Origin of the sequence: Nocardioides houyundeii, assembly GCF_002865585.1 — a bacterium.
Taxonomy (GTDB): Bacteria; Actinomycetota; Actinomycetes; order Propionibacteriales; family Nocardioidaceae; genus Nocardioides; species Nocardioides houyundeii.
In genome coordinates, this window is sequence record NZ_CP025581.1 from 1,749,184 (window position 1) to 1,979,869 (window position 230,686).

General features: G+C 70.2%; 195 protein-coding genes, 2 tRNA genes, 3 rRNA genes, 11 pseudogenes and 1 riboswitch (2 of these 212 running past the window's edge). Of the genes and pseudogenes, 121 read left to right on the forward strand and 90 right to left on the reverse strand.

What is annotated here, in order from left to right:
• From argJ to rrf, 11 genes are all read left to right on the forward strand, one after another.
• On the forward strand, positions 1–309 hold the 3' end of the coding sequence (argJ, locus tag C0R66_RS08475) for a bifunctional glutamate N-acetyltransferase/amino-acid acetyltransferase ArgJ (protein WP_101524335.1). 843 nt of this gene lie to the left of the window's left edge; the window shows 309 of its 1,152 coding nt (coding positions 844–1,152); the start codon falls outside the window, past its left edge; its stop codon occupies positions 307–309.
• Between the two features lie 8 nt (positions 310–317).
• Positions 318–1,238: an acetylglutamate kinase gene (gene argB / locus C0R66_RS08480; protein ID WP_101524336.1), complete on the forward strand. Its 921-nt coding sequence runs from the start codon at positions 318–320 to the stop codon at positions 1,236–1,238.
• Positions 1,235–2,410, forward strand: a complete 1,176-nt coding sequence (locus C0R66_RS08485; RefSeq protein ID WP_101524337.1) for an acetylornithine transaminase — start codon at positions 1,235–1,237, stop codon at positions 2,408–2,410. Before argB ends, C0R66_RS08485 begins: the two co-directional genes overlap by 4 nt.
• Complete coding sequence (gene argF, locus C0R66_RS08490; protein ID WP_101524338.1) at positions 2,410–3,333, forward strand: ornithine carbamoyltransferase; 924 nt, start codon at positions 2,410–2,412, stop codon at positions 3,331–3,333. Before C0R66_RS08485 ends, argF (C0R66_RS08490) begins: the two co-directional genes overlap by 1 nt.
• A 5-nt stretch (positions 3,334–3,338) precedes the next feature.
• Entirely contained in the window at positions 3,339–3,851 is a 513-nt protein-coding gene (locus tag C0R66_RS08495; RefSeq protein ID WP_101524339.1) for an arginine repressor, read from the forward strand.
• 60 nt (positions 3,852–3,911) lie between these two features.
• A complete protein-coding gene (gene argG / locus C0R66_RS08500; protein ID WP_101524340.1) occupies positions 3,912–5,345 on the forward strand; it encodes an argininosuccinate synthase in 1,434 nt (477 codons plus the stop codon).
• Positions 5,346–5,386: 41 nt separating this feature from the next.
• Entirely contained in the window at positions 5,387–6,811 is a 1,425-nt protein-coding gene (gene argH / locus C0R66_RS08505; RefSeq protein WP_101524341.1) for an argininosuccinate lyase, read from the forward strand.
• Positions 6,795–7,415 carry a DNA-3-methyladenine glycosylase gene (locus C0R66_RS08510; protein ID WP_101524342.1) on the forward strand — a complete coding sequence of 207 codons (621 nt, stop codon included), beginning with the start codon at positions 6,795–6,797 and terminating at the stop codon, positions 7,413–7,415. Before argH ends, C0R66_RS08510 begins: the two co-directional genes overlap by 17 nt.
• 412 nt (positions 7,416–7,827) lie before the next feature.
• Positions 7,828–9,344 (forward strand): 16S ribosomal RNA (locus tag C0R66_RS08515).
• A 460-nt stretch (positions 9,345–9,804) separates the two neighbouring features.
• Positions 9,805–12,918: ribosomal RNA gene (locus C0R66_RS08520) — 23S ribosomal RNA — on the forward strand.
• A gap of 197 nt (positions 12,919–13,115) precedes the next feature.
• Positions 13,116–13,232, forward strand: a 5S ribosomal RNA gene (gene rrf, locus C0R66_RS08525).
• Together the 16S, 23S and 5S rRNA genes form the textbook arrangement of a ribosomal RNA operon.
• A gap of 95 nt (positions 13,233–13,327) precedes the next feature.
• Here the strand turns inward: rrf and C0R66_RS08530 are convergent.
• A complete protein-coding gene (locus tag C0R66_RS08530) occupies positions 13,328–14,512 on the reverse strand; it encodes a DUF1015 family protein (RefSeq protein WP_101524343.1) in 1,185 nt (394 codons plus the stop codon).
• A gap of 50 nt (positions 14,513–14,562) precedes the next feature.
• Between C0R66_RS08530 and C0R66_RS08535 the strand changes: the two genes are divergently transcribed.
• The 22 genes from C0R66_RS08535 (at position 14,563) to der (ending at position 36,897) form a co-directional block, all read left to right on the forward strand.
• Positions 14,563–15,588 (forward strand): HAD-IIA family hydrolase, encoded by a 1,026-nt coding sequence (locus C0R66_RS08535; RefSeq protein WP_241901641.1) that lies wholly within the window; start codon positions 14,563–14,565, stop codon positions 15,586–15,588.
• An 11-nt stretch (positions 15,589–15,599) separates the two neighbouring features.
• Positions 15,600–15,821, forward strand: a complete 222-nt coding sequence (locus C0R66_RS08540) for a hypothetical protein (RefSeq protein ID WP_101524344.1) — start codon at positions 15,600–15,602, stop codon at positions 15,819–15,821.
• A 4-nt stretch (positions 15,822–15,825) separates the two neighbouring features.
• Positions 15,826–16,587 (forward strand): TlyA family RNA methyltransferase, encoded by a 762-nt coding sequence (locus C0R66_RS08545; protein WP_101524345.1) that lies wholly within the window; start codon positions 15,826–15,828, stop codon positions 16,585–16,587.
• Between the two features lie 73 nt (positions 16,588–16,660).
• A complete protein-coding gene (locus C0R66_RS08550; protein WP_101524346.1) occupies positions 16,661–17,662 on the forward strand; it encodes an NAD kinase in 1,002 nt (333 codons plus the stop codon).
• A complete protein-coding gene (gene recN / locus C0R66_RS08555; protein ID WP_101524347.1) occupies positions 17,655–19,397 on the forward strand; it encodes a DNA repair protein RecN in 1,743 nt (580 codons plus the stop codon). The genes C0R66_RS08550 and recN overlap by 8 nt, the downstream gene beginning before the upstream one ends.
• A 52-nt stretch (positions 19,398–19,449) precedes the next feature.
• Complete coding sequence (gene steA / locus C0R66_RS08560; protein WP_101524348.1) at positions 19,450–20,643, forward strand: putative cytokinetic ring protein SteA; 1,194 nt, start codon at positions 19,450–19,452, stop codon at positions 20,641–20,643.
• A 20-nt stretch (positions 20,644–20,663) separates the two neighbouring features.
• Positions 20,664–21,536 carry a copper transporter gene (locus tag C0R66_RS08565; protein ID WP_158647966.1) on the forward strand — a complete coding sequence of 291 codons (873 nt, stop codon included), beginning with the start codon at positions 20,664–20,666 and terminating at the stop codon, positions 21,534–21,536.
• A gap of 11 nt (positions 21,537–21,547) precedes the next feature.
• On the forward strand, positions 21,548–23,224 hold the full coding sequence (locus C0R66_RS08570) for a CTP synthase (RefSeq protein ID WP_101524350.1): 1,677 nt from the start codon (positions 21,548–21,550) through the stop codon (positions 23,222–23,224).
• Positions 23,221–23,820 (forward strand): NUDIX domain-containing protein, encoded by a 600-nt coding sequence (locus C0R66_RS08575; protein ID WP_101524351.1) that lies wholly within the window; start codon positions 23,221–23,223, stop codon positions 23,818–23,820. Before C0R66_RS08570 ends, C0R66_RS08575 begins: the two co-directional genes overlap by 4 nt.
• Positions 23,821–23,863: 43 nt before the next feature.
• On the forward strand, positions 23,864–24,979 hold the full coding sequence (ald, locus tag C0R66_RS08580; protein ID WP_101524352.1) for an alanine dehydrogenase: 1,116 nt from the start codon (positions 23,864–23,866) through the stop codon (positions 24,977–24,979).
• 10 nt (positions 24,980–24,989) lie between these two features.
• Entirely contained in the window at positions 24,990–25,919 is a 930-nt protein-coding gene (xerD, locus tag C0R66_RS08585) for a site-specific tyrosine recombinase XerD (RefSeq protein ID WP_241901642.1), read from the forward strand.
• Positions 25,919–28,537, forward strand: a complete 2,619-nt coding sequence (locus tag C0R66_RS08590; RefSeq protein ID WP_101524354.1) for a DEAD/DEAH box helicase — start codon at positions 25,919–25,921, stop codon at positions 28,535–28,537. The genes xerD and C0R66_RS08590 overlap by 1 nt, the downstream gene beginning before the upstream one ends.
• A gap of 274 nt (positions 28,538–28,811) precedes the next feature.
• Positions 28,812–29,684 carry a ParA family protein gene (locus tag C0R66_RS08595; RefSeq protein ID WP_101526133.1) on the forward strand — a complete coding sequence of 291 codons (873 nt, stop codon included), beginning with the start codon at positions 28,812–28,814 and terminating at the stop codon, positions 29,682–29,684.
• Positions 29,681–30,004 carry a hypothetical protein gene (locus C0R66_RS08600; protein ID WP_420818797.1) on the forward strand — a complete coding sequence of 108 codons (324 nt, stop codon included), beginning with the start codon at positions 29,681–29,683 and terminating at the stop codon, positions 30,002–30,004. The genes C0R66_RS08595 and C0R66_RS08600 overlap by 4 nt, the downstream gene beginning before the upstream one ends.
• The gene (locus tag C0R66_RS08605; protein WP_101524356.1) at positions 30,001–30,912 is read left to right on the forward strand and encodes a segregation and condensation protein A; all 912 of its coding nucleotides are present in this window, start codon (positions 30,001–30,003) and stop codon (positions 30,910–30,912) included. Before C0R66_RS08600 ends, C0R66_RS08605 begins: the two co-directional genes overlap by 4 nt.
• Positions 30,909–31,724 (forward strand): SMC-Scp complex subunit ScpB, encoded by an 816-nt coding sequence (gene scpB, locus C0R66_RS19945; protein ID WP_101524357.1) that lies wholly within the window; start codon positions 30,909–30,911, stop codon positions 31,722–31,724. The genes C0R66_RS08605 and scpB overlap by 4 nt, the downstream gene beginning before the upstream one ends.
• Positions 31,725–31,735: 11 nt before the next feature.
• Complete coding sequence (locus tag C0R66_RS08615; protein WP_101526134.1) at positions 31,736–32,509, forward strand: pseudouridine synthase; 774 nt, start codon at positions 31,736–31,738, stop codon at positions 32,507–32,509.
• 91 nt (positions 32,510–32,600) lie between these two features.
• Positions 32,601–32,978, forward strand: a complete 378-nt coding sequence (gene aroH / locus C0R66_RS08620; protein ID WP_240181748.1) for a chorismate mutase — start codon at positions 32,601–32,603, stop codon at positions 32,976–32,978.
• On the forward strand, positions 32,975–34,057 hold the full coding sequence (locus C0R66_RS08625) for a prephenate dehydrogenase (RefSeq protein WP_101524359.1): 1,083 nt from the start codon (positions 32,975–32,977) through the stop codon (positions 34,055–34,057). Before aroH ends, C0R66_RS08625 begins: the two co-directional genes overlap by 4 nt.
• A gap of 40 nt (positions 34,058–34,097) precedes the next feature.
• A complete protein-coding gene (gene cmk / locus C0R66_RS08630; protein ID WP_199286860.1) occupies positions 34,098–34,784 on the forward strand; it encodes a (d)CMP kinase in 687 nt (228 codons plus the stop codon).
• Positions 34,781–35,551: a lysophospholipid acyltransferase family protein gene (locus C0R66_RS08635; RefSeq protein ID WP_101524361.1), complete on the forward strand. Its 771-nt coding sequence runs from the start codon at positions 34,781–34,783 to the stop codon at positions 35,549–35,551. Before cmk ends, C0R66_RS08635 begins: the two co-directional genes overlap by 4 nt.
• Entirely contained in the window at positions 35,548–36,897 is a 1,350-nt protein-coding gene (der, locus tag C0R66_RS08640; protein WP_101524362.1) for a ribosome biogenesis GTPase Der, read from the forward strand. The genes C0R66_RS08635 and der overlap by 4 nt, the downstream gene beginning before the upstream one ends.
• Positions 36,898–36,906: 9 nt before the next feature.
• Here der and C0R66_RS08645 read toward each other — a convergent pair whose 3' ends face one another.
• Positions 36,907–37,608 (reverse strand): M23 family metallopeptidase, encoded by a 702-nt coding sequence (locus tag C0R66_RS08645; protein ID WP_101524363.1) that lies wholly within the window; start codon positions 37,606–37,608, stop codon positions 36,907–36,909.
• Between the two features lie 250 nt (positions 37,609–37,858).
• Between C0R66_RS08645 and C0R66_RS08650 the strand changes: the two genes are divergently transcribed.
• Both C0R66_RS08650 and C0R66_RS18660 read left to right on the forward strand, forming a co-directional pair.
• Positions 37,859–37,932, forward strand: a tRNA-Pro gene (locus tag C0R66_RS08650).
• A 56-nt stretch (positions 37,933–37,988) separates the two neighbouring features.
• Positions 37,989–38,213 carry a hypothetical protein gene (locus C0R66_RS18660; RefSeq protein WP_158647967.1) on the forward strand — a complete coding sequence of 75 codons (225 nt, stop codon included), beginning with the start codon at positions 37,989–37,991 and terminating at the stop codon, positions 38,211–38,213.
• Here C0R66_RS18660 and C0R66_RS08655 read toward each other — a convergent pair.
• The 3 genes from C0R66_RS08655 to C0R66_RS08665 form a co-directional block, all read right to left on the reverse strand.
• On the reverse strand, positions 38,173–39,507 hold the full coding sequence (locus C0R66_RS08655; RefSeq protein ID WP_101524364.1) for an alpha/beta fold hydrolase: 1,335 nt from the start codon (positions 39,505–39,507) through the stop codon (positions 38,173–38,175). The genes C0R66_RS18660 and C0R66_RS08655 overlap by 41 nt on opposite strands.
• Positions 39,508–39,769: 262 nt before the next feature.
• Positions 39,770–40,000: a (4Fe-4S)-binding protein gene (locus C0R66_RS08660; protein WP_101524365.1), complete on the reverse strand. Its 231-nt coding sequence runs from the start codon at positions 39,998–40,000 to the stop codon at positions 39,770–39,772.
• A gap of 2 nt (positions 40,001–40,002) precedes the next feature.
• Positions 40,003–40,227: a GNAT family N-acetyltransferase gene (locus C0R66_RS08665; protein ID WP_158647968.1), complete on the reverse strand. Its 225-nt coding sequence runs from the start codon at positions 40,225–40,227 to the stop codon at positions 40,003–40,005.
• 437 nt (positions 40,228–40,664) lie between these two features.
• Between C0R66_RS08665 and C0R66_RS08670 the strand changes: the two genes are divergently transcribed.
• On the forward strand, positions 40,665–48,680 hold the full coding sequence (locus C0R66_RS08670; RefSeq protein ID WP_158647969.1) for an Ig-like domain repeat protein: 8,016 nt from the start codon (positions 40,665–40,667) through the stop codon (positions 48,678–48,680).
• Positions 48,681–48,897: 217 nt separating this feature from the next.
• Here the strand turns inward: C0R66_RS08670 and C0R66_RS20400 are convergent, their stop codons facing one another.
• From C0R66_RS20400 to arsM, 9 genes and pseudogenes are all read right to left on the reverse strand, one after another.
• Positions 48,898–49,461, reverse strand: a complete 564-nt coding sequence (locus tag C0R66_RS20400) for an ATP-dependent Clp protease proteolytic subunit (RefSeq protein ID WP_338418228.1) — start codon at positions 49,459–49,461, stop codon at positions 48,898–48,900.
• Positions 49,451–49,831, reverse strand: a pseudogene (locus C0R66_RS20255) (ClpP family protease). The gene C0R66_RS20400 and the pseudogene C0R66_RS20255 overlap by 11 nt, the downstream one beginning before the upstream one ends.
• Before the next feature lie 193 nt (positions 49,832–50,024).
• Complete coding sequence (locus tag C0R66_RS08685; RefSeq protein WP_101524368.1) at positions 50,025–52,046, reverse strand: sensor histidine kinase; 2,022 nt, start codon at positions 52,044–52,046, stop codon at positions 50,025–50,027.
• 75 nt (positions 52,047–52,121) lie between these two features.
• A complete protein-coding gene (locus C0R66_RS08690) occupies positions 52,122–53,828 on the reverse strand; it encodes a S8 family serine peptidase (protein ID WP_199286861.1) in 1,707 nt (568 codons plus the stop codon).
• A 146-nt stretch (positions 53,829–53,974) separates the two neighbouring features.
• The gene (locus tag C0R66_RS08695) at positions 53,975–57,187 is read right to left on the reverse strand and encodes a M1 family aminopeptidase (protein WP_101524369.1); all 3,213 of its coding nucleotides are present in this window, start codon (positions 57,185–57,187) and stop codon (positions 53,975–53,977) included.
• Positions 57,188–57,374: 187 nt separating this feature from the next.
• Positions 57,375–57,593 carry a low molecular weight phosphatase family protein gene (locus C0R66_RS19430; RefSeq protein WP_241901706.1) on the reverse strand — a complete coding sequence of 73 codons (219 nt, stop codon included), beginning with the start codon at positions 57,591–57,593 and terminating at the stop codon, positions 57,375–57,377.
• 59 nt (positions 57,594–57,652) lie between these two features.
• Positions 57,653–57,862 (reverse strand): annotated as a pseudogene (locus C0R66_RS19435) (hypothetical protein); the annotation flags it as partial.
• Positions 57,859–58,941: an ACR3 family arsenite efflux transporter gene (arsB, locus tag C0R66_RS08705; protein WP_101524370.1), complete on the reverse strand. Its 1,083-nt coding sequence runs from the start codon at positions 58,939–58,941 to the stop codon at positions 57,859–57,861. The pseudogene C0R66_RS19435 and the gene arsB, both read right to left, overlap by 4 nt.
• Entirely contained in the window at positions 58,938–59,753 is an 816-nt protein-coding gene (arsM, locus tag C0R66_RS08710; protein WP_101524371.1) for an arsenite methyltransferase, read from the reverse strand. The genes arsB and arsM overlap by 4 nt, the downstream gene beginning before the upstream one ends.
• Positions 59,754–59,846: 93 nt before the next feature.
• Between arsM and C0R66_RS08715 the strand changes: the two genes are divergently transcribed.
• The 9 genes and pseudogenes from C0R66_RS08715 (at position 59,847) to C0R66_RS08750 (ending at position 70,581) form a co-directional block, all read left to right on the forward strand.
• Positions 59,847–60,200, forward strand: coding sequence for an ArsR/SmtB family transcription factor (locus C0R66_RS08715; RefSeq protein ID WP_199286862.1), 354 nt, complete (start codon positions 59,847–59,849; stop codon positions 60,198–60,200).
• Between the two features lie 157 nt (positions 60,201–60,357).
• Positions 60,358–60,450 carry a potassium-transporting ATPase subunit F gene (locus C0R66_RS18665; protein WP_114149414.1) on the forward strand — a complete coding sequence of 31 codons (93 nt, stop codon included), beginning with the start codon at positions 60,358–60,360 and terminating at the stop codon, positions 60,448–60,450.
• A complete protein-coding gene (kdpA, locus tag C0R66_RS08720; RefSeq protein WP_101524373.1) occupies positions 60,447–62,105 on the forward strand; it encodes a potassium-transporting ATPase subunit KdpA in 1,659 nt (552 codons plus the stop codon). The genes C0R66_RS18665 and kdpA overlap by 4 nt, the downstream gene beginning before the upstream one ends.
• The gene (kdpB, locus tag C0R66_RS08725) at positions 62,102–64,234 is read left to right on the forward strand and encodes a potassium-transporting ATPase subunit KdpB (protein WP_101524374.1); all 2,133 of its coding nucleotides are present in this window, start codon (positions 62,102–62,104) and stop codon (positions 64,232–64,234) included. The genes kdpA and kdpB overlap by 4 nt, the downstream gene beginning before the upstream one ends.
• Before the next feature lie 5 nt (positions 64,235–64,239).
• A pseudogene (kdpC, locus tag C0R66_RS08730) lies at positions 64,240–64,814 on the forward strand (potassium-transporting ATPase subunit KdpC).
• A 63-nt stretch (positions 64,815–64,877) separates the two neighbouring features.
• Positions 64,878–67,373 carry a DUF4118 domain-containing protein gene (locus tag C0R66_RS08735; RefSeq protein WP_101524375.1) on the forward strand — a complete coding sequence of 832 codons (2,496 nt, stop codon included), beginning with the start codon at positions 64,878–64,880 and terminating at the stop codon, positions 67,371–67,373.
• Entirely contained in the window at positions 67,370–68,077 is a 708-nt protein-coding gene (locus C0R66_RS08740; RefSeq protein WP_101524376.1) for a response regulator, read from the forward strand. Before C0R66_RS08735 ends, C0R66_RS08740 begins: the two co-directional genes overlap by 4 nt.
• Positions 68,078–68,182: 105 nt before the next feature.
• Positions 68,183–69,544 (forward strand): hemolysin family protein, encoded by a 1,362-nt coding sequence (locus C0R66_RS08745; protein WP_241901643.1) that lies wholly within the window; start codon positions 68,183–68,185, stop codon positions 69,542–69,544.
• Positions 69,541–70,581, forward strand: a complete 1,041-nt coding sequence (locus tag C0R66_RS08750; protein ID WP_199286863.1) for a hemolysin family protein — start codon at positions 69,541–69,543, stop codon at positions 70,579–70,581. The genes C0R66_RS08745 and C0R66_RS08750 overlap by 4 nt, the downstream gene beginning before the upstream one ends.
• Before the next feature lie 11 nt (positions 70,582–70,592).
• Here the strand turns inward: C0R66_RS08750 and C0R66_RS18975 are convergent, their stop codons facing one another.
• On the reverse strand, positions 70,593–70,760 hold the full coding sequence (locus tag C0R66_RS18975) for a hypothetical protein (RefSeq protein WP_199286864.1): 168 nt from the start codon (positions 70,758–70,760) through the stop codon (positions 70,593–70,595).
• A 169-nt stretch (positions 70,761–70,929) separates the two neighbouring features.
• Here C0R66_RS18975 and C0R66_RS08755 point away from each other — a divergent pair, with 169 nt between their 5' ends.
• The 3 genes from C0R66_RS08755 to C0R66_RS08765 all read left to right on the forward strand — a co-directional run bounded on the left by C0R66_RS08755 (position 70,930) and on the right by C0R66_RS08765 (position 76,664).
• On the forward strand, positions 70,930–71,193 hold the full coding sequence (locus tag C0R66_RS08755; protein WP_101524377.1) for a metal-sensitive transcriptional regulator: 264 nt from the start codon (positions 70,930–70,932) through the stop codon (positions 71,191–71,193).
• Between the two features lie 134 nt (positions 71,194–71,327).
• A complete protein-coding gene (locus tag C0R66_RS08760) occupies positions 71,328–73,787 on the forward strand; it encodes a phosphoketolase family protein (protein WP_240311721.1) in 2,460 nt (819 codons plus the stop codon).
• Between the two features lie 69 nt (positions 73,788–73,856).
• Positions 73,857–76,664, forward strand: a complete 2,808-nt coding sequence (locus tag C0R66_RS08765) for a cation-translocating P-type ATPase (protein WP_199286865.1) — start codon at positions 73,857–73,859, stop codon at positions 76,662–76,664.
• On the opposite strand, the gene C0R66_RS08770 is transcribed toward C0R66_RS08765, so the two are convergent.
• Entirely contained in the window at positions 76,661–77,680 is a 1,020-nt protein-coding gene (locus tag C0R66_RS08770) for an alcohol dehydrogenase catalytic domain-containing protein (protein ID WP_101524378.1), read from the reverse strand. The two genes, C0R66_RS08765 and C0R66_RS08770, sit on opposite strands and share 4 nt — an antisense overlap.
• 274 nt (positions 77,681–77,954) lie before the next feature.
• Here C0R66_RS08770 and C0R66_RS08775 point away from each other — a divergent pair, with 274 nt between their 5' ends.
• Positions 77,955–78,455 (forward strand): DUF1269 domain-containing protein, encoded by a 501-nt coding sequence (locus C0R66_RS08775; protein WP_101524379.1) that lies wholly within the window; start codon positions 77,955–77,957, stop codon positions 78,453–78,455.
• A gap of 66 nt (positions 78,456–78,521) precedes the next feature.
• Here C0R66_RS08775 and C0R66_RS08780 read toward each other — a convergent pair whose 3' ends face one another.
• From C0R66_RS08780 to C0R66_RS08790, 3 genes are all read right to left on the reverse strand, one after another.
• Positions 78,522–81,968 carry an FUSC family protein gene (locus C0R66_RS08780; RefSeq protein WP_241901655.1) on the reverse strand — a complete coding sequence of 1,149 codons (3,447 nt, stop codon included), beginning with the start codon at positions 81,966–81,968 and terminating at the stop codon, positions 78,522–78,524.
• A 95-nt stretch (positions 81,969–82,063) separates the two neighbouring features.
• On the reverse strand, positions 82,064–82,441 hold the full coding sequence (locus C0R66_RS08785) for a fluoride efflux transporter FluC (protein WP_101524381.1): 378 nt from the start codon (positions 82,439–82,441) through the stop codon (positions 82,064–82,066).
• Positions 82,438–82,893, reverse strand: a complete 456-nt coding sequence (locus tag C0R66_RS08790; protein WP_199286866.1) for a fluoride efflux transporter FluC — start codon at positions 82,891–82,893, stop codon at positions 82,438–82,440. Before C0R66_RS08790 ends, C0R66_RS08785 begins: the two co-directional genes overlap by 4 nt.
• 301 nt (positions 82,894–83,194) lie before the next feature.
• Between C0R66_RS08790 and C0R66_RS08795 the strand changes: the two genes are divergently transcribed.
• The 12 genes and pseudogenes from C0R66_RS08795 to C0R66_RS08850 all read left to right on the forward strand — a co-directional run bounded on the left by C0R66_RS08795 (position 83,195) and on the right by C0R66_RS08850 (position 93,225).
• Positions 83,195–83,500 carry an urease subunit gamma gene (locus C0R66_RS08795; RefSeq protein WP_101526141.1) on the forward strand — a complete coding sequence of 102 codons (306 nt, stop codon included), beginning with the start codon at positions 83,195–83,197 and terminating at the stop codon, positions 83,498–83,500.
• Positions 83,497–84,351 carry a sirohydrochlorin chelatase gene (locus C0R66_RS08800; protein WP_158647970.1) on the forward strand — a complete coding sequence of 285 codons (855 nt, stop codon included), beginning with the start codon at positions 83,497–83,499 and terminating at the stop codon, positions 84,349–84,351. The genes C0R66_RS08795 and C0R66_RS08800 overlap by 4 nt, the downstream gene beginning before the upstream one ends.
• Before the next feature lie 36 nt (positions 84,352–84,387).
• On the forward strand, positions 84,388–84,828 hold the full coding sequence (locus C0R66_RS08805) for an urease subunit beta (protein WP_101524383.1): 441 nt from the start codon (positions 84,388–84,390) through the stop codon (positions 84,826–84,828).
• On the forward strand, positions 84,828–86,552 hold the full coding sequence (gene ureC / locus C0R66_RS08810; protein WP_101524384.1) for an urease subunit alpha: 1,725 nt from the start codon (positions 84,828–84,830) through the stop codon (positions 86,550–86,552). Before C0R66_RS08805 ends, ureC begins: the two co-directional genes overlap by 1 nt.
• Complete coding sequence (locus tag C0R66_RS08815) at positions 86,549–87,244, forward strand: urease accessory protein UreF (RefSeq protein WP_199286867.1); 696 nt, start codon at positions 86,549–86,551, stop codon at positions 87,242–87,244. The genes ureC and C0R66_RS08815 overlap by 4 nt, the downstream gene beginning before the upstream one ends.
• A gap of 78 nt (positions 87,245–87,322) precedes the next feature.
• Positions 87,323–87,958 carry an urease accessory protein UreG gene (ureG, locus tag C0R66_RS08820; protein WP_101524385.1) on the forward strand — a complete coding sequence of 212 codons (636 nt, stop codon included), beginning with the start codon at positions 87,323–87,325 and terminating at the stop codon, positions 87,956–87,958.
• On the forward strand, positions 87,955–88,938 hold the full coding sequence (locus C0R66_RS08825) for an urease accessory protein UreD (protein WP_101524386.1): 984 nt from the start codon (positions 87,955–87,957) through the stop codon (positions 88,936–88,938). Before ureG (C0R66_RS08820) ends, C0R66_RS08825 begins: the two co-directional genes overlap by 4 nt.
• 37 nt (positions 88,939–88,975) lie before the next feature.
• Positions 88,976–89,134, forward strand: a pseudogene (locus C0R66_RS20260) (urea transporter); the annotation flags it as partial.
• Positions 89,135–89,213: 79 nt separating this feature from the next.
• Complete coding sequence (locus C0R66_RS08835) at positions 89,214–89,906, forward strand: urea transporter (protein ID WP_158647971.1); 693 nt, start codon at positions 89,214–89,216, stop codon at positions 89,904–89,906.
• A complete protein-coding gene (locus tag C0R66_RS08840; RefSeq protein ID WP_101526143.1) occupies positions 89,903–90,808 on the forward strand; it encodes an ATP-grasp domain-containing protein in 906 nt (301 codons plus the stop codon). Before C0R66_RS08835 ends, C0R66_RS08840 begins: the two co-directional genes overlap by 4 nt.
• 3 nt (positions 90,809–90,811) lie before the next feature.
• On the forward strand, positions 90,812–92,095 hold the full coding sequence (locus C0R66_RS08845) for a glycosyltransferase family 2 protein (RefSeq protein WP_101524388.1): 1,284 nt from the start codon (positions 90,812–90,814) through the stop codon (positions 92,093–92,095).
• A complete protein-coding gene (locus C0R66_RS08850; RefSeq protein WP_199286868.1) occupies positions 92,092–93,225 on the forward strand; it encodes a hypothetical protein in 1,134 nt (377 codons plus the stop codon). The genes C0R66_RS08845 and C0R66_RS08850 overlap by 4 nt, the downstream gene beginning before the upstream one ends.
• On the opposite strand, the gene C0R66_RS08855 is transcribed toward C0R66_RS08850, so the two are convergent.
• Positions 93,220–94,962 carry a sensor histidine kinase gene (locus C0R66_RS08855; protein ID WP_101524389.1) on the reverse strand — a complete coding sequence of 581 codons (1,743 nt, stop codon included), beginning with the start codon at positions 94,960–94,962 and terminating at the stop codon, positions 93,220–93,222. The genes C0R66_RS08850 and C0R66_RS08855 overlap by 6 nt on opposite strands.
• Entirely contained in the window at positions 94,959–96,044 is a 1,086-nt protein-coding gene (locus C0R66_RS08860) for a PIG-L family deacetylase (RefSeq protein ID WP_101526145.1), read from the reverse strand. Before C0R66_RS08860 ends, C0R66_RS08855 begins: the two co-directional genes overlap by 4 nt.
• Before the next feature lie 155 nt (positions 96,045–96,199).
• Here C0R66_RS08860 and C0R66_RS08865 point away from each other — a divergent pair, with 155 nt between their 5' ends.
• Positions 96,200–96,631 carry an Hsp20/alpha crystallin family protein gene (locus tag C0R66_RS08865; protein ID WP_199286869.1) on the forward strand — a complete coding sequence of 144 codons (432 nt, stop codon included), beginning with the start codon at positions 96,200–96,202 and terminating at the stop codon, positions 96,629–96,631.
• 80 nt (positions 96,632–96,711) lie between these two features.
• Here the strand turns inward: C0R66_RS08865 and arcC are convergent, their stop codons facing one another.
• From arcC to C0R66_RS08880, 3 genes are read right to left on the reverse strand one after another with little or no spacing between them, the layout of a single operon-like run.
• Positions 96,712–97,638, reverse strand: a complete 927-nt coding sequence (gene arcC, locus C0R66_RS08870; protein WP_101524390.1) for a carbamate kinase — start codon at positions 97,636–97,638, stop codon at positions 96,712–96,714.
• A 1-nt stretch (position 97,639) separates the two neighbouring features.
• Positions 97,640–98,641 (reverse strand): ornithine carbamoyltransferase, encoded by a 1,002-nt coding sequence (gene argF, locus C0R66_RS08875; RefSeq protein ID WP_101524391.1) that lies wholly within the window; start codon positions 98,639–98,641, stop codon positions 97,640–97,642.
• Between the two features lie 5 nt (positions 98,642–98,646).
• Positions 98,647–99,828: an arginine deiminase gene (locus tag C0R66_RS08880; protein ID WP_422385608.1), complete on the reverse strand. Its 1,182-nt coding sequence runs from the start codon at positions 99,826–99,828 to the stop codon at positions 98,647–98,649.
• Positions 99,829–100,026: 198 nt separating this feature from the next.
• Here C0R66_RS08880 and C0R66_RS08885 point away from each other — a divergent pair, with 198 nt between their 5' ends.
• Together C0R66_RS08885 and C0R66_RS08890 are read left to right on the forward strand one after the other, a co-directional pair.
• Positions 100,027–101,613, forward strand: a complete 1,587-nt coding sequence (locus C0R66_RS08885; RefSeq protein WP_101524393.1) for a YfcC family protein — start codon at positions 100,027–100,029, stop codon at positions 101,611–101,613.
• Positions 101,614–101,704: 91 nt separating this feature from the next.
• Entirely contained in the window at positions 101,705–101,893 is a 189-nt protein-coding gene (locus tag C0R66_RS08890; protein WP_101524394.1) for a hypothetical protein, read from the forward strand.
• Here the strand turns inward: C0R66_RS08890 and C0R66_RS08895 are convergent.
• Together C0R66_RS08895 and C0R66_RS08900 are read right to left on the reverse strand one after the other, a co-directional pair.
• Complete coding sequence (locus tag C0R66_RS08895) at positions 101,879–103,645, reverse strand: sensor histidine kinase (RefSeq protein ID WP_101524395.1); 1,767 nt, start codon at positions 103,643–103,645, stop codon at positions 101,879–101,881. The two genes, C0R66_RS08890 and C0R66_RS08895, sit on opposite strands and share 15 nt — an antisense overlap.
• Before the next feature lie 127 nt (positions 103,646–103,772).
• A complete protein-coding gene (locus C0R66_RS08900) occupies positions 103,773–104,453 on the reverse strand; it encodes a response regulator transcription factor (protein ID WP_101524396.1) in 681 nt (226 codons plus the stop codon).
• 213 nt (positions 104,454–104,666) lie between these two features.
• Between C0R66_RS08900 and C0R66_RS08905 the strand changes: the two genes are divergently transcribed.
• The gene (locus C0R66_RS08905) at positions 104,667–104,945 is read left to right on the forward strand and encodes a hypothetical protein (RefSeq protein ID WP_101524397.1); all 279 of its coding nucleotides are present in this window, start codon (positions 104,667–104,669) and stop codon (positions 104,943–104,945) included.
• 219 nt (positions 104,946–105,164) lie between these two features.
• Here C0R66_RS08905 and C0R66_RS08910 read toward each other — a convergent pair whose 3' ends face one another.
• Positions 105,165–106,214, reverse strand: a complete 1,050-nt coding sequence (locus C0R66_RS08910; RefSeq protein WP_101524398.1) for a CDP-glycerol glycerophosphotransferase family protein — start codon at positions 106,212–106,214, stop codon at positions 105,165–105,167.
• 157 nt (positions 106,215–106,371) lie between these two features.
• Between C0R66_RS08910 and C0R66_RS08915 the strand changes: the two genes are divergently transcribed.
• The 4 genes from C0R66_RS08915 (at position 106,372) to C0R66_RS08930 (ending at position 110,367) form a co-directional block, all read left to right on the forward strand.
• The gene (locus C0R66_RS08915; protein ID WP_101524399.1) at positions 106,372–107,889 is read left to right on the forward strand and encodes a mannitol dehydrogenase family protein; all 1,518 of its coding nucleotides are present in this window, start codon (positions 106,372–106,374) and stop codon (positions 107,887–107,889) included.
• Entirely contained in the window at positions 107,886–108,665 is a 780-nt protein-coding gene (locus C0R66_RS08920; RefSeq protein ID WP_199286870.1) for an HAD family hydrolase, read from the forward strand. Before C0R66_RS08915 ends, C0R66_RS08920 begins: the two co-directional genes overlap by 4 nt.
• A complete protein-coding gene (locus C0R66_RS08925; protein ID WP_158647972.1) occupies positions 108,653–109,393 on the forward strand; it encodes a hypothetical protein in 741 nt (246 codons plus the stop codon). Before C0R66_RS08920 ends, C0R66_RS08925 begins: the two co-directional genes overlap by 13 nt.
• Before the next feature lie 77 nt (positions 109,394–109,470).
• On the forward strand, positions 109,471–110,367 hold the full coding sequence (locus C0R66_RS08930) for a glycoside hydrolase family protein (protein WP_101524401.1): 897 nt from the start codon (positions 109,471–109,473) through the stop codon (positions 110,365–110,367).
• Positions 110,368–110,395: 28 nt separating this feature from the next.
• Here the strand turns inward: C0R66_RS08930 and C0R66_RS08935 are convergent, their stop codons facing one another.
• Positions 110,396–111,370, reverse strand: a complete 975-nt coding sequence (locus C0R66_RS08935) for a sulfotransferase family protein (protein ID WP_101524402.1) — start codon at positions 111,368–111,370, stop codon at positions 110,396–110,398.
• Between the two features lie 189 nt (positions 111,371–111,559).
• On the opposite strand from C0R66_RS08935, the gene C0R66_RS08940 reads away from it, so the two are divergent.
• Positions 111,560–111,946, forward strand: a complete 387-nt coding sequence (locus C0R66_RS08940) for an MmcQ/YjbR family DNA-binding protein (protein ID WP_199286871.1) — start codon at positions 111,560–111,562, stop codon at positions 111,944–111,946.
• Between the two features lie 9 nt (positions 111,947–111,955).
• Here C0R66_RS08940 and C0R66_RS19440 read toward each other — a convergent pair whose 3' ends face one another.
• The 3 genes and pseudogenes from C0R66_RS19440 to C0R66_RS08950 all read right to left on the reverse strand — a co-directional run bounded on the left by C0R66_RS19440 (position 111,956) and on the right by C0R66_RS08950 (position 113,218).
• The gene (locus C0R66_RS19440) at positions 111,956–112,384 is read right to left on the reverse strand and encodes a sigma-70 family RNA polymerase sigma factor (protein WP_241901644.1); all 429 of its coding nucleotides are present in this window, start codon (positions 112,382–112,384) and stop codon (positions 111,956–111,958) included.
• An 80-nt stretch (positions 112,385–112,464) separates the two neighbouring features.
• Positions 112,465–112,761 (reverse strand): annotated as a pseudogene (locus C0R66_RS19445) (sigma-70 family RNA polymerase sigma factor); the annotation flags it as partial.
• 160 nt (positions 112,762–112,921) lie between these two features.
• Positions 112,922–113,218 carry a DUF4193 family protein gene (locus C0R66_RS08950; protein ID WP_101524403.1) on the reverse strand — a complete coding sequence of 99 codons (297 nt, stop codon included), beginning with the start codon at positions 113,216–113,218 and terminating at the stop codon, positions 112,922–112,924.
• A 184-nt stretch (positions 113,219–113,402) separates the two neighbouring features.
• On the opposite strand from C0R66_RS08950, the gene C0R66_RS08955 reads away from it, so the two are divergent.
• On the forward strand, positions 113,403–114,032 hold the full coding sequence (locus C0R66_RS08955; RefSeq protein ID WP_101524404.1) for a DUF2238 domain-containing protein: 630 nt from the start codon (positions 113,403–113,405) through the stop codon (positions 114,030–114,032).
• On the opposite strand, the gene C0R66_RS08960 is transcribed toward C0R66_RS08955, so the two are convergent.
• Positions 114,021–114,737, reverse strand: a complete 717-nt coding sequence (locus tag C0R66_RS08960) for a winged helix-turn-helix transcriptional regulator (RefSeq protein WP_101524405.1) — start codon at positions 114,735–114,737, stop codon at positions 114,021–114,023. The genes C0R66_RS08955 and C0R66_RS08960 overlap by 12 nt on opposite strands.
• 109 nt (positions 114,738–114,846) lie before the next feature.
• Here C0R66_RS08960 and C0R66_RS08965 point away from each other — a divergent pair, with 109 nt between their 5' ends.
• Complete coding sequence (locus tag C0R66_RS08965) at positions 114,847–116,031, forward strand: acyl-CoA dehydrogenase family protein (RefSeq protein ID WP_101524406.1); 1,185 nt, start codon at positions 114,847–114,849, stop codon at positions 116,029–116,031.
• Between the two features lie 17 nt (positions 116,032–116,048).
• On the opposite strand, the gene C0R66_RS08970 is transcribed toward C0R66_RS08965, so the two are convergent.
• Positions 116,049–116,939 carry a Gfo/Idh/MocA family protein gene (locus C0R66_RS08970; RefSeq protein ID WP_101524407.1) on the reverse strand — a complete coding sequence of 297 codons (891 nt, stop codon included), beginning with the start codon at positions 116,937–116,939 and terminating at the stop codon, positions 116,049–116,051.
• A 33-nt stretch (positions 116,940–116,972) separates the two neighbouring features.
• Between C0R66_RS08970 and C0R66_RS19950 the strand changes: the two genes are divergently transcribed.
• Entirely contained in the window at positions 116,973–117,665 is a 693-nt protein-coding gene (locus C0R66_RS19950; RefSeq protein WP_277869178.1) for an acyltransferase, read from the forward strand.
• Between the two features lie 48 nt (positions 117,666–117,713).
• Here C0R66_RS19950 and C0R66_RS08980 read toward each other — a convergent pair whose 3' ends face one another.
• Complete coding sequence (locus tag C0R66_RS08980) at positions 117,714–119,192, reverse strand: gamma-glutamyltransferase (protein ID WP_101524408.1); 1,479 nt, start codon at positions 119,190–119,192, stop codon at positions 117,714–117,716.
• 10 nt (positions 119,193–119,202) lie between these two features.
• Positions 119,203–120,675, reverse strand: a complete 1,473-nt coding sequence (locus C0R66_RS08985) for a sulfatase family protein (RefSeq protein ID WP_101524409.1) — start codon at positions 120,673–120,675, stop codon at positions 119,203–119,205.
• Between the two features lie 187 nt (positions 120,676–120,862).
• Between C0R66_RS08985 and C0R66_RS08990 the strand changes: the two genes are divergently transcribed.
• The 14 genes and pseudogenes from C0R66_RS08990 (at position 120,863) to C0R66_RS20265 (ending at position 133,527) form a co-directional block, all read left to right on the forward strand.
• Entirely contained in the window at positions 120,863–122,224 is a 1,362-nt protein-coding gene (locus C0R66_RS08990; RefSeq protein ID WP_101524410.1) for a hemolysin family protein, read from the forward strand.
• A complete protein-coding gene (locus tag C0R66_RS08995; RefSeq protein ID WP_101524411.1) occupies positions 122,221–123,270 on the forward strand; it encodes a hemolysin family protein in 1,050 nt (349 codons plus the stop codon). Before C0R66_RS08990 ends, C0R66_RS08995 begins: the two co-directional genes overlap by 4 nt.
• 115 nt (positions 123,271–123,385) lie before the next feature.
• On the forward strand, positions 123,386–123,961 hold the full coding sequence (gene clsA, locus C0R66_RS09000) for a cardiolipin synthase ClsA (RefSeq protein ID WP_101526150.1): 576 nt from the start codon (positions 123,386–123,388) through the stop codon (positions 123,959–123,961).
• A complete protein-coding gene (locus C0R66_RS09005) occupies positions 123,958–124,833 on the forward strand; it encodes a DUF881 domain-containing protein (protein WP_101524412.1) in 876 nt (291 codons plus the stop codon). The genes clsA and C0R66_RS09005 overlap by 4 nt, the downstream gene beginning before the upstream one ends.
• The gene (locus C0R66_RS09010; RefSeq protein ID WP_101524413.1) at positions 124,830–125,162 is read left to right on the forward strand and encodes a small basic family protein; all 333 of its coding nucleotides are present in this window, start codon (positions 124,830–124,832) and stop codon (positions 125,160–125,162) included. The genes C0R66_RS09005 and C0R66_RS09010 overlap by 4 nt, the downstream gene beginning before the upstream one ends.
• Entirely contained in the window at positions 125,155–125,946 is a 792-nt protein-coding gene (locus C0R66_RS09015) for a DUF881 domain-containing protein (protein ID WP_101524414.1), read from the forward strand. The genes C0R66_RS09010 and C0R66_RS09015 overlap by 8 nt, the downstream gene beginning before the upstream one ends.
• Before the next feature lie 42 nt (positions 125,947–125,988).
• On the forward strand, positions 125,989–126,375 hold the full coding sequence (gene gcvH / locus C0R66_RS09020; protein ID WP_101524415.1) for a glycine cleavage system protein GcvH: 387 nt from the start codon (positions 125,989–125,991) through the stop codon (positions 126,373–126,375).
• Positions 126,376–126,490: 115 nt separating this feature from the next.
• Complete coding sequence (locus C0R66_RS09025) at positions 126,491–127,009, forward strand: FHA domain-containing protein (RefSeq protein ID WP_101524416.1); 519 nt, start codon at positions 126,491–126,493, stop codon at positions 127,007–127,009.
• Positions 127,002–127,766, forward strand: coding sequence for a transcriptional regulator FtsR (gene ftsR, locus C0R66_RS09030; RefSeq protein ID WP_338039601.1), 765 nt, complete (start codon positions 127,002–127,004; stop codon positions 127,764–127,766). Before C0R66_RS09025 ends, ftsR begins: the two co-directional genes overlap by 8 nt.
• 69 nt (positions 127,767–127,835) lie before the next feature.
• A complete protein-coding gene (locus C0R66_RS09035) occupies positions 127,836–128,276 on the forward strand; it encodes a bifunctional nuclease family protein (RefSeq protein ID WP_479684922.1) in 441 nt (146 codons plus the stop codon).
• A gap of 158 nt (positions 128,277–128,434) precedes the next feature.
• On the forward strand, positions 128,435–129,073 hold the full coding sequence (locus C0R66_RS09040; RefSeq protein WP_101524418.1) for a MerR family transcriptional regulator: 639 nt from the start codon (positions 128,435–128,437) through the stop codon (positions 129,071–129,073).
• Between the two features lie 100 nt (positions 129,074–129,173).
• A riboswitch (glycine riboswitch) is annotated at positions 129,174–129,270 on the forward strand.
• Positions 129,271–129,368: 98 nt separating this feature from the next.
• Positions 129,369–132,245, forward strand: a complete 2,877-nt coding sequence (gene gcvP, locus C0R66_RS09045) for an aminomethyl-transferring glycine dehydrogenase (RefSeq protein WP_101524419.1) — start codon at positions 129,369–129,371, stop codon at positions 132,243–132,245.
• Positions 132,242–133,132: pseudogene (locus C0R66_RS09050) on the forward strand (serine hydrolase domain-containing protein); the annotation flags it as partial. The gene gcvP and the pseudogene C0R66_RS09050, both read left to right, overlap by 4 nt.
• Before the next feature lie 191 nt (positions 133,133–133,323).
• Complete coding sequence (locus C0R66_RS20265) at positions 133,324–133,527, forward strand: DUF7586 domain-containing protein (RefSeq protein ID WP_422385610.1); 204 nt, start codon at positions 133,324–133,326, stop codon at positions 133,525–133,527.
• Here C0R66_RS20265 and C0R66_RS09055 read toward each other — a convergent pair.
• Together C0R66_RS09055 and C0R66_RS09060 are read right to left on the reverse strand one after the other, a co-directional pair.
• Complete coding sequence (locus C0R66_RS09055; protein ID WP_101524421.1) at positions 133,515–134,903, reverse strand: metallopeptidase TldD-related protein; 1,389 nt, start codon at positions 134,901–134,903, stop codon at positions 133,515–133,517. The two genes, C0R66_RS20265 and C0R66_RS09055, sit on opposite strands and share 13 nt — an antisense overlap.
• Positions 134,900–136,444: a TldD/PmbA family protein gene (locus C0R66_RS09060; RefSeq protein WP_101524422.1), complete on the reverse strand. Its 1,545-nt coding sequence runs from the start codon at positions 136,442–136,444 to the stop codon at positions 134,900–134,902. The genes C0R66_RS09055 and C0R66_RS09060 overlap by 4 nt, the downstream gene beginning before the upstream one ends.
• Positions 136,445–136,481: 37 nt before the next feature.
• Between C0R66_RS09060 and C0R66_RS09065 the strand changes: the two genes are divergently transcribed.
• Positions 136,482–137,180, forward strand: coding sequence for a sulfotransferase family protein (locus C0R66_RS09065; RefSeq protein WP_101524423.1), 699 nt, complete (start codon positions 136,482–136,484; stop codon positions 137,178–137,180).
• Here the strand turns inward: C0R66_RS09065 and C0R66_RS09070 are convergent.
• The 3 genes from C0R66_RS09070 to pepN form a co-directional block, all read right to left on the reverse strand.
• Positions 137,170–140,193, reverse strand: coding sequence for an AAA family ATPase (locus tag C0R66_RS09070; RefSeq protein ID WP_101524424.1), 3,024 nt, complete (start codon positions 140,191–140,193; stop codon positions 137,170–137,172). The genes C0R66_RS09065 and C0R66_RS09070 overlap by 11 nt on opposite strands.
• Positions 140,193–141,371, reverse strand: a complete 1,179-nt coding sequence (locus C0R66_RS09075) for an exonuclease SbcCD subunit D (protein WP_101524425.1) — start codon at positions 141,369–141,371, stop codon at positions 140,193–140,195. The genes C0R66_RS09070 and C0R66_RS09075 overlap by 1 nt, the downstream gene beginning before the upstream one ends.
• 103 nt (positions 141,372–141,474) lie before the next feature.
• Positions 141,475–143,928 carry an aminopeptidase N gene (pepN, locus tag C0R66_RS09080; protein WP_101524426.1) on the reverse strand — a complete coding sequence of 818 codons (2,454 nt, stop codon included), beginning with the start codon at positions 143,926–143,928 and terminating at the stop codon, positions 141,475–141,477.
• 55 nt (positions 143,929–143,983) lie between these two features.
• Here pepN and C0R66_RS09085 point away from each other — a divergent pair, with 55 nt between their 5' ends.
• Positions 143,984–144,445 carry an OsmC family protein gene (locus C0R66_RS09085; protein WP_101524427.1) on the forward strand — a complete coding sequence of 154 codons (462 nt, stop codon included), beginning with the start codon at positions 143,984–143,986 and terminating at the stop codon, positions 144,443–144,445.
• Between the two features lie 18 nt (positions 144,446–144,463).
• On the opposite strand, the gene C0R66_RS09090 is transcribed toward C0R66_RS09085, so the two are convergent.
• From C0R66_RS09090 to C0R66_RS18670, 3 genes are all read right to left on the reverse strand, one after another.
• Positions 144,464–145,120: a peptidylprolyl isomerase gene (locus C0R66_RS09090; protein WP_101524428.1), complete on the reverse strand. Its 657-nt coding sequence runs from the start codon at positions 145,118–145,120 to the stop codon at positions 144,464–144,466.
• Between the two features lie 64 nt (positions 145,121–145,184).
• A complete protein-coding gene (locus tag C0R66_RS09095) occupies positions 145,185–146,159 on the reverse strand; it encodes a matrixin family metalloprotease (RefSeq protein WP_101524429.1) in 975 nt (324 codons plus the stop codon).
• Positions 146,160–146,222: 63 nt separating this feature from the next.
• On the reverse strand, positions 146,223–146,609 hold the full coding sequence (locus C0R66_RS18670; RefSeq protein WP_158647973.1) for a hypothetical protein: 387 nt from the start codon (positions 146,607–146,609) through the stop codon (positions 146,223–146,225).
• An 84-nt stretch (positions 146,610–146,693) separates the two neighbouring features.
• Here C0R66_RS18670 and C0R66_RS09105 point away from each other — a divergent pair, with 84 nt between their 5' ends.
• The 4 genes from C0R66_RS09105 (at position 146,694) to bsh (ending at position 149,463) form a co-directional block, all read left to right on the forward strand.
• Positions 146,694–147,137, forward strand: a complete 444-nt coding sequence (locus C0R66_RS09105) for a GNAT family N-acetyltransferase (protein ID WP_101524430.1) — start codon at positions 146,694–146,696, stop codon at positions 147,135–147,137.
• 216 nt (positions 147,138–147,353) lie between these two features.
• A complete protein-coding gene (locus tag C0R66_RS09110; RefSeq protein WP_101526152.1) occupies positions 147,354–147,728 on the forward strand; it encodes a YciI family protein in 375 nt (124 codons plus the stop codon).
• Positions 147,729–147,964: 236 nt separating this feature from the next.
• The gene (locus C0R66_RS09115; RefSeq protein WP_101524431.1) at positions 147,965–148,426 is read left to right on the forward strand and encodes a VanZ family protein; all 462 of its coding nucleotides are present in this window, start codon (positions 147,965–147,967) and stop codon (positions 148,424–148,426) included.
• A gap of 89 nt (positions 148,427–148,515) precedes the next feature.
• Complete coding sequence (gene bsh, locus C0R66_RS09120) at positions 148,516–149,463, forward strand: choloylglycine hydrolase (protein ID WP_101524432.1); 948 nt, start codon at positions 148,516–148,518, stop codon at positions 149,461–149,463.
• Between the two features lie 17 nt (positions 149,464–149,480).
• Here the strand turns inward: bsh and C0R66_RS09125 are convergent, their stop codons facing one another.
• From C0R66_RS09125 to C0R66_RS09140, 4 genes are all read right to left on the reverse strand, one after another.
• The gene (locus C0R66_RS09125) at positions 149,481–150,161 is read right to left on the reverse strand and encodes a GAF and ANTAR domain-containing protein (protein ID WP_158647974.1); all 681 of its coding nucleotides are present in this window, start codon (positions 150,159–150,161) and stop codon (positions 149,481–149,483) included.
• A 143-nt stretch (positions 150,162–150,304) separates the two neighbouring features.
• Positions 150,305–151,315 (reverse strand): cytochrome d ubiquinol oxidase subunit II, encoded by a 1,011-nt coding sequence (locus C0R66_RS09130; protein WP_101524434.1) that lies wholly within the window; start codon positions 151,313–151,315, stop codon positions 150,305–150,307.
• Entirely contained in the window at positions 151,312–152,733 is a 1,422-nt protein-coding gene (locus C0R66_RS09135; RefSeq protein ID WP_241901646.1) for a cytochrome ubiquinol oxidase subunit I, read from the reverse strand. Before C0R66_RS09135 ends, C0R66_RS09130 begins: the two co-directional genes overlap by 4 nt.
• A gap of 57 nt (positions 152,734–152,790) precedes the next feature.
• A complete protein-coding gene (locus C0R66_RS09140) occupies positions 152,791–155,148 on the reverse strand; it encodes an ATP-binding cassette domain-containing protein (protein WP_241901647.1) in 2,358 nt (785 codons plus the stop codon).
• Positions 155,149–155,251: 103 nt separating this feature from the next.
• Between C0R66_RS09140 and C0R66_RS09145 the strand changes: the two genes are divergently transcribed.
• Positions 155,252–156,247, forward strand: a complete 996-nt coding sequence (locus tag C0R66_RS09145) for an SMP-30/gluconolactonase/LRE family protein (RefSeq protein ID WP_199286872.1) — start codon at positions 155,252–155,254, stop codon at positions 156,245–156,247.
• Here C0R66_RS09145 and C0R66_RS09150 read toward each other — a convergent pair.
• On the reverse strand, positions 156,228–157,985 hold the full coding sequence (locus C0R66_RS09150; protein ID WP_241901648.1) for a DUF7800 domain-containing protein: 1,758 nt from the start codon (positions 157,983–157,985) through the stop codon (positions 156,228–156,230). The two genes, C0R66_RS09145 and C0R66_RS09150, sit on opposite strands and share 20 nt — an antisense overlap.
• Positions 157,986–158,250: 265 nt before the next feature.
• Here C0R66_RS09150 and C0R66_RS09155 point away from each other — a divergent pair.
• A pseudogene (locus C0R66_RS09155) lies at positions 158,251–159,776 on the forward strand (helix-turn-helix domain-containing protein).
• A gap of 74 nt (positions 159,777–159,850) precedes the next feature.
• Here the strand turns inward: C0R66_RS09155 and C0R66_RS09160 are convergent.
• Complete coding sequence (locus C0R66_RS09160; RefSeq protein ID WP_101524438.1) at positions 159,851–160,690, reverse strand: mycofactocin-coupled SDR family oxidoreductase; 840 nt, start codon at positions 160,688–160,690, stop codon at positions 159,851–159,853.
• A 177-nt stretch (positions 160,691–160,867) separates the two neighbouring features.
• Between C0R66_RS09160 and C0R66_RS09165 the strand changes: the two genes are divergently transcribed.
• The 4 genes from C0R66_RS09165 to C0R66_RS09180 all read left to right on the forward strand — a co-directional run bounded on the left by C0R66_RS09165 (position 160,868) and on the right by C0R66_RS09180 (position 164,946).
• A complete protein-coding gene (locus C0R66_RS09165; RefSeq protein WP_101524439.1) occupies positions 160,868–162,130 on the forward strand; it encodes a cytochrome P450 in 1,263 nt (420 codons plus the stop codon).
• 69 nt (positions 162,131–162,199) lie between these two features.
• On the forward strand, positions 162,200–163,000 hold the full coding sequence (locus C0R66_RS09170; protein WP_241901649.1) for a glycerophosphodiester phosphodiesterase family protein: 801 nt from the start codon (positions 162,200–162,202) through the stop codon (positions 162,998–163,000).
• A 70-nt stretch (positions 163,001–163,070) separates the two neighbouring features.
• Positions 163,071–164,363, forward strand: coding sequence for an MFS transporter (locus C0R66_RS09175; RefSeq protein ID WP_338418229.1), 1,293 nt, complete (start codon positions 163,071–163,073; stop codon positions 164,361–164,363).
• Positions 164,364–164,556: 193 nt separating this feature from the next.
• Positions 164,557–164,946 carry an RNA polymerase-binding protein RbpA gene (locus tag C0R66_RS09180; protein WP_101524441.1) on the forward strand — a complete coding sequence of 130 codons (390 nt, stop codon included), beginning with the start codon at positions 164,557–164,559 and terminating at the stop codon, positions 164,944–164,946.
• Positions 164,947–164,952: 6 nt separating this feature from the next.
• Here the strand turns inward: C0R66_RS09180 and C0R66_RS09185 are convergent, their stop codons facing one another.
• The 7 genes from C0R66_RS09185 to kdd form a co-directional block, all read right to left on the reverse strand.
• Positions 164,953–165,453: an FxsA family protein gene (locus C0R66_RS09185; RefSeq protein ID WP_101524442.1), complete on the reverse strand. Its 501-nt coding sequence runs from the start codon at positions 165,451–165,453 to the stop codon at positions 164,953–164,955.
• 7 nt (positions 165,454–165,460) lie between these two features.
• Complete coding sequence (locus C0R66_RS09190; RefSeq protein WP_240311713.1) at positions 165,461–166,225, reverse strand: polyprenol monophosphomannose synthase; 765 nt, start codon at positions 166,223–166,225, stop codon at positions 165,461–165,463.
• Positions 166,222–167,748, reverse strand: coding sequence for an apolipoprotein N-acyltransferase (lnt, locus tag C0R66_RS09195; RefSeq protein ID WP_101524443.1), 1,527 nt, complete (start codon positions 167,746–167,748; stop codon positions 166,222–166,224). Before lnt ends, C0R66_RS09190 begins: the two co-directional genes overlap by 4 nt.
• A 414-nt stretch (positions 167,749–168,162) precedes the next feature.
• A complete protein-coding gene (kal, locus tag C0R66_RS09200) occupies positions 168,163–168,570 on the reverse strand; it encodes a 3-aminobutyryl-CoA ammonia lyase (protein ID WP_101524444.1) in 408 nt (135 codons plus the stop codon).
• Entirely contained in the window at positions 168,570–169,325 is a 756-nt protein-coding gene (gene kamE / locus C0R66_RS09205; RefSeq protein WP_101524445.1) for a lysine 5,6-aminomutase subunit beta, read from the reverse strand. The genes kal and kamE overlap by 1 nt, the downstream gene beginning before the upstream one ends.
• Entirely contained in the window at positions 169,322–170,899 is a 1,578-nt protein-coding gene (gene kamD, locus C0R66_RS09210; RefSeq protein WP_101524446.1) for a lysine 5,6-aminomutase subunit alpha, read from the reverse strand. The genes kamE and kamD overlap by 4 nt, the downstream gene beginning before the upstream one ends.
• A complete protein-coding gene (gene kdd / locus C0R66_RS09215; RefSeq protein ID WP_101524447.1) occupies positions 170,896–171,942 on the reverse strand; it encodes an L-erythro-3,5-diaminohexanoate dehydrogenase in 1,047 nt (348 codons plus the stop codon). The genes kamD and kdd overlap by 4 nt, the downstream gene beginning before the upstream one ends.
• Before the next feature lie 148 nt (positions 171,943–172,090).
• Between kdd and C0R66_RS09220 the strand changes: the two genes are divergently transcribed.
• Together C0R66_RS09220 and C0R66_RS09225 are read left to right on the forward strand one after the other, a co-directional pair.
• Positions 172,091–173,545, forward strand: coding sequence for a KamA family radical SAM protein (locus C0R66_RS09220; RefSeq protein WP_101524448.1), 1,455 nt, complete (start codon positions 172,091–172,093; stop codon positions 173,543–173,545).
• A gap of 176 nt (positions 173,546–173,721) precedes the next feature.
• Positions 173,722–174,675 carry a type IV toxin-antitoxin system AbiEi family antitoxin domain-containing protein gene (locus C0R66_RS09225; protein WP_101524449.1) on the forward strand — a complete coding sequence of 318 codons (954 nt, stop codon included), beginning with the start codon at positions 173,722–173,724 and terminating at the stop codon, positions 174,673–174,675.
• 438 nt (positions 174,676–175,113) lie between these two features.
• On the opposite strand, the pseudogene C0R66_RS20405 reads toward C0R66_RS09225, so the two are convergent.
• A pseudogene (locus tag C0R66_RS20405) lies at positions 175,114–175,374 on the reverse strand (AsnC family protein); the annotation flags it as partial.
• 122 nt (positions 175,375–175,496) lie between these two features.
• Here C0R66_RS20405 and urtA point away from each other — a divergent pair.
• The 13 genes and pseudogenes from urtA (at position 175,497) to C0R66_RS09295 (ending at position 186,462) form a co-directional block, all read left to right on the forward strand.
• Positions 175,497–176,741, forward strand: a complete 1,245-nt coding sequence (gene urtA, locus C0R66_RS09235; RefSeq protein WP_240311711.1) for an urea ABC transporter substrate-binding protein — start codon at positions 175,497–175,499, stop codon at positions 176,739–176,741.
• Between the two features lie 55 nt (positions 176,742–176,796).
• Complete coding sequence (gene urtB, locus C0R66_RS09240) at positions 176,797–177,762, forward strand: urea ABC transporter permease subunit UrtB (RefSeq protein ID WP_241901400.1); 966 nt, start codon at positions 176,797–176,799, stop codon at positions 177,760–177,762.
• 89 nt (positions 177,763–177,851) lie between these two features.
• A pseudogene (gene urtC, locus C0R66_RS20270) lies at positions 177,852–178,700 on the forward strand (urea ABC transporter permease subunit UrtC); the annotation flags it as partial.
• A 175-nt stretch (positions 178,701–178,875) separates the two neighbouring features.
• Complete coding sequence (gene urtD, locus C0R66_RS09250; RefSeq protein WP_101524451.1) at positions 178,876–179,631, forward strand: urea ABC transporter ATP-binding protein UrtD; 756 nt, start codon at positions 178,876–178,878, stop codon at positions 179,629–179,631.
• On the forward strand, positions 179,631–180,314 hold the full coding sequence (locus C0R66_RS09255; protein ID WP_101526156.1) for an ATP-binding cassette domain-containing protein: 684 nt from the start codon (positions 179,631–179,633) through the stop codon (positions 180,312–180,314). The genes urtD and C0R66_RS09255 overlap by 1 nt, the downstream gene beginning before the upstream one ends.
• Before the next feature lie 16 nt (positions 180,315–180,330).
• Complete coding sequence (locus C0R66_RS09260) at positions 180,331–180,633, forward strand: urease subunit gamma (RefSeq protein ID WP_101524452.1); 303 nt, start codon at positions 180,331–180,333, stop codon at positions 180,631–180,633.
• Between the two features lie 8 nt (positions 180,634–180,641).
• On the forward strand, positions 180,642–180,980 hold the full coding sequence (gene ureB / locus C0R66_RS09265) for an urease subunit beta (RefSeq protein WP_240181760.1): 339 nt from the start codon (positions 180,642–180,644) through the stop codon (positions 180,978–180,980).
• On the forward strand, positions 180,973–182,676 hold the full coding sequence (locus C0R66_RS09270) for an urease subunit alpha (protein WP_101526157.1): 1,704 nt from the start codon (positions 180,973–180,975) through the stop codon (positions 182,674–182,676). Before ureB ends, C0R66_RS09270 begins: the two co-directional genes overlap by 8 nt.
• Entirely contained in the window at positions 182,676–183,356 is a 681-nt protein-coding gene (locus tag C0R66_RS09275) for an urease accessory protein UreF (RefSeq protein WP_101524453.1), read from the forward strand. The genes C0R66_RS09270 and C0R66_RS09275 overlap by 1 nt, the downstream gene beginning before the upstream one ends.
• Entirely contained in the window at positions 183,349–184,068 is a 720-nt protein-coding gene (gene ureG, locus C0R66_RS09280; RefSeq protein ID WP_101524454.1) for an urease accessory protein UreG, read from the forward strand. Before C0R66_RS09275 ends, ureG (C0R66_RS09280) begins: the two co-directional genes overlap by 8 nt.
• On the forward strand, positions 184,049–184,789 hold the full coding sequence (locus C0R66_RS09285) for an urease accessory protein UreD (protein WP_101524455.1): 741 nt from the start codon (positions 184,049–184,051) through the stop codon (positions 184,787–184,789). The genes ureG (C0R66_RS09280) and C0R66_RS09285 overlap by 20 nt, the downstream gene beginning before the upstream one ends.
• A 19-nt stretch (positions 184,790–184,808) precedes the next feature.
• Complete coding sequence (locus C0R66_RS09290) at positions 184,809–185,750, forward strand: 5'-3' exonuclease (RefSeq protein WP_420818784.1); 942 nt, start codon at positions 184,809–184,811, stop codon at positions 185,748–185,750.
• A gap of 49 nt (positions 185,751–185,799) precedes the next feature.
• Positions 185,800–186,462 carry an SDR family oxidoreductase gene (locus tag C0R66_RS09295; protein WP_101524456.1) on the forward strand — a complete coding sequence of 221 codons (663 nt, stop codon included), beginning with the start codon at positions 185,800–185,802 and terminating at the stop codon, positions 186,460–186,462.
• An 89-nt stretch (positions 186,463–186,551) separates the two neighbouring features.
• On the opposite strand, the gene C0R66_RS09300 is transcribed toward C0R66_RS09295, so the two are convergent.
• The 17 genes from C0R66_RS09300 to C0R66_RS09380 form a co-directional block, all read right to left on the reverse strand.
• On the reverse strand, positions 186,552–189,341 hold the full coding sequence (locus C0R66_RS09300; RefSeq protein ID WP_101524457.1) for a DEAD/DEAH box helicase: 2,790 nt from the start codon (positions 189,339–189,341) through the stop codon (positions 186,552–186,554).
• Positions 189,338–190,219, reverse strand: a complete 882-nt coding sequence (locus tag C0R66_RS09305) for a diacylglycerol/lipid kinase family protein (protein WP_101524458.1) — start codon at positions 190,217–190,219, stop codon at positions 189,338–189,340. The genes C0R66_RS09300 and C0R66_RS09305 overlap by 4 nt, the downstream gene beginning before the upstream one ends.
• A 10-nt stretch (positions 190,220–190,229) precedes the next feature.
• Positions 190,230–190,655, reverse strand: a complete 426-nt coding sequence (locus C0R66_RS09310) for a hypothetical protein (RefSeq protein ID WP_101524459.1) — start codon at positions 190,653–190,655, stop codon at positions 190,230–190,232.
• A 12-nt stretch (positions 190,656–190,667) separates the two neighbouring features.
• Entirely contained in the window at positions 190,668–191,507 is an 840-nt protein-coding gene (tatC, locus tag C0R66_RS09315; protein WP_241901402.1) for a twin-arginine translocase subunit TatC, read from the reverse strand.
• A 7-nt stretch (positions 191,508–191,514) separates the two neighbouring features.
• Positions 191,515–191,775, reverse strand: a complete 261-nt coding sequence (gene tatA / locus C0R66_RS19960) for a twin-arginine translocase TatA/TatE family subunit (protein ID WP_101524460.1) — start codon at positions 191,773–191,775, stop codon at positions 191,515–191,517.
• A gap of 33 nt (positions 191,776–191,808) precedes the next feature.
• Positions 191,809–192,801 (reverse strand): helix-turn-helix transcriptional regulator, encoded by a 993-nt coding sequence (locus C0R66_RS09325; protein WP_241901403.1) that lies wholly within the window; start codon positions 192,799–192,801, stop codon positions 191,809–191,811.
• On the reverse strand, positions 192,798–193,772 hold the full coding sequence (locus C0R66_RS09330; RefSeq protein WP_101524461.1) for a helix-turn-helix transcriptional regulator: 975 nt from the start codon (positions 193,770–193,772) through the stop codon (positions 192,798–192,800). Before C0R66_RS09330 ends, C0R66_RS09325 begins: the two co-directional genes overlap by 4 nt.
• 37 nt (positions 193,773–193,809) lie before the next feature.
• Positions 193,810–194,703 (reverse strand): FKBP-type peptidyl-prolyl cis-trans isomerase, encoded by an 894-nt coding sequence (locus tag C0R66_RS09335; RefSeq protein WP_101524462.1) that lies wholly within the window; start codon positions 194,701–194,703, stop codon positions 193,810–193,812.
• A 124-nt stretch (positions 194,704–194,827) separates the two neighbouring features.
• Positions 194,828–196,189 (reverse strand): Pup--protein ligase, encoded by a 1,362-nt coding sequence (pafA, locus tag C0R66_RS09340; RefSeq protein WP_101524463.1) that lies wholly within the window; start codon positions 196,187–196,189, stop codon positions 194,828–194,830.
• A gap of 65 nt (positions 196,190–196,254) precedes the next feature.
• Positions 196,255–197,172 carry a proteasome subunit alpha gene (prcA, locus tag C0R66_RS09345; protein WP_101524464.1) on the reverse strand — a complete coding sequence of 306 codons (918 nt, stop codon included), beginning with the start codon at positions 197,170–197,172 and terminating at the stop codon, positions 196,255–196,257.
• 37 nt (positions 197,173–197,209) lie between these two features.
• Positions 197,210–198,052 (reverse strand): proteasome subunit beta, encoded by an 843-nt coding sequence (gene prcB, locus C0R66_RS09350; protein WP_101524465.1) that lies wholly within the window; start codon positions 198,050–198,052, stop codon positions 197,210–197,212.
• Positions 198,052–198,249: a ubiquitin-like protein Pup gene (locus C0R66_RS09355; RefSeq protein WP_101524466.1), complete on the reverse strand. Its 198-nt coding sequence runs from the start codon at positions 198,247–198,249 to the stop codon at positions 198,052–198,054. Before C0R66_RS09355 ends, prcB begins: the two co-directional genes overlap by 1 nt.
• A gap of 19 nt (positions 198,250–198,268) precedes the next feature.
• A complete protein-coding gene (gene dop / locus C0R66_RS09360; protein WP_101524467.1) occupies positions 198,269–199,777 on the reverse strand; it encodes a depupylase/deamidase Dop in 1,509 nt (502 codons plus the stop codon).
• Between the two features lie 31 nt (positions 199,778–199,808).
• Positions 199,809–200,156, reverse strand: a complete 348-nt coding sequence (locus C0R66_RS09365) for a hypothetical protein (protein ID WP_101524468.1) — start codon at positions 200,154–200,156, stop codon at positions 199,809–199,811.
• A gap of 3 nt (positions 200,157–200,159) precedes the next feature.
• A complete protein-coding gene (gene arc, locus C0R66_RS09370) occupies positions 200,160–201,908 on the reverse strand; it encodes a proteasome ATPase (RefSeq protein ID WP_101524469.1) in 1,749 nt (582 codons plus the stop codon).
• Between the two features lie 113 nt (positions 201,909–202,021).
• Positions 202,022–202,951, reverse strand: coding sequence for a tRNA (adenine-N1)-methyltransferase (locus C0R66_RS09375; RefSeq protein ID WP_101526161.1), 930 nt, complete (start codon positions 202,949–202,951; stop codon positions 202,022–202,024).
• Between the two features lie 127 nt (positions 202,952–203,078).
• On the reverse strand, positions 203,079–204,146 hold the full coding sequence (locus C0R66_RS09380; RefSeq protein WP_241901404.1) for a site-2 protease family protein: 1,068 nt from the start codon (positions 204,144–204,146) through the stop codon (positions 203,079–203,081).
• 194 nt (positions 204,147–204,340) lie between these two features.
• Between C0R66_RS09380 and C0R66_RS09385 the strand changes: the two genes are divergently transcribed.
• The gene (locus C0R66_RS09385; RefSeq protein WP_101524471.1) at positions 204,341–205,219 is read left to right on the forward strand and encodes a RecB family exonuclease; all 879 of its coding nucleotides are present in this window, start codon (positions 204,341–204,343) and stop codon (positions 205,217–205,219) included.
• Between the two features lie 4 nt (positions 205,220–205,223).
• Here C0R66_RS09385 and C0R66_RS20410 read toward each other — a convergent pair whose 3' ends face one another.
• The 8 genes from C0R66_RS20410 to metH form a co-directional block, all read right to left on the reverse strand.
• Positions 205,224–205,520: an oligopeptide/dipeptide ABC transporter ATP-binding protein gene (locus C0R66_RS20410; protein ID WP_338418182.1), complete on the reverse strand. Its 297-nt coding sequence runs from the start codon at positions 205,518–205,520 to the stop codon at positions 205,224–205,226.
• Positions 205,496–206,257: an ATP-binding cassette domain-containing protein gene (locus tag C0R66_RS09390; protein ID WP_338418183.1), complete on the reverse strand. Its 762-nt coding sequence runs from the start codon at positions 206,255–206,257 to the stop codon at positions 205,496–205,498. The genes C0R66_RS20410 and C0R66_RS09390 overlap by 25 nt, the downstream gene beginning before the upstream one ends.
• Complete coding sequence (locus C0R66_RS09395) at positions 206,254–207,270, reverse strand: ABC transporter ATP-binding protein (protein ID WP_101524472.1); 1,017 nt, start codon at positions 207,268–207,270, stop codon at positions 206,254–206,256. The genes C0R66_RS09390 and C0R66_RS09395 overlap by 4 nt, the downstream gene beginning before the upstream one ends.
• Positions 207,267–208,214: an ABC transporter permease gene (locus C0R66_RS09400; protein WP_101524473.1), complete on the reverse strand. Its 948-nt coding sequence runs from the start codon at positions 208,212–208,214 to the stop codon at positions 207,267–207,269. Before C0R66_RS09400 ends, C0R66_RS09395 begins: the two co-directional genes overlap by 4 nt.
• The gene (locus C0R66_RS09405) at positions 208,211–209,215 is read right to left on the reverse strand and encodes an ABC transporter permease (protein ID WP_101524474.1); all 1,005 of its coding nucleotides are present in this window, start codon (positions 209,213–209,215) and stop codon (positions 208,211–208,213) included. Before C0R66_RS09405 ends, C0R66_RS09400 begins: the two co-directional genes overlap by 4 nt.
• Before the next feature lie 52 nt (positions 209,216–209,267).
• A complete protein-coding gene (locus C0R66_RS09410) occupies positions 209,268–210,911 on the reverse strand; it encodes an ABC transporter substrate-binding protein (protein ID WP_101524475.1) in 1,644 nt (547 codons plus the stop codon).
• Between the two features lie 132 nt (positions 210,912–211,043).
• Positions 211,044–211,763 (reverse strand): HAD family hydrolase, encoded by a 720-nt coding sequence (locus tag C0R66_RS09415; protein ID WP_241901405.1) that lies wholly within the window; start codon positions 211,761–211,763, stop codon positions 211,044–211,046.
• A 50-nt stretch (positions 211,764–211,813) separates the two neighbouring features.
• Positions 211,814–215,497 carry a methionine synthase gene (gene metH / locus C0R66_RS09420; RefSeq protein ID WP_101526163.1) on the reverse strand — a complete coding sequence of 1,228 codons (3,684 nt, stop codon included), beginning with the start codon at positions 215,495–215,497 and terminating at the stop codon, positions 211,814–211,816.
• Positions 215,498–215,705: 208 nt separating this feature from the next.
• Between metH and C0R66_RS09425 the strand changes: the two genes are divergently transcribed.
• Positions 215,706–216,551 carry a PAC2 family protein gene (locus tag C0R66_RS09425; protein ID WP_101524476.1) on the forward strand — a complete coding sequence of 282 codons (846 nt, stop codon included), beginning with the start codon at positions 215,706–215,708 and terminating at the stop codon, positions 216,549–216,551.
• Between the two features lie 33 nt (positions 216,552–216,584).
• Here C0R66_RS09425 and mshC read toward each other — a convergent pair whose 3' ends face one another.
• The 4 genes and pseudogenes from mshC to C0R66_RS09445 form a co-directional block, all read right to left on the reverse strand.
• Positions 216,585–217,820 (reverse strand): cysteine--1-D-myo-inosityl 2-amino-2-deoxy-alpha-D-glucopyranoside ligase, encoded by a 1,236-nt coding sequence (gene mshC, locus C0R66_RS09430; RefSeq protein WP_101524477.1) that lies wholly within the window; start codon positions 217,818–217,820, stop codon positions 216,585–216,587.
• 14 nt (positions 217,821–217,834) lie between these two features.
• Positions 217,835–218,635 carry an SCO1664 family protein gene (locus tag C0R66_RS09435; RefSeq protein WP_240311705.1) on the reverse strand — a complete coding sequence of 267 codons (801 nt, stop codon included), beginning with the start codon at positions 218,633–218,635 and terminating at the stop codon, positions 217,835–217,837.
• Positions 218,632–219,141, reverse strand: a complete 510-nt coding sequence (locus C0R66_RS09440; RefSeq protein ID WP_241901406.1) for a DUF3090 family protein — start codon at positions 219,139–219,141, stop codon at positions 218,632–218,634. Before C0R66_RS09440 ends, C0R66_RS09435 begins: the two co-directional genes overlap by 4 nt.
• A gap of 238 nt (positions 219,142–219,379) precedes the next feature.
• Positions 219,380–219,943 (reverse strand): annotated as a pseudogene (locus C0R66_RS09445) (MSMEG_4193 family putative phosphomutase); the annotation flags it as partial.
• A gap of 32 nt (positions 219,944–219,975) precedes the next feature.
• Here C0R66_RS09445 and corA point away from each other — a divergent pair.
• Positions 219,976–220,953, forward strand: coding sequence for a magnesium/cobalt transporter CorA (gene corA / locus C0R66_RS09450; protein ID WP_101524478.1), 978 nt, complete (start codon positions 219,976–219,978; stop codon positions 220,951–220,953).
• Positions 220,954–220,965: 12 nt separating this feature from the next.
• Here the strand turns inward: corA and C0R66_RS09455 are convergent, their stop codons facing one another.
• Positions 220,966–221,790 (reverse strand): undecaprenyl-diphosphate phosphatase, encoded by an 825-nt coding sequence (locus tag C0R66_RS09455; protein WP_101524479.1) that lies wholly within the window; start codon positions 221,788–221,790, stop codon positions 220,966–220,968.
• Positions 221,791–221,889: 99 nt separating this feature from the next.
• Between C0R66_RS09455 and C0R66_RS09460 the strand changes: the two are divergent.
• Positions 221,890–222,836: pseudogene (locus C0R66_RS09460) on the forward strand (aldo/keto reductase).
• A 6-nt stretch (positions 222,837–222,842) separates the two neighbouring features.
• On the forward strand, positions 222,843–223,070 hold the full coding sequence (locus C0R66_RS09465) for a DUF5703 family protein (RefSeq protein WP_240181764.1): 228 nt from the start codon (positions 222,843–222,845) through the stop codon (positions 223,068–223,070).
• A 6-nt stretch (positions 223,071–223,076) separates the two neighbouring features.
• On the opposite strand, the gene C0R66_RS09470 is transcribed toward C0R66_RS09465, so the two are convergent.
• The 3 genes from C0R66_RS09470 to C0R66_RS09480 all read right to left on the reverse strand — a co-directional run bounded on the left by C0R66_RS09470 (position 223,077) and on the right by C0R66_RS09480 (position 229,731).
• Positions 223,077–225,995, reverse strand: a complete 2,919-nt coding sequence (locus C0R66_RS09470; protein ID WP_338418230.1) for a DUF7507 domain-containing protein — start codon at positions 225,993–225,995, stop codon at positions 223,077–223,079.
• Entirely contained in the window at positions 225,968–228,292 is a 2,325-nt protein-coding gene (locus tag C0R66_RS09475) for a DUF7507 domain-containing protein (RefSeq protein WP_158647976.1), read from the reverse strand. The genes C0R66_RS09470 and C0R66_RS09475 overlap by 28 nt, the downstream gene beginning before the upstream one ends.
• Positions 228,293–228,426: 134 nt before the next feature.
• The gene (locus C0R66_RS09480) at positions 228,427–229,731 is read right to left on the reverse strand and encodes a M20/M25/M40 family metallo-hydrolase (protein WP_101524483.1); all 1,305 of its coding nucleotides are present in this window, start codon (positions 229,729–229,731) and stop codon (positions 228,427–228,429) included.
• 92 nt (positions 229,732–229,823) lie between these two features.
• Between C0R66_RS09480 and C0R66_RS09485 the strand changes: the two genes are divergently transcribed.
• Positions 229,824–229,909, forward strand: a tRNA-Leu gene (locus tag C0R66_RS09485).
• A gap of 191 nt (positions 229,910–230,100) precedes the next feature.
• On the forward strand, positions 230,101–230,686 hold the 5' portion of the coding sequence (locus C0R66_RS09490) for a glycosyltransferase family 61 protein (RefSeq protein WP_158647977.1). Its footprint extends 455 nt past the window's final position; only the first 586 of its 1,041 coding nucleotides appear in the window; it begins with the start codon at positions 230,101–230,103; its stop codon lies off the right edge, out of view.

The following is a 230,686-nucleotide window of genomic DNA, read 5'->3' on the forward strand; positions in this document are numbered from 1 at the left end:
GCGCGCAGCGTCGCCCGGAGCAACCTCTTCAAGGCCGCCATCTTCGGCAACGACCCCAACTGGGGCCGGGTGCTGGCCAGCATCGGCACCACCGAGGCCGAGTTCGACCCCGCTGACCTCGACGTCGCGATGAACGGTGTGTGGGTCTGCCGCAACTCCACTCCCGCGGAGGACCCCGCCGGGGTCGACCTGAAGCCGCGTGAGGTGTCGGTGACCATCGACCTCAAGGCAGGCACGGAGCGGGCGACGGTGTGGACCAACGACCTGACCCATGCCTACGTGCACGAGAACAGCGCGTACAGCTCGTGAGGCGCCCGATGAACGCTCCGGACCCGGCCAAGGCCGCCACGCTCGCCGCGGCACTGCCGTGGCTCAAGCGCTACCACGGCAAGACCATCGTGGTGAAGTACGGCGGCAACGCGATGACCGACGACTCCCTCAAGAGGGCCTTCGCCGAGGACATCGCCTTCCTGCGGTTCGCCGGGTTCAAGCCCGTGGTCGTGCACGGCGGCGGGCCCCAGATCTCCGCCATGCTGGACCGCCTCGGCATCGTCTCGGAGTTCCGCGGGGGACTGCGGGTGACGACCCCCGAGGCGATGGACGTGGTCCGGATGGTGCTGGTGGGCCAGGTGCAGCGCGAGCTGGTCGGACTCATCAACTCCCACGGCCCCCTGGCCGTCGGCCTCTCCGGGGAGGACGCCGGGCTGTTCACCGCCGAGCCGGCCAGCACGATCGTGGACGGCGAGTCGGTAGACCTCGGTCTGGTGGGCGAGGTCGCGTCCGTGCGCCCCGAGGCGGTGCAGGACCTGGTCGAGGCCGGGCGGATCCCGGTGATCTCCAGCGTCGCGCCCGACGCCGACGGACTGGTGCACAACGTCAACGCCGACACCGCCGCCGCGGCCCTGGCCGTGGCGCTGGGCGCCGAGAAGCTGCTGGTGCTCACCGACGTCGAGGGCTTGTACCGCGACTGGCCGGGCAGCGACGACGTGATCCAGGAGATCAGCCCCGAGGCCCTGGCCGAGCTGATGCCGTCGCTGGCCAGTGGCATGGTGCCCAAGATGGCGGCGTGCCTGGCCGCCGTGGAGGGCGGGGTGCAGCGGGCCACGGTGGTCGACGGCCGCCAGGCCCACGCGGTGCTGCTGGAGATCTTCACCGACGAGGGCGTCGGCACGCAGGTGCTGCCAGGCGTCCCGACCCTGATCCGCAAGGCCTACTCGAGCACGGGGGATGCGTCATGACCTGGCAGCAGCGCTACGAGTCGTCGGTGATGAACACCTTCGGCACCCCCGCCCTGGCCCTGGCCCGAGGCGAGGGCGCCCGGGTCTGGGACACCGACGGCAAGGCCTACCTCGACCTCTTCGGCGGGATCGCCGTCAACGCTCTGGGACACGCACACCCGGCGCTGGTGCAGGCGGTGACGAGCCAGCTGCAGACCCTGGGGCACGTCTCCAACCTGTTCACCAGCGAGCCGCAGGTGGCCTTGGCGGAGCGGCTGGTGGGCCTGTTCGGCCACGACGCCCGGGTCTTCTTCTCCAACTCGGGCTCGGAGGCCAACGAGGCCGCCCTCAAGCTGACCCGCCTGACCGGGCGCAGCCACGTGGTGGCGGCGCACGGCGCGTTCCACGGCCGCACCATGGGCTCGTTGTCGCTGACCGCCAAGGAGGCCTACCGCGCGCCGTTCGAGCCGTTGCCCGGCGACGTCACCTGGGTCCCGTACGGCGACTCCGAGGCGCTGACCGCAGCCGTCACCGACGCCACCGCGGCTGTGGTGCTGGAGCCGATCCAGGGGGAGGCCGGCGTGCTGTTCCCCTCGGACGGATATCTGGCCGAGGCCCGGCGGATCACCCGGGAGCACGGGGCTCTGCTCTGGCTGGACGAGGTGCAGACCGGCATCGGCCGGACCGGGCGCTGGTTCGCCCACCAGGCGGTCGCTGACCTGGAGCCTGACATCGTGACCCTGGCCAAGGGCCTGGGCGGCGGGGTGCCGATCGGTGCCACGATCGCGGGTCGCGCGACCGCCGAGCTCTTCTCGCCGGGCAACCACGGCACCACCTTCGGCGGTAACCCGGTGGCCTGCGCCGCTGCGCTCGCGGTGCTGGACACCATCGAGTCCGACGGGCTGCTGGAGCACGTGGTGTCGCTCGGCAAGAGGCTGAGCGACGTCATCGCCTCGGACCCCGCGGTCGTCGCGGTGCGGGGGAGCGGGCTGATGATCGGCGCCGACCTGGCGCACGAGGTCGCACCCCAGGTGGTCCAGGCCGGGCGGGACGCGGGATTCCTGCTGAACGCCACCGGACCCTCCACGCTGCGGTTCGTGCCGCCGCTGGTGCTCACCGACGGCGACGTGGACCAGTTCGCCGCGGCCTGGCCCGGGATCCTGGCCGCCGCCGACTCCGCGGGGACTCCCTGATGCGGCACCTGCTGGCCGACGACGACCTGAGCCCTGCGGAGCAGGCCGAGCTCCTCGCCCTGGCCGCGGCGCTGAAGGCGGCGCCGTTCTCGCAGCGGCCGCTGGCCGGACCCCGCAGCGTGGCGATGATCTTCGACAAGCAGACCCTGCGCACCCAGACGTCCTTCTCCGCCGGCATCGCCGAGCTGGGCGGCCACCCGATGGTCATCGAGGGGTCGCTGGCCGGCATCGGCACCCGGGAGTCGGTCCCCGACGTGGCACGGGTGGTCGGACGCCAGGCCGCGGCCATCGTCTGGCGCACCGACGCCCAGCAGCGTCTCGAGGAGATGGCGCAGCACGCCGGGGTGCCGGTGGTGAACGCGCTCAGCGACGACTACCACCCCTGTCAGCTGCTCGCCGACCTGCTCACCGTCAGCGAGCACAAGGGCGAGCTCGCCGGGCTGACCGTCGCCTTCCTCGGCGACGGCGCGTGCAACATGGGCAGCTCCTGGCTGCTGGCCGGCGCCACCGCGGGCATGCACGTCCGGATCGCCGCGCCGCAGGACTTCCAGCCGGACCGGGGCGTGACCGACCGGGCCCGGAAGATCGCCACCACCACCGGCGGCTCCGTCGCCGTGGACGACGACCCGGTGACCGCTGTGCGGGACGCCGACGTCGTGGTGACCGACACCTGGGTCTCCATGGGCAAGGAGGCCGAGGTCGAGCAGCGCCTCGAGACCCTGGCGCCGTACCGCCTGGGCGCCGAGCTCTTCGCCCACGCCAAGGACGACGCCATCGCCATGCACTGCCTGCCCGCGTACCGGGGCACGGAGATCGACGCCGAGGTCCTCGACGGGCCCCGCAGCGTCGTGTGGGACGAGGCGGAGAACCGCCGCCACGTCCAGAAGGCGGTGCTCGTGTGGTTGCTGGGTGCGGCGGGGTGACGGCCATGGCTCACACCCCGGCGACCAAGAGCGCCCGCCACTCCCGCATCATCGACCTCGTGACCCACCACCACGTGCGCTCCCAGGGCGAGCTGGCGGACCTGCTCTCCAAGAGTGGTCTGCACGTCACCCAGGCGACCCTGTCCCGGGACCTGGTGGAGCTGGACGCGGTGAAGGTCCGCACCAGCGACGGGACCCTGGTCTACGCCGTTCCGTCGGAGGGGGGAGACCGTGCGCCCGCGTCCGTGGAGAGCACCGCGGCCTCCCAGCACCGACTGGCCAGGCTCTGCGCCGAGCTGCTGGTCAGCGCCGAGGCCAGCGCCAACCTCGTGGTCCTGCGCACCCCGCCGGGGGCCGCCCAGTTCCTCGCCTCCGCCTTCGACAAGGCCGACATCGCGGACGTCCTGGGCACCATCGCCGGGGACGACACGCTCCTGGTCATCAGTCGCGAGCCCTCGGGCGGCGAAGAGCTGGCCCGACGATTCTTGGCGCTGGCGAACAGCTCGTCCGCGCCCTGACCCGCAGTCACCTCCCCTTCTCGAGCACGTCAACACAGTCTTCAAGACAAGGAACCCCCTGTGAGCAAGGTCCTCACCTCCCTGCCCGTCGGCGAACGTGTCGGCATCGCCTTCTCCGGCGGCCTGGACACCTCGGTCGCCGTCGCCTGGATGCGCGCCAAGGGCGCCGTCCCCTGCACCTACACCGCCGACATCGGCCAGTACGACGAGCCGGACATCTCCGGGGTCCCGGACCGGGCGCGTGAGTACGGCGCCGAGATCGCCCGCGCCGTGGACTGCAAGCTGCCCCTGGTCCAGGAGGGCCTCGCGGCTCTGGCCTGCGGGGCCTTCCACATCCGCTCCGGCGGCCGGGCCTACTTCAACACCACCCCGCTGGGCCGGGCGGTGACCGGCACCATGCTGGTCCGGGCCATGCACGAGGACGGCGTGGACATCTGGGGCGACGGGTCGACGTTCAAGGGCAACGACATCGAGCGCTTCTACCGCTACGGCCTGCTGGCCAACCCCGAGCTGCGGATCTACAAGCCCTGGCTGGACGCCGCGTTCGTCTCCGAGCTGGGGGGACGCACGGAGATGAGCCAGTGGCTGACCGAGCGCGGCCTGCCCTACCGCGACTCCCAGGAGAAGGCGTACTCCACCGACGCCAACATCTGGGGGGCCACGCACGAGGCCAAGACCCTGGAGCACCTCGACGTCTCGCTCGAGACGGTCGAGCCCATCATGGGCGTGAAGTTCTGGGACCCCTCGGTGGCCATCGAGACCGAGGACATCACCGTCCGCTTCCAGGGCGGCCGCCCGGTGGCGATCAACGGCACCACCTACGACGACCCGGTGGCGCTGGTACACGAGGCCAACATCATCGGTGGCCGGCACGGCCTGGGCATGAGCGACCAGATCGAGAACCGGATCATCGAGGCCAAGTCGCGGGGCATCTACGAGGCGCCCGCGATGGCGTTGCTGTGGATCGCCTACGAGCGGCTCCTCAACGCCATCCACAACGAGGACACCATCGCCAACTACCACGCCGAGGGGCGTCGCCTGGGCCGCCTCCTCTACGAGGGCCGGTGGCTGGACCCGCAGGCGCTGATGCTGCGGGAGTCCATCCAGCGTTGGGTGGCCTCGCTGGTGACCGGCGAGGTCACCATCCGGCTGCGTCGTGGGGAGGACTACACGGTGCTCCGCACCAGCGGCCCCGACTTCTCCTACCACCCCGACAAGCTCTCCATGGAGCGGACCGAGAACGCCGCCTTCGGGCCCACTGACCGGATCGGGCAGCTGACGATGCGCAACCTCGACATCGCCGACTCCCGCGCCAAGCTCGAGCTCTACGCCCAGCAGCCTCTCGACGAGGGCCAGGTCCTGGTCGAGAACGGGCACCTGCTGGGGCGCCTGGAGGCCGGCGGCGCCGAGCGCATCGCGGAGAACCCCCAGGCCGAGGGCATCGACTGGGACCTGGCGCTGGACAACGCAGCGATGGAGTCCGGCACCGACTGAGCAGCTCCACCCTCCTCCACCTGATCCGAAGGACGAACACCGTGACCGACGCAAGCAGCACCAACACCGGCAAGCTCTGGGGCGGCCGGTTCGCCGGCGGCCCCTCGCCGGAGCTCGACGCTCTGTCCCGATCCACGCACTTCGACTGGCGACTGACGCCGTACGACCTCGCGGGGTCCCGGGCGCACGCGAACGCCCTGCACGTCGCGGGGCTGCTCAGCGGCGCTGACCACCAGACGCTGCTGGACGGTCTGCACCGCCTGGGGGAGAGGTACGACGCCGGCGAGCTGGCGCCGGACGAGAGCGACGAGGACGTGCACGGCGCCCTGGAGCGACTGCTGCTGGACGAGGTGGGCGCCGACGTGGGCGGCCGGCTGCGCGCGGGCCGGAGCCGCAACGACCAGATCGCGACGCTGTTCAAGATGTTCCTCCGGGACCATGCCCGGGTGCTGACCACTCAGGTGCTGGAGCTGGTGGACGTCCTCGCCGGACAGGCCCGCGACCACCTCGACGTCATCATGCCGGGACGCACCCACCTCCAGCACGCCCAGCCGGTGCTGCTGGCCCACCACCTGCTGGCGCACGCCTGGCCGCTGATCCGCGACGTGGACCGGCTCGCCGACTGGGACGCCCGGGTGGCCGCCGACTCGCCCTACGGCTCGGGTGCGCTCGCGGGGAGCACGCTGGGGCTGGACCCAGAGGCCGTGGCGGCCGAGCTCGGGTTCTCCGGTTCCTCGCCGAACTCCCTCGACGGGACCGCCGCCCGTGACTGGGTGGCCGAGTTCGCGTTCGTCACCGCGATGATCGGCGTGGACGTGAGCCGGCTCGCGGAGGACGTCATCTTGTGGTCGACCCGCGAGTTCGACTTCGTGCGGCTGCACGACTCGTGGTCGACGGGCTCCAGCATCATGCCGCAGAAGAAGAACCCCGACATCGCCGAGCTGGCACGGGCCAAGGCGGGTCGGGTGATCGGGAACCTGGCCGGACTGATGGCCACCCTCAAGGCGCTGCCCCTGGCCTACAACCGCGACCTCCAGGAGGACAAGGAGCCGGTCTTCGACTCCGTCGACACCCTCGAGGTGCTGCTGCCAGCGTTCACCGGCATGGTGGCGACCTTGAAGTTCAACACGGAGCGGATGACACGGCTGGCACCCGACGGCTTCTCGCTGGCCACCGACATCGCCGAGTGGCTGGTCAGGGAGGGCACTCCGTTCCGGGTGGCGCACGAGGTCGCCGGGGCCTGCGTGCAGCTCTGCGAGCAGCAGGGGATCGAGCTGCACGAGCTCACCGACGAGCAGTTCGCCTCGATCTCCCCGGCCCTGCGGCCCGAGGTGCGCCACGTGCTCACCGCCGAAGGGTCGGTGGCGGCCCGCAACGGACGCGGCGGCACCGCACCGGTGCGGGTGCGCGAGCAGCTGAGCGAGCTCGTCGAGTCCGCCGCCCGCCACCGTGACCGACTGGCCTGAGGTCCGCCGGCTGCTGGCCGGCGAAGGGATCGACGTCGCACCGTTGCTGCTGGGCTCGGTGCTGACGGTGCGCGGGGTGAGCGTGCGGATCACCGAGGTGGAGGCGTACGCCGGTGCGCAGGACCCCGGCTCCCACGCCTTCCGAGGCCGCACTCCGCGCAATGCCACGATGTTCGGGCCTCCCGGGCGCTTGTACTGCTACCGGATCTACGGCTTGCACACCTGCGCCAACGTGGTGTGTGGCCCCGAAGGTTCGGCCTCCGCGGTGCTGCTCCGTGCGGGCGAGGTCATCGCCGGCCAGGACCAGGCCCGCGCTCGGCGCGGGGAGGTGCCCGCGCGCCAGCTGGCACGAGGACCCGCCAACCTCGCCCAGGCGCTGGGCCTGACCCATGCTGACGACGGGCTGGACCTGGCGGGACACCTGACCGGGTTCCCCGGGTCCCAGGGGGAGGGAGAGGTGGCGACCGGGCCGCGGGTCGGTCTTCGACAGGCCGCGGATCGCCCCTGGCGGTTCTGGCTGGCGGGGGAGCCAAGCGTCTCCGCCTACCGCCCAGCAGCGGCTCTACGCAACAAGCCCCCCTCTGACCTGGGCAAACGTGGTTAGGTACCCCCGATTTGGGGGGCTGCGGTGATGTGGTGCTAGTGTTCCTCTTGTCGCCGCGAGCGGCTCCCGCCAATGGCCAGAAGGCCGAAGCCAGGAGCGCCGCGGATGGCCGCAGCTTGATCCGGATCAACTTGACGGTGGAACGCTCACCGCGTAAGTTTGGTCGGGTTGCCCCGCAGCTTTCATCCTTCTGGGTGGGCCCGGGACGCGTTTGATCCTTGAGAACTCAACAGTGTGTCATAGTCGACGAATTAGTTTGTTATGCCCCGTCAACATTGATCTTTCGGGATGTTTTGTTGGTGGTTTCTTTGTATGACGATAATTTCTGACATTTTTGTCAGGGTTTGTTGTTGTCAGAGATTTGGCTCTTCTTTTCCCGTGGCTGCACTTGTGTGGTTGTGGGGTTTGTTTTTCAATGGAGAGTTTGATCCTGGCTCAGGACGAACGCTGGCGGCGTGCTTAACACATGCAAGTCGAGCGGTAAGGCCCTTTCGGGGGTACACGAGCGGCGAACGGGTGAGTAACACGTGAGTAATCTGCCCTTCACTTTGGGATAACTACCGGAAACGGTGGCTAATACCGGATATGACCGGATCATGCATGTGGTTCGGTGGAAAGTTCTGGCGGTGAAGGATGTGCTCGCGGCCTATCAGCTTGTTGGTGAGGTAATGGCTCACCAAGGCTTCGACGGGTAGCCGGCCTGAGAGGGTGACCGGCCACACTGGGACTGAGACACGGCCCAGACTCCTACGGGAGGCAGCAGTGGGGAATATTGGACAATGGGCGAAAGCCTGATCCAGCAACGCCGCGTGAGGGATGACTGCCTTCGGGTTGTAAACCTCTTTCAGTACCGACGAAGCGAGAGTGACGGTAGGTACAGAAGAAGCACCGGCCAACTACGTGCCAGCAGCCGCGGTAATACGTAGGGTGCGAGCGTTGTCCGGAATTATTGGGCGTAAAGGGCTCGTAGGCGGTTTGTCGCGTCGGGAGTGAAAACTCAGGGCTTAACTCTGAGCTGGCTTCCGATACGGGCAGACTAGAGGTATGCAGGGGAGAACGGAATTCCTGGTGTAGCGGTGAAATGCGCAGATATCAGGAGGAACACCGGTGGCGAAGGCGGTTCTCTGGGCATTACCTGACGCTGAGGAGCGAAAGTGTGGGGAGCGAACAGGATTAGATACCCTGGTAGTCCACACCGTAAACGTTGGGCGCTAGGTGTGGGGCCTATTCCATGGGTTCCGTGCCGCAGCTAACGCATTAAGCGCCCCGCCTGGGGAGTACGGCCGCAAGGCTAAAACTCAAAGGAATTGACGGGGGCCCGCACAAGCGGCGGAGCATGCGGATTAATTCGATGCAACGCGAAGAACCTTACCTGGGTTTGACATATGCCGGAAAGCTCTAGAGATAGAGCCCCTTTTAGTCGGTATACAGGTGGTGCATGGCTGTCGTCAGCTCGTGTCGTGAGATGTTGGGTTAAGTCCCGCAACGAGCGCAACCCTCGTTCTATGTTGCCAGCACGTAATGGTGGGGACTCATAGGAGACTGCCGGGGTCAACTCGGAGGAAGGTGGGGATGACGTCAAGTCATCATGCCCCTTATGTCCAGGGCTTCACGCATGCTACAATGGCCGGTACAAAGGGCTGCGATGCTGTAAGGCGGAGCGAATCCCAAAAAGCCGGTCTCAGTTCGGATTGGGGTCTGCAACTCGACCCCATGAAGTCGGAGTCGCTAGTAATCGCAGATCAGCAACGCTGCGGTGAATACGTTCCCGGGCCTTGTACACACCGCCCGTCACGTCACGAAAGTCGGCAACACCCGAAGCCGGTGGCCCAACCCTTGTGGAGGGAGCCGTCGAAGGTGGGGCTGGCGATTGGGACGAAGTCGTAACAAGGTAGCCGTACCGGAAGGTGCGGCTGGATCACCTCCTTTCTAAGGAGCACACGCCCCGACCCTCACCGTTCGTGTGGGGGCGCATGGTGGTGTTCACTAGTGGAATCGTCGATGAAGGTCTGCCCGTTGGGGCTGGTCGTCCTCAGTACTGTTCCTGCTGGGTGCCTTTCGGGGTGCTTGGTGGGGGCGTGGAACGTGGGTGGCTGGTGTTGGTGGGTGGGTTTGACACACTGTTGGGTCCTGAGGGATCAGATGAGAGTCTGGTTTCCTTGGTGTTCCTCCCTTTGCCTGTGCCCGGACGTGAGTCGGGGTGTGGGGGTTGGTGGGGTTGTTGTTTGAGATCTGGATAGTGGACGCGAGCATCTGATGCCCGCCTGGTTCTTTTGAGAACTTATTGGTGGGTGTCTTGTGTGATTTTTATGAGAATGACTGCTCGTGCGCTTTGATTGGGTGCGCGGGTGGTTGTGGTCTTTGTAGTTGAGTTGTTTTGACGTTGTTGAGACAAGCTATGAAGGGCACACGGTGGATGCCTTGGCACCAAGAGCCGATGAAGGACGTAGGAGCCTGCGATAAGCCCCGGGGAGTTGGCAACCGAGCTGTGATCCGGGGGTGTCCGAATGGGGAAACCCAGCTGGAGTCATGTCCAGTTACCCTCACCTGAACACATAGGGTGAGTGGAGGGAACGTGGGGAAGTGAAACATCTCAGTACCCACAGGAAGAGAAAACAACAGTGATTCCGAGAGTAGTGGCGAGCGAAATCGGATGAGGCCAAACCATGGCTGTGTGATACCCGGCAGGGGTTGCAGTCATGGGGTTGTGGGGCCGTTCAACCTTATCTGCCGGTGAGGTACAGAGTAAGAAACTCATGGTGAAGTCGAAGCCCATTGGAAAGTGGGGCCGTAGAGGGTGATAGCCCCGTAGACGTAAGCGATGAGCTCTGGAGCGTGACCCCAAGTAACACGGAACCCCTGAAATTCCGTGTGAATCTGGCGGGACCACCCGTTAAGCCTAAATACTCCTTGGTGACCGATAGCGGACAAGTACCGTGAGGGAAAGGTGAAAAGTACCCCTGGCGGGGAGTGAAATAGTACCTGAAACCGTGTGCCTACAATCCGTCGGAGCGATCCCTTGTGGGTTGTGACGGCGTGCCTTTTGAAGAATGAGCCTGCGAGTTTGCGTTGTGTTGCGAGGTTAACCCGTGTGGGGTAGCCGTAGCGAAAGCGAGTCCGAATAGGGCTACTTAGTAGCACGATCAAGACCCGAAGCGGAGTGATCTATCCATGGGCAGGTTGAAGCGCGGGTAAGACCGCGTGGAGGACCGAACCCACTTAGGTTGAAAACTGAGGGGATGACCTGTGGATAGGGGTGAAAGGCCAATCAAACTCCGTGATAGCTGGTTCTCCCCGAAATGCATTTAGGTGCAGCGTCGCGTGTTTCTTGCCGGAGGTAGAGCACTGGATAGCTAATGGGCCCTACAAGGTTACTGACGTTAGCCAAACTCCGAATGCCGGTAAGTGAGAGCGCGGCAGTGAGACTGCGGGGGATAAGCTCCGTAGTCGAGAGGGAAACAGCCCAGACCATCAGCTAAGGCCCCTAAGCGGTGACTAAGTGGAAAAGGATGTGGAGTCGCATTGACAACCAGGAGGTTGGCTTGGAAGCAGCCACCCTTGAAAGAGTGCGTAATAGCTCACTGGTCAAGTGATTCCGCGCCGACAATGTAGCGGGGCTCAAGTCATCCGCCGAAGCTATGGCATTCACATATATAACTCAGCCTTCGTGGTTCAGGTGTGTGGATGGGTAGGGGAGCGTCGTGTCGCGAGTGAAGCAGCGGAGTGATCCAGTTGTGGACGCGACACGAGTGAGAATGCAGGCATGAGTAGCGAATGAAGAGCGAGAAACTCTTCCGCCGAATGATCAAGGGTTCCAGGGTCAAGCTAATCTGCCCTGGGTAAGTCGGGACCTAAGGCGAGGCCGACAGGCGTAGTCGATGGACAACGGGTTGATATTCCCGTACCGGCAAAATAGCGCCCATGACGAACCCGGTGATGCTAACCATCCGAAACCATGTTGACCGGACCCTTCGGGGCGAGGCGATGTGGCAGAGCGTGGGACCCGAACTGGTAGTAGTCAAGCGATGGGGTGACGCAGGAAGGCAGTCCAACCGTGGCGATGGTAGTCCACGGCTAAGGGTGTAGGACTGGTGGTAGGCAAATCCGCCACCTGTATGTCTGAGACCTGATGGGGACCCCGTATGGGGGAAGTGGATGATCCTATGCTGTCGAGAAAAACCTCTAGCGAGCTATGCGCCGCCCGTACCCCAAACCGACTCAGGTGATCAGGTAGAGAATACTAAGGCGATCGAGATAACCATGGTTAAGGAACTCGGCAAAATGCCCCCGTAACTTCGGGAGAAGGGGGGCCGGATCCGTGATTCACCTTGCGTGATGAAGCGGTGATGGCCGCAGAGACCAGGCCCAAGCGACTGTTTACTAAAAACACAGGTCCGTGCGAAGTTGTAAGACGATGTATACGGACTGACTCCTGCCCGGTGCTGGAAGGTTAAGGGGACCGGTTAGAGGAACTTGTTCCTCGAAGCTGAGAACTTAAGCCCCAGTAAACGGCGGTGGTAACTATAACCATCCTAAGGTAGCGAAATTCCTTGTCGGGTAAGTTCCGACCTGCACGAATGGAGTAACGACTTGGGCGCTGTCTCAACCGTGGACTCGGCGAAATTGCACTACGAGTAAAGATGCTCGTTACGCGCGGCAGGACGGAAAGACCCCGGGACCTTTACTATAGTTTGGTATTGGTGTTTGGTTCGGCTTGTGTAGGATAGGTGGGAGACTGTGAACCGATCACGCCAGTGGTTGGGGAGTCATCGTTGAAATACCACTCTGGTCGTACTAGATGTCTAACCTAGGTCCGTAATCCGGATCAGGGACAGTGCCTGATGGGTAGTTTAACTGGGGCGGTTGCCTCCTAAAGAGTAACGGAGGCGCTCAAAGGTTCCCTCAGCCTGGTTGGCAATCAGGTGGCGAGTGTAAGTGCACAAGGGAGCTTGACTGTGAGACAGACATGTCGAGCAGGGACGAAAGTCGGAACTAGTGATCCGGCGCCAGCATGTGGAAGCGGCGTCGCTCAACGGATAAAAGGTACCCCGGGGATAACAGGCTGATCTTCCCCAAGAGTCCATATCGACGGGATGGTTTGGCACCTCGATGTCGGCTCGTCGCATCCTGGGGCTGGAGTAGGTCCCAAGGGTTGGGCTGTTCGCCCATTAAAGCGGCACGCGAGCTGGGTTTAGAACGTCGTGAGACAGTTCGGTCCCTATCCGCCGCGCGCGCAGGAAACTTGAGAAAGGCTGTCCCTAGTACGAGAGGACCGGGATGGACGAACCTCTGGTGTGCCAGTTGTCCCGCCAGGGGCACGGCTGGTTAGCTACGTTCGGAAGTGATAACCGCTGAATGCATCTAAGCGGGAAGCACGTTTCAAGATGAGGTTTCCCACCACGTAAGTGGGTAAGGCCCCCAGCAGAACACTGGGTTGATAGGCCGGAGGTGTACAGCAGTAATGCCTAGCCGACCGGTACTAATAGGCCGAGGGCTTGTCCCAACATCGTACATAACCACTCACACTACGAGTTGAACAAGACCATTCATGCGCACACGTAATGCCCGCGTCCACTAACCAGTTCCCAACCAACAAACCCATTCAAGGGGTTTGAACAGGTTGTGACAACTGAACAACGAACACCAACCAAGACTTGGTCCACACCCCTGCAACAACTCGGGTGTGTCGACCACAAGAGTTACGGCGGCCATAGCGAAAGGGAAACACCCGGTCCCATCCCGAACCCGGAAGTTAAGCCTTTCAGCGCCGATGGTACTGCAACCGAGAGGCTGTGGGAGAGTAGGACGCCGCCGGACAATAATTTGGAAGAGGGGTCGCCTGAGGGCGGCCCCTCTTTCGCATTTCACCACCGAAGTGTCGCTCGCAATCGCGGTCAGGCTCGCAATGGCGGTCAGGCTCCGGTGTGAGGGACCGGGCGCATGATGACCCCGAGGCTGGGCTTGGGCTGGAAGGACGTCGCCTTCTCCGGCAGCAGCCGTCCTCGCTGCACTGTGCGGTTCACCAGCTCGAAGTCGGGGGCCGGCAGCAGGACGGCCACGTGCTTGCCGTGGAGCCCCTCGAGGGCGCTGTCCACCGAGTGGTGGTAGCTCAAGCGGGGGGACGACGCGTCGCCCGATGCGCTGTGACCGGCCCGGGACCGAAGCCTCGGCAGCACGTCCCCGTGCAGGTGCTCCAGCGGGGAGAGCTGCTCGGAGTCAACGCTCCACTCGATGCTCAACCACGACTCGCCGTCCGTGGCGACCACCGAGCGGGGCCCCAGCTTGGCCAAGGCCGACATCCGGTCCCCGTTCCGGGTGACGCGTCCCGTGGCAGCGGCGGCCTGAGCCACGGCGTCCAGTCGGACCTGATGCAGGACCCGGTGGATCGCTCCCAGGAACAGGGGGGTGTCCTCCTGGTCCACGACCATCGCCAGGCCGCGGTCCCACCCTGGGTATCGGGCCTCCTGCAGCTCCAGGTATGCGGCGTAGCGATGATGGCCGTCGGCGATGAGCAGGGTGCTGTCCGCGAGTCCGTGAGCGATGGTCTCGAGCTGGCGGGCGTCTCGGAGCCGCCACACCCGGTGCTCCTGTCCGGCACCGTCACGGAACTCGTGGTCCGGCAGGGTGGCAGCAGTGTCCCGGATCAGGGTCCTGATCTGGGTGGGTCCTCGATGGACCAGCAGGATCGGGGCCGGATCGAGCCCCATCTCATACATCCGGGAGGCCAGGTCACCGGCCTGGGCGGAGTGGATGTCCTCGTGGGGCAGGACGGCGCTGTCCTCCAGCGTCGTCGCCCTGGTGCTGAGGTCGAGAGCCCCCACGAGCCCGCGAATGGTGATGCCGTGCACGGTGTACTCGTGCAGGTACAGGGCAGGGACGTCGTCGAGCTCCATGAGGCCCTCGGACTGCCAGCTCGCCAGTCGCCGGGCCACCTCGCGATAGGGTCGCGCCAGGGCACGTGCCGCGGACGGGTCGGCCACCTTCGCCGGGGCGAGACGCAGTCCCCGGAAAGGGTGCAGCCGCGCCGGCCGGGCGGGCGAGGGCGGGACGCTCTCCAGTTCCTGGGAAAGCTCCGTGTCCCCGTCGCGGGTGTGCATCGGAGCATCGTAGGCGGGCCTTCCCCGCTGGGACCAAAGGACGTGGACACATGCTGCAGGAGTCGACCGGCCCACTGGCCGCACAGCACGACCTGTTCATGCTGGACCTCGACGGCGTGGTCTACATCGAGGGAGCCGCGGTGCCCGGCGTACCGGAGGAGATCCTCCGGCTGCGCGAGGCCGGGTGCCACGTCGCCTTCGTCACCAACAACGCTGCCAGGCCTGCTGCCCAGGTGGCCGAACGTCTCACCGGGCTGGGAGTGGCCGCGACCGCGGAGGACGTGGTCACCTCGGCGCAGGCCGCCGCCTCGCTCCTGCGCACGCGCTTCGGTCCCCGGGCCCGGGTGCTGATGCTGGGTGGACCAGGCCTGGAGGTGGCCCTGCGGGCTGCGGACCTCGAGCCGGTCCAGGACGTCGAGGACGACGAGGTGGTGGCGCTGGTGACCGGCTACGGGCCGGACGTCCTGTGGCGACACATCATGCGTTCGGCAGTCCGCATCCGGGACGGACTTCCGTGGGTCGCCAGCAACACCGATGCCACCATCCCTACGTCGTACGGTCTGGCGCCGGGGCACGGCACTCTGGTGCGGACCCTGGCGGAGTTCGCCGGGGTGCAGCCGGTGGTCGCTGGCAAGCCGTCCCGTCCGTTGCTGGACGAGACCGTGGCGAGGGTCGGCGGCGACCGGCCGATCATGGTCGGTGACCGGTTGGACACCGACATCGAGGGTGCGCGGGTCGCGGGATATCCCTCCCTCCTCGTGCTGACCGGTGTCACCGGGCTCAGCGAGCTCGTCTCGGCGCCCGAGTCGTCCAGGCCGACGTACATCTTCCCGACTCTGCAGGGAGTCTTCGCGCCCCACCCGGTCCCGCAGCACGTCTCGGACGGCGTGGAGCTCGGAGGCTGGCACGGGCACGTCGACGAAGCCGGGGCGCTGGTCCTGGCGGGCGCCGGCAGCGAGGCGGACTGGTGGCGGGTGGTGGCGGTAGCGGCCTGGGAACACCTCGACGCGACAGGTGCGCCGGCCGGGATCGAGCAGCTCGCTCCACAGGCCCGCGACGGCTGGACCGACAGGTAGCCTTGTCTGCCATGAGCGAGTACGCCGGAGAGCCCTTGTCGGACCGGGACGGTGAGCAGCAGCACCGGGCCGCCTCCGAGCGGACCGGCGTACCCGAGGTGGACGCCGTGCTCGACCAGGTGGAGTCGGTGGGTTCCCTGCCCGTCGCCGAGCAGGTGGCGGTGTTCGAGCGGGCGCACGAGGCGCTGCGGCGCGCCCTCGACTCCGAGGCCAGCACTCCCCGGGGACTCTGAGTCCGTGCCTCCGCGACGACTCAGGCTCGACCAGGAGCTGGTGCGCCGGGGGCTGGCACGCTCCCGCGAGCACGCGAGCACGCTCATCGCCCAGGGACGCGTCAAGGTCTCCGGCGCTGTGGCGGCCAAGGCCGCCACCGGAGTCACCACCGATGTCGCCCTGGTGGTCACCGAGGACCCCGACCAGCCGGAGTTCGCCTCCCGCGGCGGGCACAAGCTGGCCGGAGCGCTGGAGGCCTTCGCCCCGCACGGCGTCGACGTCGCGGGCAAGCGCTGCCTGGACGCCGGCGCGTCCACTGGCGGCTTCACCGACGTCCTGCTCCAGGCCGGTGCGCGCGAGGTGGTCGCGGTCGACGTCGGCTACGGACAGCTCGTCTGGCGCCTGCGCCAGGACCCACGGGTGATCGTGCACGACCGCACCAACGTGCGAGAGCTCAGTCTGGACGTCGTGGGCGACCCGGTCGACCTCGTGGTGGGAGACCTGTCCTTCATCTCGTTGCGACTGGTGCTCGACGCGCTGATCTCCGTCACGGCTCCCGACGGCGAGCTGGTCCTGATGGTCAAGCCCCAGTTCGAGGTGGGCAAGGACCGCGTGGGCAAGGGCGGCGTGGTCCGGGACCTCGCGCTGCGGACCGAGGCGGTCTCAGCCGTCGCGGCCGCAGCCCACGCCCGCGGCTGGGGCGCCGTCGCCGTCGTCACCAGCCCGCTGCCCGGCCCCTCGGGGAACGTGGAGTTCTTCCTCCTGCTCCGAGCGGGGAGCCGGTGATCGGCGAGGACAGCATCCGCGCCGAAGTCGAACGCAGCGCAGGACTGGGGGTGGCGGGTGAGAGGCTTGCGCCGTGACTGAAGCCCCCGCCGCCGTGCGTCGCGTGCTCCTGCTGGCCCACACCGGGCGGCAGGAGGCGCGAGACGTCGCCCTGTCGTTCGTCAAGGCGCTCACCGAGCACGGTCTGGTCGTCCGCCTGCTGGCGGACGAGGCGGCCGACCTCGGCCTGGAGCCCCACCTCTTCGAGCCCGCCATCGAGGTCCTCGCCGACGCCCGCGGCGCGGGCGAGGGCTGTGAGGTCGCGGTGGTCCTCGGTGGGGACGGCACCATCCTGCGGGCCGCCGAGATCACCCACGGCAGCGGCACCCCGCTCCTCGGGGTCAACCTGGGGCATGTCGGCTTCCTCGCCGAGGCCGAGGTGGACGACGTCGACTCGACCATCGACGCGGTGGTGCAGCGGCGCTACACCCTGGAGGACCGGCTCACCATCGACGTACGGGTCTACCAGGACAAGGAGCTGGTGGCCAGCACCTTCGCCCTCAACGAGGCGAGCGTGGAGAAGGCCGCCCGCAAGCGCATGCTCGAGGTGGTGATCGAGGTCGACGGGCGTCCGCTGTCCCGCTGGGGCTGCGACGGCGTGGTCTGCTCCACCCCCACCGGATCGACCGCCTACAACTTCAGCGCCGGAGGCCCCGTCGTGTGGCCGGGCGTCGAGGCGTTGCTGATGGTCCCGATCAGCGCCCACGCGCTCTTCGCGCGGCCCATGGTGGTGGCGCCCACCTCGGTGCTGGCGGTCGAGGTGCTGGCCGGGACCGAGGGAGCCGGGGTGCTCTGGTGCGACGGGCGCAGGACCGTCGACCTCGCACCGGGAGCCCGCATCGAGGTGCGTCGTGGCGCCCACCCGGTCCGCCTCGTGCGACTCCACCAGGCCCCCTTCACCGACCGACTCGTGGCCAAGTTCGACCTGCCCGTCGAAGGCTGGCGCGGGGCGGCGGAGCGGCGGCGCCGGGAGAACGGCGACGCCTCGATCGAGAACGGGTCGAGCTCCGCGGCGCAGGGCCAGGCCGATGTTTGAGGAGATCAGGATCAGCTCGCTGGGGGTCATCGAGGACTCCACCCTGGAGCTCGGGCCCGGCTTCACCGTGATCACCGGCGAGACCGGCGCCGGCAAGACCATGGTCGTGACCGCACTGGGGCTGCTGCTGGGCGGGCGATCCGACAGCGGGGCCGTGCGGCGGGGCGCCAACGCGGCACGCGTCGAGGGGGTGGTGGCGACCTCGGACCTGCCCGACTTCGCCGACCTGGTGATCGAGGCCGGTGGCGAGGTCGAGGACGGGCGGGTGGTGCTGGCCCGCAACATCTCCGCGGAGGGGCGCTCTCGCGCCTGGGTGGGCGGTGCCGGCGTGCCGGCGGCCCGGCTGGCGTCCCTGACCGAGCCGCTGGTCGCGGTGCACGGACAGTCGGACCAGCATCGGCTGCTTCGGCCCTCGGCGCAGAGGGAGGCCCTGGACCGTTTCGGCGGTCCCGTCCTCGCCGAGCTGCTGGAGGCCTACACGGCGCGGTACGCCGCCCTGACCGCGGTGGAGCGCGAGCTCGACGAGGTGGTCAACTCCGCTCGTGAGCGGGCACGAGAGGCCGACCAGCTGCGCTTCGCCCTGGCGGAGATCGAGGCGGCCGACCCCTACCCCGGCGAGGACGTCGAGCTGGCCGCCGAGGAGTCTCGGCTCGGGTACGCCGACACCCTGCGGACCGCCGCCGAACGGGCCCGTGAGGCGCTGTCGAGTGACCAGGACGCTCCCGACGCCCTGGGCGCGGCATCACTGGCACGTGCCTCCCTGGACGCCGTGCGCGAGCACGACCCGGAGGCGGGCGGGCTCGCCGACAGGCTGGGTGAGCTCAGCTACCTGCTCTCCGACCTTGCTGCGGACGTGGCGTCGTACGCCTCGAAGCTGGACATCGACCCCCTGAGGCTGGCCGCGGTCAGCGAGCGGAGGGCAGCCCTGACGGGGCTGACCCGCAAGTACGGCGAGACCATCGAGCAGGTGCTGGCCTGGTCGGGGGAGTCGGCCCGGCGGCTGCTGGAGCTGGAGGACACCGACGATCGCGTGGTGGAGCTGCGCGAGCAGCGGGCGACGCTGCGGGCCGAGCTCGCCAGCACCGGCTCGGCGCTCTCCGCGGCTCGAGCCGAAGCCGCGGACCGCCTGGCGGAGGAGGTGACCGCAGAGCTCACCCTGCTGGCGATGCCGCACGCGACGCTGGACGTCGTGGTGACCCAGCACGAGGCCGCCCCGACGGGGGAGGACAGCGGCCCCTTGCCGGTCGACGGACGCTGGCTGCGCTACTCCGCCACCGGACTGGACGAGGTGGAGCTGCTGCTGGCGGCCAACGCGGGGATGAGCCCCCGCCCGCTCGACAAGGGCGCCTCTGGAGGTGAGCTCTCCCGTGTGATGCTGGCCGTGGAGGTCGCCCTGGCGGGCACCAACTCGGTGCCGACGTTCGTCTTCGACGAGGTCGACTCCGGGGTGGGCGGCAAGGCGGCCATCGAGATCGGTCGGCGGCTGGCCGAGCTGGCGCGCTCGGCCCAGGTGCTGGTGGTCACCCACCTGCCACAGGTGGCGGCCTTCGCGGACCGACACATCGTCGTGGCCAAGGCCAGCGACGGGTCGGTCACCACCTCCGGTCTCACCACGCTGAGCGAGGACGAGCGGGAGCGCGAGCTGTCCCGGATGCTCGCCGGTCTCGACGACTCCGACACGGCGCTCGCGCACGCCCGTGAGCTCATGGAGAACGCCCGCCAGGCGACTCGCTGAAGGCGGGCATGTCCCGAAATTGGCCGGTCCCGGCTGACACCATGGACGAGCCATGAAGTTCGCCACGAAGTCACGTCCAGCCCCCGTTCTGCCCGGCGTCATCGGGACCGTCAGGGTGGATCGCCGTACCCGGGCGCTGCTGTCCCGGCTCCGCGAAGGCGACCTGGCGCTCATCGACCACGTCGACCTCGACCGGGGGACCGCCCAGACCCTGGTGGACTCCGGGGTGACAGCGGTGCTCAACGCCACCGCGATGATCTCCGGGCGCTATCCGAACCTCGGCCCGCAGGTGCTGGCCGACGCCGGAGTGCAGATGATCGACCAGCTCGGGTCCGAGGCGTTCTCGCTGATCCGGGACGGAGCCGCGGTCCGGGTCCTCGACGGACAGGTCCACCTGGCCGACGACGTCGTGGTCAGCGGCCGAGAGCTCGGCGCGGAGCAGATCGCGGAGCAGCTCGAGGACGCCCGCGCCGGGCTGGGACACCAGCTGGCCAGCTTCACGCACAACAGCAGCGAGTTCCTCCGGCGCGAGCAGGACCTGCTGCTGCACGGTGAGGGGGTGCCTCGGCCCGCCACGGTGCTGGCGGACCGGCCCGTCGTCGTGGTGGTGCCCGGGCACGAGCACGCCGCGGAGCTCAAGAGCGTCCGCGCCTTCATCGCCGAGCAGCGTCCCGTGCTGATCGGTGTCGACCGCGGCGCCGACGCGCTCGCGGAAGCCGGGTTCACCGCCGACGTCGTGGTGCTCTCCGCCTCCTCCAGCGAGGACGAGATCCCCTCCCCGGCGGTCCTGCGGGCGGCCAAGGACGTGATCGTGCGGGTAGACCGCGGCGCCCCGCGCGTGGTCACCGAGCGGTTCGAGCGGCTCGGCATCCAGCCGCTGCGCCTGGAGACGTCCGCGACCACGGAGGACGCGGCCCTCATCGTGGCCGACGCCGGCCATGCGTCGGTGATCATCGGGGTGGGGATGCACGCCACCCTCGCCGAGTTCCTGGACCGTCAGCGCGCCGGCCTGGCCAGCACCTACCTGACCAGGCTCAAGGTGGGACCTCGGCTGGTGGACGCCACCGCGGTGCCCACGCTCTACTCGGGCCGGGTGCGACCGCGCCACCTGGCCGTCGTGCTCGTGGCAGGGCTGCTGGCCCTGGTCGCGGCGATCGGCACCACACCGGTGGGCCAGGAGTGGAGCGACAGCCTCCTCCACGGCTCCGGTGACCTCATCGACTACCTGCAGGGGAAGCTCTCGTGATCTCGTTCCGGACCCATGTCGTGACCCTCGTGTCGGTCTTCCTCGCCCTCGCCGTCGGCGTGGTGCTCGGTGGGGGACCGCTCGGCGAGGTGGGCCGCGACGGTGACACCGACGCGGAGGTGACGCAGCTGCGAGCCGCCGCCCAGCGCAGCGAGCAGCAGTCCGACTTCGGCGACCGGTTCGCCGAGACCGCCGCCACCAGCCTGTACGCCGGTCGGCTCGCGGAGCGAGAGGTGGCGGTCGTCACCCTGCCCGGGGCCGACGAGCAGGTCGTCTCCGCACTCGTCGAGCAGGTGGCGGCCGCCGGCGGCTCGGTCGTGACCACCCAGGCCCTGGGGGACCCGATGGTCAGCTCGCAGCAGAAGTCGCTGGTCGACACCCTGGGCAGCCAGCTCGCCGCGCAGCTGCCGAAGGAGACCGTCGCCGCCGAGGCCACGACGTACGAGCGGATGGGACAGCTCCTGGGCTTCTCGCTGTCCACCAAGGCGCCCGAGGGCGCCGGCACGACCTCCCAGACCCTCGCGGTGCTCGAGGGCATGCGCGGTGCCGATCTGCTCCCGGAGGTGCCCGCCACGGAGCGCCGGGCCCCCCTCGTCCTGGTCGTGCTGGGCGAGGAGGTCGACGGCGACGGGGGCGACGACATCCTCGCCGGCCTGGTCCGCGGCCTCGGTCAGGCGGCGCTCGGCGTCGTGGTCGCCGGGGAGAGCTCCGACGGCAAGGACCAGCTCGCCGGGCTCCGCGCCGACGGGGCGCTGGGCACCGCGGCCTCCGTGGACGGCGTCGAGACGCCCGCCGGCCAGGTGGCGACGGTGGTCGGTCTGGCCCGGTCCCTGACCACCCAGGGTGGAGCCTTCGGAGCGTCGGGTGCGGACGGAGCGCTTCCCCTCGGGTAGCATGGAACCCCGTGAGGAACCCGACGCCGACCAAGCATGTATTCGTGACCGGAGGCGTAGTCTCCTCCCTCGGCAAGGGGCTCACCGCCTCCAGCCTGGGCAGCCTGTTGAAGGCCCGCGGACTCCGCGTGACCATGCAGAAGCTCGACCCCTACCTGAACGTGGACCCTGGGACGATGAACCCGTTCCAGCACGGTGAGGTCTTCGTCACCAACGACGGGGCGGAGACCGACCTCGACATCGGTCACTACGAGCGCTTCCTGGACACCGACCTCTCCGCGATCGCCAACGTGACGACGGGTCAGGTCTACTCCAGCGTGATCGCCAAGGAGCGCCGCGGCGACTACCTGGGCGACACCGTGCAGGTCATCCCGCACATCACCAACGAGATCAAGGACCGGATCCTCGCCATGGGCGGGCCGGACATCGACCTGGTCATCACCGAGGTGGGCGGCACCGTCGGCGACATCGAGTCGCTGCCGTTCCTGGAGGCCGCACGTCAGGTGCGGCACGAGATCGGTCGGGAGAACGTCTTCTTCATCCACGTCTCGCTGGTGCCCTACATCGGACCCTCCGGGGAGCTGAAGACGAAGCCGACCCAGCACTCGGTCGCCGCGCTGCGCTCCATCGGCATCCAGCCGGACGCCATCGTGTGCCGGGCCGACCGCGACCTCCCCGGCGGCATCAAGCGCAAGATCGCGCTGATGTGCGACGTGGAGGACGAGGCGGTCATCACCTGCGCCGACGCGGCCTCGATCTACGACATCCCCAAGGTGCTGCACCGCGAGGGCCTCGACGCCTACGTGGTGCGTCGCCTCGACCTGCCGTTCCGGGACGTGGACTGGAGCCGCTGGGACGACCTGCTGCGCCGCGTGCACCACCCCAAGGAGGAGGTCACGGTCGCCCTGGTCGGCAAGTACATCGACCTGCCGGACGCCTACCTCTCCGTCGCCGAGGCGCTGCGCGCCGGCGGCTTCGCCCACGAGGCCAAGGTGCGGCTGCGCTGGATCGCCAGCGACGAGTGCGCCACCCCGGCGGGCGCCGCCAAGAACCTGCACGACGTCGACGCCATCTGCGTCCCGGGCGGCTTCGGCATCCGCGGTCTCGAGGGCAAGCTGGGCGCCCTCACCTACGCCCGTACCCAGGGCATCCCCACCCTGGGACTGTGCCTGGGCCTGCAGTGCATGGTGATCGAGTACGCGCGCAACGTCGCGGGGCTGGAGAAGGCGGGCTCCACCGAGTTCGACCCCCAGGTCCCCGAGCCCGTGATCGCCACCATGGAGGAGCAGAAGTCGTTCGTCGAGGGCGCCGGTGACCTGGGCGGCACCATGCGCCTGGGTTCCTACCCCGCCGTGCTGGCTCCCGGCTCGGTGGTGCGTGAGGTCTACGGCAGCGAACGCGTGGAGGAGCGGCACCGCCACCGCTACGAGGTGAACAACGCCTACGTCGAGCAGCTCACCGCCGCCGGTCTGGTCTTCTCCGGCACCAACCCCGACCTCGGCCTCGTCGAGTTCGTGGAGCTGCCCCGGGAGGTCCACCCCTACTACGTGGCCACCCAGGCCCACCCGGAGCTGAAGTCCCGGCCCACCCGGCCGCACCCGCTCTTCGCCGGACTGGTCAAGGCGGCCATCGCGCGTCAGAAGGAGCTCGAGATCCCGATCGACGACGACGCAGCCGAGGACCGATGACCGATCAGCGTGAGGAGGTCAGGGACCTCCCCATGCGCTGGCCGGTCGTGGAGTCCCGTGAGGTGCACCGCGACGCCTGGGTGGTGGTGGTCCGCGAGGACGTCATCACCCGGCCGGACCACCCCGACGAGCGGTTCGCCCGGCTCTCGGTGGAGCACCCGGGTGCGGTGATCGTGATGGCGCTCGACGACGACGAGCGCGTCTTCTGCCTGCGCCAGTACCGACACACCTCCGGCTTCGAGTTCGTCGAGCTCCCGGCCGGCCTGCGTGACGCCGGTGACGAGCCGCCGCTGGAGACCGCCAAGCGCGAGCTGCGCGAGGAGGCGGAGCTCGCCGCGCACTCCTGGGTGCAGCTGCTCAGCACCTTCCCGTCCGCCGGGATCACCGACGAGGTGCACGAGATCTTCCTGGCCCGTGGCCTGAGCCCCTCGCCCCGTGGTGACTTCGAGCTGAAGCACGAGGAGGCGGAGATGCACCCGTTCTGGGTGCCCTTCGAGGATCTGCTGGACGCCGTGCTCGCCGGACGCGTGCGGCAGGGCCCCCTGGTCCAGGCTGTCCTGGCCTATGACGCGCTCAAGCGCCGGGATAGGTTGTGAGCGGCGACGCAACCAGCTCGGCTGCTCGCGAAGGGTGGGTCAGATGAGGATCGGCGTTCCCAAGGAAGTCAAGGACCACGAGTACCGGGTGGCACTCACTCCCCTCGGCACGCACGAGCTCGTCAGGCACGGGCACGAGGTCTTCGTCGAGTCCGGGGCAGGTCTGGGGTCCCTGGTCCGCGACGAGGACTACCTCGGGGCCGGGGCGCACATCCTGGACACCGCCGAGGACGTCTGGGGCACCGCCGACCTGGCGCTGAAGGTCAAGGAGCCCGTGCCCAGCGAGTACCCGCTGCTGCGCGAGGGACAGGTGCTCTTCACCTACCTCCACCTGGCGGCCGATCCCGCGCTCACCCGCGAGCTGATCGAGCGGCGCGTCACCGCCCTCGCCTACGAGACCGTGCAGCTGGCCTCCGGCGCGCTCCCGCTGCTCTACCCGATGTCGGAGGTCGCGGGCTGTCTCGCGCCCCAGGTCGGTGCCCACGCCCTGATGCGTGGCGAGGGGGGACGCGGCGTGCTGATGGGCGGAGTGGGTGGCGTGGCGAACGCCAAGGTGGTCGTCCTGGGCGCCGGGGTGGCGGGACAGAACGCCGCCAACATCGCGCTGGGCATGGGCGCGGACGTGACCCTGCTCGACACCGACCTGGACAAGCTGCGCCTCTCGTTCTGGCGCTACGACAACCGGGTGCACGGACTCGCCTCGTCTGAGCTGTCGATCCAGCAGCAGGTGCTGGCGGCGGACCTGGTGATCGGCGCCGTGCTGGTCGCCGGAGCCGCAGCCCCCAAGCTGGTGAGCAACGAGCTGGTCGCCGCGATGAAGCCGGGGTCCGTGCTCGTGGACATCGCGGTGGACCAGGGCGGGTGCTTCGCCGACACCCACCCGACCACGCACAGCGACCCGACGTACCAGGTGCACGCCTCGACGTTCTACTGCGTGGCGAACATGCCCGGCGCGGTGCCGAACACCTCGACGTACGCGCTGACCAACGCGACCCTGCCCTACGCGGTGCGGCTGGCCGACCAGGGGTGGCAGCAGGCGTCCCGGGAGGACCCAGCCCTCGCTCTCGGCCTGAACACCCATGCCGGGCTCCTCACCAATGCCGCGGTCGGCCGGGCCCTGGGCCTGGAAGCCGTGGCCCCCGACTCCGTGCTGGACTGAGCGAGCACAGGTGAGCACCTCCGAGCTGACGCGCGCCATCCGTACCTATCTCGACCACCTCTCGGTGGAGCGCGGACTGGCCGCCAACACGCTGTCGTCGTACCGCCGCGACCTGCGCCGGTACGCCGGACACCTCGACCAGGAGGGCATCGACCGGCTGGACGGCGTCTCGGAGTCGACGGTCTCGGACTTCCTGGTCAGGCTGCGCGAGGGGGACGCCGAGCACCCCCCGCTGGGTGCTGCCTCCGCCGCGAGGACCGTGGTGGCCGTGAGGGGCTTCCACAAGTTCGCGGTGCGCGACGGGCTGACCACCAACGACCCCGCCGCCTCGGTGCGGCCCCCGACCCCGGCCAAGCGCCTGCCCAAGGCCCTGCCCCTCTCCGACGTGGAGGCGATCCTGGAGGCCGCCGGCGCCGCGGGCACGCCGCTGGCCGCCCGGGACCGGGCCCTGCTGGAGGTCCTCTACGGCACCGGGGCCCGCATCTCCGAGGCCGTCGGGTTGGACGTGGACGACCTCGACCTCGAGGAGGGGACCGTGCTGTTGCGCGGCAAGGGGTCCAAGGAGCGGCTGGTGCCGGTGGGCTCCTACGCCGTCGAGGCGGTCCAGACCTACCTCACCCGCGCGCGCCCGGGGCTGGTCGCCCAGGGCCGCGGCACCCCCGCGGTCTTCCTCAACTCCCGGGGCGGGCGACTGTCGCGGCAGAGCGCCTGGGCGGTGCTCGCCAAGGCCGCCGACCGGGCCGGGGTGACTCGCGACGTCTCCCCGCACACGCTGCGTCACTCGTTCGCCACCCACCTGATCGACGGAGGCGCCGACGTGCGCGTGGTCCAGGAGCTGCTCGGTCACGCCTCGGTGACCACCACCCAGGTCTACACCCTGGTCACGGTGGACAACCTGCGCGAGGTCTTCGCCACCGCACACCCCAGGGCGCGCGCCTGATGGCCGGCGCATGGTGGGACGGCGTCACCGGTCCCGACGCCCTGTACGACGCCTTCACCGACTGGGCGACCGACAACGGCCTGGAGCTCTACCCGCACCAGGACGAGGCGGTGATGGAGCTGCTGGCGGGCAACAACGTGGTGCTGGCGACCCCGACGGGCTCGGGCAAGTCGCTGGTCGCCTTCGCCGCCCACGTGGCAGCGCTGGCGAGCGACCAGGTGTCGTTCTACACCGCCCCGATCAAGGCCCTGGTGAGCGAGAAGTTCTTCGCCCTGTGCGAGACCCTCGGCGCTGACAACGTGGGCATGCTGACCGGTGACGCCAGCGTCAACCCGGACGCGCCGGTGATCTGCTGCACCGCGGAGGTGCTGGCCAACATCGCGCTGCGCGAGGGTCGGCAGGCCGACGTGGGCCTGGTGGTGATGGACGAGTTCCACTACTACGGCGATCCCGAGCGGGGCTGGGCCTGGCAGGTGCCGCTGCTGGAGCTTCCTCAGGCGCAGTTCCTGCTGATGTCGGCGACGCTGGGCGACGTCACGCCGATCGCGAAGGACCTCACCGTCCGCAACGGCCGGGACACCGTGGTCATCGACGACGCCGAGCGTCCGGTGCCGCTGGACTTCAGCTGGGCGCTGACGCCGCTGGACGAGACGCTGGAGGAGCTGGTGAGCACCCACCAGTCCCCGGTCTACGTCGTGCACTTCACCCAGGCAGCGGCCGTCGAGCACGCCACGTCGCTGCTCAAGGGAGGCCTGGCCAAGCTGACCGTCCCGGACCAGGTCGACGCGCTGCGCGAGCGGCTGGCGAACTTCCGCTTCTCCGCGGGCTTCGGCAAGACCCTGGCCCAGCTGCTGCGTCAGGGCATCGGGGTGCACCACGCCGGGATGCTCCCGAAGTACCGCCGCCTGGTCGAGCAGCTGGCCCAGGCCGGTCTGCTCCGGGTGATCTGCGGGACCGACACCCTGGGCGTGGGGATCAACGTGCCGATCCGCACGGTGCTCTTCACCGGGCTGGCCAAGTTCGACGGCCAGCGGCAGCGGATCCTGCGTAGCCGGGAGTTCCTGCAGATCGCCGGGCGCGCGGGCCGGGCCGGCTACGACACCGCAGGGTTCGTCGTGGTGCAGGCTCCTGAGCACGTCATCGAGAACGAGCGCGCGAAGGCCAAGTCGGAGGCGAAGAACGCCGCGATGAGCGCCGAGAAGCAGGCGAAGCGCAAGAGCAAGCCGCAGCTGAAGAAGCCGCCCGAGGGCACCGTGGTCTGGACCGAGCAGACTTTTGACAAGCTCGTCGAGTCCCGGCCCGAGCCGCTGGTCTCGCGGATGAAGGTCGACAACGCGATGCTGCTCAACGTCGTGGCTCGCGAGGAGGACGCGTTCCCGGTGCTGCGGCGCCTGCTCACCGACAACCACGAGGACCGCCGGGCCCAGCTGCGCCTCTCGCGTCGCGCGCTCCGGCTGGCCCGCAGCCTGGTCAGGACCGGGGTGCTCACCCGGCTGGACGAGCCGGACGAGTTCGGCCGCCGCTACGTGATCACCGTCGACCTGCCGCTGGACTTCGCACTGAACCAGCCGCTGTCGCACTTCGCGCTGGCCGCACTCGACGTGCTGGACCCCGAGTCGCCGACGTACACCCTGGACATCGTCTCGGTGATCGAGGCCGTGCTGGAGGCGCCTCGCCAGGTGCTGTTCGCCCAGCAGCACGCCGCGCGGGGAGTGGCGATCAACGAGATGAAGGCCGACGGCATCGAGTACGACGAACGGATGCAGCTGCTGGAGCAGGTCACCTGGCCCCAGCCGCTCGCCGAGCTGCTCGAGGTGACCTTCGAGATGTACCGCCAGACCCACCCCTGGTTGCCCGAGGAGGCACTCTCGCCCAAGTCGGTGGTGCGGGAGATGTACGAGCAGGGGATGGGCTTCACCGACTTCGTGGGCCGCTACCAGCTCGCGCGGTCCGAGGGGCTGGTGCTGCGCTACCTCACCGACGCCTACCGGACCTTGCGCCAGACCGTGCCCGAGGCGCACCGCACCCCCGAGCTGGAGGACCTGCTGGAGTGGCTGGGGGAGACGGTGCGCCAGACAGACTCCTCCCTGCTCGACGAGTGGGAGGCCCTGGGCCATCCCGACCACGTGCCCGCCGAGGTCTCGCACCACGAGCCGCCGCACCACCCGCGCCCGCTGTCCAAGCAGGAGCGCGCGCTGACGGTGATGGTGCGCAACGCGATGTTCGCCCGGGTGGTCGCGGTGGCCCGGGACGACCTGGACGCCCTGATGCGGCTGGAGCGGGACGCCGCGGACCGGGTGGACCCACCACGACAGGTCGTGATGACCCGCTCGCGGTGGGACGAGGCGCTCGAGGAGTACTACGCCGAGCACGACACGGTGGGCATCGACGCCGACGCCCGCGGCCCGTCGTACCTGCAGGTGGGGCCGGAGCAGCAGGGCGAGCCGGTGGGCGCGGGGGAGGACGAGCGCGCCCGGGTACGCCGGGTGGTCCAGGTGCTGGCCGACCCCGAGGGACACCGGGACTGGGTCATCGAGGGCGTGGTGGACTGTGACGCCACCGATGAGGCGGGCGAGCTGGTCCTGGCGGTCGCGTCGATGCGCCGCTTCGACGGATGACCCCGGTTGGGGGTTTCGCCGAGTCGCCTTGTGGCTGGGGAAGAGCGGGGCCTAGAGTCGCGCGGAGAAGGCGAGAAGTCGTCGAGTCGACAAACAGTGGGAGCTGCGCATGATTGGTGACGGATCCGTCGCTGGAACCTCCGGCAGCACCGCAGGACAGGTGCCACCCTTGGTCCACCGCCCGGCCCCCTCCCACAGCTCCGCCAGCCAGAAGACCCTCCCGCACACGTCCCCCGGAGACGAGACCCGAGTGAGCGACCCCATCCCGTTCCCCATGCCGACCAGCGCCGCGCTGGTCCCCGAGGTGGCCAACGGTCCCACCGGCCGTCCGATGCCGACGTTCCCCGAGCCCGACCCGGTCACCGGGCCGCGGCGGGCACGCGTGGTCTCGATGTGCAACCAGAAGGGCGGCGTCGGCAAGACCACCACCACGATCAACCTGGGAGCCTCCCTCGCCGAGTACGGCCGCAAGGTGCTGCTGGTGGACTTCGACCCCCAGGGCTCGCTCTCGGTCGGCCTGGGGCTGAACCCGCACGAGATGGAGTTCACCGTCTACAACCTGCTCATGGAGCGGGACGTCGAGCTGGACGACGTGGTGGTGCCCTCCGGAGTGCCGGGCATGGACCTGCTGCCCTCCAACATCGACCTTTCGGCCGCCGAGGTGCAGCTGGTGCACGAGGTCGCCCGCGAGCAGACCCTGCAGCGGGTGCTGGCGCCGGCGCTGGACCAGTACGACGTGATCCTCATCGACTGCCAGCCTTCGCTCGGCCTGCTCACCGTGAACGCCCTGACCGCCTCCGACGGCGTCATCGTGCCGCTGGAGTGCGAGTACTTCGCGCTGCGCGGCGTGGCGCTGCTCAAGACGACCATCGACAAGGTCCGTGAGCGGCTCAACCCCAAGCTGCAGATCGACGGGGTGCTGGGCACCATGTTCGACGGTCGCACCCTGCACAGCCGCGAGGTGATGGACCGGCTGGTCTCGGCCTGGGGGGACACCGTCTTCCACACCGTGATCCGCCGCACGGTGAAGTTCTCCGACTCCACCGTGGCCGGTGAGCCGATCACCACCTACGCCTCGAGCTCCACCGGAGCCGACCACTACCGATCGCTCGCCCGGGAGGTGCTCGCCCGGTGGCGCGACGGGTGAGCCTGCCCGCTGCAGACGACCTCTTCCGTCCCACGGGCGAGGGCGACGAGGAGTCGACCGTCCGGGCCGTTGCGCCGCCCGAGGACAAGGGCGGCAAACGTCGTACCAGCGGCCGGGTCCGGCACGACGAGAAGATGACGGTCTACGTCACCTCGGACGAGCTGATCGAGCTCGAGCACGCTCGCCTGTCGCTGCGCAGCAAGCACGGCCTGGCGGTGGACCGGGGTCGCATCGTGCGTGAGGCGGTCGCGCTGATCCTGGCCGACCTCGAGGCGCACGGCGAGGACAGCGCGTTGGTACGACGGCTGAGCGAGGAATGACCCAGAGCGCCGCGGTCGACCCCGGAGCCGCTGCGGCTGCGGGGTTCGCGGTCAGGCTCGACAACTTTGAGGGACCCTTCGACCTCCTGCTGTCGCTGATCGCCAAGCACAAGCTGGACATCACCGAGGTCTCCCTGTCCACGGTCACTGACGAGTTCATCGCCTTCGTCAAGGCCGGCGGGCCGGTCTGGGACCTGGAGCAGACCACCTCGTTCCTGCTCGTCGCCTCCACCCTGCTGGACCTCAAGGCCGCGCGGCTGCTGCCCTCGGGCGACGTGGAGGACGAGGAGGACCTGGCACTCCTGGAGGCCCGCGACCTGCTGTTCGCGCGGCTGCTCCAGTACCGCGCGTTCAAGCTGGTCGCCGGGGTGTTCGAGCGGCGACTGGCCGACGAGTCCCGGCGCCACCCTCGGGCGGTGGGGTTGGAGGAGCGCTTCGCCACCCTGCTGCCGGAGGTGCTGATCGGCATCGGGCTGGACCAGTTCGCCCGCCTCGCCGCCAAGGCGATGGAGCCCCGGCCGGTGCTCGAGGTCTCCCTCGACCACATCCACACCACCACCGTCAGCGTGCGGGAGCAGGGCAACCTGGTCGTCGAGCGGCTGCGGCGCTCGGGCACGATGACCTTCCGGGCACTCTGCGGCGACTCCCCGGACACCCTGACCACCGTTGCCCGGTTCCTGTCGCTGCTCGAGCTGTTCCGCGAGGGGGCGGTCTCCTTCGACCAGGTCACACCGCTGGGCGAGCTGACCGTGCGCTGGACCGGCGCCGAGGACGGCACCGTGGAGATCCACGACGAGTTCGACGGGGCTCCACCTGAGGCCCCACCTGAGGCCTCGACCGAGGCTTCGACCACCGAGATGCCGCCGGAGGCAGATCCCTCCGCCGGAGAGCAGGAAGAGGACCGATGAGCCAGGAGCAGGTCACCGCGGGGCAGGAACCCCCGGACCAGGCTGCCCAGGACCCCACTCCCCAGGACTCCACTCCCGGGGACCAGGTGGAGACGCTCGACGTCGCCGTGGCCGAGCTGCGGCCCGCGCTGGAGGCCATCCTGATGGTCTCCGACCAGCCCCTGGACCGCGTCTCGCTGGCCTCGGCCGTCGGGCACCCCGTCGATGCCGTCTCCCAGGCTCTGGAGTCACTGGCGCAGGAGTACACCGACCAGAGGCGCGGCTTCGAGCTGCGCAACGTCGCCGGCGGCTGGCGGTTCTACACCCGGGAGGAGTACGCCGGAGTGGTCGAGGCGTTCGTGCTCGAGGGGCAGCAGGCGCGCCTGACCCAGGCGGCGCTGGAGACCCTCGCGGTGGTGGCCTACAAGCAGCCCGTCTCCCGGGCTCGGGTCTCGGCCATCCGGGGCGTCAGCGTGGACGGTGTCATGCGCACCCTGCTCGCGCGCGGCCTCGTGGAGGAGGCCGGCTCGGACGAGACCTCCGGGGCCCACCTGTACCGCACGACCAGCTACTTCCTGGAGCGCATCGGCATCACCAGCCTCCACGACCTCCCCGAGCTCGCGCCGTACCTGCCGGACATGGACGACATGGAGGAAGAGCTGGCGGCGGCCTCGGCGGGATCGCCCGGGTCCCCCAGCGGACCTGGGGCCACCAACCCGGCCCCGGAGCACCAGGCACCGGAGCACCAGGCACCGGAGCACCAGGCACCGGAGCACCACGCGCCGCACAGCGGTGACGGCACCGAGCCCGACGGGGGGACTGAGGTCTCGTGAGCGACCAGGAGATGGGCGACGCCGGCCGCGAGGTCGAGACGGACGCGGACGGCCTGGTGCGGCTGCAGAAGCTGCTGGCACAGTCCGGAGTGGCGTCCCGCCGCAAGTGCGAGGAGCTGATGCTCGACGGCCAGGTCGAGGTCGACGGCGAGGTCGTCACCCGGCTCGGCACCAAGGTGGACCCGCGGACCGCGGTCATCCGCGTCGAGGGTCGGCGGCTGCCGCCGGTCTCGGCACACGTCTACCTGGTGCTCAACAAGCCGCGCGGGGTGGTGTCCACCATGTCGGACCCGGAAGGGCGCCGCAGCCTCGGCGACGTGGTCGCGCACCGCTCCGAGCGGCTCTTCCACGTCGGCCGGCTCGACACCGACACCTCCGGCCTGCTGCTGCTCACCAACGACGGCGACTTCGCCCACCGGATGGCCCACCCGTCGTACGAGGTGGACAAGACCTACGTCGCGGAGGTCCAGGGCGACGTCTCCCGTGCCACCCTCCAGCGCCTGCGCGACGGGGTGACGCTGGAGGACGGCCCGGTGACGGTCTCCCAGGTGAAGGTCGTGGAGGCCGGCCGCGGCGGGGCCAAGGGCCGCACCATCGTCGAGCTGGTGATCCACGAGGGTCGCAACCGGATCGTGCGACGGCTGCTCGACGAGGTCGGTCACCCGGTGCTGCGGCTGACCAGGACCAAGTTCGGCCCCGTGGAGCTCGGCCGGCTGCCGATGGGGCAGCTGCGGCCGCTCAGTCGCGAGGAGCTGGGTGCTTTGCTGGACAGCGTGCAGCTGTGACCGGAGCGCGCCAACTATGGTTGCCCGGACCGTTCGGCGACCCCACGCCGGACGACAGGTGAGCGAGGAGAGTGCTGTGAGGGTGCGGGCGGTGCGCGGAGCCACCCAGTTGGACCAGGACACCAAGGAGCACATGCATGAGCGTGTCTCCGAGATGGTGCGCGAGGTGATGGGGGCCAACGGGCTCACCGTCGACGACTTCATCTCCATCCTGTTCACCTCCACCAGCGACCTCGTGGCGGAGTTCCCGGCGTACGCGGCGCGCCAGCTGGGCTTCGACGACGTCCCCCTGATGTGCGCCCGCGAGCTCGAGATCGCCGGCTCCATGCCTCGGGTGGTCCGGATGATGGCGCACGTCGAGACCGACCTGCCGCGCGCCGACGTCACCCACATCTACCTGCACGGCGCGGCTGGCCTGCGACGGGACCTGGCGCGGGTGCGCGAGGTCGCGGGCGGCGAGCCTTCGTGACCGTGCCTTCGGCGGCCCCCACCGGGCCCGTGGAGATCGTCGGCACCGGGCTGGTCGGCACCTCGATCGCGCTGGCCTGTCGCCGGGCCGGTGTCGAGGTGCTCCTGACCGACGTCTCCTCCGAGCACGTGCGCACCGCGTCGGGACTCGGCGCCGGACGCCCCCGGGTCGCTGCCGATCGCCCCCAGCTCGTAGTCGTGGCGGTCCCGCCGGACCGGTTGGGGGAGGAGATCGTGTCCGCCCTGACCGCGGGCGACGCGGTGGTCACCGACGTCGGCAGCATCAAGTCGCAGCCCCTGGCCCACGTGCTCACCGCCGTGGACGAGCACGAGGCCGCCCGCTACGTCGGCAGCCACCCGATGGCCGGGAGCGAGCGCTCCGGCCCGCTGGCCGCCTCGGCGTCGCTGTTCGACGGCCGTCCTTGGGCCGTGGTCCCGCACGCCGCTGCCGCGCCCTCGGCCACGGCGCTGGTGCGAGGCCTCGCCGAGCTCTGCGGGGCCGTGCCGCTGGAGCTGGAGGCGGCCGAGCACGACCGCGCGGTGGCCCGGACCTCACACCTGCCGCACCTCGCCGCAGTGCTGGTCGCCGGACGGCTCGCCGGCGTTCCCCCACGGGACCTGGCGCTGTCCGGCCAGGGAGTGCGGGACGTGACGCGGATCGCGGGCAGCGACCCGTCCCTGTGGGAGCAGATCGTGACCGCCAACGCGCCTGCCGTGCTCGAGGTGCTGGGCGAGGTCCGGGAGCAGCTGGACGTGCTGATCGCCGCCGTCGACGCGGGGGAGCGCACCGCGCTGCACGACGTCCTGGCGCGCGGGGTGCGGGGCACCCAGGCCATCCCCGGCAAGCACGGGGCGCCCACCCGCCCGATGGTCTCCGTCTTCGTCGCGGTCCCCGACCATCCCGGCGAGCTGGCGCGTCTGTTCGCCGACGCCGGGGCCAGCGAGGTCAACATCGAGGACGTCCGTATCGACCACGATCCCGGGCGTGAGGTGGGGCAGGTGGAGCTGCTGGTCGACGAGGGGCGTTCCCAGCACCTGCTGGACACTCTGGAATCCCGTGGCTGGCTGACCCACAGGTAGGCTGCGGGCGCCGAGCAACGTTCAGCAAGGAGCCCTTCCGGTGAGCACCACCCCCGCAGTTCCCCCCGGCCTCGTGGTCGCGATCGACGGACCCTCGGGGTCAGGCAAGTCGAGCACCTCCCGAGGTGTCGCGGCGCGCCTGGGCCTGCGCTACCTCGACACCGGTGCCATGTTCCGGGGGATCGCCTGGTGGATGCTCCGCGAAGGCGTAAGGATCGACGACCCCGCTGCCGTCGCCGCTCGCGCCCAGGAGCCCGTCATCGTCTCCGGCACCGACCCGGCCGCCCCCGGGATCACCGTGGACGGCGTCGACGTGGCGCAGGCGATCCGCGGGGCGGACGTCACCGGCGCGGTGAGCCCGGTCAGCGCGGTCCCGCAGGTGCGTGCCCGGCTGCTCGAGCTGCAGCGCGAGATCATCGGCGCCGGTGGGATCGTGGTGGAGGGCCGCGACATCGGCTCCGTCGTCGCCCCGGACGCTCAGGTCAAGGTCTACCTCACCGCCGACGCCGCCGCGCGCGCCTCCCGGCGGGTGCTCGAGGAGGGTGGCTCCGACGTGGGTGCGACCCAGGCCTCGCTGCTGGCACGTGATGCCATCGACTCCACCCGGTCCACGGCGCCGCTGGTGATGCCGGACGGCGCCGTCCACATCGACACCACCTCGTACACCCTGGACGAGGTCATCGACCAGGTCGTCGCCCTGGTCCAGGTGGTGGAGGACCCGGCATGATCCATGCCGAGCTGCCCCGGAGCAGCGACCGGCACCCGCCCCGGCAGATGCTCCACCGGCTGCGCCCGCTGGCGCGTGCGGTGGTCCGCCAGCGGTACGACGTACGGGTGGCGGGGGAGTCGCACGTGCCGACGCACGGCCCGGCGCTGCTGGCGGCCAACCACATCGGGGCGTTGGACGGGCCACTGCTCGCGGCGTTCTCGCCGCGTCCCGTGCACGCCCTGACCAAGCACGAGATGTTCACCGGGCGTGCCGGGCGGCTGCTGCTCCGCTCGGGCCAGATCCCGCTCAACCGCTTCGACCCCGATCCTCGCGCCATCCGCACCTGTCTGCGGGTGCTGCGCGAGGACGGCGTGGTCGGCATCTTCCCCGAGGGCAAGCGTGGCGCGGGCGACCTGAGTCGGTTCCATCACGGCGCCGCCTACCTGGCGCTGGTGACGGGAGCACCCGTGGTGCCGGTGACGTTCCTCGGCACCCGCCCGGCCGGCGCCGCCAGCAGCGCCCTGCCCCGGCGGGGCGACCGCATCGACATCGTCTTCGGCTCCAGCTGGCAGGTCCAGAAGCAGCCCTGGCCCCGGAGACGGGAACAAGTCCTGCACGCCTCGGCGTTGCTCCTTGAGCACATGCGCGGCGAGCTGGACCGTGCCTGCGCCCTCACCGGGCGCGACCTGCCGGGACCGCTCCCGGCCGGCGGGACAAACAGCGAATCAGACAGAGCCACAGATAATGACCCCGATACCGGGTTCGTGAAGCGAGGAACACCATGAGCGAGCCTCAGGACGTCGACACGACGTCCGGTCCCGTGCCCATCCTGGCCGTCGTCGGCCGCCCCAACGTGGGCAAGTCCACGCTGGTCAACCGGATCATCGGCCGCCGTGAGGCAGTCGTCGAGGACCGGCCCGGCGTGACCCGCGACCGCGTCTCCTACGACGCGAACTGGAACGGCCGCGCTTTCACCGTGGTCGACACCGGTGGCTGGGACCCCGACGCTCGCGGGCTCGCGGAGCGGATTGCCGGACAGGCCGAGGTGGCGGTGAGCCTGGCCGACGCCGTGCTCTTCGTCGTCGACGCCACGGTCGGCATCACCGATGCCGACGAGGGCGTGGTGAAGGTGCTGCGCAAGTCGGGCAAGCCCGTCGTGCTCGCCGCCAACAAGGTGGACGACCAGCGCACCGAGGCCGAGGCCTACGGTCTGTGGAACCTGGGCCTGGGCGAGCCGGTGCCGGTCTCGGCTCTGCACGGACGTGGCAGCGGCGACATGCTCGACGCCATCCTGGAGGCGCTGCCCGAGGCGCCGCCGGAGCGGCTCAACGAGGTCGGCGGACCGCGCCGCATCGCCATCGTCGGCAAGCCGAACGTCGGCAAGTCCTCGCTGCTCAACAAGCTTGCGGGGGAGGAGCGCGTGGTCGTCGACAACGTCGCCGGCACCACCGTCGACCCCGTCGACGAGCTGATCGAGCTCGGTGGCAAGCAGTGGCGCTTCATCGACACCGCCGGCATCCGCAAGCGGGTCAAGGAAGCCTCGGGGCACGAGTACTACGCCTCGTTGCGCACCACGACCGCCATCGACCGGGCCGAGGTGGCCGTGCTGGTCCTCGACGGCAGCCAGAGCGTGTCCGAGCAGGACATGCGGATCATCCAGACGGTCCGCGACGCCGGCCGGGCCATGGTCATCGCGTTCAACAAGTGGGACCTGGTCGACGCCGAGCGCCGTTACTACCTCGAGCGCGAGATCGAGCGTGACCTCGTGCAGGTGCAGTGGGCTCCGCGGATCAACGTCACCGCGCGGACCGGTTGGCACATCGACCGCCTGGTGCCGGCGCTGGAGAAGGCTCTCGCCGGCTGGGAGACCCGCATCGGCACCGGGGCCCTCAACAACTTCCTGGGTCGCCTGGTCGCAGAGCACCCGCACCCGGTGCGCAGCGGCAAGCAGGCCAAGATCCTCTTCGGCACCCAGGCGGGCACTGCTCCGCCGGTCTTCGTCCTGTTCACCAGCGGCAAGCTGGACGCCTCGTACGAGCGGTTCATCGAGCGCCGGCTGCGCGAGGAGTTCGGCTTCGTGGGCACACCCATCGTGATCCAGCAGCGGGTCCGGGAGAAGCGCAAGCGCTGACCGGAGGGCTCAGGGCTCGATGTCGTAGGCGCGGAGCCACTCCATCGGGTCGACCGGGCCCTCACCTGCGGGCCGGATCTCCAGGTGCAGGTGGGGTCCGGTGGAGTTGCCGGTGGTGCCGACCTGGCCCAGCGGTTCGGCCATGTCGATCGTCTCTCCTGCGGTGACCAGGGAGGCCTCCTGGTGGCAGTACCAGACCTCGGTGCCGTCAGCCAGCGTCAGCACGGTGCGCAGCCCGTAGGGCCCGGCGTCGCCCACCTCAGTCACCACGGCGTCAGCCAGGGCGACCAGTGGTGTGCCGCTCGCTGCCCCGAAGTCCTGGCCGGTGTGGTCCTTCTCCCACAGGGGCCCGGCTTTCCCGAACCCTGCCGAGAGGTGGTAGCCCGCCAGCGGCAGCACGTGGGTGGCCTCCTCGGGATCCCCGGTGTAGCCGTAGTCGGAGAGGTGCGCGGCACGTGACTCCAGGACCCGCGACCACGAGGCCGCCTTGCGATCCAGCGCCGCCAGGGCACGTTCTCGCGCTTGCACGGTCTTGGCCAGGAGGATCTGTTCCTCGGTCTCGGGCGTGGGGGGCAGCTCGTTCGCCAGAGGTGCTGCGTGCGCGTGGCCCGAGCCGCTGAGCAGGACAGTGACCATGGCGGTCAGCGACCAGGCTGCGAAGGCGCCGTACGGCGCCCAGGAGCGGGTCCTGCGGTGGGTGGCGTGTCGCATGGGTGGAGTCCTTCGTCGGTGACTCCGCCCATGGTTCGGCTCCCCGAGCACGCGTGCAGGTGAAAGGCGCCAAGATGGTCACAGTGGGTCATGGACGCCTGACCCGGGCGGCGGTACACGGGGACCATGGGGACCATCGCTGTGCCTGGGCCAGTCCGCGCGAGGGGCCGGAGCAGCGGAAGACGACCCGATGCGCGCGAGCAGGCGAGGCTGCGGTAATGTTCGGCTCGTTCTTCCTCGGAAGACGATTCGGGCTGTAGCGCAGCTTGGTAGCGCACTTGACTGGGGGTCAAGGGGTCGCAGGTTCAAATCCTGTCAGCCCGACAAAAAATCGCCCCTGACCTGCGGAAACGCTGGGTCAGGGGCGGTTCGCATTTGACGTGGAACGGTACGAGAGCGCGGCGTCGCTCCTTTGCCGCGCGGTGCAGCTCGAGGGCACGCGCCCGCGGGTCTGGCACCACGACATCTTCTACGCCGAGTTCGTCGCCTGCCCGGACGCCTCGGTGGTGATGGTCGGGACCGACCGGCTCGTTCCTCAGGCGGGTGAGCCGGTCGCCGTCCCGGTCAGCGAAGACGCGGCACGAAGTCGTCGAACTGCACGCTGATGCGGTGCCCGCTCGACGGGAGCGCCGGGACGTTGATCACCTGGGGGCGGCGCTCCCCGCGGGCCTTTGCCACCAGCCGCACGGTCCCGCGCTCGGACACTGGGAGGTAGACGTCCGTGCCCGTGATGAACGGGAGCGACGCGAAGGCGGGCAGCACCGCGTCGGTGGCGCTCACCTTGTCGCTGCCGGCGTCGAAGGCGAACATCCCGATGATCCGGCGCTTTCGGGGCGCGACCGCGGGGGTCAGCACGTTCTGCCCGCCGATGCTCAGGGTGTCACCGGCCTCACCCTGGTCGCCCCACCACTCCTTGTTGCGGTTCACGGTGAGGTTCACGTGGGCGTCGCTCTTCTCGGTGGCGGCGTCCAGTCCGGTGCCGGGGACGCTGGCGAGCAGCCGGACGAGCGAGTTGGAGCGCCGGAACGGCTGGCGGTAGAAGTGGTGGGTCGGCCCGCCCGGCCAGATGAGCGCGAACTCGTAGGACGCCGTCGGGGAGGCCTTGAACGGACCGAACGACCCGTTGCCGGAGAGCTGGTAGGTGGCGACCGGACGGCGACCGATCCGCCGGCCGGTGTGCGCGTTGACCCGGTGCACCTCGAGGGTCGCGCCGTCGACGCCGACGTTGCTGGGGAACAGCACGGCGCGGCCGGAGACGTCGATGCGCCCGTGGGCTCGGACCACCTCGGTCGTCCTCGGCGCCTTGTCGGTGAAGAACGTGTACGCCTCGGTGAACGACTCGGGCGAGGTGACCGTCTCGGTGTGGCCCTGGTCGTCGAGGTGCACGTTGCGGGCGCCGGTGATCTCCCCCGCGGCGTTGTTCTCCCCCCAGATGGCGAGGGTGTCGACGCCGCCGGGAGGCTCGTCCGCCGGGGCTCCGTCGAGGTTCACGTAGTGCGCGACCTCGGCCGCCCGCTCGGGCGAGCTGGTCAGGTACCGCTGCAGCACGTAGGTGCCCAACGAGTGGGCCAGGACGTCGACCTGCTCGGCGCCGGTGCGCTCGCGCAGGGCGTCGATCCGGGCGTCGAGTGCGGCGTGGACGTCGGCCAGCGAGTTGGTCGCGAACGTCGAGTCGTACTCGTGCGCCTCGATCCACGACACCGGGTAGCCGTTCGACGCGTACCGCTGGGCCTGGCTCTCGAACTGCGACCCGGAGCCCGACGACCCGTGCACGAACACGATGGGTCTGCGCTCCTCCTTGGGCGCCGGGCCGGGGTGGGGGGAGGCCGAGGTGGGTGCCGTCAGGCCGGCGAACATCAGCGCGGCGGTGGCAAGGGCGGTGGCGAGCGGTCGCAGCATGGGGGCTCCGTGGTCCTGGCGTGGGGTACTGGACGCTATCCGTGGTCGCGGAGCGGGGTCAACGGACGTTCTCGGGCGTCGGATCCGAGGGTGCTGATCGCCCTGCTGGGCATGTGCGGACGACACAGCCGCCCGCCGCGCCCGGTCGTCCTGGGCTGGCCTGCGTGAGCACCCACGACGACGGACCCACGCATGAGGACGACCATCCGCGTTGCTACTCCGGTGGGAGCAGCCGGCGTCCCCAGGTGCGTGCGATCCCTCTTCACCGACGCTCGTGCTCGACCACGCGCAGTGCGCCGCTGGGGCAACGCGCGATCACGTCCCGCAAGGTCTGGGCGGCGACATCGGTGTCGGCGTGGGTGGGGTCGATCCACGGTCGCCTGCTGGGCATGAACACCGCGGGCATGCCCCGCACGCACTCCGCCGCGTGCCGGCACACCTCTGCGTCGGAGGAGACGTCCACCAGGGGCCCGGTGTAGGTCTTGCGCGCCACGGTCAGTCCCTGACCTTGGACGGTGGCGCGTTGAAGAGCAGCTCCCGGTACTCGGGGTGCTTGCGCATCCAACCGAGGATGTAGGGGCAGCTCACCAGTGCCTTCAGGTGTCGTTCGCGGATGTCGTCGAGCGCAGCGCGGACCAGGGCGCTGCCGACCACCCCACAGCACCCATTGATCCGGCTGGCGCTGCTGTCGTTCATCTGGCCCCACGGAATGGGCCGCACGTGTGTCTCGTCACGCCGGGGCGCGCTCTAGACCACCACCACGCGCTGCCCACCGACGGCCCCCATAAACCATCGTGCTCGACCTGCGTCGCGACCCCCTTGCGACCAGAAGTTCCGTTCCGCGCACGCGTGAGGGTTCCCTGTGATGGGGTCAGCTGAGCGTTCGCTGAACGCCCGCACGCGAGAGCCGGACCCGGACTGTCAACACAGATGGTCGCACCTGTCCTCCGAGCACCCACCTGGCAGCGACCCTTCGGGGAGCGCGCGCCTGACACCACACCGCTGAAGGACGCCGCATGTCCAGGGTCCACCGCCCCCTTCCACGCCTCAATCGTGCCCGCCGAGCTCTCGGGACCTCATGGCGAGTCCCGCTAGGTGCCTGCGGCGGTCTGTCGTTGGCGGTCCTGCTCGCCTTGTTCGTCTTGCCGGTGACCGGCATGGCCGTCCTCGACACGGACAACGACCAGTCCACCGCGGTTGCTCTAGGCCCGTGGCTGGGCCTGGGCCTGACCACGATGGTTGGTCTTGTTGCAGGAGTCAGCGTCATCGCCGTCCTCATAAGCCAGCTGCTGGCCGGTGCGCCGACAACGCTGAGCCACGCATGGGGTCGCACGTGGACGGCGCTGACGAAGGTACTTGCGACCATCGCCGGGATCGTGGCCGTCGCATCGCTTGCCGTTCTGGCGAGCCTGCCGCTGGCTCTCGTCTTCTTCGTGCGCAGCACCTGGCTCATGCGCTCGCGCGACACCCGGGCCAAGGGACTTCGCGGCTTGTGGCTCGTGGTCCCCGGCGCAGCGGCCGTTGCGATCTACCTCGTGCTGCCAGTTACCTGGGCGGCACTGCTGGCCGGCCAGTCGTGGCGTGAAGCCGTCGCCGCTGCCCTGCGACAACGGTTCATCGGCCGTCTCGCCGTACTCGGCGGCCTGAGTGTTGTCGTGGCTGCAGTCGTGGGGTTGTCGTGGTGGGGCGCCAGCTCCGTAGACCAGCCGAGCTCCTGGTCCGGCGTTCGTCCTCTCCTGGCCCTCGCAGTCTGCGAGCTGATGATCGTTGGTGCCGCGCTCGGGTTGCTTGGCCACCGCCGGGGCGAGTCCACGACGCAGCCCGAGGCTGCGGAGGTCAGCCGCACGGGGCGCCGCAACGGCTGGTGGCGGAACCGTCTCCTCGCATCAACGTCGGTCGTCGCCATCGCCTCGCTCCTGATTCCCCTCGCCCCGGGACTCATCCTCGCCGGAGCGCAGGCTGCCGAGACCACACTCGCCGCGTTCGAACCTGACCCGAACGCCACCCTCGTCGTCAACACGCTCACCGACACCACCACGCCGGGACCCGACGACTGCGTCGACGACGACGCCCCCTGCGGCATCCGCGCAGCTCTGGAGCGGGCGACCCGGGCCGCTGCTGAGGGCGGCTCTCCGCGCGTCGAGTTCGCGGTCAACGGCACCATCACGCTGGCTGACACCCTGAGCGTGCCGTCCGGCATCACCGTGGACGCCACCGGTCAGCAGGTCACTCTCGACGCGCACCAAGACTTCCGTGCCCTGGTCGTGTCCATGGCACAGGAGAGCGAAGGCGCATCGGTGACCTTGCGCGGGTTCACCGTCACCGGCGGCCGTTCCGAGGAAGGCGGAGCCGGGCTGTTCAGCGACGCCAACCGCGTTCGTCTCGAGCAGATGACGTTCACCGACAACAAGTCCGGCATCGGCTCCCCGAACCAGCCCAACGGCGGCGCGGTCGCTGTCCCCTACACCACCGTGTACGTCGTGGAGTCGACGTTCGTCGACAACACCGCGCAGGCCGGAGTCGGCGGCGCCGTGGCCGGCTCCACCGTCCGGTGGGAGAACTCCACCTCGGTACGCAACGACGGCTTGCTAGGCCGACCCGAAGGTGGCGCAATCTTCTCCCGCTACGGGGGAACCGTCGCCCACGCCACCGTCATCGACGGCGGAGGCGTCGCCGGTAGCGAGGACGGCGGCAACCTCACGGTCGTCAACTCCGCCATCCGCGCGGCCATGGCCAACTTCCCGTGCGCCCGGATCAACAGCGCCACCGACCTGGGCACCGAGACCGGCAACGTCGACAACGAGGGCACCTGCCTGGGTGCCAGGGCACCCGTGGGACCCATCGGAGAACTCGCCGACAACGGCGGTCCGACGCAGACCGTCGCGCTGTTCCCCGGCTCCGCAGCCATCGGGGCAGGCGAGCAGACCCAGTGCCTCGACGCTGACCAGCGCGGCCAGTCGCGCAACCCGAGCTCGTGCGACGCCGGCGCCTTCCAGACCACGTCGAGCGACATCCCCGACGTCACGGTCACCTTGGAACGCCTCAACGAGCTGCGCGTGGGCCAGTCGGTCGAGCTCGCCGCCCGGATGACGTCCGAGGCCGCGCTCCCGGACGGCACCGTGCGGTTCCTCGACGGCACCGACGTGCTGGTCGCCGACCGTCCCGTCGTCGACGGAGTGGCGCGCGCCCAGCTGGACCGACTGCCGCAGGGCAAGCGGATCCTGAGCGCTGAGTTCGTCCCGGCCAACGGCACCGACGCCTTCGCCTCCGATCCCGTCGACCTCCTGGTGCGCGCACCCGTCCGCACCACCCTCACCTCGTCCACACCTGCCCGCCTGCACGACCCGGTGACCGTCACGGTCACCGTCGAGGGCAACGAGGACGAGGCGGGCGTTCCGCACCCGACCGGGCAGGTGCACTTCACCTCCGGCACCCGCACCCACGACGCTGACCTGGTCGACGGTACCGCCGAGTGGACCATCACCGAGCTGGACTACGCCTCCGTCGAGGTGCTCTACGACGGCGACGACGCCCACCAAGCCGACGCCGGCAACAAGTCCGTCACCACCGAGGACGTCGCAACCACGACGACCGCAACCATCGAGCAGGGCACCGTCCCCTTCGGCGACGAGGTCATCGTCGGTGCTGAGGTCGTCGACGCCGAAGGTCCCACCCGGGGTCGGGTGCGGATGTTCGTCGACGGCAGCGACAAGAACTACTCCGGCACCCTCAACAACGGGCGCACTCGACTCACGGCAGAACTCTCCCCGGGCACGCACACCGCACGCCTCGTCTACCAGCCCGAGACCGGGTGGGGTGCGTCCCAGTCGGCTGACTTCGAGCTCACTGTCACCCCGGCCGCCGGAACCATCGCCTTGGCGCCGATTGCTGACCGGACCTACCACCACTACGACCCGATGACCGTCGAAGCGCAGCTCACCGGTCCCGGCCGTTCGGGCGCGTCGGTTCGCCTTCTTGACGGCGACCGGGTCGTAGCGACCACCGACACCAACCCCGATGGGGTGGCGGTGTTCCGGTTCCTGACGTCCGACCTGGGCGCCGGCACGTACGCGCTGGTCGCTGAGGTGGTCGCCTCCGACGCCGTGCAGACCGCACGGTCGGCACCGGTGAGGTTCACGATCCGCAAGGCCGACGTGGTCTTCAACGTCCCGCGCAGCGCGCCCTCCCAGATCGGTGGAGCTACCACCATCGAGGTCAGGTCCGGTATGGGTGACATCGTTGGCACCGTCGAGCTGCGCAACAGCGACGACGGCACGGTGCTCGGCACCAACACGATGGACGGCGACGCGACGTGGGTGTCCTTCACCCCCGACACGTCCGGCTGGTACGACATCGACGTCGTGTTCATCCCCGACGCGCAGCACCCGGTGATGCGCAACTACAAGACCACCACCCAGAAGACCAACGTCGACGTCCAGCAAGGTCACCTGCAGCGCCCCTCCGTCTCCTGGTCCGACCCAGTCACTCCGCAGGCCACACTGACCGTCGACTTCGGCACGATGACTCCGCCGGTCACCGGGAGCGTCACCCTCATCGACCCGAACCGCGGAGAGATCGCCACGGCGACTGTCTCGGACGGGCGGGCGGAACTCACTCCCGGCGGCGCTCTTGCCGGGCACTGCCTGTGCGGTGGGCTCACGGTCCGCTACCACGGCAGCGGTGCGTGGCTCCCCATGACGACGTTCGCTCCCGACGTGCAGCTGCCGTCCTGGTCGAGCACCACCACCCTCGGCGACCTGCCGGAGAGCGTCGGTCGGGGCGAGAATGTGCGCTTGTCTGCCACGGTCGCCAGCCCGTACGCCGTCCCCGGCGGTGAGGTCGTGTTCATCATCGACGGCGAGGAGATGCCCGTTACGGCCCTCGAGAACGGAGTCGCCCGCCTCTCCTGGGTGGCGACGTACGCCGGAGACCACAAGTTCAGTGCCCGCTTCGTTCCCGCGACCGGCATGTACGAGAAGAGCGTGTCGCAGACCCGGACGGTCAGGGTGTCCCTCACCGCTGAGCCGACGATGACCCTCACCGGACCCGACGACGGGCGACCGCTGAGGGTCGGCTCTCCGGCCACGTTCACTGCCCGGGTCGCGACAGGTGCCTGGCTCATCCCGGCGGGCGCGACCATCACGGTCGTCGACAGCCGCGGCCTCGTCGTCGGTACCGGCGAATGGCTGGGCCCGATCCTGCCCAGTGCGACGATCTCGGTGACCCCCAAGCGTGGCGGCCCGCAGCAGCTGCGTGCCGTCTTCGACTTCGACGGCGACCGCACGGGCACGTCCGCACCCCTTGACATCGTCGTGTCGGTGAGCACCCCGCTGCTCGTCGAGCCGATCGACTCAACCGGCCACATCGGTTCCCCGCTGCGGGTGGCCGTCTCACTGGACCGGCGCGCGCTCGCGGACCTCGACGTCGACGCGGCGCACGTACTGGTGACGTTGCGCAACTACCAGGACACGCTCGGCGCCCCGGTTGCGCTCAGCGAAGCCAACAACTACCGCGCCGTCATCACCTACACCCCGCGTACCCGCCAGACGCTGCTCCTCAACGCGATCACGTTCGGGAACGCTGACGTCGGCTTCGTCTACGGCCAGTCAGAGAACGTGGAGGTCAAGGTTCGCGGCCTGACGACGGTGGCGACCGTCCACGGTGTCGACGACGTCGTCCAGGGCGACTACTGGGATGCGGAGGTGGCGGTCCCGAACGTGTACGCGGGCGTCGCGGACCCGACCGGCCGCGCGTTCGTGGAACTGCGAGACGACGCCGGGAACGTCGCCTCGTCGTGCTCGGTGCTCCTGCCCGCCACGTCGTGTCGTGTCGGCACGTGGGGCATCTCCCCGGGCCGGTACTCCGTGAGCGTGAAGTACGAGGGCGACGACATCTACGATCCGATCACGAACTTCACCGACCAGGTGTTCGTCATCACCGGCACCTCCCGCGTCGAGCTGTCCACCGACACCGACCCGTCGACATGGCTGGTCGGGCAGCAGGTCAGTGTCACCTGGCGCACCCACGACCCCCGCGCCGCAGAGCCCGGTGACACCTACGCAAACGACCCGACCGACCCGGGCCGCGTCTACGTGGTGTTCCGTGAGTTCTCCCAGATCCTGTGCAGCAACGTGCCGGCCGCAGACGGCGGTTGCACGTTCACGGTCCCCGACTACCAGTCGACCTTGCGCGAGAAGGGCCTGTACAGCACCCTGGAAGCCAGCTACACCCCGGCCACGGACACCCCGGCGTCGCAGACGCGGATCCACGTGCGGACTCCGGCGCACTGCCGGATCGTGAACGCCTCCAACGCCATCACCTGGCGCAGCACCCCCGGTGAGCTCCCGGCGCCCGTGGTGTCCGGCACGACGTGCTCGGTCGGCGGCGTCAACGGATACGTCGAAGGCACGCAGGTCACCGTCACCCAGCAGGCGCCGGCTCCGGAGAACTACACGTTCACCGGCCTCGACACCGGCGGCGCAAAGCGCGACCTCACCCGCCCGGAACCCGGTGTCGTGGTCTTCGAGCTCGAGCACAACACCTCCGTGAAGGCGGGGTTCGACTGGACGCCGGCGTGCGCCACCGTCCGGGTCACCGACGAGGCCGGGCACCGGGTGTTCTACTCCGGCTGGCGCGACCCGGGCTGGATCGACCTGGAGACCCCGTCGAACTGTGCCGGCGGCACCTTGGGTGAGACGGTCGGTGAGCGCGCGGAGCGCGTAGCCGGCGTAGGCCACTACCTCCTCGGAACGATCGTCGAGGTGACTGCCATCGAACGGTCGACCGCGGGCACGGTCAAGGACCCGTCCTACGACTTGATCGGCCTGCACGGCACGACCCCGGCCGATGAGACGCACCCGTCGCCGTACCTGACGGCGACCAGCGACGTCAGCATCTACCCCCAGTGGCGCATCTCCGCGTCGATGTGCACCCGCTTGCGGCTCTATGCCGGCCCCGGAGGAGACCTCGCCGTCTCGAAGGCGACCGTGCCGACCACGTACCTGAACCCGCCCGCCGATGGTCGCTGCGAGACGCCCACCGGTGAGGCGGGCCTGCTGGCCGGCACCGCGGTGAACCTGACCGCAACCCCGAACGCGACCCCGAACGCGACGGGTCCCGAGACGGCGTTCGTGGACCGGTGGTGGGGAGCGAACGAGTTCCGCATCGCCGACGAACAAGGCGACCGCCCGTCGGCGTCCGGTGACCCGGCGCCGACGCTGGCCAAGCGGTTGGTCGGTGCAACCAAGCCGTCGGTGCCGGTAACGCGCACCGAGGAGATCCCGCTGCTGGGCAGCGTGGGTCCCGGCGCGCGGTTCGGTGTCGGGTTCGCTCAGGTCGACTGCGTGCCTGTCACCGTCGAGGTCGACTTCCCCGTCGGGAACGGCAACGAACCCGCGCCGGCGACGACGACGCCGAGCAACTGTGCGGCACGAACCAGCACGACGGTCCCGGTCTCGCGGTGGGTGCCGCGGGTGGGTCGCGCGGCTGCGATCCCCGGCTCGCGTACCCACACCACCACCGTGTGGTACGTGCGTGGGACGAAGGTCGACGTGGCGACCAGCGCCGGTATGCGCCCGTGGTCGTGGTCGTACACACCGGCCAAGGACTTCACCCTCGCACCGCGGTGGAAGGCCTCGTTCGATGCGTCGTTCACCCCCGCCCTCACGCCGGCGTCGACGACTTCTGGCAACGACTCCCGGGTCCCGTTGACCGCGACCCGAGCAACATGGCTGCGCGCGGCGTACATGCCGGCCGGGTGCGGCATCCCGAACGTCGCCACCCGGATCGCGTGGGACTGGGATGTGTTCAAGAGCTCCGGGTTGTGTCCGGACACCGAGGTCGACCCGGACGAGGTGATCGAGCTGAACGCGAAGGCCGGCACCGGCGGACAGTTGCCCGTGTGGACCGTCTCGTGGGACAGCGCGGCCTCGCGTGGTGGCGTCGGGACCCAGCCGCGCCACGGTGGGAAGGGCACGACGTACGTGGGACGTGAGTTCAGCTACTGGGAGCGGGAGCCGGCGCACCGTGCCCGCATCGGGTTGACGTACTGCACGCCGCTCGACGTCACCGTGGCGCCGGTCAACGCGGACGGCAAGCCGCTCACGGATGCCGACTTGGCGACGTTGAACGCCGCGGGGGTCGGGTGGAGCGGGAACTCGTTGGACTACCTCGACGACGAGGGCGGTTGCCCGGCGTCGCTGATGGGTTTGGCGAACACCTCGCGGCGCGTCGGACTCACCGACGCAGCGAACCAGCGGTGGGTGCGAGTCTCGGCAACGCTGAACGGTCGGGCCGTCGCTGAGGGCACGAACCCGGCGATGCGCGTGGACGGCGCCGGCGCCGGGCTCGACCGGGTGGAGTTCAAGCTGACCCCACGCTGCTACTACCTGGAATGGTCGGACTGGGTGGACGTGGACACCGCAGCGAACTGTGGTGGTCGCGGCGACCGGTGGTACGTGGCCGGCACGGCCGTGGCGGTGCACTACGACGGCGACACCGACCGGGAGTTCGAGCACTGGGAGGGCGTGGACGCCGCGGAGGAGGGGAACGCGGTCGTGGTCATGAACCGCACCCGCAAGCCCATCGCGCACTGGGACAACCTCAGCATCTGGGAGCAGGCCGGGAACTTCTTCTCGTCGTTGGCTCAGCGTGCCCTGGCCGCGTTGACGACCGCTGCGTTGGCGTTCGCCGGGAAGGTGCTGCTGGTGGGGAACGTCGCGTCGTTGCTGATGGGCGGGATCGCGTCGGGGTTGGAGGCGATCGGTGCCGGTGGCGCGGTCGCGGACCGGTTCCGGCAAGGGTCGGAGGCTGTTGACGCTGCCGTTGACCTGGCGACCGCGACGACTACGTGCGTCAGCTCGTGGGCCAACGGTGGCGCGTCTCCGGTCGTTCCGCGCGAGGTCAACACCGTGAACACCTATGTCGGTGGCGCAGCCGCGGCCACCGGTGTCATCGCCGGCGCGCTCGGTGGTCCACTGAACCCGGTCTACGCGGGCGCTCAGGTAGTGAAGGGCGCGACGGAGACGATTGCCGCGACGATCAACGTCACGAACGCGTTCGGCGCGGGGTGGGATGCGTACTTCGGGAACGCACGTGATGCATGGTCGAGCATCGGTGACATCGGGACGTGCCTGGACCCGGCGGTCGACCGGGTGGCGCGCGCGGGCGGCTAGCCCTTCGAGCGTCTCACCGCGCGCCGGCGTCACGCCTCGCTTGGCCGCACACTATGACGCCCGACCAGAACGCTGGTCGGGCGTCGGGCGTGTGCCCTGCTGGTGCCGTGAGGGTCGCTCGGGACAGACCTCGCCATCGTGGACCTAGGAGCACGTCTGAGCCTGGCACTCGGCACGGCGTCCTCGGACACGAGCCCATACGCGGCCACCAGACGATTCAGGTAGGACCGGTGTCCGCCCGTCTCTGCTGTGAGCAGAATCCCTGGGACTCGACGCCCCTCGCTCGCTGGCGTCGCTCCATGGGCGACATCCTGCGGTTCCCCGACCGAGACCATCCGCGTGCGCCCGTGGCCCCGGAGCCTCTGTGGCGCGAGCTGGTCGGCCAGGAGCTGCACCGCGGGCGCACCCGGCGCTCTGAACGCCTCGTCGACGTGGCCGAGCGTGCAGGCGTGTCGATGCAGTACCTCTCCGCGGTCCACGCCGCCTGACCCACGCACACCGTCTCGACCCGGGGCTTGACGAACTGCATCGCGTCGTAGACCGCCAGCATCGAGGTGATGGATCCGCCCGGAGAGTTGATGTAGAGGCCGATCGGGAGGTCGGAGTTCTCCGAGGCGAGGTGCAGCAACTGGGCGATCACGGCGTTGGCGACGCGGTCGTCGATCTCGGTGCCCAGGTAGATGATGCGCTCGGAGAGCAGCCGGGAGTAGAGGTCGAGCGTGCGCTCGTCCGCGGGGTCTGCTGGATGACGTAGGGGATCGGGTAGGAGCTCATCGCACACCCGCCAGGCCGACACTGTGCTGCCGTCCGGGGGTGACGTGGTCGATGCTGCTGATCAGCTGGTCCACGAGGCCGTAGCCCAGCGCCTGCTCAGCGCTGAACCATCGGTCGCGGAGGGAATCGCGCTCGATCGTGTCCCGTGCCTGGCCCTGTGCTCGGAGATCAGGCCGAGCACGGTGTCACGCGTCCTGCGCAGGTCCTCGGCCTGAATGTCGATGTCCACCGCCGTGCCCCCGATGCCGGCCCGAGAGCAGGAACGGGCCGGCGCTCGCGGCCATCCCCATGGCGACGGTGCTGACGTCGTTCGGGAGGAGCCGCATGAAGTCGTGGATGGCGAGCATGGCCGAGACCGAGCCGCCCGGGGAGTTGATCTACAGGCTGATCTCGGAGCGGGGGTCCTCGGCGGAGAGCAGCAGCAGCTGGTGCATCAGTCGCCTGACGAGCTCGTCCTCGATGCGCTCGGACGTTGGGGTGATGGATTGCCAGCAGCAGAGTCGGTGATGACGCGGCGCCGGAGTCGGTCCTCGGGAGAGCGCGAACTACGGGATGGGCCAGTGCCGGCTCTCACGCCTCCATGCTCGCGCGGCCAACGGAGGGCGGTGTCGTCGCGACGACAGCCGAGGGCTTTGCAGGCACTGCCAGCGGGAGCTGGAAGGTGAAGGTGCTCCCCACGCCGAGCTGCCCAGCGACGGTCATGTTCCCGCCCATCAGGTCGGTCAGCTGTTTGCAGATAGCCAGTCCCAAGCCGGTTCCTGCGTAGTGTCGGGTGGCGGAGCCGTCCACTTGGCGGAAGGCCTCGAAGATGGACGCCTGGTCCTTCTCGTCGATACCGATGCCGGTGTCGGAGACTTCGAACTGGACGGCGCGGCTGCCGGCAACGACGGCGGCACCGACCTCCACGTGCACCCGTCCGTTCGCGGTGAACTTGAGCGCGTTGTCCACGAGGTTGCTGAGCACCTGGACGACCCTGGTCCGGTCACCGATAACGGTCCGAGGCACCAGAGGATCGATCACCCAGTCGAGGGTGTTGCCCCGCTGCCGCGCGCGCGGCAGGCCGGCGTCGACGATGTCCTTCACCATGGCGTGCAGGTCGAACTCCACCTGCTGCAGCTGCGCGTGCCCGGCCTCGATCCGGGAGAAGTCGAGGAGGTTCTCGACCAGGGACAGCAACAACCCGCCAGACCGACGCATCCGGTCGAGGAGCTTGGCTTGCATCTCGTCCAGCGGGGTCTCCTCCAGCAGCTCACCGGCGGCGAGCACCGTGGTGAGCGGCGTGCGGATCTCGTGACTCATGTTGGCCAGGAACATCGACTTGGCCTCCGACGCCGCCAAGGCCGTGTCGCGGGCGCCCTTCAGCTCCTCCGCCAGCTCCTCGAGGTCGTTGACGCTGCGCGCTCGCTCCACAGCCACACCCGCGTGCGCAGCGAGCGCCTCGAAGACCTGGACGTCCTCGGTCCCGAAGGTCTCCTTCTCGAAGGACCGGTCGCACACCACCAGCACGTACCTGGTCGGTTCCGCCGTACGCAAGGGGGCAGCGAGCCCGTCACGGGGCGCGGACAGCACCGCCGGCTCGACGGCCGGCGCCGGGTCCTCACGCTGTCCGTGGCCGCGGGGCGCCTCGTAGCGCACGACGCCCTTCTCGAATGCGCTCCACCACCACGTCCGGGATTCTGGGAGCTCGAGGGACTCGGTCCGCAGCGAGCCGTCGGCGTAGGCGGTGCACCGCACCTGCTGATCGCCGACGAGCTCCACGAGGTAGGCGCGCTCGGCGTGCATCAGGTCGGCTGCCTCCCTGACGACGATGCCGATGATCTCCTCCGGTGTCCCCGCCGAGGCAGTGCGGTCGACGAACCGGTACAGCAGGTGCGTGCGCGCGTGCCCGCGGGCGAGCGAGATGTAGACGCGGTAACCCATGACGAGCAGAACGATCACGACGCCCAGGAGGGGCAGGGCCGAAGGCTGGACCAGCACGAGGGTGGCGAAGAGAAGGGCGACGCAGGTGTTGATGAACGCGGCGACGGATCCTGACCGGAGCGCCTCGTGCAAGACCTCTCCGTCGAAGACCCCCTCGGTCAGGCTGATGGCCGCGGTGACGGCGCCGGCAGACATGAGGTCGGTGACCAGCACCGCCAGGAGGACCGCGAGCCACCCGGTCATCGACAGGGGGTCGCCTCCTTGCAGGATCGCGTGGTACACCAGCCCACCGAGCGCCGCCTCGAGAGCGAACATGGCCGCGTTGAACGCCAGCTTCACGCCCCGCATGCGCGCTGCGAGCACGAGCGCCAGAACCGCGCCCACGACGTAGGCCGTGACGTACTGCTGCGGCGCCAAGAAAGTCAGGCCGAGCACTGCCGGGATCTCACGCATGGTGTGGCCGTGGGCGTTGCGCTGGGTAGGCAGGTGGATGACCACCACCTCGGCGAGCGCGAACAGGGGCACCAGGACTAGCCACTCCAGACCCGGCACCGATGCCTCGGGTTCCGCCAGGACCGCCGGTGCGGCGATCAGCAGGGCCAATCCGGCCATCACCGCCGCAAGCAGCGAGATGAGCAGCGCGGCGGTACGCGCAGGACTACCGGTGTTCACGGGTTCCTATCCCTTCAAGACGCCGCGCCGCAGAATCTGTTGTGCGAAGAGGCGATGACCGTGGTCGACCCGTGGTTACCAGGCCGGTCCGGAGCTCGACGCGACGCCGCGCCACGACCGGGCCCCCCAGGTGTCCTGGGACCAGCTGCGGGACGGCACGCTCATGGTTGACCAGCCGTCGGAGGTCCACACGTCCCCGCGCCAGCTCCGTGCCAGCCAGTCTCCGCCGGCCCAGGAGTTGCCGGACCAGGTGGCGGCGCGCCAGGACCGTGCGGTCCAGGAGCTGCCGGACCAGTCCGAGCCCGTCCAGGTCCTGCCGTTCCAGGTGCCTGCGGACCACGCCGTGCCAGCAGCCGTGGCCTCGCGCCAGGAGCGGGCGTCCCAGGGGTTGCCCATGGCGTCGACCTCACCACTGAGGACGGTCCCGTTGGTCGGGTCCACGACGTGGCTGCCGCCGCGGGCAGCCTCGAGCGTGCCGGTCCCGGTGGCGGCGGGCCAGTGCTGGGCTGCCAGCGTGGTGGACGGCGTCGCCGCCCGAAGCGCTGCATGGACGTCGAGGACGCCGGCCCCCTGGGCAGGGTCGTCGCTGGCGAGAGGGTCCGCGGTCGAGCGCAGCAGATACTTGACCTGGTCGGGGGTCAGCTGCGGCCTCGCCTGGAGCAGGAGCGCCGCGGCACCGCTGACCATCGCGGTGGCTTGCGAGGTGCCGCTGCCTCGGAAGAACCGATGTGCCGCGTCGCCGGTGACCAGGCCCTCGGGGTGGGTCAGGTCGGAGTACGAGCCGGGGGTGCGCAGGGAGACCACCGACTTGCCCGGCGCGATGAGGTCGGGCCGCCGGTCAGCGGTGCCCGAGTTGGTGAAGCTCTCGGTCACGTCGTCGTTGGGCGACTGCGTACCGAGGTGGTCCACCGCCCCGACCGCGAGCACGTGCGGGTTGGCCGCGGGCATGTTGAGCCGGTTGTCGGCACCGTCGTTGCCCGCCGCCACGACCACGACGATGCCCTTGCGCCAGGCGTTCTCCACGGCGTAGGCGAGCGGGTCCACGGTGTACGGCTGGGTCGAGTGCGTGCCGTAGGAGAGGTTGATGACCCGGATGTTCAGGCCTGCGTCGTTGCGGTGCTGCACGACCCAGTCGATGGCAGCGATGATCTGGCTGACGTCGGCACCGCCGTCAGCGCTGGCCACCTTGACGTTGACGATCCGGGCATCGGGCGCCATGCCAACGAAGTGGTCCGCGTCGTCCTCCTTGCCGGCGACGACCTCGGCGTCCCGCCCAGCGATGATGCCGGCCATGTGGGTCCCGTGCCCGTAGCCGTCGAGGTACCTGGTGTTGGCGTGCTGGCTCTCGAAGGACAGGTCGGGACCGTTGACCACCTTCGTGGGGTTGTTCAGTCCGGCGACCGGGGACACACCGGTGTCGATCAGGGCGACGTCGACGCCGCGACCGGTCACGCGGGCCTTCGAGGCGTCCTTCGACTTCCACACCTTCTGGGCGCCGGACCGCTTCGTTGAGGAGTACATCGAGCCCAGGTCGTGCTTGGCCTGCCAGAGCCCGGTGGCTCGCGAGGCTTGCTCGTCCTCACGGGTGGCGTCGTCGCCCCATGCCCTGTCCAGGAACGAGTTCTGACCGGTGGCAGCAACGACGGGTCGGGAGTCCTCATGCGAGGAGAGAGCCGCACCGTGCCACGACCCTGAGGTGGCGACCACGATGGCCAACGGCCCCAGCAGCAGCCCCGCTGCCCGTTGCCAGCCGCGACTCTTCGAGCAGAAGTTGATTCCCATGTGGTCCCCCCGTGCGTTCCGCACGTAGCTGAAGCTCCGAGTTGCTTACCCAAAATTGGGGAGCAGTCAGCATGCTATTGCTTTGACCTGGCAGCCGCAGCAGTGTGACCGACTTGCCTGCAGCAGTGTGACCGAGGCGACAGGCGTCAGCGCCTGATGCGCTTGGCTCGACTGACCGTCTTGACGCTCACGTAGCCGGCGCGCGTCACGGTGACGGCCACCTTGATGGGCTTGCCGCGGAAGGCCTTGCGCACCTTGAGCTTCGCCTTGGAGCCCACCGTCTTGCCCGCCACGGTCCAGCGGTACCTGAACTTCGCGTCCGGAGCCCGTAGACCCGGGAGCGCCTTGAGCGTCTTCCCGACCTTGAGGGTGCCCTTCATCCTCGGCTTCTTGGAGGCGAGCGTCGCGGGGACCGCAGCCGCGGTGGCCGAGCTGATCTGGGCGACCGCCGCGTAGCCGGGCTTGGTGCCGGTGACCCGGATCGACAGTGCGGCACCGAGGTCGGCCAGGCCGACGACGTACGTCGCCCGGTCGGCGCCGGCGATCAGGGCGCCGCCCCGCAGCCACTGGTAGGAGATCGTCACCCCCTCGTCCCAGGTTCCGGCCCCCACGGACAGCGTGGACCCGAAGACGGGAGAACCGTCGATGGTGGGCTGCGGAGTGCGGCCGAGCGCCCCCTGGTCGACGGTGACGACCGCGCTGGAGCGGGCGGCGACGTCGTAGCCGGGCTTGGTGCCGGTGACGGTCACGCTCAGGTTCTTGCCGGCGTCCGCGGCGGTGGGCGTGTAGGACCTGCTGGTCGCCACCTCGACGCCGGCGACCTGCCACGCGAACGTCAGGTCGACGCCCTCGTCCCACGTCCCGGTGAGGGGCCCGACTGGTAGGCCGACCTGCGCGGCCCCGTCCAGGGCCGGGACCGGGGTATCGGTGAGTGTGCCGGGCACGACGAGGGCGGGTGCGCTGCTGTGAACGACGCTCTCGTAGCCGGGCTTGGTGCCCGTCACCGTGACGGTGAGCGTCTTGCCGGCGTCGGCAGCGACCGGGGTGTAGCTCGGGCCGGTGTGGACGTTGGCGCTCGCCACCTGCCACTGGTAGGCGAGCGCGACGCCCTCGTCCCAGGCTCCGGCAACGGCGGAGACCGGCACGCCGACCTGTGCGGGCCCACCCAGGGTCGGGGAGGGGGTGCTGTCCAGGGTGCCTGCCGCGACTACAGCGGTAGCGGCACTGACTCGGGTGAAGGGGTCATGGCCCGGCTTAGTGCCGGTGACGGCGACCGTCACGGTCCTGCCGACGTCCACCGGACGCGGGGTGAATGTGGCCTCGGTGGCGTCCGCGACCGGGACTGCGTCGACCGACCACTGCCGCGTCAGCGTGGTGCCAGCGGGCCAGGTGGCGGGGGTCACCGTGAGGGGCCGGCCCACCACGGGGTCGCCCACGATGACCGAGTCCGGCACCGGAGCCAGCGGGCTGCAGGATGCGCAGCCCCCTCCGAGGGAGGCCGGGGACGCCGTGGCCCCCATCGACGGGGAGCCGTCTGCGGCGCTGGCCGTGAACGTGATCGTCGCTGCTTGCCCGGCCGGCGTCTGCGGGACGGTCCAGGTCAGCGTGTCCGCGTCCCGGGTGAGGCCGCCCGGCAGCGGGTCGAGGGCGGCGTCGTCGGTGATGTCGTGCACGTCGACCTCGACGACGCCGTCGCCGAGCGCCACCTTCCCGACATTGGCGGCGCGCAGCGTGTAGGTGACGGTCGTGGACCTCCCTAGGTACGTCGGGTCGCTCGCGGTGAGGCTCACGTCGTACTTGGCCGGCCAAGCGGGCTTGTCCGCCTCCAGGATCCAGTCCTGCCAGAACGCGTCGAGGTCGTGACCGGAGATCTCCTCGGCCAGCTCTTTGAGCCGTTCACCCTGGGGGCTGCCGCCGTTGTTTCGGGAGATCCACGCTTGGAGGATTTCCTGGAACGCCTCGTCGCGGACGACGGTGCGGAGCGCCTCCCAGAACTGCGCGCCGCGGGTGTAGGTCTGGAAGCCGTACAGGTTGCCGGGGTTGGTCTGGTTCCCGGGTGGTGTCCGCCAGTTCGCGCTGCTGGGCGCCGTGTTGTTCCAGCTGTTGAAGTAGGTGGTCTCGACCGCAGCCGGGTTCGGGGTGGCCGCCGCGAGGACACTGTTGTGCCAGCTCGGTCCCCAGGTGCCCATGCCCTCGTTGATCCAGATGTCGGTCCAGGTGTGGGGCGACACAGCGTCGCCGTACCACTGGTGGACGAGCTCGTGGAGAAGCGTGTTGCTGGCGACCGAGCCCGCGCTGGGGAAGAAGGGCCGGTCCTGGGTCTCGAGTGCGTAGTTGACGCCGGTGGGGACGGTGTCGACGACAATGCCGACGCTGTTGCCGGGGTAGGGGCCATAGAGCCGCTCGAACCGGTCGATGGTGGCCGCCAGCACGGCGCGACGCTCATTGATGGTGGTCTTGTTCGCGGCGCTGAGGGAGGAGTCGACGAAGGACCATTCCGGCAGCACCCGGCCACTGGCCAGCGTCACCTGGCTCTCGAGGACGTCGTACTTGCCGATCGAGATGAGCGCCAGCGAGCTGGCCATCTGCTCCTGCTGCACCCACCTCCAGGTGGTGCGCGTGCCGTCGGAGCTCGGCGTCCGCGAGTGCAGCTCGCCGTTGCTGGCCACTCCGGCGGGACCGGTGCCGGTCGCGCTCGTGATCTGGGTGGGGGCGTCCACGGTGAAGGTGTAGGTGGCCTTGTCGCCCGGCGTGTTGTTGTGCGGGAACGCCGTCATCGCGCCGATCGGCTGCCCCAGGAAGATGGCCCCGTCCGTGGTGGCGCTCCAGCCCTCCCAGGAGTTGTCGGCGTCGACGTGGGTCTGCGGCACTCCTGAGTAGGCCACGATCGTGGTGAACTCGCCGTCGACGGGCGTGGCTGGTGTGATGATCAGCTTGAACCTGATGGCCCCCGGGTCCTGGACTCGCTCGTACGTCGCGGCGACGCCGTCGACGGTGACGGACTCGACCTGGAGGCCCTCGAAGTCGAGGGAGAACGAGCGCAGCGGCGCCCCCGTGGTGCGGGCGCGCATCGTGGTCGTCGCGCTGCTGAACGCCCCCGTCATCCTGCTGCCGACCACGCCGGTGGACTCCCACGCAAGGTCCACGTCGTAGTGGAGCGCGTCGTAGCCGCCGTTGCCCACGTGGGGGAACATCGAGTCACCCGCGGTCTGCGCGCCGTCGACCGCTTCGGGTGCGGCGTGCGCCGGCGCCGTGGCCGCCAGCCCGGTCGTGCCGCCCGCTGCCAAGGCCAGGGCGACCGCCAGGGTCCGCGCCGCGGCTCGGTAGCGCCAGTTCGCCGGTCGTGCCGCGTTCTTCACGTGGTGCCTCTCGTCCCTGCGCCCGGTCGGTCATGGAGCACAGGAGGATTCGCCGCCGGGCGACTCCCTGAGGCTAATCACGTCGTCGCCGGGCCGCGGCCGAAACGCCGGATTTGATGATCAAGAATTGTGGCTCGGGGCCCCGAGGTCTGGTCCCTCGTGCTCGATCCGCCGCTAGGCGATGGTGTCAGGGGATGAGGACGCTGGGTGCGAGGGGGAAGTCGGGTGCAAGCTCGTGGAGCAGGTCGCGGACGCGGATGTCCAGGTCGGCGACGATGCGCCGCACGGTGGCGTCGTCCTGACCGCCGGGGTCGTCCACGGGCCAGTCGCGATAGGTGACGCCGGGGACATAGGGACATGCCTCGCCGCAGCCGAGGGTGATGGCGAGGTCACTGGCAGCGACCATCTCGGGGTGAGCTGCTGGGGCCGCTCGCGGGAGGTGTCGAGCCCGAGCTGCGCGAGCGCGTGGGCGACCTCGGGGTGGATGCGCTCCCCAGGCTGGGTGCCGGCCGACAGTGCGACGACCTGGCCACGGGCGTAGTGCTCGGTCAGCACGCGCGCAATCACGGAGCGACCGCCGTTGCGGACACACGCGAAGACCACCCGCGGTGTCCGGTCCCCGCTCGGCTGACCTGTGGCCTGGTCGGTCGTCTGGTCGGTCGTCTGGGCGTTCATGGTGCTGCTCCCTGCGGGACGTCGGGGAAGTAGCGGCGGGCCCAGAGGCTGACGTACACCAGAGCGACGAGCACGGGGACCTCGATGAGCGGGCCGACGACGCCCGCCAGGGCCTGGCCGCTGGTGACGCCGAACACGGCGATGGTGACGGCGATGGCGAGCTCGAAGTTGTTGCCGGCAGCGGTGAAGGCGACGGTGGTGGCGCGGGCGTAGCCCAGTCCCGCGCGGCGGGCCAGCAGCAGGGAGCCGCACCACATGAGCGCGAAGTAGATGACCAGCGGTACGGCGATGCGCGCCACGTCGAGCGGCTGGCGGGTGATCGTCTCGCCCTGGAGGGCGAAGAGGACGACGATGGTGAACAGCAGCCCGTACAGGGCCCAGGGGCCCAGGCGCGGCAGCAGGCGCTGCTCGTACCACTCGCGGCCGCGCCGTGCCTCCCCGATGCGTCGGGTGAGGTACCCGGCGGCCAGGGGAATCCCGAGGAAGACCAGGACGCTCCAGGCGATCTGCCACGCAGAGACGTCGAGGCCGGCGGTGGACAGGCCGAGCCAGCCGGGCAGCAGGTCGAGGTAGAACCAGCCGAGCACGGCGAAGGCGAGGACCTGGAAGACCGAGTTGACGGCGACCAGCACGGCGGCGGCCTCCCGGTCGCCGCAGGCCAGGTCGTTCCAGATGATGACCATCGCGATGCAGCGGGCCAGGCCGACGATGATGAGACCGGTGCGGTACTCGGGCAGGTCGGGCAGGAGCAGCCAGGCCAGGGCGAACATCAGCGCCGGCCCGACCAGCCAGTTCAGGACCAGCGAGAGGGCCATCATCCGCCGGTCGCGAGCGACGTGGCCGACCTCGTCGTAGCGGACCTTGGCCAGCACCGGGTACATCATCACGAGCAGGCCGAGCGCGATCGGGAGCGAGATGGACCCGACGGTGACGGAGTCCAGGGCCTCGGAGATCCCGGGGACCCACCGGCCCGCCAGCAGACCGGCGACCATCGCGGCCCCGATCCAGACCGGGAGGTACCGGTCGAGGGTGGAGAGCCGCTGGCCCACGGGGGCGTCGGTGAGGGCGGGGTTGCTCATGCGGTCGGCTTGGTGGCGCGGATGATCGCGCCGTGCATCCCGGGGACGGCCTCGTGGGTGAACTCGATGGCCGCGTCGGCGAACCCGGCGGCGGCGAGGCCATCGAGGTACTCGGCGCGGGAGAGGGCGCCGGCGATGCAGCCGACGTAGGAGCCGCGCTCTGCGCGGTCCTGGACGGTGAGGTGGTCCTCGGCGACGACGTCGGAGATGCCGATCCGACCGCCCGGGGTCAGGACGCGGAACATCTCCGCGATGACCCTGGACTTGTCGGTGGAGAGGTTGATGACGCAGTTGGAGATGACCACGTCCACCGCGGCGTCAGGCAGGGGGAGGTCCTCGATGGTGCCCTTGAGGAACTCGACGTTGGTCGCGCCGGCCTTGGTGGCGTTGGCGCGCGCGAGGTCGAGCATCTCCTCGGTCATGTCGACGCCATAGGCGAACCCGGTCTCACCCACCCGCCGCGCGGAGAGCAGCACGTCGATGCCGCCACCCGAGCCCAGGTCCAGGACCCGCTCTCCGGCGCGCAGGTCCGCGACGGCGGTGGGGTTGCCGCAGCCCAGGCTGGCCGCCACCGCCTCGGCGGGCAGGGCCTGCTGGTCGTCGCCGCTGTACAGCGCAGCCCCGAACGCCTCGACCACCGCCACGTCGTCGCCGCAGCACGACGCGGGGCCGCAGCAGTCGTCGAGCTGCAGCGCACTGTTGATCTCGGCGTTGCCGGTGCCGCGGGCCGCGGACGTCGCGGCTTCGGCGTAGCGGCTACGGACCTCCTCGCGCACCTGGTCCGGGGTCTGGGTGCTGCTCTCGGTGGTCATGATTGGCCGTCCTTCTCGTCGATCGGAGACTGTCGATGCATCGAGGTTGGTCTATATATCGACGTTTGTCAATGTGTCTGGCACACTGAGGTGATGGCCACTCGCACCCCCCTTCCTGTCATCGACGCGCCGACGACGCCCTGTTGCTCGACCGTCACCGGCGGCGTGCTGGAGGCCGGGGAGGCACTACGCCTGGCGCGGATGTTCAAGGCGCTCGGCGACCCCACGCGGGTCCGCCTGCTGTCACTGATCGCCGCGCAGCCCGACCGCGAGGCCTGCATCTGCGACCTCACCGAGCCAGTCGGTCTGGCGCAACCAACCGTCTCCCACCACATGAAGCAGCTGGTGGACGCCGGACTGGTGATCCGTGAGCAGCGCGGACGCTGGGCGTTTTACCGCCTCGTCGAGGACACGCTCACCGCCCTCAGCGACGCCCTGAAGCCCTAGGCGTCGCGCTCCCAGTCCTCACCTGGTGGCTGGTACGGCGCCGCGACGTGCTCTGAGGCCGGTCACACGATCTTGAGGCGGCAAGACTGCGTCAAGGCCCGTCAAGACGGCGACAAGATCAGGGATCTCGTGCCGCGCGGGGTCTTGGGTTGGCGGCATGAGTGTTGAAAGTGGTCTTCTCGTCCTGGCGGTCATCGCCGTTGCCGTCTACCTGCTCGCCGCGCTGATCTGCCCGGAGCGCTTCTCATGAGCGACACCGTGGCCGGGCTGCTGCAGATCGCCGCCCTGGTCGTGCTGCTGGCCAGCGTGTACGTGCCTCTGGGCGACTACATGGCGCGGGTCTACACCGGTGCCTCGCACCTGCGGGTGGAGCGGGTGGTCTACCGGCTCTCCGGCGTGAACCCCGAGTCCAGCCAGAGCCCCAAGGCGTACGCGCTGAGTGTCGTGGGCTTCTCGCTGGTGAGCATCGTCGTCCTCATGGGGATCCTGCTGGGTCAGGCCCACCTGCCGATGAGCCGGGACCTCGGTGGCATGGACCTGTGGATGTCGCTGAACACCGCGGTCTCGTTCGTGGCCAACACCAACTGGCAGTCCTACGGCGGAGAGTCGACGCTGGGCTTCACGGCCCAGATGGCGGGGCTCGCGGTGCAGAACTTCCTGTCCGCCGCGGTGGGCATGGCCGTGGCGGTGGCGTTGATCCGGGGGTTCGTCCGGACGCGCAGCTCCGAGCTTGGCAACTTCTGGGTGGACCTGGTCCGCGGCACCCTCCGGATCCTGCTGCCGATGGCACTGCTGGGTGCGGTGCTGCTGATGGCCGGTGGGGTGGTGCAGACCTTCACCGACACCACGATGAGCACGCTCGCGGGCCACGACCAGGTCCTCACCGGCGGCCCCGTCGCCAGCCAGGAGGCCATCAAGGTCCTGGGCACCAACGGCGGCGGCTTCTTCAACGCCAACTCCGCTCACCCGTTTGAGAACCCCAACGCGTTCACGAACCTGCTGCAGATCTTCCTGATGCTGGTGATCCCGATCAGCCTGACCCGGACCCTCGGCACGATGCTGGGCAACCGACGCCAGGGCCTGGCCGTCCTGGGCGCCATGGGTGCCTTGATGGCGGTCTCCCTGGCCGTCATCACGGCCGCCGAGGCAGGGGCGCGCTCCCAGGCCGCCCGGGCCGCGGGCGCCGCCATGGAGGGCAAGGAGACCAGGTTCGGCGAATGGTCCTCGGCCCTGTTCGGCATGGTCTCCACCGGTACCTCGACAGGTGCGGTCAACTCCGCCCACGACTCCTTCACCCCGGTCGGGGGAGGCGGGGTGCTGGTCAACATGATGCTCGGGGAGATCACTCCCGGCGGCGTCGGCTCCGGGATCTACGGCATCCTGATCATGGCCATCGTGGCCGTCTTCATCGCCGGCCTCATGGTCGGTCGCACTCCGGAGCTGCTGGGGAAGAAGATCGGTGCCCGGCAGATGACCTACGTCGCCCTGTACACGCTGACGACGCCCACTCTGGTGCTGGTCGGCACCGGGGCCGCGATAGCGCTCGGCTCCACCCCCGAGGCCATGGGCAATGCCGGGGGACACGGCTTCAGCGAGGTGCTCTACGCCTACACCTCCGGCGCCAACAACAACGGCAGTGCCTTCGGCGGTATCACCGTGACCTCGGCGTTCTTCCAGATCACGCTGGCCCTGGCCATGCTCCTGGGCCGTCTGGTGCCCATCGTGCTGGTCCTGCTGCTCGCCGGATCCCTCGCCGAGCAGGCGAAGGTCCCCACGAGCGCCGGGACCCTGCCCACCCACAAGCCGCTGTTCGTGGCGCTCCTGGTGGCCGTGATCTTGATCTTCGGCGGCCTCACCTACTTCCCCGCTCTCTCCCTCGGACCCATCGCGGAGGCACTCGCATGACCACCACGTCCACCCCGTCGTCCACCCAGCCGAGGCCGCCCGACCGGTCCACGCCTCCAGCGGTCCCCGAGCAGACGCCCACGCGTCGCCACGCGCCGGGCCTGAGCCTGCGGACCCTGGCCGCACAAGGGGTCGAGCAGTTCCCCGAGGCGCTGCGCAAGCTCGACCCCCGTCACCTGTGGCGCTCACCGGTGATGTTCCTGGTCTGGCTGGGCTCGGTCGTCACCACCCTCGCCGCCATCGCCGATCCCAGCGTGTTCGCGATCCTGCTCGCGCTCTGGCTATGGCTCACGGTCATCTTCGGCAACCTGGCCGAAGCCGTCGCCGAAGGACGGGGGAAGGCCCAGGCGGCCTCCCTGCGGGCAGCCCGCAGCGACACCGTGGCCAGGCGGCTGGACCAGGCGGGCGTCGAGGCACGCGTGCCGGGCACCCAGCTCGAGGTCGGGGACCGGGTCGTGGTCGAGGCGGGAGAGGTCATTCCAGGTGACGGGGACATCGTGGAGGGCATCGCCTCGGTGGACGAGTCCGCCATCACCGGCGAGTCCGCCCCGGTGATCCGAGAGGCCGGTGGGGACCGCAGCGCGGTCACCGGTGGCACCAAGGTGCTCTCGGACCGGATCGTGGTCCGGATCACCGCCGCCGCCGGCGAGACGTTCCTGGACAAGATGATCGCGCTGGTCGAGGGGACCTCGCGTCGCAAGACCCCCAACGAGATCGCGTTGTCGATCCTGCTGACCAGCCTGACGCTGGTGTTCCTGGCCGCCGTGGCCACGCTCGCCCCGATGGCCGAGTACGCCGGCGCGCCGCAGGACGTCGTGGTGCTCGTGGCGCTGCTGGTCTGCCTGATCCCGACGACGATCGGAGCCTTGCTCTCCGCCATCGGCATCGCCGGCATGGACCGTCTGGTGCGGGTCAACGTGCTGGCCATGTCGGGCCGTGCGGTGGAGGCCGCCGGCGACGTGAGCACCCTGCTGCTGGACAAGACCGGCACCATCACCTACGGGAACCGGCGTGCCACCAGGTTCGTCGCCGCCCCCGGGGTGAGCGAGACCGAGCTGCGGGACACCGCCCGGCTCTCCAGCCTGGCCGACCAGACGCCGGAGGGACGCTCCATCGTCGAGCTGGCGCTGGCCCAGGGCGCCGACGACCGGGCACTGCCAGGTGGCGCGAGCTTCGTGGAGTTCACCGCGCAGACCCGGATGTCGGGTGTCGACCTGGCTGACGGCACCGAGATCCGCAAGGGGGCCGCCTCCGCGCTGGCGGCCTGGGGTGAGGCCACGCCCGCGCCCGAGGTCCTCGACGCCATCGACGAGATCGCGCGTCAGGGCGGAACCCCGCTGGTCATCGCGGTGAAGGACCGAGCCTCGAAGCCCGGGTCCGAGCAGCACCGGGTGCTGGGTGTCGTGCATCTCAAGGACGTGGTCAAGGAGGGCATGACCGAGCGGTTCGCCGAGCTCCGGTCGATGGGCATCCGCACGGTGATGATCACCGGGGACAACGCCCTCACCGCCAGGGCCATCGCGGAGGAGGCCGGGGTGGACGACTTCCTGGCCGAGGCCACCCCCGAGGACAAGATGGACTACATCCGCAAGGAGCAGGCCGGGGGTCGGCTGGTCGCCATGACCGGTGACGGCACCAACGATGCTCCGGCCCTGGCTGCCGCCGACGTGGGAGTCGCGATGAACAGCGGCACCGCGGCTGCCAAGGAGGCCGGCAACATGGTCGACCTCGACTCCGACCCCACCAAGCTGATCGACATCGTCGAGATCGGCAAGCAGCTGCTCATCACGCGCGGCGCGCTGACCACCTTCTCGATCGCCAACGACGTCGCCAAGTACTTCGCGATCATCCCGGCCATGTTCGTGGTGGCCTACCCGTCGCTGGACCTGCTCAACGTAATGGCGCTGGCCACGCCCGAGTCCGCGATCCTCTCCGCGGTGATCTTCAACGCCCTGGTCATCGTCGCCCTGATCCCGCTCGCCCTGCGTGGCGTGAGGTTCCGGGCGACCTCGGCCACCAGCGTCCTGCGCCGCAACATGGTCGTCTTCGGCCTCGGCGGTGTCCTCGTGCCCTTCCTCGGCATCAAGCTCCTTGACCTGCTCGTCTCCACCATCCCCGGAATCGGTTGATCATCATGCTCACAGACCTTGCCCGCCAGTCCTGGGCCGGACTTCGCGCCCTGCTCGTCCTCACCGTCGTCCTCGGCGTCGGCTACCCCCTGGTCGTGTGGGGGGCCGGACAGCTCCTCGGCGACCGAGCCGCGGGCCAGCCCGTGCACCGGGACGGGGAGGTCGTCGGGTCCCGGCTCCTGGGCCAGGCGTTCCAGGGGGAGGAGTGGTTCCACTCCCGCCCCTCGGCCAACGACTACGACAGCCTCGCCTCGGCGCCCAGCAACCTCGGTCCCTCCAATCCCGACCTGTTGGCGCTGATCGAGGAACGACGTGCCGAGGTCGCCGACACCGAGTCGGTGGCTGGAGCCGACGTACCTCCGGACGCGCTGACGACGTCGGGCTCGGGGCTCGATCCTCACATCTCCCCGAGTACGCCGCGCTGCAGACACCCCGGGTGGCCAGGGCGACCGGCCTGAGCCGGGAGGAGATCACGGCTCTCGTCCGGGAGCACACCGCCGGCCGAGCCCTGGGGTTCTTGGGCGAGCCCGGGGTCAACGTGCTCGAGCTCAACCTGGCCGTGCTGGCGCAGCGATCGTGACCATGCCGCGACCTGACTGCGCGGCGGCGCGGGAGTGAGGTGGTGAACAGCGAGACTGGGCCCATGGAACGTGGCAACCTCCGGGTCTACCTCGGCGCGGCACCCGGGGTCGGGAAGACCTTCGCCATGCTCGACGAGGCGCAGCGGCGCGTCTCCCGCGGCACCGACGTCGTCGTGGCCTACGTCGAGACGCATGGCCGCAGCGGCACCGAGCGAGAGCTCGAGGGTCTCGAGGTGGTGCCGCGGCGCCGGGTCTGCTACCGGGGAACGCAGCAGGAGGAGATGGACCTGGCCGCCGTGCTGGCCCGGAACCCCGCTGTGGCGCTCGTCGACGAGCTGGCGCACACCAACGTGCCCGGAAGCGGGTTCGCGAAGCGATGGCAGGACGTCGAGGCGCTGCGCGACGCGGGGATCGAGGTGATCACCACGGTCAACATCCAGCATCTCGCCTCGCTCAACGACGTCACCGAGGCCATCACGGGGGTGCGTCAGCGCGAGACCGTCCCCGATGCGGTGGTGCGCTCCGCCGACCAGATCGAGCTGGTCGACATGAGTCCCCAGGCGCTCCGCCGCCGGATGGCGCACGGCAACATCTATGCCCCCGACAAGGTCGACGCCGCCCAGTCCCAGTTCTTCCGTGAAGGCAACCTGACGGCGCTGCGCGAGCTCGCTCTGCTGTGGCTGGCCGACCGCGTCGACGAGGGTCTGGAGCGTTATCGCGACCAGCACCGCATCGCCTCCAGCTGGCCGACCCGGGAGCGGATCGTGGTGCCCGTCGCGGGTGGACCGGAGTCGGTGACCCTGATGCGTCGCGCGGCCCGGATCGCCTCACGTGGCTCGGGCACCCAGTGGCTGGCGCTCTACGTGTCACGACACGACGGGCTGACCGCGCTGGCGCCGGACCAGCTGGCCCAGCTCCGGGACCAGACCGAGGAGCTCGGAGGCACCCTGCACACCGTCGTGGGCGACGACCCCGCGGAGGCCATCCTCGCCTTCGCCCGCGGCGAGAACGCCACCCAGCTCATCGTGGGCGCCAGCAGGCGGGGCCGCGGCTCCACCCTGCTGCGCCCGGGTGTGGGGGAGCGGGTCATCGCCGGTGCCGGGGACATCGACATCCACATCGTCACCCACGACTATGCACGCGCCGGCACGCGCTGGCGCGCGGCGGAGAGCCTCAGCAGCCATCGGCGGCGCCTGGGGTTCGTCTTCGCCGTCGTGGCCCCGGCGATCCTCAGCGCCTTGCTGATCTGGACCGCCGACGTGCACGGGCTGCCCACCGAGTCGATGGCCCTGATGGTGGTGGTGGTCGTCACCGCCCTGATCGGGGGACTGGTCCCCGCGGTGGTCGCGGCGCTGACCAGCGGAGTGCTCCTCAACCTGCTGTTCACCCCGCCGCTGCACACCCTGACCATCAGGGAGCCGGAGAACGCGTTCGCCATCCTGCTCTTCGTGGTGGTCGGCATCGCGGTCTCCACCGTCGTGGACACCGCTGCCCGGCGTACCACTCAGGCGGCCCAGGCACGCGCGGAGGCTGACGCGCTGACCGTGCTGTCGCACAGCGTGCTCAACGCCGACGACGACCTGGACGGACTGCTCGCCTCAGCCTGCGAGCTGCTGAACGCCCGCGGCGCCTCCCTGCTCCGCGCAGGATCGGGCGGGGTCCAGGAGGTCCTCGCCAGCCACGGCGCCGGCCCGGAGAGCCCCGAGCAGGCGGACCTGGTGGCGACGGTCGACTCGAGGACCACACTGGCCCTCAGTGGAACCAACCTGCCCGCCTCCGACCGGGGACTGCTCAATGCGTACGCCGCCTACGCCAGGGTGATGGACGAACGGCGGGCGGCCCGCGCCGCCGAGGCCGAGCGGCGACAGCTCGCCGAGACCGATCGGACGCGCACCGCCCTGCTGGCGGCGGTCTCGCACGACCTGCGATCCCCGTTGGCCGCGGTCAAGGTCGCGGTCTCCAGCCTGCGCAGCCCCGACATCGTGTGGTCCCAGCAGGACGAGGCCGACTTGCTCGAGACGATCGAGGAGTCCACGGACAAGCTGACCGCCCTGGTGGCCAACCTGCTGGACATGAGCCGCATCAGCACCGGGACCCTGCGTGTGTCGTTGCTGAGGGTTTCGTTGGCGTCGGTGGTGCGCAACGCCGTGCGGTCGCTGGAGGGTGGGGACCGGATCGAGGTGGACCTCGACGACGAGACCGACGTCATGGCTGACCCGGGGCTGCTGGACAGAGTGGTGGCCAACGTGTGTGAGAACGCCCTGAAGTACACCCCGCGCGGGGCATCCATCATGCTCGACTGCGCGGTGACGCCCCATCGCACCCTCCTGCGCATCGCGGACGGCGGGCCCGGCGTCCAGGACCGCGACCGGCACCTGCTGTTCGCGCCGTTCCAGCGGCTCGGCGACGTCCCCGGTCCGGACGGCGTGGGGCTCGGGCTCGCCGTGGCGCGCGGGTTCACCGAGGCGATGGGTGGCACCATCACCACCGAGGAGACCCCCGGTGGGGGACTCACCTTCGTCCTCGAGCTGCAGTCACCCGTCCAGGAAGCCCCATGACCTTCGTCCTCGTCGTCGACGACGACCCCGCCATCCGTCGCACCCTGTCGATCAACCTCAGGGCCCGCGACTACGACGTGGAGACGGCAGGCGATGGACGCTCCGCGCTGCAGATCGTCGAGGAACGGACGCCGGACGTGATCCTGCTCGATCTCGGACTGCCCGACCTCGACGGCGTCATGCTGCTCCAGCGGCTCAGGGTGATCACGCGCGCGCCCGTGATCGTGGTGTCCGCACGCACCAGCTCCGACGACAAGGTGGAGGCGCTGGACCTGGGGGCCGTCGACTTCATCACCAAGCCCTTCTCGATCGAGGAGCTGCTCGCCCGGATCCGCGCCGCGGCCCGGCGTACCGCAGGCGAGCGGACGTCGGCCTGCGTCCAGGTGGCGGGGCTGGTGCTGGACGTCGGTGACTCGCGGGCCTCCCGGGCGGGGACGGAGATCCACCTGACCCCGATCGAGTGGAAGATCGTCGACCATCTCGTGCGCCGCCGGGGACGGCTCGTCCGGCAGGCCGAGCTCCTGCAGTCGGTGTGGGGTCCCAGCTACGAGCGGCAGACCAACTACCTGCGGGTCCACATGTCCAGCATCCGGCGCAAGCTGGAGAGCGACCCCACCAGGCCCGTCCTGTTCGTGACCGAACCGGGCATGGGCTACCGGTTCGCTCCCGACGACGGGAACCAAAGCAGGGCCGGGGACGTTTGAGGTCCTTGACACCCCCTGCAGCGAAAGAGTCATGGAGCCTCAAAGTACGCCGTCGTCCTGTCCGTATCTGATGTCCGGCACCGTCCTGAGCTCTGCGGACCGACCATGGTGAGCGCCTCGCTGACCCTGGGCCTCGGGCTGCTGGTGGTGGTGCTGATCACCGTGGTCACGGGCTACTTCGTGGCCCAGGAGTTCGCCTACATGTCGGTGGACAGGTCCCGGCTGGGCGCGCGTGCCGCAGCCGGCGACGGCGCCGCCGCCCGGGCGCTGCGCGTGACCGGGCGTACCTCGTTCATGCTCTCGGGAGCCCAGCTCGGCATCACGGTCACCGGGCTGCTCGTCGGCTATGTCGCCGAGCCGCTGATCGGGGAGTCCCTGGGCACGCTGCTGGGCGGGGTGGGCGTCCCCACCGCGGTGGGCCTGGCCGTCGGCACCATCCTGGCGCTGCTCGTCTCGACCGTCGTCCAGATGGTGTTCGGCGAGCTGTTCCCCAAGAACCTCGCGATCGCCAGACCAGAGCCGTTGGCCCGGTGGCTGGCGACCTCCACCCTGGTCTACCTCAAGCTGGCCGGGTGGCTGATCGCGGTCTTCGACCAGTCCTCCAACCTGCTCCTGCGCGCGCTGCGGATCGAGCCGGTGCACGACGTGGAGCACTCCGCGACCGCGCGGGACCTGGAGCACATCGTGGCGTCCTCCCGCGAGACCGGCGACCTGCCCGTCGAGCTGTCGATGCTGCTGGACAGGGTGCTGGACTTCCCCGGCGAGACGGTGGAGCACGCCATGATCCCCCGGGTGCGCGTCGACTCCGTGCTGGACAGCGTCGGCGTCCCCGAGCTGCGCCGGGTCATGGCCGGAGGACACTCCCGGTACCCCGTGCTTGACGGGGACGGCCGGGTGGTGGGCGTGGTCCACCTCGTCGACCTCCTGCACGTGGCCGAGGACAGCGCAGGGGTGACGGCGCGGGACCTGGCGCGCCCGGCCCTGATGCTGCCGACGCTGATGCGGTTGCCCGATGCCGTCGGGGAGCTCGCGCGGACTCGCAACCAGCTCGCCTGCGTCCTGGACGAGCACGGTGGCTTCGCCGGTGTGCTGACGGTCGAGGACCTGGCCGAGGAGCTCGTCGGCGAGATCACCGACGAGCACGACCGGCAGCCCGCCCCGGAGGTCGCCCCCGTGCCCGGTCAGCGCGTCTGGACGGTCTCCGGGGACTCGCACGTCGACGAGGTCGAGCGGTCCCTGGGTCGCGACCTGCCCGACGGGGACTACGAGACGCTCGGTGGGCTGGTCATCGCCCACCACGGCCGCTTCCCCGAGGTCGGCGAGATCGTCCGGGTCCCGCTGCCCATCGATCCTGGCAGCTGGGCCCAGGCCGTGGACCCGGTGCCGGAGCACGCCCTGCTCGAAGTGCTGGAGGTCGTCGACCACATCCCCGCACGGGTCCGCATCACGTGGGAGGAGCCCCGATGACCGACAACCCCCTGATCGTGGCGTGCGCGACCGCGGCCATCATCGCGCTGAGCGCCTTCTTCGTGGCAGTCGAGTTCGCTCTGATCGCGGCTCGCACCAACCGCCTCGAGGACGCCGCGGCCACCAGCCGGTCCGCGCGGGCGGCACTGCGCAGCTCCTCCGAGCTCACCCTGCTGCTGGCCGGGTCCCAGCTGGGCATCACCGTCTGCACGCTGGCCCTCGGAGCACTGACGAAACCGGCCGTGCACCACTGGCTCACCCCGGTCTTCGAGACCTGGGGCCTGCCGGCCTGGGGTGCTGACGCCGCAGGCTTCGTGCTGGCGTTGGCGATCGTCACCTTCTTGCACCTGGTGGTGGGGGAGATGGCACCCAAGTCGTGGGCCATCGCCCATCCCGAGCGGTCGGCCATCATGTTGGCCCTCCCGATGAGGGCTTTCATGTGGGCGACCAGACCGGTCCTGCGGGCACTCAACGAGTCGGCCAACTGGTGCCTGCGCAGGGTCGGGGTCGACCCGGACGAGGATGCCTCGCCGGGACAGGACCCCGCGGCACTGCGTCATCTGGTCGAGCACTCGGTCAACGTGGGCGCCCTGGACGCCAGCTACTCCGGCCAGTTCTCCAGCGCCCTCGACCTCCAGACCATGACCTTGGACGAGCTCGTGCCGCGGGTGCCGCTCAGCTTCGTGAGCCGGGGCGCCACGGTCGCCGAGGTCCAGGCCGTGTCACGTGAATCGGGCCATCTGCGGATCCTGGTCCGGGACGCGGGACCCGGGCAGGTGCACTACGGCGCGGTGATCCACGTGCGCGACACCCTGGTCCGTCCCGCGGGCGAGCGCATCGACCACCTGGTACGCCCGGTGCGCACCCTGCCGCACAGCACCTCGATCTATGAGGCACTGGCGCACATGCGGCGCACCGGCAGCCAGCTGGTGCTCGTGACCCAGGACGGGTCCACGGTGGGTGTGATCACGATGGCGGACCTGCTGGCCCGCCTCTTCCCGCACGCCCAGGGCGTGTCGGTGGCGCCGGGAGCCTGAGGGAGGGCGGGTCAGCCGCGCCACAGCCTCGAGAGGAGGCTCCCGGCCGGGCGGGGGTCCACCGGGTTGCCGGGGCAGCGATCCTGGCGCGGCACGCGGGCCAGCACCTGGTCGACGTGCTGGCCGCAACCGGCCCAGGTGATCTTGCCGCAGGTCTTGCATCCGACTGCTCGGCACATGTGGAGCTCCGTTCGTGTTGGTGGTGCGGTTGTGGGAGGGGCTGGAGGCCGGCGGCCAGCGCGCCGGGGAGTCAGATCAGGGCGGGGAGGGCCTGGGCGGCGATCCGGGCACCGACGACGGCTCCGGCCACGGCGGTCGCGGTGAGTGCCGCGACGGCCAGGAGGACCGATGGAGCTCGACCCCACTCAGATGACGCCGGTGATCAACCGGATCAAGCGCGCCCAGGGCCAGCTGGCCGGCGTGCTGCGCCTGCTCGAGGAGGGCCGCGACTGCGAGGACGTCGTCACCCAGCTGGCCGCGGTCTCCAAGGCGCTGGACCGCGCCGGGTTCGCGATCGTCGCCTCCGGCCTGCAGCAGTGCCTGGCCGCCGGCGACGGCACCGACAGCGTCGACGTCAAGAAGATGGAGAAGCTCTTCCTCTCGCTGGCCTGAGCCGTCGCTCGGACCCCGGCGCTGCAGAGCGCCGACCGGAACGGCAGGGAGAACTCGTCACCGCCAGCGGTCGACCTGAGGCGCTCCATGGGTGATGCTGGAGGAGCCCCTACCCCAACTCTCTGGGGGAACCCGTGAGCGATGCCCAGCAGCTCGAGACCGCCACGACCATGGAGGACGCCCAGCTCCACCTCGTCGACGCGTGGTGGCGCGCTGCCAACTACATCTCGGTGGGGCAGATCTACCTCCTCGACAACCCCAGGCTGCGCAGACCGCTGGAACCGGGCGACATCAAGCCCCGCCTGCTCGGCCACTGGGGGACCACCCCGGGCCTCAACCTGGTGTGGGCCCACCTCAACCGGCTGATCCGCGAGCGGGACGTCGACGCGATCTTCCTCGCCGGACCCGGTCACGGTGGGCCGGCCGTGCTGGCGAACGCGTGGCTGGAGGGCACCTACTCCGAGGTCTACCCCCACGTCGGGCAGGACGAGGCAGGTCTGAGGGCGTTGTTCCGGCAGTTCTCCTTCCCCGGCGGCGTCCCCAGCCACGCCGCCCCGGAGACCCCGGGGTCGATGCACGAGGGCGGGGAGCTCGGCTACGTGCTCTCCCACGCCTACGGCGCCGCGATGGACAACCCCGATCTGCTGGTCACCGCCGTGGTCGGCGACGGGGAGTTCGAGACCGGGCCGCTCGCGACCTCGTGGCACGCGAACAAGTTCGTCGACCCGGTCCACGACGGCGCGGTGCTGCCGGTGCTGCACCTCAACGGCTGGAAGATCGCGAACCCGACGATCCCGGCGCGCATCTCGCGTCCCGAGCTGCTGAGCCTGCTGAGCGGCTACGGCCACGAGGTGCTCACCGTCGAGGGCGACGAGCCCGAGGACGTGCACCGCCAGCTCGGGCGCGCGATGGACGTCGCTCACGACCGCATCGTGGCCATCCAGCGGGCGGCGCGCGAGGACGGCGATCTGGAGCGTCGTCCGTGGCCGATGATCCTGCTCGTCACCCCCAAGGGGTGGACCGGACCGCACGAGGTCGACGGGGTGCCGGTGGAGGGCACCTGGCGTTCCCACCAGGTGCCCCTGGCCGAGACGCGGAACAACGACGCGCACCGCGCCCAGCTGGAGGAGTGGCTGAGCTCCTACCGCCCCGGCGAGCTGTTCGACGACGTCGGTCGCCCGGTGCCCGTGCTGCGGGAGATCGCGCCCCGAGGGCACCGGCGGATGAGCGACAACCCGCACGCCAACGGGGGGCTCCTGCGACGGCCGCTGGACTTGGCCGACATCCGGACGCACACCGTGGAGGTCTCCTCGCCGGGTGCCTCGATCCACGAGGCCACCCGCGTTTTCGGGAAGTACCTGGTCGAGGTGGTGGGCGAGAACCCCGACAACTTCCGCATCTTCGGCCCCGACGAGACGGCGTCCAACCGGCTGGACGCGGTCTACGCGGTGACCGACAAGGTCTTCGCCGGCGAGCTGCGGCCCGGAGACCCACAGCTCGGGCGCTCCGGCAGGGTGGTGGAGATGCTCTCCGAGCACACGTGCCAGGGGTGGCTGGAGGGCTACCTGCTGACCGGACGGCACGGCGTGTTCAACTGCTACGAGGCGTTCATCCACATCGTCGACTCGATGCTCAACCAGCACGCCAAGTGGCTGAAGACGACTCGGGACATCGAGTGGCGCCCGCCCGTGGCCTCCCTCAACTACCTGCTCACCTCGCACGTGTGGCGCCAGGACCACAACGGGTTCTCCCACCAGGATCCCGGGTTCATCGACCACGTCGTCAACAAGAAGGCGGAGGTGGTCCGGGTCTACCTGCCGCCGGACACCAACACCCTGCTCTCGACGATGCGCCACTGCCTGGCCAGCACCCACTACGTCAACGTCGTCGTGTCGGGGAAGCAGCCCTCCTTCGACTGGCTCACGGCCGACGAGGCGGACCTGCACTGCGCCCGCGGTGTCGGGATCTGGGAGTGGGCCTCCAACGACGACGGCGATCCCGACGTGGTGCTCGCCAGCGCCGGTGACGTGCCGACCGTCGAGGCGCTGGCTGCCGTCAGCATCCTGCGCGAGCACCTGCCCGCGCTGCGGATCCGCTTCGTCAACGTGGTGGACCTGATGAGGCTCCAGGACTCCGGCGAGCACCCGCACGGGTTGTCCGACCGCTCCTTCGACAGCATCTTCACCACCGACCGCCCGGTGATCTTCGCCTACCACGGGTATCCGTGGCTCATCCACCGCCTCACCTATCGCCGTGCCAACCACCGCAACATCCACGTACGCGGCTACAAGGAGGAGGGCACGACCACCACGCCCTTCGACATGGTGATGATGAACGACCTGGACCGCTTCCACCTGGTCCTCGACGTCATCGACCGGGTCCCCTCGCTGGCGTCGCGGGCGGCGGCGCTGCGTCAGCAGATGATCGACACCCGGCGTCGCGCCCACCTCTGGACCAGGGAGCACGGGGAGGACCTGCCGCTGGTGCGGGACTGGTCCTGGCAGTCCCAGCCCTCGCCGGCCGCGTCCCGCTCGCCCAGCACCACCGCTGACCCCGGCACGACCGGCCCCGACGCCACGGCGGGCCGGGCCTGACCGAACCGGGCAGAGTGGACGGGGCAGAGTGGACGGGGCAGGGCGATCGGTGCGGGGACTGGAGGCTCGATGACCGACGAGGCGCTGGTCCCGGCGAGACCCGGGGACCGGCCGTGGCACGCCATGACGCCCGACGAGGTGCTGGCAGAGCTGGGCGTCCGCCCCGCCGACGGCCTCGGCCTCGACGAGAGCCGACGTCGCCTGGGGGAGTGTGGTCCCAACGTGCTCGCCGACCCCGCGACCCCACCGATGTGGCGCCGGGTCCTGTCGCTGGCGACGGAGCCGATGACGGTGGTGCTGATCGCCGCCGCCCTGGTCAGCGCGCTGGTCTCCCGCGAGGTGGGCACCTCCGCGGTGATCCTGGTGGTCGTGGTGCTCAACTCCGTCCTCAACCTGGTGCAGGAGGGGCGTGCGCGGACCAGCCTGCAGGCGCTGCACGAGCTCACCGTGGTCCAGGCGCGAGTACGGCGGGCAGGGCGGGTGCGGCTCGTCGATGCTGCGGAGCTCGTGCCGGGTGACGTGGTGCTGCTCGAGGCCGGCGACGTCGTGCCGGCAGACGGCCGCCTGATCGAGACCGCGGGCCTGGAGGTGCAGGAGGCTGCACTCACGGGCGAGTCGATCCCGGTGCTCAAGGAGGCCGCAGCTGTCGCGGACACCGCTGCCGGCCTCGCCGACCGGTCCGGGATGGTCTTCACGACCACGGCCGTCACCCGAGGACGTGGCGTGCTCGTGGTCACCGCCACCGGCATGGGGACCCAGATCGGCAGCGTCGCCCGGCTGCTGCACGAGGCAGGTGAGCAGAGCACCCCGCTGCAACGCCAGATCGCGGGGCTGGCCAGGGCGCTGGGGGCCATCGCGGCCGTCGTGGTCACAGTCGTGTTCGTGGCAGGTCTGCTGCGCGGCGTACCGCTGGGGGAGGTCGCGCTGAGCGCCGTCGCTCTGGCTGTCGCCACCATCCCGGAGGGCCTCACCGCCGTGGTCGCCTTCACCCTGGCGATGGGGGCGAGCCGGCTGGCGCGCCGCGGCGCGATCGTCAAGGACCTGTCGTCCGTGGAGACGCTCGGGGCCACCCGGCACGTCGCGACCGACAAGACGGGCACCCTGACGCTCAACGAGATGACGGCGCGTGAGCTCTGCGCCCAGCAGCGCGTCTTCCAGGTGTCAGGGCACGGGTACCAGGCGGACGGCCAGATCACGGTCGTCGGTGACGAGCCGGCTCCGGACATCAGCAGCGTCCTGCTGGCCATGGCGCTGGCAGGGGACGCGGTCCTGGACGGGACGGACCTGATCGGCGACCCGACCGAGGGGGCGCTGGTGGTGCTGGCCGGCAAGGGTGGGCTGGATGTCATGTCCGCACGCCACGACCTGCCCCGAGCCGGCGAGGTGCCCTTCGACTCCGACCGCAAGTACATGGCGACCGTGCACGCGATGGATGAGTGGGACCCCGACTCCGTCACCGACCGGTGGGCCCGAGGAGGGCGCGCGGAGCGGAGAGGGGAGGCCGGCCGGATGTACGTCAAGGGGGCGCCCGACGTGCTGCTCTCCCGGTCGACCCGGATGGAGGTCCCCCAGGGGGTCCGCAGCCTGGACCAGGAGCAGCGCGCTGCCCTCGACGCGCTCAACTCGCACCTGGGATCCCGCGGGCTGCGGGTGCTGGGTCTGGCACAGCGCGAGCTGGACGAGGCGGAGCTGCGGGCTGCCCGCGGCGCGGCGCCGGACGAGCTGGACGCCATGGTGGCGGGACTGACGCTGCTGGGGCTGGTGGGGATCGTGGACCCGCCGCGACCGGAGGTCCGCGGCGCCATCGCCGAGGCCCACGAGGCGGGCATCGTCGTCCACATGATCACCGGCGACCACGTCGGCACCGCGGCGGCCGTCGCACGAGGCCTCGGCATCGAGGGGGAGGCGCTGTCAGGTCCGGAGCTGGACGGGTTGAGTGACGAGGAGCTCTCGGTCCGTGCCTCCACCGTGGGGGTGCTGGCCCGGGTGAGCCCCGAGCACAAGATCCGGATGGTGCGTGCACTCCAGGCCGACGGGTCCGTGGTGGCCATGACCGGCGACGGGGTCAACGACGCGCCGGCCCTGAAGGAGGCGGACATCGGCATCGCCATGGGCGTCACCGGGACGGAGGTCTCCAAGGGTGCGGCGCGGATGGTCCTGACCGACGACAACTTCGCGACCATCATCGCGGCGGTGCGCGAGGGCCGCGGCATCTACGACAACGTGGTCAAGTTCGTCCGGTTCCAGATCGCCACAGCCTGGGGCTTCGTGCTCATCTTCCTCGCCTCTGCGGCGGTGGGCGTGGCATCCGGGACACCCTTCACCCCGCTGCAGGTGCTGTGGGTGAACGTCATCATGGACGGCCCGCCGGCGATGACCCTGGGCTTCGACCGGCCCGACGACGACGTGATGAGCAGGCCGCCGCGCCGCGTGGGCGAACCGATCCTCACCCGCGCCCGGCTCGGTCAGATCGCACTCTCGGCACTGGTCATGGCGGCAGGCACGCTGGGCGTGCTGCTGCTGGGACCGGACGAGGCGCGAGCGGGGGAGCCGACCCGGACGGGGACGCTGGCGTTCACCACGTTCGTGCTGTTCCAGGTCTTCAACCTGCTCAACGTGCGTGAGGGTGTCACCTCGGTGTTCAACCGGCACACCTTCACCAACGCCAGGCTCTGGTGCGCACTCGGCGCCATCGTGGTCCTGCAGGTCACCACGGTGCATCTGCAGGCCCTCGGTGACGTCTTCGACACCACCGACCTCTCCGCGGCCCAGTGGGCGGTCGCGGTGGCCGTGGCCTCCTCGGTCCTCTGGGTCGAGGAGCTGCGCAAGGTCTGGGTCCGCCGCCGCGCCCCGATGAGCGAGGGCGGCGGGTTCTAGAACTCGAACACCAGCCGAGCGGGCACCTTGCCGGCGAGCACCTCGTCGAAGCACTCGTTGACGTCCTCGATCCGCCTGCTCTCGGTGATGACCTTGGTCAGCCCCCGGGCGTGGAACTCGAAGCAGTCCGCCACGTCGTTGCGCGTGCCCACCAGCGAGCCGATCACGGACTTGCCCGAGAGCACGGTCTCGAAGATCGGCAGGTCCAGGTGGTTGTCGGAGGGCAGCCCGACGATGACGAGGCGTCCGTTGGGATTGAGGGCCGCATGGGCCGCACGCATCGCCTGTGGTGAGGGGACCGTCACCAGCGCGACGTCGATGCCCCCGAGCGCGGCGAGCTCTGCCTGCTGGTCACCGCGGGCGTTGACCACGTGGTCAGCCCCCAGCTCCGCGGCCAGCTCGAGCTTCTCGTCGTACATGTCCACGGCCACGGTCCGGGCTCCGAAGAGGCGGGCGTACTGGAGGCCGAGGTGTCCCAGGCCGCCTATCCCGACCACCATCGCGGTCTCGCCCGGCCGCGGGTTGGCCACCTTGAGGCCCTTGTACGCCGTGACTCCGGCACAGGTCAGGGGCGAGGCATCCATCGAGGTGATCGCATCGGGCACCGGCACCACGTGGCTTGCCCACGCCACCGCGTGCTCGGCGTAGCTCCCGTCCATGGTGTAGCCCATGTAGGCGGGCGTGGTGCAGTAGGTCTCCCAGCCGGCCACGCAGTAGCGGCAGTGCCCGCAGGCGTAGCCGAGCCAGGGCAGCGCGACCCGTTGACCGATGGCGACCAGGGGCCTGCCGGCGGTGAGCGACGGGCCCAGGGCCTCGATCACTCCGACGCCCTCGTGGCCGGGGATGAGCGGGATCTTGGGCTTGACCGGCCAGTCGCCCCGGGCGGCATGGATGTCGGTGTGGCACAAGCCGCACGTCTCGATCCGCACCAGGACCTGACCCGGCCCGGGCTCGGGGATGGGCACGTCCCGGATGACCAGAGGCGCCCCCAACGCTGGTACCACTGCTGCCTTCATGGGTCCTCCAGAAGAACGGACGGATGCTCGCGGGGGTTCCTGGCGCGGGGGCGCACCAGCAGCATCTCGCCGGGGACGGGGCGAGCGCAGGGCCATGGGTCCCCGGCCGGTAGACCATTGGTCACCGGCAAGTCGGCAATTCCCGGGAGTCCTGCCCCGCCCGGGTCCAACGACTCTGCCCACCCTGGTTCCCGCCGCCCTAGCGTCGAGCGCGCCGGGCACGCCCACCGTGCCGGGCTTGGCCTGCGACCCGACGACGATGTAGGAGCACGACGTGGCAACTCTGACAGTGTGGAAGTTCGACAATCCCGAAGGCGCGAAGCGAGCCGAGGATGCCCTCATCAGCCTGCAACGCCAGGAGCTGGTGCAGGTGCTCGACGCAGCGACCGTGTCGTGGCCGGAGGGGAAGAAGAAGCCCAGGACGCGTCAGGCCAACGACCTGCTCGCTCCCGGGATCCTCGGTGGCATGTTCTGGGGTCTGCTCTTCGGGATCATCTTCTTCATCCCCCTGATCGGCCTGGTGGTCGGCGCCGCCTCGGGTGCGCTGATCGGGGGGCTGACCGACATCGGGATCAGTGACGACTTCATCAAGGACGTGCGCGCCAAGGTGACGCCCGGGACTTCCGCGTTGTTCGTGCTCACCTCTGACGTGGTCATCGACCGGGTGCACGAGGCGCTGCGCGAGGAGGGCATCCACGGGGAGCTCATCGAGACCAACCTGTCGGCCAAGGACGAGGAGAACCTGCGCAAGATGCTCCAGGAGGAGGACGCCTGAGGGTCCTTCGTCCAGCACGCGACGGTCTCGGGACCCGGCCAGATGGCCGGGTCCCGAACCATTTCCTCAGCTCCGTCTCGACGATCCTCGATCGTCGTCGCTGGGGTCTGGCGAGACGTAGCTCAGCAGCGCCAGCACGGTGCGATCGATGTGGTCCACCCGCTCCAGGATGTCGAGGACGCCGGGGGCGGTGTCCTCGTCGCCGGGCTCCAGGTCGTCGTCAACGACCTCGCCCGGCACCCGGCCGGAGACGGCCGTGAACAGCGCCGCCAGGTGCTGGTCCAGCCGGCGGCGCAGTCCCTCCCAGTCAGGGCCGGTGGTGTCCAGCCCGTCCTCGACGGCCCGTTGCACGGCGCCGGCCAGCTGTCGAGCCGAGTAGGTCAGAGACCACACAGCCGTCAGCTGCGACTCGATGCCACCGTCCTCCAGGGTCCCCGTGGTGCGCCTGAGCGGGGCCGAGGCCGCGGTGATCGCCCGGACCTTGCCGTCCAGGGCCAGCAGGCCCTGCTGCAGGGCTCCGGGCGAGATCTCCTCACGCCCTGAGGCTCGCTCCAGGCTGCCGGCCACGACGACTTGGACGTCCTTGACCAGGGTCCCCATCTCCTGGTTGAGCTTGCTGCGGGTGCGGGTGGGAAGGAGCTTCCACGCGACCAGCAGCGCGATCAACGCACCGAGCAGGGTCTCCAGGATGCGGATCTCCAGGGCCAGGGTGGTCAGGCGTCCAAGGAACTCGTAGATGCCGGCGAAGATCAACGTCGTCCAGAACGTGGAGATGCCGTTGGCCACCGGACGGTAGTAGACCGAGCCGAAGACCGCGACGGCCAGGACCGGGATCATCACTTCGGACGGGGCGTCCGTGGCGATGGCGATCCCGAACCCGACGGCGGCTCCCGCGACCGTGCCGAGGATGCGCTTGACCCCGTTGACGAAGGTCTCACCGTCGGTGGTGCCGAGGACCTGGAAGGCCGCCAGTGAGGCCCAGTACTGGTGGGTGCCGGAGATGGCTGAGCCCACGGCGAGCGCCAGCGCGGTCGAGACGGCGGCCTGCACGGCGCGGCGTTCGGCTGGCTGCACCCGTCCGGTCTCCGGCGTGGCATCGGAGCCATCCCCGGTGGCGCCCGCTGCGGAAGCGGCCGATGGAACAGGCATGGACAGGCCGCGCAGTGCCGCCTCGTCCTCCGGGTCATAGGGGTCCAGGGGCTGAAGTGCGCCGTGCTCGGCATCCCAGTCCAGCAGCACGGTCGCGTTCTGGTGGACGTCGTCGATGGCGCGGACCAGCCGCCGGGCGGTGCGCGGCCAGTGCTCCGGGGCGGGCGCGGCGTCCCAGTGCGGGATCGGCGTCGGTGGGCTGGCGTTCCGCTGGTCTGCTGGGGACTTTTGGGGGGTCTGGTTGGCGAGCGCGAGCTGGAGGTGCGAGCGAAGGAGCTCCAGACGCCCTGCGAGTCGACCACGCAGCTCCAGCGGCAGTGCCGTGCCAGTGACGTCGCGGACCGCGTCCTTGAGAGTGACCGTGGCCAGCTCTGCGTCGAAGACTCGCAACCTCAGGCCGCCGCCGTGCGCCGGGTCCAGGCCTGTGGCCTCCACCTCGCCGGCCAGCTGGCCAGCCACGAAGGCCGCTGCTCGGTGCACCCGACGGGTGTCGAGCGAGACTCTCCGTCGCGTCTCGGGGTCCCAGCGAGCCCAGGAGACCGCGTCCACGAGGGTGTCCACGGTGGCGACCATCTCCTCCGTCAGGGAGTGGATGCCGATGCGCAGCTGGTGGTCGTGGCGGTCCGGGAGCAGCACGTAGCTGCACACGAACGCCCAGGCCATGCCGACCAGGGCCGCGGCCGCGAACCAGGGGACGTCGTTCAGGTCCAGCCGCATGAGCAGTGCGAAGTAGTAGGCCATGAACGTGACCCGCCCCAGGGCCCCCCACCGCGCGCCGAACCGACTGGCCCCGACGCCGACGCACGCCACCAGCACCAGCAGGACATCACCGGCCAGGGCGGAGCCGGACACCAGAGCGCCCAGGAGCACCACCGCACCGACGGGGAGGACCATCAGGACGCTGGTGAGCTTGCGGTCATGGAGTGTCCGGTCGACGGCGATCCCGGCTGCGAGCATGGCCACGAAGCCGCCGAAGATCGCGGGTGGGACTGCTTGTTCCCCCAGCGCGTCGAAGACCAGGTGGAGCGACACGAAGGCCGCAGACGCGGCCAGCACCGCCCTGCCCGCGGTGCGAGCGCGCGCGTGCCCCGGATCGACTGCGCCCGATCGTCCTACCACCAGACGCGTCCAGTCGCGCGGACCCGCGGCGGAGGGGTGAGTGGATCGCCCCGTCCAGCGGGCCGCCTCGGGGACCTCCTCCACGCTCTCCAGGACCACGGGATCCCGTTCCCCCAGCATCGAGACGGGACCGGCGGCGACGATCACCGGCTGGTAGTCGAGGTCGGCGCTGACCGCGAGAGTGACCTGCTGGGCGCGATACGTGAAGGGCAGCCAGGCGGTGTAGCGCTGGTAGGCGTCCTCGACGTCGGCCAGCGGGTCGGCCCCGGCGAGTCCCTGGAGCGCGTGCTCGAGCTCGATGAAGGCACGGACCCAGCCATCGGGCCGGTCCACGCGGCTGCCGCTCAGGTGTGCCGTGAAGGAGTCGCGCGAGACGACCTCCGGAACATCGACGTCGGACCAGCGCACCCGGCTCTGCAGGTAGTCGGCGAACTCCAGGAACTGGAAGGTCAAGGGACCAAGTGTCGGCTGGGTGGCGCCCGGATGGCCCGAGGGCAGCCCCCACCGGAGGGTGCTCAGAGTTCCACCCATCATCCGCAGGGCGTAGGGGAGGGCGAACTGGTCCTGGCCGCTCTGGAAGTAGTAGGCCGAGTGGTGCAGGCGCAGGCCGTCCGTGTAGGCGGCGAACGCGTCGGCGATGCCGTCGAGGTGCCCGTCGAGCCCGTTCACCTGCCCGTCCCTGAACCACGGGGTCAGGCTCGCCAGCGCCGTCCCGGCCCCGCGCTCGGCTGCGGAGAACTGACGACAGAGTGCGTTGAGGTTCCCCACGACGTCGTAGACGCCGAGCAGGAAGGTCAGGATCAGGGAGAGGAGGAGAACACCGGTCAGGGACTCCACGATGCTCAGGAACCGCAGCGCGTCGGTCTCAGCGGTGAGGGCCGAGCCGCCCACGGTCGCCAGCTGTGCGGCACTGAAGTACGTGGCGTCGAAGAAGTCCAGGCCTGCGCCTCGGCCCGAGACCGAGAACGAGGACCGGGACATCTGGGCGAAGTAGAGGAGGGCGTATCCGAGGATGGTGCCCAGAAGCCAGACCAGCACCACGACCACGATCTGGAGACCCGTGACCTGGCGAAGCCCCACTGGACGCCATCTCCGAGGCAGGCGCCTCGTCACGTTGCGCAGCAGGCGCCACTGCACCGTGGACACCCGGCTGGCCAGGAACCCCGCCTCGTCATAGTTCAGGGCGGTCAGGAAGACATCGAGCAGAGTTGCGCCGAGAACAAGCACGCCTAATGCCAGCCACACGGTCTCCAAAGCCCGTCTCCCTCAGTTAGCAGCTGCAATGCGGCTCGCATTCGACAAAAGCGCAGGAATAGGCGCCCGAGACTCACGCCATGGGCCTAAGCATCAACTCCCCAGGAATAACCCAGGTATGCCAGTGCCACAGAGGCGGCCAGCACGCCGAATCCGTAGAGGGCTGCAACCGCGTAGTGCCTCGCGCGGACGAGGTCCACGGTCTCGTAGCTCGCGGTGCTGAAGGTGGTGTACCCACCGAGGAAGCCGGTGCCGAGCACGGCGCTGACCGCGGTCGAGGCTAGGTCCCCGGCCACCAGGCCGGTGATGCCTCCCAGGACCAGGGACCCTGACATGTTGATCAGGGCTGTCGGCCAGGGGAACTGGGTCTTGATCCTGGAGCGGATGGCCCCGTCCACGACGAACCGCACTCCCGCGCCGACGCCGCCGGCCAGGACCAGGAGGATGAACAGGCCGGGGCTCACGACGTCGCTCCGTCTCGGTGTGCCCGAGAGCGAGTCGCGGCGCTGGCCACCACGATGCCGAGGAAGGTGGCTCCCGCGCCCAGCAGCACGGTGCCCAGGCAGTACAAGGCTCCGACCCCGATCCTGGAGTCGTCCAGGAGCACGGCTGTGTCGGTGGCGAGCGAGCTGTAGGTGGTCAACCCCCCGCAGAAGCCCGTGCCGAGGACCAGCTTCAGGTGACCCGTGGTGCCCGGATCCGGCTTGGTGCGGGAGAGGGCCTCGTAGAGCAGGCCGAGCACGAAAGCGCCGATCAGGTTGACCAGGGGGATCACCACGGGCACGTCGTCGAGGTCGGGCACGGCCAAGGAGAGTCCTTCGCGGGCTGCGACGCCGACGAGCCCTCCTGCCACGACCAGAGCGATCGAGGCGAGGTGCAGGTAGCTGGGCCCGTGGTGGTCCTCGGCTGCACTCATGACTGTGACCGTATGGCGGCCGGCGAGCCGCCCACCAGAGCCCCTCGGCTCCCGCGGGGGGCCGAAAGGTCCCGGTCCAAGAGGGTCACTAGACCCTGGTCAATTCACGGCTAATCGATTATCAAGGGAAATTGGCGACGTTGCCACGAATTGTCTCAACGTACCCTGCTGCGGATTCAGCAACGTCGCGTTCTGTGAATATCTTCGGGGTTGCGCCAATCGATGTCATGCGTATGGTGGGGAGACGACCCGGCTTTGTCGCCGGGGGTTCATGCTGCGAGTTCGGGAAAGGCCCCAAATCATGGATCTCACTCCTCGAGAGATAGAGAAGCTCTACATCTACCAAGTTGCCGAAATTGCCAGAAGGCGTCGAGATCGAGGCACCAAGCTGAACGTCTCGGAGGCTCAGGCGCTGATCAGCGAGGCCATTCTCGAGGCCGCGCGCGACGGCAAGTCGGTCGCGGAGTGCATGGAGCTGGGCAAGCACGTCGTGGCGGTGGGGGACTGCATGGACGGCGTGCGGCAGCGCCTGGCGCTCCTGCAGGTGGAGGCGACCTTCCCGGACGGGAGCAAGCTGGTGTCGTGTCATGACCCAGTGGCGGCATGACACGTTCATCTGCGTCGTCCGGCCCGCCCTCCCTGGTGTTGGTCACCGGCCACGAGGGCGGTGAGTCTCGGGACCTCCTGGGCCTCGCCGTGGTCGTGCCGGCCCACGTCGTCGTCTCGACCCGTCGGTCCCTGCACCACCAGGTCACCAGCCTGCTCGACGCCACCGACGCGATGGTGGCGGTGCTCCCGATGACCTGGGGCCGCGACCCGGTGCTGGTCGCGGAGAGCGCCAAGTCGCTGCACTGGCTTGCCACCACGGTCCAACCAGGACGGCTGCTGCTGTGTGATGCCTTCGGCACCCCCGACCACCTGGTCGCACACCTTCGCCGCGCGGTCCGCGAGACCTCGATGAGCCGTCCCGAGGCGGGCGTGGTGGTGGCCGCCCCTGCGGGCAACCCGTTCGACGACGCCGAGCTGCACCGCCTGGCCCACCTGGTCCGGGCCCATGGCGCCGGCACGCAGGTCGAGGTGGCCTGCACGGGCGAGGGGGGCGACGCGGAGGAGACCTTGCGCCGATGTCGCCTGCTCGGCCTGCAGGAGGTCGTGGTGGTCCCTGCGGGATTCGACCGCTGGCCCGAGTCCGACGCGCCCGGAGTGACCTCCTACGGACCGCTCCTTTCTGCACAGGCAGCCGGCCGCGTCTTCGCGCAGCGGTTGTCGCAGGCCCGGCACCGGGCCGAGCACGGAGACGACGGCATCGCCCAAGGCCTGTCGGCCGACCACGGCCACGGCTACGCGCACTCGCACGACGTGGGAGGCGCGCCGGCGCACGCCCAGCACCACCCACACGCTCACGCACCCGGGCATCCGCACCCGCACCCGTCCGCGCCTGTGCCTGCCCCCCGATGACCCGCCCAGCGCCCAAGCCCCTCTGGAGGTAGCACGATGCTAGGAAGCCCGAAGTACGACCACCACGATGCCGACATCGAGATCAACGCCGGACGAGCCACCGTCACGCTGAGCGTGACCAACACCGGCGACCGGGGCATCCAGATCGGCTCCCACTTCCACTTCTTCGAGGTGAACCGAGCACTCCTCTTCGAGCGCGAGCTTGCCTACGGGATGCATCTGGACATCCCCGCCGGCACCGGCGTGCGGATCGAGCCGGGGGACACCCGGGAGGTGACCCTCACCGCGTACGCCGGTACCCGCCGGGTGATCGGCTTCAACAACCTCGTGGACGGCGGGCTGGACGCGCCGCACACCCGGAGCCGTGCCATGACCCGGATGGTCGAGCGCGGCTTCCAGAACGGCAAGCCCACCCAGGGCGGCGGCAAGGCCTCGCGAAGCGGCAGCGCCAGCAAGACACAGAAGGGGAACAGCTGATGGCCATCATCTCCCGCAGGCAGTACACCGACCTGTTCGGCCCGACCGTCGGGGACAAGGTGCAGCTGGCCGACTCCAACCTGGTCATCGAGATCGAGAAGGACTTCAACGAAGGCAACTACGGCGACGAGGTCGTCTACGGCGGCGGCAAGACCGCCCGTGACGGAATGGCTGCGGACCCGGAGTCCTCAGGGGCCCGGGGAGGCCTGGACCTGGTGATCACCAACGCCATCGTCCTGGATCCGGTCCTGGGGGTGCTCAAGGGCGACATCGGGGTCAAGGACGGAAAGATCGTCGGGATCGGGAAGTCGGGGAACCCGCACCTGCAGCGGAACGTCGACCCGCGGCTCGTGGTCGGGCCGGGCACCGAGCTGCTCGCAGGCGAGCACCTCATCGCCACCGCCGGAGGCTTCGACAGCCACGTCCACTACATCTCTCCCCAGCAGGCCTACGCCGCGCTCTCCAACGGCATCACCACGCTCTTCGGGGGCGGGACCGGTCCCACCGACGGCACCAACGGCGTCACCACGACGCCGGGTGCCTGGTACATCCAGCGTCTGCTCGAGGCGGCCGAGGACGTCCCGGTCAACATGGGCTTCCACGGCAAGGGCAACGGCTCGCTTCCCGGGCCTCTCATCGAGCAGATCGAGGCCGGGGCCTCCTCTCTCAAGGTCCACGAGGACTACGGCACCACCCCGGCTGCCCTGAGCTGCGCCCTGACGGTCGCGGACGACTACGACATCCAGATCTCGGTGCACACCGACAGCCTCAACGAGGCCGGCTACGTGGAGGACACGATGTCGGCCATCGACGGCCGGACGATCCACACCTACCACACCGAGGGTGCCGGAGGCGGTCACGCACCGGACATCATGAAGGCCGCCGGCTACCCGAACGTCCTGCCGTCCTCGACCAACCCGACGTTGCCCTACACCGTCAACTCGGTGGACGAGCTCCTCGACATGGTCATGGTCTGCCACCACCTCTCCCACGACGTGCCCGAGGACGTCTCGTTCGCGGACTCCCGGGTGCGCGCCGAGACGATCTCGGCGGAGACGGTCCTGCACGACGAGGGCGTGCTGTCCATGGTCTCCTCAGACTCCCAGGCGATGGGCCGGATCGGCGAGAGCTTCATGCGGGCGTTCCAGATCGCCCACCACTGCAAGGACAAGCGGGGAAAGCTGCCCGAGGATGCGGAGGGCAATGACAACTTCCGAGTCCTCCGCTACCTCGCGAAGGTCACCATCAACCCGGCCATCACCCAGGGGGTCTCGGACTACGTCGGGTCCCTGGAGGACGGGAAGATCGCCGACATCGTGCTCTGGCCGGTGGGGTCGTTCGGAGCCAAGCCCAAGATGGTCATCAAGGGTGGCGTCATCAACTGGGCGTTGATGGGGGACCCGAACGCCTCGCTGCCCACGCCGCAGCCGGTCTTCTACCGGCCGATGTTCGGGATGTTCGGCCGAGCCCTGCAGAGCACCCGGGTGACCTTCATGTCGCAGGCGGCCATCGACGCCGGAGTCCCGGAGAAGCTCGGTCTGGAGAGCCAGGTGCTGCCCGTCAAGCGGTGTCGCAGCATCGGCAAGGAGCACATGGTGCTGAACGACCGTACGCCCGAGATCGACGTCGACCCGGAGACCTACAAGGTCACCTTCGACGGGCAGCCGGCGCACATCGAGCCGGCGGAGAGCCTGCCCATGACCCAGCTGTTCTTCCTCACGTGAGCGCGTCCACCAGCACCAGCCTGCTGGCGAGCCTGCAGCTCTCCGACTCGGCGTTCCCCAGCGGCTTCTACACGATGTCGCACAGTCTCGAGGGCTTCGCCCAGCTGGGCCGGGTCGACCGCGAAGGTCTCGGCGACCTGCTGCACGGTCTGCTGCTGCACTCGGTGGGACCCGGGGATGCGACGGCGCTGGCCCGGGCGCACGAGGCGGTCCGGGCCGGAGACTGGTCGCAGGTCACGCTGGTGGACCAGATGCTGTTCGCCGCCAAGCTGAACAGCGAGATGCGCAAGGCCTCGGTCCGCAGCGGTCACCAGCTCACGGACGTCACCCGGGAGGCGTTCGGCGGCGAACAGCTCCAGGAATGGGCTCGGCGGGTGGCAGCCAAGGAGACGCCGGGCTGCCAGCCGGTGGCGGCAGCAGTGGCCTACGCGACAGCCGGGGTGGACGCGGAGCAGGCGGTCGTCTCGGACATGTCGGCCTTCGCCGTCAGCTTCCTGGGCGCTGCCCTCCGGCTGCGCCTCACCGACCACAGGCACCTGCAGGTGCTCCTCCACGCAGCGGCGCCGGTCATCGAGGACGCGGCACGTGCGGCGATCGAGCGACCCTTGAGCGACCTCGGCGGCTTCGTGCCCATGGCGGACGTGATGTCGGCGCAGCACGAGCGGGCGCCCGCCCGGCTGTTCGCCAGCTGAGGTCCGCGGCCCCAGCACCGGGCCACCGGCCCGGTGACCTGAAGAGAACGTCCAGACACGAGCACACGAGGGGTTGGCATGACGGAGAACGTCCTGAGGATCGGCATCGGCGGCCCGGTGGGGTCCGGCAAGACCGCGCTCACGGAGGCGCTGGTGCCCAGGCTCATCGCGGCAGGCCGTGAGCCGGCTGTGATCACCAACGACATCTACACCCAGGAGGACGCCCAGCACGTACGTCGGGAGCTGGCCGGAGTGCTCGACCCGGAGCGGGTGGTGGGGGTGGAGACGGGAGCCTGTCCGCACACCGCAGTGCGGGACGACCCGACCATGAACCTCGCGGCGGGAGCCGAGATGCTGGAGAGGTTCCCCGAGGTCGACACGCTGCTCTACGAGTCGGGAGGCGACAACCTCACCCTGACCTTCTCGCCCATCCTGGCCGACGTCTTCGTCTTCGTGCTGGACACCGCCGAGGGGGAGAAGATGCCCCGTAAGCGGGGCCCGGGGATCACCGAGTCCGACATCCTGGTGATCAACAAGGTCGACATCGCCCAGTACGTGCGCACCGATCTCGGCGTCATGGAGTCCGACGCCCACCGGGTCCGCGACGGGAAGCCGGTCATCCTGACGAACTCCCTGACCGGATTGGGCATCGACCAGCTCCAAGCACAGATCCTGTCGATCTGGAACGAGCGCATGGGTGCGCTGCTGACATGAGCGCGGTCGCGACGTCCCTTCAGGCTGTCGAGCACCAGTACGGCGGTCCCCGGCTGTCGCCCGAGCACTACGAACCCGGTTGGGTGCCGCTCGACGTGGCGCGTCACAACGGGGTCCCCGACACGCTGCCGACCGGCAGCCCCGGGAAGATCGGACTGCTGGAGCTGGAGTTCGGCCGTCGCGGGGACGGCACGGAGCTGGTGGGGCACTACCAGAAGTCGCCGTTGCAGATCATGCGTCCGCTCTACTACGACCCGCTGCGGCCCGACATGCCCTACACCTACTTGATGTCGACCGGCGCGGGGATCATGCAGGGCGACCGTCTGCGCAGCGACCTCACGTTCGGCGAGGGGACCTCGTCCTACGTCACGACCTCGGCCTACACCAAGGTGCTCAAGATGGAGCACGACTACGCGGTGGCCCAGATGAGTCTCGACCTGCGGGCCGGGGCCTACGTGGAGTACCTGCCCGATCCGCTGATCGCCTTTGGCCAGTCCCGGTTGTACCAGCGCACCCGGGTGGAGCTGGCCGAGTCCGCGACGCTGATCGCGGGGGAGACGGTGGTGGCTGGCAGGCTCGGTCGGGGCGAGCGGCACCAGTACACCGTCCTGGCGAGCGACTTCGAGGTCCGCCGTCCATCCGGCCAGATCCTCGCCCTGGACCGGGTGCGGATCTCTCCCAGCGCCGGCGACACGGGGGGACTGGCGGTCATGGGTGACCGGGACGTGCTGTCGATGCTCTACGTCCTGACGCCCGACGCGCCCGCCCAGGAGCTCAACGACCTCCTGCACTCGGTCCTGCTGCCGGACTTCGGCGACTCGGTGGACATCGGGGTCAGCGCCCTCCCCGCTGACGCCGGGGTCTGGGTGCGCATGGTGGGTGACGACGTCATGGGTGTCGGCCGGGCCAACACCGCCGCGTGGCGAGCTCTCCGGCGGCGGCTGACAGGGACCGAGGCTCCGCTCATCCGGAAGTCCTGACCGACCGGGGCTCGAGGCCCCCGACCTAGGAGACGAGATGCACGCGTCGAAGACGTCACCCGACCTTTCCGCCGACCTCCGCGCGGTGACCTGGCGTTCGCTGTGTCACGGCGTCTCCCAGATCTTCTTCCAGGCGAACCCGTGGACGGGCCTGCTCATCCTCGCGGCCTTCGCGGTGGGGGACCCGAGGATGGCGATCCTGGCGGCCGTGGGGACCATCCTCTCGACCCTCGCCGGGTGCCTGATGCGGGTCCCCCCGAGGGGTGGCGCTGGGCATGCAGGGGTTCAACGGGTGCCTGGTCGGCGCTGCGGTCTACGCAGCGCTGGGTGGGCAGGCCTGGTCGTACGTGCTCACGGTGGTCGGGGCGCTGCTGTGCGCGCCCGTGACGGCGTTCTTCGGTTGGCTGCTGGCCCTGCCGGCGCTGAGGGGGTTCAACCTCCCGTCCACCACGGCGCCCTTCTGCACCGTCGCCTCCATCCTGTATGCCGTGTCCTGGAACCTGCACGTCGAGGGCTCCACCAAGCACGTCACCGACGGGGCGGGCGACGCCTTGGCGCGCTCGGTCCTGGCCAACGTCTCCGAGGTGGTGCTGGTCAACAGCGCCCTGAGCGGGCTGCTGATTCTGATCGGCCTGTTCATCGCCTCCTGGCGCGTCGGCCTGGCGGCCGTGATGGGCAGTGTCATCGGCAGCGCGAGCGCCCTGGCCCTGGGCGAGTCAACGAACACGATCGAGGAGGGGCTGGCCGGCTACGCCGGGGTGCTCACGGCCATCGCACTCGCAGTGGTCTTCCACCACAGCAGCGTCGCCTCCTGGTGCTATGCGGCCGTCGGGACGGTGATCACCGCGGTCGTCACCCTGCTGATGAACGACGCCACCTCGTTCCCGCACTACACCTGGCCCTACATCCTCACCACCTGGGTGCTGCTGGTCGTCGGTTCGCGCATCCCGGCTCTGAGCCGGACGTGACCCGGGACCGCGGGACCCGCACCCTGCTGGTCACCGGCGCCGCGGGGCCCGCGGGCCGCGCGCTGGGCGTTCAGCTCGCCGCCCACTCGGAGCGCTCACAGCTCAGGGTCCTCGGCGTCGACCTGGCGCCGAAAGAGGTGCTGGGCATCGACTCCATGGAAGTCGTGCCGGCGGCCCGCGACGCGGCGTACGAGCGGACGCTGCTGGAGCTGGTGGCCCGTCACGAGCCGGACCTGATCATCCCGACCGTCTCCGAGGAGCTTCCGGGGCTGGCCGTGCTGGGAGGTGCTGTGGGTCTGGGACGCCGCCTGGTGCTCTCGGACGCGGCCCCGACGGCCGTTGCCGCAGACAAGCTGCTGACCATGTGGGCGCTGGACCACCGCGGAGTGCCAGTACCGCGGTACGCCGGGGCCGACGAGTTCGCCAGCTCGGCCGAGGCGCTCTCCTGGGCAGGAGGCCCGGTGGTCGTCAAGCCGCGACAGGGGCGCGGCGGGCGCGGCGTGCACGTCGTGGAGCGTGCGGGCGACCCGGTCTGGGCAGAGCTGGACGCCTCGTGGGTGGTCCAGCTCTTCGCGCCCGGAGCCGAGTACAGCCCCCAGGTCTACCGCTCGCCCGTCACCGGTCGCTGCGTCGTGGTGGTGCTGGAGAAGAGCGGGCGCAAGCAGGGACGGGTGGGCAACGCCACGGCGGTGACCCGTCTGCCCCAGGATGCGGCGAAGGACGTGGCTGAGCTGTCCGCGCGCGTGGTGCAGGCGCTCGACCTCGTGGGTCCGGTCGACATGGACGTGCGCCGGCTCGGCGACGGCACGCCGGTGGTCCTCGAGGTCAACAGCAGGTTCGGCGCCGTCTCCGCCGACGCCCCCGAGCTGCTGGACGCCGTCCTCCACGAGTGGCCCGGGTGACCCGTGACCTCGATCGCGGGGGCGCTGCTGTTCCTCCTGACCCTGCCCCTGCTGCTCATGGGTGCGACCCGCCTCGCCTTCGTCCCATTCGTGCTGACGTTCGAGCTGCGTGACCGTCGCCATCAGCGCGACCAGGCGGGGGCCGGGCCGGTCTTCGCGGAGGCGCCCTTCGTGAGCGTCGTGGTCCCGGCGTTCCAGGAGGCGAAGGTGATCGACAACTGCGTGCGCTCGGTGCTGCGCAGCGAGTATCCCCGGCTGGAGGTGGTCTGCGTGGACGACGGCTCGGCGGACGACACCTACCAGCGGATGCGGGACCTGGCCGCTGCCCATCCGCAGGTGCGGGCCGTGCGCCAGGACAACGCGGGCAAGGGGGCTGCCCTCAACACCGGGATCGCCCAGGCCCGCGGTGACGTCCTGGTCCTGGTCGATGCCGACGGCGTCTTTCGGTCCGACACCGTCACCCGGCTGCTGGCCGGCTTCCGCACCCCGCGGGTAGGTGCGGTGTGCGGCAACGATCGTCCGGTCAACCTCGATCACGTGCAGACGCGACTGCTCGCCCTGATCAGTCACCTCGGCACGGGTCTCATGCGCCGGGCGCTCGACGTGCTGGGCTGCCTGCCCGTGGTCTCGGGCAACATCGGGGCGTTCCGCCGCGAGGTCCTGGACCGCACCGGTCCGCTGCGCACCGACACCCTGGGCGAGGACTTGGAGCTGACCTGGCGGGTGCACCTGGCGGGCTACCAGGTCGCGTTCGCTCCCGACGCGCTCGTCTACGCCGAGTCGCCGTCGACCCTGTCGGGCCTGTGGCGGCAGCGGGTGCGCTGGGCCCGGGGCCTGTTGCAGGCGACCGCTCTGCACTGGGGGGCGGTCGGCAGGCCCCGCTACGGGACTTTCGGGTTGTACCTGCTGTTCAACACCGCCTCGCAGGTGGTGGCACCCTTCATCCAGCTCGCGGCGATCCTCAGCCTGGCGGGACTGGTGGTGACCCAGGGTTCGACCGCCCTCCCCGGGACCCTGATGGGCTGGATCCTGCTGCTGGGGCTGCCACTGTCGCTGGGCCTGCTCCTGTTCGCCAACTGGCTGGACGGCTCGCTGCGCGACCTGCGCTACCTGTGGACCGTCGTACTGTGGCCCTTCTACTCCACGTTGATGACCCTGGTCATGCTGGAGGCGGTCCGACTGGAGCTCGCGAATGCGGAGAACCGATGGAACAAGCTGGAGCGAACTGGGACGGTGTCCGTCCGCGGCCTCCTGGACGAAGACGACCGTGGCTCCTCGTCATCGTGATCCCGCTCGTGGCAGCGGTCATCGGCGCTGCCCTCATCGTCCGTCCCTGGGAGGATGAGGTGCTGCCCACGATGCGTCCGAGCCAGAGGCCTGAGCTGGTGCGCTCGCTCAGCGTCGACTTCGGCACCATCACCGATCCGGACACCGACTGGGGTGAGGTCGACGACCGGTTCGACTCCGTGGGTGCCACGGCCGCCGAGCTCAGTGCCGGGCGGGTCGAGTTCACCGCCTTCGACTGGACCGAGCACCCCGAGGAGGCAGCGGAACCAGGGACCGATCACCTGGCCAAGGCCGCCAGAGCCCTGGTGCAGACCGCCGAGGGGGAGCCGAGGCAGCTGGGGCTCATCGTGGACGCCTACGTGCCGGAGTGGATCAAGAAGGACCCGTCCATCGCGGGTGTCTCGGCTGACGGACGCAGGTCGGCGTACCAGGCTTCCGCCACCCAGCTGACCACGGGAGCAGTGGGACGGCGCCTGGTCGACTACGTGGCGGCGCTGGGGGAGCGGTACGACCCGGCCTCGATCGCGATCACCGAGCTCTTCCTGTCGAGCTCCTTCGGGGATGACGACCTCGAGCTCTTCGAGGAGATGACCGGGCAGACCGGTTGGCCCCGCACCGCCACCGGAGAGCTGGACCCGGAAGCGCCCACTGTCACCGCCTGGCGCTCGGCGGTGGTCTCCGGGGTGCTCCAGCGGATGCGGGCTGCCCTGGACAGGGTGCGCGACGGCGACGGTGCGGCGATCGAGCTCGCCATGGACGTCCGGGTGAACTGGGAGGACCCGGCCGCGGGCGTCCCGGCCAGCGGACACGGCTACCGCTCGCTGCTGCGGGCCGCCGACCTGCTCGTGGTCTGGGCCTATCTCTACGACGACAGGCCCCCCGGCGCCGTACGGCGCCTGACCTCCGGGCTCATCGCCGGCGGCCTCGACATCTCGCGGTTCGCCGTCTCGGTGGGACTGTGGGCCGACGGACCGAACGACGACCCCCGCGAGGCCATCACCCCGGCCCGGATGGCCGCCGCCGTCCGGGCGGCCGGCGCGAACGGGGTCACCAACGTCAACGTGACCCCGTACTCGTTGATGACTGCGGAGCACTGGAAGGCCCTGGCCCGGGTGTGGCAGGGGTCATGAGGGCGCGCCCGACTGCACCCCGGCGGGCTGCAGATCGGGGATGACCGCCTCGACCACGGTGCCGCGGCCCGGCGCGGAGTCGATGGTCAGGACCCCTCCGTGCTCCTCGATGATCGCGTGCACCAGGGAGAGACCGAGACCGATGCCCTGGACCCGACGGCGGCGGGTGTCCCGGGTGCGGTAGAACCGCTCGGTGATCCGACCGAGCTCGTCCCGCTCGATGCCTGTTCCCTGGTCCGCCACCCGGATCCGGGCCTGCCGCACTCCGTTCGCGGCCTCCTCCTGCACCGTGGTGATCTCGACCCGGCCGCCGTTGTGGCTGTACTTGACGGCGTTGCTAAGCAGGTTGTCCACCACCTGCCCGAGTCGCTGTGGGTCGGAGATCAGCCTCACGACAGGGTCTCCGGCGACCTCGACACGCACGCCCAGGTCCCGGGCCGTCGGCTGCTGGGTCTCGACCGCGGCGCGCACCACGTCGGTCACCTCCACCTCGGTGGCCGTCATCGGTGCGCCGAAGACGAGCTGTGCGCTGGTCAGCAGGTCGTCGACCAGCGAGCGCAGCCGCTCGGTGTTGCGCACGAGGACGTCGAGATAGCCCAGCTGCTCCTCGTCCAGGCCGCCGGACTCCAGGCGCAGCAGGTCCAGGTATCCCAGGATCGAGGCCAGGGGGGTGCGGAACTCGTGACTCACCAGGCTGATGAACTCGTCCTGGCGGCGCTCGTGCTCCCGGATCTCGGTCACGTCACTGACCACGAAGAGGTATCCCGCCGAGAGCTCGGGAGCGGCACCCTCGAGCGCGGGGCGCGGCGTCACGACGTACGCCAGGTGCTGGACGGAGCCGTCGGCCCGGGTACGGCGAAGCTCACCGGAATGCGAGCCTCCGGTTGCCGCCTCGCCCACCTCCGCTGCCAGCAGCGGTTGGGCGGTCCCGGCGGGCTCCTCCGCGTCGGCGCCCTCGACGGGCAGGAGCGCGGTGATCGCACTGCCCACCAGCTCGTCCTCGGCGCGCGCGAACATGCGCTCGGCCCCGGCGCTCACCATCCGCACCACGCCGTCCAGGTCGGTGCCGATGATCGCCTGCTCGGTGGCTGCCCGCATGACGCTGCGCAGCGCGTCCCGCGAGGCACGGAGCTGACCTACCCGGGCGGCCACCTCGTCCCGCGCCTGCCGGAGCTCCTCTGCCTGCTGGCGGGTGATCCCGAGGATGCCGTGGGCACGCACTGCCACCGCGGCGATGATCGGGAGCGTCACGACGACGTGCAGCAGCGGGTGGACGCGCCCGATGTCGAACACTACGGGCGCCAGCAGCACCATCGCGGAGCCGAAGAGGGCGATGCCGAGCCCCCACGGGCCAGGCTCCAGGGCGAGCGTGACCACCGGCATGAAGAGCAGCACGTCCAGGCTCACCAGGTCGAGGCCCGCCCCGAGGTCCATCAGCGCGACAGCAAGCATCTGCACCACGGGCACGGCATAGCGCCACGCCGGTGCCAGGACCGTCCAGTCGGCACGGCTGGCCACGGCCTGGACTCCGAGCACCAGGGCTGCCGCGGTGGCGAGCACGGTGCGACTGACGGGCTCGATGGTGACCCAGAGGATCAGGGCCGAGACCAGGACCGACACGGTGACCGGCACCTGGCGAAGACCCACCGCCTCCGGGGCGAACCAGCGTGCGGCGAGGTCGCGCCCCAGGCGCTGGGCCCAAGCGCGCGCCTGCTCGAGCGGCTCGGCGTCAGTCACCGCGGATCGACCAGGTCTCCGTGCCCGGCTCCTGCCTCGGTCCGAGCCGCCTGAGGAGTGACTCCCCTCACTGAGGCTTCCGTCAGGTTCTCGGTGGCGCGGACGGTCTCCAGGGGCTCCACCTCATGAGCCGGGCTGAACCTCGCCCAGTACCTCGCGGTCGCCCGGACCACGTCCGGCTGCATGTACTCCCGGTGCGACTGGGAGGCGAAGGCGGCCAGCATCCGCAGCTTGATGTCGACGAAGCCGTCCACCGCCACGAACCGGTTCGGGGCGAAGTCCACCGTCGAGGACGGGCTCTGGAAGCACCACAGGCTGGGGACCTGCCGGGCGGCGATCTGCACCGCCTGGTGAACAGCCCGGTGGTCCTGGTGACGGTCGTGCACGCCGTGGGTGTAGATGCGGTCGGGGTGAGTCTCGGCGATCGTCTCCTCGATCGCGGTGATCACCCCCGATGCGGGGTCGAGCATGGTGTCGGGGAAGTTGAGGTGCACCAGCCGAGCGCCCACCACCGCCGCGGCCTGCGCGGCCTCGCTGCGCCTGCTGTCGGTGTTCCCACCGACCGCACCGCCGGAGAGGGTGAGGATGACGAGCTCGTCCCCGGCGGCGGCGTGCACGGCCAGCGTGGCCCCGATGCCGATCTCCACGTCGTCCGGGTGCGCGCCGACGGCCAGCACCCGCTGACGCGAGGCCCGCCGCCCGTCCCTGGTCCGCTGGGCCAGCTCGGTGGCCCGCTCCACGACCTGCGAGGCGGTGACCGGCTTCACCAGGAACTCGTCCGCGGACTCGCGCAGCGCCTCCACGGCGTGGCTGAAGGTGGGGTAGGCGGTGATGATCATGACGCTGAGCGCGGGATCGATGGCGCGTACCTCCGGCAGGATCTGCAGTCCGGAGCGGCCCGGGAGCGCGATGTCGCTGACCAGCAGGTCGTAGCTGCGACTCCTCAGTGCGGCCAACGCCTCGTCTGCGGTCCCCGCCACGTCGACCACCATGCCGCCGTACCGCTCGAGGGCGATGCGGTTGAACTCGGCCGCGTCTCGGTCGTCCTCCAGCACCAGGGCGCGGAACGGCTCCTCGCTCATCGTCCGGCCTTCCCGTGCCACGGTCCGGAGCCGCCGGAATCGCCAGTCCGGTGCCATCTGACCGGACCGGCTAGGGACCTTGTCCTCTGGGACCTGCGCCGGAGCGCGGGCTTGGCTGGGCAGCGACCAAGGAAACCCACGAAGGGACGCCCACGATGACCAAGCAGATCCAGCCCGACACCCAGTCCGTGTTCACGGAGCTGATGAACTGGGTGGGCTCGCCGCACCTCGAGCCGCAGGTCAAGGTCGAGGAGTGGGTGGAGGGCGATCGCCGAGTGATCCGGGCCGACCTGCCCGGGATCGACCCCGAGCGGGACGTCGAGCTGTCCCTGGACGGCAGCACGCTGCACCTTCGTGGCCAGCGGCGCTCCGAGCAGCACCACCACCACCGCACCGAGATCCGGTACGGCAGCTTCGCCCGCGCGTTGACGTTGCCCCCCGGCACCCGGGTGGAGGACATCAAGGCCGAGTACGACAACGGTGTCCTCACCGTCTCCGTGCCGGTGGGCAGCGGCTCGGGCACGACGACCATCCCGATCACCCGAGGCGGAAGTGAGCAGGCCGGAAGCGACCAGGCCGGAAGCTGAGCACGTCGCCGGCGCGCGGCTCGCTGTACGCGCGGAGGTCACGTCCCCGCGGCGTGACCTCCCGGGTCTCGCGAGTCGCGTCACTGTCCGTTGTACAGACCGGTGGTGGTGACGATCGTCCCGGCCGTGCCGGCCAGGATCGCCACCGCCTCGTCCAGGCTCCCGATCGCGGCGACTCCGCCGGTGACCTCCACGAACCGGCTGACCGCCTCCACCTTGGGACCCATGGACCCGGCAGCGAACCCGAGCGCACGCAGTGCAGGCGGCGTGGTGCGACGCAACGGTGTCTGGTCGGGCGTCCCCCAGTGCTGCATGACGGCGGGGACGTCGGTCAGGACCATCAGCGCGTCGGCGTCCAGGGCCTCTGCCAGCACCGCGCTCGCGAGGTCCTTGTCGACCACAGCCTCCACGCCGCGCAGCTCGCCCTGCTCGTCGCGCACCACCGGGACCCCGCCGCCCCCAGCGCAGATCACCACCGCACCGCTCTCCAGGAGCAGCCGGATCAGCCGGGTCTCGACGATGCGCTGGGGCCGGGGCGAGCCGACGACGCGCCGCCACGCGTCGCCGTCCCGAGCCATGTCCCAGCCCCGGGACTGGCTGAGCTTGTGGGCGGTCTCCTCGTCGTAGGTCTCGCCCACGAACTTCGTAGGGTTCTCGAACGCGGGGTCCCCTGCCTCCACCAGCGTCTGGTTGATGATCGCGGCCACCGGCTTCAGGGTCAGCTCGTTCTGCAGCGCCTGCAGCAGCCAGTATCCGATCATCCCCTGGGTCTGTGCTCCCAGGACGTCGAACGGGTACGGCGTGCTCAGGCGCGGGTCGGAGGCGCTCTGCAGCGCCAGCACGCCGACCTGCGGACCGTTGCCGTGGGTGATCACCAGCTCGTGCTCCTCGGTCAGCGGAGCCAGGGAGGCGACGGCGCGGCGCACGTTGGCCTCCTGGACATCTGCGTCAGGTCGCTGCCCGCGCTGGAGCAGGGCGTTGCCACCGAGGGCCACCACGATCCGCATCTCAACCGCCCAGCGTGGCCACGAGGACCGCCTTGATGGTGTGCATCCGGTTCTCCGCCTGGTCGAAGACGATGGAGTTGCGCGACTCGAACACCTCGTCGGTGACCTCGAGGGCGTCCATCCCGGTGCGTTGGAACAGCTCCTCGCCGACCTTGGTGTGACGGTCGTGGAAGCCGGGCAGGCAGTGCATGAACTTGACCTGCGGGTTCCCGGTGGCCTCCAGGACGCCCATGGTGACCTGGTAGTCCCGCAGCAGGGCGATGCGCTCGTCCCAGGCCTCCGGTGGCTCCCCCATCGAGACCCAGACGTCGGTGTAGATGAAGTCGGCACCTGCGACTCCCTCGGTGACGTCCTCGGTCTGGGTGATACGGGCGCCGGTCTGCTCGGCGATGGTGGCCGCCTCCGCGACGATGTCCTCGGCGTTCCACAGTGCTGAGGGGGCGACCATCCGCACGTCCATCCCCATCATCGCGCCCGTGACCAGCAGGGAGTTGCCCATGTTGTTGCGGGCATCGCCGAGGTAGGCGAACGTGATGTCGCGGTCCTGCTTGGCGCAGTGCTCACGCATGGTCAGCATGTCGCAGAGCATCTGGGTCGGGTGCCAGTCGTCGGTCAGCCCGTTCCACACCGGCACCCCGGCGTACTTGGCCAGGGTCTCGACGTTGTCCTGGCTGGCGCCGCGGTACTCGATGCCGTCGTACATCCGGCCCAGCACCCGCGCGGTGTCCTCCATCGACTCCTTGTGGCCGATCTGCGACCCGGAGGGATCCAGGTAGGTGACCTGGGCGCCCTGGTCGTGGGCGGCCACCTCGAAGGCGCACCGGGTACGGGTCGAGGTCTTCTCGAAGATCAGGGCGATGTTCTTGCGGATCAGCCGGGGCTGCTCGGAGCCGGCGTACTTCGCCTGCTTGAGCTCGGCGGCTAGGTCCAGGAGGAACGACCACTCCTTGGGGGTGAAGTCGAGCTCCTTGACGAAGTTGCGGTGTCTCAGGTTGAAGGCCATGGTGATCAGATCCCTTCCCGCTCGATGGGGCACGACATGCAACGCGGTCCGCCGCGTCCCCGGCCGAGCTCGGCACCGGCGATGGTGATGACCTCGATGCCCTTCTTGCGCAGGAAGGTGTTGGTGGTGACGTTGCGCTCGTAGGCCACGACGACGCCGGGGCGCAGCGCCAGCACGTTGCACCCGTCGTCCCACTGCTCGCGCTCGGCTGCGCGCACGTCCTGGCTAGGGGTGAGGACCCGCATGTCGTCCAGGCCCAGCGCGTCGGCGATCGCACGGTGCATGTCCTCGGGCTCGTGGGCGGTCACGGTCAGCTCACCGTCCTGCTCGCCGGACTGGATCGTGAACGAGGGCAGCATGCCGAGACCGGCGTACTTGGTGAAGGTGTGGTCGTCGACCATCGTCATCACCGTGTCCAGGTGCATGAAGGCCCGGGCCTGGGGCAGGGAGAGGGCCACGACCGTGCTGGCACTGCCGGCGTCGAAGAGCCGTCGGGCGAGCCGCTCCACGCCCTGCGGGGTGGTTCGTTCGCTCATCCCGACCAGGACGACACCGCGGCCCAGCACCAGCAGGTCTCCACCCTCCGTGGTCGCCGTGCCGTTGGCCGTGGCGTCGCCCCACATGCGGAAGTCCTGGCCGGCGAAGAGCGGGTGCCACTGGTAGATGGCCTCGTAGTGGACGGTCTCGCGCATCCGGGCTCGCTTGCGCATGGCGTTGATGGAGACGCCGTCGTATATCCACGCTGAGGTGTCACGGGTGAAGAGATGATTGGGCAGGGGCGGCAGCACGAAGTCCTCGGCGCCCATGGCCTGGATCACCACGGAGACCGGTACGTCCGTGCGTTCCAGCAGCTCTGACTTCGTCATGCCCCCGATCAGGATCTCGGTGAGCTCGCTCTCGGGCATCAGGGAGAACAGGTCCTGGATGAGGTCGGCCGCCAGGGGTCCGTAGGTTCGCTCGTCCACCGTGCTGTTGACCACGTGCGCCCGCGCCTCGGGGATGGCCAGGGTCTCCCGGAGGAGGTCACCCAGCAGGTGCACCTCGACACCGGTGTCGCGCAGGGTGCTCGAGAACGCGTCGTGCTCCTGCTGTGCCCGCTTGACCCACAGCACGTCGTCGAACAGGAAGTCGTCCTTGTTCGTGGGAGTCAGCCGTTTGAGCTCGAGTCCCGGCCTGTGCAGGATCACCCTCTTAAGAGCGCCCACCTCGGATTCCACCTGGAGCGCCATGGCCCCTCCTTCTGGTTGTGTGGTCCCAGGCAACCGTGCCGCGGTGACGTTGCAAGAGGGCACATGGTCCCGGCACCGGAATGACTATCGGCAGGTCTCACGGCCATGGGCGAGTGTTTCGTTGAGTGGGTTGCCACCGCGCAGAAAGGCTTGGTCATGCCTCCTACCCATCGGGCTGATCCGCCGGCCGAAGAGCCGTCCCGCGAATCGCCGTCCACCGAATCGCCGTCCGCCGCCCTCGACGAGACCGGTGGGGAGCAGGAGCAGAAGACGTTCCGCTTTCCCAGTGCCCTGACGGTGCTGGCCGCGGTCACCCTCCTGGTGTGGCTGCTGGCTTTCGTGGTGCCCACCGGCACGTACCAGACCGACGCCGACACGGGCCGCCCGATTCCGGGGACCTACGAGCGCATCGACTCCACGCTCTCCTTCGGGGATCGCCTGATGCAGTTGTTCCTGGCCCCGGTCAACGGGCTCTACGGGATCCTGAACGGGGACGGCTTCGTCGGGCCCAACGAGAGCGGCGAGCTCTACGGTGCGGCCGGGGTGTTCCTGTTCGTGCTCGGCATCGGCGTGTTCATCACCATGGCGATGCAGACCGGGGCGATCGAGCGCGGCATCGGCAGGGTCGCGGTCGGGATGCGAAGCCGCAGCGCGGTGCTCATCGCGGTGCTGATGGTGCTGTTCTCGATCGGGGGCACGACCGAGGGGATGGCCGAGGAGACTCTCGGTTTCTACACCCTGGTGGTGCCGCTGATGCTCGCGCTGGGATATGACCGGATGGTCGCGGTGGGCACGATCATGGTCGGTGCCGGCATAGGCGTGCTCGCCTCGACGGTCAACCCGTTCGCGACCGGGGTGGCCTCGGGTGCCGCAGACATCTCCATCGGCGACGGCATCGGGTTCCGCCTGCTGATGTACGTGCTGCTGGTCCCGGTGGGTATCTGGTGGGTGCTGCGCTACGCCCGCCGGGTGCGGTCCGACCCGTCGACCTCGATGGTGAGCCCGGTGCCGGGGGACGATGAGCTCAAGGCACAGGGCGTGGGTGACGTGGCCGAGCTGACGGTCCGGGACCGGGTCGTGCTCACCATCGTGGGCCTGACCTTCGTGTTCATGATCTTCGCCATCGTCCCCTGGGCCCAGATCATCGACGGACCCGAGGCCGACAGCTACCGCTGGCAGTTGGACTGGTACTTCCCGGAGCTGGCCGCCCTGTTCATCGTGATGGCACTGGTGGTGGGAGCGATCGGCGGACTGGGGGAGAAGGGTGTGACCGACGCGGTCGTGCGGGGGGCCGGAGACTTCATCGGAGTCGGCCTCGTCATCGTCCTGGCCCGAGGGGTGACAGTGATCATGAACAACGCCCAGATCACCGACACGGTGCTGCAGTCGATGGAGCGTGCAGTCTCCGACACCTCGTCCTGGGTCTTTGGTGGACTGATGTTCCTGGTCAACGTGCCCTTGGCGTTCCTGGTGCCCTCCTCGTCCGGTCACGCCGCCCTGGCGATGCCGATCCTGGCGCCCCTGGCGGACTTCGCGGGCGTCTCACGCGCCATGGTGGTGACCGCGTACCAGTCCGCCTCGGGAGTGGTGAACCTCATCACCCCGACCTCGGCGGTGGTGATGGGCGGCCTGGCGTTGGCGAAGGTGCGCTACGACCAGTACCTGCGGTTCGTGCTGCCCCTGGTCGGCATCCTCTTCGTCGCTGCCCTGGCCCTGAGCGCACTGGGCGCGGCGCTCTCCTGACACCAGGCCTCGCGGCGACTGGGCCCTAGGTCCTCGCCCGGACGGGCGCAGTGCCCTGCACCGGGTGCGCGGTGCCGAGCACGCTGGAAGCATGACCAGCCCACACCCCGTCGCGCGGCGCACCGTCGAACCCAGCTTCCTCGAGCGCCGACGGCGAACCGGGATCGTGCTGAGCCTGCTGGTCCTGGTGGCCTGCGGGGCACTGGTCGGAGCCGCCACCGGGGTGGTCATGGCGGAGGTGTGCCGGATTGTCCTGTCCCACGTGCTATCGGAGCTGTGAGGCACCAGGCGTGGCCGGGGCGCGTTTCGGGCCCTGCACGGGCACCCGCCAGACCACGCTCGTGCCCTGTCCCAGCGCCGAGACGACCTTGAGCTGACCCCCACGGAGCTCGGCGCGCCTGCGTAGGTTCGCCAGGCCGCTCTCGTGGCCGACGGCTTCCATGCCCTTGCCGTCGTCCGTCACCCGGACCGCGATCCCGTCGACGACACTGACCTCGACGGCGCACAGACCAGCCTGGGCATGCCGGGTGGTGTTGGCCAGGGTCTCGGTCACCACTGCCACGAGGTCCTCGAGGAGGTCTCCGTCGATGAGCGCGCGCACCGGGCCGCGGAAGCGCAGCGTGGGGCGCAGCTTCATGGTGCGTGCCGCACGCTCCACGACGGCCCCGAGAGCGCGGCGGGGATCCGCGTCGTCGTGGCCCGAACCCAGCTCGAAGATGCTCCGCCGGATGTCACGGATGGTCACGTCGATGTCGTCGACCGTGTGGTCCAACCGCTGCCGCATCTCCTGGGGATCGTGGCCGGCCGCGATCGACTGCAGCTCCAGGCCCACGGCATACAGGTGCTGAATGACCAGGTCGTGCAGGTCTCGGGCGATCCGGTCCCGGTCCTCCACGACGGCCAGGCGCTCCCGGTCGCGGCGGGCCTCGGCCACCTGCAGGGCGGAGGAGGCCTGGTCGATCAGCAGGGAGGGGAGCGAGGCGTCCTGCAGGACGGCGGCAGGGTCGACGTCGCGACGCCAGGCGAGACAGACCACGCCGGACTGGCCGTCCGGCAGGTGCAACGGCACCACGACGCCCCGCTCGGCCGGCTCGGTGCCCAGGGTCCGTGCCACGTCGGCGCTGCGGGGGTGCCGGCCCAGGTCCTTGACCGTGAGGGGTCGACCGGTCGCCGCGACGCACCGCTCCAGGGAGGAGCTGAGGTCCACGCACGCCATGGTGGCGGGGGACACCGTGGTGCCGGCGACCGCCTGGAGGCGGAGCTTCGTGGGATCTGCCCCCGTCGCGACCCAGACGAGATCGGCCCGGGAGATCTCCTGCGCCCGGTCGGCCAGGATCTGGGGCGCTGCCGCGTCCGCGTCGGGGCGCAGGATGGCGGTGGTGAGGTCTACCGCTGCGGCCAGCCAGCGTTCCCGCCTCGAAGCCTCCTGGTGGAGCAGAGCGTTCTCGATCGCGACCCCGGCCGCGGCGGCGAGGGCGGTCGCCACCTGCTCGTCGACCTGGGTGAAACCCGCGCCGGCCAGGTTGTCCTTCAGGTAGAGCGCGCCGAAGGCGTGCTCCCGCACACGCACCGGCACGGCGAGGACCGGACGGGGACCAGACTGGTGTGCGCCGGTCCGCATGGCAGGGACGGCCCCACCGGGCAATCCGTCGGCCCGGCCCTTCCGGTCCAGCAGGATGCCCAGGACGCCACGTCCCTGCGGGAACTCGGTGCCCACGCCGGGCAGGCCCCTGGCACTGTGGGTCACCAGCGTTTGCAGACTCCGACCGCCCGGGGGATCGGGAACGCCGAAAGCGGCGTGGCGCGCGCCGGCCAGGTTGGCCGCTGCCTCCACGATCCTGGCCAGCAGGTCATCCAGCGACAGGTCCGCGGCCAACGTCGCGAGAGTGGCGAGCAGTAGGCGCCAGCGTCGCTCGTCATGACCGTGGTGGTCCTGATGAGTGGCGATCAGCATCAGATCGTCGAACGACGGGTCCTTCGCACCTAACGAAGGCCTGCTCTCCCCGTCGAGCTCTCCCGAGAACTCGCGCATGCGCACTCCTTGGCAACGAAATGTGATTCAGGTTACCAACAGAACTCTTTATTTCACCAGCGTCATCCTGCCCTGGCAGAACTCCGCTTAATCGCCTCATGACCGGGCCGCGTCGGTGGACGGCCGGTCATCTGGGTGGGCTGGACTGGCGGGCCGCGATGATGGCCGCCTGGGTCCTGGTGGCGACCCCGAGCTTGCCGAGCATGATGGAGACGTAGTTCTTCGTCGTCTTCTCGGCCAGGCCCAGGTGCTCGGCGATCTGGCGGTTGGTGAGCCCCCGCCCGACGAGCTCGAGCACCTGCTGCTCCTTGGGTGTCAGGTGCTTGGTCAGTGGGTCTTTGGGGGGTCCGTTCCGCAGCCGCTCCAGCACGTGGGAGGTGGCCACCGGGTCCAGCATTGAGTGCCCGGCTGCGACTCGGCGAACCGACTCCACGAAGTCAGCGGCCTTGACCTCCTTGAGGACGTAGCCCGCGGCCCCTGCCATGATCGCGGCGAAGAGGGCCTCGTCCTCGTCGTACGAGGTGAGCATCAGGACCGCTATCCCCGGGTCGATCGACCGTACCTGGCGACAGACCTCCACCCCCGTCCCGTCGGGGAGGCGGACGTCGAGGATCGCGACGTCCGGTCTCAGGGCGGGGATTCGGCGGGCCGCCTCGACGGCGGAGCCGGACTCCCCGACCACCAGGATGTCGCCCTGGCGCTCCAGCAGACTGCGGATGCCGTGGCGCAGCAGCTCATGGTCGTCGAGCAGGAACACCTCAACGGGCGGCCGCGCCCCCGGCTCGGTCTCGCTCGATGCTTCCCACATGCTGTGAGCGTAGGCCCGGCGCCGCGCTCTGTCGTGGTCCTAAGTCCCATCCCGCCCCGGGTCTTTGTGCCCTGCCATGGCCGTCCGCGGGTGTGTCCAGCATCACAGGGTTGTCCTGACGTCCCGGGGTACGGAGGCCTCGCGCTATTCGGCGTGACCGAGCACCTGGGACTACCGGTGCCACCAAACAGAGGTCAAGGGGATTCACCAAACATGTCCACCAACGTTCACACAGACAACGCAGGACAGTCCAAGGCCCGGCCCGAGCGCCGCGTGAGCACCGAGACCAAGGCCTCCTTCAAGTCCAGCGAGCTGATCGCCTACGTGCTCGCCGTGCTGGGGGTGTTGATCGCGTCGGCCGTCGTGGATGCCAGCGACTTCGGCCCTCAGGAAGCGTGGTTCTACGTCACCCTGCTCACGATCGGCTACATGGTCAGCCGGGGGCTGGCCAAGTCCGGCAGCCGGGAGTTCTTCGACGACGACAACCGGTAAGGCACCGCACCGCCCTGCCGGGCCCGAACGCCGTTCCCGCTCCCGGGGTCGGCGTTCGGGGCCCAGCCCTCGAGCATCCCCAAGGTGGACCCATGTTCTTGCTCTTCAGCAACCGGCTCGGCTGCGGCGGCTCACTCCTGCTCTCGCTCGCCGTCACAGCAGTGCTCCTGTTTGCCCTGTTCCGGTGAGGCCCCTGCGCCGGGCGCGGCCCAACCTGCCTCAGAGGCCCAGGCGCTCCAGCAGCCGGTCGGTCGCCCGACCGTCCTCGAGTGAGCAGTACGTCTGCTGGAACTCGGTGTAGCGCCAGGACCTGGCGGGCAGGTCCCTCAGCGTCGCCACAAGCTCCTCGCCGCTGGTCACCACCGGCCCCGGCGCTTCGGCCACCAGGTCGAAGTAGAAGCCTCGTACCGAGTCCCGGAAGCGGTCCAGGTCGTAGGTGAAGAACACCATCGGGCGCCCCGTGATGGCGAAGTCGAACATCGTGGACGAATAGTCGGTGACCAGCACGTCCGCCACCAGGTAGAGGTCCCGCACGTCCGGGTGCAGGGACACGTCCCGCAACCCGGGCCGCGACGGGATCGGGCTGCGACCGGTCATCAGCGGGTGCAGGCGGGCCAGCACCACGTGGTCGGGACCCAGGCGCCGGCTGAGCTCGGCGAGGTCGAGCGCCAGCGGAATCTCCGGGGCGCCCTTCTGGAACACCTCGTCGTCGCGCCAGGTCGGGGCGTACAGGACGACCGTGGCGTCCTCGTCGATGTCGAGCTCCTTGCGGACCCGGGCTGCGAGCAGGTGGGCGTCCGGAGCCTGCAGCACGTCGTTGCGGGGATAGCCGATCTCCAGCACCTCCCCGTCGTAGCGGAACCCGTGGCGCAGCCTGGGTGTGCTCGCGGGGTTCGGGGAGACCAGGAGGTCCCACTTGGCCACGTCGAGGTCCAGTCGGTCCAGGCGCCCTTCGGGTGCCCACAGCACGTCACGGTGGATCCGCTTCAGCGGAGTCCCGTGCCACGTCTGGACGTACGTCGTGGACTCCGGCTTGGTCCACTCCACCTCGGTGTGGGTGTTGGCGATCACCACGTCGGCGGACTCCAGGGCCGCCGCGGCCTCGCCGCTGTCGATCGGCACCGTCCGCGTGCCCGCGGGGAACGAAGCCAGGTGCTCGGGGTCGGCGAGCCACAGCTGGTCCAGGGACGGGCGCCCAGCGAGTCGCTCGTACACCGCGCGCGGGTTGTCGGAGTAGCGCCCGTGGAAGCTGTTGTAGACGATCTGCACCGGGGCAGTGTGGCAGAGCCACCTGGCCGGAGGTTTCGGCCGGGCGTCGTCTGGGTATCTGTGCAGCACCTCAGCCCGTGGTTGACCCGCAGCGGGCGAAGCAGTTCGACGGCACGTCGATCCGGGACCGTCCACCCCTGCTCGGAGATTGGCATTCATGGACCTGTGTGACAAGACCCTTCCGGCCCTGCATCCACTGCTGGCGACCCCCAGTTACGACCGGGCGGCCCTGCGTCGCTCCATCGTGCACATCGGCGTGGGCGCGTTCCACCGTGCGCACCAGCTGGTCTACCTCGATGCCTTGGCGCGTGGCGGGAACAGCGAGTGGGGCGAGACCGGTGTCGGTCTCGTGTCGGACAGCATGAAGGGCGCGCTCCTGCCCCAGGACCGGCTCTACACCGTGGTGGAGCGTGCGTCCGGGCACGAGGCGGCGACCGTCGTAGGCGCCATGAGCGACTACCTCTTCGCACCGGACGACCCGCGGGCAGTGCTGGGCCGGCTCGCCCACGCGGAGACCCGGATCGTGACGCTCACGATCACCGGGGACGGCTACAACCTCGACGCCAACGGCGACTTCGACGACAGCGGGGCCACGGTCCGGGCCGAGGCGCTCCGGTTGGAGCGCCCCACGACGTGGTTCGGGTTCCTGGTCGCGGCACTCGCTCGCCGGCGTACCGCGGGGCTGGGTGGCTTCACCGTGCTGTCGTGCGACAACCTCGCGAACAGCGGCGCGGCCGCCGAGTCCGCCGTCGTCGGCTTCGCGCAGATGGTCGACCACACCCTCGCCCGCTGGATCAGGCGTCACGTGAGCTTCCCCAACGGCATGGTCGACCGGATCACCCCGGTCCCGGGCACAGCCGCCCCCCAGCTGGTGAGCCAGCGCTTCGGCCTGGTCGACCGGGCACCCGTGCTGACCGAGCCGTTCCGCCAGTGGGTGATCGAGGACAGCTTCGCCGCTGGCCGTCCGCCACTGGAGGACGTGGGAGTCGAGCTGGTCGCCGACGTGGCGCCCCACAAGCTGATGAAGTCCAGGCTGCTGAACGGGACGCACAGCGCCATGGCCTACCTCGGCCACCTCGCCGGACACCGCACGACCGCGCAGATGGCGGCAGATCCGATCATGCGGGACTACCTGGCCCGGCTGATGCGCGACGAGATCGCCCCACTGCTTCCGCCGATCCCGGGAGTGGATCTGGGCACCTACCGCTCGACGGTCCTGGACCGTCTGGGCAACGAGAACATCAGCGACGACTTGTCCAGGCTCGCTGCCCGGGGGTCCACGAAGGTGCCGGCCTACCTCCTGCCCTCCCTCGTCGAGTCCAGGCGAGCGGGAGTACCGAACCCGCTCCTGATCCTCGCGGTGGCGGCGTGGTTCCGCTATCTGCGGGGCCACGACCTCGCCGGCGAGCCGATCGACGTTGCCGACGTGCGCCGCGACGAGCTGGTACCGCTGGCGCTCGCCGGGGGTACGGATCCGGGACCGCTGCTGGGTCTGCGCTCCGTGATGGGGAGTCTCGGCGATGACCTGTGGGTGCGCAGCGAGATCAGCCGCGCACTGCGTGACCTGGAGCGCCTCGGCGTGCACGGTGCCGTGCGCATGCGGCTCTCCGCGAGCCGCGATGCTGTGCTGCGCCCGCGGCTCAGCGACGAGAAGGAAGGAAGCCGTATCTCGTGAGCACCCACCTGACCCCGGAGTGGGACCCGGTCGACCTGAGCGAGGTCACCACCCTGCTCTGTGACGCCGACGGCACCCTCTTCGGTTCCGAGGAGCCCGCGTACGCCGCCTCGGCGGACGTCACGAACCGGTTCCTGGCTGCACTGGGGGCCGGGCGCTCCTTCTCGGCGCAGGAGCTGCAGGAGGCGACGAACGGCAAGAACTTCCGTGCCACGGCGAGTGACTTCGCCCGGCACTACTCGGTCGAGCTGCGGGACTCCGAGCTGGACGCCTGGGTGGCGCAGGAGCGTGCCGTGGTCACCGCGCACCTGCGTTCCGTGCTGGCGCCGGGGGACGGCGTCAGGGAGGCGATCCAGGTGCTGGACTCGCGCTACCGGCTCGCGTTGGTCAGCTCGAGCGCCCTGTCGCGCCTCGACGCGTGTCTTGAGGTGACGGGACTGAGTCGCCACTTTCCCAGCGACCGCAGGTTCAGCGCCGAGGACTCGCTGCCCCAGCCCGCCAGCAAGCCCGACCCAGCGGTCTACGAGCTGGCGGGGCGTTGTCTCGGCGTCTCCGGACGCCAGGGCCTGGCCATCGAGGACTCGGTGAACGGCACCCTCTCAGCCGTGGCTGCCGGGTTCCCCACCATCGGGACCGTGCAGTTCGTGCCTGCTGGCACCAGGGCACGGCGGGCGCGGGAGCTGATGGAGGCCGGCGCCTTCGCGGTGGTCTCGGACCTGTCCGAGCTGGCGGCCAGGTTGTCCAGCCGTGACGAGGGAGCGCGGTGCCCGGGTTGAGGACCCGGCGGTTCCTTGCTGCGCTGACCGGCTGCGTGCTCCTCGCGGTCGCCGCACCGGCCGCGGCCGCCCCGCAGGACCGGGACAGCGTGTCCTACCCGTGGCACACCTCGATCGTGGCCACCACGTTCTGGGTCGGGGAGATCTTCGATCCCCAGGCGCCCGACGGCAGCCAGATGATCTCCACCTACGACGACCACTGGTACGGCAGCTACGGCGGGTGCGACGGACGCGTCCGGGGTGGCGTCTGCACCACGGAACGACGCCTACGACGCGATGGCTGGTTCCCCCGCCACATGGACCCGCTGCAGAACCCGTTCTACCTCGATCTTCCCTACGACGACCTCAACGACCCGATCGGTCACCAGCGGCGCGGCGAGCTCGTGCCCTGGGCCACCCGCCCCCGGTACGCCGCGGTGGTCGCCGATCCCCAGGTCAGCATCATGAAGAACCGCTGGGTGCAGATCACGTCACGGGGCCGCACCTGCTACGGCCAGATCCAGGACGCCGGCCCGGGCAAGTACCACGACGCTCGGTACGTCTTCGGATCGGATGACGCTCGGCCGGCGTCCAAGCGCTACAACAACGCCGGGATGGACGTGTCGCCGGCGCTGAACGGCTGCTTGGGGTTCCGCTCGCTCAACGGGAACCGGGACCGCGTGGACTGGCGCTTCGTGGACCGCAAGGACGTCCCCGCTGGCCCGTGGCTCAGGATCGTGACCCGGTGACGGCAACCGGCAACCGGCATCTGGACACCCCGGCCCATCGCCAGCGCTAAACTGGACCAATCCACTAGGATTTAGTCATGGCTCTGGACACTCTTCCGCTCCCCGACCTCACCGACGCCGACGTCGTGGTGCCAGCTCCTGGAGCGGGCGCCGGGAACTGGGCCGGTGCTGCCAGCGTGACACTGGTGGACGGCACGTTCTGGCTCGCCTACCGCTTGCGGCGCCCCCTGCACGCTGGACGGGGGGTGGCGACCGTCGTGGCGCGGTCCGAGGACGGTCTCGACTTCACCCGCGTGACCGAGGTCTTTCGCGACGACTTCGGGGCCGAGTCCTTCGAGCGGCCCTCGGTGCATCGCCGTCCGGACGGCGGCTGGCGGCTCTATCTCTCCTGCGCCACGCCGGGCTCCAAGCACTGGTGGATCGAGGCGCTGGACGCGGATCGACCCGAGGACCTTGCGGGGGGCCGCCGCACCGTCGTGCTCGCTGGTGACGACTCCGTCGCGGTCAAGGACCCGGTGATCACCGAACGCGACGGGCGTTGGGAGATGTGGGCTTGCGAGCATCCCCTGACCGAGGCGGGGGAGGAGGACCGGATGACCACGTCCTACCTCACCAGCGACGACGGGTTGCGCTGGGTGCGGCAGGGCACGGTCCTGCTCCCCACCCCCGGGTCCTGGGACGAGCGGGGGGCCCGCGTCACCGCGGTGCTCTCGCACGATCCCCTCGTCGTGCTGTACGACGGCCGCCCGACGGCACAGGACAACTGGCACGAGACCACGGGGCTCGCTCGAGCGGGGACGGACGGGGTGCTGGTGGCGGACGCGGCCTTCGCGCCGTTGCGCTCGCCGCACTCCGACGGCGCTCTGCGGTACGCGTCCGCCGTGCCGCTGCCCGACGGGTCGACACGGTTCTACTTCGAGGTTGCTCGCCCGGACGGGGCGCACGACCTGGTCACCTCGCTCAGTCGGCCCTGACTCGGTCGGCCCTGACTCGGGCCCCGGCTCAGGCCGAGGACATCGCCGAGTGTCTGCTGGAGAAGGTGCCGCCCTCGCGATAGGTCTTCCAGTCCGCGAAGGACTCACCGGTGAGGCGCTCCAGGAGCTCGATGTCGCCCAGGTGCGGTTCGAGCAGCGCCTGGCGCTGCCGGGGGGTCAGGGTGGGGCGTGACTCGTCCCCGCCGCGATGGAGCTGGGCGATCAGGGGACGACTCACCCGGCGCCAGACCTCGGGCGGCAGGAACTGCGCCACCGTCGCCCCGGCCCGGATCACGGGAGCGATCGCTCGCACCCGGGGGCTGTCCCGGACGAAGGGCCGAGAGTTGTCGCGCGGAATCCGGTCGACCTCGGCGGAGTCGACCCCGAGGAAACCGAAGACCCGGTGCAGCGTGGCACCGGGGGACTCCACCAGCTCGCGGTAGCGCAGCAGCAGCACCTGCTCACGCGGGAAGTGGTCGAAGAGGTCCTGCACCTGGCGGCCGTACATCCCCAGACCCCGGTAGTGCCAGAACGGCGCCCAGCCGGCGTCGATGCGCCGTTGCTCCCGGTTCACGGCCTCCAGGATGTCGGAGCGGGGCTCCAGGCCGTCCATCCAGAGGTGCATCCAGTTGGAGTAGGCGCGGTCCACCGGATCGCGCAGGACCGCGACCAGTCTGGCGTCCGGGCGGTCCGCCGCGATCCGCCGTCGTGCGTCGCGGTTGTAGAGGTAGAAGGGCGTGCTCTCCCCGACGAGCGCGCCCGGTGGGGCGTCGGCGAACAGGCGGAGGTACCGCTGACGCTGCCAGATCCACTCCTGGTTGCTGTGGGCGTCTCCGGGGCCCTTGTACGCCGGCGGCGGGGAGTCGCCGCACATGTAGTACTTGGGCTCCTTGACCCCGGACAGGTAGAGCTGCGGATGCTGGGCGAGTGCGGCATGCAACGCGCTGGTGCCCGCCTTGGGTGCGCCGATCAGGAAGAAGTCCGGCAGCCGGTCCACGGTCATGGTGAAACACTATTGACCTGGGGGTCTTTGACAAGGGCCACTTGGTCGATGAGCTGGCGAGTGGTCGCTCAGCGGAGCCGTGAGCCCCGCGCGGCGCCAGGCACCGGACGCCGCCGCCGGCCTCCCGGGCGACGAGGAGGTCGGGCCCGCGACACGGAGCGCCCGCACACGACGTGGCAGGCTCGGGTCATGGCCACGGCAGAGCGACCCCCGGTGCCGGAGTCGATGCTGACCGCGCTCCGCGCAATCCTGGGCGCCTTGGAGCAGTGCGGGGAGGAAGACGCGTGGGTCGGCGTGAGATGGCGGGTGGCGGGCGCCACCGTCGCCCATGTCTTCGGGGGCGAGGACCAGCTCTTCCGGATCACCTTCCGTGCTGATCCGGACGAGGTGATGGCCTTCGAGCACCTCGGAGCGCCGTACTTCCGCAGCGGCTGGGGAAGCAACGTCGTCGGTCTGGTGCTCGACGAGCGCACCGACTGGGAGGAGGTTCGCGAGCTGTTGACCGACTCCTACTGCCTCCAGGCACCCGCCCGGCTCGCCGAGCGGGTGCCCAGACCCGGGAATGGAAAGACCTGAGGCCTGCGGTCAGGCGGCTGCCGGCTCCAGCGCGGTGCGAAGCTTGGCCAGGGTCGCCGAGAGCAGACGCGAGACCTGCATCTGCGTCACTCCGATGGCGGCGCCGATCTCCGCCTGCGTCCGGTTCTGACCGAAGCGCAGCTCGATGATGGTGCGCTCACGCTCGGTCAGTCCGGCCAGCACGGGCCCGAGCTGGGCTCGGGCCTCGGCGCTCTCGAAGCCGAGCTCGTCAGCGCCCAGCATCTGCCCCAGCTCGGAGGACTCGCCAGGCGAGAGGGGGGCGTCCAGCGAGGAGGGTACGTAGCAGCCCGTGGCGCCGAGCGCTTCGAGCACCAGGTCGAGGTCGGCCTCGAGGTGCTCGGCGATCTCCCGCGGCCGGGGAGAGCGGCCCAACTGCTGCACCAGGGCCTCCTCGGCACCGCTGATGGCGGCCTGCATCTCCTGGATGGAGCGCGGGGGCGGACCATCCAGGCGCGGTCGCGGAAGTGACGACGCAGCTCGCCCCGGATCGTGGGCACCGCGAAGCTCAGGAACTCCCGGCCCTTGTCGGCCTCGAACCTCTGGACCGCCTTCACCAGGCCCATGCAGGCCACCTGCTCCAGGTCGTCGAGGTCGATGCCCCGCCCCCGGTAGCGCCGGGCCACGTCCTTGGCGAACTGGACGTTCAGCTCGACCACCAGGTCCTGGATGTCGCGCCGGGACTGACCGGTGGCTTCCGCTGCCTGCTCCAGCAGCCGCATCGTGGCCGCTCGCCGATCTGCCGGGTCAGGCCAGATGCCGTCTGCTCCGGCCCTGCTTGCCAACTTCTGCAACATGGACGTTCACACCTGTCGAATGAGGGGGTTGTCTTGGGGGCCAGGGCCGAACGTTCCCGGCTGCCCAGGGCGACATACCCGGCGTGAACCTCACGAAACATACGATCTTCAACAATCTTGGCGCAGGCAAGGACCACGGAGCAGGCGGCCTCAGGGAGAATCAGGCGCAGTCCTGACAGACCGTGGGGTCCTCGGCTGAGCGCATCGTGTGGTGGTGCAGCAGGAAGCACCGACTGCAGGTGAACTCGTCATCCTGCTTCGGTCGAACCTCGACCACCAGCTCCTCGTGGGAGAGGTCGGCACCAGGGAGCTCGAACGACTCAGCGGCCTCCGTCTCGTCCTCGTCGACCTTGCCGGAGTTCTTGTCCGCGTTGGCGGGAGCGAGGCGGAGGGCCTCGATGCTCTCTTCCTTCTGCTCTTCTTCGGACTTGCGGGACGCGTCGTAATCGGTTGCCATGTAGCGGTGCTCTCTCTTCTCGCGGGAGCGCGAATGGTAGCGGGAGGTGGAGGTCGCGGCCTCGTCCGGGTCCGGCGCGGCGCGGGCCGCCTCCCTGCCCGCGCGATGCCGACCCGGGCCGAGGTGCCTCGGGTGGTGCTGTCAAAGGTAGGCTGCGGCTCAAATGGAGACCCAGACTGGCCCTGTGCGCCACCCCGTGCCGCAGGGCGTGCGGCGTCTCGACCTCACTCTCAAGGCCGCCCTCACGTTCATGTTGGCGCTGGTGGTGATCAATCCGGAGTGGGCGCACCTGGAGGGCAAGGCGGCCCACCTGCGTGCCTTGACCTACCCGGTGCTCGCCTTCACGGTGCCCGTCATCTGGCTCACGGCCTGGCGCGACCGTGCCTCGTTCCCCTGGCTGGCCGACACCCTGGTCACCGTCACGTGCTTCTCCGACATCCTGGGCAACCGGCTGGACCTGTACGACCAGATCGGCTGGTTCGACGACTGGATGCACTTCATGAACGTCGCCCTGCTGGCAGCCGCCGTGGTGCTGCTGACCATGCATCGCAGCGCGGGGTTGCTCTCGGTGCTGGAACGCGCCTTGGCGGTCGGATCGACGGCGGCGATCGGCTGGGAGATCGCGGAGTACTTCGCGTTCATCAGTGGCTCCGAGGAGCGGCGCTTCGCCTACGCCGACACGTTGAGCGATCTAGGCCTGGGGGTGCTCGGTGCCGTCGTGGCCGCCTTCGCCATCCACCTGCTCTGGCGCCGCGGCGCACTCCGCGAGACCGCCCCTCAGCTGGACCTGCCCCTGCCGGTCTCAGTGCCCTGAGGCCGGTACGCCGGTAGCCACCCGGGAGAGCCGCGCGCGCGTCGCCCCCGCGAAGGGACTCCACAGGAACCAGCGGGGGAGTGCTGCGGCCAGTCGGGGCTGGCCGCACACCTCGATGTCCTCCGCCGCCACGGCGGCGGTCCAGCTGCGCCTGCCGTGGAAGACGTCGGAGAGGGTGGGGATCGTGGTCACCACGACCACGTCGTCGTCGAAGCCCGGCGAGGTGAGGCACACCGATGGCTCGCCCCGGTCCAGCAGCATCCAGAGCGACTGCGGCTGCTCGCCGGTGAAGTGGAACCGGACGACCACCCGGTGCGGCGGCAGAGCCGAGGGGTCGACCCGGCGGTGCATCCACCAGACCAGGGTCACGGCGTCCACCTCCTCCGGGCGGACCTCGTCGAAGAACCAGTCGATGGCCCAGGTGCCAAGCACCTCGATGACCCGTTCCAGGTCCCGGCCCGCGGCGGTGAGGTGGTACTCGCGGCCGTGCCCGGCCGGCGACGGCCACGTGTCGAGGATTCCGCGGCGCTCGAGATGCCGCAGGCGGTTCACGAGCAGCGTGCGCGAGATCCCGGGCAGGCCGCGTGCGATGTCGTTGAAGCGGGTGTTCCCCAGCACCAGCTCGCGCACGATGAGCGGTGTCCACCGGTCGGCGAGGATCTCGGTGGCGATGGAGACGGGGCAGTATCGACCGTACTCAGCCATCCTCCATGGTGCTCCCCGGTCGGGGTGGGAGTCCAGATCCAGATCTTGTACTGGCCAGGTCGCGTTCGTGCACTGGGCGGGCATGCCGGGGGCTCCCTAGCGTCGAGCCATGACCAACACACTGACGAACGACACCGGCAGGTCCACCGACATCCGCACCGACAGGGACACAGCGCTGCGTGAGCTCGCGGCCGGGGTCGGGCGGGAGATCGCCGGCCACGCACGACGACACGACGAGGACGGGACCTTCGTAGAGGAGGGGCTGGCCCTGGTCCGGGAGAGGGGGCTGCTCGCGCTCGCGGTGCCCCAGGAGCTGGGTGGCCTGGGCGCGACCCTGCGGCAGGTGACCCTGGTGCAGCGGGAGCTGGCCAAGTACTGCGGATCCACCGCCCTGGCCACGTCGATGCACCAGCACGTCACCGCTTTCGTGGCGTGGCGACACCGCCGGGGACTGCCCGGCGCCGAGGCGACCCTGCGGCGGATCGTGGCCGACGGCATCGTGCTCGTCTCCACGGGCGGCGCCGACCTCACCGCCCCCCGCGGCGAGGCTGTCAAGGTGGACGGGGGCTACCGCGTCTCGGGGCGCAAGATCTTCGCGAGCCAGTCGACCCACGGCACGGTGCTCTCGACGATGTTCGCCTACCAGGATCCGGATCAGGGGCGACGCGTGCTCAACGTGGCCGTGCCGATCGGCGCCGACGGCGTCACGGTCCTGGGCAACTGGGACACGCTGGGGATGCGTGGGACGGCGAGCAACGACATCCTGATCGAGGACGTCTTCGTGCCCGAGCAGGCCGTGCTGGCCAACCGCCCGTGGGGGATGGTGGACCCGCCGCTGCAGGTGATCCTGAGCATCGCGATGCCGATCATCTCCGGGGTCTACCTCGGCATCGCGGAGGGTGCGCTGGCCTCTGTCCTGGAGTCGGTGGGGCCTCGGGCCGACCGGGTGCTGGTGCAGCGCCAGATCGGGCTGATGGAGCACCGCGTCCAGGTGGCCGACTGGGCGCTGGCGGGGGCGAGCGCCGTGGTGGGCGACGATCCTGCACCCTCGCTGGAGACGCTGCGGGCGGTGATGATCGCCAAGCGGGAGGTGGCGCTGGGTGCGCAGGAGGTCTGCGACCTGGCGATGGACGTCGTGGGAGGCCAGGCGTTCTTCAAGGGTCACCCTGTCGAGCGCGCCTACCGGGACGTCCGGGCCGCCAAGTTCCACCCGTTCTCACCCGAGCTCACGCTGGCCCACACCGGGTCACTGGCGCTGGGGCTCCCGGTCGACGAGCTGGCGAGCGTGGGCTGAGGGAGACCCCACCGGGCTCAGCTCCCGGTGCGCGTGTCGAGCTGGACCTGGGCTCGGCTGAGCCACCCCACCACCTCGGCACCGAAGGCGACGTCGAGCGGGTGCCTCTCGCCGGTATCGGCGGCGTCGGCGAGCTGGCGGGCAGCGCGGGCCAGGCAGGCCGGGTCCTCGCCGGGCCGGCGGCCGGGCATCGTGGAGAATCCCGCCTCGCCCCACAAGGTGGTCTCGCGGTCGTTGGCGGCCGGCGGCGCGAAGAGCGACAACGTGGCGGTGCTGGTGGCGCCTCCTTCGTGCGTCATCGAGAGCGTCACGGTGTCGGCTGCTCCGCCGACGGCGTGCAGCGACGTCACTGGTCCCAGGGTGGAGGCCAGGGTGGACAGCACGTGCGGACCGATGTCCCACAGGGCGCCCCGCTCGCGCCGCCAGGCCGACTCGCGGAACGGGTTGGTCCCCGCGTCCAGCGAGGTGAGCCACCGGGACCAGCCGCCGCGCCAGCCGCCGGTCCGCAGGGTCTCGTCGTGCCAGGCCTGCCACTGGGGCGCGAAGCGGTCGGTGAAGAAGACGACGGTGGTGACTCCGGCCGCCTCGACGGCCTCGACGAGCTCCCGGGCGGTCCCAGGGTCGGTGGAGACCGGCTTGTCCAGCAGCAGGTGCTTGCCAGCGCGGGCGGCGCTCAGGGCAAGCCCGACCTGCACGTCCGGGGGTACGGCGAACGCGACGGCGTCCACGTCGGCCAGCAGGTCGTCGTACGACGGGTAGCTGGCGGTGCCGAGGTCCGCGGCGAGCCTCCCGGCGCGCTCGGTCGACCGTCCCCACACACCCCCAAGCTCCAGGCCCGGGGCGGCCACGAGGCCGGGTCCGTGGGTGAGACGGGCCCAGGGCCCGGTGCCCACCAGTCCGAAACGCATCTGTCTCCTCCTACCTGCGGGTAACGTGCGCCCGTGTCCTCCTCCTCCCGTCGTGTACTCAACCGTGCCCTGCACCGGCTGCGCAACTGGGTGGAGGTGGTGGCCGCGATCCATCCGGACACCGACGCCGCGGACCGGTTCGGTCGGTTCGGGCGGGGCAGCTGCATCGCCTTTCCCGCAGCAGCGCTCTTCGGCGAGTCCGCGATCCACCTCGGTGAGAACACGCTGGTCGGCCGGCACTGCTCGCTGAGCGTGGGCTACTCCCCCGACCAGGACGACCTCCCCGAGCGTGGCCTGGTGATCGGCGACCGCTGCGTGATCGGCGCCCGCACCACCATCACCGCCCACGAGTCCGTGGTGATCGGTGACGACGTCTGGTTCGGGCAGAGCGTCTTCATCTCCGACGCCAGCCACGGCTACCAGGACCCCGGGATGCCGATCGGCCTCCAGCTAGGGCGTCACCAGCCGGTGAGCATCGGCTCGGGCTCCTGGATCGGGAACGGGGCGGTGATCCTGCCCGGGGCCACCGTGGGGCGCCACGTGGTGGTCGGGGCGGGCTCCGTGGTCCGAGGGCACGTCGAGGACCACGCCGTGGTGGCCGGGGTGCCCGCCAGGACGGTGCGGCGCTACGTCCCGGAGGTGGGCTGGATCGCCACCGACGGCTCGGGAGAGGTACGGCCGCCCTTCACGGCAGCGGAGGTCGAGGCCGTCCTCACCGGTGCTTGAGCACGGACCTCGGCCAGGTTCGAAGCCCGGGTGGTCCGGTCGGCCCGGCTAGGTGTGGCGGACGGTGCGCACCGCTCCCTCACGGCGGGGATCGGCCGCGGCCAGCAGGTGTCCGTCCGGGCCGGCGAGCGCCGCGCCCACCCCGCCGAAGTACATGGACAGCGTGGTCTCGTGCTGGACCTCCTCATCGGGTCGGCCGGCACGGTGCAGGTGCACCCGTGGCTGCTCGATCGCGTCCTGCAGGCTCATCCCGCCCACGAAGCCCGCCAGCGCGGTGACGATCGCGGTGGAGATCCGGCTGGCACCCGGGGAGCCGATCGCCAGCACGGTCCCGGACTCGTGGCGGGCCACGGTGGGCGCCATGTTGGACTGGAGCCGGGTGCCAGGCCGAGCGGCGTGCAGGCCCTGGGCGTTCAGCTCCTGCTCCCCGAGGCTGTTGTTGAGCCAGATGCCCGTTCCCTCCGCGATCATCCCGGAGAAGTAGCCAGAGGAGACCGTCACCGCACACGCGCGCCCGTCGCTGTCGGCGGCCGAGACGTGAGCGGTCGATCCCGACTCGGCCACGGTGAGCCCCGCCGACCCCGCCAGGGACAGCAGCTCGCGAGAAGCGAGCTCGATGTCGGGGGAGTGGTCCAGGTGCTCCAGGCGGTAACCCAGCACGGCGCGCTGCACCTGCACCATGAGTGCCACGTCCTCGGGAGCCCAGCCACCCTTCGGCCGGCCGTCGAGCAGCCGCAGCATGGCCGCGACGCACACGCCCCCGACCGAGGGAGCCGGGGTCGTCGAGAGGCGCCACCCGGCCGCGTCCGCGCGCAGCGACGGTCGGGTCAACGGCTGGTAGGCCACCAGGTCGTCGAGGCCGAGCAGGCCACCTCGCTGCGTCACGTCCCGGGCGATCAGCCGCCCCAGGTCGCCGGTGTGCAGCGCCGAGGGGCCGTTCGTGGCAATCTGCTCCAGCGAGTCCGCCAGGTGCGGGACGGCGACGAGGTCGGCGCTCACCTGCCCGTTCGCGTCGTGCACCGCGACCCGGCTGACCGGGTCCCACCCGAAGATGCTCTCGTGGACGTGGTGGAGGTAGTAGCGCGAAGCGATCCCGAGCCGGAAGCCGCCGCGGGCCACCTCCAGGGCCGGTGCCACCACCTCCGACCACGGGAGGGCGCCCTCGCGCCGGTGGGCGACACCCAGGGCGGCGACGGAGCCGTGGACCGCGACCGAGCCCGGGCCGATGGTGATGTCGACGCCGCCGCCGTACTCGGTGTGGATGTCCCAGGTGCCGGCCCCGGGCGTGAACTCCCGGCCGCGCCCGGGCATGTCCATCCACCCGTCGACCGTGTACGGCGTCCCGTCGCCGGGAGGCTGCACGGTGACGAAGCCACCGGAGCTGAGCGAGACCAGGCCCACCTCGTTGACCATGGTCACCAGGACGGCGGCGACGGCGGCGTCCACCGCGTTGCCGCCTGCCTGGGCCACCCGCTCGCCCGCGTCTGCGGCCGCGGCGTTGGGTGCGGCCACCGCCACGTCAGTCATGAGCCGCAGGCTACTGCCCGGCGGGGTCGGGCGGCTGGCCGAAGCTGCGATTGCAGGTCCAGCCGGTGCAGTCCAAGAGCTGGCGCCTTCGGGACTCCAGGCTCTCGCGCACCCCGGCGTACCGCGGGTCCTCGGCCACGTTCCGCGTCTCGAAGGGGTCGAGCCAGCGGTCGTACAGCACGGGGTCGGAGTCACCGGAGCGGGTCGCGTAGAGGTACCTCGCGGTCCGCACTCCTCGTTGGGCCCAGCCGTCTCCCTGGTCGGCGCCCGTCTGGACCAGCGTGGTGTCCCGCACGCTGGCGGCCTCGCCCCGCAGCACCGGCACTAGCGAGAGGCCGTCGAGCACCCGGGTTGGCTGCAGGCCCGCGAGGTCCGCGAAGGTGGCGGGCAGGTCGACCAGCGAGGCCGGAGCCGCCGAGGTCGAGCCCGGCTCGATCCCCGGGCCCGCCACCAGCAGCGGCACCTGCAGGGCCTCCTCGGCGAGGACGTTCTTGCCGATGAAGCGGTGCTCGCCCAGCAGGTAGCCGTTGTCGGAGAGGAAGAACAGGTAGGTGTTCTCCAGCTTGCCGGTGCTCCGCAGGGTCCTGACCAGGGACGCCACGGCGCGGTCCACGGACTGCAGGCTCCTGAGCCGGGCCCGGAACTCGGCCCGTACCTGGGCGTCGTCCGGCCGCCTGCGGTGGGCGAAGGCACGTGGCTGGTCCGAGACGTCCTTCTCCGCATAGCTCGGCTTGTCCAGGGACGGCGGCCGGCTCCGCGTGAACCGGTGCCTGTCCTGGGGGGCCGGGGCAGGCAGGGCCTTGTGGTTCCTCTTGTCGAGCCGGTAGTGGGGTGCAAGGTGCCACGACATCAGCAGGAACGGCTCGTCGGCCGCCGAGAACGCACGCACCGCAGCGTTGGTGCGCTCCTCGATGGCCTGCGTGACGTAGTCGTTGCGGTAGGACTCAGGGTGGCCGTCGTTGAGGAAGGTGAAGTTCCGGTAGTCGTAGACCCCTTGGACCAGGGGGTCCCAGCGGTCCCAGCCGGGCGGGCGGGCCTGGTGCGCGCCGTAGCCGTTGAGGTACTTGCCGATGAAGCCGGTCCGGTAGCCGGCCTCGGAGAACCACGAGCCGATGGTGTCGACCGGGTCGAGCGCGGCGTTGCCGCCGTACGGTCCCCGGTTGTGCCGCACCCCGTTGTTCTGGGCGTACTGGCCGGTGACCAGCTCGGCGCGCGCCGGACAGCACAGGGGGTGGGGCGAGATGGCGTCGGTCAGGTCCATGCCCCGGTCGACGAGCAGGGCCCGGGTCCGCGGCATCCAGGCCAGCTCGTAGTCGTTCTGGTCGTCGGTCATCACCACGACGATGTTGGGCCGGTCATCGGCGGAACCGGCGGCGCGCACGGCCGAGGAGGTCCCCGACGAACCGGCCACCCCGGCGGCCAGGGCTCCCAGGAGGCCGATCAGGACGAGGGCGAGCGTCCCCTGCCGCCAGGCTCGTGCCATCGTCCCTCTGCTCCGCCCCGGTCCTCGGTCCACGGTCGTGGACCCGACGGCGTGGCACTCCAAGCCTAGTCTTGCCCGTTAGAGTGTGGACATCGTTGCCGAGATCGAAGGAACAGTCTCCACCCATGGACGGGCCTCAAAGTAGTTCTCATCCCAGCCCCTGCAATCGTGACATGGCGACCGGTCGATGACGCCGCTGATCCTCCTCGGAGTCTCCCTCCTGCTGATCGCGGCGTGCGGTGTCTTCGTGGCGGCGGAGTTCTCGCTGGTCACGGTCGATCGCACCGCCGTGGACCGGGAGGCCGAGAGCGGTGATGCCGGTGCGGTGGGCGTGCAGCACGCCCTGCGCAGCCTCTCGACCCAGCTCTCCGGCGCCCAGGTGGGCATCACCATCACCAACCTGGCCATCGGCTTCCTGGCGGAGCCGGCGATCGCCCGGCTGGTCGACGGCCCGCTGGAGAGCGCAGGCGTCCCCGACGCCCTGGTCTCGCCGATCGCGGTCGGCATGGGCCTGGTGCTGTCCACGTTCCTGACCATGCTCTTCGGAGAGCTGGTCCCCAAGAACCTCGCCCTCGCACTGCCGATGGCCACCGCGCGTGCCACGCAGGGGGTGCAGCGCGGCTTCACCAAGGCGATCGCCTGGCCGATCCGGCTGCTCAACGGCTCGGCCAACGCCATCGTCCGGCGCCTGGGCATCGAGCCCCAGGAGGAGCTGCGCTCGGCTCGCAGCAGCCAGGAGCTGGCCTCCCTCGTGCAGCGCTCGGCCGACGAGGGCACGCTGGACGCGGAGACCGCGGAGCTGATGGAGCGCTCGGTGGAGTTCGGCACCCGCACGGCGGGCGAGATCATGACGCCGCGGGTGCGGACCACCAGCATCGAGGCCAGCGACCGGGCGGCCACCGTGATCGAGCTGGCCCGACAGACCGGCCACTCCCGCTTCCCGGTCCTGGACGCCGACGGCGTCGTGGTCGGCACCGTGCACGTCAAGCACGCCGTCGCGCTGCCGGTGCACGAGCGCGCCACGACTCGGGTCAAGCACATCATGGTCAAGCCCATGGTCGTCCCCGACTCGCTGCGCCTGGACCCGTTGCTCGCCCTCCTGCGCCAGGACGGGTTCCAGATGGCGGTCGTCCTCGACGAGTACGGCGGCCAGGCCGGGATCGTGACCCTGGAGGACGTGGTGGAGGAGATCGTGGGAGACATCTCCGACGAGCACGACCGGCTCGGTGAGCGCGCCCGGCAGCGCCGGGACGGGACGTGGTCGCTCTCGGGGCTGCTGCGCCCCGACGAGGTTGAGGACGTCTCGGGCATCGAGCTGCCCGAGCACGAGGACTACGACACCATCGCCGGTCTCGTGGTGCGGGAGCTGGGACGGGTGCCGGCCGCCGGCGACGTGGCCGAGCTCGTGGTGCCGTTCCGCACCGAGGACGGCGAGACCCAGGAGCGTGAGGTGACCCTCACCGTCGAGCGGATGGAGGGCCTGCGGGTGGACCGGGTAGCACTGCGAGTCTCGGCGACACCTCGCGACCAGGACGGGGAGGAGTCATGAGTGACTTCGGCTCCCTGTTCGTCGCGATCGTGCTGCTGGCCTTCAACGCCTTCTTCGTCGGTGCCGAGTTCGCCCTGATCTCCGCCCGCCGCAGCCAGATCGAGCCGCTGGCCGAGGCCGGGTCGAAGATGGCGCGAAGCACCATCCGCGCGATGGAGCACGTGTCCATGGTGATGGCCGGTGCCCAGCTCGGCATCACGATCTGCTCGCTCGGTCTCGGTGCCGTGGGCGAGCCCGCGGTGGCCCACCTGATCGAGCCGCTGCTGGAGGTGGCGGGTCTGCCTGGCGAGCTGCTGCACCCGATCGCGTTCGTCATCGCGATGGTAGTCGTCGTCTACCTGCACGTGGTGCTGGGCGAGATGGTGCCCAAGAACATCGCCATCGCCGGCCCGGAGCGTGCCGCGCTGCTGCTCGGGCCGCCCATGGTGGTGATCATCACCATCCTTCGCCCGGTCATCGCCGGCATCAACAAGTGCGCCAACGGTGTGCTCCGGCTGATGCGCATCGAACCCAAGGACGAGATCGCCTCCACCTTCACCCGCGAGCAGGTGGCGGCCCTGGTGGAGGAGTCCCGGGGCGAGGGCATGATCGAGGCCCACGAGTACGACCGCCTGGCGGGGGCGCTGGGGTTCACCGAGAAGACGGTGAGCTCGGTCCTCATGCCGGCCGAGAGCCTCACCACGGTGCGCCGCGGGAGCACCGTCGCCACCGTCGAGGACCTGTGCGCCGCCACCGGCTTCTCGCGCTTCCCGGTGGTCGCCGACGACGGCGAGCTGCTCGGCTACCTGCACATCAAGGACGTCCTGGAGAGCGACGAGTCGCGTCGGGGAAGGGCGGTCGACGACAAGTGGATCCGGCCCTTCGCCAGCGTCCGGGCCACCGACCCGCTGCACGGCGCCCTCGAGGGGCTCCAGCGCAGGGGCGCCCACATGGGGCGGGTGATCTCCGAGGACGGAACCGTGCTGGGTCTGGTCACGCTCGAGGACGTGCTGGAAGAGCTGGTGGGCGAGATCCGTGACGGGGCTCACCACGAGGAATCGGTGTGACCCTCGGGCAACCTGGGGCTCGATAGGCTGTCGTGGACCTGCGAGCAACGCAGCCGACGAGAGACCTCGAGGATCAGGAGAGCGAGTGCCCGACCAGCCCCAGCGCGCAGCGCGCATGTGGACGGTGCCCAACCTCCTGAGCCTTGCCCGGCTCGCCACGATCCCGCTCTTCCTCTGGCTCGTGCTCGGGCCGGAGGCCGACGGCTGGGCACTGGTGCTGCTGATGGTGTCCGGACTCACCGACTACCTCGACGGCTACCTGGCGCGGGTGCTGGATCAGCGCTCGCCGATCGGTGAGCTGCTCGACCCGATCGCGGACCGCCTCTACATCCTCGCGGTGGTCTTCGGCCTCGCGATGCGCGACATCGTCCCTTGGTGGGTGGCGGTGATCCTGCCCCTGCGCGACCTGCTGCTGTGGGGTCTGGTCCCGGTGCTGCGCACCCGCGGGTTCAGTGCCCTACCGGTGCACTTCCTGGGCAAGGCCGCCACGTTCAACCTGCTCTACGCTTTCCCGCTGCTGCTGCTCGGGGAGGGGTCGGGCACGATCGCCACCCTCGCCGACGTGTTCGGCTGGGCCTTCGCGATCTGGGGTATCGGCCTGTACTGGTGGGCCGGAGTGCTCTACGCCTGGCAGGTGCGGACGCTCCTGATCGAGCTGCCGCCGCTGCCGCGAGCCGGTGAGCGGGCATGAGCGCCGAGGAGCGCCGGTCCTCGGACCTGCCCCAGCACGTGACGCAGCCGCTGCTGTCCCTGATCACCTCCCAGTCCATGGACGAGGACTACCAGCACGTCGCGGCGCGACGGGCTGTCGGGGAGGGCCAGGTGCCCACCCGGGGGCGCGGTCGTCGGGTCGCCACCGGCGCCGCGATCGCGGTCTTCGGGATCCTCGTCGCGGTGGCAGCAGTGCAGACCTCGCTCAACGCCGACGTCGACGCCCTGGGCCGGGCCAGCCTCATCTCCCGCATCCAGGACGAGAAGGAGGACGTCACCGTGCTGCGCGCCCGTGCCGGCGAGGTCCGCGACGACAACGTGGAGTCGGACGACGAGCTGCGTCAGCTGAGGCAGACCGAGCAGGAGCTCGGACAGCGGGTGAGCCGGCTCGGCGTGCGCACCGGCTATCTGGCCGTCCGCGGTCCTGGGGTCCGGATCACCGTGGACGACGCCCCGGAGGGCGACGAGGACCCGCTCGTGCGGGCCAGCGACCTCGGCATCCTGGTGGACGGGCTGTGGGCTGCAGGGGCCGAGGCCGTGGCCATCAACGGTCAACGGCTCACCGCACTGTCCCCGATCCAGAACACCGGCCCCGCGATCCACGTGAACTTCCGGCCCCTGAACGCGCCGTACACCGTGCTGGCCATCGGGGACCCTGACACGCTGCAGGCGCGTTTCCTCGACAGCACCCACGGCTCGGTCTGGTTCAGCCTGGCGCGCTCGCTGGGTTTCGGGTTCGAGATGGAGAATGATGATGACCTGGAACTGCCCGCCGCGCGGGTCCGCACCCTGCGGGCAGCGGTGACCAAGACTCTGGACGAGGACCGCATGGACAAGGAGATCAATCCGTGATCGCCGCTCTCGGGCTGCTGCTGGGCATCCTTGCCGGACTGCTGCTCCAGCCCGACATCCCGCTGGGTCTGGAGCCCTACCTGCCGATCGCCGTGGTCGCTGCCCTGGACGCGGTGTTCGGCGGGCTGAGAGCGTTCCTGGACGGCATCTTCGACGACAAAGTGTTCGTGGTCTCGTTCGTCAGCAACGTCGTCCTCGCCGCCACCATCGTCTACCTCGGCGACAAGCTCGGGGTGGGCAGCCAGCTCTCCACCGGCGTCATCGTGGTGCTGGGCATCCGCATCTTCTCCAACGCCGCCGCGATCCGGCGCCACGTGTTCCATGCCTGAGCCCCAGAAGCCGTCCCGCGAGCAGCCGTCCGACCCGGGGGAGAGCGAGCCGCACGTCCCGGCATGGAGCCGGCGCCTGCGCCTGGCGCGGGCCATGGGTCGTCCCACCCGCTCCCAGCTGATCGTCGCGGTGCTGCTCGCGGCGTTGGGGTTCGCCACGGTGACCCAGGTGCGCAGCACCGAGCTGGACGACACCTACGAGGGCCGCCGCGAGGAGGACCTGATCGAGATCTTCAACGGTCTCACCGGGGCGTCGGACCGGGCGCGCAGCGAGATCAGCCAGCTCGAGCAGACCAAGCGCGACCTCCAGACCGACTCGAACGCGCGCCAGGCCGCCATCGCGCAGGCCGAGCAACGCCTGGAGACGCTGAACATCCTGGCCGGCACCGTCGCTGTCACCGGACCCGGGCTGCGCATCACCATCACCGAGCAGACCGGCCGGATCCGCACCGACTCGCTGCTCGACGTCGTGCAGGAGCTGCGGACCGCGGGCGCGGAGGCGATGGAGTTCAACGACCAGGTCCGGCTCGTCGCGCAGAGCTCCTTCTCGGTCGTGGACGACCGCATCGCGGTGGACGGGGAGGTCCTGCCGTCGCCGTACGTCCTGGAGGTGATCGGGGAGCCGAACACCATGCAGACCGGGCTCACCTACGTCACCGGCCCCGTCTCCCAGCTGGAGGAGGAGGGCGCGCAGGTGGTCATCGAGCGTCTCCCGGCGGTCGAGATCACCACGGTGCGAGACCTCCCGAGGGCCGACTTCGCCGAGCCGGCGGAAGGGCAGTAGCCTCGGCGCACGCCGTGACCGCCCAACCAAGAGGAGCACGCGATGTATCCCGAGGACCTGCACTACACCGCGGAGCACGAGTGGGTCCGCGGTCCCGAGGAGGGCGGCACCTCAGCGGTCCGCGTGGGGATCACCGACTTCGCTCAGGACGCCCTCGGGGACATCGTCTACGTCTCGCTCCCCGAGATCGGGCAGAGCGTCACCGCCGGCGAGGCCTGCGGCGAGCTGGAGTCGACCAAGTCGGTCAGCGACATCTACGCCCCGGTGTCCGGCGAGGTCGTTGCCCGCAACGATGCGCTGGACTCCACTCCGGAGCTGGTGAACAACGACCCCTACGCCGCCGGATGGCTGTTCGAGGTCGTGCCGAGCGACGCCGCGCAGGTCGAGGCGCTGCTGGACGCGGCCGCCTATCAGGCCGGACTCGCCTGATCCGGGTGACCCCGCCGCGGTGTGACTGATAGGTTCGTCTCACACCTCAAGCCTCAGCCCTGCCTTGAGAGTTCTCAGGGCAGGAGGGACCCACAACCTGCGAAGCGGAGGACAGATGCCGTTCTGCACGGCCTGCGGAAAGCAAAACCCGGACGAAGCTCGCTTCTGCTCACAATGCGGTGCGCGCCTGGGCGGCAGCGAGTCCACTCCCGAACCGAGTGTCGCTTCTGACTCCACCGCCACCATCAGCATCACTCCCGAGCGCGCTGAGAGCTCTGACCGGGCCCTCAGCGCGGTGGACGCGGCGGCGGTCGACGCCCTGCCGACAGGCTCGGCGCTGCTCGTGGTGCAGCGCGGACCGGGAGCGGGAAGCCGCTTCCTCCTCGACACCGACCTCGTCAGTGCCGGTCGGCACCCCGACTCCGAGATCTTCCTCGACGACGTCACGGTCTCGCGCCGGCACGCGGAGTTCCGGCGCAACCCGGAGGGCGGGTTCACGGTCAGCGACGTGGGCAGCCTCAACGGCACCTACGTCAACCGGGACCGCATCGACTCGGTCGAGCTGACCGACGGTGACGAGGTGCAGATCGGCAAGTACCGGCTGGTCTACTTCACCAGCCACGTGAGTGGCTGAGCGGGCGTCGGACGTGGTCCCCTCCTCCGCCGCGACGTCCCACTCCGACCGGGGGCGGATGAACATCGGGCAGGTGCTCGACGTGCTGCGCCCCGACTTCGGCGGCATCACCATCCCCAAGATCCGCTTCCTCGAGGACAAGGGGCTGATCAAGCCCGAGCGCACCCCGGCCGGATACCGCAAGTTCTCGGTCGCCGACGTGGAACGGCTGCGCTACATCCTGCGCATGCAGCGGGACCACTACCTGCCGCTCAAGGTCATCGGCGAGCACCTGGAGGCCATCGACCGGGGCCTGGAGCCCCCGCCCATCGAGGCCGTGGTCCCGACGGTGCCCACCGTCGCCCTGAACAGCGACGGGCTGCCGTCGGCAGAGTCCTTCGCCCGTCGCTCCGACGTCCGGCTCTCGCGTCGCGAGCTGATCAAGATCGCCGAGATCAGCGAGGAGCTGCTGGCACAGCTGGAGCAGTTCGGCCTGATCAGCCCGCGCCCCGGAACCGGGCACTACGACACCGACGCCCTGGTCATCGCGCAGACGGCCCGCGAGCTGGCCGACTTCGGCTTCGAGCCCCGGCACCTGCGCGCCTTCAAGACCGCAGCCGACCGCGAGGTCGGCCTGGTCGAGCAGGTGGTGGCCCCGCTCAAGCGAGGCCGCGACTCCGCCGCCCAGGGTCGGGTCGCCGACGCCGTGAGCGAGATCGCCGCCCTCTCGGTGCGCCTGCACGCCACGCTGGTCAAGAACGGCCTGCATGGGGCCTGACCCGGGCAACCGACCCAGAGTAGGGTTGCAGACGTGCGAGAGGTAGACGTCATAGGAGTCCGGGTGGAGATGCCCTCCAACCAACCCATCGTGCTGCTGCGCGAGGTGACGGGGGAGCGGTACCTCCCGATCTGGATCGGCGCGGTCGAGGCCACCGCCATCGCGTTCGCCCAGCAAGGCGTCGTGCCGCCCCGCCCGCTGACCCACGACCTGTTCAAGGACGTGCTCGATGCGACGGGGTCGGCGCTGAGCGAGGTGCAGATCACCGACGTCAAGGACGGCGTCTTCTACGCCACCCTGGTCTTCGGCTCCGGCGCCCAGGTGAGCGCCCGTCCGTCGGACTCGATCGCGCTCGCGCTGCGGATGGGGACCCGGATCGTGGTCGCCGAGGACGTGCTCGACGAGGCCGGGCTGGCGGTTCCGGCCGAGCAGGAGGACGAGGTGGAGGCCTTCCGCGAGTTCCTCGACCAGGTCACTCCTGAGGACTTCGAGTCGCCGGAGGAGCACTGAGCCCTCACCCTCGACCTGAGGATGAGAGTTGGCGACACGCCGGGGCCGGGCGTTGACCGGCCCCGAGTAGGCACCTACCTTGAACTGTCTCCGTTGTAACTCCACCGTTGTGGTTGCCTCCCGGCAGCCGCCACCTCACTTCCCCCGAGGGAGCTACGATGAGCGGAGTAGACGACGGAGGGTCCCCAGTGGGCGTGAACGACAACGAGCAGCAGGGCAAGGCGCGTCAGGTCGAGGTGGAGCACGCGACCGTGGCGGCCGAGGAGCAGGGCCTCCTGTTCACCGATGACGTGTCCCCGCTGCCCAGCGACGCCGGCTACCGCGGACCCACCGCGTGCAGCGCCGCCGGCATCACCTACCGCCAGCTCGACTACTGGGCTCGGACCGGCCTGGTCGACCCGACCGTGCGCGGCGCCTCCGGCTCCGGCTCGCAGCGCCTCTACTCCTTTCGCGACATCCTGCTCCTCAAGGTCGTCAAGCGCCTGCTGGACGCCGGCATCTCGCTGCAGCAGATCCGTACCGCGGTCCAGCACCTGCGTGAGCGCGGCACCGACGACCTGACCCGCGTCACCCTGATGAGCGACGGCGCCTCGGTGTACGAGTGCACCAGCAACGACGAGGTGATCGACCTGCTCCAGGGTGGTCAGGGCGTCTTCGGGATCGCCATCGGGGGAGTGTGGCGCGAGATCGAGGGCACCCTCGCCGAGCTGCCCAGCGAGCGGACGAGCGCCGAGCCCACCGACAACGTCGCCGGCGACGAGCTGGCGGCACGCCGGGCCGCACGCAAGATCGGCTGACCTGCACCGCACCGGCTCCGGGCCGGTCACGATCACGAGGCCGTCCGGCATCCGGGCGGCCTCGCGTCGTACCCGCCCCACGGTATGCTCGTGGGGCTGACGATCCCGCGCGGGAGAGTCCTGGTGGGGCCGCCACCAGCGCCGAAGGGGCAATTCCTCCCCGGAACCTCTCAGGCACCAAGGACCGCGCAGGGCAGGCGACTGTGAAGCCGAGGGCATGGTCCCCCGGTGACAGAGGGGGAGGCGAGCTTCTTCGTCTGACCCTGACCTGTTCGCCTGAACCTGGAGTGTGGCCATGTCCGACCTGCCCAGCCTGTCCGACCTCGACGCGGCGCTTCCGTTCTCCGATCGGCACATCGGGCTCCGCGACTCCGACGTGGCCATGATGCTGGAGCACCTGGGCTTCGCCTCGCTCGAGGAGCTGATGGCTGCTGCGGTGCCCGGTGGCATCCGGTCCGCTGGTGGACTGGCCCTGCCGGCCGCGGTCACCGAGGCGGCCGCCGCCAAGGAGCTGCGCCAGCTGGCCGGGGCCAACAAGCCGGCCGAGGCGATGATCGGGCTCGGCTACCACGCCACCCTCACGCCCCCGGTCGTGCGGCGCAACGTCCTGGAGGACCCGTCCTGGTACACCGCCTACACGCCGTACCAGCCGGAGATCTCCCAGGGCCGGCTCGAGGCCCTGCTGAACTTCCAGACCGTCATCGGCGACCTCACCGGACTGCCCACGGCCAACGCCTCGCTGCTGGACGAGGGGACCGCGGCGGCTGAGGCGATGACCCTGGTGCGCCGCGCCAACCGCAAGGCCGCAGGTCCGTTCGTGGTCGACTCCGACGCGCTGCCGCAGACCATCGAGGTGGTCCGCACCCGCGCCGAGGCCATGGGCATCGAGGTGGTGGTCGCCGACCTGGCGCGGGGGCTCCCCGAGGGCCGGCTGAGCGGCGTCCTGGTGCAGTACCCCGGTGCCTCCGGCCGGATCCTCGACCCCCGGGCCGTTATCGCGGCGGCGCACGCCCGGGACGCGCTCGCCGTGGTCGCCGCCGACCTGCTCGCGCTGACCCTGCTGGAGGCACCGGGCGCGATGGGTGCCGACGTGGTCGTCGGTTCCTCGCAGCGGTTCGGCGTCCCGCTCTTCTACGGCGGGCCCCACGCTGGCTTCATGTCGGTCGCCAGCGGCCTGGAGCGGCACCTCCCCGGGCGCCTGGTGGGGGTCTCGGTGGACGCCGAGGGCCGCCCCGCGTACCGGCTCGCGCTGCAGACCCGGGAGCAGCACATCCGACGGGACAAGGCGACCTCCAACATCTGCACCGCGCAGGTCCTGCTGGCGGTCGTGGCCGGCATGTACGCCGTGCACCACGGGCCCGACGGACTCCGCGCCATCGCCCAGCGCACCCACCGGTACGCCGTGCTCATCGCCGCCGCGCTGACCCGCGCCGGACTGGCCCTGGAGCACGCGGAGTTCTTCGACACCCTCGGCGTGGTGGTGCCCGGCCGCGCCGCCGACGTGGTGGCCCGCGCCCGGGAGCTGGGGCTCCACCTCCGTCTGGTCGACGAGGACCGGGTCGGGCTGTCGACCTCCGAGGTCACCACGGGTCGCACCGTGGAGGCGGTGCTCACCGCCTTCGGGGTGGACCCGGACGTCGCGGGGCTCGACGAGATCAGCGCCTCGGCGCTGCCGGGCGGCCTCCACCGGGAGACGCCGTACCTGACCCACGAGGTGTTCTCGACCCACCGCAGCGAGACCCAGATGTTGCGCTACCTGCGACGGCTCTCGGCTCGGGACTACGCGCTGGACCGCGGGATGATCCCGCTCGGCTCGTGCACCATGAAGCTGAACGCGACCGCGGAGATGGAGCCCATCAGCATGCCGGGCTTCGCCGACCTGCACCCGTTCGCACCGGCCGAGGACGCCACCGGCTACCGCCGGCTGGTGGCCGACCTCGAGGGCTGGCTCGCGGAGGTCACCGGCTACGACCGGGTCTCGATCCAGCCCAACGCCGGATCCCAGGGCGAGCTCGCCGGCCTGCTGGCGATCCGCGGCTACCACCGGGCACGACAGGTCGAGGGGGCGCCGCTGCGTGAGGTGTGCCTGATCCCCTCCTCCGCGCACGGCACCAACGCAGCCTCCGCGGTCATGGCGGGGATGCGTGTGGTCGTGGTCCGCGCCAGCGAGGACGGCTCGGTGGACCTGGACGACCTCAGGACCAAGTGCGCGGAGCACGCGGACACGCTGGCCGCGATCATGGTGACCTACCCCTCGACCCACGGCGCGTACGAGGACACGATCACCGAGCTGTGCCGGATCGTGCACGACCACGGTGGCCAGGTCTACGTCGACGGCGCGAACCTCAACGCCCTGCTCGGCTACGCCAAGCCGGGTGAGTTCGGGGGCGACGTCTCCCACCTCAACCTGCACAAGACCTTCTGCATCCCGCACGGCGGCGGCGGCCCGGGAGTCGGCCCGGTCGCGGTGCGGGCCCACCTGGCGCCGTACCTGCCCTCGCACGCCAACCACCCGGAGCCGGAGAAGCGCCGGGGCATCGGCCCGATCAGCGCGGCGCCGTACGGCTCGGCCGGGATCCTGCCCATCTCCTGGGCCTACGTACGGATGATGGGTGCCGAAGGGCTGACCCGCGCCACCGCCTCCGCGGTGCTGTCGGCCAACTACATGGCCTCCCGGCTCGACGAGCACTTCCCGGTGCTCTACCGAGGGCACTCGGGCCTGGTGGCGCACGAGTGCATCCTCGACGTCCGCGGCATCACCAAGGCGAGCGGGGTGAGCGTGGACGACGTCGCCAAGCGGCTCGTCGACTACGGCTTCCACGCTCCCACGATGTCGTTCCCCGTCGCGGGCACCCTGATGGTGGAGCCGACCGAGTCCGAGGACCTGGCCGAGATCGAGCGGTTCATCGAAGCGATGATCGCCATCAAGGCCGAGATCGACCGGGTCGCCGCGGGGGAGTGGACCCCGGAGACCTCGCCGCTGCGGATGGCGCCGCACACATCGCGGGCACTGGTCGGCGAGTGGGACCGCAGCTACTCCCGGGAGCTGGGGGTCTTCCCCACCGGGGTGGACCCCGACAAGTACTGGCCGCCGGTCGCGCGCATCGACCAGGCCTACGGCGACCGGAACCTGGTGTGCTCCTGCCCCTCCCCGGAGGCCTTCGCCGAATGATCGACCGGCGCCAGGCCCGACTGGAGCTCGCCCAGGGCCGCGGTCGACTCCCGTCCGTGGTGGGCGCGGTCTTCGACCGCTACGGCGTGGTCTGGGCAGGCCGTGCCGGCGGCGGCGCGGACCTCAACGCCCAGTACCGGATCGGGTCGATCACCAAGACGATGACCGCCGTGCTGGTGATGCAGGCGCGCGACGCCGGCCTGGTGGACCTCGACGACCCCGTGGGACGTCACCTGGGCGACATCGGCTACGCCGAGTGCACGCTGCGGCAGCTGCTCTCCCACACCTCCGGCATGCAGAGCGAGCCCACGGGGCCGTGGTGGGAGCGCACCCGGGGCTCGGACTTCGCCGCGCTCGCGGCCGCCAACGACGGCAGTGGCCGGGTCGCGGCCGCGGGGGAGTGGTTCCACTACTCCAACCTCGGCTTCGCGCTGCTCGGCGAGGTGGTGGCCCGGGTCACCGGCAGCCCGTGGCGGCAGCTGGTCACGCAGTCGCTGCTCCTGCCGCTCGGCATGACCCAGACCTCCTACCTGCCCCGTCCCGGTGCCCAGCCCGGGTTCAGCGTCGGGCACTTCACCGGAGTGCCGCAGCTTGAGCCGCTGGCCGACACCGGCGCGATGGCGCCCGCGGGGCAGCTGTGGTCGACGCTGGCCGACCTGGTGCTGTGGGGGCAGCTCCTCGCCGGGGCCCGCCCCGACCTGCTGGCTCCGGAGTCCCTGGCCGAGATGACCTCGCCCGTGACCGCCGACTACGGCCTGGGTCTGCGGTTGACCACCGGCACCACCGGGACCCTGGTCGGACACACCGGCTCCATGCCGGGGTTCCTGGCAGCGGTCCTGGTCGACCCGGCATCGGGCATCGGTGGGGTGACCTTGATGAACGCGACCACGGGGGTGGACCAGGAAGTGCTCCTGCTGGAGCTGATCGACGGGGACCTCGGCCACGACGGTGTCGAGCCCTGGGTCCCCTCCGGCGAGCTGCCGGAGGCGATCCGAGGAGTCCCCGGGCTGTGGTTCTGGGGAACACCGCCACCGAGGTCCGTTGGCACAACCGCCGGCTGGAGCTTCGCCAGCTGGCCGTGCCCGACGACGTCGAGCTGTTCGGGCTGGGCGACGGAAGGATCGTCGGACTCCAGGGCTACCACCGCGGCGAGACCCTGCACGTCGTACGACGTCCGGACGGGGAGGTCGACCACCTCGAGGTGGCCACGTTCGTGCTGACCCGCACCCCGTACGACCCGGCGGCGCCCATCCCGGGCGGCCCGCCCCGTCAGCGTGCCTGAGAGACGCTCGACATGTTGAAGTCCGGGACCCGCAGCGCGGGCATCGCGGTCCGGCTGAAGTAGTCCTCGCCCCACTCCCGGCTGAACGCCGGCTCGGTGGCGCCGGCGGCGGTGAACCGCCCCAGCAGATCCACCGGGCTCTCGTTGAACCGGAAGTTGTTCACCGACCCGGTGATCTCCCCGTTCTCGACCAGGTAGACGCCGTCCCGGGTGATCCCGGTCAGCAGCAGGGTCTGCGGATCCACCTCGCGGATGTACCACAGGCAGGTGAGCAGCAACCCGCGTTCCACGTCCGCCACGAGCTCGGCCACCCCGCCGGAGGAGCCCTCCACCGCCAGCACCAGGTTGTCGACGGCCGGAGTGGCGGGCTGGCCGGTCAGGACCGCGGAGTGCCGCGTCTGCAGGAGCGCCGACAGCCGACCGTCGGCGATCCACTCGGTGCGTGCGAGCGGCAGGCCGTTGTCGAAGACCGAGGAGGTGTTGCTGGAGGCCGGGGCGACCACGAACGGCTCGCACTCCAGTCCGGGGTGCGTGGGGTCCGAGGAGAGGGTGACGCCGGCGCGGGCGACCTGGTCGCCGATCCGGGTGCCACCCCCGCGCCTGCTGAAGACCGACTGCCCGTCGTGGGCCACCCGGGCGCCGGCACTCCAGTAGGTGTCGACCATCAGGTCCGCCACCGCGGTGGGGGGCAGGATCGTGTCGTAGCGGCCAGCCGGCAGGGCCACCTCGCGGGCACCCCACGCCAGCCGGGTCGCGAGCTCGGCCTCCATCGCCAGGGGGTTCACCTCGGCGAAGTCCCGGGTGGCTCCGCCGACCCACGCGCTCTGGGTGAGGTCTGCGGTCTTGGCGGTGCAGCCGTAGTGTCCGGTGGGCTGCACGTGGCGGCGGCGCAGCCCGGTGCTCGAGCCCAGGTAGGTGGTGGTGACCTCGTGGTTGACGAAGCCGTAGAGCAGTCGGCCGCCGCCCTGGGCCGTCCCGAACGCCTCGCCCAGCATCGGAGCGACGTCGGCGTAGACCCCGATGTCGGTCTCCGCCGGCGGGTCTGCCCAGTCCGGGTCCGCGGCGCCGGCCACCAGGTCGACCGCGTCCTCGGCCGGGGAGGAGTCCCGGGCTGCGGCGTCGGCGGCGGCCACCAGGGCGGTGACCTGGTCCCGGGTGGTGGCAGCGCCCGAGACCGAGCCGGTGCGCGTCCCGTCCCGGCCCGCGACGAAGGAGATGACGGTCACCGACAGGCCGTGGGCGACACCGTTGGTGGTCAGGGAGTTGTTGGCCCAGCGGAGGTTGGCGCTGGTGTTGTTGCCCACGATCACCACGCAGTCGTCGGAGGTCGTCGTGGCGAGCGCGTGCTCGACCAGTTCCTGGGGTGAGGTGCTCATGCCGTGCCTGCCTCGTCGGTGGTGTTCAGGATGCGGACGGAACGGAACAGCGCGGAGGGGCAGCCGTGGCTGACCGCCGCGACCTGGCCCGGTTGCGCCTTGCCGCAGTTGAAGGCGCCGCCCAGCTCCCAGGTCTGGGGACCGCCCACCGCCTCCATCGAGCCCCAGAAGTCCGTCGTGGTGGCCTGGTAGGCGGCGTCCCGGACCTGGCCGCTGATCTCGCCGTTCTCGATGCGGAAGAAGCGTTGGCCGGTGAACTGGAAGTTGAACCGCTGCATGTCGATGGACCAGGACTTGTCGCCCACCACGTACAGCCCACGTTCCACCCGGGAGATGAGCTCGTCGGTGCTCGGGCCCTCAGCATCGGGCTGCAGCGAGACGTTGGCCATCCGCTGGATCGGGATGTGGCCGGGGGAGTCGGCGTAGGCGCACCCGTTGGACCTGCCTGCGCCGGGGACCGAGGGATCGGGGTTCAGCTCCGGCTTCTGGTGTGCCATCGCCCGGTCCAGCTGGTAGCCCACCAGGACCCCGTCCCGGATGATGTCCCAGCTCTGCGTCTGGACCCCTTCGTCGTCGTACCCGGTCGTGGCCAGGCCGTGCTCGACGGTCCGGTCGCCCGTGACATGCATCGCCGGGGACCCGTAGACCAGGGTGCCCAGCTGGTCGTAGGTGGCGAACGAGGTCCCGGCGTAGTTGGCCTCGTAGCCCAGGGCGCGGTCCAGCTCGGTGGCGTGTCCGACCGACTCGTGGATGGTGAGCCACAGGTTCGAGGGATGGATCACCAGGTCGTAGCTCCCCGGCTCCACGGACGGGGCCTTGAGCTTCTCCGCCAGCAGCTCCGGCACCTCGGCCAGCTCCGCGTCCCAGTCCCAGAACCGACCGGTGAGGTACTCCCAGCCCCGGCCCACGGGAGGCGCGATGCTCGTCATGGAGTCGAAGGTGCCCGTCGCGGAGTCCGACCCCATCGCCTCGAACGAGGGCATCATCCGCACCCGCTGCTGGGTCGTCCTGGTGCCGCTCAGGTCCGCGTAGTACTTGTTCTCCTGCACCTGCTGCAGGCTGGCCGCGGCGTGCTCGACGACCGGGTGCCGGACCAGGCGCGCGGTCCAGTCGGAGAGCACCGCGACCTTGTCGGAGGTCGCGACCTCCCAGGGGTTGACCTCGTACGCCGAGACCCAGGTGACGTCCTCGTGCACGGGCTCGGGGGCCAGCTCCACCGGCGTCGGGGTCATGGTCGCCGCGATCTCCGCCACGGCCAGCGCCTGGTCGGTGACCCGGCGTACCTCCTGCGGCGTCAGCACCACGCCGCTGGCGAAACCCCAGGCGCCGCGGTGGATGACGCGCACCGCGAAACCGAGATCCTCCGAGTCCTGGGCGCCCTGGAGATGGCCGTCCCGCACCGCGAGGTGCTGGTAGCGGTTGCGCTCGAACCGGAAGTCGGCGTGCTGCACGCCTCGTTCGGCGGCTCGCGCCAGGGCCACCTCGCCCAGCTGGCGGTAGCCCAAGGCGAGGAAGGAAGGATCGAGACCGGGCTTGCTCATGGGCCGAACCTAGTCCCTGACAGGTAGGGTCGCGCGCATGACGGCACCGGCATGGCTGGGGATCGGCGCCCAGCGCTCCGGGACCACGTGGTTCACCGACCTGCTCTGCCAGCACCCGAGCGTGGGGCTGGGCACCAACGGCAAGAAGGAGCAGCACCTCCTGCACAAGGTGGGGGACGGGCTGGAGAGCCGGGCCGCCTACCTCGACCTCTTCCCCACGGACGGCGTGGCACGGGGGGAGTGGACCCCGCAGTACCTGCGGCACTCCTCGGCACCGTTCGCGGCGAAGGGGCTGCTGGCCCCCGATGCGCCGGTGCTGGCGATCCTGCGCGACCCGGTCGAGCGCTTCCTCTCAGCCATGCGGCTCGCCGCGACCAGGGCCAAGTCGCCCTGGCCCTACCCGGTGCCGATCACGGTGCAGACGTTCAGCGGGTTCTATGCCGACCAGCTGGCGATGTGGGCCAACGCCGTGGGTCGCGAGCGGATGGTGGTGATGGTCTACGAGGAGGTCCGACGCGACCCGCAGCGTGCCGTGGACGCGGTGTGGCGTCGTCTGGGTCGGGCACCGGTGCCGCTGGTGGACGTGGACCGTCCGTCGCGCTCGAGCAGCGCGGCGAGCTGGGAGCCTCCGGCCGGCCAGGTGGAGTCCCTGCGGGTGCTCTACCGGCCGCAGCTCGCGCGGCTGGCTGAGGAGTGGGACCTGGACCTGAGCAGCTGGACCACTCTCACCCGCTGACCGGAGCCAGCCGTGAGCCGTGGCGGTCCTTGATCACCTGGAGCTGTGTCGGGATCCGCTCCCGCATCTCCGTCACGTGGCTCACCACCCCCACCACGCGGCCGCCGTCCCGCAGGGCGTCCAGGGTGTCCAGGACGTCGTCGAGGGTGTCAGCGTCCAGGCTGCCGAATCCCTCGTCGACGAACAGCGTGCCCAGATCGGCTCCGCCCGCCTCCTCGGTGATGACGTCGGCCAGCCCCAGCGCCAGGGCCAGGGAGACCACGAAGGTCTCACCGCCCGAGAGCGTGGCCGGGTCGCGGGTCTCCCCGGACCAGTCGTCTCGGACCAGCAGGCTCAGCCCGCCCCGGGTCTCCCGGGTGCCGCGCTGGCCGGTGTGCTCCAGGGTGTAGCGCATGCCGCTCATGCCACGCAGCCTGGCGTTGGCCGCCTGGACGACCTGGGAGAGCCGGTAGCCCAGGACGTAGGCCGCCAGCCGCATCTGGAGTCGGTTGTCGGCCGACTTCCCCTCGGCGAACGAGCTCAGATCCACGGCCACCCGCAGCTCCTCGCGCAGCGGCTGCCACTGCTGCAGCGCCGTGGTGAGCTGGGCGCCGAGGTCCTGCAGCCGGTCTGCGTCCTGGCGGGCGCGGTCGGCAGCCGCCCGCACCCGGACCAGCTCGGCCCGCGCCTCGCGGTGGCTGCGGGCCAGCCCGTCGAGATCGGGGACCGGGGCCGCGGCCGCGGCCCGCAGCTCGGCGTCCTCCAGCAGACCGGTGAGCCGGTACTCCTCCTGCGCGTACTCCTCGATCAGGGTCTCCAGGGTCTGACAGGTGTCCTGGTCACGGTGTGCCCGCCGTACGGCGTCCGCATGGGGCAGCTCGCACTCGTCGAGAACGCGGCGCAGGGCTTCCTCGTCGACCCGGAGCCGGTTGGCCGCGCGCTCGGCGGTGGCCTGCAGGGTCAGGTAGCGCTTGCCGAGGGAGGCGCTGGCCTCCAGCGCCTGCAGCAACGAAGCCACCGAGGTGTGCGTGCTGCCGGCGAGCGCGGCGGCGCGGGCCGCGTCGAGCGTCTCGAGGTCGCTCTCGCAGACCTGGAGCCCCGTCTCGATCCGAGCCACCTCCACCTCGGCTTCCCGGGACGCGTGGTGGGCTGCCGTCAACCGGTGCTCGAGGTCGACGAGCTCAGCGCGGATCTCCACCGCGCGGCGTTCCGCCTCCTCGGCTTCCGCCAGCTGCTCCTGGCACTGCGCGAGGCGCTGGCGCAGCGACTCGTGCGGCTCCTCCCCGGCTCGGGCGGCCGTGGCGTCCCGCTGGGAGCGCAGCTGCTGGACCCGGTCGTCGTGGACGTGCAGCAGAGCCTTGGCGTCGTCGACCGAGCGCATCGCCGCGCGCTCGGCGGCGCCGTCGGGGGAGCCGGGAGACGGGCTGGCGCGGTGCGGGTGACTGCACGAGCCGCAGACCGGACAGGAGTCGCCGACCGCCAGCGCACCGGCGATCTCCGCCGCCATGCCCTGGATCCGGGTCTCCCGGATGTCCAACCAGGTCTGGGTCAGGTCCTGCACGCGCTCGCGGCACTCGGCACGCTCCGAGGCTGCCGCGGCCAGCTCGGCCTCGAGAGCGACGAGCAGCTCCTTGTCGGCCAACCGGGTGCTCAGCACGGTCACCTCGGCCTCGATCTGGGCCGCCGAGCCGGCTGCCTGCTGGCTGGAGGTGAGAGCGCTCTGCAGCTGCTCCAGCCGGACTGGCAGCTCCGCGAGCTGGGCGTGGGCGGACTCGACCCGGGCGCGGGAGTCGGCCAGCCGCCGCTGCGCGTCGACCCGGGCCTCGTGCAGCTCCGCCAGGCGACGGTCCGAGTCGCGCAGCGGCCCGAGGGCCACGCACTGCTGCTGGACCGAGCTCAGCAGTGCGTCGACGGCGTCTGCGGCGGTGTCGTCGCAGGGTAGTGCCGCCGACTCGTCAGCACCGAGGTGCAGCGTCAAGGCCTCCAGGGCCGAGTCCGCCCGCAGGCGCGCCGCACTGGTCTCGAAGGTCGCTGCGTCGACGAGCTTCACCACGGGCATGGCGCCAGCGGCGCGTCGCGCCTCGCGCAGCTCGGTGACCCTGCGGCCGTGCTGGTCCGCGGCGGCGAGGTGCGCGGCGAGCTGGGCCCGGGCCGCCGCGCGCCGTTCCTGGAGCTCGTGAGTCCGGCGTCCCAGGGTGTGGCGCTGCTCCGCCTCGCGCTCGGCCGCCTCGGCCGCGGGGAGGAGAGCCGCCGCCCGTCGGGCAGTGGCGGCGGCATCGGCGGCGACCGCAGTCGACCATGCGCCCAGCTCACCCGATCCGGCCACCGGCTCCAGGGACTGCAGGTCCCACTCGTCGGGCACCGCGACCGTCGACACCTCGCACACGCGGCTGACCAGGGCGGCGACCGCGTCGTGGTGGGTCCGCGAACGCCGCGCGAGCTGGAGCCGGTGCTCGCGCAGCCAGCTCTCCATCCGCGAGAAGCGGCTGGTGTTGAACAGCTGCTGCAGCACCGCCTGACGTTCGTCCGACTTGGCCCGCAGGAACGCCTGGAAGCGGCCCTGGGGGAGCATCGCCACCTGGCAGAACTGGGTGAGGCTCATGCCCAGGAGGGCCCCGACCAGGTCACCCACCTCGTCGAGCCTGGTGGAGACGGGCTGCCACCCGCCGTCGCGATGCTCCGCCAGCGCCACCGACGCCTGCTGGTTGGTGGTGCCGGTGCCCCGCTTCTTGGGTCGTTGCCACGCGGGGGAGCGGACGAAGCGGAACCGGCGGCCCGAGAGCGTCGCCTCCAGCGTGACCTCAGGCGCCACGGAGGGTGCGGCGTGGTCGGAGCGCAGCCGCTTGGCGGCACCGCGCTCGCCGGGCACGTCGCCGTACAGGGCGAAGCAGACGGCGTCGAGGACGCTGGACTTGCCGGCTCCGGTCGGCCCGGTCAGCAGGAACAGGCCGGCCTCGCTGAGCTCGTCGAAGTCGACGGTGACAGTCTCGGCGAACGGACCGAAGGCGGTGACCGTCAGGGTGTGCAGCCGCATCAGCGGCCCGCCTCGGAGACGGTGAGCAGGGAGTCCACGTCGGTGTCGTCGCAGCACGCCTCGCTGGCCTCGCGGAGCAGCAGCGACTCCGCCTCGGTCGCCGGTGCGCCGCGCAGCTCGGACATGAAGGCGAGCGTGATCTCGTGGTCGCTCAGACCGGTCGTGGGTCGGCGCGATGAGTCGGGATCGGCCTCGCTGCCCTCGGGGGCGAACCCGATGACGAGCGTGTGCGGGAAGCGGGTGCGCAGCCGGTCCATGGCCCGGAGCGGCCGCACGGCGTCGGTCAGGGTGGCGTGAACCCACGATTCCTCGTGCTGCGCCAGCGCCGGCTCAACGAGCAGCTCCTCGAGAGTCCCGGTGATCCGGGACAGCGGTCGCGGCACCGGTGCCGGCACGAACTCTGCGGCGCTCACGCCGTTGCCGTCCAGATCGATGAGCCACGACCCCTTCGTGTGGCCGGCCTCGGAGAACGAGTACGCGAGGGGGGAGCCGCTGTAGCGCACCGACTCCGACAGCACCTGGGCGCCGTGCAGGTGGCCCAGGGCGGTGTAGGAGATGCCGTCGAAGAGAGACCCGGGGACCATCGAGATCCCACCCACGCTGATGTCGCGCTCGGACTCCGAAGGGGCGCAGCCGGTCACGAACGCATGGGCCAGCACCACCGACCGCGAGCCTGGCGGCCGGTGGTCCAGGTCGGCACGGACGCGGCGCATCGCCTCCGAGAGCGCGGCCTCGTGGCTGCGGACCGGCAGCCCCCACGGCTCCCTGACGCTCTCGGGGTCGAGGTAGGGGATGCCGTAGACCAGCACCGGGCCGTGCTCGTCGCTGAGCTCGACGGGGGAGCCGACCCCCGAGGCATCGGTGCGGATGTGGACCCCGGCGGCGTCGATCAGCGTGGAGCCGAAGCCCAGGCGTAGGGCGGAGTCGTGGTTGCCGCTGGTCACCACCACGCGGGCCCGTGAGCTGGCCAGTGCCGCGAACGCCTCGTCCGCGACCCGGACCGCGTCGACGTGCGGCAGGGCTCGGTCGTAGACGTCGCCGGCGACGACCACCAGGTCGACCGACCGGGTCTCGACCATCTCGAGCAGGTGCTCGAGGAAGGCACGCTGGTGCGCCAGCATGCCTTCGCGGTGGAAGGACCGGCCCAGATGCCAGTCTGAGGTATGGAGGATGCGCACGGGTCGACCATAGGAGCCGGGTCCGACAGTCCTGAGCAGCCCACGCCGCAGCGGCAGAGACCGTGACCGAGACCGTGACCGCGACAGGGACCCTGGGCGGGCCTCAACGCGGGTCGAAGGCCTCCCGCACGGCGATCCGCCGCTCGAGGGAGTCGACCAGGTCGAGCAGGTTGCGGTGCACCGTGGGGTCCAGGGTGCCGGAGCCGGCGAGCTGCCGTGCGGACGCGACCAGGGCAGGGTCCAGGCAGGTGCTGGGGAAGAACGCCTTCACGGCCGTCCCCAGGACCCAGCCCGCGTGCGTCAGGGGCAGGTCGGGCAGGGCGTCGAGGTAGCGCTGGGCGAAGGGCTCGGTGACCTTCTCCTGGCCCGCGCGCCACATGCCGCGCCCCGCGGCCTCCAGCTCGTAGTTCGCCACGTCCTCGTCTCCGGTGAACCGGCGCCATGCCCACTCCTTGGCCTCCGCGGTGGGCAGGGATGCCATGGCCCGCGAGTGCTCGACCCGGGAGCGCGCCGTCGGCTCGGACGCCAGGGCGCGGTCCAGCTCATCGGGATCGCTGGAGCCCAGCACCGCCAGGCGCACCAGGAGGGCCCAGCGCAGGTCCAGGTCCAGCTCGAGCCCCTCGGGGAGCCCGCCCGCCAGCCATTCCCGCAGCCGGGACTCGTCCGCGGCCGTGGCGACCGCGGACTGGAAGGCGGCCAGCTGCAACGTGCTGCCTGCGGGTGCCGACCCGGCGCGAGACAGCATCGTGCGGTGGATCCGGGCAGCACCGGCTGCAGGGTCCGGCCCCAGCTCCACGCCCGAGGCGATCGCCCAGGGCAGGGTGTAGTTCACGGCATCGTCGTTGTCCTCGTGGGGCATCGCGGCCTCCACCAGGTCCAGCACGTCGGAAGGGGCGACGGCGACCTGGTGGAAGGAGCTGCGCAGACCGTTCCAGGCGCCCGCACGCACCCGGGCGTCGGAGACCGTCGGCAGCAGCGTCTTCAGGCTCTGGACGGTGGCAGGGTCCAGCAGGGTGGCGGCCCAGGTGTCCTCGTAGGCATCCAGGACGACGGCGGGGGCCTCGGTCCGGTAGGGCGTCTCCTCGCCGACGACGGTGACGGGGGAGGTCTCCCATCCTGAGGCCGAGATGGTGGTGACCCCGAAGGTGTGGGAGCGGTCCGCGGGGTTCCCGGGCGGGGGAGTACGACGGATGGTCCCGGCGTCCCGGTCCAGGACGATCGTGTCGGGCCCGGCCGTGCGCAGCCAGCTGTCGGTGAAGTCGGCCAGGTGCTGTGCTCCGGCCCGCTCCCAGGCTCCGAAGAGGTCGCTCATGGTGGCGTTGCCGAACCAGTGGGAGTCGAAGTGGTCGATGACGCCGGCGAAGAAGACCTCGTCCCCGAGCCGGGCGTTGAGCTGCTTGAGCACGCTCGACCCCTTGGCGTAGGAGATCCCGTCGAAGTCCTGGAGCGCGGCTCTGGCGTCCACCGCCCCGTTGCCGGCCACCGGATGGGTGCTGGGGGCCTGGTCCGCGACCAGGCCCCACTGCCGACGGGCGTACGCCGCGTGCGTCCAGGCGTCGCCGTACTCGGTGACGTCGGCGGTGACGCGGTTGCCCATGTACTCGGCGAAGCTCTCGTTGAGCCACAGGTCGTCCCACCACTTGGGGGTGGTGATGTTGCCGAACCACTGGTGGGCCATCTCGTGCGCCACGGTGGTGGCACGCTGGATCCGCATGCCGCGAGTGACCCGGCTGGAGAAGACCAGGGGGTCGCGGAAGGTGACGCAGCCGGGGTTCTCCATGGCGCCGGCGTTGAACTCCGGGACGAACGCCTGGTGGTAGTTGCCGAAGGGGTACCGGGTCCCGAACAGCCGGTGGTACTCGTCGAAGCACGCCTTGGTCATGGTCAGCAGCTCGTCGGCGTCGGCGTCGAGGTCTCGCGCGATGCTCTGACGGGCGCTCAGGCCCAGGGGGATCCCGTCGTGCTCGTCGTGGATGAGGTGGTAGGGACCCGCGACCAGGGTGACGAAGTACGTCGAGAGCGGGGGAGTGGGCTCGAACTCCCAGACGCCGGCCTCGACCTGGGCGCCCGGAGCGTTGCCGATCACGGTCCAGTCGGTCGGGGCGGTGACGTGGAAGGTGTACGGCGCCTTGAGGTCGGGCTGGTCGAAGCAGGCGAAGATGCTGGGAGCGGCGTCCATGAACGACATCCCGTAGACGTAGCGACGGCCGTCGGCCGGGTCGACGTGCTGGTGCAGGCCCTCGCCGTCGTTGCGGAAGGCCATCACGGCGTCCACCACGACCTCGTTGCGCCCGGCCACCGTCGACAGGGGCACTCGTCCGGCCTGGAGGGTGTCGTGGTCGAGCTCGGTGCCGTTGAGCCGGAGGCTGTTGACGCCGGCGGGCTTGAGGTCCAGGAAGGTCTCACCGCCCTGGCTGTCGAACAGGATGCGGGTGAGGGACCCGAAGGTCGCCTCATCACTCGCCAGGTCGAGGGTGACGTCGTAGGAGATGACCCGCAGGAGGTCGAAGCGGGTGCGTGCCTCGACGTGCTGGAGGCTTCGGTAGCTCGTGCCCATCGCGTCAGCCTAGCCAGGTGACCCGCTGAGGCTGCAGGCTCCATATGCTCGTGGCATGACGCAGACGCCTGGTTCCTCGACCGAGTCCGAGAATTCCCGCAGCGTCACCTTGACCCGGATCGGGGACGGACGGTTCAAGGCGACGAACGCGCGTGGGGGAGAGACCTTCTTCGGGACAGGGGGACTCGACCCCGACTTCACTCCCGTGGAGCTGCTGCTGGCCGCGATCGCTGGCTGCAGCGCCATCGACGTCGACCTGATCACCGGCAAGCGCTCCGAGGCGGTCTCCTTCGACGTCGCTTGCCAGGGCGAGAAGGTCCGTGACGAGCAGGGCAACCACCTGCGCAACATCCGGGTGGTGTTCGACGTGCGGTTCCCCGACGGGGACGCCGGTGACCAGGCCCGGGCAGTGATGCCGCGTGCCATCGCCCAGACCCGGGACCGGCTCTGCACCGTGAGCCGGACCGTGGCCCTGGGGGAGCCGGTGGTCTTCGAGGACGTCAACGCCCAGGACTGAACCCGGCGCCCGGTCCCTCTACTTGAGCGTGACGCCGGTGATGGTGACCTTCTCCGTGGGCGGGCCGTCGGGCGCACCACCGGCCGCGCCCTTCGCTGCGACCTTCTCGACGACGGCGAGCGCGTCCTCGTCGATGGTGCCGAAGACCGTGTACTGCGGCGGCAGCTGGCTGTCGGCGTAGACGATGAAGAACTGCGATCCGCCGGTGTTGGCCTGACCCGTGTTGGCCATGGCCAGGGTCCGGGCCGGGTAGGTCTCGTCCCCGGTGAGCTCGTCCTCGATCGTGTAGCCCGGGCCACCCGTGCCGGTGGCGGTGGGGTCACCGCACTGCAGCACGTAGATGCCCTGGGTCACCAGACGATGGCACTGGGTGTCGTCGAAGTAGCCCTGCTCGGCGAGCGAGAGGAAGCTGTTGACCGTGCAGGGTGCGGAGCCGGCGTCCAGGGTGATGCCGAGTGCGCCGACGTTGGTCTCGATGGTGGCAGGGACGTCGTCGCCCTCCTCGGCCGTGGACGGCGGGAGCTCGACCTTGCGGGCCGCCTGCGCCCCGTCCTCGGCGTACTCGCAGGCGACCTCGCCGGCCGCTGGGTCCGGTGCCGTGTCGTCATCGTCGCCGCACCCGGCGAGGGCGGCGAGGCAGAGGAGGGGTGCCAGGGCGAGCTTGAGGGAACGCATGGCACCGATGCTAGGTGAGGGGACTGCCTGCGGACACCGGGTGGGGGGGCCGCAGGCAGTCACGTCAGCGGCGCAGCGGCCGGACGCAGCCCGCCTGGCGCCCGACCTTGGCCAGACCCGTCAGGTCGCCGGCCCCGAGCTGCAGCGGCGAGTAGTAGCCCTCGGCCGTGCCGTTCATCTGCTGCGACACGTCCGGGGTGTGACCCAGTCCCACCGCGTGCCCGATCTCGTGGATGACGACCCGGGTGGCCTGGGCGGCGTCGAGGGGCTTGACCGTGTCGATCACGACGCCGGCGCGCTTGATCAGGGCCAGCCGGCCACGTCGGTCGCGCCCCCACACCATCTTCGCCGCTCCGCCTCGGCCCTGCTTCCCGGTGATGTCCTCCTTCGTCTGGGACTGCGGCGCGAAGGCGATCAGCAGGTCGGTGCTGCGAGTCTGCTTCGGCGTGCCCTTGGTGGCCCAGGGGACCGCGCTGGTGGTGCCGCGGTACCGGAATCGCAGTCCGGTGCCGAGGGCGATCGCGGCGACTGCCGTGTCAATGACGGAGGTGGCCCAGGGGGCGGCCTGAGCCACGTTGATCCGGTAGTCGATGGGCTTGCACGGGTTGAAGCGCGCGCGCAGCTTGCGAGTGATGTAGGCCCACGAGTCGGGGCTGCCCTGCGGTGTCCAGCTGGGGACGACGCTGACGCGCTGCGGCTTGGTGCGGACCGCACGGTTCTTCCGGTTCCCGGCGACGACCACGCGGGTCTTGGCCGAGTAGAGCCAGTGGGTCGGCAGCGCCAGGCTGAACGTGCCGTCGCGACCGGTCCTGCTTCGGGCCACCTTGGTCCAGCCGTCGGGGAAGCGCTGCTGCAGCACCACGCGGCGTCGGTTCTTGCCCTTGTCCTTGACGACGCCGGTGATCGCGGTCGGTGTGGTGGCCACCACGCTGCTCACCCAGGCCACCTGGACCTTCGACTTGGCGGGACGCGCGGACGGCTCGGCCGTGGCGCCTGTGACGCCGGTGGCCATCGTCGTGGCGATGACGGTGAGCGTCACGAGTGTTCGTCTTGCGGTGTTCTTCACGGTTCCCCCAGGTGAGTGCGTCGAGTGCGGGGGATTCTATGGATTTTCGCGGCGTGCGCTAGTGGCCTCCGAGCCAAAAATCGAAGTGGCGGACGAACTGGTCGTGGCTGGCCACCATCGCGACCGGGTCGCCAGGGACCCCAGGGGTCCCAGCGACTTGGCGACGACCAGCACGCGTCCGTCGTACCCGTCGACAGCGTCGTCGAGCTGGTCCCCGACCCAGGCGATCTCGTCCTGGACCGCCCTGGTCGTGCCGGCTGGGGGCGCCTCCCACCAGACCTGACGCACCGACCAGCCGCGGGCCAACGCCGTGTGGGTGGCGAAGAACAGCAGCGGCCCGTCCGCGGTGTAGCGCCGGCCGGGAAGTACGACGCAGCGGCCGACCGGCGTCTGTTCGGGGGAGTAGTCGACGTACCGGCTCATGACGACATGCTTCTGGGCGCCGGAGCGGGGTCAACCTTGTCTGCCCGCGGGTGGAGCCCCGGCTGAGCGGGCTAGGGTCGTTCGGTGACCTCGTTGCGCAACGGCACCCTGTCCGATCTCACCGCTCGAGAGCTGCACGCCATCCTCAAGCTGAGGGTCGACGTCTTCGTGGTCGAGCAGCAGTGCCCCTACCCGGACGTGGATGACCGCGACGCTGAGCCGACCACCGTGCACATGTGGTTGGCCGCCGACGACGGACGACCGCTCTGCGTGCTGCGGATCCTTCAGGACCCGGACGCCGCCGTGATCGGACGAGTGGCGACCGCGCAGGACGCCCGAGGTCACGGGTACGCCGCCCGGCTCGTGGCTGCGGCACTTGAGCGCATCGGCGACGGGCCGGTGCGCATCGGCGCGCAGGCGTACCTGGAGGAGTGGTACCAGCAGTTCGGTTTCCAGCGCACCGGGCCGAACTACCTGGAGGACGGCATCCCGCACCTGCCGATGCGGCGCCCTGGGTCTGCGGGTTGACCGACCTGGTGGAGACCCGAGGGTTTCCCGACGGCGTGCTGCTGACCAGGGACGAGGCCAGGCGCTGAACATCCGACCCCGGATCGGGGCGATCGGCTCGACCGGGTCGTCGTAGACGCGGCGCGAAAAAACTTCGAGGATCGATGTCGAAGGACGCGTCCGCCGTTCGACGTGTGTGCGAGAAGCATCTCCCAGCAACCAGTAGGAGTGAACAAGATGCCGCGTTTCATGGGGTTCGTGAGAATGGAGGAGGGCGTCGGCACGCCGCCGCAGTCACTCTTCGAGGCGATGGACGCCCACATCGGCGAACGCGCCGCGCAGGGGGTGTTCCTCGACGGGGGCGGCCTCTACGGCACCGAGGACGCCGTCAACTTCGTGGTCCGTCAGGGCGAGGTCACCCGGGTCGACGGGCCGTACGCCGAGGCCAAGGAGGTCGTCGGCGGCTGGTCGATCCTGCAGTACGACAGCCTCGAGGAGGCCGTCGCCGACCAGCAGACGTTCGCCGAGCTGCACGCCAAGCGCTGGCCGGAGGTCACCGTGGTCGCGACGCTGCGCCAGATCTCGACGGGTCCAGAAGAACCCGGCGACTGACCGGGCGTGGCACGACCGAGCGTGGCGGGCCGCATCGGCTCGCCACGTCGGCGCCGTGACCCGCGACTCTGAGCCGTCCGCGGTCACTGATTGACATAATGTAAGTTATCGGATCGATCTCCAGGGGTAAAAGTCAGATAGAGAGCCCGGCGCAAACGCACACAGCTCCTGGCTTCTCGTGTCATCCGCCGGGGCCCTGTACCTCGTACGTTCAGTGGGGCGGGCAGACTTGCCCGATGTTCCATCGGCATCCCTTCCTCAGCCTCCTCAGCGGTGGCTACCTGGTCTTCGTCGGGTGGCTGACGCTGACGCCCCAAGCGATCGGCGACCGCGAGACGAGGCTGGTCAACCGGGTGCTGGGCGCCCTGCACCGTCGCGGGATCGCCGAGTCGCTCGACTACTCGCGCGTTGAGTTCCTGGCCAACATCGCCCTCTTCGTGCCCATCGGGATGTTCCTGCTCCTCCTCTTCGGCGCCGGGGGCTGGTGGCTGGCGGCCATCGGGTCTTTCGTCCTCACAGCCTTCATCGAAACGGCCCAACGGCAGATCCCAGGCCGTGTCCCGGACGAGCGTGACCTCTTGGCCAACACGGTCGGAGGTCTCATCGGCATCGCCCTGACGCTGGTGCTCGTACTGCCAGCGACCCTGCGGCGCCGCCGACGACGACGGGCGCGACGCCAAGCCCGGCACGACGTCTGAAGCCACTCGAGCCGGCGGTCGCTCACCTGGAGCAGAAGACGTCCCTGGCTATCCTGAGAGGGACATCGCCCATAGGCAGGGGCATCCACATGTGCACGAGCATCAGGTTTTCCGACGCAAGCGGCAATCTCTACCTCGCACGCAACCTCGACTGGACGTACGGCTATGGCGAGCGGGTGGTGCTGACACCCACCGCGTACGAGACGCATTCACCGTTCAGCGCCGTGCCACGGATCCAGCACGCCGTCATCGGCATGGGGATCGTCGAGGAGGACACACCGCTGTACTTCGACTGCGGCAACGACGCGGGCCTGGCCGTGGCTGGCCTCAACTTCCCGGGCTACGCGAGCTACGCACCGGAGCCGGTCGAAGGTGCGACGAACGTCGCCGCCTTCGAGTTCCCGCTCTGGGTTGCCTCCCAGTTCGCCAGCGTCGACGAGGTCGAGGCCGCGCTCGCGCACGTCGTCATCGTCGACAAGCCGATCAACGAGAAGTACCCCAGCTCGCTGCTGCACTGGATCATCGGCGACTCGACGCGCGCCATCGTCGTGGAATCCACCAGCGAGGGTCTGCAGGTCTTCGACAACGACGTCGACGTCCTTGCCAACCAGCCGGGGTTCTCGTGGCACCACGAGAACCTGCGCAACTACCTCAACACCTCACCCGACTTTCCCGAGGAGACCGCGCTGGGGCGGGCGCACCTGGGCCCGTTCGGCTCGGGGTCGCACATGCGAGGGATCCCCGGGGACTACTACTCCCCGTCCCGGTTCGTGCGCGCGGCCTACGTCAACGCCCACTACCCGGGCAAGGCCAGCGAGGAGGAGAACGTCAGCAGGGCGTTCCACACGCTCCAGCAGGTCGCGATGGTGGACGGCAGCGCAGCCATGGGCTCCGGCGACTTCGAGAAGACCATCTACACCGGGCTCTACTCGGCGCGGACCAAGACGTACTACTGGAACACCTATGACGACCCGGCGATCCAGAGTGTTGCCATGGCCGAGCACGCGCCTGAGGGAAGCAAGCTCGTCGTGGTCTGAAATGCACCAACCCCGCGCTAGTCGTCGCTGCTGGACACCGCTGTCGGGAGCTCTCGGGTGCGCAGGAGCTCGGCGGCAATGACGCGGATCTTGACGTTCTGCGTGGACGAGAGACGCGTGAGCAGGGAGAACGCGCTGACCGCGTCCACGCCGAACCTTTCCATCACCACACCACAGGCTTGGCCGATCAGCGTGCGTGAGTCCAGGGCCGACTCGTACTGGTCGATCTTCTGCGCTGCGAGCACGGCCAGGGCGATGTGCGCGGCAAGTGCCAGGCCCTCCGCCTTGTCCTCTTCGTCGAACGCGTCGACCTCGGTCGAGTACATGCTCAGGGCGCCGATGACGTCCTTGATCGTGAACAGACGGAACGTCAGGACGCTGCGTGCTCCCGTGGCCTCGGTCAGCCGAGGTCCCCAGGTGGGCCACCGGTCGTCGTCGGCAAGGTCGGGCACGTAGACGCTGTCCTGCTCCCACAAGGTGTCCAGGGCCGGACCCTGGGCCAGTTCTTCCTGGAGCCGATCGCCGGTGGCAGCAAGGTCGTCGCTGGCTGCCGGGGTCTCCACGCGCTTCTTGCCGTAGACCAGCGAGATGCTTGCTGAGTTGCAACCCTCGACGTTGCGGACGAGCAGCTCCACGGCGCTCTTCACGGTCGCACGGGGATCACCCTGGTCCTGCAGCTCGCGCGCGGCGGCGGCCATGCGATCCGCGATCGACCCCTCCACCTTCGACCTGACGTCGTCTTTCGCACCTACCGGCATGACGGTCCATCCACTCCCTGAATATGGCTGACAGGTGCGACATCGTACTCACTCCCCGTACGCGGCGTGCCTGACGAAGCTGCTCAGTCGTGCTCGGCCCGGCTCCATTCCTCAGTCTGGGTGAGGCGGAACAGGTAGTACAGGGAGGGTCCCACGATCACCGCCGCCAGGACGACCACCACGATGAGTCCCACCAGCGTGGCCTCCGCCCCCGCTGCGTCCTCGATGGTCACCTCATCGACCAGCAACCACGGGTACTGACCGAATCCCCAGCCGAACAGCACGGCCGCCACGGCACAGACCGCCGTGACCCGGGCGACGGCGTAGTGCTCCTTGACGAGCAGCCACAGGGTGGCGAGGCCGGCCAGCGCCGAGACCACGATCAGCGGGGCCGCCTGTCCGGTGAGTCCCTCGGTGAGGGTCGGTGCGTCCCGGGAGATCGGCACCAGGGCGGCGAAGACCACCACACCGGTGATGACACCGCTGATGACCGTCCGGCGCCGGAGCTTGCGTGCCAGGCTGTCCAGCCCGGCGCGCTGCGCGTCGGCGGTCAGGAAGACCCCGGCCAGGAAGGCGCACGTGAGCACCGCGATCACCCCGCCGAAGAACGAGGTCGGAGTCAGCCACGACGACCACAGGTCTCCCCTCCCCTGGGCAGGGACCCGACCGGAGGCGATGGCCCCGGCCACGGCTCCGAGGAAGAACGGGGTCACCACCGACGAGGCGGCGAAGACGACCCCGAAGAACCGGGCCTGAGCCAGCGTCTCGGAGTACTTGCGGAAGGCAAAGCTGGCCCCTCGCAGCACGATCCCCAACAGCGCGAAGAGCATGGGCAGGATCAGGGTCGACATCGCCGAGGCGAAGGACTCGGGGAACCCTGTCCACCACACCACGAGCACGTAGATCAGCCAGACGTGGTTGGCCTCCCACACCGGGCCGATGCTGTGGTCGATCAGGGTGCGCTGCTCGGCACCCTCCAGGTCTCCCCCGGCCGTCAGGTCGTAGGAGCCGGTCCCGAAGTCCGCGCCACCCAGCACGCCGTAGGCGACCACGCCCACGAAGAGCGCGGCAGCCACCACCAGCGCGAGGCTCATGAGTCCTCCACCTCCGGCTCGCCGGCGCGTTCGGAGTCACGGAGCCGGCGGGTGGGCCCGTAGGGGCTCGGCAGGTCGAGGTTGCCCGAGCGCCAGCGCCTCGTCATCGAACGAATGACGAGGGTGGCCGCCACCGTGAGCGCGGCGTAGACCAGCAGCGTCGCGCCGTAGAGCCACCACAGCCAGCCGTTGCTGTCCGCCGCATCAGCGGTGCGAAGCACGCCGTAGACCACCCAGGGCTGTCTGCCCACCTCCGTCGCGGTCCATCCGGCCTCCACCGCCAGGACGGCGAGGGGGCCGGTGACCACGCACACCCGCAGGAACCAGGGGTGGTCCAGCAGGTCACGCCCCCGCCACCGCATCAGCCAGAAGACCAGCGCCACGAGCAGCAGGAAGAAGCCGATGCCCACCATCAGCTGGAAGGACAGATGGGTGATGTTGACCGGCGGCCGGTCCTGGACCGGCACGGTGTCCAGTCCGGGCACGGGTGCGTCGAAGGAGTTACGGGCGATCAGGGATCCGATGTAGGGGATGTCGATGGACCACCGCGCCTCGCCGTCGACGAGGAGACCGCCCAGCCGCAGGGGTGCGGGCGACTCGGTCGTGGTGGCCAGCTCGAAGGCGGCGAGCTTGGCGGGTTGGCGGTCGGCCAGTCCACCGCCCAGGAAGTGACCGACCACCGGCTGCAGCACCGCAGCGACCGACGCGAAGGCGAAGGGGATGGTGAAGCCCCGCCGGTGGTGCTCGTCCCGGCGCCCGCGCAGCATCCCGACGGCGTACACGCCGGCGACCAGGAAGCCGACCACCATGAATGCCGCGACCCACATGTGCAGGAACTGCAGGAACGCGAGGTCGTTGAACATCGCCCGCCAGGGGTTGACGTCGACCACCTCGCCGTCCTGGATGCGGAACCCGGTGGGCGCGTTCATCCAGGCGTTGACCGAGACCACGCAGAAGGTCCCGAAGAGCCCGGCTGCTGCCATCGGCAGCAGGGTCAGCAGGTGTCGCTTCGGTGGCATCCGCCCCCAGCCGTACAGGTAGATGCCCAGGAAGATCGCCTCGGTGAAGAACGCCAGCCCCTCGAATGCGAACGGCAGCCCCAGGACGTCCCCGAAGGGCCCCATCAGGCGGGGCCACAGCAGCCCCATCTCGAAGCTGAGCACCGTCCCGGAGACCGCGCCTACCGCGAACAGGACCGCGGAGACCTTCGCCCAGCGCTGGGCCAGGCCCAAGGCCACGGCTTCGTCGCGGTAGATCCCCCGCCAGTGCATCACGAAGATCATCGAGGGCAGCGCGACGCCGAAACAGGCGAGCACGATGTGCCACCCCAACGAGAAGGCCATCTGCAACCGCGCCGGAAGCAGGCCCGCGGGTTCGTCCGCGGCGACCACCTGGAGGAGCACCTCGGGCAGGAGCACCCTCACCACGTTAGGCGCGGCAGGCCCTGGCCGCCACCCTGTGCGGCGAAGGGACTCTCAGCGGCCGACGTACGCCGCCAGGTGCTCACCGGTGAGCGTCGCGGCCCCGACGAGCTCGGCCGGAGGTCCCTGGAACACCACGTTGCCCCCGTCGTGGCCGGCGCCCGGGCCGAGATCGATGATCCAGTCGGCGTGCGCCATGACCGCCTGGTGGTGCTCGATCACGACGACGGAGCGGCCCGCCTCCACCAGGCGGTCGAGCAGCCCGAGCAGGTTCGCCACGTCGGCCAGGTGCAGACCGGTGGTCGGCTCGTCCAGGACGTAGACCTCACCCTTGTCGGCCATCTGACTGGCGAGCTTGAGGCGCTGCCGCTCCCCTCCCGAGAGGGTGGTCAGGGGCTGTCCCAGGGTGACATAACCAAGGCCCACGTCGACGAGCCGGTCGAGCACCTTCCCAGCGGCGGGAGTGCGGGCCTCCCCCGTGCCGAAGAAGTCCGCAGCCACCGACACCGACATCGCAAGCACCTCAGCGATGTTCCGGCCGCCCAGGGTGTGCTCCAGGACGCTCGCCTGGAACCGCCTGCCCTCGCACTCCTCGCAGGGCGACTCCACGGTGGCCACCCCCAGATCGGTGAAGATGACGCCGGCACCGTTGCAGGTGGGGCAGGCCCCTTCGGAGTTGGAGCTGAACAACGCCGGCTTCACCCCGTTCGCCTTCGCGAACGCCTTGCGGATCGGCTCCAGCAGCCCGGTGTACGTCGCAGGGTTGCTGCGCCGGGAGCCCTTGATCGCACCCTGGTCGATCACCACGACACCCTCGCGCTGGGCCAGGGAGCCGTGCACCAGCGAGCTCTTCCCCGACCCTGCGACCCCGGTGACCACGGTCAGCACGCCGAGGGGGACGTCGACGTCGACGTGCTTCAGGTTGTGCGTCGAGGCGTCGCGGATCTCCAGCACCCCCGTGGGACTGCGTACGGCGTCCTTGAGCCGGGCGCGGTCGTCGAGGTGCCGACCGGTCGTGGTGTCGCTCGAGCGGAGATCCTCGACCGTGCCCGCGAAGCAGACCTCTCCCCCGGCGCTGCCGGCGCCCGGTCCGAGGTCGACGACGTGGTCGGCGATGGCGATGGTCTCCGGCTTGTGCTCCACCACCAGCACGGTGTTGCCCTTGTCGCGCAGCTGGAGCAGGAGCTCGTTCATCCGCTCGATGTCATGGGGGTGCAGCCCGATCGTCGGCTCGTCGAAGACGTAGGTGACATCGGTGAGCGAGGAGCCCAGGTGCCGGATCATCTTGGTGCGCTGCGCCTCTCCCCCGGACAGCGTGCCCGCCGGACGGTCGAGGCTGAGATAGCCCAGGCCGATGGCCTCGAAGGAGTCGAGCAGGTGCCGCAGCCCCTGGACCAGGGGTGCCACCGATGGGTCCTCGATCTCCCGGACCCACGGGGCCAGGTCACTGATCTGCATCCCACAGACGTCGGCGATGCTCAGGCCGCGGATCTTGGAGGACCGGGCCTGCTCACTGAGCCGGGTTCCGCTGCACTCCGGGCAGGTCGTGAAGGTCACCGCGCCCTCCACGAACCGGCGGATGTGGGGCTGCAGGGCCTCGACGTCCTTGGACAGGAACGACTTCTTCAGCTGTGGGATCAGGCCCAGGTAGGTCAGGTTGATGCCCTCGACCTTGATCTTCGTCGCCTCCTTGTGCAGCAGGTCCGAGAGCTCCCTGGTGGAGTACCTGCCGATCGGCTTGTCCGGGTCGAACCACCCGCACCCTCGGAAGATCCGGCCGTACCAGCCCTCCATGCTGTAGCCCGGGATCTTGATCGCGCCCTCGTTGAGGGACTTGGACTCGTCGTAGAGGGCCGACAGGTCGATGTCGTTGGTCGCGCCCATGCCGTCGCACCGGGGGCACATGCCTCCGGTGACGGAGAAGGTCCGGACCTCGTTCTTGGTCTGCCCCTCCTTCTCGTACTTCACCCGGCCCGACCCGCTCGCGGAGGCGACGTTGAAGGAGAACGCCTGGGGCGAGCCGATGTGCGGCTCCCCCAGCCTGCTGAAGAGGATCCGCAGCATGGCGTTGGCGTCGGTCGCGGTGCCGACGGTGGAGCGAGGGTTGGCGCCCATCCGCTCCTGGTCCACGATGATCGCCGTGGTCAGGCCCTCGAGCAGATCGACGTCGGGGCGGGCCTGCTGCGGCATGAACCCCTGCAGGAACGCGCTGTAGGTCTCGTTGATCATCCGCTGCGACTCCGCGGCGATGGTCGCGAAGACCAGAGAGCTCTTGCCGGAGCCGGAGACCCCGGTGAACACGGTGAGGCGCCGCTTGGGCAGCTCCACGTCGATGTTCTTGAGGTTGTTCTCGCGGGCGCCCTGCACGCGGATCAGGTCGTGGGTGTCGGCGCTGTGCGGTCTCGTCGTCACCAGCGTGATGCTCCCACGCTCCAGGCCTCCCCGCAGCCCGCGTCTGAGGGATTGTCGGCTCCGGGCGGGCGGGGCTAGCGTCGAGAGGTCTCAGGAGGTAGCCATGACCCCTCGTAGATCCACCCTCGTCCGGTCCGCGCCCAGACGCCCCGGAGTACGCCGAGGGGTGCTCGCCACCGTGCTGGGGCTGCTGGCCCCGGTGCTGACCACCGGCCTGCTCGCTCCCGCCCCCAGCCAGGCTCGCCCGCACCATCCGGCTCCGTTCCCGGCCCGCATCGCGCTGCCCGACAACTTTGCCCCCGAGGGCATCGCGATCGGACCCGGACCACGCGCCTGGCTCGGCTCCCGGGTGGACGGGGACATCTACCAGGTCGACCTGCGCACCGGGGAGGGCCGCACCATCTCCCAGGGACCCGGGACTCCCTCGATCGGCCTCAAGTCGGACCGGCGGGGGCGGCTCTTCGTCGCCGGCGGGCCCTCCGGAACTGCACGGGTGGTGGATGCCCGGTCCGGCAGGCTCCTGGCCGACTACCAGCTCGCCGCGGGTCCGACGTTCGTCAACGACGTCGTGCTGACCCGGCGTACGGCCTGGTTCACCGACTCGCAGCAACCGGTGCTGTACCGGCTCCCGCTGGGCCGCGGCGGGGAGCTGCCGTCCACGTCGGCGGTCCGGCCGCTGCGGCTCTCGGGCGACTGGGTCCAGGTGCCGGGAACCAACGCCAACGGCATCGCCACCACACCTGACGGGCGGGCGCTGCTGGTGGTGAACTCCACGAACGGGTTGCTGTACCGGGTGGATCCCGCGACCGGCGACGCCGTGGCCGTGGACCTGGAGGGCTACTCGGTGGTCAACGGGGACGGGCTGCTCCGGGTCGGGCGAATCCTCTACGTGGTGCAGAACAGGCTTGACCAGGTGGCGGTGCTGCGGCTGGACCGCAGCGGCACTCGCGGCACGCTCGTCGACACCATCACCTCCGGGGACTTCGACGTGCCGAGCACGGTGGCGGCCTTCGGACGCTGGCTCTACCTGCCGAGCGCGCGCTTCGGTCGCGAGACGCCCCCGGTCACCGAGTACTGGGTCACTCGCGTCCCGCGGTGAGCGACTCTCGATCCCGCTCGTCCCGTCCAGCCGGGCGCTGGGCGGCGCTGCCTTCCACCCGTTCCACGATCTGCCGCAGTCGGGGGTGCGCGTGGTCCTCACCCAGGATCTGGCTGGTGAACCACCGCAGGCGCAGCTGACCGCCCGAGGTCTCCAGCAGGCCGATGTTGTTGTCGAACCAAGGTCCCTCGACGTTGCGCCACCGCAGCGGCGACGCCGGCACCTTGGCCGAGAGCGAGACCAGACGTCCCACCGGGCCGGCAACCCCGTAGGCCAGCGCCGCGGTCGCGAACCGCATCTTCAGCTCCAGGGGATTGCGGATCGGGGAGCAGACCGCCTGCAGCAGCGTGCTGTGCAGAGGCTTCCGCCTGCGGGCCTCCCTGCGCGAGAGCCGGGCGCTGCTGAGGTAGCTGTGGTGCACGTCCCCGGACAGGAAGGTCACCGTCGAGGGCGCCCGCCCGCGCTCGCCCGAGGCGACCTCGATCACCATGTCGGCGACGCGGAGGAACGAGTCCTGGAAGGCCGCCCAGTGCTCCAGGTCCACCGTCTGCCTGATCCGCTCCCCCGCCCTCGAGCTCAGTCGCCCCCAGGCTCCCTGGGCCAGCGCCTCGGAGAAGCCCTCCACGTGGTGCAGGCCCTGGGAGAGCAGGAAGGGCAGGGAGGTGCCGATGAGCAGGTGGTCCACGTCTCCCTGCACCTGGCGGTCGAGCCACCCCAGCTCGTCGGGGTCCAGCATCGCGCGGTGCTGCGGATCGAGCACCCGCGCGGCACGACTGTCCACCACGACGAGGCGGGCTCGGGTGCCGAAGTCGCGCGAGTAGCTCCACCGGTAGGTCTCCGGCTGCTGGTCCACCCGGGCGGCGAACTCGTCCAGCTCAGGTCCCAGGTCCGGACCCTGGGGGCCTTCGTGGTCTCGCACGCTGCGCCAGAGCTCGTCCTGCTCCCGCTCGGCCGCGGACATGTTGCCCAGGTGCTGGTAGACCCAGTACGACGAGAGGGCGGCCACGATCCGTCCGTGCCACCACGGCGTCTGCTCCATCTGCTCCCGCCAGGACTGGGAGGTGTTCCAGTCGTCGCGCACGTCGTGGTCGTCGAAGATCATGGCGCTGGGGACCGTGGAGAGCAGCCACCGGTTCGCAGGGTCCGACCAGGCCAGGGAGTACAGGTGCGCGTACTCCTCGTAGTCCTTGAGCTCCTCCCCCGGAGGCTCGTCGGGGTCCCGCCGGGAGGCGATGAACTCCTGCATCTCCTCGGAGGTCTCGTCGGCGTAGACCTGGTCCCCCAGGAGCAGCAGCAGGTCCGGCCAGGCCAGGGTCTCCAGCGCTGCGGAGTCATCGGCGGGGGGCACCGCACCGGCTAGGCGCAGGGCGTAGGTGCGCATCGCGTCCACCCCGTGCGTCTCGTGGCCGCGCCGGTCGTGCGGGACCGCCGTACGGCAGGAGCCGTAGGCGATCGCCAGGGGGCCGTCGCCGGCCGGGGTCGCGATCACCGAGGGCGGGAACTCGGAGTCCGCAGGGGGCCAGACCACCGCATCGTCCAGCCGGACCTGGTAGGGCCGCCGGGTCCCGGCGCCCAGGCCGCTGAGCTCCACCAAGGCGTAGTGGTGCCCGTGCACGGCGAAGGTGCGCGTCGTCGCCGAGACACCCGATGCGTCCACCCGCACCGTCGCGGGGCCCGAGACCTCCAGCCACAGCGTGGCGGACGACTCGTCCACGTGCCGCAGCAGCGGTCCCAGCACGAGCTCTGCGATGGCGCCTCCTCAGGTCGGGACCGAACCTACCGTGCCGTGCGAGGCGGATCAGCGGTGCCTGCGCGGGCTGGCGGACGGGTGAAGATGGTTGTGGTGTTCTTCACGGCCTTGTCCGCTCCTGATAGGTGCGATCTCCCCCGGGCGTACCTGGCATGGCCGGTCTCACACGGGGCGCCCGCCCAGTGGCAGAGTCTCGGCGCGTCGCGCACAGCGCGGACTTTGCCTATCTCATATCTGAGATAGCGTGGAGTCCATGACGCAGGACTATCTCGCCCGGATCGGCAACTTGATCCGCGATGCCCGCAAGCACCGTGGAATGACCCAGCAGCAGCTCGCCGAGACTCTCGGCACCAGCCAGAGCGCGATCAACCGCATCGAGAAGGGGCACCAGAACCTCTCCCTGGAGATGCTCGCCCGAATCGGCGCCGCGCTCGACTCCGAGATCGTCTCCGTCGGCGCCGGGCCGACCCACCTGCGCGTCACCGGCCCGACCACGCTGGCCGGGAAGATCGACGTCAAGACCTCCAAGAACGCCGGAGTGGCGCTGTTGTGCGCCTCCCTGCTCAACCGCGGACGCACGACGCTCCGCAAGGTCGCTCGGATCGAGGAGGTCAACCGGCTCCTGGAGGTGCTGGAGTCGCTGGGAGTCCAGACCCGCTGGCTCAACTCGGACAACGACCTGGAGATCATCCCGCCTGAGGAGCTCGACCTGAGCGCCATCGACGAGGCGGCAGCGCGCCGCACCCGCTCGGTGATCATGTTCCTGGGACCGCTGCTGCACCGCTACGACTCCTTCGACCTCCCCTACGCGGGCGGATGCCAGCTGGGCACCCGCACCGTGGAGCCGCACATGTCGGCGCTGCGCCCCTTCGGCCTGGAGATCAAGGCCAACGAGGGCGCCTACCACGCCCAGGTCAACCACGCCGTGGAGCCGACCCGCCCCATCGTGCTGACCGAGCGCGGCGACACGGTCACCGAGAACGCGCTCATGGCCGCGGCCCTGCGCCCGAGCACCACGGTGATCCGCAACGCCTCCTCGAACTACATGGTCCAGGACCTCTGCTTCTACCTGCAGAAGCTGGGTGTCGAGGTCGAGGGCGTCGGCACGACGACGCTGAAGGTCACCGGTCTGGCGCGCATCGACGTCGACGTCGACTACTCCCCAGCGAGGACCCGATCGAGGCGATGTCACTGCTCGCCGCAGCGATCGTGACGAAGTCCGAGATCACGATCCAGCGGGTACCGATCGAGTTCCTCGAGATCGAGCTGTCGCTGCTGGAGGAGATGGGTCTGCAGTACAGCCGCACCGAGGAGTACGTCGCCAACAACGGCCGCACCCGGCTGGTGGACATCACCACCCGGGCCTCGGAGCTGCGGGCGCCGCTGGACAAGATCCACCCCATGCCGTTCCCCGGCCTGAACATCGACAACCTGCCGTTCTTCGCGGTGATCGGTGCCGTCGCCGAGGGGCAGACCCTCCTGCACGACTGGGTCTACGAGAACCGGGCGATCTACCTCCTGGAGCTCAACAAGCTGGGCGCCGACGTCAAGCTCCTCGACCCGCACCGGGTGATGATCGAGGGGCCCACCCGCTGGTCGGGCGCCGAGATCGTCTGCCCGCCGGCGCTGCGTCCCGCGGTGGTGATCCTGCTCGCCATGCTCGCCTCGAAGGGCACCTCGGTGCTGCGGTCGACGTACGTCATCCACCGGGGCTACGAGGACCTGGCGGAGCGGCTGAACACGCTGGGCGCCAACATCGAGACCTTCCGGGACATCTGAGTCCGCCTTCCTCGTCACGTGTGGAGACCCCCGAGCGCGCCTGGCGCTCGGGGGTCTCGGTCGTTCGGGGTTGACTACTTCGTGAACGCGCCGGCGTCGACCGGCAGGGTGACTCCGGTGACGTAGCGACCCTCGTCGCTGGTCAGGAACATGATCGCGTTCGTGATGTCGTCGCACTCCACCCACGGCACGGCGAGGGAGTTGAGCCCGACCATTCCGGGGATGGCCTTCTCCTCGGTGGCCTCCTCGTCCTCAGGCACGAACATGGAGTAGGTCCCGGGATTCTTGACCATGATCGTGGCCACGTTGGTCGGATGGATCGTGTTGACCCGGATGTTGTGCGGGGCCAGCTCGTTGGACATGGTGCGCATCAGGCCGACGATGCCGTGCTTGGCGCTCACGTAGTGGGCGACGTGCTGGATCCCCTTGAGTCCACCGATGGAGCTGGTGAACACCATCGAGCCGCCCTCGCCCTGGTCGATGAGCTTGGGTACCGCGACCTTGGCGGTGTGGAAGACCCCGGTGAGGTTGACGTCGATCATGTCGCGCCACATCTCCGAGGTGAGCTCCCACGACTTGCCGTAGGTCGCGATGCCGGCGTTGGCGAGCACGATGTCGATCCGGCCGAGCTGGTCGACACCCTCGTCGAACGCCTTCTGCAGCCCGTCGAGGTCACGCACGTCGGCCTGGCGGGCGACGATGCGCTGTCCCGTGGCCTCCACGGCCTTGACCGTCTCCTGCAGCTCGTCCGGCGTGGCGAGCGGGTAGAACGGCGTCACCGAGTCGATCTCGGCACAGATGTCCACGGCGATGATGTCCGCACCCTGCTCCGCCATCCGGATGGCGTGGTTGCGTCCCTGTCCCCGTGCCGCGCCCGTGATGAACGCGACCTTGCCTGCGAGTCGGCCTGCCATGAGTGCTCCATTCCATGCATATGATTGGGCTCTTTATGATCCACATCACACCATGGTCCGTCAACTCGGCTGTGCACCCAGCGCGCAGTTTCAGGTAGGCATTCCACGCCCCTTGTGACCTGGGTCATACATGCCTATGGTCCGCATGGTTAGACCCCTACAAGCGAAGGTGCACCCATGTCGACAGCGGAACCCGCCAGCCCTCCCGACATCCTGTCCGCGGACTACCTCGCGGACCCCTACCCCCTGCAGCGGGTGCTTCGTGACGAGCACCCGGTGCTCTTCCACGAGGCGACCCAGAGCTACCTGATCAGTCGGTTCGAGGACGTCGCCGGAGCCTTCAAGAGTCCCGCCTTCTCGAGCCGGAACTACGAATGGCAGCTGGAGCCGCTGCACGGGCGCACGATCCTGCAGATGGAGGGCACCGAGCACTCCCGCCACCGGGCCCTCCTCAACCCGTTCTTCCGGGGCAAGGGGCTGGAGAAGTTCATGCCCGTGATCATGGACAACGCGGTGGGACTGATCAACGGGATCGTCCAGCGGGCCGGCGACGACCTGATGGCCGAGATCGCACCTCGTGGCCGCACCGACCTCGTCGCCGACTTCACCACCTGGTTCCCGATCAACGTCATGGTCGACATGCTCGGCCTGCCCAAGAGCGACCACGACCGGTTCCACCGCTGGTACGAGTCGATCATGGCGAGCCTGAACAACCTGGTCGGCGACCCCGAGGTGACCGCGGCCGCCGAGGCGACCAAGGCCGAGCTGCGGGACTACATGATGCCGATCATCGAGGAGCGGCGCACCGGCGACGGGGAGGACCTGCTCTCGCGCCTGTGCCGGGCTGAGGTCGACGGCCACCAGATGTCGGACGAGGAGATCAAGGCGTTCGTCAGCCTGCTCCTCGTGGCCGGTGGCGAGACCACCGACAAGGCCGTGGCCAGCATGGTGCGCAACCTGATCGACAACCCCGAGCAGCTCGAGGCCGTCCGCAAGGACCGCTCGCTGGTCAACAACGCCATCGCCGAGACGCTGCGCCACTCCGGCCCGGTGCACATGATCATGCGGCAGACCGAGCAGGACGTGGAGCTGCACGGCACCACGGTCCCGAGCGGGTCGACCTGCATCATGATGCTCAGCTCCGCCAACCGCGACGAGCGGCAGTTCGCCGACCCGGAGAAGTTCGACATCTTCCGCGACGACCTCGATGTCGCCAAGGCGTTCAGCGGGGCCGCCAACCACGTCCAGTTCATCCTCGGCCGCCACTTCTGCGTCGGATCCCTGCTGGCCCAGACGGAGATGACGATCGCGCTCAACCTGGTGCTCGACAACATGGAGAACCTCCGCTACCCCGACGGCTTCACCTCGCGTGAGGACGGGTTGTACTCCCGGGGCATCCCGGAGCTGCTCGTCGAGTTCGACCCGGTGCCCGCCGCGTAGCAGCTCGGGCCGTCACGCGAGCCGCCGCGCCGGATCACAGATCCGCGCCCGGTCGTGGATACTGCACGCGTGACGGCCCGAACGACGCGACCCGCCTACCTCCAGCACCCGGCTCAGGTGCTGGCGTTCGCGCACCGCGGCGGCTCCTACCACCCTGAGATCGAGGGCCTGGAGAACACCATGGCGGCCTTCGCCCATGCGGTGGCCCTTGGCTACGACTACCTGGAGACGGACGTCGTGGCCACCAGCGACGGCGTGCTGCTGGCCTTCCACGACACGGTGCTGGACCGGGTCACCGACCGGACCGGGGAGGTCTCGGCCTCCATGTACGCCGAGGTGATGCAGGCCCTGATCGACGGCCGGGAGCGCATCCCGAGACTGACAGACCTGCTCGCCGCCTTCCCGCAGGTGCGCTTCAACATCGACCTGAAGACCGACGGGGCCGTGCTCCCCCTGGTGGAGCTCATCGCCCGGCACGGTGCCCACGACCGGATCCTCGTCGGGTCGTTCTCCGGACGCCGACTGCGCGCCTTCCGGCGCCTCACCCGGGGACGGGTGGCCACCTCGGCGCATCCTCTCGAGGTGGTCCTCTTCCGTCTGCTGCCGAGCGCGCGGCTGGCCGACCGGTTGTGCGGGGGCGCCCTCAGTGCGTTCCAGGTGCCGCACCGGAGGGGGCGCCTGCGGGTGGTCACCCCCGGGTTCGTACGACGGGCGCACGCCGTGGGCAAGCACGTCCATGTCTGGACCATCGACGACCCCGACGAGATGCGACTACTGCTGGACCGAGGCGTCGACGGCCTGATGACCGACCGCACAGACCTGCTCAAGGAGGTCCTGCGGGAACGCGGGGCATGGAGGGAGACCCGATGACCGCCAACGAGGTCGCAGAGCCGAGCCCGGTGCGGTCCGGCTCGCGCTGGCCCGTCATCGCCTGGGGCCTGTGGGACTGGGGGTCCGCTGCGTTCAACGCCGTGATCACCACGTTCGTGTTCAGCGTCTACATCACCTCCGACTCGTTCGGCGAAGGCGCGAGCGGCAAGCTCGGCTGGGCACTCGCCGGCGCCGGTGTCCTGGTGGCCCTCTTCGCCCCGATCAGCGGCCAGCGGGCCGACCGCTCGGGACGACGTACCTACTGGCTGGCGGTCAACACCGCACTGGTGGTGCTTGCCTCGGTCGGCCTCTTCTTCGTCAAGCCCTCCCCGAGTACCTCTGGCTGGGCCTGCTGCTGCTCGCGGCCGGCAACGTCTTCTTCGAGTTCGCCTCGGTCAACTACAACGCGATGCTCAACGAGATCGCCACCCCGGCCACCGTGGGGCGGGTCTCCGGACTCGGGTGGGGTCTGGGCTACATCGGCGGCATCGTGCTGCTGCTCTTCGTCTACTTCGGACTCATCAATCCCGAAGTCGGACTGTTCGGCATCACCGACGAGCAGGCGTTGGACGTGCGGGTCACGATGCTGATCTGCGCGCTGTGGACGGTGCTGTTCAGCCTCCCGGTGATCCTGACGCTGCGCGACGACAAGAGCCAGCGCACGCCGCGGGGACCGCGGGTCGGGCTGGCGGCGTCCTACCGGCACCTGTTCCGCACCGTGCGCGCGCTGTGGGAGACCGACCGCAACACCGCCTACTTCCTGCTCGCCTCCGCGGTGTTCCGGGACGGCCTGGCCGGGGTCTTCACCTTCGGCGGCGTGCTGGCGGCGGGCACCTTCGGGTTCTCCGACGGCGACGTCATCATCTTCGGCGTGGCAGCCAACGTGGTCGCTGGGGTCGCGACCATCCTGTTCGGCGCGCTCGACGACCGTCTGGGGCCCAAGCGGGTCATCGTGCTCTCGCTGAGCGCCATGCTGGTCGCGGGCTTCATGGTGTTCCTGATGCACGACGGCGGCACCGTGATGTTCTGGATCTTCGGTCTGGTGCTGTGCATCTTCGTGGGTCCGGCGTCGTCCGCCTCGCGGACCTTCCTGGCGCGTCTCATCCCCGAGGGCGAGGAAGGTGAGATCTTCGGGCTCTACGCCACGACGGGCCGCGCGGTGAGCTTCATGGCGCCGGCCGCCTGGTCCGGGGCGATCCTGCTCGGCGCCGCCGTGACCGGGGTGGCCGACGCCGACGACGTCCAGCACTGGGGCATCCTGGGGATCCTGCTCGTCCTCGCGATCGGCTTGGCTCTCGTGCTGCGGGTCAAGCCCCAGGTCCGGGAGGACTCCGCACTCGCGTCCTCCCAAAGTGCGGAATGAGCGGGTTCTGGCCCGTCTAGGAGTGTGTTCCCCCACATTGGGTATGTTGGAGTGAGCGGAATGTGGGTGCGGTCGATACCGTTGAACAAGCAATGACGGCCGACGCCGCATTTAGTGGCGTCCTGGAACCCGAATCCCGGTCGTCGTCGCCTGCAGACCGTGGGCGAAATCAAGAATTTGTGGAGGTGGCTTCATGGCGGAGCGCACGTTGCGTGGTGCCAGGCTGGGTGGGCAGAGCTTCGAGGATGAGCGCGGCATTGAGTTCGCCGGCCGTCAGCAGGCCGGCTACCGGTGCAAGGAAGGCCACACGTTCGAGATCACCATGTCCGACGAGGCCGACGTCCCGGCTCTGTGGGAGTGCCCCAAGTGCGGCGCCGAGGCGCTGAGCACCTCCGGGATCACCCCCGACGAGAAGGTGGAGAAGCCGGCGCGCACCCACTGGGACATGCTGCTCGAGCGCCGCTCCGAGAAGGAGCTCGAGGACATTCTCAAGGAGCGCCTGGAGCTGCTCCGCGGTGGCGAGATCGGTCCGGCGCACCTGCACCGGGCGAACGCCAAGAAGCGCGTGAAGTCGACCGCCTGACGGCTGTCAGGGATCGACGACCTCACCCCGGACGACGGGCCCATCGGGCCCGGGTCCGGGGTGAGGTGCATTTGAGGCGTTCGACCCCCGGGTCTGACCGACGCTGCCGATCACCGTGGCCGAGAGCAGGCGGGCGGCGAAGAACCTGGTCAGCAGCCGCCGGGCCACGGGCCGGGTGATCGGCAGGATCAGCAGGATCCCGAAGGCATCGCTGACGAAGCCTGGGCTCAGCATCAGGGTGCCGCCGGCGATGATGAGCGCACCGTCGGCCAGCTCTCGCGAGGGCATCCTGCCAGCGGCCAGGGTGGCGTTCAGGGCTCGCCAGGCGCGCGCCCCCTCCCGTCGGATCACCCAGCCGCCCAGGAAGCTGTCCAGGACCAGCAGCACGATCGTCCACCAGGCACCGATCGTCTGGCCGACCTGGATCAACACCCAGATCTCGGCCAGGGGCATCACCACGAGCAGCACGAACAGGACCCACATCGGGATCCCTCGACGAGAAGTCATCTCTCAATCATGCGTGACGAGACCCAGAGAAGCGCCGGCGGAGCCGGTCGCGACGCTCGGCGAGACCCCAGCGGGTGATCAGCTTGAGCGACTCGGTCGCCACGTCCTTGCTCATCTTGGAGTCGCCGCGCTGGCGCTCGATGAAGTCGATCGGCACCTCCACGACGCTCATGCCATGGCTCAGCGTGCGGTAGGCCATGTCGGTCTGGAAGACATACCCGGTGGAGCGCACGGTGTCGAGGTCGATCGTCTCCAGCGTGCTACGTCGGAAGAGCCGGAAGCCCGCGGTGGCGTCCTTCACCCGGATCCCCAGGAGGAGCCGCACGTAGAGGTTGCCGCCACGCGAGAGCGCCTCGCGAGACTTCGGCCAGTTCACGATGGAGCCCCCCCGGACCCAGCGCGAACCGATGACCAGGTCGGCTCCCTCGGCGAGGGCGTCGATGAGGCGCTGGAGCTGCTCGGGCTGGTGCGATCCGTCGGCGTCCATCTCCCCGATCACGTCGTAGCCCTGCGCCAGGGCGACCTTGAACCCGTGGACGTAGGCCGCCCCCAGGCCGGCCTTCTCCGTGCGGTGCAGCACGTGGACGTGGTCGTCGGACTCCGCGAGCTCGTCGGCGATCTTGCCGGTGCCGTCCGGGGAGCCGTCGTCCACGACGAGCACGTGGACCTCGGGCTGGGCCTTGCGCAACCGCTCCACGATCCACGCGAGGTTGCTCGCCTCGTTGTAGGTCGGTACGACCATGACGGTGCGGCCCAGAAGGTTCTGCGTCACGCTCGTGCTCCCTCGAGTTTCTCGGTCGGTGTCGCGAATATAGGGCCTCGGCCCGGGCGGCGTCTCAACGCCCCGGCACAACCCAGCAGGGAGAGAGCCAGCACCAGGCGACCCGGCCAGGGACCCAGGAAGACGGCCGGGGTGATGCGCGAGGTCAGCGCCACGTCCTCCACCAGGACTGTGGTGGTGCGCGGCACGGCCTCGTCGATCACGCTCCCGTCGGGCCCGATCACTCCGGTGACGCCGTTGGTCGCCGCCACCACGGTGTGGCGGCCGGTCTCCATGGCCCGCAGCCGCGTGATCTCGAACTGCTGCTCGATCTGGTGGGTGTGGATGAACATGGCGTTGCTCGTCTGGACCGTGAGCATCTGGGCGCCGCGTCGCACCTGCTCCTGCAGCCCGTCGTCGTAGGCGACGTCGAAGCAGATGGCGTCGGCCACCAGCGCGCCGTCCACCCGCAGCGGCTCCACCCGGGTGCCGCTGAGCATGTCGCGCCCGATGAGCTGGAGCTTGCCGAAGTTGCTGGTGAACACGGTGTCGCGCCACGGGATGTACTCACCGAAGGGGACCGGGTGGCGCTTGGTGTAGCGGTCTCCCCCGCCCAGACCGGGGTTCCACACGATCCCCTGGTTCAGCACGTCCTCGCCGTCCGCGGAGTCGGCCATGGCACCGACCAGGATCGGCACCCCGATCGCGGCCGAGGCCCGCTCGATCCCGCTGTTGACCTCGACGTCGCGGAACGGGTCCACGGCCGTGGAGTTCTCGGGCCAGACCACGAAGTCCGGCCTCGGCACGGCCCCGCGACGCACGTCCAGAGCCAGGTCCACGGTGGCCTGGACGTGGTTGGCCGTCACCTGCCGGTGTACGGCGACCAGGTTGTCCCCGCTGCCGGGCACGTCCCCCTGGACCGCGGCCACGGTGACCTCCCCGTCGTGGCCCGCGTCCCAGCCGACCAGCACCGGGAGCAGCGTCACGGCCACCAGGGCGCCGACGGGTGCACAGGCTGCTCGAGGCGTCGGGCGGGTCAGCAGCAGCCACGCCAGCGTCGTACCGGTCAGCGCCAGCACGAGACTGACGCCGGTGAAGCCCAGCCAGGGCAGCCCGGAGGCCCACGGGGTGTCGGCCACGGCGTAGGAGATGCGACCCCAGGGCATACCGCCGAAGGGCCAGGCGCCTCGTACCGTCTCGACACCCACCCAGGCCAGCGCGGTCCACACCGGCCACCACCGCAAGCGCGACAGCAGTGCCAGTGCGCTGCCCAGGGGGGCGAAGTACACAGCCTGGACCCCCGCCAGGGCCAGCCAGGCGTCCCAGCCGACGGCGCGCATCCAGAAGAGCAGGACGAAGAAGAAGCCCACCCCGAAGGCGAGACCGGGCAGCCACGCGGTCCTGGGTCTGGTCCCGTGCAGCGAGAGCACGAGCACCGCGACGCCGATGGGCGTCAGCAGGGCGAGCCCGACGGGCTCAGAGGCCAGGGCCAGGATCACGCCCCCTGCCAGGGCGAACAGGGAGCGCAGGAACACTCCACCACGGTACCGGGTAGGCGCTGAGAGCGTCCTCGGGGCCGACGGGGCGCATCGGCAGGGAGACGACCGGGCAGCGAGCCGGAAGGGACAGCAACCCTTCGGACCAACCCGACGGCCATTGGAAGTGGTCGCCGGGAAGTTGTCTACGGAGCTGCCGTCCCTTCCGTCACCGCCCTCGAGGCAGCGGAACCGACCTCCGCGAACCGGGTTCTGCGAATGGTGGCGCCCCACCCGCAACCCGCCCACTCGGACGTCGGTCCGCCTGCAACGATCTGCACGAGCGGACCCCTGCACTCTGCGTCGTTGCCGGTGGGCGTGTCAACAGAACCCAGATACCTGTGCGCGACACGCCGCAGACACGCCGGGACTCGGACCGCCCACTCGGGAGGCTGCGGGATCAGGGCTCTGAGCTCAGCGCCCAGGGGCGGGCGGCACCACGACGGTCCCGGTGGCCGTGGTGGCCCGCACCGGCTCCTGGAGGATCCGGGCGGCCCCCGGCGCCTCGGGAGTGGCGGCGCCGCGGCCCACCACCAGCACCTCGAACTCCATCACCCGCGAACGAGCGCCCCGCGAGACCAGCGTGCAGGTGATCTCCAGGAGGTCTCCGGCCCGGACGGGGGCCAGGAACTGCACGTCGGAGTAGGAGGCGAAGAGCCCCTCGTCCCCGTCGGTGCGGATGCACATCTCGGTCGCGACGTCGCCGAAGAGTCCCAGCGAGTAGGCGCCGTCGACGAGGTTGCCGGCGTAGTGGGCGTGGGAGTAGGGCACGTAGCGGCGGTGCACGACCCGCTGACCCGTGGGAGCGCTGGTGTCGGACATCAGCCTGCCTTCCTCTGCGAGAGCCGGTGCACCAGGAACGATGCCACCTCGCCGGGGGTGGTGCCCCGGCTGAACACGCGGTCCACCCCGAGCTCGGCGGCGGCCCCTTCGTCGAAGCGAGGTCCGCCCACCACCAGGAGCGGGGCGGTGCCACGGGGGTAGGACTCGCGGAACGCCGCCGACATCTCCCGGGTGTTGAGCAGGTGGGCGTCGCGCTGGGTGACCACCTGCGAGACCAGCACGGCGTCGGCCTTCTCCTGCCTTGCCACCTCGACGAGGTCGGGCACCGAGACCTGCGCGCCCAGGTTCACCACCTTGATCTCCCGGTAGTACTCCAGCCCCTTCTCCCCCGCGAAGCCCTTGATGTTCAGGATCGCGTCGATCCCCACGGTGTGGGCGTCGGTGCCGATGCAGGCGCCCACCACCACCAGTCGGCGGCGCAGCACCTCCTTGACCTGGGCGTTGACCTCCTTGGGGGTCAGGAGCGGGTAGTCGCGCTCCACCACCTCCACGGTGCTCGGGTCGACGAGGTGGTGGACCCTGCCGTAGACGACGAAGAACGTGAAGTCCGACCCCATCGGCCGGGCATGGACCACCATCGCCGGGTCCAACCCCATCTTGTTGGCCAGCTGGGCGGCCGCCCCCTCGGCCACCTTGGAGTGCGGCAGCGGCAGGGTGAAGGAGAGCTGCACCATGCCGTCCCCGGTGGTGTCGCCGTAGGGACGGACCAGGTGCCCGGCCTCGTTGCTGCTCATGACGCGCCTTCCAGGAGCTCGGTGGCGGGGTTGAGGTAGAGGTCGGACTTCTTCGAGACGCCGTCCAGGCCCCGGCCCCGATCCGCGGGGCGCTTCATCAGTCCGAACGTGCCGTCGGCGATCGCGTCCAGCAGCCCGTCGGGGTGGCCGATCACCCTCTCCAGGAGCTCGATCGACTCACCCAGCACCGCACGCGCGCGGCCGGCGATGAAGCCGTCCGGGGCGGGCCGGAAGTCCTCGTGCAGGTTGCCCGCCGCGTTCATCACGTAGCGGACGTTCTGCAGGGCGAGGTCCCGGTCGGAGAGCCACGGGGTGACCACGGCCTCGGTCATCATGCCCACGAGCAGGATCCCCTGCCCGGTGAGCGCGCCGACGAGGTTGAAGAAGCCGTCGAGCAGGTAGCCACGGAACACGTCGCCGGTCATGTGCCTGGTCGGCGGCATCCACTTCAGCGGCGCGTCGGGGAACAGGTCACGGGCGAGCATCGCGTGCGCCAGCTCCAGACGCAGCGAGTCGGGGACCTGGGGGTCGATCTCGAACGCGTGGCCCAGACCCAGCTGCCAGTCCTCCAGCCCCGCCTCCTTGGCGAAGTACTCGTTGAGGAGCTGGCTGGTGGTGACCGTGTGCGCGGCGTCCACAGCGTCGGCGGTGGTGAGGTAGTTGTCCTCGCCGGTGTTGATGATGATGCCGGCCCGAGCGTGGACCTGACGACTGAACCTCTGGTCCACGAAGGTGCGCACGGGGTTGATGTCGCGGAACAGGATCCCGTACATGGAGTCGTTGAGCATCATGTCCAGGCGCTCCAGCCCGGCCAGCACAGCGATCTCGGGCATGCAGAGACCGGAGGCGTAGTTGGTCAACCGGACGTAGCGGCCCAGCTCACGGCTCGTCTCGTCGAGGGCGGCACGCATCAGGCGGAAGTTCTCCTGGGTGGCGTAGGTCCCGGCGAAGCCTTCTCGAGTGGCGCCCTCCGGCACGTAGTCCAGGAGCGACTGCCCGGTGCTGCGGATCACCGCGATCACGTCGGCGCCCTCGCGGGCCGCGGCCTGGGCCTGCGGGATGTCCTCGTAGATGTCGCCGGTGGCCACGATCAGGTAGATCCACGGCTTGCTGGGCGCGTCGCCGATGCGGTCGATCATCTGCTCGCGCTCGTGCCGACGTCCGTCCACGCGTGCGATCCCCGCCCCGACCGCGCCCAGTGCGGCCTCACGCGCGCGGCTGCGGTCCTTCCCCTCGGGCAGGCGGAACCGGACCGAGCCGGCGCCGGCCTTCTGGGCCAGGGCGCTCAGGTCGTCGGCCTCGCCGCGCACCAGGGCGTCCCAGACCGGGAGGGAGACGCCGTGGGCCAGTCCCCCGTCGGTGTGCAGGTCGGCGGCCACCGCGTCGGCGAGGCGGTTGACCCAGGGGATGCCGTCGGCGTCGGCCCCCTCCAGTCCGGCCAGGCGCAGCGTGGCCCGCTCCACCGAGACGGTGGTGTGCTGTTGGGCGAGGTCCACGATGGGACGCCCGGCTTGGGCGGCCAGGGCACGCGCCCGGCGTACGTCGGCTGCGGGGAGCTGGAGACGGCCGGTCATCGCAGCCGCCCCTCGAACAGCTCCCGCACGCCGGAGTCGCTGCGCAACAGGTCCAGGGCCTGGTCGGCGTGACCGGGCACGTAGCCGTTGCCCACCAGCATGGTCACGTCGGCTGCCACCCCCTCGGCACCCAGCGCTGCGGCGGAGAACGAGGTGGCCATGGAGAAGAAGACGACCGTGCCGCCCGGGGCGGTGGAGAGGATGGCGCCGCCTTCGCAGCCCGGCACGTCGACGCAGACCACGGTGACGTCCGCCGGCCCTCCGGCCGACTCCACCGCGGCACGGACCTCAACCGGGTTGCGCGCATCCGCCACGACCACCTCGTCGGCGAGCCCGGAGGCGCGCAGCGCCTGCGCCTCCATCTCGTGCGGCACGACGCCGATGGTGCGGGCCGCACCGGCCTTCCGTGCCGCCGCGAGGCTCAGGCTCCCGGACTTCCCGCCGCCGCCCAGGACGGCGACCACCGGGGCGTCGTACCCCTGGACCACGCGGGCGGTCAACGCCGGCGCCCCGCACACGTCCAGCACCGCCAGGGCGAGGTCGGCGGGCAGGTCTTGGGGCAGCGTGGCCGCGATCGAGCGGCCGAAGAGGATCGCGTAGCCGTCGCACGGCACCTGCTCGCTGGTGCCAGTCCAGTCGCGCAGCCCGTCCTCGATGACCAGGGGGGTCAGCGTCAGGGAGACCAGCGTGGCGACCGGGTCGCCGACCCGCAGCCCGAGCGGGGAGTCGGCACCGACCTCCTCGACCACGCCGATCAGCATCCCGCCCGACCCGGTCTCGGGGTTCTGCATCTTGCCGCGACGGGCCACGATCTCGAGGACCTCGGCGCGCACCCGGTCGCCGTCGCCGGCGTGCTTGCGCTCGAGCTGCCGGAAGGAGGCCGCGTCGAGATTGAGCCGCTGTACCCGGATGCGCACCTCGTCGGGCCACAGCTCGGGCCTGGTGTCGAGGCGCTGGGCGCTCTGCGGCAGCACCGCGGCGTCGTCCAGCACCCGGTGCAGTCCGACCGGATCGCTGACGACAGTTGACTCGACGGGACTCATTCGACCATTCCTTCATTGGATCCCGAATTCACCGGAAATCTTGCGGCCTGTCGTTGGACGGACAGGATGATGTGCTCGTACTCTTCCAGATAAGAGACGTGTCTCACAACAGACGCGCCGCACCGCGACACTCCAGGCAAGGAGAGCCATGAGCATCGAGACCGCCGTTGGGCTGGCCACCGATCAGCCCTACCCCTACCAGCGGGTGGAGCTCGTGGAGCCCGACTGGACGCGGTTCCCGGGCTGGCGCGACGTGACCGCACAGGACTGGGCCTCGGCGCAGTGGCAGCGCGCGCACTGCATCAAGAACGTCCGTCAGCTGCGCGAGCTGCTCGGTGACCTGGTCGACGACCGCTTCTACGCCGACCTGGAGCGTGACCAGGCCGAGCGAGCCACCATGTCGATGCTGGTGCCCCCGCAGATGATGAACACCATGGTCCCGGCCCCGAGCAGCGCCGGCCCGGGTTCGCTGACCGAGGCGCTGTACGCCGACCCGATCCGTCGCTACATGCTGCCGGTCTTCTCGGACCGGCGTACCGACTGGGCCTCGCACCCGCACGCCGCCCGGGACTCCCTGCACGAGCACGACATGTGGGTCGCGGAGGGGCTGACGCACCGCTACCCGACCAAGGTCCTGGCAGAGCTGCTGCCCACCTGCCCGCAGTACTGCGGGCACTGCACCCGGATGGACCTGGTCGGCAACTCCACGCCCGTCATCGAGAAGCTCAAGTTCACCGCCAAGCCAGCCGATCGCCTGGGCGACATGCTGGACTACCTGCGTCGCAGCCCCGCGGTGCGCGACGTCGTGGTCTCGGGCGGGGACGTGGCCAACATGCCGTGGCTGCGGCTGGAGTCGTTCCTCACCGAGCTGCTGGCGATCGAGAACATCCGCGACATCCGGCTCGCCACCAAGGCGCTCGTCGGGCTGCCCCAGCACTGGCTCCAGCCGGAGGTGGTCGAAGGGGTCCAGCGCGTCGCCCAGCTGGCGCGCTCACGAGGGGTCTCGCTGGCCATCCACACCCACGCGAACCACGCCAACTCGATCACTCCCCTGGTCGCCGAGGCCAGCCGGGCCATGCTGGACGCCGGGGTCCGCGACGTGCGCAACCAGGGCGTCCTGCTCAACGGGGTGAACGCCGATCCGCACACGCTGCTCGACCTGTGCTTCGCACTGCTCGACGGGGCGCAGGTCATGCCCTACTACTTCTACATGTGCGACATGATCCCGTTCTCGGAGCACTGGCGGGTCTCGGTCGCCGATGCCCAGCGGCTCCAGCACCACATCATGGGCTACCTCCCCGGCTTCGCCACTCCGCGCATCGTGTGCGACGTACCGTTCGTCGGCAAGCGGTGGGTGCACCAGCTGGCCGACTACGACCACGAGCGCGGCATCTCCTACTGGACGAAGAACTACCGGACCTCCATCGAGGCGGCCGACCCCGAGGCGCTGACCCGCACCTACGAGTACTACGACCCGATCCACACCCTGCCCCCGGAGGGTCAGGCCTGGTGGGCCCAGCACGGTCGGCTCGAGGAGACGCAGCTGAAGGCCGCCGAGGTCGCCGAGGCGTCGCGGCGGTTGGCGATGCTCCAGGCGCGCTGAGGGTCGCAGGGATCCCCGCCTGGCCGGGGATCCCCTCGGTTCGGGGGGCGTGCATGCCCCCGAACCCGTAGGAAGCCACACCAGCTTTTCTCCACAGCCCCAGGTGGGCCGGCCCATCTCCACAGGACGGGTGCTGCCGGCGTACCCGAGGACGGGTCTCCCTGCAGGCTCGGACCATGACAGCACCGGAGCTGGTCGACCTCGAGAACCTCGTCTTCCTCCGACGAGACGTCCTCGACCAGGGGTACGACGACCGCCACATCGTGCGCATGGTCCGGTGCGGGGCCTGGCACCGGATCCGGCGCGGCGCGTACGCCGACGGGGAGGCGTGGCGGTCCCTGTCGGAGACCGATCGCTACCGGCTGCGATGTCGCGCCGTGCTGCGCACCGCGCATCCGAGCTCGTCGCTGAGCCATGTGTCGGCCGCGATCGAATGGGGTGTGCCGGTCTGGGGCGTGCCGCTCGACGAGGTCCATCTGAGTCGGGCGGACGGCAAGGGTGGGCGCAGAGAGGCGGGGGTGGTCCACCATCGTGCTCCAACGCCGGCGGAGCACCTGTGCGATCTACGTGACGTGCGCGTTACCTCGCCCACGCGGTGCGCGGTCGAGATGACCTCGATGACCGGCGTCGAGTCGGCGCTGGTGAGCGTGAACGGTCTGCTGCACCTGGGCCTGACGACTCCCGCGGATGTGGCGGAACTGGCCCACGACCTGCGGTTCTGGCCGAGCAGCATCGGCGCCAACCTGGTGGTGCGCCTGGCCGACCCACGCCTGGAGTCACCGGGCGAGACGCGTACGGCGTACTTCATGTGGGCGAACCACCTGCCCAAACCCATCCCCCAGTTCCAGATCCATGACGAGCACGGGCGTCCCTTCGCCCGGGTGGACTTCGCGTTGCCCGAGCACGGCGTGTTCATCGAGTTCGACGGTGCCGCGAAGTACCAAGAGCACCGACGTCCGGGTGAGACGTTGGAGGACTACGTCCTGCGTGAGAAGCGGCGTGAGGAGCGGATCTGTCAGCTCACCGGTTGGGTGTGCCTGCGCATCACCTGGTCGGACCTCAATCGCCCACGTGAGCTCGCGCTGCGGATTCGGCGCGTCTTGGAGTCCAGGATCCGGGCCGATCAGTGAGGTTGGTGGCCTCTTCCTGCGGTTAGGGGGGAATGCATGCCCCTCGAAGCGCAGGGATCCCCGCTCAGCCGGGGTTTCCTGCACTCTCCGCCACCGGGCGGCTCTCGAACGGCGTGGAGAGCACGATCGTGGTCCGCGTCGAGACGTTCCCCGCGTGCCGGATCCGGGCCAGCAGGTTCTCGAGGTCGGCGGGGGTCGCGACCCGGACCTTGAGGATGTAGGACTCCTCCCCGCCACCGACCAGCAGGACTCGATCTCGGTGATCTGCTCCAGGCGCTGGGGATAGTCGTCGGGCTGCGCGGGGTCGAAGGGACGGATGGAGACGAAGGCGGTGAGGGGCAACCCCGTCTGCACGTGGTCGATGGTCGCGCCGTAGCCCTTGATCAGGCCCCGGGACTCCAGGCGCTTGACGCGCTGATGCACCGCGGAGGTGGACAGTCCAGTCGCTCGGCCCAGGTCGGTGTAGGACATCCGACCGTCGGCGGCCAGCAGGCCGAGGATCTTGCGGTCGGTCGCTTCTACCTCAGGAGTACTCACGCCGCGAACCCTAGAGGAACCGGCGCCGGCCTGCGGGCGTGCTCGAAGAGTGGCCGCGGCAAACGCCAGGCGCGGTACCGCAGGTTGCTCCCAGGCCCGTCCCGTGTCCAGATCGAGGTTGTTGTCGTCGCAACGAAACATGCTGTTACCACTCGGTGACATCTGAGGTGGCTGGCGGAAACACGCGCTCAACAGACTCAGCGCGTTCCCCGGGACACAGTGTCGTGACCCCCGGCCCAGGCGCCTGCCCCCAGCGGCGGCGCAGCACAGAGAGGGTCACCACCTTGAACCCCAGAACCCCACGCCTGATCGGCGGCATGCTCAGTGCCGTCGTCCTCTCCAGCGCCCTCGCCGGGTGCGGCGCCAAGGCCGGAGAGACCTCCGAGGCCGCCGAGTCGTGCGTCAAGACTGACGGCGACAGCATCAAGGTCGGCTTCCTCAACTCCCTGTCCGGCACGATGGCGATCAGCGAGACCACGGTCTTCAAGTCGCTCTCGATGGCCGCCGAGGAGATCAACGCAGACGGTGGCGTCCTGGGCAAGCAGCTCGAGATCGTCAGCGAGGACGGCCAGTCCGAGCCCACGGTGTTCGCCGAGAAGGCCACCAAGCTGATCGACCAGGACTGCGTCGCGGCCGTCTTCGGTGGCTGGACCTCCAGCTCGCGCAAGGCGATGCTCCCGGTCTTCGAGGGCAAGAACTCCCTGCTCTTCTACCCCGTGCAGTACGAGGGTCTCGAGGCCTCGCGCAACATCTTCTACACCGGTGCCACCACCAACCAGCAGATCATCCCGGGCCTGGACTACCTCAAGGACGAGAAGGGCATCAAGTCGATCTTCCTGGTGGGCTCGGACTACGTCTTCCCCCGCACCGCCAACGCGATCATCCAGGCGTACGCCGCCGAGCACGGCATCGAGGTCCTCGGCGAGGAGTACCAGCCGCTGGGCTCCACCAACTTCGGCACCGTGGTCGACAAGGTGAAGAAGGCCGGCGCCGACGCCGTCTTCAACACCCTCAACGGCGACTCCAACGTGGCCTTCTTCAAGGAGTACAAGGGCAAGGGCCTCACGGCCGAGTCCATGCCGGTGGTCTCGGTCTCCATCGCCGAGGAGGAGGTGCCGGGCGTCGGGGTCGACAACCTCGTGGGGCAGTACACCGCGTGGAACTACTACCAGACCATCGAGACGCCGACGAACGAGGCGTTCGTGTCGGCCTTCAAGGAGGCGAACGGCGCCAAGTCCGTCACCTCGGACCCGATGGAGGCGGCCTACACCTCGCTCTACCTGTGGAAGGGCATGGTCGAGAAGGCCGAGTCCTTCGCCACCGACGACGTCATCGACGCCGCCGAGGGGGTCACCTTCGACGCCCCGGAAGGCTCGGTCACGGTGAACGGCGAGAACCACCACATCGCCAAGACCGCCCTGATCGGGGAGATCCGTCCCGACGGCCTGATCGAGACCGTGTGGTCCTCCGACGAGCCGATCGAGCCCGACCCCTTCCTGGAGACCTACCCGTGGTGGGAAGGCGAGTGACCCCGGCGCAGGACCGCAGCAGGTCCTGACCAGATCCAGCCGGGTCGCGGACGAGATGGGGGTCTGCGTCCGCGACCCGGCTCCCTCGCCCGACGGCAGTGCCGTCGGGCCCTATCCCCAGAAGGGGCGTGGCACCGTGGACGTGTTCCTGTCCCAGGTCTTCACCGGCCTCTCGGCCGGCGGGGTCCTCCTGCTCATCGCCATCGGCCTCACCCTGACCTTCGGTCAGATGGGCGTCATCAACATGGCGCACGGCGAGTTCATCATGGCCGGCGCCTACACCGCCTACGTCATCAACTCGGTGCTGGGCAACGCCGAGCTGGGACTGCTCGTCGCGCTGCCGGTGGGCTTCGTGGTCGGCGGCCTCCTCGGGGTGCTGCTCGAGGCGGGGGTGATCCGCTGGATGTACCACCGCCCGCTCGACACGCTGCTGGTCACCTACGGCGTGGGGCTGGTGCTCCAGCAGGTCGCCCGCGACATCTTCGGCGCCCCCGCCAAGGAGGTGCCCTCGCCGTCGTGGCTCTCGGGCTCGGTGCCCGTGCTGGGCTACGACTTCCCGCTCGCCCGGCTCTTCCTGCTGGTCCTCTCCCTGGTGTGCCTGCTGGGGGTGGTGGCGGTGCTGAAGTACACCGCGCTGGGACGCCAGGTGCGCGCCACGGTGAGCAACCGCGACCTGGCCGAGACCGTCGGCGTCTCCACCCGGCGTACCGACCGGATCACGTTCTTCCTGGGTTCCGGCCTGGCGGGCATCGCGGGCGTCGCGCTGACCCTGCTGGGCTCGACCGGACCCACCATCGGCTCCTCCTACATCGTCGAGGCATTCCTGGTCGTGGTGGTCGGCGGCATCGGCCAGCTCAAGGGCACCGTGATCGCGGCGTTCGCCATCGGCCTGACCCAGTCCTTCCTGGAGTACGCGACCAGCGGCAGCATCGCCAAGGTGCTGGTCTTCCTGGCCATCGTGGTCTTCCTCCAGGCCCGCCCCCAGGGCATCTTCGCGGTGCGGACCAGGAGCCTGGCATGAGCGTCCTCAGCACTCCCCGCCGCGCCCGTGTGCTGAGCCTGGCCGGATGGGTCGCGCTCGCCCTGGGCCTGCTGGTGCTGGCCCCGGCGATGCTCAGCGACTTCCGGCTCGGTCTGCTCGCCAAGTACTGCTGCTACGCGATCGCCGCCGTCGGCATCGGCCTGGCCTGGGGCCGCGGCGGCATGCTGGTCCTGGGGCAGGGCCTCTACTTCGGGCTCGGTGCCTACGCGATGGCGATGCACCTCAAGCTCTCCGACGCCGGCCCGGGCGAGGTGCCCGACTTCATGATGCTCTACGCCGGCGGCGAGATGCCGCTGTGGTGGGAGCCGTTCCGCAGCCCGGCGGCGACGCTGGCCGCGATCGTGCTGCTGCCGGCGCTCGTCGCGGCCGCGCTCGGCGTGGCCATCTTCAAGCGACGGGTCAAGGGCGCCTACTTCGCGATCCTGTCCCAGGCCCTGACCGCGGCCTTCGCCATCCTGCTCATCGGCCAGGTCAAGACCACGGGCGGCTTCAACGGGCTCAACAACTTCCAGAGCTTCTTCGGCTACTCCCTCTACGACCCGGTCAACAAGCAGCTGGTCTACTACATCACCGCAGGGGTGCTGCTGGGCTCGATCGCCCTGATGGCGCTGCTGTACCGCAGCAGGTTCGGTGAGCTCCTGGTCGCCACCCGCGACGCCGAGGAGCGGGTCCGCTTCCTCGGCCACGACCCGGCCAACATCAAGCTCCTGGCGTACGTCGTGGCGGCAGTGCTGGCCAGCATCGGCGGGGCCCTGTTCGTCCCGGTCGTGGGCATCATCTCCCCCGACGACGTGGGCGTGGGCGCCTCCATCGCCATGGTGGCCGGTGTGGCGCTCGGTGGGCGGGCCTCGCTGATGGGCCCGGCCGTGGGCGCGCTGATCGTCGGGTATGCCGAGACCTCGCTCTCGGAGTCCTTCCCCGGGTCCTGGTCCTACTTCCAGGGCGCCCTGTTCATCCTGGTCGTCCTCCTGCTCCCGGGGGTCTCGCCCAGCTCTCCGGCCTGCTGGGCCGACTGCGCCCGACCGCACGCCCGACCGGCCGGCGAAGCACCAGGTCCAAGGAGCCCCAGCGCGAGAACGAGGAGGTGCCGGCATGAGCGAACGGCGGCGCGACTACCTGGAGGTACGCGGGATCCGCGTCGAGTTCGACGGGTTCGTCGCGGTCGACGGGGTGGACCTGACCCTGCTCCAGGGACAGGTGCACTTCCTCATCGGCCCGAACGGTGCCGGCAAGACCACGGTCGTCGACGCTCTCACCGGGCTGGTCAAGGCCTCGGGGCTGGCCTCCTACGACAACCACAACCTGCTGGACATGCCGTCGCACAAGATCGTCCGGCTCGGCATCGGGCGGACCTTCCAGACCGCCACCGTCTTCGAGGAGCTCACGGTGGTGCAGAACCTCGACATCGCGGGCGGGGTGCACCGCCGCGCCTGGTCGATGCTGCGACCGCGGCGAGGGGTGCCCGACTACGTGCACGCGGCGCTGGAGACGGTGGGCCTGACCGACCTCGCCGACCGGCCTGCGGGGGTGCTCTCCCACGGCCAGAAGCAGTGGCTGGAGATCGGCATGCTGCTGGTCCAGGACGCCAGGGTGATGCTGCTCGACGAGCCCGTGGCCGGGATGTCCGGGGAGGAGCGCACCCAGACCGGGGAGCTGCTGCACCGGATCGGCAAGGAGCGCACCATCGTGGTGATCGAGCACGACATGGACTTCGTCCGGGCCTACGCCGACGTGGTGACCGTGATGAGCGGCGGCACCGTGCTGGCGCACGGGAGCGTGGAGGAGATCCGTGCCAACCCCGAGGTGCAGCGCGTGTACCTCGGTCACACCGTGGAAGGGGCAGCCTGATGCTCGAGATGCTGGACGTCGTCGGAGGCTACGGCCGCACCAGGATCCTGCACGGGGTCTCGCTGAGCATCCCCAGCGGCGGCGCCGCCTCGGTGATCGGCCACAACGGGGCCGGCAAGACCACCCTGCTGCGGGCCGCGGTCGGACTGCTGCCCCTGACCTCGGGGAAGGTGCTGCTCGACGGCGAGGACGTCACCAGGATGCGCCCCCACCAACGGGTGCGACGGGGCATCGGCTACGTGCCCCAGGGACAGCAGTCGTTCGGACAGATGACCACCCTGGAGAACCTGCAGCTGGTCGCGGGCAAGGACCGCTCGGCGATCGAGGAGATGCTGGACCTGTTCCCGGCCCTGAAGACCCTGCTCCCCCGCCGGGCCGGTCTGCTCTCCGGTGGTCAGCGGCAGCAGCTCGCCATCGCCCGGACCCTGCTCACCAAGCCCAGGATGCTCATCCTGGACGAGCCCACCGAAGGCATCCAGCCCAACGTGGTGGCCGAGATCGAGCAGGTGATCACCGACCTGACCACGCGTGGTGACTTGTCGGTGCTGCTGGTCGAGCAGCACGTAGGCTTCGCGCTGCGAGCGACCCAGGACTACCACGTCCTGGCCTCCGGCAGGATCACCGCCCAGGGGGGCACCGGTGTCGGCGCCGCCGACGAGGTCCGCTCGCTGATGGCCGTCTGAGAGCGAAGGACCCACCTTGCACCTGACACCTTCAGACACCGAGAAGCTGCTGCTCTCCGTGGCGGGCATGGTCGCCCGGGACCGCCTGGAGCGCGGGGTGCTGCTGAACCATCCCGAGGCGGTCGCCCTGCTGGCCACGTGGGTGATCGAGCGGGCCCGCGAGGGTGCCGGGGTCACCGACCTGATGAGCGCGGGCCGAGAGGTGCTGCGCCGCGACCAGGTGATGCCCGGGGTGGCCGAGATGCTGCACGACGTGCAGGTCGAGGCGACCTTCCCCGACGGCCGCAAGCTCGTCACCCTCCACGACCCGATCAGCTAGGAGCCCTCGTGTCACTGTCCACCGAAGGTCCCGGGGCGGTCCGGGTCGCCCCCGGGACGCACCGTCTCAACGCAGACCGCGGCCCCGAGGAGCGGCTGCGGCTGGTCGTGGTCAACACCGGGGACCGCCCCGTCCAGATCGGGTCGCACCTGCACCTGCCGGACGCCAACGCGGCGCTGGAGTTCGACCGGGCGGCCGCGCACGGCTTCCGCCTCGACATCGCCTCGGGCACCTCCCGGCGCTTCGAGCCCGGCGCCTCCCGCGAGGTCGACCTGGTGGCGCTGCGCGGAGCCCGCGTGGTGCCCGGGATCCAGCGGGGCAAGGCGGCCGGTGGGCTCGATGCTTGAGATCCCCCGCGCGGAGTACGCCGCGCTCTACGGCCCCACGGTGGGCGACCAGGTCCGCCTGGGCGACACCGACCTGTGGATCGAGGTGGAGCGTGACCTCACCTTCGGCGGCGAGGAGGCGGTCTTCGGCGGCGGCAAGTCGATCCGGGAGTCCATGGCGCAGTCGACGCGCTCGCGTGCCGAGGGCGCCCTGGACACCGTGATCACCAACGCTGTGGTGCTCGACCACTGGGGAGTGGTCCGCGCCGACGTCGGCATCCGCGACGGCCGGATCGTCGCGCTGGGACGGGCCGGCAACCCCGACATCGCCGACGGGGTCCATCCCCAGCTGGTCATCGGTCCCTCGACGGACGTGATCTCCGGAGAGGGCCGGATCCTGACCGCGGGCGCCATCGACGTCCACGTCCACTTCCTCTCCACCTCCCAGGTCCACGAGGCGCTCGCCACGGGCACGACCACGCTCGGCGGCGGCGGCACCGGGCCCTCCGAGGGCTCGCGGGCCACCACCGTGACCCCGGGGGCCTGGCACCTGCAGACCGTGCACCGCGCCCTGGACCGGCTGCCGGTCAACGTGCTGCTCATGGCCAAGGGCAACACGGTGAGCGCCGAGGGGCTGCGCGAGCAGGCGCTGGCCGGAGCGGCGGCGTACAAGGTGCACGAGGACTGGGGCTCGACCCCGGCCGCCATCGACGCTGCCCTGCGCGCCGCTGACGAGTACGGCGTCCAGGTCGCGTTGCACTCGGACAGCCTCAACGAGGCCGGCTTCCTGGAGTCCACGATCGCCGCGATCGCCGGTCGCTCGATCCACGCCTTCCACGCCGAGGGCGCGGGCGGTGGGCACGCCCCGGACATCATGAAGGTCGCCTCCCTGGGCCACGTGATCCCCGGCTCGACCAACCCCACGCTCCCGCACACCGTCAACACCGTGGCCGAGCACCTCGACATGCTGATGGTCTGCCACCACCTCGACCCGCGGGTGCCCGAGGACCTGGCCTTTGCGGAGTCCCGGATCCGCGCGACCACGATCGCCGCCGAGGACGTGCTGCACGACCTCGGAGCGATGTCCATCACCTCCTCCGACGCCCAGGCCATGGGTCGCATCGGCGAGGTCGTGTGCCGCACCTGGCAGGTGGCGCACGTGATGAAGCACCGCCGCGGCTCACTGGGGACCTCCCTGCCGGCCGACAACGAGCGCGCCCGCCGGTACGTCGCCAAGTACACGATCAACCCGGCGATCGCCCACGGCATCGCCGACCACGTCGGGTCGGTGGAGGCCGGCAAGATGGCGGACCTGGTGCTGTGGGACCCCCGGTTCTTCGGGATCCGCCCCGAGCTGGTCCTCAAGGGCGGTGCCCTGGTGCTGGGCGCGCTGGGCGACCCCAACGCCTCGATCCCCACCCCGCAGCTGGTGCTGATGCGGCCCGCCCTGGTCGACGGCGACGCCTCGGACCATGCCGTCACCTTCGTCTCTCCCGCCGCGCTTGCCGACGGCCTGGGTGAGCGGCTCGGGCTGCGCCGCGGCCTGGTGGCGGTGGCCCCGACCCGGGAGGTCGGCAAGGCCGACATGGTCAACAACGACGCCTGCCCGCGGATCGACATCGACCCGGAGACGTTCGCGATCGACGTCGACGGCGAACGGGTGGAGCCCGCCCCGGCCCAGGTGCTGCCCCTGGCCCAGCTCTACTCGATGTTCTGATGCCGCCGGTGCAGAGCCTCTCCTCCAGCGCGGTCTCGCTGCTGCTCTCCGACGCCCGCCTCCCGGTGGGCGGGCACACCCAGTCCGGTGGCCTGGAGCCGGCGCTGCTGGCCGGGCTGAGCTCCGAGGGCATCGTCGGCTACTGCCGGACGCGGCTGGCGACCGTCGTACGGACCGAGGCGGCGACCGCGGTCGTGGCTCGGCACGTCACCCTGGGGCACGGCGACCTCGGCCTGGTGCATGCCCACTGGGCGGCCCGCACGCCCAGCGCGGCCCAGCGGGAGACCTCCGCCGAGCTGGGTCGGGGCCTGCTCCGGCTGGCCCGTCGGCTCTGGCTCACCGGGGCCGACCTGGCAGCGCTGGGGGCGCTGCCGAGTCCCGCCCGGCCGCTGGTGCTCGGCGCGGTCGCGGCCCGGACCGGCCTCGACGCCCACCACCTCGCCCAGGTCGTCGCCTACGACGACGTGCAGACCGTCGTGGCGGCCGGGCTCAAGCTCGCGCCCGGCGACCCGGTGGTCGCCACCGGCTGGGTCTGGGAGCAGCTCGGCGAGATCGACCGGCTGGCGACCCAGGTGGCCGGGGCCCGAACGCCCGGCGACATCCCGTCGCTGGCCGCACCGCAGATCGAGGAGTGGGCACAGGCCCACGCCCACACCACGAGGAGGCTGTTCCGTGCCTGAGACCGTCAGAAGCACCCTGCGACTGGGAGTCTGCGGACCCGTCGGCACCGGGAAGAGCTCACTGATCGCCACGCTGTGCCGAGAGCTCGCCGCGACCCACCAGCTCGGGGTGATCACCAACGACATCTACACCGACGAGGACGCCCGCTTCCTGCGCTCCGCCGGGGTGCTGCCCGCCGAGCGGATCGTCGGCGTGGAGACGGGAGCCTGCCCGCACACCGCCATCCGGGACGACGTCACCGCCAACCTCACGGCGGTGGAGGACCTCGAGGAGCGCTTCTTCCCGCTCGACCTCGTGCTGGTGGAGTCCGGCGGGGACAACCTGACCGCGACGTTCTCCCCCGCACTGGTCGACGTCCAGATCTTCGTCCTCGACGTCGCCGGCGGCGGCGACGTGGCCCGCAAGGGCGGGCCGGGGATCGAGCGTGCCGACCTGCTGGTGGTCAACAAGACCGACCTGGCGCCCCATGTCGGCGTGGACGTGGCGCAGATGGTCGCCGACGCCACCCGCGCCCGGGACGGGCGGCCCGTGGTCGCCCTGTCCCGCCACGACGCGGCCTCCGTGGAGGCGCTGGTCTCGTGGGTGAAGGCCCAGCTGGCCGAGCTCCGGCGCGGACGCCTGGTCCCCACGGACCCGGGACCGATGCCCGCCCACGACCACCCGCACCCCGCGGACCACCCGGTGTCGGCTCATGCCCACAGCCACCCGTGACGTGACGGTCGGGGCGCTCACCACCGGGATCTCGGTGGCGCGCACGGCCTCCGGCCCGGTGGCGGTGGGGCTGCGTCACGGGGGGCTCCGGGGCCAGCTCCTGGGCCGGGACCGCACGGGTGCCCGGGTCGCCCTGCTGGCTGCTCAGGCGCTGTTGCTGGGCGGGGACCAGGTCCGGCTCGACGTACGGGTGGGCGCCGGGTGCCGGCTGGAGATCACCGAGCCCGCGGGCACGGTCGCCTACGCCACGGACGAGGCGGCCGCGGGCTGGCACACCACGATCGACGTCGAGCCCGGTGGCCTCCTGGTGTGGCACACCGCGCCGTTCGTCGTCTCCGAGCAGGCACGGGTGCACCGCAGCACCACGGTGCTCCTCGCGCCGGACGCCGGGTGCCTGCTCCGGGAGACCCTGGTGCTGGGCCGCAGCGGGGAGGGACCCGGACGGCTCACCACCACGACGTACGCCGCACGGCACGGGTCGCCGGTCCTGGTGGAGACCCTGGACCTGGGACCGGTGTCGCAGGTGCCCGGGATGCTGGGCGCGAACCGGGTGCTCGACCAGGTCACCGATCTCCGTCCCGGACGGGTCAGCGACGACCCAGCGGCGTTCAACCTCGCGGCCGGCGGCGTGGTGCACCGACGGCTCGCCCCAGCGGCCCACCTGGCCTCCCTCGAGTCCACCTGGCAGGAGCTCGTGCGCTCCAGCGCCGCCGCGGACTGAGTCTGGCAGGATCCTCGTCGTGACCGAACCCGCGCCGCGCCTGATGCTCCTGGACACCGCCAGCCTCTACTTCCGGGCGTTTTTCGGGGTCCCGGAGATCAAGGCGCCCGACGGCACCAACGTCAACGCGGTGCGCGGCCTGCTTGAGTTCATCGCCCGGTTGGTCACCGACTACCGCCCCACGCACCTGGTCTGCTGCTGGGACAACGACTGGCGTCCGCAGTGGCGGGTGGACCTGCTGCCCACCTACAAGGCCCACCGGGTGGTGGCCGAGCGCCCCGGGGAGTCCCCGGACGTGGAGGAGGTGCCCGACCCGCTGGAGGCACAGATCCCGATCATCCTCGAGGTGCTCCGGGCGCTGGGCATCAGCGTCGTGGGGGCGGACCAGCACGAGGCCGACGACGTGATCGGGACGCTCGCGACCGACGCCGGGATGCCGGTGGAGATCGTCACCGGTGACCGCGACCTGTTCCAGCTCGTCGACGACGAGGCGCAGGTCCGGGTGCTGTACACCGCTCGGGGGGTGAGCAAGCACGAGCGGGTCACCGGTGAGGTGGTGCGTGCCAAGTACGACGTCGAGGCCCACCAGTACGCCGACTTCGCGACGCTGCGCGGGGACGCCTCGGACGGCCTGCCCGGAGTCCCCGGGGTCGGGGACAAGACGGCGGCCACCCTGTTGGGCCGCTTCGGCGACGTGCCCGGCATCCTGGCTGCCGCGGAGGATCCCGACTCGGATCTGGCACCAGGGCCGCGGCGCAAGATCAAGGACGCCGCCGACTACCTCGCGGTCGCTCCCACGGTGGTCGCCGTGGTGCGCGACCTCGACCTGGGACCGGTCGACGCGCTGCTCCCCCGCACCCCCCGCGACCCCGACGCCGTCGTCGAGCTGAGCGGACGCTGGAACCTCGAGGGGCCGCTGACCCGGGTGGTCACGGCACTGACCGGTCCCGAGGACTCCTGACGGGCCGGCGCCGCGGCACCGGCTTGCCCCTGGTGCCTAGGTTGGTGACATGAGCCATATCGCTGTCGTCGGGGGCCACGGAAACGTGGCCCGTCACCTGCACCCGATTCTCGTCGCCGCCGGGCACACGCCCGTGGCCCTGGTCCGCAAGGACAGCTATCGGGCCGAGCTGGAGGCGCTGGGCGCCGAGGTGCGCCTGCTGGACATCGAGGCGGACGACGCCGCGGGGTTCGCCACGGCGTTCGAGGGCTGCGACGCGGTGGTCTTCGCGGCCGGTGGCGGGGCGGACGGCAACGTGGAGCGCAAGCGGACCGTCGACCTCGAGGGCTCCCTGAAGTCCATCGAGGGCGCACGGCAGGCCGGGATCACCCGGTTCGTCCAGCTCTCCGCGATCGGCGTGGACGACGCCCTCCCCGACGACACCGCCGAGGTGTGGAAGGCCTACGTGGAGGCCAAGCGGGACGCCGACGTGGCGCTGCGCGACAGCGGGCTGGACTGGACGATCATCCGCCCGGGCGCCCTCACCGACGACGATGCCCTGGGCCGCGTCCAGCTGGCCGAGCACGTCACGCGGGGCAGCATCCCCCGAGCCGACGTCGCTGCCGTGCTGGCGGCGGTGCTGGACTCCGAAGCGGCCGTGGGCCGACAGTGGGAGCTCGTCTCGGGCGACACCCCGGTGGACGACGCGGTGGCGCTGGCCGTCACCGGCTGAGGCCTGCGCGGCCCGCGCGGCCTGGGGCGGCGCCGGACCGCTGTACGCCCGCCCCACCCGCGCACATGCACCCGCGGGGCGGGACGGACCTAGGCCGAGAAGGCGGAGTACGCCACCACGCCGCGCCGCAGCCGCTTGACCGACTCGCGCGCGACCCGGCGCAACGAGGTGTCACCCGCGGCGTCGGCGACCTGACCGGTGAGGTCGAGCAGCTGCTTCATCCAGCGCACGAAGTCTCCTGCCGCCAGGTCGACGGCGCCGAGCACGTCGTCGAGGTCGTCGCCCTCCGCCCAGCGGTACGCCGCCCAGGCGAACCCCAGGTCGGGCTCGCGGAGGAAGTCCAGCCGGTGTTCCTTCTCCAGGGCCTCGAGCTCGGCCCACAGCCGGACCATCTCCGCGATGGTCTCGCTGACCGCGCCGCCCGGCACACGCGGGGCGGAGGCGTCGTCGGCCCGGCGCGCCTCGTAGACGAGCACCGAGAGCACGGCGGCGAGCTCGGAGGCGTCGAGGCCGTCCCACAGCCCGTGGCGCAGGGACTCCGCAGCGACCAGGTCCATGTCGGTGTAGACCCGACGCAGCCGGGACCCGCGCTCGGTGACCTTGTCGTCGGCCAGGTAGTCCAGGGCGGTGAGCACGTCGCAGACCCGGTCGAAGGTCCGCGCCACGGTGTTGGTGCGCTGCTCGACCCGCCGCTTGAGGGTGGCGGAGTCCCGGTCCAGCTTGAACCACCGCTCGGCCCACCGGGAGTGGTCCTCGCGCTCGGGGCACTGGTGACAGGGGTGCTGCTTGAGCTGGCGGCGCAGATCCTCGATCTCGCGCTCGACGGGGCTGTCGGGCACCGGGCCGCCGCGGCCGCCGCCGTGACGTGGCGGCGGAGTCAGGTCGTGGGTGCGGGCGCGCAGCGTGGCGACCAGGTCCTTGCGCATCTGCGGGTTGCGACCGTTGAAGGACTTGGGGATCCGGATCCGGGTGAGGGCCTGCACCGGGGTGGGGAAGTCCATGATGGCCAGTCGCCGGGCCTGCCGGTCCTGGGTCACCACGTAGGGACGCGGCTCGGTGGGGCTGGCCAGACCCGGGTCGATGACGACGGCGAACCCGGAGAACTTCCCCGCCGGCACCTGGATCACGTCGCCGGGCCTGAGCTGCTGCAGCGAGGCGAGCGCCTCCTCGCGACGGTCGGCCTTGCGCGCCCGGGCGGCGCCCTTCTCGAGCTCGGAGATGCGCCGTCGCAGGTCGGCGTACTCCATGAAGTCACCCACGTGGCAGGTGGCCGCCTCGCGGTAGCCCTCGAGGGCCTCCTGGGCCTTGTGCAGCTGCTTGGCCAGCCCGACGACCGCCTTGTCGGCCTGGAACTGGGCGAACGACATCTCCAGCAGCTCACGCGACCGGGCCCGGCCGAACTGGGCGACCAGGTTGACCGCCATGTTGTAGGAGGGGCGGAACGACGAGCGCAGCGGATAGGTGCGGGTGGAGGCCAGGCCGGCCAGCTCGCGCGGGTCCATGCCGGGCTGCCACAGCACGACGCCGTGCCCCTCGACATCGAGCCCGCGACGCCCCGCGCGTCCGGTGAGCTGGGTGTACTCCCCGGGCGTGATGTCCGCGTGCGTCTCGCCGTTCCACTTCGACAGCTTCTCGATCACCACCGTGCGAGCGGGCATGTTGATGCCCAGTGCCAGGGTCTCGGTGGCGAAGACCACCTTGCACAACCCCCGGGTGAAGAGGTCCTCCACGCACTGCTTGAACGTGGGCAGCATGCCGGCGTGGTGGGCCGCGACGCCGCGCGTCAGGCCGTCCAGGAACTCGTGGTAGCCCAGGACGTGCCGGTCGTCCTCGGGCAGGTGCCGGCAGCGCTCCTCGACGAAGGCCGCGATCTCGTCGCGCTCCGCAGGAGAGGTCAGCCGCACGCCCGCGGACAGGCACTGGGTGACCGCGGCGTCGCACCCGACCCGGCTGAAGATGAAGACGATGGCCGGCAGCAGGCCCTGCTTGTCGAGCTGTTCGATGACGTCGACCCGGCTGGGGATCCAGACCCGGCGGCCGTTGCCCACGTCCCGTGGGCCCTTGGTGGCCCCCGAGCGACCCTTGCGTGGCGCCCGGCGGTCGCGCATCAGCCGGGAGCTGGCCCAGTCGTCGCGGGAGACGCGCAGCAGCTCGCCGTTGACCGGCGCTCCCTCCTTGACGAAGCCGGCGCTGGCGTCGACGTCGGACTTGGCGAACAGGTCGAGGATGCGCCGACCGACCATCACGTGCTGGAACAGCGGCACCGGCCGCCGCTCCTCCACGATCGTGGTGGTGTCGCCGCGCACCGTGGCGAGCCACTCACCGAACTCCTCGGCGTTGGAGACGGTCGCGGAGAGCGAGACCACCGACACCGACTCGGGCAGGTGGATGATCACCTCCTCCCAGACCGCGCCACGGGCGCGGTCCGCCAGGTAGTGCACCTCGTCCATCACCACGAAACCCAGCCCCAGCAGGGTGCGGGAGCCGGCGTAGAGCATGTTGCGCAGCACCTCGGTGGTCATCACCACCACCGGCGCCTCGCCGTTGATCGTGTGGTCCCCGGTGAGCAGGCCGACCTGCTCGCTGCCGTAGCGCTCCACCAGGTCGTGGTACTTCTGGTTGGACAGCGCCTTGATCGGGGTGGTGTAGAAGCACTTGCGCCCGGTCGCCAGCGCCAGGTGCACCGCAAACTCCCCCACCACCGTCTTGCCCGACCCCGTCGGCGCGGCGACCAGCACGCCTCGGCCGTCCTCGATCTCGCGGCAGGCTCGGATCTGGAAGTCGTCGAGCCCGAAGGAGTACTGCCCTGCGAAGTCGACCAGGACCGGGTGCTGTTGATCCCGGCGGAACGCGGCGTAGGCCTCGGACGGAGAGCTCATACCCAGACCTTAAGCGCACCCCCCACACACTCGACGCTCAGCGGCAGGGCACCGAAGCGCTCGCCGTCGGCGTAGGCGACGATCCCGGCCGCGGCGACTGTCACCTTGCGCACCCGGTGGTGCTCGTACTTCGGGTGGGTGACGTGGGTGCCCGCGAAGAGCTTGGGGTAGGTACGGACCAGGCCGGTCCGGGACATCGGCTTGATGATCACCACGTCCAGCAGCCCGTCGTCCAGCAGCGCCCCCTCGGTGATCCGCAGTCCCCCGCCGAAGGAGGGGCCGTTGCCCACCGCCACCAGCATCGCCTCCACCCGGCGTACCTCGCCGTCGAGGTCCAGGGTGTAGTGCAGCGGCTGGAAGGTGCGCAGCTCCGCCAAGGTCGCCAGCTGGTAGCGCATCTGGCCCCGGGGCCAGCGCATCTGGTTGGCGCGCTCGTTGACGACCGCGTCGAAGCCCGCCGCCAGGACGGTCACGAACCAGCGGTCGCCCGACCTGGCCAGGTCGATGGTCCGGGTCCGGTGGGCGATGATCCGGTCCACGGCCGCCATCGGGTCCTGCCGTGGCAGGTCGAAGTAGCGCGCCACGTCGTTGCCGGTGCCGCACGGCACCATCCCGATGGGTACGTCGGTCCCGGCGACGGCCTGGAGCCCGAGGTGGAACATCCCGTCCCCGCCGATCACCACCACCCCGTCGGCCCCCTGGCCGACGGCGTGCCGGGTCAGGCTCAGGGTCTCCTCCCCGTCGCCGCCCATCAGGTCGCGCACCACCAGGCCGCTGTCGCGCAGTCGCCGCGCCACGGCTGCTCGGAGGCCGGGGCCGAGACCCTTGCCCGCGGCCGGGCTGGTGACGAGCGCGATCTCGCGCGGGCTGCTGCTCACGCCGGAGACCCTAACGGCTGCCGGACGGCCTTCGAGGTGCCTCAGCACCTATTCGCAGGTGGGCGGCGTACCGCTCCGGCGAGGCACCGACGGCGCGTGCCAGCCGGCTCAGTGCCTCGAGCACCTGATCGGCGGCGAACCCGGTCCCCGGTACGGCGAGGGTCAGTCGTCCCTGACGTTCGGCCAGCAGCAGCTGTCCGTGCTGCCACGCCTGGTGGCAGCGGGTGCGGACCAGGTCGGTGACGACCGGTTCCGGGTAGGCCTCGTCGACGGCGAGCAGGTCGCACGGCAGGTCCGGATGCCCCTCGCCGGTCAGCGTGCCGGCCACGTGGTACCCGGTGCGCAGACCGGCCACGGCGGTCCACGTCACCCCCTCCGTGCCGAGCCACTCGGGCAGGTCGAAGGGGTCCACGTCGTCCAGCGGTACAGGCTCCACGCCTCCACCCTGTCAGAGGGGGGACGGCTGGTCGTCCGCCCACCCCGGGGCGACAGCACGGCGGCGTGCCCGGACCCGGTCCACCACACGTGCGGCGATCTCGGCCAGCAGGAACAGCACCAGCATCGGGATGGCCAGCATGAGCATGGAGAACGGGTCGGTCGAGGGCGTCGCCACGGCGGCGAAGACGAAGGTCCCGATGATGATCCAGGGGCGGTAACGACCCAGCGCTGCGCCGCTCACCACCCCTGCGAGGTTGAGCATGATCACGAACAGCGGGATCTCGAAGGCGATCCCGAAGACCAGCAGCATCCGGGTGAAGAAGGAGAAGTAGTCACCGAACTCGACGAGGTTCTCCAGGCTCTCCTGGGTGAAGCCGATCAGCACCTCCAGCCCCTTGGGCAGCACGTAGTACCCCACGGCCACGCCGGCCAGGAAGAGAGGGCCGGCGACGGCGGCGAAGATCCGCGACCACTTGCGCTCGTTGCGGTGCAGCCCGGGAACCACGAAGCCCCAGATCTGGGAGAGCCAGTAGGGGCTGGCGATCACGATGGCCGCCACGCCGCAGAGCTTGAGCTGCATCAGCAGGGGCCCCGTCGCGCCCTGGACGTAGGCCTTGGTCTCCACGCTCTGGCCCAGCTGCTCGCGGGCGTCGTTGTAGGGCTCGAGCACCAGGGCGAACAGCTGGTCGTAGAAGAACAGCGCGCCGACGAAGACCACCAGCAGCACCAGCACCGAGCGCACCAGTCGGGCGCGCAGCTCTCGTACGTGGTCCGACAGCGGCATCCTGCCGTCGGGTCCGACCGGGTGCTGAGGGGTCCCCCGCAGCACCGCGATGATGCCCCGGATCACCGCGCGGTCAGGCGGGGTTGTCGTCGCGGTACGGCGGCTGAGTGGGGTCGTCCTGGCGCCGCCGGGCCTCGAGCTCGAGCTGTTCGGGAGTCTTGGCCTCGTCATCGTCGAGGAGCCCCTTGGTCTCTGCCTTGAAGATGCGCAGCGCGCGGCCACTCCCCCGGGCCAGCTCGGGGAGCTTGGAGGCACCGAAGAGCAGCACCAGGACAGCCAGGATGATGAGCAGCTCGGTCGTGCCCAGACCGGCGATCAGCGGCGGCAGAGTCATGTCAGTCCTCGGGTGGTCGTTGAGAGTGCAATCCTACGCCGGTGGCGCCGGAGTACAGCGCCAAGGCGTCCCTGGCGGCCACCGCACACGCCGAGACCACGTCGTCGGGCCCCAGCACGTCGGCGTTGGGGCCAGGCGCAGCACCAGCCGGCGCAGCCACCGCACGTCTGCCACGAGCAGGTCGACCTCGAGCAGACCGTCCCCCACGTGCCGGACGTCGGCCACCGGGTAGTACTCCGGGACCCAGTGGGCCCCGGGGCGGAGCCGCAGGGTGACCAGGCGGCCGTCGGCGGGACCACGGAACAGGGACTCGGACAGGTCGTGCGGCGCCGCAGGGTGAGCCTGGGCCGGGGCGTCGAGCACCGTGATGTCGTGGATCCGGTCCAGCCGGAAGACGCGGGTGCCCTCGGCGGAGTGGCACCAGCCTGCGAGGTAGTCGAAGCCGTTGGCGGAGAAGACCTGGATCGGGTCGACCACCCGGTCCGAGGCCTCGTCGCGCGTCGGGACCCAGTAGTTCAGGCACACCTGACGGCCCCGCGCCAGGGCCGACTCCAGGGCGCTGCGCACGTCCGCCACGCCCCCGTCGCTGGGATCGATCTCGACCTGCTGGTGGGCACTGCCCTCGGCCGCCGCCTGCTCGAGCTTGCGCAGGGTCCGGTCGACGACTTCCTGGGTGTCGGCCGGTGCGCTGTCACGCACCGCACGTAGGGCGACGATGAGAGCGGTCGCCTCCGTGGGCGTCAGCCGCAGGGGACGAGAGAGGTAGTCGGCGTTGGAGATCCGGATGACCCCGTCGGCGTCCTCCCCCTCCAGGGAGTCGAGGTCGACGTCGATCAGGTCGTCCGGGTAGCCGCCGGGCAACCCGCACATCAGGAGGACCTTCAGGTCCTTCACGACCTGCTGGCTCGAGACGCCCATCGCCGCCGCGGCGTCGTCCAGACGCACCGAGCCGCGCGCGTGCAGGAACGGGACGAGGGTCAGCAGGCGGGCGACCTGCTCGCGTGCTCCGGTCCCGGTGGTACTCATCCAGCACCGCCGGCGACCAGGGCGGTGAGCCGGTCGCGCACCTCGTGGCGCAGGGAATCAGGAGCCTCGACGCAGGCGTCGGCGCCTTGTGCCAGCACCTCGTCGGCCAGCACCCCGGCGTTGCCGAGGACCTGCACCCGGTCCCAGGGGGTCAACGCATCAGGTCCGGGGACTCCTTCAACGGTGGAGACGGCCATCCGGCGCAGCCCGTGGCCGGTCCCGGCACGCAGCAGCACGGTGGCGACCTCCGCCTGAGGCGGCGGTGCCAGGCGGGTGGCGATGCCGCGGATGTCGGTGCCCTCAGGGATCTCGTAGGCGCCGGGCTGACCCACCAGCCGCGCCGCGCCCACGATGCGGGAGAGCCGGAAGACCCGCTCGGCCCCGCGGTCGGTGTCCAGTCCCACGGCGTACCACCGCCCGGAGTAGCGCACCACGCCCCAGGGCTGGAGGTGGCGGGTGGTCGGCTCCTCCGACCCCGGACGCCGGTAGGAGAACACCACGGCCCGACGTTCCTGGGTGGCCTGCCAGAACACGTCGAAGGCAGGCTCGTCGACGCTGATGTGGGGCTCGACGATGTCCAGGGCGGCGACGTCGACGGGCACCTTGGCCGCAGCCAGCTTGCGCAGCGCCTCGGTGGTCGCCTCGGCCAGGGTGGCGTGCTGCCACACCTTCCCCGCCAGCCCCACGACCGCCGCCTCGTCGGCCGACAGGCTGATCTCGGGGAGGGCGAACTCGTCCATCCGGATCCGGTAGCCCACCTCGTCGTCGAAGTAGCTGTCCAGGGTCCCCACCTCAACCGGGACTCCGAGGCTGCGCAGCTCCTCCTTGTCCCGGTCGAACATCCGCTCGAAGGCGTCCTCGCTCTGGCCCGGGTAGAGGATCTCCCGGATCCGGGCCTTGGAGACGAAGCGCCGCTGGACGAGCAGCATGATGAGCAGGTTGAGCAGACGCTCGCTCCTGCGGTTCGTCATCATCGCCTCCGGCGGGTGGTCGGGGTGCTGCTGCGGCTCAGGCGGCCGCGAGGATGTCGACGACGAAGAACAGCGTGTCGGTGCCCTTGATGCCAGCGTCCGGCTGCCCCTTCTTGCCGTAGCCCAGGGCGGGCGGGACCGCCACGACCACGCGCGACCCGACGGTCTGGCCGACGAGCGCCTGGTCCCAGCCCGGCACGACCTGCCCGACCCCGATCGGGAAGCTGGCGGGCATCCCGGCGCTGTAGGACTCGTCGAAGGGGGCCTTGCCGTTGTAGACCTGGCCGAGGTAGTTGACGTAGATCGTCTGGCTCTTCTTCACCACCGGGCCGTCACCCTTGATCAGCTTGGTGACCCACAGCTTGCCGTTGGGCTTCGGGGTCCCGGCGAAGTCGAAGCCGGTCACCTTGCCGTCCTCCTCGAGGACCTCGGGCGTCCACTTGGCCGGCGTCTTCTCCTCGCCCTGGGGCTCGGTGGCGACCGTGTCCACCAGCTCGAGGACGAAGAGCACGCTGTCGCCGTTGCCGATACCCAGCTGGGGGTTGCCCTGCTCGCCGAAGGCGTCCTTGGCCGGCGCCGCGACGGCCACGACCGAACCGATCTTCTGACCCTCGAGCCCGGCCTGGAGACCCTTGCCGAGGTCGTCGGAGAGATTCAGGATCTGCGGGGCGGTGCCCTGGTAGCTGTTGTAGGCCTCCGCCTGGGTGAAGCCGTTGCCCATCCAGATGTGGGTCAGCACGTTGTCGCCGGACGCGGTCTCGTCACCGTCGCCCTCGACCAGCACCTCGGTCTCCACTTTGCTGGGGTCGAGCTTGCCGTCCCAGGTGACCTCCGGGGCCTTGCCCGCGGTCGCCTTGATGTCGACGGACTCGATCGCCGAGCCGCCGGAGTCGTCACCGGAGTCGTCGCCACAGGCGACGAGGGACAACATGCTGAGGGTCAGGACGGAGGCTGCTAAGGCACGACGGGGCACAGGTGAACAACTTTCACATAGTCAGGACTTCGGAGGAGCGCCGCCCACCCTAGCCCGGCGGCAAAGGGCTCCTGACAAGGACTCACATGCCATCGATGAGCCGCTGCACACGCTCGTCGTGGGCCCGGAACGGGTCCTTGCACAGCACGGTGCGCTGGGCCTGGTCGTTGAGCTTGAGGTGCACCCAGTCGACGGTGAAGTCACGGCGTCGCTCCTGGGCCTTGCGGATGAACTCCCCGCGCAGCCGGGCCCGGGTGTTCTGCGGCGGGACCGACTTGGCCTCGAAGATCTTCAGGTCGTTGGTCACCCGGGCCACTGCGCCGCGCTTCTCCAGGAGGTAGTAGAGGCCCCGGTCGCGGTGGATGTCGTGGTAGGCCAGATCGATCTGCGCCACCCGCGGGTGACCCAGCGCGAGGTCGTTCTTGGCGCGGTAGCGCTCGATCAGCTTCCACTTGATCACCCAGTCGAGCTCGCGGTCGACCAGTCCCAGGTCCTCGGACTCCACGGCCTTCAGGCCGCGCTCCCACAGGTCCAGCGCCTGCTCGACCAACGGTGTGGAGATGCCGCGCCGGTCGACGAAGTCCCGAGCCTTGCCGAGGTACTCGCCCTGGATCTCCAGGGCACTGGCCTCGCGCCCGTTGGCCAGGCGGACCTTGCGCTGCCCCGTCATGTCGTGGGAGATCTCACGGATCGCCCGGATCGGGTTCTCCATCGAGAGGTCGCGCATCACCACGCCCTCCTCGATCATCCGCAGCACCAGGTCGCAGGAGGCCACCTTGAGCATGGTGGTCGTCTCGCTCATGTTGGAGTCACCGACGATGACGTGCAGCCGCCGGTACTTCTCGGCGTCCGCGTGCGGCTCGTCGCGGGTGTTGATGATCGGTCGGCTCCGCGTGGTGGCGCTGGAGACTCCCTCCCAGATGTGCTCGGCACGTTGGGAGAGCGAGTACGTGGCTCCCCGCGGGGTCTGGGTGACCTTGCCCGCCCCCACCAGCACCTGCCGGGTGACCAGGAACGGGATCAGCACGTCGGCCAGACGGCTGAACTCACCGGCTCGGCTGACCAGGTAGTTCTCGTGGCAGCCGTAGGAGTTGCCGGCTGAGTCGGTGTTGTTCTTGAACAGGTAGATGTCGCCCGAGATGCCCTCGTCGTGCAGCCGCTGCTCGGCATCGAGGAGGAGGCCCTCGAGCACCCGCTCCCCCGCCTTGTCGTGGGTGACCAGCTCGACGATGTCGTCGCACTCCGGTGTGGCGTACTCCGGGTGGCTGCCGACGTCGAGGTACAGCCGGGCCCCGTTGCGCAGGAAGACGTTGCTGCTGCGACCCCACGAGACGACCTTGCGGAAGAGGTAGCGGGCAACCTCGTCGGGGCTCAGCCGACGCTGTCCGTTGAACGTGCAGGTGACTCCGTACTCGTTCTCGATCCCGAAGATCCGACGGTCCATTCCTCCACACTAGGGGCAGCAGCCACACCGTGGGGCCCAAGTGACGGCGCTGTCTTGCCGCCGGGTCAGCTCAGCGGGTCCGTCGGGTCGACCGGCGGACCGGGCGGGGCCACCGGCGGCGCTGCCGGGTCCTGGACGCCCTCGTCGGTGGCCGGGGGGCTCTCGCCCACAGCGGGCGGGGTCAGCGGAGGGGCGATCGGGGGCTGCGCAGCGCCGCTCTCCGGGGTGACGGACTCGGTGGCCGCCTGGTCGGTGTCGCCGGGCGACTCGGCGGCCGAGCTGGGGCCGCGAACGCCGAGCAGGGCCACCAGCCGCTCGGCCCGCAGGCGGTAGAACTTGCGGGCCTGGGTGCGGGTCCGGTCCAGCACCGCGACCTCGAGGTCCTCCACCGGGATCACCCGGTCGTTGGCCTCGGAGTGGCCGAGCGCAGCGACCGCCAGCCGCAGGGCGTCCTGCAGGGTGGCACCGGTCTCGTAGTGCTCCTTCAGGTGACCCGCCACGACGTCAGCGGCCCCGCCCATCACCGCGTAGCCGTGCTCGTCGGCGACCTGGCCGTCGTAGGTCAGGCGGTAGATCTGGTCGGCCTCCGGCGCGTCGCCCACCTCGGCGACGAAGAGCTCCACCTCGTAGGGCTTCTCGCCGCCGCTGGAGAAGATCGTGCCCAGCGTCTGGGCGTAGGCGTTGGCCAGGCTCCGGCCCGTGACGTCGCGTCGGTCGTAGGAGTACCCGCGCATGTCGGCCAGGCGCACCCCCGCGATCCGCAGGTTCTCGAACTCGTTGTAGCGGCCCACCGCGGCGAAGGCGAGGCGGTCGTAGATCTCGGAGACCTTGTGCAGCGCCTGGGAAGGGTTCTCGGACACGAACAGGACGCCGTCGGCGTACTGGACCACGACGACGGAGCGTCCCCGCGCGATGCCCTTGCGCGCGAAGTCGGCGCGGTCCTTCATCAGCTGCTCGGGGGAGACGTAGAAAGGCGTGCTCATCGGGTCATGGTCCTTCCGGCGGGGCGAGAAGAGGGGGTCACGTCAGGGAGGCCGCGGGGCCGTCCGGACGCACCATCCGGCTGGCGATGATCCGATCGGCGATCTGGGCCACCTCGTCGTCGGTGAGGCGGTGCCCCCCGTCGGCGGTGATGACGTGCACGACGGGGAAGATCCGTCGCGCGAGGTCGGGCCCACCGGTCGCGGAGTCGTCGTCCGCGGCGTCGTAGAGAGCCTGCACGGCAGCGGTGACGCACCCGTCGGCGTCGAGGTCGGCGCGGTAGAGCTTCTTCAACGAGCCCCGGGCGAACAACGACCCGGAGCCGACCGCGTGGAACGCGGTCTCCTCGTAGCGGCCGCCGGTGACGTCGTAGGAGAAGATCCGGCCGTGCTCGGCGGCCAGGTCGAAGCCCGCGAACAACGGAACCACCGCGAGCCCCTGCATGGCCATGCCGAGGTTGGACCGGATCAGTGCCGCCAGACGGTTCGCCTTGCCGTCCATGGAGAGCGTCGTGCCCTCGATCTTCTCGTAGTGCTCGAGCTCGGTCTGGAACAGCCGCACCATCTCCACGGCGATCCCGGCGGTGCCGGCGATCCCCACGCAGCTGTACTCGTCGGCCGGGAAGACCTTCTCGATGTCGCGCTGGGCGATGATGTTGCCCATCGTCGCCCGCCGGTCCCCGGCCATCACCACGCCACCCGGGAAGGTGGCGGCCACGATCGTGGTGCCGTGCGGTGCGAGATGGCTGGCGTCCGTGGCGGGCAGCGGCTGCTGGGACGGCAGCAGGTCCGGCGCCTGGGAGGCCAGGAAGTCAGCGAAGGAGGACGACCCCGGCTGCAGGTACGCCGCCGGGAGACGCGGTCCGTCGAGCTGTCCGGCCACTACTGGCCACCCTTCTGGATGAAGGACTTCACGAAGTCCTCGGCGTTGGTCTCCAGCACGTCGTCGATCTCGTCGAGAATCGCGTCGACGTCCCCGTCGATCGCCTCCTTGCGCTCGGCGACGTCGCTCTCGGCGACCTCGGCCTGCGACTCCTCGTCATGGGAGGACTTCCGCGGCTGCTTCTGCTCCTGGGACATATTTGAACCCTATAGCCAACTACCTCGTGAGGGCGGCGAAGAGACGCTCAGCGGTGTCGCAGGAGTCCAGCAGTCCCCCGACGTGCGCCTTGGTGCCGCGCAGCGGATCGCTGGTCGGGATCCGTTGCAGGGACTCTCGCCCGGGAAGGTCGAAGATGACCGAGTCCCACGAGGCGGCCGCGACGTCCCCGGCGTACTTCTCCAGGCAGCGGCCACGGAAGTAGGCCCGGGTGTCCTCCGGCGGCTCGTGCATGGCGCTGTCCACGGCCTCGTCGGTCAGCAGCCGCTGGATCCGGCCGGAGGCGACGAGGCGGTGGTAGAGCCCCTTGGCCGGACGGATGTCGGAGTACTGCAGGTCGATGAGGTGCAGCTTGGCGTCGTCCCACTCCAGACCGTCTCGGTCGCGGTACTGGGTGAGCAGCTTGAGCTTGGCCACCCAGTCCAGCTCGCTGGCGCAGCTGAGGGGGTCCTGCTCGAGGCGGTCCAGCACCGACTCCCACCGGGCCAGCACGTCCGAGGTCTGGTCGTCGACGTCCGACCCGTGCCGGTCCTCGACGTACTTGCGCGCCAGGTCCAGGTACTCCATCTGGAGCTGGACCGCGGTCATCCGCCGGCCGTCGCGCAGCGTCAGCAGGTGGCGCAGCGTCGGGTCGTGGGAGACCGCGCGCAACGAGGCCACGGGGTGCTCCACGGTGAGGTCGTAGGTCAGGAACCGGTCCTCGATCATCGCCAGCACCAACGAGGTGGTGCCGACCTTGAGGTACGTCGATATCTCCGACAGGTTGGCGTCACCGAGGATGACGTGCAGCCGCCGGTACTTCTCGGGGTCGGCGTGCGGCTCGTCGCGGGTGTTGATGATGGGGCGCTTGAGCGTGGTCTCGAGGCCGACCTCGACCTCGAAGAAGTCGGCCCGCTGACTGATCTGGAACCCGTGGCCGCTGCCGTCCTGGCCGATCCCGACCCGCCCGGCCCCACAGACCACCTGGCGCGAGACGAAGAACGGGATCAGGTGCTTCACGATGTCGGCGAAGGGAGTGGAGCGCCGCATCAGGTAGTTCTCGTGCGCACCGTAGGAGGCGCCCTTGTTGTCGGTGTTGTTCTTGTAGAGCAGGATCTGGGGCGCGCCCGGGAGCTGGCTGGCGCGCAGCGAGGCGTCCAGCATCACCTGCTCGCCCGCCTTGTCCCAGCGCACCACGTCCAGCGGGTTGGTCACCTCCGGGGAGGAGTACTCCGGGTGGGCGTGGTCGACGTAGAGGCGGGCGCCGTTGGTCAGGATGATGTTGGCCAGGCCGAGGTCCTCGTCGGTCAGCTGGCTGGGATCGGCGACCTGGCGGGCCATGTCGTAGCCCCGGGCGTCGCGCAGCGGCGACTCCTCCTCGAAGTCCCAGCGGGCGCGCCGGGCACGCAGCGTCGCGGTCGCGTAGGCGTTCACGATCTGCGAGGAGGCCAGCATCGGATTCGCCTGCGGCTGCCCCTGCACCGAGATCCCGTACTCGACCTCGGTCCCCATCACCCGACGTACGCTCATGTGATCCAGACTACGTGCCGCACGAGCACGCCTACGGGAGGCGACGGCCGGTCGCCGCGTGCGCCCAGTTGATCGCCACGATGCCGGCCAGCACCACCACCAGCGCCGGCAGCTCGCCCTGGACACCCAGCACGATGCTGATCGGGATGCAGGCGATGATCGAGAGGATCCCCAGCGCCAGCTGCCGTGGCCCCGCGGCGGCCACCGCTGCCTCGACCCGCCGCCGCCGCGCCAGCTCGTCGCTCACCTGGTCCTGCACCGCCCGCTCGATTCGCTCGGCGAACCCCGCCACCAGCTCGGCGTCGTACCGCGGTCCCAGCTCGTGCCGGGTCTGGAGGAGCGCCTCCGTCTCCGTCGGCTCGATCTCTTCCCCCGGCATGGGTCAGAGGTACTGGCCGGTGTTGGCGACGGTGTCGATGGACCGTCCGGGCTCCGTGCCCTGCTTGCCGGTGATCAGGGTGCGGATGAAGACGATCCGCTCCCCCTTCTTGCCGGAGATCCGCGCCCAGTCGTCGGGGTTGGTGGTGTTGGGGAGGTCCTCGTTCTCCTTGAACTCGTCCACGCAGGCCTGGAGCATGTGCTGGACCCGGAGACCGCGCTGGTCGTGGTCCAGCAGGTCCTTGATGGCCATCTTCTTGGCGCGGTCGACGATGTTCTGGATCATCGCCCCGGAGTTGAAGTCCTTGAAGTAGAGGACCTCCTTGTCCCCGTTGGCGTAGGTGACCTCGAGGAAGCGGTTCTCCTCGGTCTCGGTGTACATGCGCTCCACCGTGGCCCGGATCATCGCGTTCGTGCAGGCCACCCGATCGCCGCCGAACTCCGCCAGGTCCTCGGCGTGCAGCGGCAGGTCGGGCGTGAGGTACTTGCTGAAGATGTCGCGTGCGGACTCGGCGTCCGGCCGCTCGATCTTGATCTTCACGTCCAGGCGGCCTGGTCGCAGGATCGCCGGGTCGATCATGTCCTCGCGGTTCGAGGCGCCGATCACCAGCACGTTCTCCAGGGTCTCGACCCCGTCGATCTCGCTCAGCAGCTGGGGCACGATGGTGTTCTCCACGTCGGAGGAGACCCCGGAGCCGCGGGTGCGGAACAACGAGTCCATCTCGTCGAAGAACACGATCACCGGGGTGCCGAGGCTGGCCTTCTCCCGGGCCCGCTGGAACACGAGCCTGATGTGCCGCTCCGTCTCGCCGACGTACTTGTTGAGCAGCTCGGGGCCCTTGATGTTGAGGAAGTAGGACTTGCCCTCGGCGCCGGTCTTGGCTGCCACCTTCTTGGCGAGCGAGTTGGCCACCGCCTTGGCGATCAGCGTCTTTCCGCAGCCGGGCGGACCGTAGAGCAGCACGCCCTTCGGCGGCTTGAGCTTGTGGTCCTTGAACAGGTCCGGGTGCAGGTAGGGAAGCTCCACCGCGTCCCGGATCGCGTCGATCTGGGCGACCAGCCCACCGATCGACTCGTAGTCGATGTCGGGGACCTCCTCCAGGACCAGCTCCTCGACCTCGGACTTGGGCACCCGCTCGTACACGTAGCCGGAGCGCGAGTCGAGCAGGAGCGAGTCACCCGCGCGCAGGGTCCCCTCCAGCAGGGGCGCCGCGAGGCGCACCACTCGTTCCTCGTCGGCGTTGGCGATGACCAGGGCGCGCTCCCCGTCCGCGAGGAGCTCCTTGAGCATCACGACCTCGCCGATCTGCTCGAAGTCGAAGGCGGCGACGACGTTCATCGCCTCGTTGAGCATGACCTCCTGGCCGCGGACCAGCTCGGTGAGCTCCACGGCCGGGCTGACGTTGACCCGAAGCTTGCGCCCGCCGGTGAACACGTCGACGGAGCCGTCGTCGTTGCGGGCCAGGAAGGTGCCGAAGCCGGCTGGAGGCTGCGCCAGCCGGTCGACCTCCTCCTTCAGCTTCATGATCTGGTCGCGAGCCTCGCGAAGCGTCTGGGCCAGTCGTTCGTTCTGGCTGGTGACGGCCGCCAGGGACCGCTGGGTGTCGGCCAGCCGCAGCTCGACGCCGCGGTTCTCGCCCGGAGCATTCGCGAGCCGGCGTCTCAGGTCGGCCATCTCCAGCTCCATCGCACTGAGCTGGCTTGCGAGCTCTTCAGGGCTGCGTCCTCTGGGGCCGCTGTCCGAGAATGTCATCTGCGTCACCTCCTTTTCAGGACACTACCCACGGGAGGCCAATTGGGAAGGACTTATCCCATTGTGTTGGTCACGATTCCTCCCGTGGCGCGCCCTGCGTCGGTTGCCGCGACCTACTCTCGCTGGTCCTCGACGCCGTCGGCGACCGGCTGCTCCAAGGGCTCCTGCGGTACGTCGGCGGGCCGGGGACCGGTGTAGTCGGGGCCGTAGGCCCCCGGTGCCGGCCGGCGCCTCTTCAGCGGCGGCCGCTGGCCGGGAGCCATGCGTCGGGCGGTGACCAGGAAGGCGGTGTGGCCGATCATCTTGTGGCTCGGCCGGACGGCCAGACCCTCCACGTGCCAGTCCCGGACCAAGGACTCCCACGCCTGCGGCTCGGTGAACCCACCGTGCACCCGCAGCGTCTCCACCACCTTCGAGAGCTGGGTGGTCGTGGCGACGTAGACGCACACGATGCCACCGGGGACCAGGGCGTCGGCGACGACGTCGACGCACTCCCACGGGGCCAGCATGTCCAGGACGACGCGGTCCACCTTCTCCGCCACGCCGGGCAGCTCCTCGACCAGGTCTCCCAGGCGCAGCTCCCAGGCGGGGTGCCCCTCGCCGAAGAACTGGTCGACGTTGCGCTTGGCGACGTCGTGGAACTCCTCGCGGCGCTCGAAGCTGATCACCTTGCCGTGCGGTCCCACCGCACGCAGCAGCGAGCACGTCAGGGCACCGGAGCCGGCGCCGGCCTCGACCACCCGGGCGCCGGGGAAGATGTCGGCCGACGCCACGATCTGCGCGGCGTCCTTGGGGTAGATCACGGCCGCGCCACGTGGCATCGAGACCACGAACTCCGAGAGCAGGGGCCGGAAGACGAGGTACTCGCCGCCGGCCGAGGAGGTCACGGTGAACCCCTCCTCACGCCCGATGAGCTCGTCGTGCTCGAGGTGTCCCCGGTTGGAGAAGAAGCGCTTGCCGGCCACCAGCTCGAAGTTGTGTCGCCGACCCTTCTGGTCCAGCAGCCGGACCCACTCGCCGACCCGGAGCGGGCCGCGGTGCACGCCGGACCAGGCGTCCTGGGGCACGTCGGGGACGGTCTCCTCGGCGTGGTCGCCTCGGGGGTCGGGCGCAGCGTCGGGCACGAGGTCGGGCAGGGGGTCAGGCACGAGGTCGGGCATGGCCGAAACCCTAGTGCGCGGCCTCCCGGAAGGCCCGATCGACATCGACCGTCGACAGCACCCCGTAGACGGCACCGTCGGCGTCCAGCAACAGGTACTCCTGGGCCGGTGTGTGGCTGATCGCACGGACCAGCTCCTCACCGGCGATCCCGGCAGACAGTGCGAGTCCGTCCTCCAGGCTCCGGGCCACGCTCGAGACCGGGACCCAGGGTCGTCGCTCCACCGGCGTGGCCAGCAACGCGGCCTCGCTGACGATCCCCGACGGCCGGCCGTCGGGACCCAGGGTCACGATGCTGCCCGCCTGGGCCTCCTGGGCCAGCCGGACGGCCTGCGCCAGTGGCAGGCCCTCGGCCACCGTGACGCTACGTCGGGCCAGCCGACGGGCGTCCAGCGCGGGGAGCCGGCGCCGCACCTGGGCCTGGTGCATGGAGGCGCTGGCCCCGGCCCACAGGAAGAGCGCGAGCACGACCACCAGCAGGTAGTCCACGAAGCTGGGCGGGACCCCCAGTACGTCGTTCTGGAACAGCGGCCAGGACAGGATCAGCAGGGCGATGATCCGGCCGCCCCAGCCGGCCACCATGGTGCCCCGGTGCATGTTGCCGGTGGCCCCCCACACGACGGCCTTCAGCACCCGTCCACCGTCCAGCGGTAGCCCGGGCACCAGGTTGAGGACCCCGACCAGCAGGTTGGCCCCCGCCAGTCCCTCGATGGCGACCTGGAGGAGGCCCTCGGGGACCACGAACCACGCGGCCAGGGCCGCGGCCCCGACCAGCAGCGAGGTGAGGGGTCCGACCACGGCGATGACGAGCTCTTGACGAGCAGTGCGCGACTCCCCCTCGATGGCGGTCATCCCGCCGAGGAAGTGCAACGTGATGGAGGTGACCGGATAGCCGTAGTGACGGGCCATGTGGGCGTGCGACGCCTCGTGCAGGAGCACCGAGAGGTAGAGCATCACCGCGAACACCACGCCCGCGACGTACTTCCAGACACCGAGGCCGGGCTCCACCTGCTCGATGCGGGGGGCGACCAGGACGGCGATGATCGCGGCGATGAAGAACCAGGAGGTGCTGACCAGCACGTCGGCCCCGGCGATGGACCCGATCCGCAGGGTGCCCGGGGGCGGCGCGGCCGCTCGGTCCCGGGGGCCTGCTGGCGGGACTGGGACGGCTCGGACACCCCTTGACCCTACCCAAGGCCGCCCAGCGCCAGGGTCTGCGACCTGGCGTCCGTGACCGGCTCAGGGACGTCGGAGTGCTGACCTAGTCTCGAACCATGAGCGCAGCACCCGTGCCGGCCGCCACTTCCAGGTCTTCGCCGGCGGACCTGGTCTCCACGCCGGTCGACGGCGTCGAGGTGGTGGCGTCCCTCTCGCCCAGCCGGGCCAGCGACTTCATGACCTGTCCGTTGCGCTACCGGTTCCGGACCGTCGACGGGTTGCCGCAGGAGCCGACCCGCGAGGCGGTCCGGGGCACGCTCGTGCACAAGGTGCTCGAGCGGCTCTTCGACCTGCCCGCCCTGGACCGGACCCCGGTCCAGGCCGCAAAGCTGCTCGAGCCTGCCTGGCGGGAGGTGCTCGCGGTGGAGCCGGGCCTGTCTGGGCTGTTCGACTCCGCGGTGGGCGCGCACGACTTCCACGCCTGGCTGGCCACCTGCGCCTCTGTGCTGGAGGGCTACTTCGAGCTGGAGGACCCGCAGCGCCTGGAGCCGGCGGAGCGGGAGTACTACGTGGAGACCCGGTTGGACTCCGGACTGCTGCTGCGCGGCTTCGTCGACCGGCTGGACGTCGCGCCGGACGGAGCCATCCGGGTGGTGGACTACAAGACCGGCCGGTCGCCGAGCCCGATGCACGAGGCCGCTGCCCTGTTCCAGATGCGTTTCTACGCGCTGGTGATCTGGCGCACGCGAGGTGTGCTGCCAGCCATGCTGCAGCTGGTCTACCTCGGCGACCGGGAGGTCCTGCGCCACTGCCCCGACGAGGCCGAGCTGCTGGCCACCGAACGCAAGGTCGAGGCACTGTGGCGAGCCATCCGTCTCGCCGAGGAGTCCGGCGAGTGGCAGCCCAGCCCGGGCCGACTCTGCTCGTGGTGCTCCTACCAGGACCTGTGCCCCGCGTTCGGCGGCACTCCCCCGGCCCCCACTGCGCCGGCGTGAGGACTCAGCCGACCGCGGCCGCCTCGGGAGTCACGGCATGGGCGGTGATCTTGCCGGCCAGGATCTCCTCGGCGTAGTGGCAGGCCACCCGGTGTCCCGGCTTGAGCTCGCGCAGGGCCGGACGCTCGGTGTCGCAGCGCGTCTCCTGACGGAACGGACAGCGGGTGTGGAATCGGCAGCCCGAGGGCGGGTTGGCCGGCGAGGGCAGATCACCCTGGAGCAGGACCCGCTCCCGGCTCGCCTCCACCACGGGGTCCGGCACCGGGACCGCCGACATCAGGGCCACGGTGTAGGGGTGCATCGGCTGCGTGTAGAGGTCGTCGGCCGGCGCCTGCTCGACGATGCCCCCAGATACATCACCGCGACCTCGTCCGAGACGTGGCGGACCACGGCCAGGTCGTGCGCGATCACCAGGAACGTGAGGCCGAGCTGCTCCTGCAGGTCTTCCAGGAGGTTGAGCACCTGGGCCTGGATGGACACGTCGAGCGCCGAGACCGGCTCGTCGGCGATCACGAACCTGGGCTCCAGCGCCACCGCCCGGGCGATGCCGATGCGCTGGCGCTGCCCACCGGAGAACTCGTGCGGATACTTCTGGGCTGCACTGCGGGGCAGGCCCACCTGGTCGAGGAGCTCGGCCACCCGAGTGCGCTTGTCGTAGGCGATCCCGTGCGCGCGCAACGGCTCGGTGAGGATCGTCTCCACCGACTGCCGGGGGTTGAGGCTGGCGAGCGGGTCCTGGAAGACCATCTGCATGTCCTGGCGGATGCGCCGCAGTGCCTCGCCGGAGAGCGACGCCACGTCCGTGCCGTCGAAGAGCACCCTGCCCTCAGTGACCGGCGCGAGCCTCAGCACGGCACGTCCCAGCGTCGACTTGCCGCACCCTGACTCCCCCACCAGTCCCAGCGTCTTGCCGCTCTCGATCCGCAGGTCCACCCCGTCCACGGCCTTGACGGCCCCGACCTGCCGGTTCAGCAGCATCCCGTCCCGGATGGGGAAGTGGACCTTGAGTCCTTCGATGTCGACCAAGGGCTCGGTCACGACGTGATCTCCGTCCGGGTGCGGTCCAGGGGGTTGTAGCAGCGCAGCATCCGGTCGCCGGCGGGCAGCAGCTCCGGGGGTCCGGAGGTGCACTGCTCGACGGCGTTGGTGCAGCGCGGCGCGAAGGCGCAGCCCTGCGGCCACGGGATGGTCTGGGTGGGCGACCCCGGGATGGGCGTGAGCGGCTCCCCCCGTGGGGCGTCCATGCGGGGGATGCTCGCCAGCAGCCCACCGGTGTAGGGGTGGCGCGGGGTGGCGAAGAGACGCTCCCGCGTCGTCGACTCCACGATGCGGCCGGAGTACATGACGTTCACCTGGTCGCACAGCCCGGCGACCACGCCCAAGTCGTGGGTGATCATCAGCAGCGCGGCCCCGGTGTCGGCGACCAGCTCCTTGAGGACCTCCAGCACCTGCGCCTGGATCGTCACGTCCAGCGCCGTGGTCGGCTCGTCGGCGATCAGCAGCCGTGGTCCGCAGGCCAGGGCGATCGCGATGAGCACGCGCTGCCGCATCCCCCCGGAGAGCTGGTGGGGATACTCCCGCACCCGGCGTGCCGGGTCCGGTATGCCGACCTTCTCCAGCAGGTCGATGGCCCGGCCCCGGGCCTCGGACTTGGTGACGTCCTCGTGCCGGAGGATGACCTCCGAGACCTGGGTCCCCACCGGGACGACCGGGTTGAGCGAGGTCATCGGGTCCTGGAAGACCATGGCGATCTCTCGGCCCCGCAGACGGGACATCGCCCTCGAGGACTCGGTGAGCAGGTTCTTCCCGCCGTAGCGGATCTCCCCGCTGACCCGCACCCCGCGGTTGGGCAGAAGCCCCATGATCGCGAGCGAGGTGACCGACTTGCCGCTGCCGGACTCCCCAACCAGGCCCACGTGCTCCCCCGGATGGATGTCGAAGGAGACCTCGTCGACCGCGGTCGCGGCACGTTGGCCCTTGAGCCCGAACTCGACGCTGAGGTCGCGCACGGACAGCAACGGCTCGCCAGCGCGGTCCGGACTGGTCCTCATCGTCGGCTCCTAGGGTCGAGTGCCTCGCGCAGTGCCTCACCGAAGAGGGTGAAGCCGAGGGCGGTGATCGCGATGGCGGCGCCCGGCAGCAGGGCGAGCTGCGGTGCCACCTGGAAGCGGTCCTGGGCGGCCACGAGCATGCGGCCCCACTCGGCCACGGCCGGGTCGGGCTGGCCCAGGCCCAGGAAGGAGAGGGCGGCCACCTCGATGATGGCGGTGGCGAGGTTGAGAGTCGCCTGGACCACGGTCGGACCCAACGAGTTGGGCAGCACGTGACTCATCACGATCCGCCGCTTGCGCAGTCCCAGAGCCTCCGCCGCCAGGACGTAGTCGGCACGCCCCTGGGCGAGCATGGAGCCGCGGAGCAGTCGGGCGAAGATCGGCACCTGGGCGGCACCGATGGCGATCATCACCGCGTAGGGGCTCTGCCCCAGCACGGCAGCGATGCTGACGGCCAGCAGCAGGCTGGGGACCGACAGCATGATGTCGACCAGGCGCATCACGACCTGGTCCACCCAGCTGCCTACCCGGCCGCCGACGGCGGCCGAGCCGCCGGCGAGGACGCCGAGCGCCAGGCCCGCCACCAGGCCGATGGCCGTCGCGGCGATCCCGTAGAGCAGGGACTGGCGGGCACCGTAGACGAGCTGGGTCCACAGGTCGGACCCGAAGCGGTCCAGGCCCAGCCAGTGGTCCTCGCTCGGCCCGGGCACGCTGGAGGGCGTCACCTCGCCCGACCACTGCGCCGAGCCGGGCTGGTAGGAGGTGAGCAGCGGCGCGAAGATCGCGAGCACCACGAAGGCGAGCACGATGACCGCACCGACGATGGCCGTGGGGTTGCGGCGCAGGCGCCGCCAGGCTGCGCGCAGCAGGCTGACACCCGGCTCGTCGCCGGGCGCGGGCAGCCCGGGCATGCCGGAGTAGGCCGGGGCCAGGGGAATGCTCATGACACACGCACTCTCGGGTCGATGACGCCGTAGGCGACGTCCACGGCCAGGTTGATGAGCGCGTAGATGATCGCGATGAACAGGATGAAGCCCTGGAGCACCGGGTAGTCCCGCTGCCCGATGGCCTCGAAGAGGTACTTTCCGATGCCGTTCCAGGCGAACACGGTCTCGGTCAGCACCGCACCGGAGAAGAGCAGGCCGGCCTGGAGACCGATCGTGGTGACCACCGGCAGCAGCGCGTTGCGCAGGATGTGGCGACGCGAGACCACGCGGCTGGACAGGCCCTTGCTCCGAGCGGTCCGCACGTAGTCCTCGTTGAGCACGTCGGCCACCGCGGCCCGGGTGATCCGCACGATGATGGCCAGCGGGATCGTGCCGAGCGCGATCGCGGGCAGCACCAGGTGGACCATCGCGTTCCAGGCGGCGTCCCACTCCTGGGTCAGGATCCCGTCCAGGACGTAGAAGTTGGTGACGTGGGTGGCATCGAGCCGAGCGTCCTGGCGCAGCGTGGTGGGCAGGATCGCGAGCCAGTCGGCGAAGACCAGCTTGAGCAGGATCGCCAGGAAGAACACGGGCGTCACCACACCGAGCAGCGATCCCGAGACGATGAACGTGTCCAGGAACCGTCCTTGGTGGCGGGCCGCGAAGTAGCCCAGAGGCACGCCGATGACGACGGCCAGCAGCAGCGCTGCGAGCCCCAGCTCGAGCGTGCCCGGGAACTTCTCCAGGAAGCTGGAGGTGACCGGCTGGCCGGTCTTGATCGAACGTCCGAAGTCCCCGGTGAGGAGCGCCTTCACATAGGTGAAGTACTGGCCCAGCAAGGGCTCGTTGAACCCGTAGACCTCGTTGACGCGCGCGATGCCCTCCGGCGTCGCCCGTTGACCCAGCAAGGCTCTGGCGGGGTCACCGGGCAGGGCCCGGACCCAGGCGAAGAGCAGGATCGACAGACCGACGAGCACTGGCACCATCAGGGCCAGCCGCCGGAGGACAAAGCGCAGCATCAACGAGGCCTTTCACCCGCGCAGGCGGGTTCGATACGAGACGGGGAACAGGTCAGCCGACGGAGACGGTGTTCCAGGGCTCGTCGTTGACAGGGCTCTGCTGGTATCCCTCGACATCGGGACCGAACGCCAGGGAAGGCGCCGGGTGTGCCAACGGGATGCCGGGCAGGAACTCCATGACGTCGGCGTTGATCTCCTCGTAGAGGGGAGTCTGCTCGTCGACCGTCGCCATGCCGCGCGCCTTGGTGAGCTTGTCGAACAGCTCCTTGTTCTTGAAGCCCCACTCCGGGGTCTCGGTGCCGAAGAAGACGCCGACGAAGTTGTCGGAGTCGTTGTAGTCACCGGTCCAGCCCAGGAGGTGCAGGCCGTGGTCGGAGGTGCCGTTGATCTTGTCCAGGTAGTCCGGGGACCACACGTCGGCCACCGGCTTGATCTTCAGGCCCACCGCCTCCAGCTGCGAGCGGAGCACGTTGAAGGTGTCCGCCGGCGCCGGCATGTAGGGACGCGAGACGTCGGTCGGGTAGTTGAACTCGATCGTGGCACCTGCGGCGCCCGCGTCCTCGAGCAGCTGCTTGGCCTTGGCCGGGTCGTACTCGTACTCGGTGACCGAGTCGTTCCAGCCCACGACGCTCTGCGGCATGAACTGGGTGGCGATCTCTGAGCCCTCGGGCAGCGAGGCCTTGGCCACGGCGTCCTTGTCGATGGCGTAGGCGATGGCCTGACGCACCTTGATGTCGCTGAGCAGCTTGTTCTTCTGGTTCATGCCCAGGTACAGGACGGTGAACGGGTCGCGGGCCATGACCTGCATGCCGGCGTCCTCGAGCGGCTTGAGGTCGGCCGGGCCGATGAGGTCGGCTCCGTCGACGTCGCCGTTCTCCACCGCGGTGGCTCGGGCGGCCGGGTCGGCGATCGCCACCACGTTGACGGTGTCGACCTTCGCCATGTCGCCCCAGTAGTCGTCGTTGCGCTTCAGGGTCACGCGGTTGCCGCGGTCCCAGGAGTCGAAGACGAACGGGCCGGTGCCGGTGGGGTGGGCCGTGGAGTACTCGGTGGTGTTGACGTTGGCGGCCGCGTCGTCCTGGTACTTCTCCAGCGCGTCGGGGCTCTGCATCGCCAGGGCCGGCAGCGACAGGGCGGCGATGAAGCCGGCGAACGGCTCGTTGAGGACGATCTTCGCCTCGTAGTCGCCCGTCGCCTCGCAGGCCTCGTAGATGCCTTCACCCTTGGTGGGCCCGTTCGCGAAGCCGCGGAAGAGCTTGCCGTAGTAGTAGGCGAAGTCGTCGCTCTGCACCGACTCGGGGAGGTTGTACCAGCGCTCGAAGTTCGCGCAGACGGCGGCGGCGTTGAACTCGGTGCCGTCGTGGAACTTCACGTCGTCGCGGAGGGTGAAGGTGTACTCCAGGCCGTCCTCGGAGTTGTCCCACTCGGTGGCCAGCAGCGGCGCGGGATTCGGGGTGCCCGGCTCCGTGCCGACCAGGCCCTCGAACATCTGGCGCGCCACCCGGAAGGTCTCGCCGTCCGAGGCGAACGCCGGGTCGAGCAGCTCGGGCTCGGCCGCACCGGCGAAGACGAAGGTCCCGCCGCCGTTGTCGCTCTCGTCGGACCGGTCACTCTCGGCGCAGGCGGAGAGCAGCAGCGCCGCTACCGCAAGTCCGACTCCTCCGACTCGCAGTCGCCTCTTGGATGTGATTCCCACGTCGTCACCTCACTGTCGTGCCCAGCCTTCGCGCCGGGCAGATCTGGGACAGTACTTTCCGTGGTGAACGGCGTCACGCACCGGACCCGGGATTCTTGATTGCGAAACGACAACGACTTGCCGGGACCGGAACTATCCGGCGTACCGGGCGCTCAGAGCCTCGGCGTCGAGGCCGGCCAGGGTGTCGGCGAAGACCCGTCGCTCCCCCGCCAGGATGGGCACGTGGTTGGGCACGCACAGCACCACGCACCCGGCTGACTCCGCGGAGCGGGCGCCGGTGTTGGAGTCCTCGATCGCCAGGCAGTCACCCGCCGCGAGTCCGAGTTCGGCGGCCGCCTTCAGGTAGGGCTCGGGGTCCGGCTTGCCGCGCGTGACGACGTCGCCGGTGACCACGGCCGCAAACGTCCCGGCGGGCAGCGACGCCAGCAGCGGCTCCACCAGTCGCCGGTAGGACATCGTCACCAGGGCGCACGGTACGCCGGCACGCCCGAGGTCGGCCAGCAGCTCACGGGCGCCCGGCCGCCAGGGCACGGACTCCTCCACCTGGGCGATCACGGAGTCCAGCAGCGCCTCCACGATCTCCGCAGGCTCCAGCGGGATCCCCATGTGCTCACGGATGTAGCGACCCGAGGCCAGCAGGTCGTTGCCCACCAGGTTGAGGGCGTGCTCCTGGGACCACGTGCCGCCGTAGCGATCCGCCAACGCGAACTCGGCCGCGATCCAGTACGGCTCGGTGTCGACCAGCGTGCCGTCCATGTCCCACAGGACGGCTCGCATGGTGGTGGAGGTCTCGGTCGGATCGGCGGTGCTCAGAGTGCTCTCCTGGGTTCGGTGCAGCGGTGCTGCGGTCACCCAGATTATGCCGCCCGACCCAGTGATGCCTCAGCAAGCACAGACGTCACTCAGTCCTCGGGGTCGTAGCCCAGGTTCGGCGAGAGCCAGCGCTCCGCCTCAGCCAGGGTCCAGCCCTTGCGCTCGGCGTAGTCAGCGACCTGGTCACGACCGAGACGACCGACGACGAAGTACTGCGACTGCGGGTGCGAGAAGTACCAGCCGGAGACGGCCGCACCGGGCCACATCGCCATCGACTCGGTGAGCTGGATGCCGGTGCGCGCCTCGACGTCGAGCAGCTTCCACAGCTCGGCCTTCTCGGTGTGGTCCGGGCACGCGGGGTAGCCGGGCGCGGGCCGGATGCCGGTGTAGCGCTCGGCGATCAGGTCCTGGTTGGCCAGCTGCTCGTCGGCGGCGTGGCCCCAGAACTCCTTGCGGACCCGCTCGTGCAGGCGCTCCGCGAAGGCCTCGGCCAGCCGGTCCGCCAGCGACTCCAGCAGGATCGCGGAGTAGTCGTCCAGCTCGGCACGGAAGCGCTCGATGTGCGCCGCGGAGCCCAGCCCGGCGGTGACCGCGAAGCCCCCCACGTGGTCGCTCAGGCCGGTCTCCCGGGGCGCCACGTAGTCCGACAGCGCCCGGTTGGGCACACCGTCACGGTGCTCGCCCTGCTGCCGCAGGTGGTGCAGCCGGGTCAGCACGTCGGTCCGGGAGTCGTCGACGTACAGCTCCAGGTCGTCGCCGACCGCGTTGGCCGGGAAGAAGCCGTACACCGCGTTTGCGGTGAGCCAGTCCTCGGCGATGACCTTGTCCAGCATCTCCTGCGCGTCGTCGTAGAGCTTGCGAGCAGCCTCGCCGGTGACCGGGTTGTTGAGGATGTCGGGGAACCGGCCCTTCATCTCCCAGGCGTTGAAGAACGGCTGCCAGTCGATGTAGTCGCGCAGCTCGGCGAGGGGGTACGACTCGAGCACGTGGATGCCCGGCTGTGCGGGGACCGGCGGCGTGTAGCCGTCCCACTCGACCGGCGTGCGGTTCTCCCGGGCCGACTCCAGGTCGAGCATCGGGCGGTCGTGCTTGGTCGCGTGGCGGGCCCGGAGCGAGTCGTAGTCGGCCTTGACGTCGGCCATCAGCCGGGGGCGCTGCTCGGCGTGCAGCAGCGCGGCCGCGGTGGGCACCGAGCGCGAGGCGTCCTTGACCCAGACCACGGCGCCCTCGTAGCGCGGGTCGACCTTGACCGCCGTGTGGGCCCGTGAGGTGGTCGCCCCGCCGATCAGCAGCGGGATGGTGAGCCCCCGGCGCTGCATCTCGGTGGCCACGGTGACCATCTCGTCCAGCGAGGGGGTGATCAACCCGGAGAGACCGATGATGTCGGCACCCACCTCGACGGCGGTGTCCAGGATCTTCTGGGGCGGGACCATGACCCCGAGGTCGATGACCTCGTAGTTGTTGCACTGCAGGACGACGCCCACGATGTTCTTGCCGATGTCGTGGACGTCTCCCTTGACCGTGGCCATGACGATGGTGCCGTTGGTGTCCTTGACCGTGGCGAGCTCGGGGTTGTCCCGCTTCTCCTGCTCGATGAACGGGATCAGGTAGGCCACCGCCTTCTTCATCACCCGCGCGGACTTCACCACCTGGGGCAGGAACATCTTGCCGGCACCGAAGAGGTCGCCGACGACGTTCATCCCGTCCATCAGCGGGCCCTCGATGACCTCGATCGGCCGCCCGCCGCGGGCCGCGATCTCGGCGCGGAGCTCCTCGGTGTCGGACTCGGCGTAGGCGTCGATGCCCTTGACCAGCGCATGGGTGATGCGCTGGCCCACGGGGTAGGAGCGCCACTCGTCCTCGACCACCTCGGCGTCGGCGGACTTGCGGTTGTAAGTCTCCGCGATCTCCAGCAACCGCTCCGCCGCGTCCTCGCGACGGTTGAGGACCACGTCCTCGATCCGTTCCCGCAGGTCGACGTCGACGTCGTCGTAGACGGTCAGGGCGCCCGCGTTGACGATCCCCATGTCCAGGCCGGCGCGGATGGCGTGGAAGAGGAAGACCGCGTGGATCGCCTCGCGCACCGGGTTGTTGCCGCGGAAGGAGAAGGAGACGTTGGAGATGCCGCCGGAGACCAGGGCACCCGGCAGGTTCTGCTTGATCCAACGGGTGGCCTCGATGAAGTCCAGGCCGTACGAGGCGTGCTCCTCGATGCCGGTCGCGACGGCGAAGACGTTGGGGTCGAAGATGATGTCCTCGGCCGGGAAGCCGACCTCGTCCACCAGGATCCGGTAGGCCCGCTCGCAGATCGCCTGGCGGCGCGCCAGGTTGTCGGCCTGGCCGTCCTCGTCGAAGGCCATCACGACCACCGCCGCGCCGTACTTGCGGCAGAGCCGGGCGTGGGCCCGGAACTGGTCCTCGCCCTCCTTCATGGAGATGGAGTTGACGATCGCCTTGCCCTGGACGCACTTGAGCCCAGCCTCGATGACCGCGAACTTGGAGGAGTCGATCATCACCGGGACCCGGCTGATGTCCGGCTCGGAGGCGACCAGCTTGACGAAGCGATCCATCGCGGCGACGCCGTCGATCATCCCCTCGTCCATGTTGATGTCGATGACCTGGGCGCCGTTGTCGACCTGCTGCAGCGCCACCGACAGCGCGGTGTCGTAGTCGCCGTCCTTGATCAGCTTGCGGAAGCGAGCCGAGCCGGTGATGTTGGTCCGCTCCCCCACGTTGACGAACAGGCTCTCGGGGGTGACCGTGAAGGGCTCGAGCCCGGACAGACGCAGGGCCGGCTGGATCTCGGGCACCACCCGGGGCGCCTTGCCGGCAACCGCTCCGGCGATGGCCGCGATGTGGGCGGGCGTGGTGCCGCAGCAGCCACCGACCAGGTTGACCAGACCGGCCTCGGCGAACTCGCCGACCACGGCAGCCGTCTCAGCCGCTGCCTCGTCGTACTCGCCGAAGGCGTTGGGCAGCCCGGCGTTCGGGTACGCCGAGATGAACGTGTCCGCTACCCGGCTCAGCTCCGCGACGTAGGGACGCATCTCCTTGGCGCCCAGCGCACAGTTGAGCCCGACCAGGAGCGGCTTGGCGTGGCGCACCGAGTTCCAGAACGCCTCGGTCGTCTGACCCGTGAGGGTGCGGCCCGAGGCGTCGGTGATGGTGCCCGAGATCACCACCGGCCACCGGCGGCCCAGCTCTTCGAAGACCGTCTCGACCGCGAAGATCGCCGCCTTGGCGTTGAGGGTGTCGAAGATGGTCTCGATGAAGAGGAGGTCCGAGCCGCCGTCGAGCAGGCCCCGGGCGGCCGTGGTGTAGGCGTCGACCAGCTGGTCGAAGCTGATGTTGCGGGCGCCGGGGTCGTTGACGTCGGGCGAGATGGAGGCCGTGCGGGTGGTGGGGCCCAGCGCTCCCGCGACGTAGCGTGGACGGGCCGGGTCCAGCGCGGTGACCTCGTCGCAGACCGTCCGCGCGAGCTCGGCAGCGGCGTGGTTGAGCTCGTAGGCCAGCTCGTCCATCCCGTAGTCGGACAAGGAGACCGCGTTGGCGTTGAACGTGTTGGTCTCGATGATGTCCGCGCCGGCGTCGAGGTACTCCCGGTGGATGGCCGCGATGATGTCGGGCTGGGTCAGGGTGAGCAGGTCGTTGTTGCCCTGGACGTCACTGGGCCAGTCGGCGAAGCGCTCGCCCCGGTAGCCGGCCTCGTCCGGGCGGTCCCGCTGGATCGCCGTGCCCATGGCCCCGTCGACCACGAGCACCCGCTCCCGCATCGCAGCCGTCAGCGCTTCCGTGCAGTCCGGGCGGTGACGGATGGCGAAGTCGCTGGCCACTGGTGCTCCTTCGAGAACGATTCTGGTGCTGCGGGACGGGCCGTCCCCTTCACAGTAGGAGGCGGGTCCGGAGGATGGACAGGCGTACCGAATCGTGACACTCGGGGCGAGCACCCGCGAAATCCCGCCCAGCGCCTACGCTGGAGGGGTGATCGAGATCGATGAGCTGACCGATTTGGTCAACCCCCTGGTGATTGCCGCCTTCGAGGGCTGGAACGACGCCGCGGATGCCGCGTCCTCGGTCGTGTCGCACCTCATCGACGTCTGGGACGCCACGATCGTGGGGGCCATCGACCCGGAGGACTTCTACGACTTCCAGGTGAACCGTCCCATGATGGGCACCGACGAGCGGGGTCACCGCCGCCTGACCTGGCCCACCACCCAGATCGCCGTGGCGTCGCCGCCCAACCTCGACCGGGACGTGATCCTGATCCGCGGCATCGAGCCCAACATGCGCTGGCGCCAGTTCTGCGCCGAGCTCCTGGCCGCCTGCGACGAGCTCGGGGGCGAGCTGGTGGTCACGCTGGGGGCGCTCCTGGCCGACACCCCCCACACGCGTCCCATCCCGGTGACCGGGACGGCGACCGAGCCCGACCTGGTGGACCGGCTCAAGCTGGAGCAGTCGACGTACGAGGGCCCGACCGGGATCGTCGGCGTCTTCCAGGACGCCTGCATCCGGCTGGACATCCCGGCGGTCGCCTACTGGGCCGCCGTCCCGCACTACGTGGCGCAGCCGCCGTGCCCCAAGGCGACGCTGGCGCTGGTCGGCCAGCTCGAGGAGCTCCTGGAGACCAGCATCCCGCTGGGTGACCTCCTCGAGGACGCCCGGGCCTGGGAGCGCGGCGTGGACGAGCTCGCCGAGGAGGACGAGGACGTCGCCGACTACGTCCGGTCCCTGGAGGAGACGCGCGACACCACCGACCTGCCCGAGGCATCCGGCGAGGCCATCGCCCGGGAGTTCGAGCGCTACCTCAAGCGCCGCAACGACGACTGAGGACCGGCGTCGGCGCCGCGGGCGCTGCCGCGACTACAGCGACAGGCCGAGCGCCGCGTCGATCAGCTGGTGCACCGCCTGGCCGGCCGCCTGGTCGGAGGTGTCGGCCAGCCCCCCGGTGCCGAGCGTCGCTGCCACCCACTGCTCCACCACGTCCACGGCGGTCGGAGCATCGAGGTCGTGCGCGAGCGCGGCGAGCACGCCCTCCACCACCGGCGCGGACGGGGCGCCGGCTCCCAGGGAGAGCGCCTTGCGCCACCGCTGGATGGTGTCCACCGCGTCCCACAGCGCCGCGTCGGTCCACTCCCAGTCGCTGCGGTAGTGGTGGCGCAGCAGCACCAGCCGCAGCGCCATGGGGTCCACGTCGCTGTTGCGCAGCTGGGAGACGAAGACGAGGTTGCCCCGCGACTTCGACATCTTCTCGCCGTCGTAGGCCACCATCCCGGCGTGGGCGTACCCCTGGGCGAACCGCTCACCCGAGGCGACGTGGGCGTGGGAGGCGCACATCTCGTGGTGCGGGAAGACCAGGTCGGACCCGCCGCCCTGCACGTCGAAGTCGACGCCCAGGTGTTCCTGGGAGATCGCGGTGCACTCGATGTGCCAGCCCGGACGGCCCTTGCCGAAGGGACTGTCCCAGGAGGGCTCGCCGGGACGCTCGCCCCGCCAGACCACGCAGTCGAGCGGGTCCTTCTTGCCTGGGCGGTCCGGGTCGCCGCCGCGCTCGGCGAACAGCGGCGTCATCTGTGCCCGGTCCAGCCCGGAGACCGAGCCGAAGGCGGGGTCCGCGGAGACGGAGAAGTACAGGTCGCTCTCGACCTGGTAGATCGATCCGGCGGCCTGGAGCCGCTCGATGTAGGCCACCGCCCACGGGATGGACTCCACCGCACCGACCAGGTGGTCGGGCGGAAGCACCCGCAGGGCATGCATGTCCTGGCGGAACAGCTCGGTCTCCCGCTCGGCGAGCTCCACCCAGTCGATCTTCACCTTGTCGGCGCGCTCGAGCAGCGGGTCGTCCACGTCGGTCACGTTCTGCACGTAGGTGACCGGGTGCCCGGCGCTGCGCCAGGCGCGGTTGAGCAGGTCGAACGCCACGTAGGTGGCGGCGTGCCCCATGTGGGTGGCGTCGTACGGCGTGATGCCGCACACGTAGAGCCGCGCGGCTCCGGCAGGGCTGCTGGTGCGCAATCGGCCCGTGGCCGTGTCGTGGAGCTGCACAGGGGGCCCGACGACAGGCAGGACGGGGACCTCCGGAGCAGACCAGGCGCGCATGCGGTGCAGCCTACCTAGAAGGGTGGCCAGGGAATCGTGGGCCACCCGTCCTGGGGCACTGCCATCCGCTGGGTGGACAGCAACCGGCGGCACCGCCGGGTCAGCGCCGCGAGCTCGTCGGGCGTGATCAGCTCCCCCAGCTCGGCGCCGAGCTCACCCTGGAGGCTGCCGAGCAGGGACTCCACGACGGCCAGGTCGCCTGCTGGGACTCGGGTGCCCGCCCAGCCCCACAGCACGGTGCGGAGCTTGTCCTCGACGTGGAAGGTGACGCCGTGGTCGACTCCGTAGCGGTGCCCCCCCGGCATGGCCAGCACGTGCCCACCCTTGCGGTCGGCGTTGTTGACCACCATGTCGAAGATCGCCATCCGACGCAGCGGCGCCGAGTCCTCGTGCACCAGGGCGACCGGTCGGTCCCGGGCGTCCAGTCCTTCGAACACGTGCAGGTAGCCCGCGGGCCGGCTGTCCACGTCCACGATGTCGACCGCCGCCTGCTCGGGATCCGGCTCCTGCCAGACCTGCACCATGCCCGGACCGTGCGGACCATCGCGCAGGATGGTGAGCGGCACGACGTTCCAGCCGAGCGAGACCGAGACCCGGTACGCCGCCACCTCGCGGTCGGCCAGGGTCCCGTCCGGGAAGTCCCACAGCGGCCGTTCGCCGGCCACCGGCTTGTAGACCACCCGGACCCCGTCCACCTCCCCCACGAAGGTGGCGTTGGAGGCCGGCATCACCCGGCCGTGCAACGCGAGGTCCCCGTCGTGCAGGCGGTGCGGGTCCACCTCGCCCGGGCGGGACTCCCCTGGCGCTGTGCTCACGGCTCCCGGCGACGGAACCCGTTGGCGCGCACGCACAGGTGTCCGTCCGGGTCGACGGGGTTGCCGCAGAAGGGGCAGCTGGGCCGGCCGGCCTCGACGACCTGCAGCGCCCGGGCGCAGAACGCCCGAGCCATGCCGGGCGAGATCCGCACCACGAGCAGCTCCTCGGGCTCCGGCTCGGCGAAGTCCTCCTCGACCTGGTCCAGGGCGACCACGACGGTCTCGGAGAACGGGAACACCTCGATGACGACCCGCTCGTCGCCCGGGTCCCAGGACAGCGTCATGGTGCCGGCGCGGAACTCCTCCTCGATCGGCTGGTCCAGAGGGGCGCTGTCCTGCAGGTCCACCGGTGCCACCGCAGGGATCAGCGTCTCCTGGCCGGGGGCCGCCATCAGCTCGTCGAGCAGCTCGTCGACCCGCTCCACCAGGGCGATCACCTGCTGCTTCTCCAGGGACACGCTGACCAGTCGGGCGTCGGCCCGCGCCTGGAGGAAGAAGGTGCGCATGCCGGGCTCGCCGACCGTGCCGGTGACGAAACGCTCGGGGGATCGAAGGAGTGGACCAGTGGCATGCCACCACCCTAGGACGGCGGCCCAGCCGACGACGGACCGGCGCCGCCTCCGACCGCCGCGTCATCGGCTGCGCCCCCCTCGGCGCCCCCTCTGGAAGCGCCGGAGCGAGCCAGGACAGGTCGCCGGCATGGCTGTTGCTCGTCACCACGAAGGGGCGGGCGGAGGTGAAGCGCACGATGCTCACCGAGGCCGGGTCGACGACGATCCGCTGGAACTGGTCCAGGTGCGACCCCACGGCGTCGGCCAGGATCGACTTGATCACGTCGCCGTGGCTGACTGCCGCCCAGACCGCGCCGGGGCCGTGCTCAGCCTCGATGGCGGCATCGCGCTGACGCACCGCCGCCACGGCGCGGTCAGACATCTCGCGCAGCGACTCGCCCCCGGGGAAGCGGGCGGCCGAGGGCTGCTGCTGCACCGTCTTCCACAGCTCCTCCTTCGCCAGCTCCTTCAGGGTGCCGCCCTGCCAGCTGCCGTAGTCGCACTCGGTGAGCCGCTTCTCGGTCTGGATGCGCGGCTTGTGCTGCTGGGCGCTCGCGATGGCCCGGGCAGTCTCGCGACACCGTTCCAGGGGGCTGCTGACCAGTGCGGCCAGCGGCACCGCCGCGAGCCGGGCGGCGGTGGCCGCCACCTGCTCGCGTCCCACCTCGTCGAGGAGCACCCCGGGAAGCCGTCCGGCGAGGGTCCCGCTGGCATTGGCGGTCGTCCGGCCGTGTCGCACGAGGATGAGGGTTGCCATGGCCGCGACTGTAGTGGGGCTAGCCTCGCTTCGTGATTGTCGACAACGCGGTGTACCGCAATGGCAGGCGGGTCGAGCACGACCTGCCCGTGCACGACGTGCTGGGGGTCGGCGCGACCCGTGAGCCCGGTGACTTCCAGTGGGTAGGCCTGCACGATCCGGACGAGGCGCAGATGCGGGCGGTCTCCGAAGCCTTCGGTCTGCACCACCTGGCCGTCGAGGATGCGGTCCACGCTCACCAGCGACCCAAGCTCGAGCTCTACGACGGCATGATCTTCCTGGTGCTCAAGACGCTTCGGTACATCGACGACGAGGACGCGGTGGAGACCGGTGAGATCGGGATCTTCGCCGGGGACGACTACGTGGTCACCGTGCGCCACGGCTCAGGTGGCGATCTGAAGGCCTCCCGTCGCGAGCTGGAGCTTCGAGCCCAGGTGCTGGCACACGGACCCGCATCCGTCCTGTACGCCGTCTGCGACAAGGTGGTCGACGACTACGAAGCGGTCGGTGCGGATCTGATGATCGACGTCGACGAGGTCGAGACCAGCGTGTTCTCGGAGTCCCGCACGGACGACGCGGGCCGGATCTACACCCTCAAGCGGGAGCTGGCGGAGGTCAGACGGGCGGTGAGTCCGTTGCGGGAGCCGTTGCGCCGTTTCGTCAGCGGCAAGGTGAGGGGTGTCCCCGAGGAGACCAGCCCCTACTTCCGGGACGTCGTCGACCACCTCCAGCGGGTGGAGGAGGTCGTGGACAACCTCGACAGCTTGCTCTCGGCAGCCTTCGAGTCCCACGTCGCCAGGATCTCCATGCAGCAGAACGAAGACATGCGCAAGATCTCGGCAGGAGCTGCACTGGTGGTGGTGCCCACGCTCGTCGCCGGAATCTACGGGATGAACTTCGAGTACATGCCGGAGCTGAATTGGCGCTACGGCTACCCGTTCGCCATCGCGCTGATGGTCAGTATCGCCGGGGGCCTGTTCGTGTGGTTCAAGAAGTCCGGCTGGCTCTGAGCCACGCTGAGATCAGGAGCTGAGCACGCCGGCCCAGAGCAGCACCAGGGTGGCGGCGCCCAGCAGCACTCGGTAGATGACGAACGGCGTGTAGGAGCGGGTGGAGACGTAGCGCAGCAGCCAGGCGATGGCGGCGTACCCGACCACGAAGGAGACGACGGTGGCGGTGATCGTCGGAGCCCAGCCGTAGGTGTTCTCCCCGTGCGGGATCTCCTTGAGCTCGAACAGCCCCGCCCCCACCACGGCCGGGATGGCCAGCAGGAAGGCGAACCGGGTGGCGGCCTCGCGCTCGAAGCCCAGGAAGCGGCCCATGGAGATGGTCGCACCGGAGCGGGAGACGCCCGGGATCAGCGCCATCGCCTGGGCCAGGCCCATCAGGACCGCGTCGCGGAGCGAGAGCTTCTTGATCGGCTTCTCGCCCCTGCTGAAGCGGTCCGCGACGCCCAGCACGACCCCGAGCACGATCAGCGCCGTGCCGGTGATCCACAGGTTGCGGAAGTCTCGTTCGATGAGGTCCTTGAGGAGCACTCCGAGGACCACGATCGGCAGCGAGCCGATGATGATGTACCAGCCCATCCGGGTCTCGAGCGTGCCGCGGAACTCCGGCTTGAAGATCGATTTCACCCAGGCGGTGCCGATGCTCCAGATGTCCTTGCGGAAGTAGATCAGCACTGCCAGCTCGGTCCCGATCTGGATCACCGCGGTGAACGCCGCTCCGGGGTCCCCCCAGCCGAAGAGCTCGGGGAAGATCCGCAGGTGCGCGCTGCTGGAGATCGGCAGGAACTCCGTGAGCCCCTGGATGGTTCCGAGGGCAACGGCCTTGAGGAGATCCCACATGGGGCGAAAGCCTAAGGCCGCACCTGCGGCGCATCGGCACGCGCCCAGATCGGCGTGCCTGCGCGAGCTGTCCACCGGCCGCTGACTACCCTGTGCCACATGCAGCAGCGCGCGGTCGGACGCACCGGTCTCAAGGTCTCCCGGCTCGGGCTCGGCACCATGACCTGGGGTCGCGACACCGACGAGCACGAGGCGCGCGACCAGCTCATCGGCTTCGCCGAGGCGGGCGGCACCTTCCTCGACACCGCCGCGGCCTACGGCGACGGTGCCTCCGAGGAGCTGATCGGCAGCCTGCTCGGCGATGTGGTGGCGCGCGACGAGGTGGTGCTGGCCACGAAGGCGGGGCTCTCCCGTCGTTCGGACCAGCGCAGTGCCGACACCTCCAGGGGCACCTTGCTCACCACCCTGGATGCCTCGCTGAAGCGCATGCGTGTCGATCACGTGGACCTGTGGCAGGTGCACGTGTGGACCGATGACACGCCTCTGGAGGAGACGCTGGGGGCCCTGGACCTCGCCGTGACCTCGGGGCGGGCCTCCTACGTCGGTGTCTCCAACTACTGCGGCTGGCAGACGGCCCAGGCCGCGACGTGGCAGCGGGCCGTTCCCGGCCGGACCCCGCTGGCGTCCACGCAGGTCGAGTACTCCCTGCTCGCCCGCCAGGTCGAGCTCGAGGTGCTGCCTGCCGCGCAGGCGCTGGGCCTGGGCGTGTTCCCCTGGTCGCCGCTGGGCCGCGGCGTGCTCACCGGCAAGTACCGCACCGGTACGCCGGCGGACTCCCGGGCGGCTTCCACGCACTTCGCCTCCTTCGTCGAGCACTACCTCGACGAGCGCGGCCGAGGGATCGTCGAGGCCGTGGTCCGCGCAGCGGAAGGGCTCGGCTGGTCCCCCTGGAGGTGGCCCTGGTCTGGGTGCGGGACCGCGCCGGTGTGACCGCGCCGATCCTCGGCGCCCGTACCGCGGCGCAGCTGAAGGCGGCCCTGGACGCCGACGACCTGGTCCTGCCGCCGGAGATCGTCGCCGCGCTCGACGACGTGTCGGCCGACTGAGGCGTCATGAGTCAAGCACTGCGCCGTCCGCCCCGGCCCGGGGTGGAGTGGGAGTTCGACACGGTGACCTACTCGCGGGAGTTCTCACGCAACGCCGTCACCCGGATGCTGGTCGAACGCGCTGAGCTGGGGGGCTGGGAGCTGGCTCGGCTACGGATAGCCGCGGACGGCACCCGTCGGGTGGTGCTGCGGCGCAAGATCATCCGCCAGGCCCGCCCGAGGATGTACTACTGAGCCAGGTCACTGCCCGTCCTTCGGTCCGATCGGCCTGGCGACGACCACCTGGTACTTCGTGTAGTGGAAGCGCCCGTTGCCGTAGACCACCCGGTTGGTGCAGCTGATGAGGACGAGCCGGTGCGCGCCCGTGGTCCTGAAGTACCGGTCGGGCAGTCTCCGCGTTCGGTCGTACCGGGCGGTCTGGGCGACCTTGTAGCGGTACGTCGTGCCACCCCTCACCACCGAGACGACCTGGCCGCGGGCAGCTCGGCGCAGGCCCCACAGGGCGCCGGGGTCGTCCCGTCGGTCGGACACGTGACCGGCTATCACGGTGGTGCCGATCTTGTCGCCGTAGCCGGCGGACCTCCCCAGCCAGCTCGTGGTCCGCACGTTCGCGGGCAGGGTCATGATCCCCCGCTTGATCGCGGTGGGAACCACTGCGGCTCGCAACCCGATGCCGGCGGCTCGGATGACGGTCCTGGCGTCCCGGGCGAACTCACGTCCCGTGCGAGCGCCGGAGAATCCTCCGTTGATCACCGGCGCGCGGTAGGAGGGCTTTGCGACCGTGGTCGTCTCCGAGGCGAGCCCGCAGCGGCTCGATCCAGCCCTGTTCGCGGCCGTCGCTTCCGTGGTGACCCGCCAGGTGTAGACGCCAGGCCGCTGTACCCGCACGGATGGCGTGCGGCTCCACCCCGCCCGCGCGCGCCACGTGAGCGTGCGCGCGAGGTTCTCCTGGGTGCAGGTGACGGCTGACCGGGAGGAGAAGGGGCCGTAGAGGCGCGCGGTCCCGGGGACCGTCGTTCCTGCCGCGAGCCCGCTGACACGAACCCGGTCGTGGAACCTCTGCTGGGGCCGGACGCGCTTGTCGGACGTGCGGGTGCGGATGCTCGGCTCCCCGCGCGCAGGCGGGTTCACCTCGACGAGTGCGCTGTCACCCGGAGAGTCGACCGCGCCTCCGGAGGGGTCCCGGCCCCCGGCGCGGGCGGTGTTGCTCAGCCCCGATCCGGAGAGGTCTGCCGCGGTCACGGTGTAGACACTCGTGCACGTGACGCTGGCGCCGGGAGCCAGGCTGGTGGCCGCTGCCGGGCAGGTCGGGGTCGGCAGGTCGCCGGAGCCGGTGAAGCTCTCCTCGACGATGGCGAGACCACTGATCGTGACGTTCCCGGTGTTGGTGACGCGGAACGAGTAGGTGACCTGCTGGCCGGCGGCGGTGACGGTGCTGGGGCTCGCGGTCTTGACCAGCTCGAGCGCGGGAGCCTGGCCGACCGTCACGGACGCGGAGGCGGAGTTGTTGCTCAGGTCGGACTCGTACGGGAACGCATCGGAGCGATCGGCCGTGGCGGTGTTGACGAAGGTGCCCGTCTGGTCCGCACGCGCGGTGATGCGCAGGCGAGCCTGATCATCGGCGTCGGGCAGATCGACCGGATCCAGGTCACCGATGACCCAGGACCCGGGGACAGGGTCGTAGGTCCCCACCGTAGCCGTGCTGTCGACATAGGTGAGCCCCGGCGGCAGCAGGTCGTCGACGGTGACGCCCTCGGCGGTGTCCGGGCCGAGATTGCGGAGCCCGATCGTGAACGTGACCGTCTCGCCGAGCGTGGGAGCGGCATTGTCGACCGCCTTCGAGACGGCGATGTCCGCGACCGGGACGAACAGCACGGCGTCGTCGACGTTGTTGTCCGGATTGGGGTCCTCGACCACGGACTCCTGGATCGCGACCAGGTTGCGGTAGCTCCCCGACGCGCGGTCGCCGATGCGGATGGAGACCTCCAGGGTCGCCGTCTCACCGGGCTCGAGCCGCGGGATGGTCCAGATCCGGTTCACCTCGTCGAAGGTCCCGTTGTCGGTCGTGTGCCCGGTGATGTTGGCCTGGATGAGGGCAGGATCCTCGGTGATGGTGTCGTCGGTGGCGTTGGGGCCGTTGTTGGTGACGCGGATCGTGTAGCGGACGGTGTCACCCGGCTGGGCCACCGGCTGGTCGACGCTCTTGGTGATCGCGAGGTCGGCGAGCTCGACGAAGGTGGCCGTGGCCGAGGCCGAGTCGTTGGTCGGATCCACGTCGCGCTGGTCGAGGGTGGCCAGACTGGCCGTGTTGGCGCGTTGCCCGACCACCGTACCGGTTGCCCGGATGGTGAGCGTGACGGTGGTGCCGACCGGGAGGGAGCCGACGGTCCAGGTGCCGGTGTCGGCGTCGAAGGTGCCGTCGCCGGTGGCGGACACGAAGGTCAGGCCCTCGGAGAGCACGTCGGCGAGGACGACGCCGGTGGCCGTCGTGGCGGTCTGCCCAGCGACGGCGTTGTTGGTGGCGGTGATGGTGAAGACCGCGTCCTCTCCCACCGGGATGTCGTCGACCGATCCGGTCCCGTCGGGCCGGGCCACGGACTTCGTGACGCCGACGTCGACGGCGGGGGCCAAGGTGGTCACGGTGGCGCTGGACTCGTTGTCGTCCGGGGTCGGATCTTCGAGGAGTGGCGCGTCCACCGTGGCGAGGTTGACCTTGGTGCCCGCCGTGTCGAGCTGGGCGTTGATGATGAGAGCGGCGCTCTCGTCCGCCGCCAGGGTGCCGACGTCCCACCGACGACCGGCGGTGTCCACCGTTCCCTGGGTGGCGGAGGTGCCGACGACGCTTACGCCCTCGGCGCCGGTGTCGGTGACGTAGACGCCGCGCACCGTGTCGGGGCCACGGTTGAGGACCGTCACCGTGTAGGTGACGGCGTCCCCGACCACGGCCTCCGCTGGGGACGCGCCCTTGACGATGACGAGGTCGGCGACCGGGGTTCGTACCGCGACGCTGGCCGACGCCGAGTCGTTGGCGCTGTTGATGTCCGTGGGCGACACGGAGGCGATGCTGACCGCGTTCGTGAACGTTCCCGGGCTGGTGGTGTCCAGGGTGAAGTCGAACGCCGCGGACTCGTTCACGCCGAGGGAGCCGATGGTCCAGATGCTCGTGGCCGGGTCGTAGCTGCCGGTCCCGCCGGAGTCCCCGGGTCGGAAGGTGAGCCCCGGGGCAGGTCTTCGATCACGGTGATGCCGGTGCCGGGACGCGGGCCGAGGTTGGTGACCGTGACCCGGAACGTGACCGGCTCCCCTGCTGCGACCTCCGCCGAGCCGATGACCTCCTTGGTCACCGCCAGGTCGAGGGACGCCGGGTTCAGGGTGACGGTGGCGCTGTTGTTGGCGGCGTTCGTGTCGAGCTGGTCGAGCCTGGTCAGGCTCGCGGTGTTCGAGGCCACGCCGTTGGTCTCGACCCGGGCGGTGATGCTCAGGGTGACGGCATTCCCTACGGCAAGCGCAGGGATCGACCAGGCGCCGGTGTCCGTGGCGTAGTCGGACGGCTGGGCACCGGACGTGCTCGAGGTCAGCAAGGTGAGCTGCCCCGCGGGGAGCAGGTCGGTGATCAGGACGTCTGTGGCTGCTGCCGGGCCGTTGTTGGTCGCGGTGACGGTGAAGGTGACCGTGTCGCCGACAGCCGGGTCAGGCTCGTCGATCGTCTTGGTGACCGCGATGTCGGTGTTGACCCCGATGCTCTCCCTCGCCTCGGGCGACTCGACTTCCTGGCCGGCCGGGGTGTCCCCCGTCGCGACGGCGGTGTTGACGATGCTCCCGGCAGCGTCGGCCTGCGCGGTGTCGACGGTGTAGGTGCCGGTGCAGGTGGTCGATGCCGCCGGGGCAAGGACGTTCTCCTCGCACACGAGCGCTTCCGAGGAGATGCGGTCGTCGGTGACGGCGATGTTGGTCACGGTGGAGCCGCCGGTGTTCGTCACCGTGTAGAGGTACTCGACCTCCTGGCCGGCGACGTACGGGGGATCTGTCTGCACGCTCTTGGTCAGGGCGAGGCTGCTGACCAGGGGGACGGTGACGGTGGCCTCCGGGGAGGTGATCGCATCGCCGCCGGGGTTCGTCGCGGTGGCGGTGGCGGTGTTGACGACCTCTCCGGCCGCGACATCGGCGGCCGTGACGGTGTAGGTCCCGCGGCACACAGCGGTCGAGCCGGCCCCTGGCGCTGGCGTGAGCGTCGTGATGTCGCAGGTGATCGGCCCGGTGATCGTGTCGTCGGCGATCGCCAGGCTCGAGAGGGTCTCCGTCCCAGCGTTGGTGACGGTGTACTGGTAGGGGATGACGGTGCCGGCGGTGATGATGGCGGGCAGGGCGCCGGCGCTGCGGTCGACCTGCTTCTCCAGCTGCAGCTCGGCGAGGGGGTTGACGGACTGGACCACCGCGTTGCGGATCAGGTGGACGTCGGTCAGGCCGCCGGTGGAGCCCGCGAGCCCGAACTTGTAGGTGCTCGGCAGGTCGGCCGGAGCGGGAATGTCGAGCTCGGTGATCCAGGGGTCATTGGCGGCGGCAGGGTTGTACCGGACCTGGACGATGATCCGCGGGTCAGGTGCTGGCGTGACTGTGATGTTCACCTGCCGCCAGGACGCGGCGATCGTACGGCCCCGTAGCGTGCCGATGCCGCCGTTGAGCGTGGTGCCCGGGTCGTCCGGGTCGTCCGGGTCCGCCGGCGTCGTGGAAGCCAGGTAGCAGTAGCCGGTGAAGTCCTCGCCGGGGCCACGCACGGTGATGACGTTCGGCGCCACCGCGCCCTCCGCGGTCGAGGGTGATCGCTGGTCCTCGGGACAGCCCGTCCCGCGCCCCTCGCCGTCGTCGTAGTAGTTGCCATAGGCGTCCAGCCCCACCCCGAGCACTCCACCCGCGATGCCCGGCTCGGCGTCCCCGCCGCCTGAGGGAGTGCGCTGTGCGTACCCGAGGCTGCCGCCGGCTCCCCCGGTGTCGGTCAGGTCGGTGGAGCCATCGACGAGGAAGAACCCGATGCCGTCGGCGCCGGTGCCGCCGTACTGGAACTGGTCGAAGGTGATGGTCACCCCGGACGTCGCGGGGACGGGCCGGTTGTACAGCACGCTGCCCGCGGTCTGCGTTCTGGCGTCGGTCAGCTGTAGGTACCCCGGCGTGGCCCCGATCGACGGGACCGGGCCGGTCCGGAACCCCGCGCAGGTGGGAATCTGTGCTGCGCTCGCCGGTGGCGCGGTGGTGGCACCGGTCAAGCAGGTGTCGCCCTGCACCGTCCAGGCAGGGTCGGGCACCGATGATCCGGTGAACGTCTCGGAGACGATCGTCGTCCCGCCCGTCGGCGGGTCAGCGGAGGCGGGCACCCGCATCGCCTGGGGCGCCAGCGCCACTGTCAGCGTGGCCAGCAGACAGGTCGTCGTCGTCAGAGCAATTCCACGCAAGCTCGGCACGGGTCCTCCTCGCGGCCGCCACGCCCCGTACGGGCTAGCCGGGCCTATACCCCGAGTTTTTGCGCGGTGTCCCCGGATGACAAGGGCCAACGGCCCCGTGCTTCGGCGGCCTCATGACCCTTGCGGATACGCGCTCAGACCTCGTCGAGGAACCGGTCGAAGACGCGGGCCCCGAACTCCAGCGCGTCGGTGGGGACTCGCTCGTCGACGCCGTGGAACAGAGCACCGAAGTCGAGCTCGGCGGGCAGCCGGAGCGGGGCGAACCCGTAGGAGGTCATGCCCAGCTTGCGGAAGTGCTTGGCGTCGGTCCCGCCGCTCATCAGGTACGGCGCCACGATGCCGTCGGGGTCCTCGGCCAGGATCGACCTGGTCATGGCGTCCATCAGGTTGCCCTGCGTGGGCGACTCCCAGGGCTGCTGGTGGCTGACGAACTCCCGGGTGACGTCGGGGCCGCACAGCTCGTCCAGGGTCGCGAAGAACTCGTCCTGGTAGCCGGGCAGGAACCGGCCGTCCAGGTAGGCGGTGGCCTCGGTGGGGATCACGTTCACCTTGTAGCCGGCCTGGAGCATGGTCGGGTTGGCGGTGTTGCGGATCACGGCGCCGAGCATCCGGGTCGAGCTCTCGAACTCCTCCACCAGCGCCTCGGCGTTGTCGGGCGTGGCCTCCGTCCCGGCGATCGTGGCGACCGAGGCCAGCAGCACCTCCATCGCCGGGGTGAGCCGGACGGGCCAGTCATGGGCTCCGATGCGCGCCACGGCCCCCGCCAGCTGGGTGACGGCGTTGTCCCGGTTGACCATCGACCCGTGCCCGGCGGTGCCGCGGGCCCTCAGACGCATCCAGGCCATGCCCTTCTCGGCGGCCTCGATCAGGTAGATGCGCTGACCGCGCACCGTGGTGGTGAAGCCGCCCACCTCCCCCACGGCCTCGGTGCAGTCGGACAGCAGGTCGGGGTGGTCCCGCACGATGACCTCAGCGCCCTTGTGGCCACCGGCCTCCTCGTCGGCGGTGAAGCACAGCACGATCGGCCGTCGCGGGATGCGACCGCTGCGCACCCGGGCGCGGACCACCGAGAGCAGCATGGCGTCGAAGTCCTTCATGTCCACGGCCCCGCGGCCCCACAGGTAGCCGTCGGCGATCTCCCCGGCGAAGGGGTGGTGGGTCCAGTCCCGCGCCTCCGCGGGGACGACGTCCAGGTGCCCGTGCAGCAACAGCGCGTCCCCGTCGCTGCCGCCCCACCTGGCCACCAGGTTGGTGCGGCCGGGCTCCCCCTCGATGACCTGCGCCTCGATCCCCACCTCGTCGAGCAGGGTTGCGACCAGCTCGGCCGTCTTCCGCTCCCCCGGGCCAGTGTCGTCGCCGTAGTTGGAGGAGTCGATGCGGATGAGGTCGCGACAGAGGTCGACGACCTCTGTGGCCGGGTCGTGCAGGTCGGGAGCCATGGGCACATCCTGGCCGCTGAGGCACCCGAGGGGAAACGTGCGACCCGGATTGCGGGTTTCCCAGAGGGTGTTGCTAATCTTTCCCCGCACTCGTCCGGGTGGCGGAATTGGCAGACGCGCTAGCTTGAGGTGCTAGTGCCCGTATTAGGGCGTGGGGGTTCAAGTCCCCCCTCGGACACACAGGATGGGGAAGTCTCCCCAAGAACTCTTCGCCGAAGGGCGGCCCTCGGGCCGCCCTTCGCTGTTTCTCAGGACGCGCATGATGACTCGTCGTCGCGGACATCCCGGCACACCCGCCACTAGGCTGAAGCCGCACTGACCCCACGCACGCGGGGGACGCGGTGCGACGACGTGGATGCGAGGCACGACTTGGCCGCTCTCGCCCTCCGGGCACCCAGGCTCAGGCACCGCAGCGAGTGGTGTGCCGCCGTCCAGCCGGTCCGCCCCCGCCGTACGCCGCACGTCGAGGAGGTCGCAGACGCCTACCTGTCCCGGGTGGCCACCGGCGAGCTGGCCACGGTGCACCGTCCGAGCAAGTGGTTCTCCGGCGCGGTGTACACCTCGGCCGGGGAGCTGGTGCCCGCCTCGCAGAAGATCCTGGGCGACCCCCGCGGTCTTCGGGTAGCCGCAGACCCGAGCTTCCTCCCGCCTGTCGCGGACGTCCGCCTCGACGGCACGTGGCTCTACGGCGGCACGTGGGCGCCGACCTTCGGGCACTTCCTGGTCGAGACGCTCACCACCCTGTGGCCGCGCCTGCCTCAGCAGCCGACCGGTTTGGTGTTCCATTCGAGCTTCGGCCCCACCAACGTCGAGGGCTGGCACCGGCGGCTGCTCGCCCTGGCCGGGTTCGCCGACCTGCCCGTACACGTCGTGGGCACGGGTGGACCGGTCGCCGTGGAGCACCTCGTGGTTCCCTCCCGCAGCGTCGCCCTCCACGCCTGGGTCCACCCGGAGG

What these genes read in the sequence shown, in the direction of transcription:
- argB (WP_101524336.1), top strand. Translation starts at nt 318, where the DNA reads ATGAACGCTCCGGACCCGGCCAAGGCCGCCACGCTCGCCGCGGCACTG.
- C0R66_RS08485 (WP_101524337.1), top strand. Translation starts at nt 1,235, where the DNA reads ATGACCTGGCAGCAGCGCTACGAGTCGTCGGTGATGAACACCTTCGGC.
- argF (WP_101524338.1), top strand. Translation starts at nt 2,410, where the DNA reads ATGCGGCACCTGCTGGCCGACGACGACCTGAGCCCTGCGGAGCAGGCC.
- C0R66_RS08495 (WP_101524339.1), top strand. Translation starts at nt 3,339, where the DNA reads ATGGCTCACACCCCGGCGACCAAGAGCGCCCGCCACTCCCGCATCATC.
- C0R66_RS08530 (WP_101524343.1), bottom strand. Translation starts at nt 14,512, where the DNA reads ATGCACACCCGCGACGGGGACACGGAGCTTTCCCAGGAACTGGAGAGC.
- C0R66_RS08535 (WP_241901641.1), top strand. Translation starts at nt 14,563, where the DNA reads ATGCTGCAGGAGTCGACCGGCCCACTGGCCGCACAGCACGACCTGTTC.
- C0R66_RS08540 (WP_101524344.1), top strand. Translation starts at nt 15,600, where the DNA reads ATGAGCGAGTACGCCGGAGAGCCCTTGTCGGACCGGGACGGTGAGCAG.
- recN (WP_101524347.1), top strand. Translation starts at nt 17,655, where the DNA reads ATGTTTGAGGAGATCAGGATCAGCTCGCTGGGGGTCATCGAGGACTCC.
- steA (WP_101524348.1), top strand. Translation starts at nt 19,450, where the DNA reads ATGAAGTTCGCCACGAAGTCACGTCCAGCCCCCGTTCTGCCCGGCGTC.
- C0R66_RS08575 (WP_101524351.1), top strand. Translation starts at nt 23,221, where the DNA reads ATGACCGATCAGCGTGAGGAGGTCAGGGACCTCCCCATGCGCTGGCCG.
- ald (WP_101524352.1), top strand. Translation starts at nt 23,864, where the DNA reads ATGAGGATCGGCGTTCCCAAGGAAGTCAAGGACCACGAGTACCGGGTG.
- C0R66_RS08590 (WP_101524354.1), top strand. Translation starts at nt 25,919, where the DNA reads ATGGCCGGCGCATGGTGGGACGGCGTCACCGGTCCCGACGCCCTGTAC.
- C0R66_RS08595 (WP_101526133.1), top strand. Translation starts at nt 28,812, where the DNA reads ATGCCGACCAGCGCCGCGCTGGTCCCCGAGGTGGCCAACGGTCCCACC.
- C0R66_RS08605 (WP_101524356.1), top strand. Translation starts at nt 30,001, where the DNA reads ATGACCCAGAGCGCCGCGGTCGACCCCGGAGCCGCTGCGGCTGCGGGG.
- scpB (WP_101524357.1), top strand. Translation starts at nt 30,909, where the DNA reads ATGAGCCAGGAGCAGGTCACCGCGGGGCAGGAACCCCCGGACCAGGCT.
- C0R66_RS08615 (WP_101526134.1), top strand. Translation starts at nt 31,736, where the DNA reads ATGGGCGACGCCGGCCGCGAGGTCGAGACGGACGCGGACGGCCTGGTG.
- C0R66_RS08635 (WP_101524361.1), top strand. Translation starts at nt 34,781, where the DNA reads ATGATCCATGCCGAGCTGCCCCGGAGCAGCGACCGGCACCCGCCCCGG.
- der (WP_101524362.1), top strand. Translation starts at nt 35,548, where the DNA reads ATGAGCGAGCCTCAGGACGTCGACACGACGTCCGGTCCCGTGCCCATC.
- C0R66_RS08645 (WP_101524363.1), bottom strand. Translation starts at nt 37,608, where the DNA reads ATGCGACACGCCACCCACCGCAGGACCCGCTCCTGGGCGCCGTACGGC.
- C0R66_RS08655 (WP_101524364.1), bottom strand. Translation starts at nt 39,507, where the DNA reads ATGCTGCGACCGCTCGCCACCGCCCTTGCCACCGCCGCGCTGATGTTC.
- C0R66_RS08670 (WP_158647969.1), top strand. Translation starts at nt 40,665, where the DNA reads ATGGCCGTCCTCGACACGGACAACGACCAGTCCACCGCGGTTGCTCTA.
- C0R66_RS08690 (WP_199286861.1), bottom strand. Translation starts at nt 53,828, where the DNA reads ATGGGAATCAACTTCTGCTCGAAGAGTCGCGGCTGGCAACGGGCAGCG.
- C0R66_RS19430 (WP_241901706.1), bottom strand. Translation starts at nt 57,593, where the DNA reads ATGGTCGCTGCCAGTGACCTCGCCATCACCCTCGGCTGCGGCGAGGCA.
- arsB (WP_101524370.1), bottom strand. Translation starts at nt 58,941, where the DNA reads ATGAGCAACCCCGCCCTCACCGACGCCCCCGTGGGCCAGCGGCTCTCC.
- arsM (WP_101524371.1), bottom strand. Translation starts at nt 59,753, where the DNA reads ATGACCACCGAGAGCAGCACCCAGACCCCGGACCAGGTGCGCGAGGAG.
- C0R66_RS08715 (WP_199286862.1), top strand. Translation starts at nt 59,847, where the DNA reads ATGGCCACTCGCACCCCCCTTCCTGTCATCGACGCGCCGACGACGCCC.
- C0R66_RS18665 (WP_114149414.1), top strand. Translation starts at nt 60,358, where the DNA reads ATGAGTGTTGAAAGTGGTCTTCTCGTCCTGGCGGTCATCGCCGTTGCC.
- kdpA (WP_101524373.1), top strand. Translation starts at nt 60,447, where the DNA reads ATGAGCGACACCGTGGCCGGGCTGCTGCAGATCGCCGCCCTGGTCGTG.
- kdpB (WP_101524374.1), top strand. Translation starts at nt 62,102, where the DNA reads ATGACCACCACGTCCACCCCGTCGTCCACCCAGCCGAGGCCGCCCGAC.
- C0R66_RS08735 (WP_101524375.1), top strand. Translation starts at nt 64,878, where the DNA reads ATGGAACGTGGCAACCTCCGGGTCTACCTCGGCGCGGCACCCGGGGTC.
- C0R66_RS08740 (WP_101524376.1), top strand. Translation starts at nt 67,370, where the DNA reads ATGACCTTCGTCCTCGTCGTCGACGACGACCCCGCCATCCGTCGCACC.
- C0R66_RS08745 (WP_241901643.1), top strand. Translation starts at nt 68,183, where the DNA reads ATGGTGAGCGCCTCGCTGACCCTGGGCCTCGGGCTGCTGGTGGTGGTG.
- C0R66_RS08750 (WP_199286863.1), top strand. Translation starts at nt 69,541, where the DNA reads ATGACCGACAACCCCCTGATCGTGGCGTGCGCGACCGCGGCCATCATC.
- C0R66_RS18975 (WP_199286864.1), bottom strand. Translation starts at nt 70,760, where the DNA reads ATGTGCCGAGCAGTCGGATGCAAGACCTGCGGCAAGATCACCTGGGCC.
- C0R66_RS08755 (WP_101524377.1), top strand. Translation starts at nt 70,930, where the DNA reads ATGGAGCTCGACCCCACTCAGATGACGCCGGTGATCAACCGGATCAAG.
- C0R66_RS08765 (WP_199286865.1), top strand. Translation starts at nt 73,857, where the DNA reads ATGACCGACGAGGCGCTGGTCCCGGCGAGACCCGGGGACCGGCCGTGG.
- C0R66_RS08770 (WP_101524378.1), bottom strand. Translation starts at nt 77,680, where the DNA reads ATGAAGGCAGCAGTGGTACCAGCGTTGGGGGCGCCTCTGGTCATCCGG.
- C0R66_RS08790 (WP_199286866.1), bottom strand. Translation starts at nt 82,893, where the DNA reads ATGAGTGCAGCCGAGGACCACCACGGGCCCAGCTACCTGCACCTCGCC.
- C0R66_RS08795 (WP_101526141.1), top strand. Translation starts at nt 83,195, where the DNA reads ATGGATCTCACTCCTCGAGAGATAGAGAAGCTCTACATCTACCAAGTT.
- C0R66_RS08800 (WP_158647970.1), top strand. Translation starts at nt 83,497, where the DNA reads ATGACACGTTCATCTGCGTCGTCCGGCCCGCCCTCCCTGGTGTTGGTC.
- C0R66_RS08805 (WP_101524383.1), top strand. Translation starts at nt 84,388, where the DNA reads ATGCTAGGAAGCCCGAAGTACGACCACCACGATGCCGACATCGAGATC.
- ureC (WP_101524384.1), top strand. Translation starts at nt 84,828, where the DNA reads ATGGCCATCATCTCCCGCAGGCAGTACACCGACCTGTTCGGCCCGACC.
- ureG (WP_101524385.1), top strand. Translation starts at nt 87,323, where the DNA reads ATGACGGAGAACGTCCTGAGGATCGGCATCGGCGGCCCGGTGGGGTCC.
- C0R66_RS08825 (WP_101524386.1), top strand. Translation starts at nt 87,955, where the DNA reads ATGAGCGCGGTCGCGACGTCCCTTCAGGCTGTCGAGCACCAGTACGGC.
- C0R66_RS08835 (WP_158647971.1), top strand. Translation starts at nt 89,214, where the DNA reads ATGCAGGGGTTCAACGGGTGCCTGGTCGGCGCTGCGGTCTACGCAGCG.
- C0R66_RS08860 (WP_101526145.1), bottom strand. Translation starts at nt 96,044, where the DNA reads ATGAGCGAGGAGCCGTTCCGCGCCCTGGTGCTGGAGGACGACCGAGAC.
- C0R66_RS08865 (WP_199286869.1), top strand. Translation starts at nt 96,200, where the DNA reads ATGACCAAGCAGATCCAGCCCGACACCCAGTCCGTGTTCACGGAGCTG.
- arcC (WP_101524390.1), bottom strand. Translation starts at nt 97,638, where the DNA reads ATGCGGATCGTGGTGGCCCTCGGTGGCAACGCCCTGCTCCAGCGCGGG.
- argF (WP_101524391.1), bottom strand. Translation starts at nt 98,641, where the DNA reads ATGGCCTTCAACCTGAGACACCGCAACTTCGTCAAGGAGCTCGACTTC.
- C0R66_RS08885 (WP_101524393.1), top strand. Translation starts at nt 100,027, where the DNA reads ATGCCTCCTACCCATCGGGCTGATCCGCCGGCCGAAGAGCCGTCCCGC.
- C0R66_RS08890 (WP_101524394.1), top strand. Translation starts at nt 101,705, where the DNA reads ATGACCAGCCCACACCCCGTCGCGCGGCGCACCGTCGAACCCAGCTTC.
- C0R66_RS08895 (WP_101524395.1), bottom strand. Translation starts at nt 103,645, where the DNA reads ATGCGCGAGTTCTCGGGAGAGCTCGACGGGGAGAGCAGGCCTTCGTTA.
- C0R66_RS08900 (WP_101524396.1), bottom strand. Translation starts at nt 104,453, where the DNA reads ATGTGGGAAGCATCGAGCGAGACCGAGCCGGGGGCGCGGCCGCCCGTT.
- C0R66_RS08905 (WP_101524397.1), top strand. Translation starts at nt 104,667, where the DNA reads ATGTCCACCAACGTTCACACAGACAACGCAGGACAGTCCAAGGCCCGG.
- C0R66_RS08915 (WP_101524399.1), top strand. Translation starts at nt 106,372, where the DNA reads ATGGACCTGTGTGACAAGACCCTTCCGGCCCTGCATCCACTGCTGGCG.
- C0R66_RS08930 (WP_101524401.1), top strand. Translation starts at nt 109,471, where the DNA reads ATGGCTCTGGACACTCTTCCGCTCCCCGACCTCACCGACGCCGACGTC.
- C0R66_RS08935 (WP_101524402.1), bottom strand. Translation starts at nt 111,370, where the DNA reads ATGACCGTGGACCGGCTGCCGGACTTCTTCCTGATCGGCGCACCCAAG.
- C0R66_RS08940 (WP_199286871.1), top strand. Translation starts at nt 111,560, where the DNA reads ATGGCCACGGCAGAGCGACCCCCGGTGCCGGAGTCGATGCTGACCGCG.
- C0R66_RS19440 (WP_241901644.1), bottom strand. Translation starts at nt 112,384, where the DNA reads ATGCAGGCCGCCATCAGCGGTGCCGAGGAGGCCCTGGTGCAGCAGTTG.
- C0R66_RS08950 (WP_101524403.1), bottom strand. Translation starts at nt 113,218, where the DNA reads ATGGCAACCGATTACGACGCGTCCCGCAAGTCCGAAGAAGAGCAGAAG.
- C0R66_RS08960 (WP_101524405.1), bottom strand. Translation starts at nt 114,737, where the DNA reads ATGGCTGAGTACGGTCGATACTGCCCCGTCTCCATCGCCACCGAGATC.
- C0R66_RS08965 (WP_101524406.1), top strand. Translation starts at nt 114,847, where the DNA reads ATGACCAACACACTGACGAACGACACCGGCAGGTCCACCGACATCCGC.
- C0R66_RS08970 (WP_101524407.1), bottom strand. Translation starts at nt 116,939, where the DNA reads ATGCGTTTCGGACTGGTGGGCACCGGGCCCTGGGCCCGTCTCACCCAC.
- C0R66_RS08980 (WP_101524408.1), bottom strand. Translation starts at nt 119,192, where the DNA reads ATGACTGACGTGGCGGTGGCCGCACCCAACGCCGCGGCCGCAGACGCG.
- C0R66_RS08985 (WP_101524409.1), bottom strand. Translation starts at nt 120,675, where the DNA reads ATGGCACGAGCCTGGCGGCAGGGGACGCTCGCCCTCGTCCTGATCGGC.
- C0R66_RS08990 (WP_101524410.1), top strand. Translation starts at nt 120,863, where the DNA reads ATGACGCCGCTGATCCTCCTCGGAGTCTCCCTCCTGCTGATCGCGGCG.
- C0R66_RS08995 (WP_101524411.1), top strand. Translation starts at nt 122,221, where the DNA reads ATGAGTGACTTCGGCTCCCTGTTCGTCGCGATCGTGCTGCTGGCCTTC.
- clsA (WP_101526150.1), top strand. Translation starts at nt 123,386, where the DNA reads ATGTGGACGGTGCCCAACCTCCTGAGCCTTGCCCGGCTCGCCACGATC.
- C0R66_RS09005 (WP_101524412.1), top strand. Translation starts at nt 123,958, where the DNA reads ATGAGCGCCGAGGAGCGCCGGTCCTCGGACCTGCCCCAGCACGTGACG.
- C0R66_RS09015 (WP_101524414.1), top strand. Translation starts at nt 125,155, where the DNA reads ATGCCTGAGCCCCAGAAGCCGTCCCGCGAGCAGCCGTCCGACCCGGGG.
- gcvH (WP_101524415.1), top strand. Translation starts at nt 125,989, where the DNA reads ATGTATCCCGAGGACCTGCACTACACCGCGGAGCACGAGTGGGTCCGC.
- C0R66_RS09025 (WP_101524416.1), top strand. Translation starts at nt 126,491, where the DNA reads ATGCCGTTCTGCACGGCCTGCGGAAAGCAAAACCCGGACGAAGCTCGC.
- C0R66_RS09035 (WP_479684922.1), top strand. Translation starts at nt 127,836, where the DNA reads ATGCCCTCCAACCAACCCATCGTGCTGCTGCGCGAGGTGACGGGGGAG.
- C0R66_RS09040 (WP_101524418.1), top strand. Translation starts at nt 128,435, where the DNA reads ATGAGCGGAGTAGACGACGGAGGGTCCCCAGTGGGCGTGAACGACAAC.
- gcvP (WP_101524419.1), top strand. Translation starts at nt 129,369, where the DNA reads ATGTCCGACCTGCCCAGCCTGTCCGACCTCGACGCGGCGCTTCCGTTC.
- C0R66_RS09055 (WP_101524421.1), bottom strand. Translation starts at nt 134,903, where the DNA reads ATGAGCACCTCACCCCAGGAACTGGTCGAGCACGCGCTCGCCACGACG.
- C0R66_RS09060 (WP_101524422.1), bottom strand. Translation starts at nt 136,444, where the DNA reads ATGAGCAAGCCCGGTCTCGATCCTTCCTTCCTCGCCTTGGGCTACCGC.
- C0R66_RS09065 (WP_101524423.1), top strand. Translation starts at nt 136,482, where the DNA reads ATGACGGCACCGGCATGGCTGGGGATCGGCGCCCAGCGCTCCGGGACC.
- C0R66_RS09070 (WP_101524424.1), bottom strand. Translation starts at nt 140,193, where the DNA reads ATGCGGCTGCACACCCTGACGGTCACCGCCTTCGGTCCGTTCGCCGAG.
- pepN (WP_101524426.1), bottom strand. Translation starts at nt 143,928, where the DNA reads ATGGGCACGAGCTACCGAAGCCTCCAGCACGTCGAGGCACGCACCCGC.
- C0R66_RS09085 (WP_101524427.1), top strand. Translation starts at nt 143,984, where the DNA reads ATGACGCAGACGCCTGGTTCCTCGACCGAGTCCGAGAATTCCCGCAGC.
- C0R66_RS09090 (WP_101524428.1), bottom strand. Translation starts at nt 145,120, where the DNA reads ATGCGTTCCCTCAAGCTCGCCCTGGCACCCCTCCTCTGCCTCGCCGCC.
- C0R66_RS18670 (WP_158647973.1), bottom strand. Translation starts at nt 146,609, where the DNA reads ATGAGCCGGTACGTCGACTACTCCCCCGAACAGACGCCGGTCGGCCGC.
- C0R66_RS09110 (WP_101526152.1), top strand. Translation starts at nt 147,354, where the DNA reads ATGCCGCGTTTCATGGGGTTCGTGAGAATGGAGGAGGGCGTCGGCACG.
- C0R66_RS09115 (WP_101524431.1), top strand. Translation starts at nt 147,965, where the DNA reads ATGTTCCATCGGCATCCCTTCCTCAGCCTCCTCAGCGGTGGCTACCTG.
- bsh (WP_101524432.1), top strand. Translation starts at nt 148,516, where the DNA reads ATGTGCACGAGCATCAGGTTTTCCGACGCAAGCGGCAATCTCTACCTC.
- C0R66_RS09125 (WP_158647974.1), bottom strand. Translation starts at nt 150,161, where the DNA reads ATGGCCGCCGCCGCGCGCGAGCTGCAGGACCAGGGTGATCCCCGTGCG.
- C0R66_RS09130 (WP_101524434.1), bottom strand. Translation starts at nt 151,315, where the DNA reads ATGAGCCTCGCGCTGGTGGTGGCTGCCGCGCTCTTCGTGGGCGTGGTC.
- C0R66_RS09145 (WP_199286872.1), top strand. Translation starts at nt 155,252, where the DNA reads ATGACCCCTCGTAGATCCACCCTCGTCCGGTCCGCGCCCAGACGCCCC.
- C0R66_RS09160 (WP_101524438.1), bottom strand. Translation starts at nt 160,690, where the DNA reads ATGGCAGGCCGACTCGCAGGCAAGGTCGCGTTCATCACGGGCGCGGCA.
- C0R66_RS09165 (WP_101524439.1), top strand. Translation starts at nt 160,868, where the DNA reads ATGTCGACAGCGGAACCCGCCAGCCCTCCCGACATCCTGTCCGCGGAC.
- C0R66_RS09180 (WP_101524441.1), top strand. Translation starts at nt 164,557, where the DNA reads ATGGCGGAGCGCACGTTGCGTGGTGCCAGGCTGGGTGGGCAGAGCTTC.
- C0R66_RS09185 (WP_101524442.1), bottom strand. Translation starts at nt 165,453, where the DNA reads ATGACTTCTCGTCGAGGGATCCCGATGTGGGTCCTGTTCGTGCTGCTC.
- kal (WP_101524444.1), bottom strand. Translation starts at nt 168,570, where the DNA reads ATGTCCGACACCAGCGCTCCCACGGGTCAGCGGGTCGTGCACCGCCGC.
- kamE (WP_101524445.1), bottom strand. Translation starts at nt 169,325, where the DNA reads ATGAGCAGCAACGAGGCCGGGCACCTGGTCCGTCCCTACGGCGACACC.
- kamD (WP_101524446.1), bottom strand. Translation starts at nt 170,899, where the DNA reads ATGACCGGCCGTCTCCAGCTCCCCGCAGCCGACGTACGCCGGGCGCGT.
- kdd (WP_101524447.1), bottom strand. Translation starts at nt 171,942, where the DNA reads ATGAGTCCCGTCGAGTCAACTGTCGTCAGCGATCCGGTCGGACTGCAC.
- C0R66_RS09220 (WP_101524448.1), top strand. Translation starts at nt 172,091, where the DNA reads ATGAGCATCGAGACCGCCGTTGGGCTGGCCACCGATCAGCCCTACCCC.
- C0R66_RS09225 (WP_101524449.1), top strand. Translation starts at nt 173,722, where the DNA reads ATGACAGCACCGGAGCTGGTCGACCTCGAGAACCTCGTCTTCCTCCGA.
- urtB (WP_241901400.1), top strand. Translation starts at nt 176,797, where the DNA reads ATGGGGGTCTGCGTCCGCGACCCGGCTCCCTCGCCCGACGGCAGTGCC.
- urtD (WP_101524451.1), top strand. Translation starts at nt 178,876, where the DNA reads ATGAGCGAACGGCGGCGCGACTACCTGGAGGTACGCGGGATCCGCGTC.
- C0R66_RS09255 (WP_101526156.1), top strand. Translation starts at nt 179,631, where the DNA reads ATGCTCGAGATGCTGGACGTCGTCGGAGGCTACGGCCGCACCAGGATC.
- C0R66_RS09270 (WP_101526157.1), top strand. Translation starts at nt 180,973, where the DNA reads ATGCTTGAGATCCCCCGCGCGGAGTACGCCGCGCTCTACGGCCCCACG.
- C0R66_RS09275 (WP_101524453.1), top strand. Translation starts at nt 182,676, where the DNA reads ATGCCGCCGGTGCAGAGCCTCTCCTCCAGCGCGGTCTCGCTGCTGCTC.
- C0R66_RS09285 (WP_101524455.1), top strand. Translation starts at nt 184,049, where the DNA reads ATGCCCACAGCCACCCGTGACGTGACGGTCGGGGCGCTCACCACCGGG.
- C0R66_RS09295 (WP_101524456.1), top strand. Translation starts at nt 185,800, where the DNA reads ATGAGCCATATCGCTGTCGTCGGGGGCCACGGAAACGTGGCCCGTCAC.
- C0R66_RS09300 (WP_101524457.1), bottom strand. Translation starts at nt 189,341, where the DNA reads ATGAGCTCTCCGTCCGAGGCCTACGCCGCGTTCCGCCGGGATCAACAG.
- tatA (WP_101524460.1), bottom strand. Translation starts at nt 191,775, where the DNA reads ATGACTCTGCCGCCGCTGATCGCCGGTCTGGGCACGACCGAGCTGCTC.
- C0R66_RS09325 (WP_241901403.1), bottom strand. Translation starts at nt 192,801, where the DNA reads ATGAGTACCACCGGGACCGGAGCACGCGAGCAGGTCGCCCGCCTGCTG.
- C0R66_RS09330 (WP_101524461.1), bottom strand. Translation starts at nt 193,772, where the DNA reads ATGACGAACCGCAGGAGCGAGCGTCTGCTCAACCTGCTCATCATGCTG.
- C0R66_RS09335 (WP_101524462.1), bottom strand. Translation starts at nt 194,703, where the DNA reads ATGTTGTCCCTCGTCGCCTGTGGCGACGACTCCGGTGACGACTCCGGC.
- pafA (WP_101524463.1), bottom strand. Translation starts at nt 196,189, where the DNA reads ATGGACCGTCGGATCTTCGGGATCGAGAACGAGTACGGAGTCACCTGC.
- prcA (WP_101524464.1), bottom strand. Translation starts at nt 197,172, where the DNA reads ATGAGCACGCCTTTCTACGTCTCCCCCGAGCAGCTGATGAAGGACCGC.
- C0R66_RS09355 (WP_101524466.1), bottom strand. Translation starts at nt 198,249, where the DNA reads ATGTCCCAGGAGCAGAAGCAGCCGCGGAAGTCCTCCCATGACGAGGAG.
- dop (WP_101524467.1), bottom strand. Translation starts at nt 199,777, where the DNA reads ATGAGCGTACGTCGGGTGATGGGGACCGAGGTCGAGTACGGGATCTCG.
- C0R66_RS09365 (WP_101524468.1), bottom strand. Translation starts at nt 200,156, where the DNA reads ATGCCGGGGGAAGAGATCGAGCCGACGGAGACGGAGGCGCTCCTCCAG.
- arc (WP_101524469.1), bottom strand. Translation starts at nt 201,908, where the DNA reads ATGACATTCTCGGACAGCGGCCCCAGAGGACGCAGCCCTGAAGAGCTC.
- C0R66_RS09385 (WP_101524471.1), top strand. Translation starts at nt 204,341, where the DNA reads ATGAGCGCAGCACCCGTGCCGGCCGCCACTTCCAGGTCTTCGCCGGCG.
- C0R66_RS20410 (WP_338418182.1), bottom strand. Translation starts at nt 205,520, where the DNA reads ATGCACCCCTACACCGTGGCCCTGATGTCGGCGGTCCCGGTGCCGGAC.
- C0R66_RS09395 (WP_101524472.1), bottom strand. Translation starts at nt 207,270, where the DNA reads ATGAGGACCAGTCCGGACCGCGCTGGCGAGCCGTTGCTGTCCGTGCGC.
- C0R66_RS09400 (WP_101524473.1), bottom strand. Translation starts at nt 208,214, where the DNA reads ATGAGCATTCCCCTGGCCCCGGCCTACTCCGGCATGCCCGGGCTGCCC.
- C0R66_RS09405 (WP_101524474.1), bottom strand. Translation starts at nt 209,215, where the DNA reads ATGCTGCGCTTTGTCCTCCGGCGGCTGGCCCTGATGGTGCCAGTGCTC.
- metH (WP_101526163.1), bottom strand. Translation starts at nt 215,497, where the DNA reads ATGCGGGAGCGGGTGCTCGTGGTCGACGGGGCCATGGGCACGGCGATC.
- mshC (WP_101524477.1), bottom strand. Translation starts at nt 217,820, where the DNA reads ATGCGCGCCTGGTCTGCTCCGGAGGTCCCCGTCCTGCCTGTCGTCGGG.
- C0R66_RS09440 (WP_241901406.1), bottom strand. Translation starts at nt 219,141, where the DNA reads ATGCGCACCTTCTTCCTCCAGGCGCGGGCCGACGCCCGACTGGTCAGC.
- C0R66_RS09455 (WP_101524479.1), bottom strand. Translation starts at nt 221,790, where the DNA reads ATGTGGGATCTCCTCAAGGCCGTTGCCCTCGGAACCATCCAGGGGCTC.
- C0R66_RS09465 (WP_240181764.1), top strand. Translation starts at nt 222,843, where the DNA reads ATGAGTCAAGCACTGCGCCGTCCGCCCCGGCCCGGGGTGGAGTGGGAG.
- C0R66_RS09480 (WP_101524483.1), bottom strand. Translation starts at nt 229,731, where the DNA reads ATGGCTCCCGACCTGCACGACCCGGCCACAGAGGTCGTCGACCTCTGT.